Annotated in this window: 160 protein-coding genes; 78 read left to right on the plus strand and 82 right to left on the minus strand. The window is 67.4% G+C overall.

What is annotated here, in order from left to right; genetic code table 11:
* From HV798_RS18660 to HV798_RS18730, 15 genes are all read right to left on the minus strand, one after another.
* A partial coding sequence (locus HV798_RS18660) for a two-partner secretion domain-containing protein (protein ID WP_175193203.1) occupies window positions 1–417 on the minus strand: 417 nt, incomplete at its 3' end.
* Window positions 418–749: 332 nt separating this feature from the next.
* Complete coding sequence (locus tag HV798_RS18665; protein ID WP_175193202.1) at window positions 750–1,232, minus strand: RES family NAD+ phosphorylase; 483 nt, start codon at window positions 1,230–1,232, stop codon at window positions 750–752.
* On the minus strand, window positions 1,229–1,711 hold the full coding sequence (locus tag HV798_RS18670; RefSeq protein WP_175193201.1) for an MbcA/ParS/Xre antitoxin family protein: 483 nt from the start codon (window positions 1,709–1,711) through the stop codon (window positions 1,229–1,231). Before HV798_RS18670 ends, HV798_RS18665 begins: the two co-directional genes overlap by 4 nt.
* Window positions 1,644–2,717, minus strand: a complete 1,074-nt coding sequence (locus HV798_RS18675) for a peptidylprolyl isomerase (protein ID WP_029954470.1) — start codon at window positions 2,715–2,717, stop codon at window positions 1,644–1,646. The genes HV798_RS18670 and HV798_RS18675 overlap by 68 nt, the downstream gene beginning before the upstream one ends.
* Before the next feature lie 99 nt (window positions 2,718–2,816).
* A complete protein-coding gene (locus HV798_RS18680; RefSeq protein WP_175193200.1) occupies window positions 2,817–3,293 on the minus strand; it encodes a YbjN domain-containing protein in 477 nt (158 codons plus the stop codon).
* A gap of 42 nt (window positions 3,294–3,335) precedes the next feature.
* On the minus strand, window positions 3,336–4,040 hold the full coding sequence (locus HV798_RS18685) for a DNA repair protein (RefSeq protein WP_246288923.1): 705 nt from the start codon (window positions 4,038–4,040) through the stop codon (window positions 3,336–3,338).
* A gap of 10 nt (window positions 4,041–4,050) precedes the next feature.
* Window positions 4,051–5,745 (minus strand): putative porin, encoded by a 1,695-nt coding sequence (locus tag HV798_RS18690; protein ID WP_025140677.1) that lies wholly within the window; start codon window positions 5,743–5,745, stop codon window positions 4,051–4,053.
* 36 nt (window positions 5,746–5,781) lie between these two features.
* The gene (locus HV798_RS18695) at window positions 5,782–6,495 is read right to left on the minus strand and encodes a TonB C-terminal domain-containing protein (protein WP_025140676.1); all 714 of its coding nucleotides are present in this window, start codon (window positions 6,493–6,495) and stop codon (window positions 5,782–5,784) included.
* A 17-nt stretch (window positions 6,496–6,512) separates the two neighbouring features.
* Entirely contained in the window at window positions 6,513–6,932 is a 420-nt protein-coding gene (locus HV798_RS18700; RefSeq protein ID WP_025140675.1) for an ExbD/TolR family protein, read from the minus strand.
* Window positions 6,933–6,944: 12 nt separating this feature from the next.
* Window positions 6,945–8,876 (minus strand): DUF2341 domain-containing protein, encoded by a 1,932-nt coding sequence (locus HV798_RS18705; protein ID WP_175193198.1) that lies wholly within the window; start codon window positions 8,874–8,876, stop codon window positions 6,945–6,947.
* 37 nt (window positions 8,877–8,913) lie between these two features.
* Window positions 8,914–10,533, minus strand: a complete 1,620-nt coding sequence (locus tag HV798_RS18710; RefSeq protein WP_175193197.1) for a ShlB/FhaC/HecB family hemolysin secretion/activation protein — start codon at window positions 10,531–10,533, stop codon at window positions 8,914–8,916.
* A 372-nt stretch (window positions 10,534–10,905) separates the two neighbouring features.
* Window positions 10,906–23,457, minus strand: a complete 12,552-nt coding sequence (locus HV798_RS18715) for a filamentous haemagglutinin family protein (protein WP_175193196.1) — start codon at window positions 23,455–23,457, stop codon at window positions 10,906–10,908.
* 101 nt (window positions 23,458–23,558) lie between these two features.
* The gene (locus HV798_RS18720; RefSeq protein ID WP_343038575.1) at window positions 23,559–24,551 is read right to left on the minus strand and encodes a FecR family protein; all 993 of its coding nucleotides are present in this window, start codon (window positions 24,549–24,551) and stop codon (window positions 23,559–23,561) included.
* Entirely contained in the window at window positions 24,527–25,180 is a 654-nt protein-coding gene (locus HV798_RS18725) for an RNA polymerase sigma factor (protein ID WP_246288925.1), read from the minus strand. Before HV798_RS18725 ends, HV798_RS18720 begins: the two co-directional genes overlap by 25 nt.
* Window positions 25,170–25,865 (minus strand): STN domain-containing protein, encoded by a 696-nt coding sequence (locus HV798_RS18730; RefSeq protein WP_246288927.1) that lies wholly within the window; start codon window positions 25,863–25,865, stop codon window positions 25,170–25,172. The genes HV798_RS18725 and HV798_RS18730 overlap by 11 nt, the downstream gene beginning before the upstream one ends.
* A gap of 216 nt (window positions 25,866–26,081) precedes the next feature.
* Between HV798_RS18730 and HV798_RS18735 the strand changes: the two genes are divergently transcribed.
* Window positions 26,082–26,465 carry a hypothetical protein gene (locus HV798_RS18735; protein ID WP_025140668.1) on the plus strand — a complete coding sequence of 128 codons (384 nt, stop codon included), beginning with the start codon at window positions 26,082–26,084 and terminating at the stop codon, window positions 26,463–26,465.
* A gap of 7 nt (window positions 26,466–26,472) precedes the next feature.
* Here HV798_RS18735 and HV798_RS18740 read toward each other — a convergent pair whose 3' ends face one another.
* The 6 genes from HV798_RS18740 to HV798_RS18765 form a co-directional block, all read right to left on the minus strand.
* Window positions 26,473–26,838 (minus strand): cupin domain-containing protein, encoded by a 366-nt coding sequence (locus HV798_RS18740; protein WP_025140667.1) that lies wholly within the window; start codon window positions 26,836–26,838, stop codon window positions 26,473–26,475.
* A gap of 17 nt (window positions 26,839–26,855) precedes the next feature.
* Window positions 26,856–27,413, minus strand: coding sequence for a helix-turn-helix domain-containing protein (locus HV798_RS18745; RefSeq protein ID WP_025140666.1), 558 nt, complete (start codon window positions 27,411–27,413; stop codon window positions 26,856–26,858).
* A 62-nt stretch (window positions 27,414–27,475) separates the two neighbouring features.
* The gene (locus HV798_RS18750) at window positions 27,476–28,258 is read right to left on the minus strand and encodes an aldolase (protein WP_025140665.1); all 783 of its coding nucleotides are present in this window, start codon (window positions 28,256–28,258) and stop codon (window positions 27,476–27,478) included.
* Window positions 28,259–28,270: 12 nt separating this feature from the next.
* Window positions 28,271–28,921 carry a glutathione S-transferase family protein gene (locus HV798_RS18755; protein ID WP_246288929.1) on the minus strand — a complete coding sequence of 217 codons (651 nt, stop codon included), beginning with the start codon at window positions 28,919–28,921 and terminating at the stop codon, window positions 28,271–28,273.
* A gap of 62 nt (window positions 28,922–28,983) precedes the next feature.
* On the minus strand, window positions 28,984–29,946 hold the full coding sequence (locus HV798_RS18760; RefSeq protein ID WP_175193193.1) for a Bug family tripartite tricarboxylate transporter substrate binding protein: 963 nt from the start codon (window positions 29,944–29,946) through the stop codon (window positions 28,984–28,986).
* Between the two features lie 151 nt (window positions 29,947–30,097).
* Window positions 30,098–30,901, minus strand: a complete 804-nt coding sequence (locus HV798_RS18765) for a TetR/AcrR family transcriptional regulator (protein ID WP_246288932.1) — start codon at window positions 30,899–30,901, stop codon at window positions 30,098–30,100.
* Window positions 30,902–30,980: 79 nt separating this feature from the next.
* Between HV798_RS18765 and HV798_RS18770 the strand changes: the two genes are divergently transcribed.
* The 11 genes from HV798_RS18770 (at window position 30,981) to HV798_RS18815 (ending at window position 42,786) form a co-directional block, all read left to right on the plus strand.
* Window positions 30,981–32,249 carry an alpha/beta hydrolase gene (locus HV798_RS18770; RefSeq protein WP_217481186.1) on the plus strand — a complete coding sequence of 423 codons (1,269 nt, stop codon included), beginning with the start codon at window positions 30,981–30,983 and terminating at the stop codon, window positions 32,247–32,249.
* 160 nt (window positions 32,250–32,409) lie between these two features.
* Window positions 32,410–33,381, plus strand: a complete 972-nt coding sequence (locus tag HV798_RS18775; RefSeq protein WP_175193192.1) for a Bug family tripartite tricarboxylate transporter substrate binding protein — start codon at window positions 32,410–32,412, stop codon at window positions 33,379–33,381.
* Window positions 33,382–33,441: 60 nt separating this feature from the next.
* On the plus strand, window positions 33,442–35,082 hold the full coding sequence (locus tag HV798_RS18780) for an AMP-binding protein (protein WP_175193191.1): 1,641 nt from the start codon (window positions 33,442–33,444) through the stop codon (window positions 35,080–35,082).
* On the plus strand, window positions 35,079–35,666 hold the full coding sequence (locus tag HV798_RS18785; protein ID WP_343038576.1) for a VOC family protein: 588 nt from the start codon (window positions 35,079–35,081) through the stop codon (window positions 35,664–35,666). The genes HV798_RS18780 and HV798_RS18785 overlap by 4 nt, the downstream gene beginning before the upstream one ends.
* On the plus strand, window positions 35,663–35,923 hold the full coding sequence (locus HV798_RS31905) for a hypothetical protein (RefSeq protein WP_343038577.1): 261 nt from the start codon (window positions 35,663–35,665) through the stop codon (window positions 35,921–35,923). The genes HV798_RS18785 and HV798_RS31905 overlap by 4 nt, the downstream gene beginning before the upstream one ends.
* Window positions 35,920–37,092, plus strand: coding sequence for an FAD-dependent monooxygenase (locus tag HV798_RS18790; RefSeq protein ID WP_175193190.1), 1,173 nt, complete (start codon window positions 35,920–35,922; stop codon window positions 37,090–37,092). The genes HV798_RS31905 and HV798_RS18790 overlap by 4 nt, the downstream gene beginning before the upstream one ends.
* Window positions 37,089–37,547 carry an acyl-CoA thioesterase gene (locus tag HV798_RS18795; RefSeq protein WP_175193189.1) on the plus strand — a complete coding sequence of 153 codons (459 nt, stop codon included), beginning with the start codon at window positions 37,089–37,091 and terminating at the stop codon, window positions 37,545–37,547. Before HV798_RS18790 ends, HV798_RS18795 begins: the two co-directional genes overlap by 4 nt.
* Before the next feature lie 156 nt (window positions 37,548–37,703).
* A complete protein-coding gene (locus tag HV798_RS18800) occupies window positions 37,704–38,210 on the plus strand; it encodes a sigma-70 family RNA polymerase sigma factor (protein WP_175193188.1) in 507 nt (168 codons plus the stop codon).
* Window positions 38,207–39,184 carry a FecR domain-containing protein gene (locus HV798_RS18805; protein WP_175193187.1) on the plus strand — a complete coding sequence of 326 codons (978 nt, stop codon included), beginning with the start codon at window positions 38,207–38,209 and terminating at the stop codon, window positions 39,182–39,184. The genes HV798_RS18800 and HV798_RS18805 overlap by 4 nt, the downstream gene beginning before the upstream one ends.
* 118 nt (window positions 39,185–39,302) lie before the next feature.
* Window positions 39,303–41,780 carry a TonB-dependent siderophore receptor gene (locus HV798_RS18810; RefSeq protein WP_175193186.1) on the plus strand — a complete coding sequence of 826 codons (2,478 nt, stop codon included), beginning with the start codon at window positions 39,303–39,305 and terminating at the stop codon, window positions 41,778–41,780.
* 160 nt (window positions 41,781–41,940) lie between these two features.
* Complete coding sequence (locus HV798_RS18815) at window positions 41,941–42,786, plus strand: PhzF family phenazine biosynthesis protein (protein WP_175216484.1); 846 nt, start codon at window positions 41,941–41,943, stop codon at window positions 42,784–42,786.
* Window positions 42,787–42,869: 83 nt separating this feature from the next.
* On the opposite strand, the gene HV798_RS18820 is transcribed toward HV798_RS18815, so the two are convergent.
* The 4 genes from HV798_RS18820 to HV798_RS18835 all read right to left on the minus strand — a co-directional run bounded on the left by HV798_RS18820 (window position 42,870) and on the right by HV798_RS18835 (window position 46,552).
* Window positions 42,870–43,841: a Bug family tripartite tricarboxylate transporter substrate binding protein gene (locus HV798_RS18820; protein WP_175193184.1), complete on the minus strand. Its 972-nt coding sequence runs from the start codon at window positions 43,839–43,841 to the stop codon at window positions 42,870–42,872.
* Between the two features lie 82 nt (window positions 43,842–43,923).
* Window positions 43,924–45,267, minus strand: coding sequence for an NAD(P)H-dependent oxidoreductase (locus HV798_RS18825; RefSeq protein WP_175193183.1), 1,344 nt, complete (start codon window positions 45,265–45,267; stop codon window positions 43,924–43,926).
* Window positions 45,264–46,172, minus strand: a complete 909-nt coding sequence (locus HV798_RS18830; protein ID WP_175193182.1) for an NAD(P)-dependent oxidoreductase — start codon at window positions 46,170–46,172, stop codon at window positions 45,264–45,266. Before HV798_RS18830 ends, HV798_RS18825 begins: the two co-directional genes overlap by 4 nt.
* Complete coding sequence (locus HV798_RS18835) at window positions 46,172–46,552, minus strand: VOC family protein (RefSeq protein WP_175193181.1); 381 nt, start codon at window positions 46,550–46,552, stop codon at window positions 46,172–46,174. Before HV798_RS18835 ends, HV798_RS18830 begins: the two co-directional genes overlap by 1 nt.
* 104 nt (window positions 46,553–46,656) lie before the next feature.
* On the opposite strand from HV798_RS18835, the gene HV798_RS18840 reads away from it, so the two are divergent.
* A complete protein-coding gene (locus tag HV798_RS18840) occupies window positions 46,657–47,574 on the plus strand; it encodes a LysR family transcriptional regulator (RefSeq protein WP_175193180.1) in 918 nt (305 codons plus the stop codon).
* Between the two features lie 40 nt (window positions 47,575–47,614).
* On the opposite strand, the gene HV798_RS18845 is transcribed toward HV798_RS18840, so the two are convergent.
* Window positions 47,615–47,878: an Ada metal-binding domain-containing protein gene (locus HV798_RS18845; RefSeq protein ID WP_175193179.1), complete on the minus strand. Its 264-nt coding sequence runs from the start codon at window positions 47,876–47,878 to the stop codon at window positions 47,615–47,617.
* Window positions 47,879–48,076: 198 nt separating this feature from the next.
* Between HV798_RS18845 and HV798_RS18850 the strand changes: the two genes are divergently transcribed.
* Together HV798_RS18850 and HV798_RS18855 are read left to right on the plus strand one after the other, a co-directional pair.
* Window positions 48,077–48,286 (plus strand): DUF4287 domain-containing protein, encoded by a 210-nt coding sequence (locus HV798_RS18850; protein WP_175193178.1) that lies wholly within the window; start codon window positions 48,077–48,079, stop codon window positions 48,284–48,286.
* Window positions 48,287–48,448: 162 nt separating this feature from the next.
* Window positions 48,449–48,706 (plus strand): hypothetical protein, encoded by a 258-nt coding sequence (locus tag HV798_RS18855; RefSeq protein WP_175193177.1) that lies wholly within the window; start codon window positions 48,449–48,451, stop codon window positions 48,704–48,706.
* 9 nt (window positions 48,707–48,715) lie between these two features.
* Here the strand turns inward: HV798_RS18855 and HV798_RS18860 are convergent, their stop codons facing one another.
* Window positions 48,716–48,928, minus strand: a complete 213-nt coding sequence (locus tag HV798_RS18860) for a hypothetical protein (protein ID WP_157838867.1) — start codon at window positions 48,926–48,928, stop codon at window positions 48,716–48,718.
* A gap of 98 nt (window positions 48,929–49,026) precedes the next feature.
* On the opposite strand from HV798_RS18860, the gene HV798_RS18865 reads away from it, so the two are divergent.
* Window positions 49,027–50,115: a calcium:cation antiporter gene (locus HV798_RS18865; RefSeq protein WP_175193176.1), complete on the plus strand. Its 1,089-nt coding sequence runs from the start codon at window positions 49,027–49,029 to the stop codon at window positions 50,113–50,115.
* 24 nt (window positions 50,116–50,139) lie between these two features.
* On the opposite strand, the gene HV798_RS18870 is transcribed toward HV798_RS18865, so the two are convergent.
* On the minus strand, window positions 50,140–51,045 hold the full coding sequence (locus HV798_RS18870) for a LysR family transcriptional regulator (protein WP_175193175.1): 906 nt from the start codon (window positions 51,043–51,045) through the stop codon (window positions 50,140–50,142).
* Between the two features lie 145 nt (window positions 51,046–51,190).
* On the opposite strand from HV798_RS18870, the gene HV798_RS18875 reads away from it, so the two are divergent.
* Window positions 51,191–52,576 carry an MFS transporter gene (locus HV798_RS18875; protein WP_246288934.1) on the plus strand — a complete coding sequence of 462 codons (1,386 nt, stop codon included), beginning with the start codon at window positions 51,191–51,193 and terminating at the stop codon, window positions 52,574–52,576.
* A 99-nt stretch (window positions 52,577–52,675) separates the two neighbouring features.
* Here the strand turns inward: HV798_RS18875 and HV798_RS18880 are convergent, their stop codons facing one another.
* Window positions 52,676–53,737, minus strand: coding sequence for a LacI family DNA-binding transcriptional regulator (locus HV798_RS18880; protein WP_175193174.1), 1,062 nt, complete (start codon window positions 53,735–53,737; stop codon window positions 52,676–52,678).
* Window positions 53,738–53,849: 112 nt separating this feature from the next.
* Between HV798_RS18880 and HV798_RS18885 the strand changes: the two genes are divergently transcribed.
* The 5 genes from HV798_RS18885 to HV798_RS18905 are packed head-to-tail and all read left to right on the plus strand — an operon-like array spanning window position 53,850 to window position 60,077.
* Entirely contained in the window at window positions 53,850–54,872 is a 1,023-nt protein-coding gene (locus HV798_RS18885; protein WP_175193173.1) for a TRAP transporter substrate-binding protein, read from the plus strand.
* A 10-nt stretch (window positions 54,873–54,882) separates the two neighbouring features.
* A complete protein-coding gene (locus HV798_RS18890) occupies window positions 54,883–56,775 on the plus strand; it encodes a TRAP transporter large permease (protein WP_175193172.1) in 1,893 nt (630 codons plus the stop codon).
* Between the two features lie 44 nt (window positions 56,776–56,819).
* Window positions 56,820–57,359, plus strand: a complete 540-nt coding sequence (locus HV798_RS18895) for a VOC family protein (protein WP_175193171.1) — start codon at window positions 56,820–56,822, stop codon at window positions 57,357–57,359.
* A gap of 34 nt (window positions 57,360–57,393) precedes the next feature.
* Window positions 57,394–58,671: a ribulose-bisphosphate carboxylase large subunit family protein gene (locus HV798_RS18900; protein ID WP_175193170.1), complete on the plus strand. Its 1,278-nt coding sequence runs from the start codon at window positions 57,394–57,396 to the stop codon at window positions 58,669–58,671.
* Window positions 58,668–60,077, plus strand: coding sequence for a four-carbon acid sugar kinase family protein (locus HV798_RS18905; RefSeq protein ID WP_175216485.1), 1,410 nt, complete (start codon window positions 58,668–58,670; stop codon window positions 60,075–60,077). Before HV798_RS18900 ends, HV798_RS18905 begins: the two co-directional genes overlap by 4 nt.
* On the opposite strand, the gene HV798_RS18910 is transcribed toward HV798_RS18905, so the two are convergent.
* Together HV798_RS18910 and HV798_RS18915 are read right to left on the minus strand one after the other, a co-directional pair.
* Entirely contained in the window at window positions 60,032–60,766 is a 735-nt protein-coding gene (locus HV798_RS18910) for an alpha/beta fold hydrolase (protein WP_175193168.1), read from the minus strand. The genes HV798_RS18905 and HV798_RS18910 overlap by 46 nt on opposite strands.
* Window positions 60,767–60,782: 16 nt before the next feature.
* A complete protein-coding gene (locus HV798_RS18915; RefSeq protein ID WP_175193167.1) occupies window positions 60,783–61,757 on the minus strand; it encodes a Bug family tripartite tricarboxylate transporter substrate binding protein in 975 nt (324 codons plus the stop codon).
* A gap of 508 nt (window positions 61,758–62,265) precedes the next feature.
* On the opposite strand from HV798_RS18915, the gene HV798_RS18920 reads away from it, so the two are divergent.
* The 5 genes from HV798_RS18920 (at window position 62,266) to HV798_RS18940 (ending at window position 69,048) form a co-directional block, all read left to right on the plus strand.
* Window positions 62,266–63,204: an ABC transporter permease gene (locus tag HV798_RS18920; protein ID WP_025140619.1), complete on the plus strand. Its 939-nt coding sequence runs from the start codon at window positions 62,266–62,268 to the stop codon at window positions 63,202–63,204.
* Entirely contained in the window at window positions 63,201–64,106 is a 906-nt protein-coding gene (locus HV798_RS18925) for an ABC transporter permease (RefSeq protein ID WP_246288936.1), read from the plus strand. Before HV798_RS18920 ends, HV798_RS18925 begins: the two co-directional genes overlap by 4 nt.
* Window positions 64,107–64,158: 52 nt before the next feature.
* Window positions 64,159–65,736, plus strand: a complete 1,578-nt coding sequence (locus tag HV798_RS18930) for an ABC transporter substrate-binding protein (RefSeq protein ID WP_175193166.1) — start codon at window positions 64,159–64,161, stop codon at window positions 65,734–65,736.
* 70 nt (window positions 65,737–65,806) lie between these two features.
* Window positions 65,807–67,261: an amidohydrolase family protein gene (locus HV798_RS18935; RefSeq protein WP_175193165.1), complete on the plus strand. Its 1,455-nt coding sequence runs from the start codon at window positions 65,807–65,809 to the stop codon at window positions 67,259–67,261.
* Between the two features lie 11 nt (window positions 67,262–67,272).
* A complete protein-coding gene (locus HV798_RS18940; RefSeq protein ID WP_246288937.1) occupies window positions 67,273–69,048 on the plus strand; it encodes an ABC transporter ATP-binding protein in 1,776 nt (591 codons plus the stop codon).
* Between the two features lie 10 nt (window positions 69,049–69,058).
* On the opposite strand, the gene HV798_RS18945 is transcribed toward HV798_RS18940, so the two are convergent.
* On the minus strand, window positions 69,059–69,721 hold the full coding sequence (locus tag HV798_RS18945; RefSeq protein WP_025140614.1) for an aspartate/glutamate racemase family protein: 663 nt from the start codon (window positions 69,719–69,721) through the stop codon (window positions 69,059–69,061).
* 76 nt (window positions 69,722–69,797) lie between these two features.
* On the opposite strand from HV798_RS18945, the gene HV798_RS18950 reads away from it, so the two are divergent.
* On the plus strand, window positions 69,798–70,754 hold the full coding sequence (locus tag HV798_RS18950; RefSeq protein WP_175193163.1) for a LysR family transcriptional regulator: 957 nt from the start codon (window positions 69,798–69,800) through the stop codon (window positions 70,752–70,754).
* A gap of 36 nt (window positions 70,755–70,790) precedes the next feature.
* Here HV798_RS18950 and HV798_RS18955 read toward each other — a convergent pair whose 3' ends face one another.
* The gene (locus HV798_RS18955) at window positions 70,791–71,723 is read right to left on the minus strand and encodes an N-carbamoyl-D-amino-acid hydrolase (protein WP_025140612.1); all 933 of its coding nucleotides are present in this window, start codon (window positions 71,721–71,723) and stop codon (window positions 70,791–70,793) included.
* A gap of 80 nt (window positions 71,724–71,803) precedes the next feature.
* Window positions 71,804–73,270: a dihydropyrimidinase gene (gene hydA / locus HV798_RS18960; protein WP_025140611.1), complete on the minus strand. Its 1,467-nt coding sequence runs from the start codon at window positions 73,268–73,270 to the stop codon at window positions 71,804–71,806.
* Window positions 73,271–73,596: 326 nt separating this feature from the next.
* Between hydA and HV798_RS18965 the strand changes: the two genes are divergently transcribed.
* Window positions 73,597–75,294: a hypothetical protein gene (locus HV798_RS18965; protein WP_175193162.1), complete on the plus strand. Its 1,698-nt coding sequence runs from the start codon at window positions 73,597–73,599 to the stop codon at window positions 75,292–75,294.
* Between the two features lie 18 nt (window positions 75,295–75,312).
* Here the strand turns inward: HV798_RS18965 and HV798_RS18970 are convergent, their stop codons facing one another.
* A complete protein-coding gene (locus HV798_RS18970) occupies window positions 75,313–76,446 on the minus strand; it encodes a DKNYY domain-containing protein (protein WP_175193161.1) in 1,134 nt (377 codons plus the stop codon).
* 47 nt (window positions 76,447–76,493) lie between these two features.
* Entirely contained in the window at window positions 76,494–76,973 is a 480-nt protein-coding gene (locus HV798_RS18975) for a hypothetical protein (RefSeq protein ID WP_175193160.1), read from the minus strand.
* Between the two features lie 122 nt (window positions 76,974–77,095).
* On the opposite strand from HV798_RS18975, the gene HV798_RS18980 reads away from it, so the two are divergent.
* Window positions 77,096–78,130, plus strand: coding sequence for a DUF1254 domain-containing protein (locus HV798_RS18980; protein ID WP_175193159.1), 1,035 nt, complete (start codon window positions 77,096–77,098; stop codon window positions 78,128–78,130).
* A gap of 289 nt (window positions 78,131–78,419) precedes the next feature.
* A complete protein-coding gene (locus HV798_RS18985; protein WP_343038578.1) occupies window positions 78,420–79,790 on the plus strand; it encodes an amino acid permease in 1,371 nt (456 codons plus the stop codon).
* Window positions 79,791–79,832: 42 nt separating this feature from the next.
* Here the strand turns inward: HV798_RS18985 and HV798_RS18990 are convergent, their stop codons facing one another.
* From HV798_RS18990 to acnA (HV798_RS19005), 4 genes are read right to left on the minus strand one after another with little or no spacing between them, the layout of a single operon-like run.
* Window positions 79,833–80,825, minus strand: a complete 993-nt coding sequence (locus HV798_RS18990; RefSeq protein WP_175193157.1) for a CobW family GTP-binding protein — start codon at window positions 80,823–80,825, stop codon at window positions 79,833–79,835.
* 3 nt (window positions 80,826–80,828) lie between these two features.
* A complete protein-coding gene (locus HV798_RS18995; RefSeq protein WP_175193156.1) occupies window positions 80,829–81,551 on the minus strand; it encodes an isochorismatase family protein in 723 nt (240 codons plus the stop codon).
* A gap of 20 nt (window positions 81,552–81,571) precedes the next feature.
* Window positions 81,572–82,933 carry a dihydroorotase gene (locus tag HV798_RS19000; protein WP_175193155.1) on the minus strand — a complete coding sequence of 454 codons (1,362 nt, stop codon included), beginning with the start codon at window positions 82,931–82,933 and terminating at the stop codon, window positions 81,572–81,574.
* A 16-nt stretch (window positions 82,934–82,949) separates the two neighbouring features.
* Entirely contained in the window at window positions 82,950–85,634 is a 2,685-nt protein-coding gene (gene acnA, locus HV798_RS19005) for an aconitate hydratase AcnA (protein WP_175216486.1), read from the minus strand.
* 298 nt (window positions 85,635–85,932) lie between these two features.
* On the opposite strand from acnA (HV798_RS19005), the gene HV798_RS19010 reads away from it, so the two are divergent.
* Genes HV798_RS19010 through HV798_RS19030 form a run of 5 tightly spaced genes read left to right on the plus strand, consistent with a single transcriptional unit; the run spans window position 85,933 to window position 90,116 of the window.
* A complete protein-coding gene (locus tag HV798_RS19010; protein WP_175193153.1) occupies window positions 85,933–86,646 on the plus strand; it encodes a GntR family transcriptional regulator in 714 nt (237 codons plus the stop codon).
* A gap of 20 nt (window positions 86,647–86,666) precedes the next feature.
* On the plus strand, window positions 86,667–87,560 hold the full coding sequence (locus HV798_RS19015) for an isocitrate lyase/PEP mutase family protein (protein WP_025140870.1): 894 nt from the start codon (window positions 86,667–86,669) through the stop codon (window positions 87,558–87,560).
* Window positions 87,561–87,569: 9 nt separating this feature from the next.
* A complete protein-coding gene (locus tag HV798_RS19020) occupies window positions 87,570–88,277 on the plus strand; it encodes an SDR family NAD(P)-dependent oxidoreductase (RefSeq protein WP_175193152.1) in 708 nt (235 codons plus the stop codon).
* The gene (locus tag HV798_RS19025) at window positions 88,274–89,032 is read left to right on the plus strand and encodes an SDR family NAD(P)-dependent oxidoreductase (protein ID WP_175193151.1); all 759 of its coding nucleotides are present in this window, start codon (window positions 88,274–88,276) and stop codon (window positions 89,030–89,032) included. Before HV798_RS19020 ends, HV798_RS19025 begins: the two co-directional genes overlap by 4 nt.
* A 46-nt stretch (window positions 89,033–89,078) precedes the next feature.
* On the plus strand, window positions 89,079–90,116 hold the full coding sequence (locus HV798_RS19030; protein WP_175193150.1) for a Bug family tripartite tricarboxylate transporter substrate binding protein: 1,038 nt from the start codon (window positions 89,079–89,081) through the stop codon (window positions 90,114–90,116).
* 13 nt (window positions 90,117–90,129) lie between these two features.
* Here HV798_RS19030 and HV798_RS19035 read toward each other — a convergent pair whose 3' ends face one another.
* From HV798_RS19035 to HV798_RS19045, 3 genes are read right to left on the minus strand one after another with little or no spacing between them, the layout of a single operon-like run.
* Window positions 90,130–90,690, minus strand: coding sequence for a TetR/AcrR family transcriptional regulator (locus tag HV798_RS19035; RefSeq protein ID WP_175193149.1), 561 nt, complete (start codon window positions 90,688–90,690; stop codon window positions 90,130–90,132).
* 58 nt (window positions 90,691–90,748) lie between these two features.
* Complete coding sequence (locus tag HV798_RS19040; protein ID WP_246288939.1) at window positions 90,749–91,354, minus strand: glutathione S-transferase family protein; 606 nt, start codon at window positions 91,352–91,354, stop codon at window positions 90,749–90,751.
* Window positions 91,354–92,109, minus strand: a complete 756-nt coding sequence (locus HV798_RS19045) for an SDR family NAD(P)-dependent oxidoreductase (RefSeq protein WP_217481187.1) — start codon at window positions 92,107–92,109, stop codon at window positions 91,354–91,356. The genes HV798_RS19040 and HV798_RS19045 overlap by 1 nt, the downstream gene beginning before the upstream one ends.
* Before the next feature lie 417 nt (window positions 92,110–92,526).
* Here HV798_RS19045 and mqo point away from each other — a divergent pair, with 417 nt between their 5' ends.
* A complete protein-coding gene (mqo, locus tag HV798_RS19050) occupies window positions 92,527–94,248 on the plus strand; it encodes a malate dehydrogenase (quinone) (protein ID WP_175193147.1) in 1,722 nt (573 codons plus the stop codon).
* Window positions 94,249–94,334: 86 nt separating this feature from the next.
* Here the strand turns inward: mqo and ligD are convergent, their stop codons facing one another.
* Window positions 94,335–96,857: a DNA ligase D gene (gene ligD / locus HV798_RS19055; protein ID WP_175193146.1), complete on the minus strand. Its 2,523-nt coding sequence runs from the start codon at window positions 96,855–96,857 to the stop codon at window positions 94,335–94,337.
* A 2-nt stretch (window positions 96,858–96,859) separates the two neighbouring features.
* Window positions 96,860–97,888, minus strand: a complete 1,029-nt coding sequence (gene ku / locus HV798_RS19060; protein ID WP_175193145.1) for a non-homologous end joining protein Ku — start codon at window positions 97,886–97,888, stop codon at window positions 96,860–96,862.
* Between the two features lie 215 nt (window positions 97,889–98,103).
* Between ku and HV798_RS19065 the strand changes: the two genes are divergently transcribed.
* Together HV798_RS19065 and HV798_RS19070 are read left to right on the plus strand one after the other, a co-directional pair.
* The gene (locus HV798_RS19065; RefSeq protein ID WP_175193144.1) at window positions 98,104–98,703 is read left to right on the plus strand and encodes a DUF4304 domain-containing protein; all 600 of its coding nucleotides are present in this window, start codon (window positions 98,104–98,106) and stop codon (window positions 98,701–98,703) included.
* Between the two features lie 59 nt (window positions 98,704–98,762).
* A complete protein-coding gene (locus tag HV798_RS19070) occupies window positions 98,763–99,548 on the plus strand; it encodes an AraC family transcriptional regulator (protein WP_175193143.1) in 786 nt (261 codons plus the stop codon).
* A 10-nt stretch (window positions 99,549–99,558) separates the two neighbouring features.
* Here HV798_RS19070 and HV798_RS19075 read toward each other — a convergent pair whose 3' ends face one another.
* Window positions 99,559–99,936, minus strand: coding sequence for a hypothetical protein (locus tag HV798_RS19075; protein ID WP_175193142.1), 378 nt, complete (start codon window positions 99,934–99,936; stop codon window positions 99,559–99,561).
* A 254-nt stretch (window positions 99,937–100,190) separates the two neighbouring features.
* Between HV798_RS19075 and HV798_RS19080 the strand changes: the two genes are divergently transcribed.
* The gene (locus tag HV798_RS19080) at window positions 100,191–100,877 is read left to right on the plus strand and encodes a hypothetical protein (RefSeq protein WP_175193141.1); all 687 of its coding nucleotides are present in this window, start codon (window positions 100,191–100,193) and stop codon (window positions 100,875–100,877) included.
* Window positions 100,878–100,952: 75 nt separating this feature from the next.
* On the opposite strand, the gene HV798_RS19085 is transcribed toward HV798_RS19080, so the two are convergent.
* Together HV798_RS19085 and HV798_RS19090 are read right to left on the minus strand one after the other, a co-directional pair.
* Window positions 100,953–101,279 carry a helix-turn-helix domain-containing protein gene (locus HV798_RS19085; protein WP_175193140.1) on the minus strand — a complete coding sequence of 109 codons (327 nt, stop codon included), beginning with the start codon at window positions 101,277–101,279 and terminating at the stop codon, window positions 100,953–100,955.
* Window positions 101,280–101,387: 108 nt separating this feature from the next.
* Window positions 101,388–102,284 (minus strand): LysR family transcriptional regulator, encoded by an 897-nt coding sequence (locus HV798_RS19090; protein ID WP_175193139.1) that lies wholly within the window; start codon window positions 102,282–102,284, stop codon window positions 101,388–101,390.
* Window positions 102,285–102,369: 85 nt separating this feature from the next.
* Between HV798_RS19090 and HV798_RS19095 the strand changes: the two genes are divergently transcribed.
* The 5 genes from HV798_RS19095 to HV798_RS19115 all read left to right on the plus strand — a co-directional run bounded on the left by HV798_RS19095 (window position 102,370) and on the right by HV798_RS19115 (window position 108,240).
* Complete coding sequence (locus HV798_RS19095) at window positions 102,370–103,335, plus strand: alpha/beta hydrolase (protein ID WP_175193138.1); 966 nt, start codon at window positions 102,370–102,372, stop codon at window positions 103,333–103,335.
* Window positions 103,336–103,394: 59 nt separating this feature from the next.
* Complete coding sequence (locus HV798_RS19100) at window positions 103,395–104,366, plus strand: Bug family tripartite tricarboxylate transporter substrate binding protein (RefSeq protein ID WP_175193137.1); 972 nt, start codon at window positions 103,395–103,397, stop codon at window positions 104,364–104,366.
* A gap of 174 nt (window positions 104,367–104,540) precedes the next feature.
* Window positions 104,541–105,839 carry an ArgE/DapE family deacylase gene (locus tag HV798_RS19105; protein ID WP_175193136.1) on the plus strand — a complete coding sequence of 433 codons (1,299 nt, stop codon included), beginning with the start codon at window positions 104,541–104,543 and terminating at the stop codon, window positions 105,837–105,839.
* The gene (locus tag HV798_RS19110; protein ID WP_175193135.1) at window positions 105,836–106,915 is read left to right on the plus strand and encodes a phosphotransferase; all 1,080 of its coding nucleotides are present in this window, start codon (window positions 105,836–105,838) and stop codon (window positions 106,913–106,915) included. Before HV798_RS19105 ends, HV798_RS19110 begins: the two co-directional genes overlap by 4 nt.
* Window positions 106,912–108,240, plus strand: coding sequence for an aspartate aminotransferase family protein (locus tag HV798_RS19115; protein WP_175193134.1), 1,329 nt, complete (start codon window positions 106,912–106,914; stop codon window positions 108,238–108,240). The genes HV798_RS19110 and HV798_RS19115 overlap by 4 nt, the downstream gene beginning before the upstream one ends.
* A gap of 79 nt (window positions 108,241–108,319) precedes the next feature.
* Here HV798_RS19115 and pdxR read toward each other — a convergent pair whose 3' ends face one another.
* Window positions 108,320–109,822, minus strand: a complete 1,503-nt coding sequence (gene pdxR, locus HV798_RS19120) for a MocR-like pyridoxine biosynthesis transcription factor PdxR (protein ID WP_175193133.1) — start codon at window positions 109,820–109,822, stop codon at window positions 108,320–108,322.
* A 128-nt stretch (window positions 109,823–109,950) separates the two neighbouring features.
* Here pdxR and HV798_RS19125 point away from each other — a divergent pair, with 128 nt between their 5' ends.
* From HV798_RS19125 to HV798_RS19140, 4 genes are all read left to right on the plus strand, one after another.
* Complete coding sequence (locus tag HV798_RS19125) at window positions 109,951–111,279, plus strand: MFS transporter (RefSeq protein WP_175193132.1); 1,329 nt, start codon at window positions 109,951–109,953, stop codon at window positions 111,277–111,279.
* Between the two features lie 146 nt (window positions 111,280–111,425).
* On the plus strand, window positions 111,426–111,929 hold the full coding sequence (locus HV798_RS19130) for an RNA polymerase sigma factor (protein WP_175193131.1): 504 nt from the start codon (window positions 111,426–111,428) through the stop codon (window positions 111,927–111,929).
* Window positions 111,930–112,006: 77 nt separating this feature from the next.
* The gene (locus HV798_RS19135; RefSeq protein WP_175216487.1) at window positions 112,007–112,996 is read left to right on the plus strand and encodes a FecR family protein; all 990 of its coding nucleotides are present in this window, start codon (window positions 112,007–112,009) and stop codon (window positions 112,994–112,996) included.
* Window positions 112,997–113,375: 379 nt separating this feature from the next.
* A complete protein-coding gene (locus HV798_RS19140) occupies window positions 113,376–115,574 on the plus strand; it encodes a TonB-dependent siderophore receptor (RefSeq protein WP_025140585.1) in 2,199 nt (732 codons plus the stop codon).
* 38 nt (window positions 115,575–115,612) lie between these two features.
* On the opposite strand, the gene HV798_RS19145 is transcribed toward HV798_RS19140, so the two are convergent.
* The 8 genes from HV798_RS19145 to HV798_RS19180 form a co-directional block, all read right to left on the minus strand.
* Window positions 115,613–115,768 (minus strand): hypothetical protein, encoded by a 156-nt coding sequence (locus HV798_RS19145; protein ID WP_175193129.1) that lies wholly within the window; start codon window positions 115,766–115,768, stop codon window positions 115,613–115,615.
* Between the two features lie 143 nt (window positions 115,769–115,911).
* Window positions 115,912–116,448 (minus strand): hypothetical protein, encoded by a 537-nt coding sequence (locus tag HV798_RS19150; RefSeq protein ID WP_175193128.1) that lies wholly within the window; start codon window positions 116,446–116,448, stop codon window positions 115,912–115,914.
* Window positions 116,449–116,510: 62 nt separating this feature from the next.
* Window positions 116,511–118,673: a TonB-dependent receptor gene (locus HV798_RS19155; RefSeq protein ID WP_175193127.1), complete on the minus strand. Its 2,163-nt coding sequence runs from the start codon at window positions 118,671–118,673 to the stop codon at window positions 116,511–116,513.
* 33 nt (window positions 118,674–118,706) lie between these two features.
* Complete coding sequence (locus HV798_RS19160) at window positions 118,707–119,333, minus strand: hypothetical protein (RefSeq protein WP_175193126.1); 627 nt, start codon at window positions 119,331–119,333, stop codon at window positions 118,707–118,709.
* Window positions 119,330–119,932 (minus strand): hypothetical protein, encoded by a 603-nt coding sequence (locus HV798_RS19165; protein WP_175193125.1) that lies wholly within the window; start codon window positions 119,930–119,932, stop codon window positions 119,330–119,332. Before HV798_RS19165 ends, HV798_RS19160 begins: the two co-directional genes overlap by 4 nt.
* A 6-nt stretch (window positions 119,933–119,938) precedes the next feature.
* The gene (locus HV798_RS19170; RefSeq protein WP_175193124.1) at window positions 119,939–120,676 is read right to left on the minus strand and encodes an ABC transporter ATP-binding protein; all 738 of its coding nucleotides are present in this window, start codon (window positions 120,674–120,676) and stop codon (window positions 119,939–119,941) included.
* Window positions 120,669–121,745 (minus strand): FecCD family ABC transporter permease, encoded by a 1,077-nt coding sequence (locus tag HV798_RS19175; protein ID WP_246288942.1) that lies wholly within the window; start codon window positions 121,743–121,745, stop codon window positions 120,669–120,671. Before HV798_RS19175 ends, HV798_RS19170 begins: the two co-directional genes overlap by 8 nt.
* Window positions 121,729–122,808, minus strand: a complete 1,080-nt coding sequence (locus HV798_RS19180) for an ABC transporter substrate-binding protein (RefSeq protein ID WP_175193123.1) — start codon at window positions 122,806–122,808, stop codon at window positions 121,729–121,731. The genes HV798_RS19175 and HV798_RS19180 overlap by 17 nt, the downstream gene beginning before the upstream one ends.
* Window positions 122,809–122,918: 110 nt before the next feature.
* Between HV798_RS19180 and HV798_RS19185 the strand changes: the two genes are divergently transcribed.
* Entirely contained in the window at window positions 122,919–123,617 is a 699-nt protein-coding gene (locus tag HV798_RS19185) for a Crp/Fnr family transcriptional regulator (RefSeq protein WP_175193122.1), read from the plus strand.
* A 20-nt stretch (window positions 123,618–123,637) separates the two neighbouring features.
* Here HV798_RS19185 and HV798_RS19190 read toward each other — a convergent pair whose 3' ends face one another.
* On the minus strand, window positions 123,638–124,396 hold the full coding sequence (locus HV798_RS19190; RefSeq protein ID WP_025140576.1) for an alpha/beta fold hydrolase: 759 nt from the start codon (window positions 124,394–124,396) through the stop codon (window positions 123,638–123,640).
* Window positions 124,397–124,522: 126 nt separating this feature from the next.
* On the opposite strand from HV798_RS19190, the gene HV798_RS19195 reads away from it, so the two are divergent.
* The gene (locus HV798_RS19195; RefSeq protein ID WP_175193121.1) at window positions 124,523–125,971 is read left to right on the plus strand and encodes an HD domain-containing phosphohydrolase; all 1,449 of its coding nucleotides are present in this window, start codon (window positions 124,523–124,525) and stop codon (window positions 125,969–125,971) included.
* Here the strand turns inward: HV798_RS19195 and HV798_RS19200 are convergent.
* Entirely contained in the window at window positions 125,943–127,136 is a 1,194-nt protein-coding gene (locus tag HV798_RS19200) for a serine hydrolase domain-containing protein (protein WP_246288944.1), read from the minus strand. The genes HV798_RS19195 and HV798_RS19200 overlap by 29 nt on opposite strands.
* Window positions 127,137–127,337: 201 nt before the next feature.
* Between HV798_RS19200 and HV798_RS19205 the strand changes: the two genes are divergently transcribed.
* A complete protein-coding gene (locus HV798_RS19205) occupies window positions 127,338–128,381 on the plus strand; it encodes an alpha/beta hydrolase (RefSeq protein WP_175193119.1) in 1,044 nt (347 codons plus the stop codon).
* 66 nt (window positions 128,382–128,447) lie between these two features.
* On the opposite strand, the gene HV798_RS19210 is transcribed toward HV798_RS19205, so the two are convergent.
* A complete protein-coding gene (locus HV798_RS19210; RefSeq protein WP_246288946.1) occupies window positions 128,448–129,200 on the minus strand; it encodes a GntR family transcriptional regulator in 753 nt (250 codons plus the stop codon).
* Between the two features lie 107 nt (window positions 129,201–129,307).
* On the opposite strand from HV798_RS19210, the gene HV798_RS19215 reads away from it, so the two are divergent.
* The 5 genes from HV798_RS19215 (at window position 129,308) to HV798_RS19235 (ending at window position 135,562) form a co-directional block, all read left to right on the plus strand.
* Complete coding sequence (locus HV798_RS19215) at window positions 129,308–130,663, plus strand: class-II fumarase/aspartase family protein (RefSeq protein ID WP_175193118.1); 1,356 nt, start codon at window positions 129,308–129,310, stop codon at window positions 130,661–130,663.
* 51 nt (window positions 130,664–130,714) lie between these two features.
* Window positions 130,715–131,695 carry a Bug family tripartite tricarboxylate transporter substrate binding protein gene (locus HV798_RS19220; protein ID WP_175193117.1) on the plus strand — a complete coding sequence of 327 codons (981 nt, stop codon included), beginning with the start codon at window positions 130,715–130,717 and terminating at the stop codon, window positions 131,693–131,695.
* A 12-nt stretch (window positions 131,696–131,707) separates the two neighbouring features.
* Window positions 131,708–133,213, plus strand: a complete 1,506-nt coding sequence (locus HV798_RS19225; protein WP_175193116.1) for a fumarate hydratase — start codon at window positions 131,708–131,710, stop codon at window positions 133,211–133,213.
* 334 nt (window positions 133,214–133,547) lie between these two features.
* Window positions 133,548–134,429: an RNA ligase family protein gene (locus HV798_RS19230; RefSeq protein WP_175193115.1), complete on the plus strand. Its 882-nt coding sequence runs from the start codon at window positions 133,548–133,550 to the stop codon at window positions 134,427–134,429.
* Entirely contained in the window at window positions 134,426–135,562 is a 1,137-nt protein-coding gene (locus HV798_RS19235; RefSeq protein WP_175193114.1) for an AAA family ATPase, read from the plus strand. The genes HV798_RS19230 and HV798_RS19235 overlap by 4 nt, the downstream gene beginning before the upstream one ends.
* A 16-nt stretch (window positions 135,563–135,578) precedes the next feature.
* Here HV798_RS19235 and HV798_RS19240 read toward each other — a convergent pair whose 3' ends face one another.
* Genes HV798_RS19240 through HV798_RS19250 form a run of 3 tightly spaced genes read right to left on the minus strand, consistent with a single transcriptional unit; the run spans window position 135,579 to window position 138,167 of the window.
* A complete protein-coding gene (locus HV798_RS19240; RefSeq protein ID WP_175193113.1) occupies window positions 135,579–136,478 on the minus strand; it encodes an IclR family transcriptional regulator in 900 nt (299 codons plus the stop codon).
* A gap of 26 nt (window positions 136,479–136,504) precedes the next feature.
* Window positions 136,505–137,359 (minus strand): fumarylacetoacetate hydrolase family protein, encoded by an 855-nt coding sequence (locus HV798_RS19245; RefSeq protein WP_175193112.1) that lies wholly within the window; start codon window positions 137,357–137,359, stop codon window positions 136,505–136,507.
* A 37-nt stretch (window positions 137,360–137,396) separates the two neighbouring features.
* Window positions 137,397–138,167 carry an SDR family oxidoreductase gene (locus tag HV798_RS19250; RefSeq protein WP_175193111.1) on the minus strand — a complete coding sequence of 257 codons (771 nt, stop codon included), beginning with the start codon at window positions 138,165–138,167 and terminating at the stop codon, window positions 137,397–137,399.
* Window positions 138,168–138,419: 252 nt separating this feature from the next.
* Between HV798_RS19250 and HV798_RS19255 the strand changes: the two genes are divergently transcribed.
* Genes HV798_RS19255 through HV798_RS19285 form a run of 7 tightly spaced genes read left to right on the plus strand, consistent with a single transcriptional unit; the run spans window position 138,420 to window position 144,095 of the window.
* A complete protein-coding gene (locus tag HV798_RS19255; RefSeq protein ID WP_175193110.1) occupies window positions 138,420–138,746 on the plus strand; it encodes a UxaA family hydrolase in 327 nt (108 codons plus the stop codon).
* Window positions 138,747–138,755: 9 nt separating this feature from the next.
* Entirely contained in the window at window positions 138,756–139,988 is a 1,233-nt protein-coding gene (locus HV798_RS19260) for a UxaA family hydrolase (RefSeq protein ID WP_175193109.1), read from the plus strand.
* Between the two features lie 37 nt (window positions 139,989–140,025).
* Entirely contained in the window at window positions 140,026–140,709 is a 684-nt protein-coding gene (locus tag HV798_RS19265) for an amino acid ABC transporter permease (RefSeq protein ID WP_025140564.1), read from the plus strand.
* A gap of 11 nt (window positions 140,710–140,720) precedes the next feature.
* Entirely contained in the window at window positions 140,721–141,380 is a 660-nt protein-coding gene (locus tag HV798_RS19270; RefSeq protein ID WP_029954430.1) for an amino acid ABC transporter permease, read from the plus strand.
* Window positions 141,364–142,095, plus strand: coding sequence for an amino acid ABC transporter ATP-binding protein (locus HV798_RS19275; RefSeq protein WP_025140562.1), 732 nt, complete (start codon window positions 141,364–141,366; stop codon window positions 142,093–142,095). The genes HV798_RS19270 and HV798_RS19275 overlap by 17 nt, the downstream gene beginning before the upstream one ends.
* Window positions 142,096–142,150: 55 nt before the next feature.
* Window positions 142,151–142,969 (plus strand): transporter substrate-binding domain-containing protein, encoded by an 819-nt coding sequence (locus HV798_RS19280; protein ID WP_175193108.1) that lies wholly within the window; start codon window positions 142,151–142,153, stop codon window positions 142,967–142,969.
* A gap of 22 nt (window positions 142,970–142,991) precedes the next feature.
* Window positions 142,992–144,095 carry a mandelate racemase/muconate lactonizing enzyme family protein gene (locus tag HV798_RS19285; RefSeq protein WP_175193107.1) on the plus strand — a complete coding sequence of 368 codons (1,104 nt, stop codon included), beginning with the start codon at window positions 142,992–142,994 and terminating at the stop codon, window positions 144,093–144,095.
* Here HV798_RS19285 and HV798_RS19290 read toward each other — a convergent pair.
* From HV798_RS19290 to HV798_RS19305, 4 genes are read right to left on the minus strand one after another with little or no spacing between them, the layout of a single operon-like run.
* Entirely contained in the window at window positions 144,092–145,693 is a 1,602-nt protein-coding gene (locus HV798_RS19290; RefSeq protein ID WP_175216488.1) for a GMC family oxidoreductase, read from the minus strand. The genes HV798_RS19285 and HV798_RS19290 overlap by 4 nt on opposite strands.
* A 17-nt stretch (window positions 145,694–145,710) precedes the next feature.
* Entirely contained in the window at window positions 145,711–146,520 is an 810-nt protein-coding gene (locus HV798_RS19295) for a shikimate dehydrogenase family protein (RefSeq protein ID WP_025140558.1), read from the minus strand.
* Between the two features lie 29 nt (window positions 146,521–146,549).
* Entirely contained in the window at window positions 146,550–147,536 is a 987-nt protein-coding gene (locus HV798_RS19300; protein ID WP_175193105.1) for a transketolase family protein, read from the minus strand.
* Window positions 147,537–148,352 carry a transketolase gene (locus tag HV798_RS19305; protein ID WP_246288949.1) on the minus strand — a complete coding sequence of 272 codons (816 nt, stop codon included), beginning with the start codon at window positions 148,350–148,352 and terminating at the stop codon, window positions 147,537–147,539.
* Between the two features lie 180 nt (window positions 148,353–148,532).
* Between HV798_RS19305 and HV798_RS19310 the strand changes: the two genes are divergently transcribed.
* Complete coding sequence (locus HV798_RS19310) at window positions 148,533–149,237, plus strand: GntR family transcriptional regulator (RefSeq protein ID WP_025140555.1); 705 nt, start codon at window positions 148,533–148,535, stop codon at window positions 149,235–149,237.
* A 9-nt stretch (window positions 149,238–149,246) separates the two neighbouring features.
* Window positions 149,247–150,314 carry a glycerol dehydrogenase gene (locus tag HV798_RS19315; protein ID WP_175193103.1) on the plus strand — a complete coding sequence of 356 codons (1,068 nt, stop codon included), beginning with the start codon at window positions 149,247–149,249 and terminating at the stop codon, window positions 150,312–150,314.
* A gap of 350 nt (window positions 150,315–150,664) precedes the next feature.
* On the opposite strand, the gene kce is transcribed toward HV798_RS19315, so the two are convergent.
* From kce to HV798_RS19330, 3 genes are read right to left on the minus strand one after another with little or no spacing between them, the layout of a single operon-like run.
* Window positions 150,665–151,600 carry a 3,5-dioxohexanoate:acetyl-CoA acetone transferase gene (gene kce / locus HV798_RS19320; RefSeq protein ID WP_175193102.1) on the minus strand — a complete coding sequence of 312 codons (936 nt, stop codon included), beginning with the start codon at window positions 151,598–151,600 and terminating at the stop codon, window positions 150,665–150,667.
* On the minus strand, window positions 151,593–152,597 hold the full coding sequence (locus HV798_RS19325) for a 3-hydroxyacyl-CoA dehydrogenase (protein ID WP_175193101.1): 1,005 nt from the start codon (window positions 152,595–152,597) through the stop codon (window positions 151,593–151,595). Before HV798_RS19325 ends, kce begins: the two co-directional genes overlap by 8 nt.
* A complete protein-coding gene (locus HV798_RS19330; RefSeq protein WP_175193100.1) occupies window positions 152,597–153,379 on the minus strand; it encodes an SDR family oxidoreductase in 783 nt (260 codons plus the stop codon). Before HV798_RS19330 ends, HV798_RS19325 begins: the two co-directional genes overlap by 1 nt.
* 330 nt (window positions 153,380–153,709) lie before the next feature.
* Between HV798_RS19330 and HV798_RS19335 the strand changes: the two genes are divergently transcribed.
* The 6 genes from HV798_RS19335 (at window position 153,710) to HV798_RS19360 (ending at window position 160,184) form a co-directional block, all read left to right on the plus strand.
* Window positions 153,710–154,909: an ABC transporter substrate-binding protein gene (locus HV798_RS19335; RefSeq protein WP_175193099.1), complete on the plus strand. Its 1,200-nt coding sequence runs from the start codon at window positions 153,710–153,712 to the stop codon at window positions 154,907–154,909.
* A 126-nt stretch (window positions 154,910–155,035) separates the two neighbouring features.
* Window positions 155,036–155,902: a branched-chain amino acid ABC transporter permease gene (locus tag HV798_RS19340; protein ID WP_175193098.1), complete on the plus strand. Its 867-nt coding sequence runs from the start codon at window positions 155,036–155,038 to the stop codon at window positions 155,900–155,902.
* Window positions 155,903–155,924: 22 nt separating this feature from the next.
* The gene (locus HV798_RS19345; protein ID WP_175193097.1) at window positions 155,925–157,706 is read left to right on the plus strand and encodes a branched-chain amino acid ABC transporter ATP-binding protein/permease; all 1,782 of its coding nucleotides are present in this window, start codon (window positions 155,925–155,927) and stop codon (window positions 157,704–157,706) included.
* On the plus strand, window positions 157,699–158,403 hold the full coding sequence (locus tag HV798_RS19350) for an ABC transporter ATP-binding protein (protein ID WP_025140547.1): 705 nt from the start codon (window positions 157,699–157,701) through the stop codon (window positions 158,401–158,403). The genes HV798_RS19345 and HV798_RS19350 overlap by 8 nt, the downstream gene beginning before the upstream one ends.
* A gap of 21 nt (window positions 158,404–158,424) precedes the next feature.
* Window positions 158,425–159,420, plus strand: a complete 996-nt coding sequence (locus HV798_RS19355) for an NAD(P)H-quinone oxidoreductase (protein ID WP_175193096.1) — start codon at window positions 158,425–158,427, stop codon at window positions 159,418–159,420.
* Window positions 159,417–160,184 (plus strand): SDR family oxidoreductase, encoded by a 768-nt coding sequence (locus HV798_RS19360; protein WP_175193095.1) that lies wholly within the window; start codon window positions 159,417–159,419, stop codon window positions 160,182–160,184. The genes HV798_RS19355 and HV798_RS19360 overlap by 4 nt, the downstream gene beginning before the upstream one ends.
* A 97-nt stretch (window positions 160,185–160,281) precedes the next feature.
* Here HV798_RS19360 and HV798_RS19365 read toward each other — a convergent pair whose 3' ends face one another.
* A complete protein-coding gene (locus HV798_RS19365; protein WP_175193094.1) occupies window positions 160,282–162,489 on the minus strand; it encodes a TonB-dependent receptor in 2,208 nt (735 codons plus the stop codon).
* A 186-nt stretch (window positions 162,490–162,675) separates the two neighbouring features.
* On the minus strand, window positions 162,676–163,656 hold the full coding sequence (locus HV798_RS19370) for a pirin family protein (protein ID WP_175193093.1): 981 nt from the start codon (window positions 163,654–163,656) through the stop codon (window positions 162,676–162,678).
* Window positions 163,657–163,777: 121 nt separating this feature from the next.
* On the opposite strand from HV798_RS19370, the gene HV798_RS19375 reads away from it, so the two are divergent.
* Window positions 163,778–164,686, plus strand: coding sequence for a LysR substrate-binding domain-containing protein (locus HV798_RS19375; protein WP_175193092.1), 909 nt, complete (start codon window positions 163,778–163,780; stop codon window positions 164,684–164,686).
* 23 nt (window positions 164,687–164,709) lie between these two features.
* On the opposite strand, the gene HV798_RS19380 is transcribed toward HV798_RS19375, so the two are convergent.
* From HV798_RS19380 to HV798_RS19390, 3 genes are all read right to left on the minus strand, one after another.
* Window positions 164,710–165,693 carry a Bug family tripartite tricarboxylate transporter substrate binding protein gene (locus tag HV798_RS19380; RefSeq protein WP_425486156.1) on the minus strand — a complete coding sequence of 328 codons (984 nt, stop codon included), beginning with the start codon at window positions 165,691–165,693 and terminating at the stop codon, window positions 164,710–164,712.
* Window positions 165,694–165,764: 71 nt separating this feature from the next.
* A complete protein-coding gene (locus HV798_RS19385; protein ID WP_175193091.1) occupies window positions 165,765–167,300 on the minus strand; it encodes an AMP-binding protein in 1,536 nt (511 codons plus the stop codon).
* Window positions 167,297–168,184 (minus strand): SDR family oxidoreductase, encoded by an 888-nt coding sequence (locus HV798_RS19390; protein ID WP_025140539.1) that lies wholly within the window; start codon window positions 168,182–168,184, stop codon window positions 167,297–167,299. The genes HV798_RS19385 and HV798_RS19390 overlap by 4 nt, the downstream gene beginning before the upstream one ends.
* Before the next feature lie 118 nt (window positions 168,185–168,302).
* Between HV798_RS19390 and HV798_RS19395 the strand changes: the two genes are divergently transcribed.
* Both HV798_RS19395 and acnA (HV798_RS19400) read left to right on the plus strand, forming a co-directional pair.
* A complete protein-coding gene (locus HV798_RS19395) occupies window positions 168,303–169,232 on the plus strand; it encodes a LysR family transcriptional regulator (protein ID WP_175193090.1) in 930 nt (309 codons plus the stop codon).
* A gap of 314 nt (window positions 169,233–169,546) precedes the next feature.
* Window positions 169,547–172,252, plus strand: a complete 2,706-nt coding sequence (acnA, locus tag HV798_RS19400; protein WP_025140537.1) for an aconitate hydratase AcnA — start codon at window positions 169,547–169,549, stop codon at window positions 172,250–172,252.
* A gap of 115 nt (window positions 172,253–172,367) precedes the next feature.
* Here acnA (HV798_RS19400) and HV798_RS19405 read toward each other — a convergent pair whose 3' ends face one another.
* Window positions 172,368–173,333: an OmpA family protein gene (locus tag HV798_RS19405; RefSeq protein WP_175193089.1), complete on the minus strand. Its 966-nt coding sequence runs from the start codon at window positions 173,331–173,333 to the stop codon at window positions 172,368–172,370.
* Window positions 173,334–173,507: 174 nt separating this feature from the next.
* A complete protein-coding gene (locus HV798_RS19410; RefSeq protein ID WP_025140535.1) occupies window positions 173,508–174,281 on the minus strand; it encodes a DODA-type extradiol aromatic ring-opening family dioxygenase in 774 nt (257 codons plus the stop codon).
* 256 nt (window positions 174,282–174,537) lie between these two features.
* Here HV798_RS19410 and HV798_RS19415 point away from each other — a divergent pair, with 256 nt between their 5' ends.
* The 3 genes from HV798_RS19415 (at window position 174,538) to efp (ending at window position 177,634) form a co-directional block, all read left to right on the plus strand.
* Complete coding sequence (locus tag HV798_RS19415; protein WP_175193088.1) at window positions 174,538–175,740, plus strand: DUF2863 family protein; 1,203 nt, start codon at window positions 174,538–174,540, stop codon at window positions 175,738–175,740.
* 9 nt (window positions 175,741–175,749) lie between these two features.
* Window positions 175,750–176,865: an elongation factor P maturation arginine rhamnosyltransferase EarP gene (earP, locus tag HV798_RS19420; RefSeq protein ID WP_175193087.1), complete on the plus strand. Its 1,116-nt coding sequence runs from the start codon at window positions 175,750–175,752 to the stop codon at window positions 176,863–176,865.
* A gap of 208 nt (window positions 176,866–177,073) precedes the next feature.
* Window positions 177,074–177,634 (plus strand): elongation factor P, encoded by a 561-nt coding sequence (gene efp / locus HV798_RS19425; RefSeq protein WP_006220534.1) that lies wholly within the window; start codon window positions 177,074–177,076, stop codon window positions 177,632–177,634.
* A gap of 128 nt (window positions 177,635–177,762) precedes the next feature.
* On the opposite strand, the gene HV798_RS19430 is transcribed toward efp, so the two are convergent.
* The 5 genes from HV798_RS19430 to HV798_RS19450 form a co-directional block, all read right to left on the minus strand.
* A complete protein-coding gene (locus HV798_RS19430; RefSeq protein WP_175193086.1) occupies window positions 177,763–178,221 on the minus strand; it encodes a DUF1178 family protein in 459 nt (152 codons plus the stop codon).
* Window positions 178,222–178,371: 150 nt separating this feature from the next.
* Window positions 178,372–179,079 carry a DUF2968 domain-containing protein gene (locus tag HV798_RS19435; protein ID WP_025140531.1) on the minus strand — a complete coding sequence of 236 codons (708 nt, stop codon included), beginning with the start codon at window positions 179,077–179,079 and terminating at the stop codon, window positions 178,372–178,374.
* A 175-nt stretch (window positions 179,080–179,254) separates the two neighbouring features.
* Window positions 179,255–180,661 carry a sigma 54-interacting transcriptional regulator gene (locus tag HV798_RS19440; RefSeq protein WP_025140530.1) on the minus strand — a complete coding sequence of 469 codons (1,407 nt, stop codon included), beginning with the start codon at window positions 180,659–180,661 and terminating at the stop codon, window positions 179,255–179,257.
* A gap of 49 nt (window positions 180,662–180,710) precedes the next feature.
* A complete protein-coding gene (locus tag HV798_RS19445; protein ID WP_246288953.1) occupies window positions 180,711–182,822 on the minus strand; it encodes a pilus assembly protein TadG-related protein in 2,112 nt (703 codons plus the stop codon).
* 26 nt (window positions 182,823–182,848) lie between these two features.
* A partial coding sequence (locus tag HV798_RS19450; RefSeq protein WP_175216489.1) for a DUF3613 domain-containing protein occupies window positions 182,849–183,103 on the minus strand: 255 nt, incomplete at its 5' end.

Here is a 183,103-nt window from a genome sequence, read left to right on the forward strand (position 1 = left end):
GATGCCGGCCGGATTCGCAACGATGACGTTCGCCCGATTACCGGCCACTTCCAGCATGCCGCGCAGTTGCGAAGGATTGGGCGCCGTGACCTGGTTCAGGATGGTGGTGGCGCGCTGGTTGCCCAACATGGGGTTCCCCGCCACCTGCCCCGCCACTTGCGTCTGGCTGGCCGCGCCGCTGTTGTTGAGCACCACGCCGGACGGGCCGACGTTGAATTGCGTAAACCGGTTGTTGGACACCCCACCGGCCGAGGGCGGTGCGATGTTGACCACCGGCACGCCGTTGGCCACGCCCACCACGGGCTTCTGCCCGGCCACGTTCTGGTCTACCGAAATCGGCAAGGTCTGCGCCAGGACGGGCGTCCAGATCTGCGCCAAGACCAACAACCAGGCAATCGTGCGGCGTAACGTCGACATATCGGGCAAGACTCGGCAAGGGGTGAAACCACAACCGTTGCCAAGACAGCCGACCCTCAGCCCGCCCAGAACCCGCGGACTATCGACAAAGCCAAAAGCACCGATCCGGAAATTGCCCGCTTACGCTACGCAACCCGGACCAGATAGAACATTGGAAGATTCTGATTTTTTAACCAAGCGGGAGGAACCGACGGCAATCGGACCGAACGAAGATTGACCCGTGACCCATGCGTTGGCCGCGCATCACGCGCGGCCCACCGACGATCCAGTTACGCACGTGCCGGGCGCCTCGTCCATGTCGACCAATCCCGCGCCGACCAACCCCACACCGATCAATCCCGTGCCGACGCCAGCCACCCCGCCCCGTCCAGCACCGCCCCGTCGATGCCCGTCAGGTGCGGCGTGAACGGATACGCCACCGACGAGACGATCTGGCATTGCGCCAGCTGCGGGTGGTCGGCATTGAGCAGGTACTGGCAGCCGCCGGCCGCGGACGGCACCTTCAGCAGCAGTGCCTCGCCCTGCGCCAGCCAGGCGTTGCCGAAGGCGCGGGACGCCTGCAGATCGGTCTGCCAGGCCGCGGGCGGGCGCAGATCGGCCACCGCCTGCGCCGGCACCCGTACTTCCAGCAGGAAGTAGTTGCGCGGCAAGGCCCGCGGGTGCGCGACCTCGGCTTGCGCCAGGCGCGCGAACACCGCGGCCGCGGGAGTGGCATCCAGCACCACCACCGCGGCGCCCGCGCCATGCCAGCGGCCGGCCGGGCGCGCGCGCGGCAGCAGGTCCTGGCTGTTGCTCAAGCGCCAAAGCGCGGTCATGGGCCGTTTCCTTCGTCGATGTTGATCAGCCACTGCTCGATCATGGCGGCGTAGCGGCCGTGCTGGCACAGCAGCATCGGCACCCGGCCGTGCAGCCGGCGCTTGGGGCTGCACAGCCAGCGCCGCGCGCCGTCCGCGCCGCCGAACACCAGCTCGGCCAGCCAGGCCACCCGCAGCGCCCGGTAGAGCACGCGCAGGTCGGCCAGGTCCAGGCTGTGGTCGCGCAGCGGATCGCGCGAGCGGCCGGCCTCGACCTGCGGCACCAGCGCCAGCCAGTGCAGCAGCTCACCGGCAAACGTGGTGCGCAGCGACTGCAACAGCGCCGGGGCGCATTGCAGGCTGGCCGGCGGCCCGGCCTGGCCCAGGGCCAGGTCCAGCCGCGCGTCCAGCAAGGCGGCGACGCCGTCGCCGTCAGGGCGCGCGGGCCGCGAGGGCGGGCTGGGCTTGCGCGGCGGACGCGCTTTGTTCGAAGGCGGCATTGAGGGCCGCGCCATCAATGCTGACGGTTCCTGCATTGAGCAACCCCTCCAGGTAAGCCCGTGCCGCCAGTTCCTGGCGTTGGCTGCGCAACGCGGCGCGCAATTCTTCCTTGACCTGCTCGAACGGCGTGACGCTGGCCGCGCGCAGATCGACCACCTTCAGGATGTGGAAACCCGCCGCCGATTGCACCGGCGCCGAGACCTCGCCGGCCTTCAACTGCTCGATGGCCGGACGCATTTCCGGCGTCAGCTGCGCCAGCGGCACGTAGCCGATGTCGCCGCCCTGGGCGCGGGTGGTCGTGTCCTGCGAATAGGTCTTGGCCAGCGCGGCGAAATCGGCCTTGGGCGCCTGGGCCCGCTTGACCAGGTCCAGCGCCTGCTTGCGGGCGCTGGCCACGGCGTCGTTGTCGCCCAGCGCGGCGGGCAGGAAGATCTGGCTGACGCGGTACATGGCCGGCTGCGCCAGCTGCGGCTTGGCCCGTTCGTAGGCGGCTTGCAGGTCGGCATCGGCCGGATAGCCGTCGGGCGCACGGCTGACAGAGTCCAGGTAGGTCTGCAGCACGATGCGTTCCTGCGCGGCCTGGAAGGCGCGCTTGAGTTCGGGCTTGTCTTGCCAGCCCTGGGCGCGGGCCTGTTCGACCAAGGCCTTTTCGGCCAGGCGCGAGCGCAGCCATTGGTCCAGCCCGGCGCGGTTGCCCTGCAATTGGGCGCGGGCCTCGGGCGGCATGGCTTGCAGCTGGCGCACCAGCTCGTCGCGGTCCACCTGCACGGCGCCCAGCGTGGCGACGGCGGGGGCCTGCGCGGCGGCGGGGGCTGCCGGGTTGGCAGCCTTGGCCGGCACGGCGGCAGGTTTGGCGGGGTCGGCCGCGGCGACCTTGGCGGGCGCGGCTTCGCTGCTTTGGGCCGGATTGCCGCGCATCAGCGCCACGGCGCCGGCCAGCACCGCGATCAACAGCACGGCGGCGGTGACGCGCAACCGGGTGGGCTTGTCGGAAAGAATAGTCATGGTCGAAACCTCGCTTGCTTGAATGCGCCATTCACCCGGAACGGCGGCCGGTGGTTGGGGTCATCGCCCCCGCCGCCGGGCGCCGGCCCGGCGGATGGTTCAGTTCGCCGCCTCGGCGACGGCTTCTTCCTGCGGAGCAGGTGCCTCGGTCGCCGGGCTGGTGGCGTTGGCGCGCAGGAACAGCAGGAATTCCTGCAGCAGGCGGTCCCACAGTTCGGCGGTGGCGCGCAGGTAGTTCTCGGACACGCCGCCGGCCAGGATCACGTCCAGTTCCAGCACCAGGAAGGCGCCTTGCACGGTCAGGCGGGCAAAGCGCTTTTCCACGTTCCAGCGTTCGGCCAGGCCGGCAGGCAGCTCGCCCTGCACGCGCAATGCGCAGCTCAGCGTGTAGTCCAGGTAGTGGCCGTCTTCGGCGGCCGGGTTGCCCAGGCGCACGGCGAAGCCCACGCCCTGGCTGGCGCTGAGCAGTTGCACCATGCCGTTCTGCTCGGACACGGTGACGCGGTAGCCGGCGGATTGCAGCAGTTCCTGCAGGCGTTCGGCGTTCACGTCGAGAATCAGGCTGGAGTCGGTCATTACAGTTTTCCTAGATGAAGAAATGAAGACAGGTCTTGAAAATCAGGGTTGGGCGGTCGGGGTGGCAGCCGCGGCGGCCGGGGCCGCCGACACCTGCGCGTCGTACAGCTTGTCGCCGTATTCCTGCGCCTGTTCCTCGAACTTGACGCGGGCGCTGCCGGCAAAGGGCTGTTTCATGGCCAGGATGCCGCCGGTGCTGATGCGTTCGTAGGCGTTCAGGATTTCCTTGCCGGCCTCGTACATCTCGCGGTTCTTGGTGACGCAGGTCTTGACCTGCTCGTCGCGCTGCGCCAGCGTGCGGGCCAGCGCCACGCGCTCGGTTTCCTTGGCGCGCGACAGCGCCAGCAGCTCGTCGTAGGCGCCCTTGAACTTGCCCAGCTGGGCATGGCTGGCCGCCACTTGCGCCTGCGCGCTTTCCATGACGGCGCCCTGCTGCTCGGCCAGCTTGTCGGCCTGGCCCTTGGCCTTGGCGAGCTGGCCGCGCAGCGCTTCCAGCTCTTTCTGGGCGGCATCGCGCTGGGCCTCGGCCGCGGCCTTGGCGGCGTTGACCTGGGCCTGCTCGCTTTGCAGCTGCTGCAGTTGCTGGGTGGTGCTGCGCAACTGGGTGCGCAAGCGCTCTTCCATGGTTTCGGCCTGCGCCGAGCCGGTCAGGCTCAGGCCCGCCGCGCACAGGGCCACGGCGGCGGCCAACCGCCGGCCGCGGCCCAACGCCTGGGGTTGGCGGGATTCATCCCATACGATGTGCATGTCCATGGCCTCAGAACCTGGCGTTGATCTCGAACTGCATCGTGTCGATGGACAGCGGCGCGCCGTAGACTTCGCGGGTGCTCATCCAGCGCAGGACGCCGTACACGTTCTTGTCGAAGGCGTAGCTGCCGCCGATGTAGTAGCCGCGCGCGTTGGTGCCGCCCTGGTGGAACGACGAGTCGTTGAAGGCATCGGGCAGCGCATCGGGCTGGATGTACTTGTAGCCCACGAAGGCCAGCCAGTCGCCCTTCTCCTTCATGTCGTACGAACGGCCCAGCGTGGCCTGCAGCATCCAGGCGTTGGGGCCGCTTTCCACGTCGCCGTTGTCGCCGAAGTTGTTGACGATGTTGCCTTGCGAACGGCTGGCCATCTTGCTCTTGCTGTAGGCCAGGTTGCGGATGTAGTTGGCGTTCAGGCGCAGGCCCAGGCCGTTGAACACGCGCGTGTCCCAGCGCAGGTTCAGGTCCAGCAGGTCGAACTTGGACGCCAGGCCCACGTATTGCGGCTGCGGCGTGTTGGCCGGATCCAGCGGGTTGGCGGTGATGTTGCGCAGCAGGAAGAGCGTGTTGCCCTTCTGCATGAAGGCCGGACGCGACCAGTCGGTGTCGCAGTTTTCCTGGCCAGCCCACGGCGAGCAGGCGCTGGAGCGCTTGCCCGCGATGTTGTCGAAGTGGTAGTAGGCCAGCGCGCCGCGCACGCTGTTCTGCTGGTTGATCTTCCAGTCGGCGCCGGCCTGGGCGGCCAGCAGCCACTTGTCTTCGCTCTTGCCTTCCGAGAACGACGACGAATTCCAGCCGTTGGAGCCGTACTCGGTCGAGAACGCGCCCAGCGTGCCGAACAGGGTCACGTCGCGGCCTTCCAGCGGCTGCTTGAAGATCGCGGCCACGCCGTCGAAATTCAGGTCGTTCGAGAACAGCATGTCGGTGGATTCGAACGGGTTGGCGATGCGCCCGCCGGTCACCGTGGCCCACTTGGCCGGGCGGTAGGTCAGGTAGGCCTGGTCCAGCCAGATGTCCTTCTTGCCCATGCCGCCGCCCAGCGTCTGCGACGTGGACACCGGGCTGTCGTCGCTGCCGGTGGCCAGGCGGATGCCGGCCGACCACGACTCGGAGATTTCCGCCCGCACGCCCAGCCGCGCGCGGATGCGCAGCTGGTTGCGGCGGTCTTCCCGCGTGTTCAGCATCGGCGGGTAGTTGTTGTTGGTGTTGCGGTTCAGGTCGTACGGACCCTTCGCATTGAGCTTGGCGAAATCGACGATTTCATTGCTGTTGTTGCCCGAGTACAGGCGCGATTCGTCGCGCACGCGCACGTCGCCGTCGATGGTGATGCGCGACACCCAGTCGGGGAAGGTGTTGGGCTGGGCCCAGTTCTCTTCCTTGGCCTGCACCATCACTTCCGCCTTGACCTCGTCGCGGATCTGGTCGCGCACGGTCTGCGGAATGTAGGGCACGCGCACGTCGCCGGGCTGGGCTGCGGCCGCGCCGCGGTCCTGCGGCGCGGCGCGCGCGGCCTTCGCTTCGGCTTCGGCCTGGGCCACCAGGGCTTCGGCCTGGTCCGCCTTCAGCACGCCCTGCTGCACCAGCAGGCGGATCAGGTTGATGGTGGCGTTCTCGGACGGGGCGGGCGCGGCGTGGGCCGGCAGCGCGGCGGCGCCCGCCGCGGCCAGGGCCAGCGTTGCCGCCAACCGGTTCATTTGGAACTTCATTCTCTTGGCACTCCAGGATCGGTTCAATTCAGCACTTCAGGAGGGGCGGCGGCCGGTCAGCGATGCGCGTATGGGCATGCTGGCCGAGGCCGGCGGACGTTCATCCAGGCCCGGCACCGCGCGCAGCGCCGCCACCACGCGGGCATCGACGTCGGCATCGCCGCTGGAACGGGTCAGTTCCACCCGCGTGATCTGGCCGCTGGCCGTGAGCCAGATGTTGGCTTGCAGGCGGAAGGTCAGATTGCGCGTGCGCTCGTCTTCGCGCAGGATCTTCTGCAGCGCGTAGGCGAGGTACTGGCTGTAGGTAGCGTTGCCGGCGCGGCCGCCGCCACCGCCCGCCATGCCCTTGCCCTGCCCCGCGCCGATGTTGAACGCGTCGCTGCCCGCCTGGGCGTCGCCGTCGATCTGCATCGGGTTGGCCAGGTCGTCGGCCGGGCGCGGCGGCGCCTCGTCCTGCGGCTTGGGCGGTTCAGGCGTGGGCTGCGGCTCGGGTTCGGGCGTGGCCACGGGCTCTTCCTTGGGCGGCTCGGGCTCGGGCGGCTTTTCCGGTTCGGGCGGCGGAGGAGGCGGCGGGGGCAGCGGGATGATCGCGGTGACCTTGGGCGCGTCGCGGCGCACGCCGGCCATGTCATTGGCCCAGCGCCACAGCGCGTAGGCGGCCGCGATCAACACCACCGCCACGGCCGCCAGCTTGAGCCAGCGAAGCGCGGGGTGCGGGGTGCGCGGGGTATCGGATGCGTGTTGCGGCATGGCGGTAGCCTCGGCCCCTATCTCGGCTTGCCGGTGACCAACCCGACCTGGGCCAGTTCCAGGCGGCGCAGCAGATCCAGCACTTCCACGACCTTCTGGTATTGCACGGCGGCGTCGCCGCGCACGATCACCGGAAAATCGGGATTCAGCGCTTTCTCCGTGCGCAGCCGGTCTTCCAGCTCGGGCAGGGTGACCGGGTAGGCGTCCAGGAATACCTGGCCGGCGTCGTTGACGGAAATGGCCTTGGTCTTGGGCTGCGACAGCGCGATGGACGAGCTGGCCTTGGGCAGGTTCACCTTGATGCCGGCGATCTGCGCCGTGGCGGTCAGGATGAACATGACCAGCACGACCATCAGCACGTCGACCAGCGGCGTGATGTTGATGCCGTCGACGGGCGCGTCATCATCATCGTCCTGGGAAGCGGATACGGAAGCCATGGGGTCGTCTCCTTACGCTTCGGCGGGCTGCGGCTCGCGCACGGCGGGGCGGGCGGCGGGCGCGCGTGCGGCGCTGTGGTGGGCGGCTTCCTGGGCCTGGGTCTCGCCATGCACTTCGGCCAGGCGCGTCACAAATTCGTCGACGAACACGCGCATGTCGGCGCTGACCTCCTTGTTGCGCGAGACCAGGCGGTTGTAGCCAAACAGCGCGGGGATGGCGACGAACAGGCCCATGGCGGTGGCCAGCAGCGCGGCGGCCATACCCGGGGCGATGGCGTTGATGTTCACGTCACCGGCCATGGCCGTGCCCAGGAACACCACCATGATGCCCAGCACCGTGCCCAGCAGCCCGATGTAGGGGCCGCCGGCAATGGCGTTGGACAGCACGCCGAGCTTGGCGCCCAGCAACTGGTTTTCCTTGGTGCGCACGGCGTCCAGCGAGGCGCGGATGGCTTCGATGGTGGCGGCCGAGATCGAGCTGGTGTCGGCGCCCTGCTCGCGGCGGGTGCGGATTTCGTTGATGGCCACGCGGTACAGGCGCCACAGCGAAGCGTGTTCCAGGCGGGTCGCCAGGTTCTTGTCGTCGGCCAGCAGTTCCAGGCGTTGGCCGACCTTGGCGAAGGACTCGCGGAACTGCTCGTTGGCACGCGCCACGCGGGCCACGTTGCGGCTCTTTCGGATCATGATGATCCACGACTGCACCATCATCAGCACCAGGATGGCGATGATGACCCAGGCGTCGATCGGCACGGCCTTGAGCAGGAAGCCCAGGCCGCCGAAGCCGAAGCCCGATTGTTCTTCGTCGGTGCCGTAGGCCACCAGGCGCGATTCCGAACCTTGCGACAGCGCGTCGGCCAGGATCAGCGCGGCCGGACGGGCCACGCGCGACAGGCGCACTTCATCGATGGCGCCAACGAACGGCGTATAGACGTGCGGGGCAGCAACGGGTGCGGCGTCGGCAGCCGGGGCAGCCGGGTTGGCGGCGCCATTGGCAGCGGCGCCTTCAGCAGCGGCGGGCGTCACGGCCACGGCCGGGGCCGGCACGTCGCCGCCCAGGGCGGCGGGCGTGTTCAGCGGCGGCAGGCTGGCGGCCAGCGACGAGGTAGCGCGGCCATTCACATACAGCGTGACGCGGCTGCCATCGGCCGTCACGGCCAGGTGCTGCCAGGCGGCCGGGGTCAGCGACTGGCCGGGCTGGCTGCGCTGGCCGTTCACTTCCACGAAAGGCACGCCCTGGTTGATACCGATCAAGAACGCGTTGCCGGCATCGCGGCGGGCATACACCAGCTGTTCGCCGGCCGGTTGGTCGGCGCGCACCCAGGCGCTGAAGGTGAAGGCGCCAGCGGCCGGCACGGCCAGCGACGGGCTGGCGGGCAGCATCAGCGGGGCGCCGCCCGTGAACTGCGCGGCGCGGCCGATCACGCCGTCGACGGCAGCGGCCATCGGCGTCTGGGCATTGTTGCTGTTGCCAGTGGTGTCGCGCGGCGGGGCGCCGGCGGCGCCGTCGAAGTGGTAGACCAGCGTGTAGTTGGGGTCGAACGTCAGTTGGCCGTTGGCAGAGGCCGGGGCCTTCTGGTTGCCGTAGTACATCCAGATGTCCTGGCGCTGGCCGTCGGCCAGCTCGGGCAAGTCCACCCACACCAGCGCCATGCCCAGCAGCGGGTCGAAGGCTTCCAGCTGGTGGTTCAGCACGGTCTGGTCGTCGCCCGCCACGAAGCGGATGTCGGCGCCCTTTTCGTTGATGCCGTCGAACGAGAAGTTGCCGGTGTGCAGGCGCACCAGCAGCGGCGTGCGGCCCGCGGCGCCGCCCAGCGGCGCGCCCTGCGGCGTGCTGTCGACGGTGATCTGCTTGCGGTACTGCCAGTCAGGCTGCCACCAGGCATGGGCGGCGGACGGCAAGACGCCGGCCAGCACGGTCAGTAGGAGCATCAATAAGCGTTGCATGGTCAAGACTCCGGGGTAAATACGGTTTCGCGAGCGCTCAGAAGCTGGCGCGTACGCTGAAGTTCAGGCGGGGATCGTGTTTCTTGGTGTTGGGGCCGTCTTTGAGCGGATAGCCCCAGTCCAGCGAGCCGGACAGCCAGTCCAGCACCTGCAGGCGCGTGCCCAGGCCGACGCTGGCCAGCGAGTAGCTGGAATCCTGCTCGGGCAACGGGTCGCGCAGGCGCAGCGTGGCGGCGTCGGCAAACGCATAGAAGCGCCATTCATTGACATTGCTGCCCAGCCAGCGGGCCAGCGACGGCGTGCGCCACTCGACCGAGCCCAGGAAGCCGTCGTCGCCGGTGCGTTCGGCGGCCAGGTAGCCGCGCACGCTGGTGCTGCCACCGGCCGAGAACTGTTCGTTGGACACCAGCGCGCCGGACGACAGCTGGAAGCCTGCGCGCAGGCCCAGTTGCCAGTCGCCGAACAGGTTCTGCGTGTGGGTGCCGTCGCCGCGCAGCAGCGCGAAGCTGGGGCTGGCGCGATAGCGCTTGTCGTCGAATTCCTTCCAGTCGCTGCCCATGCCGAAGAACGAGCGGCTGGCGCCCACGACCGACAGGCCCAGGCTGCTTTGCGACGATTCGGAATAGCGGTAGCCGTTGTACGAGAACGTGAACGGCACGTACTTCAAGGGAATGCGGTCTTCGTTGTCGCCGAAACGCGTGGTTTCGTCGAACTTCTTGTAGTCCAGCCCGACCGACAGCGAGTTGTACCAGTCGCCCTGCGGCGCCAGCGTGTAGATGGCGCTCATGCCGAACGAATAGCCCTTGCCCAGCACGTTGGTACCGCCGATGGTGGCCACGTTGCTGTCGCTCTTGTAGCCGGTGAACTGCAGGCTCCACTGCTTGTCCAGCGGCATCGAGTACGAGCCGGACCAGACCTTGGCGTTGTCGGTTTCCTGGGGCGCGGTAAAGAAGGTCAGGCTGACCGAATGGCCCAGCTGCCACAGGTTGTCATAGCCCAGCGAGGCCGTGCTGCGCAGGCGCGTCGTGTCGGCGCTGTAGTCGTTGTTCAGGCCCAGGCTGGCGTGCCAGGGGTTCTTGTCCTCGACCTTCAGGTCCACGTCCATCGTGCCGGGCACGCGGCCTTCCTTGACCAGCGGCACCACCTGGCGGCTGGCGCCCTTGTTCAGGTCGGTCAGCTGGGCCTGCGCCTGGTTGAAGTTGGGCACGGCGCCTTCCTGCAGCGCGGGCACTTCGTCGCGGATCGTCAGCGGCGAATAGTGCTTGGCGCCCACCACCCGCACCCGGCCCACCTTGGTCTCGGCCACTTGCAGGAACACGATGCCGTCGGCCACCTGCTGCTCGGGCAGGTCCACGTACACCGACTGGTAGCCGCGTTCCTGGTAGATGGTCTGCAAGGCCTCGCGCGCCGATTCGATATCGGCCAGCGTGCGGTCCGGTCCCAGGTAGGGGTAGACGGCCTTTTCGATGTCGCGCGCATCCAGTACGGTGTTGCCGCGCACGATGTATTCGTTGATGTTGACGCGGCGCGCGTTGCTGTCCGCGGCCGGCGCCGGCTGCGCCCAGGCCGCGCCCGCGGCCAGCGCCAGCACCATCGCTCCCGGCGCCCGTCGCATCATGGCGCGCAGCGCGCCGACCCTGCTCTCGAAATCATGCATAGCGATGCACTCAGTTCCTTGTGTGATAACCGGTCTGGCACCGGCCGCTACCGTGCAGTGCGCTTGCGACATTCCCGTTACGGTTTTCTGCCCGCATACCCGCGTCTACAGCTTCTGCTTGTTACTAGACGTTCCGGGACCGCACGGACTGCGCGTTGTAAGAAAAATTTCATGAAACAGCGCCGGCCCGGGGAAAAGGTGCGCAGAAATGAATCAGGGCCCGGTTTTTGCCGGACCCTGATGCGCTTTTTGCCTGGGGTTCATGTGACGCCCGCATGACAGGCCGTATTACAGGCCGACGGTCTTTCACGCGCGGCCGTCAAAGGCGCCGGGCGGACAGCGGCCACGGCCGTCGTCCCGGCGCCCCACTCCTTACATCGCCAACTTGCTCCTTTCCTGCGCGGTCAACCCGCGCATCTCGCTGTCATCCAGCGTGCCGGCGCCCAGCACCTGCACGGCGCTGGCGGCGTCGTAGCGCGGGGCAGCCGCCGCTGGGCCGGGCGGCGAAACGGCGGCGCCGGCCACCGGTTCCTCGCCATACCCCAGGATCTGCACATTGATCACCGACGGCTGGTTCTGGCGCGCCTGGTTCTGGGCGCGCTGCGCCGATTCCTGTGCGGCGCCCACCGCCGAGGTCGCCGCCGCGCTGGCCGACGACATCGCCCCGGTGTTCACCGCCGCCGTCACCGGCACGCCGCGGCTTTCGCCCTGGGCCTGGATGTTGGCCGCGTTCACCACTTGCAAGGCGGCGATGTTGACGTTGCCCGATACCCGGATGCCGGCCTCGCCCGCGTCGATGGTGCCCAGCGGCGCGTACAGGTCCACGTCGCCCGCCGGCACTTCCGGCAGCGGCGCCAGGGTGGCGATGCCCGCGCCGGTGGCCGGCGCGTTGGGCGACAGCGTGACGTTGCCGACCGCGTCGTAGACCCGCTTGGGCGGGGTGTACAGCACCGTCGTCTTCGAGCCGCGCCCGGCGTTGATGTCGCCTTGCGCCGACCACGCGGTGATGCCGCCGCCAAAGGTCGTCATGACCCGGCTCTGGCCCAGCAGGATGCTGCCCTGCGCATACAGCTGGATGTCGCCCTGGCCCTGCGTGATGATGCCGGCGCTGGCGGGCGGCGCCGCGCCTTCCACGCCGAACACCTGCTGGCCGCCGGGCGTGAGCAACTGGATGTCGCCGCCGAAGCTGCTGCGGATGCCGGCCGCGCCGTACAGCGTCAGGTCGCCCTGCCAGGCGCCCGGCGCCGTCTCGGGGAACAGCGCCGCGATGGCCTGGCGGCCGCGCAGGTAGCTGCCCTGGCGCGGGCTGGCCTTGTCGTTGTATTCGCGTCCGCCGGCCCGCAGCTCGGCGAAATACACCTGCCGCGCGAAGATGCGCTGCTGTTCGGCCGGCAGCGCGCTGAAATACGCCCGTGCGTCGTCGCCATTGCCGGCAAAACCGTAGCGCTGCGTCAGCCACAGCAGCAGTTCGGCCTCGTAGGTCTTGAACGCCAGCCCCTGGTCCGCCAGCGGACGGCTGGCGTCGGCCTGGCGCGACGGGTCCAGGTAGCGCGCCAGGAAGCCCGCGTAGTCCGGACCGCTCTCGCCCACGCCCGCCAGCACGGCGATCGATGCGCCCGGGCGGCGATCGCCCGGCAGCACCGGCCCCACGCTGGTGATCGACGCGCGGTCGGCCATCAGCACGTGGCGGCCGGCCGACACTTCAAGGGTGCCGGGGCCGGCCACCTGGAACGAACTGTAGAGAATGTCGCGGCCCGCCGACACGCGCGACACGTCGTGCGCATCGCCGTGCACGAACAGATTGCCGGACGACGTCGCCGAGCTGGTGACGCCGAGCGCGAAGATATAGCCGTTGGTCGACGGCACCGCCTGCTGCACGCCAGGGCCGGTGCCCGAGGCCACGATGTCGCGGCCGGCCATCATCCAGACCGGGCCCGCGGCTTCGTACCAGACCTGCCCCAGGTTGGGGCCTGCGATGAGCGTGATGGCCTCGCCACTGCGCAGCCCCACGATGTCGCCGTCACGGGCGTATAGACGCGTGACCTGGTCGGATGCGGCGGCGCTGGCCGTGGGCGCATCGAAATAGAACAGCGGGAAGTGCGAGTTGCGGGCGCCGGCGATGCCGTTGGCGCCCTGGTTGTTGAGCGCGGCCGTGCTGGTGCCCTGCGAGGTATAGCCGGCGAAGGCCGGCGCCAGCACATTGGCCACACTGGCCGGGTCCGCCCCCGAACGGTTGATGGCGTAGCCGCCCGCGTAGATCGAATCGCCCGCCAGCAGTTCAAGCTGGCCGCGCGCGCCCGGCGCCAGGGTCAGCGAATACGCCAGGCCAGAGTCTTCGGAATTGAGGTAACCGGCCGACACGCCCGCATAGATGCTGCCGTCATACGCCGTGGCGCGCAGGATCGACGGATACAGGTAGCGCGCATCCGACGCGGACGTGTTGCGTCCGACCTGCAAAGACAGGCCCTGTGCACTGTGCGAAGTCTGCCGGCTGGGCGTCAGGTTGCCGCCCGCGCTCGACAATTCAATGGCGGTGTTCGCCGTCCACATCGAGAACCAGCTGTAGCCGCCCCCTGTGACGGGCGTGCCGTCGCGCAGCCGGAACGGTGTGCTGTTCTGCAACGCCACCCGGCCCGGATCGCCCGCGCCGCCCACCACCAGATCGCCGCGCGTATCCAGACGCATCACGGCATCGCCCGGAATCAGCGCCAGGCCGCCTGTGGCACTGGCTTGCGTCGACGTATAGGGGTCGTAGCCGCGGCTTTCCTTGGCGTCCTGCAGGCCGGCGCTATTGCCATATTGCAGGTCCAGCCCGCCGATCGCGGCGCCCGCGAACTGCACATTGCCGCGCAGGTTGATCAGCGCGCCCTGCAGGTCGATGGCGGGGCTGCCATAGTAAGGCTTGGGGCCGCTGGTGGACGACACCTGGCCGCGCGCGCTTTGCGTCGGATTCAGCGCGCCGCCGATGCGCACGTCGATATCGCCGCCGCCCGTCAGTGTCATGGTGCCGTCCGCGCCGATCCGCCCGGTGCTGCCTACCGCCACGACCAGCCCCTGGCTGCGCGGGTTGGCCAGCGAGCCGCGCGCCTCGATGTTGCCGGCGTCGCCGTCGGTGCGCACGCTGACGTTGCCGCCGCCCAGCGCGCCAAAGCCCGTAAAGCCCACCAGCAGCGGCGTGGGGTCCTTGAAGTCCGTGGGGGCACGGGTGTAGCTGCCGAAGTTGATCCACCAGGTGGTCGGCGTGTCGCCGCCATTGGCGCTGCCGGTGCCCTGGCGCCACAGCCAGTTGCCGACGCCGACGCTGGGCTCGATGCCACGGCCGTCGTAGGTGGGAATCACGGTCTTGCCCCAGACATCGCCCCGCAGCGAACCGCCCGCGTACAGGCCGAGGTTGCCGCCCGCTTCCGGATACCAGGCCTGATAGCCTGAACCGGCCGTGACGAAGGGTTCGTAGGTGCTTGCATAATCGTCGCCCAGCACCGTAGAGCCGAAGCGGCCGCGCGGCAACTGATAGGCCGGCGCCACATTGGGTGACTGGGTGCCTGCGGTGTACACGCCATAGGCCGACATCAGGTTGATATCGCCGCCCGCGGCCAGGTCCAGGTCGCCCGTGCCGGTGCGCAGCACGCTGAAATTCTGCGTGTGCGGCGTGACCGATACCGCGCTGGAATCGCCGCGTTCGCACAAGCCTTCGACGATGTCGCACAGCCAGGCCATGTCGTCGGGCACCGGGGCGCCGGGTTCAAAGCCCGACTGATCGGCATCCGGACCCCAGACCCAGCCCCCGCCCTGCGCCAAGCTGGCGTTGTAGTGGGTGTCGGCCAGCGTCAGCTTGCCGGCGCCCGGGCCGGTCAGCACCCGCTGCGGATCGGCCGCGTCCAGGTCGGCGCCGGCGACAAGCTGTACCGACCACGACTGGCTGCCCGCCGGCAGCATCTGGGCCACGGCCCAGTTGCGCCGCTGGTCCGCCGCCGTGCCGGGACGCAGTTCCACGTAGTCGGTGCCGGCCGGGAACACCAGCTTGGCCTGCGACGGAATCAGCGCGCCCTGCTGCAGCGTGATGGTGCCTTCCATCAGCAGCACGTTGGCCTCGTAACCCTGCGTGGTGTAGAGATTGGGCAGCGCTACGTTGGCCGGCCAGGTGAAGGCGCGCAGCGACGTGCCGTCGGTCAGCAGCGTGCCCGCGCCCAGGCGCGTGCCCGCCGGCAAGTCCACCGCCTGCTTGAGCACCGAACCCGCGGTGTACAGCAACTGGTTGGACGCGTCGCGCACATCGCCGGACAGCACGGTGCCGGCGGCCAGCGGCAGCGCCTGGTCCAGCACGGCCTCGACCGGCAGCCGGGTGCCGGCCGCCAACTTCACGGCCTTCAGCGGCAAGGGGTAGTTCAGCGTTTTGCCGCCAGGGAACTCGGTGCCGTCGGCAAGCTGGACGCCGCCGCGCGGCAGCACCACGTCGCCGCCGAACGGCTGCGCGCCGGGCGTAAGTACCCAACCATGCTCGTCGTCCGGCGTAGTGGCCGGCGGCGCAAAGCCGTCGTTGATGCTGCCATAGACATCCAGGTTGCCCTTGGCCCGCAGCGTCAGCGCGCCGGCCTCACCCGAGCCGTACACCGACGTGTACGGCGTGCGCGGGTTGACGCTGGCGTAGCGGTAGCCCGACAGGTCCAGGTCGCCCTGCACCACCAGGTCGCCGTCCGCCGTCTTGCTGATGATTTCCACGCCGGGACGCAGGTGAAAGGCGTCGCGGTAGGTGGCATTGTTCAGGCCCGCCAGCTTGCCGTTCATCAGGGCGGCGTTGGTCAGCGCGTCGGTCATGAAGTCAACGCTGTCGTCGTGCTTGGCTTTCAGGTAGGCCTGGTTGATGATCTGGTAGGTACGCCCGCCGATGCGGTCGGCGGGGTTGCCCACGTCGGCATCGTCGTAGCGCTGCATGGCGGTCAGCGTGATGGACCGGGCGCCATCAATCGCAATCGGGCCGCGCGCGTCGATGGCGATGTCGCCATACGTGGCGGCGCTGCCGGGCGCCCCGCCGCCGTTCATGCCGGCATTGCCCGCCGCGTCAATGCGCGGCGCCAGCAGTTCCAGCGTGCCGCGTGACGCGCCGTCGTGCTGCCCGGCCGCCGTGCCGGGCGTGGCGGCGGTGCCGTGGCGCAGGTCGATGCGGGCGCCGCCGGCCAGCGTCAACACGCCCTGCCCGGAATTCAGTTCCACCATCGCGCGGTTGGGCGCGTCGATGATCTTGCCGTAGCTGTCCACCCGCAGCACCGTGCCATGGGCGTCCAGCACCGAGCCCGCCGCCAGCGTCAGGCCGTCGCGTGCCGCCAGGCGGATGCGGCCCACGCGTTCGCCGCTGGCGTCCACCCGGCCCGCCACCGTCAGGCTGCCGCCGTCGATGGAAAGATTGATGTCGTTGGCGCGCAGCGTGTCGCCCACCGTCAGGCTGCCCTGCTTGATCTGGAAGCCGCGTGCGCCGAATACGCCGCCGTCGTTCAGGCGCTGGTTGAGCGCATCGAAATCGGCATTCAAGGCCGCCGGGTTGCCCAGGCGCTGGGCGCGCACGTCCACGCTGCCGGCGCGATACGGCACGGCGGTGCCGCCCGCGTCGTAATGGCCCGAGGCCGAGCCCACGATGCGGCCCAGCAAGGCCACCTGGCCATCGGCCGCCGCCAGCGCCACCGCGCGCAGGCTGCCGGCGTTGTTTTCCACGGCCGACAGGTCGATCAGCGCGCCGGCGTCCTGGCGGATGCCGCCCTGGCTGCTTTCCAGGATCAGGTCGCCGCCCCAGCTGTAGCGCAGCACGTCATTGAAGGCGATGGCGCGGCCGCTCAGGTCCAGTTGCGACGCGCCGGTCAGCAGCACGCCGTCGCGCCCTTGCAGCGTGAGCTTGCCGCTGGGCAGCACGATCGTGCCGTCCACGCGCACCGTGGCGCCTGCCAGGCTCAACTCGGCGCCCAGGTCCTGCACCGCGGCCGGCTGCGCGCCAGCGGCGGCCAGCAGCCGCACGTCGCCGCCCGCCGTGATGCGATTCACCGAACCGGCCGCGCCGGTCACGAGCGGCGTATTCAGCGTCAGGTTGCCGCCGCTGTAGGTATAGCCGCTGCCACTGACGTAGGCGCCCTGCGAGGCGTACACCGCCAGGCTGCCGCGATGGTTGGCCGTGATGCGGTCGCTGGCGTTCAGCGTCACCCCGGCAAAGCCCAGCACCAGGCGGGCGTTGTCGTCCAGGCCGCTGGGCTGGGTGCCCTGGCCGTAGCCGAATTCGATGCGTTCGGCGTCGATGCGCAACGCGCCCTGTCCGGTGCCCGCCCCGCCCGCCGCCACCGCGCCGGGCGCTTGCGTGGCGCCGTTCCAGACCAGGTTCTGCGTGCGGATGCTGGCCTCGTCGCCCGCCGCGCCATACCCGTAAAGGGCCGGCGTACCCAGCGCCAGCGTGGCCAGGCTGTATTTGCCGGTGACCGGGTCGCGCGTGTCCAACGCCACGGTGCCGTAGAAATTCATCGACTCGCGCGCCGTCAGCGTCAGCTTTTCCAGCGCCGGGGCGCCCGTGCTGGTGTCGCCGCGCAGCAAGCGCCCCAGAATCGACTGGTTCAGCGTCAACCCGGCCGGCAGCACGCCGCGCGCGGCGGCCTGCGCCAGCGCGTCGGCCGTGCCCGCGTTCACCGCAGCGACCGCCAGCGTCAAATTGCGGGTGCCGTACAGCACCTGATCACCCAGGTCGAACGTGCCATTGGTCGCGGCGGCGATGGTGCCTTCGGAATACAGCCGCGTCACGCCCTGGCAGGCTTGCGCCGCGCAGGTGCCGATACGGATCGAGCCCGTGCCGGTGGCCGCGGGGGCCAGCACGTCCAGGCGGCCATTGGACACGGCCAACAGCCCGACACTGCCCGGTTCGAACGCGTAGCCTTGGGTCGAGTCGGCCGACGGCGCGCCCCGGCCCAGCGTCGAGATGCCCGCGCCCGCCTCGATCTCGATCGTCCGCGCCGAGACCAGCACTTCCGGCGCCGCCAGCTGCGCGCCAGCGCGTATCAACACGTCGGTGGCATTGCCCTGGAAGGTATAGAAACGCCCGCCCTGGCCATATTGCACCACCGGCAATGCGCCGATCACCAGGCGGTTCGCGCCCAGCGCGGCCAGGGCATCCGCGTGCACCGAAGCGCCATCGTAGCCCGCCGTGGGCGCCTGGCCCGCGGCCAGGACTTCCATGCCGAAACTGCCGCCCACGGCCGCCGCGCCGCCAAAGCCGCCGGCCGCCGGCTTGAAGTCAGCCAGGCCTTCGACGCGCAACGTCTGCCCGTCTTCCGAGCCGCGGTGGATCGCCAGGCGCAAGGTGCGGGCATCGGCCGGCAGCATCGCGCGCGGCACGCCGCGCGTGGCCGCATCGGCACGCACGAAGCTGGCGTAGCTGGTCTCGTTGTATTGCGAATAGGTGCGCAGCACATTGGCCGGGGTCAGGATCACCTGGGTTGCCAGGCTGTCGGCCACTTGCGTGCCCGCCACCGACAATCGGCCGCTGGCCGCCCACGACTGGTTGCGCATCTGTGCCGGCGCCATGGCGGCGCCCGCCGCCGCGCCGGTATTGAGTTCGACCCGGAACGCGCCGGGCAGCAAGGCGTAGGTGGACGGCATCAACGTATAGGTGCCGGCCGGCAGGCCCGGCACGCCCGCCCCGATCGTGATGCGTTGCCCCAAGGCAGACTGGGACGCGCCGGCTTCGCCGCCTACCGGCGCGTAGTTCGGCTGTGACCCGGGCACGATGGCGTAGACGGGGTTGCCCGCCAGCCCCGGCAGGGTGAAGCCGCCCTGAGGGTTGTTGCGCACCAGCGGCGCATAGCGCGCATCGGTCGAGCCGCCGCGGCCCGACACAAAGCCGGCGCCGGTCAGTTCACCGCCACCTGACAGGTCCAGCACCGAACCGGCCAACAGGTCCATGTCGCGAAAGCCCAGCGTGATGCCCGTGCGCAGCGACGCCCCGCTGCCCGCGCCAATGGCGCCGCCCGCTCCCACCAGCGACACGTCCGCGCCCTTGAACTTGTACGCCACGCCGTCAGTGGTGCCGCCATAGGGCATCAGCAGCCCGACGCCGCTGACCGACGTAACGCTGCCCGGCAGCAGCGTCAGGTGCCGCGTCCCCACGGTTTCGCTGACGTCGCCCAACACGATGGCGCCCAGCGGCGCACGCACCACGCCGCCCTGCTCCACCGTGGCCGCCGCCAGCCGCAGCGAGCCGAACGCCGAATACGGCACCGCCGGCAGCGGCGCATCGGCGCCGCCGGCGCGCCCCACCCGCAGCGTGCGGGTCGGGTCGAACACATTGGCATTCGAGATCGGGTTGCGTGTATAGCCGGCCAATACCTCGGCCTCGGCGCCCGTCACCGGATACAGCTGCGCGGCGACCAGGTCCAGGTCGCCGCGGGTCCAGAGCCGCGTGCGCGGCTCGTCGTCGTTGCGAGCCAGGAAGCGCAGGTCGCCGCCGCTGGCCAGCGTGACACGGTCAAAGCCCGTGCGCGTCACCGCCAGCAAGCCGCCCACCGGGCGGTTGATGGTGCCCTGGGTGCCGAAAGACAGGCTGTTGCCCACTTCCAGCAGGTCGGTGGCGTGCACCGTGAACGCGCCTGCCGCTACCGACGGCGCATCGCCGAACAGCACGCGCGGCCGGATCACGCCGTTGGTCGAGTAGTACTTGCCGGGGCCCGAGAGCCGCACCTGCGACGCCGCCAGGTTGACACGGGTCGTGGCGGCCGCGTCCGGCGCCAGCGAGAAGGCGCCCGCATACAGGCGCAGGCTTTGCGCCACCGCGATGTCCACGGCGCCGTCAAACGACATCAGGCCGTTGGCCAGCAACCCCAGTTGGTCAAAGCCGCCCCCAGCCAGCAAGCGGGCGATATCCAGGCGGGTCTGGCCATAGCGCAACGCGTCGGCGCCTTCGCCCGGTTTCAGGTCCGTGGCCAACGGTTTGCCGCCGCCGGCCGCCAGCACCATTTCGCGCGGCACCTGCACGGCCGGGTTGGACGGATTGTCGCCCTGCGAACGGTACAGCGGCGTTTCCAGCGCAATGTCCAGCGCGCCGCCTGCCGCGGTGGCGCCACCGGCCCGCGCGATGAAGGTGCCGTCCAGGAACAGGCCGTTGTAGGAACTGAGCGCGATGCGGCCGCCGCTGCGGTCCAGCTGTACCGGCCCCACGCCATTCACGTCCACCACCGCGCTCGCCCCCGACGCATCCAGCACGGCGCCCGGGCGTATCACCACATAGGCGTCGGACGAGGTGGCCGTGGCGCGGTCGTGATTGAGCTCGCCGCCGATCACGATCACCCCGCCCGCATCGGCCACGCCATAGCGGCGGCCCTGCGTGTCCACGCCGGTCTCGGCGCGGCCGGCCACGTTCAGCACCGCCTGCTCGCCGATCCAGATCGACCGGTTGTGCACCTGGCCCGCGGCCGTCTCGATGGATTCGGCCACGTCGATGTCGCCCAGGCGCAGTTGGCGGATATCGATCTTGCCGCCGGCCGCCGTCAACGCGCCCAGCACCGTGATCTGGCCCGCGCCGCGCAACTGGATGGCCTGGCCCGGATCAACCGCGATCTGCGCGCCTTGGCCAATCGTCAGCGCCGCATCGGCGTCCGCCCCGGGCAGCGCCACGGTACGTCCGCTTTGCAGCGACAGGCTGGCGCCGCGCCGCCGCGTCACCGTGCCCGCCACGGGGTTGTGCAGGTAGACGGGCGGCAGCCAGGTTTCCAGGGCGGCGCCAGTCGGCGTACCGGTCGCCAAGCCGGCCGCGTCGGCCACGGGCCGGTAGACCGGCATCGTCACGTCGATGCGCGCATTGTCGGCGACAGACGCGCCGCCGCTGCCGGTGATCTCGTAGCGCGAAAAACCCTGCTGGAAGAACGGCGCCGCCAGCGCCAGCACGTCATCGCCGGCATCGGCCGGCCGGTCGCCCAGCACCACCTTGCCCGCCGTCACCGCCAGCGTGCCCCCGCCATCCACCCCATAGCCGCGCAGCGCGGCATCCAGCACCACGCGTCCGCCACCCGCCGCACCGCCCGGCACCGCTTCCACCGTCACACTGCCGCCCTTGCCGCCGGTCAGCTTGCCCTTGGCGCGCAGCGCGGCGCCCGATCCCACGTCGATCACGCTGCCGGCCTGCAGATCGATATCGCGGTTGCTGCGCAGCGACACCGTGCCGCCATTCAGGTACGGAAGCGCCCCCGTCTGCCCCGGCGCCAGCGCCAGATTGGCCCACAGGCCCGACGTATCCAGGCGCGCCCGCGCGCCCAGCGTCAGCCGGTCGTCGGCAGTGGTCCCGCCCGCGGTCGTATCCGCCAGGCCGCTGGACGAGATCTGACTGAGCACATTGCCCAGCCGGATGCTGCCGGCGTTGGCCGTCAGCGCGGCGTCCACGTTGACGTTGTTCGCGAACAGCGTGATGTCGCCCCCCGGCCCCACGGCCAGGTCCGACCGCACCGCAATATCGCCCGCGGCGATCTTGATGGCGCCCAGCTCCGCCCCATTGAGCCGGTTGGTATCGAGCAGCAGCTTGCCGGCGCGGTCATCGGGCAACGCGGTGGCCAGGTCCAGCCCGGCCGCGATCGCGTCGACGCGATCGGACAGCACCACCTGGTTGACCGTGCCGTCGCCACGCCCCAACGCGTATTGCAGCGCGCCGGTGCGCTTGTCGTAGTAAGGCGTGTACGTGCCCACCACCAGTTGCGCGCCGCGCGCCACGGCGCGCTGCGATTGCTGGTAGCCATCCAGGCCGGCCTGCGCGGCCGCGTTCTGGCGATCGCCCTGGAACGTCGTGCCGATCAGCTCGCCTTCCAGCACGGCGCTGCGCGTGCCGATCACGAGGCGGCCCGCGTCGCGGCCCACGGTGTAGCCGGTCTCGAAGCGTTCTTGCGGCGCAATCAGCGGGTTGTAGAAATAGCGCGTCTGGCCCCAGCGCTGGCTGCTGGCCTCGTAGCCCTGGTACAGCCCGGTATAGGCCAGGTCGCCCGGCGCGCGCGTCACCTCGTACAGCCGGCCGTCCACGCCGCGCAGCCAGCTCTGGCGGATCATGCCGTCCTGCACATCCAGCGTGCCGCCCGACAGGTTGATCTGCGAACCGGCGCGCGTCACCACGTCGCCGCCCGTGAATTCGACGTTGCCGCCCTGCGCCATCCACTCGTTGACGCCATGCCCCTGCGTGCCCAGGTAGCCGCTCACTTCCAGCAAGCCCCCGGCCGTGTACCAGCGGTCCGTCGCGTAGCCGTTGGTGCCGGCCGGCACCAGCACCAGGTCACGCACGTCCACCCAGACGTCCTTGCTGTTGAGCTTGCCGCTTTCCCGGTTGACCGGCGCGTCGCGTTGCTCGTTGCCCTGGACGTTGATCTTGAGGTTGTTGTTTTCCATCGCCACGGGCACGCCCACGGCGCCCGCCACGTCCAGCACCGCGCCCTCGCGCAGCAGGCTGCGCTTGGCCGCCTGCACCGCGATCTGCCCGCCGGTGGCCAGCGTGATCGAGCCGGACGCGAAATCCACCGTGCCCGAACTGCTGATTTCCACCCGCGACAGTTCGCGCCGGTCGGCGCCCGCCGCCAGCAGCGGCGCATCGCTCTGCGCTGCGGGCGGCACGCGCAGGCCGTCACGCTGGCTGTCCAGCGCCTGCGCGCCGCTGCGGTCCAGCAGGATGGCCGTGGTGCTGTTCTCGGCCACCGTCACGCGGCCATCCGTACCCGTCGCGGTCAGGTGCAGCGTGCCGCGCGTATCCACCGACGTGCTCGACAGCAGCACGCCGCGCTGCGCGACATCGCCGCCGGTCAGCGTCACATCGCCCAGCGCCGCCTGGATCAGGCCCGTGTTCTCGACGCGGCCGGGCGTGCCGGCCGGCGTCACTTCGTTGCCGCGGGTCGTGGATGCAAGGTTGCCCGACGTGCCCTGCCCGCGCTTGATGACGAAGCTGTCGCCCGCGGCCAGCAGCGCCTGCCCGGACGGCGTGTCGATCGTGCCGGCGTTGGCCGCCGTCTTGCCCACCAGCAGCACATAGCCGCCGCCCGTGGTGGACGAGCCGGGCGCCGCGGTCTGCAAGCGTGCGCCGGCTTGCACCTCGATGCCGCCCAGCGCGTCCGTGAAGGTCGGCTGCGCGCCGTTGTCGGCGTACAGGCCTTTGGTCTTGAACTGCGTGTCGGTGATCGTAGCCGCAGCAGCCACCAGGTTGCGCGCGTTGACCTGGCTGGTGCCGGTGAAGATCACCCCGTTCTGGTTCACCACCAGCACCGTGCCGTCGGCCTTGATGGCGCCCTGGATCTGGCTGGGCCTGGCGCTGGCGCCCACCACCCGGTTCAGCACCGCGTCGTCCGCGCCCTGCTTGAACTGCACCGTGGTGTTGCGCCCGACGTTGAAGGTGTCCCAGTTCAGGATGGCGCGCGATTGCGTCTGTTCGATGGTGACGACCTGGCGGCCGCCTTCCTCGCTGGGCTTGGCCGCCTTGGCGCCTTCCCATTTGGCCAGCGCGCCGCGGGCTTCCCACAGGCCGCCTTCGACCAGGCCGTCCGGCACGTTGCCGCCGTTGGCGGCCGCTGCGGCACGGGCCGCCGCCTGCGCCGCCTGCTGCGCCGCCACGGCGGCCGCCGTGCGGTTCAGGTTGTCCAGCGACCGCTGCAGCTGCTGGCGCGATTCGGCCTGCTGGCGTGCGCCGTTGCCGATGCCCGCCAGGCTGCCGTCCGGCATGCGGCCGGTGCGCTGCGCCGTCGACTGCACGGCATTCTTGTCGGCGAACCAGCCCGGGCTGAAGGCCCGCGCCTGGGCCTGGGCGGTGCTGCTCCAGCTGCCGGCGATCAGCAGCGCGGCAACGGCCTGCGCCAGCGGCGTCGGACGCCATTGCGGACGGCCACGCCTTGCTGCGCGCGCCATGATTGCCTTGCCGTCCCGTTGCGCCATCCGTGCCTGCATGATCGTCCTTCCTTATTCCAATCGCGAGTGTTCGCCACCTAGAACAAGACAGACGGATGGAAAAATGCCGACCGGAACCCTGTCATAAATAATTCATGCAATCACGACAGCAGCACCACCCCGCCCGGCAGCCGGGTCACCTCGGCGCCATAGGCGTCACGGATCAACTGTTCCGCGTCCGCCACCTGCGCCAGGGAAAAGCGCGCCTGCACCCGGCGCTGGGCCAGCTGCTTGTTCAGCAGCACCAGGCGGCCACGGCGGTAGCGGTTGATCTCGTCCACCACGTCGGCCAGCGGCACCCGGTCAAACACCAGCCAGCCACGCCGCCAGGCCGTCACGGCCTCGGTATCCACCTGGGTCGGCGGCAGCACGCGCGCATCGTCGTAGCGCAGTTCCTGGCCCGCGGCGAGATCAAAGTTGCCCTGCGCATGCGCCAGCTGCAAGGTGCCGGACAGGCAGCACAGGCTGGCCGCGCCATCCAGGTAACGCAGGTTGAACACGGCCTGGCGCGTGGTGATGCGGCCGGCGCCGGCAATCACCTGTTCGCTGCGCGCCGCCTGGGCCGCCCCGCTGCCCACGCGAACTTCCGCCTCGCCCGCCGCCAGTTCGATCACCGCACCGTCGCGCGGCCCGGACCGCACGTTGATCCGGGTCTGCGTGTTCATCTCGAATTCCAGCGCATCGCCCAGCGCCACCCGGCGCTGCTCGCCGGTTGCCGTGCGGTAGTCGGCGCCCAGCTCGTCCAGCCCCGGCCACAAGCCCAGCGGCGGACGCCAGGCCAGATAGGCGGCCGACGCTGCCAGCGCGCCGCCCAGGAACGCCCGGCGGCCCGTCACGCGGGGACGGCGCGCGGCAGCCGCGGCGATTTCTTCCTGCACCGCCGGGCCCAGCCCCTGCCACAGGCGCTTTTGCTCGGCGAACGCGGCTTCGTGGCGCGGATCGGCGCTCAACCAGGCGCGAAACGCCTCGGCGTCGTCCTGCGTGGCGCGGCCCGAGGTCAGCGTCAGCAGCCACTGCCGCGCGGCGTCCGCGGGCGTGGGGCCGCGCTTGCGGCGGCCCGGCATCATCATCAGCGCCATGGCGGTGTTTCCCATGGAGGTCCTTCCTTCTGTACAGCCGATAGGTGGGTGGCCGATGGGTTGGCGACCGACGGGTTGACGCCCGATTGCGGTGTCACCGGTTTCTGCGCGCCCGACGGTTGCGCCACCGGCTCGGCTTCCGCCTCCAGCATCTTGCCGCAATGCTCCAGCGCGCGCTTGAGCTCCTTGGACACAATGCGTTCCGACACCCCGTAGCGCTTGGCGATCTCGGCGTGCGGCAGCTCATGCACCCGCGCCGCCATCAGCATCTGCTGCGTGCGTTCGGGCAACTGCCGCAGCGCGCGGCGAAAGGCGTCGATCTGGCTGCGCCCCTGCGCAATGCGGGCCGGGTCTTCGGCCTCGTCCGTGCCGCCGATCAGCTCGGCAATCTCTACCCCGGTCAGCAGCCGCGAATCGCGCCGCCGCTGGTCTTCGGCAATGTTCAACGCCACCCGGAACAGGTACGCCGCCGGCTGCTGGATCGACCCGCCCGGCGGCATGTCGTTGACCTTCAGAAAGGCTTCCTGCATGGCGTCGTGCGCCAGGTCCTCGGACCCCAGGCGGCGCTTGAGCTGGCTGCGAAAATCGTTGTAGCGCTCCAGGAACAGCGCGCGCAGCGAGCCGGACGGCTTGTCATCCCGCACGGCCGTCTCCTCGCAGTGCACCGCAGTCGTCCGCGCCGGCCGGCTGCAACAGCACCGTCACCGGCTGCGCCATGCCGGCCGGCAGCGGCCCGGCCGTCACCCCGCGCAGCGCCGCTTCCAGCCGGCGGTTCAGCGGTGCCGAACCGGTATCGGCCACCCAGTCCACCTGATTGACGCGCCAGGCCTTGTCGAACCACAGCTTGACCAGCGCCCGGTAGGCGCCCGGCTCGGCGCCCTGCCCCTTGCACAGCGCACGCTTGAGCGCGCCCTGCAGGGCCGCCGCATACGGCGTGTCGCGCAGCCGCGCCGCGCTGGCCGGCCGAGCCGGCGCCATCTCGCGCGGCGCCGCCACCACCGTAAAGGAATGCGGGCTGGCGTAGCGGATCGCCAACGGCGAACCGGCCAGCAGCCGGCGCAAGGCATCGCCCGGCGTATAGGTGCCCACCACCGCGGGCGCCTCGCGCCCGGCCGTCAACGCACTGTCCACCAGCACCGTCAAACCGCTGGCCAGGCTGTACTGCGCCAGCGCCTGGTCCAGCGGCTGGGCGGCGATGGCAAACGCGATCTCGCGCGGTGGCGTCTGCGCCGCGCCCGCGCCGGCCAGGGCGCACAGCCCCAGCGCCAGGCAGGCACGCCGAATCCAGCCCCCGCCTGCCGGACAGGCCAGGGTCATCGACGCCAACACGTAGGAAAATTGCCAGGCATGGCCGTTGCCGCGAACGCCCGCGCGTCCGCCTCGATGCGAAAGGCGCCATGCTAGGGTGCGAGAATGACGTAATCGTGACACGCCACACACGCGCACCGTCCGGCCGCCACGCAAACGTCACCTGCGCGGCCTTATCCGTCCCTATACTGATTGCATGGCGGCAACTGGCCGCCGGGCCTTTTCCAAGGAACCCGCATGCGCCCATTCAGCCTGATTCCGGATCGCGCCTGCCTGCTGTTGCTGGCGGCGCTGGCGGCCCCGCCCCTGGCGGCCTGGGCCCAAGCCCCGGCGCAGCCGCAGCCCGTGGCGCCCGCCGCGTCCACGGCAACCCCGCCCAAGCCCGCCCCCGGCGCCTGCATCGACACCGAGGTCAACGGCTACCGCGCGCTGTCGTATGACTGCCTGAACCAGAAGATGGCGCCCGACGCCGCGCCCAAGCCGCCGGCCACGCTGGGGTCCGAGGCCATCACGCAAAAGCCGCCCAACCAGATGGGCCTGCCCACGCCGGCCACCATCGGCAACCGCATGGGCAATACCTTCGGCACGTCGGCGTATCCGCAGCGGCCGACGCCGCCGTAGCCAGGCCTTATGCCGTGCGGCTGATGAAATAGATCTTCTTGACGAACGTATCCACTTCCCAGCGGCCGGTATAGCCTTCCGGCATCACGAAGGCCTCGCCCACGGTCAGCGCGTGCACCGTGCCGTCCGGGTCGACCAGGCGCGCCGCGCCTTCGACGATGTAGCCGAATTCGATGTAGCCCGTGGTGTTGGACTGGAAGCTGCCCGCCGTGCTTTCCCACACGCCGGCTTCGGCGCGGCCCGCGTTGCCTTCAAAGGCCGTCACGGTGCGAAACGCCGCATCGCCGGATATCGGCCGCTTGGGCTTGCCCGGCACCGGGTTCTTCATGGGGCCGGCATCGATGCGGACCAGCCGCGATTGATCGTGCTTCAAAGCGCTTTCCTTGGAAATCAATGCGCCGCCACCACCAGCACTTCGGCCGCGCCGCGGCTGACCGTGCGCATGCGATGCGGCAGTTCGGAATCGAAATAGAGCGAATCGCCGGCATCCAGGCGGAACTCGCGTTCGCCCACCTGCACCTCGATGGCGCCCTTGAGCACCAGCAGGAATTCCTCGCCCGGGTGCGGAAACACCGCCGAGGCATCAGGGAATTCGCGCGGCGGATGCACCAGGAAGGGCTCCATGGCCTTGACCTTGCGGCGCCCGGCCAGCGACTCGTAGTGGTATTCGCTACCCAGGCCGCGGCGTTGCAGGACCTCGCGGTCGGCCACGCGCACCAGGCTCACGACCTCGTCCTGCGCTTCGCCGTCGCCCCCGCCCACCAATTGCGACACCCCCACGCCATAGGCTTCGGCCAGGCGCAGCACGGTCGAAATCGACGGCTCGCTCAACCCGCGTTCGAGTTTGGAAAGATAACTTTTGGTCAGGCCCGTGCGTTCGCCCAGCTGTTCCAGGGACAGGGACTGCTGGCGACGCAACGTGCGCAAACGGTGAGGCAGGTCGATCATGGGCGGAAAAGGGCACGGTAACGACCGGTAAGCATGCCCTAAACCGACGGCTTCGTCGAGTTTCAGCCCAGCACGTCAGGATGCTGGCGCAGCGCCCGCCGCGCGTAATACGCAAAACCCACCTGCGAACGCTTGGGCGTCAGGATCCAGTCATGCGCCTCGTGGCCCAGCGCCGGTGGAATCGGCTGGATCTTGCCCGCCGCCATCGCCAGCAGCTGCATGCGCGCGGCGCGCTCGAACTGCAATGCCAGCACGCAGGCCTCTTCCACCGTGCCCGCCGCCACCAGCATGCCGTGGTGCGACAGCAGAATCGCGCGCTTGTCGCCCAGCGCGCCCGAGATGATCACGCCTTCTTCGTTGCCCACCGGCACGCCCGGCCAGTCCTTCAGGAACGCCACGTCGCCATACAGCGGGCAGTTGTCCATGTGCGAGACTTCCAGCGGCACTTCCAGCATCGACAGCGACGCGGCATGCAGCGGGTGCGTGTGGATGATGCAGTTCACGTCCGGCCGCGCCCGGTAGATCCACGAGTGAAAGCGATTGGCCGGGTTCGGCATGCCGCCGCCTTCCTGCACCTGCAGGTCTTCGTCCACCACCAACAGGTTGCCTGCCGTGATCTCGTCAAAGCCCAAGCCCAGGCGCTGCGTGTAATAGCGGTTGGGCTCCGGCGCGCGCGCCGTGATCTGGCCCGCCAGGCCCGAATCGTGCCCGCCGTCGAACAGAATGCGGCAGGTCAGCGCCAGGCGTTCGCGCAGCGTCCAGTCCGGCGTATCCAGCTTGCGCTGCATGTCGGCCTGCGCCCGCTGTATCAATTCGTCCTTGCCCAAGTGCATCGTATCGGCCATCTCGACTCCTTTCTATGCCGTTTCCAACAACGGCGTAAAGCCCGGCAAGGCGCGCATGCGCGCCAGCCAGGCACTGATATGGGTAAAGGCGGACAGGTCGTAGCCGCCCTCGTCCGCCATGCTGGTGTAGGGGTACAGCGCAATGTCCGCGATGGTCGGCGCATCGCCCACCAGGAATGAGCGGCCCGCCAGGTGCGCATCCATCCAGGCCGCCGCGCGCAGGCCGATGGTGCGCCACTGCACCATGGCAGGGTCGTCCACCCGCGCCGTCCGGCGCAGATGGATCAACAGCCGCGGCTGGGCGTACGCATGCATATGCTGCGTCTGCTCGAAACTCAGCCAGCTGGCCACCTGCGCCTGTTCCAGCCTGCCTTCCGGCAGCCACGGCGTGCCGCGCCCCAGATACCACAGGATCGCCTGCGACTCGGCCAGCCACTCGCCTTCCGGCGTCAGCAGTGCCGGCACCTGGCGCCACGGGTTGATGCGGCCAAAGGCCTCGGTTTCCAGATCGCCCTGCACGATGTCGAAGGTTCGGCGCGTCAGCGCCAGGCCCATGAAACCGCAGGCCAGCCGGATCTTCCAGGCGTTGCCCGAGCGCAGCGTGTCGGCCAGTTCCAGGGGTTTGCCGGCCAGCGGATGCAGGGCCGGGGTTGTGTGGGACACGTTCGTCATCGGCATAGTCTCTGTCTGCGGCATCATCGGGTTCGTCTCGGACGTTGCCATCGTCAATCCATCTTGATATCGGCGCGCTTCACGATCTCGGCCCACTTCGCCTTCTCGGCCGCGATGAAACGCGCGTATTCGTCAGGCGCGCCGGTGTAAAGCTGCGTGCCCTGCGCCGCCAGGCGCGCCTTCAGGTCGGGCGAGGCCAGTGTCTGGCGCAGCGCCGCGTTCAACTTTTCCAGCACCGCGGGCGGCGTACCCGCGGGCGCAAAAAAAGCATTCCAAGAACTGATCTGCAAGGCGGCATCGCCGGCCTCGCTGGACGACGGCACCTGCGGCGCCGACGGCAAACGCTGGTCCGACGCCACCGCCAGCGCCCGCAGCTTGCCCGATGCCGCGTGCGGCATGATCACCGGGCTGGCGTCCATGACCACATCCACCTGCCCGCCGATGGCCGCATTGACCGCCTCGCTGCCGCTCTTGAACGGCACGTGCACGATATCCACGCCCGCCGTCAGCTTCAGCAGTTCCAGCCCCAGGTGCGGCGAACTGGCCGTGCCCGCCGACCCGAAATTCAGCTTGGCCGGATGCGCCTTGGCATACGCCACGAACTCGCCGAAATTCGCCGCCGGCAGATCGCCACGCACCGCCAGCAGATACGGCGACCCGGACACCAGCCCCACCGGCACGAACTTGTCCGGGTCGTAGCTGAGCTTGGCGTAGATCAGCGGGTTCACCACCTGCGTGCCCACCGTGCCCATGAAAATCGTATACCCGTCAGGCGCCGCCGTGGCCGCCACCTGAGCGGCGATCACCCCGCCCGCGCCCGGCCGGTTTTCCACCACCACGCTCTGGCCCAGCGCATCGCCCATGCCCTTGCCCACCTGCCGCGCCACGATGTCCGTGATGCCGCCGGCCCCGAAAGGCACCACGAGCCGGACCGGATGATCCGGAAAAGCCGCCTGCGCCGTGCTGCCCAGCCCCGCGGCCAACGCCAGCGCGGCCGCCATGATCTTGCGTTTCATGCCATTCCCCTTGTGTCCGCCGCTTGGATGCGGCTATGACACAAAGTGTCCTATAGGCTATTGATTTTCCGCAAGAGGAATTTGATTGGGGGATACCCTGGGCGGCGGGAACGGGGCGGGCCAGGTCAGGGGGAGCGCTTCATCTGGCTCCTCATTTGCGAACCGGGCGGGAGCGAGGCCGTCCTTTCCATTGCTCCATCGAGTCCAAGAGCATCTGAAGGCCGGTTTCGAAGCTTTTGTTCGCATCCAATTCGATGAACGGCGTAAGCATGTAATGCGCCGCTGCGTATTCCTGCGGCGATGCAGATTCAATCTGTTTGCGGATGAATTTCGCATGCAAGGCTGGAAGCTGCCGACTCACCTGCGCGTACGCCGCTGTCATCGTGTACTGCGCCAGCAGGTGGTAACCCATGGCGGTGTGTTCAGGGCTATACCCTGCGTCGCGAAAAATCTCGGCAACTCGGTTGAGATACACCAGCCCATAGTCCGTTTGCCCGGGCTCGACCTGCTGAAACAGCCGAAATCGATTGTGTGCCATCACATATCGAAGCACGCCGCCGTACTCCACCATGAAGGCATAGCTCAACCGGGCGTGCTTTTCGATGTCGTGGCGCCATTGTCCGGTTAGCGCGGCGAGTCTTTCGACCCGTCTCTTGAAGTACTCGTTGACCACGCCGGAGATGAGGCCATCCCGACTGCCGACGTAGTAATGGATCAACGACGACGCCACGCCGAAATCCCGCGCCAGGCCCACGATCGACAACTCCTCCAAAGGCTCAACCTTGGTGAGCTGCACTGCGCGCTCGATGATCTGAACTCGGGAAATCAGGGGCGCATCAATCGGATTTTCTTGTACCGCCTTAGGCGGGCGGCCGCGCCGCCTGGGGGTTTGCGCGGTATCAAGAACGGGCCGGCTGGCGGCTGCGCGGCGGGAGGAAGAACCATTTGTCGCCACTGGCGAACTCCTAATTGACGGTCTATCAATTTTACCCTAGCATTAATTTACTGGGTGTCAATTACGGAGTGAGGCAACTTTGACTGAGATCAAAAAACCTGCGGTGACGGCAGGACTGCGCGGCGCTGGCTGGAATCCCCAACGTATGGACAGGCCGTACACGCTGCGGCCCTATCCCTTGCGCACTGCCGATGGACAGCGCACCCTTGGTTTCCTCTACAGTCAGACCGGCAAAGAGAAATCCGTGGTGTGCTTGATGCATCCTCGGGAATTCTCGGGGACTCCCTATCTGGTTCCCGACGTGCTCGACTCGGGCGCCGCCTGCTGGGTCCAAGCCCCTCGTGCGATCGGATCTGATCTGCGCCTTGAGCATGAAGTCGCGTTGCTCGATGTGGCCGCAGCCATGGTGCACCTGCGAAAACTCGGTTTCTCGCACATCACGCTGCAGGGAACATCTGGAGGCGCCGGGCTTTTCGGCTTCTACGCGCAACAGGCGCTTCGCAGTCCTGAGCGTCGACTGAGCAAGACGCCGGGCGGGCGGCCCGTCAAGCTGGCAGAAGCAGACATGCCCTCGCCTGACGCTCTGATTTTCGTCTCGCCACACCCCGGACAGGGAAAGCTGCTCATGAACGGGATCGACCCGTCCGTCGATGACGAGAACGATCCTTTCTCGGTCAATCCGAAGTTTGATCCGTTCAGCGAGACCAACGGATTCAGAATGCCTCCGAGTTCGTCCTCTTACGACGCAGCGTTTGTCGATGGCTATCGGGCGGCTCAGCGCGAACGGGTCGCTCGGCTTGACACCCAAGCTCGCCAGCTTCTGGAGTCGCGCGCTGCGTCGCGCAAGGAACTGAAGGCGCTGGGCGATGGCGCGTCGGCAGATTTGCGGCGCAAGGCAGCGTTTACACCGATCCTCACGCTGTGGCGCACCGACGCTGACCTGCGGTGCTGGGACTTGTCTCTTGACCGCTCCGACCGCGCCATCGGTTCTCTCTGGGGCGCGGACCCGTTCGTCTCGAATATGGGAAGCGTCGCATTCGCTCGGTTGATTACGCCCGAGTCGTGGCTGTCCACCTGGTCAGGGATCAGTTCGCGCGCCAGCTTCGAGCAATTTGGTAACGAGCTCGAACTGCCGACCCTGATGCTGGAATACACGGGCGACCAGGCTGCCTTCCCAAGCGACATGGACGAGATCTATTCGTCCATCGCAAGCACGGAGAAGCAACGCATCAAAGTCCGCGGAAATCACCACGGGATGGCGTTGGCGGAGGGTGAGGAGTCGGGCCAGGCCATCGTGGGCCGCCATCTCCAGGAATGGCTGAGGCCTCGCATCGCCTCCAGTCAGTAGATGTTCATCTAACGAGGCGTCATTTGGGTCGCCTGGCAAAGGAGCACTTTTCAACCATAAAGACTTGGATGGGTGGAGTGCCGGGATTTCGGCACAAAACAACTGAGACGACCATCGTCATTTCGAACATGGCGCTCAAGTGGATTCAGGAGACAAATTCATGCTGAGAATCGGATTTTCGGTGGCCTGTCTGGCCGCCGCGGCGGCTTTCGCCCCTACGTCACATGCAGGATCGAATTTCCCGGATAAGCCGATCCGGCTGCTGGTGGCGTCAGTTCCGGGCAGCGCCCCTGACGTCATGGCAAGAGTTATCGGAGATGTCCTCGGGAAAAAGCTGTCACAGACGATCATCGTCGAGAACAAGCCGGGCGCGGGAGGCATCGTGATGATGAACGCCTTGAAGGCGGCGGCGCCGGACGGCTACACGCTTGGCTTTGCGCAGGCAGCGGTGGCGGCGGTCACTCCGCTGACATACAAGACGGCCACGTACTCGATGGATCGCGATTTCGCCACCATCGGAACGGTGGGCATTACGCCCATGATTTTCACCGCGAATCCAAACTTTGCGCCGAAGACCCTGGGTGAGGCGCTGGCGCTCGCAAAGAAGTCTCCGGAGGAGGTAACGATAGGCAGCCCAACCCGAACCTCAGTGCCCGATCTGGCGTCCGGCCTGCTCGCGTCGAAAGCGGGGGTGAAGGTGCGGCAAATTCCATTTTCCGGAACGCCGCAAGGACTCCAGGCGGTGGTGTCCGGGCAAATTGATATGTACACCGACGGGGTCGCACCCTTGATCGGCCTGATCAAGGGCGGAAAGATCAAGGCACTTGCCGTCGCCTCCGATAGCGTGCTGCCGGGCCTCGAAGGCATTGCGCTCGCCAAGGATACGGTGCCGGGCATGGTGGTGTATGGCTGGTTCACCTTGCATGTGCCAAAAGGCACGCCCGACGACGTGCAGCGCAAGCTCAATGCCGAACTGAACAAGGCTTTGGCCGAGCCGGAAGTGGTTGCCCAGTTTCGAAACCTGGGAACCTATCCGAAGGTGTCCACCCTCGAGCAAGCGTCTGCATTCCTTGTTGAGCAGCAGGCACTCCTGGGCGGCGTGATCAAGCAAATGGGCATCGTGGCCGAATAAGCGGAGACAAGAATCGTGAAAGAAGGAGTTCTACATGCGCTACCGGGAGTGGTGTATCCCATGGCTGAGACGGTACGCCATTACGTACAGTCAGGCGTTCTGACCAACGAGACATTGGTTGATGGCTTTGCCCGAGCCGTCTCACTGAACCCTGACCAGGTCGCACTCCAGAGCATTGAACGCGCGTATACCTATCGCCAGCTGGACGAGGTTACGGACAGACTGGGCGGCGCCCTGTTGCGCATGGGCATGAGGCCTTTCGACCGCGCCCTCTTCCAACTCGGCAACAGCTCCGAACTGGTCATTTTCTTCATTGCATGTTTGAAGGCAGCGGTTATTCCCGTCTGCACTTTGGCAGCGCACCGGGAACACGAGATCGGGTATCTGGGTGAGCTGACCGAAGCTCGGTTGCATCTCGTCCAGGGAGACGACCCGAAGTTCGACGATGTCGAGTTCGCCACCCGGATGCAGGAAAGGCTATCGACCGTTCAATGGATCGTGCAAGCGCGCGGACAGACGCGTGGTGCTGCAGTGGGACTGCACCCGCTGGCTGATGGGATAGCGCTCGAAGAAGCCAGAGCACTACTGCGACAGGTGCCCCGTGACCCCCTGCAGGTGGCGGTGTTTCAGCTCTCCGGTGGCACAACAGGAGTCCCGAAGATCATCCCGCGGTTTCACAGCGAATATCTGTACAACATGCGGACGGTCGCGGCGGTAAACGGCTATACCCGTGAGGACTCGCTCTTCATGCCGTTGCCTATGGTTCATAACCTGAACATGGGCTGCTGCTTCGGCCCCTTCCTCATGATCGGTGGCACCGTGGTCATCACGCCGAGCATGAGCACGGACGATCTCCTGAACACACTGCAGACGTATCAGCCGACATGGATCTCCGTTGGCGCGATACTTGCGCGCATACAGCCGGCACTGGACGCCGGAGCGTTACGGCTTGAGCGTCTGCGCGGCGTCATCGCCCCCAATGGCGCCCCGCGCCTGCGTCAGATCTTTGGCGCACCCGTGCGTCATATCTTCGGCATGACCGAAGGGGTGATCATGCTCACTCGCGCCGATGATCCGCAGATCGTGCAGGACGACATGGTGGGGCGTCCTGTTTCCGAGCATGACCGGGTCAAGTTGTTCGTGCCAGGCACGGATCAAGAAATCTTCGAGGATGACGTTGACGGCGAGTGCGCTTTCGCGGGTCCGTACACCATCCACGGCTACTACCAGGCTGAAGAACGAAATCGAGAGTGTTTCACCTCCGACGGCTTCTATCGATCCGGCGACTTGATGCTGGCAAAGACCATCGACGGCGTTCGGTACTTCCAGTTCCGAGGCCGCACGAAGGACGTGGTCAGCCGCGGTGGCGAAAAAATCAATTGCGAAGAAGTGGAGGTGATGATTCGCCGACACGAAGCAGTGACGAACGTCCAGATCTGCGCCATGCCAGACCCCGTACTGGGCGAGCGCGTCTGTGCGTTCATCCAACCGAAACCTGGTTGCACGGCACCCGACGTCGCGGCCCTGGGCGCCTTCCTGAAAGAAGAGGGCCTGGCCAAGTACAAATGGCCCGAGCGGATCGAAAGCGTAGAAGAGTTCCCCATGACCAAGACTGGGAAGTTGAGCAAGGTTCTCTTGCGTCAACTGATCACCGACAAGCTGTCCGCGGAAGCGGCGTCAAAGCAAGGAGAAATGCAATGAGCACAGTGAAATCGCTTCCTCTGAAAGGTGTCCACCATACGGCACGGCCCACGTGGAAGTTGGCGGAAACCGTACATTTCTATCGCGACCTCCTGGGACTGCCGCTGGTCCATGCCATTTCAGCGCGAGGCTGGGGGCCGGACAATCACGCGGACTTCCTTCACTTCTTCTTCGATAGCGGCAACGACAGCACCATTGCTTTCTTCTACTACATCGGAGCGGATCAGCCAGATTTTGCCCAGCCCAGGCAAGACTATCGTTACAAGGCGACGCACACCGCGTGGCGGGTTGACAGTCGGGAGCAGTTGCTCGCCTGCCAAGAGAAAGTGGAAGCCGCCGGCATCCAGCTCAATTATCAGATTCGCCACGAGGTCATCGAATCGATCTACTTCTTCGATCCGAATGGCTACTCCATCGAGATCACGTGGCAAGCTCGACCGTTCACCAATCTGGACATAGAAGACGCGGCGCGCACCATCAACGCTGCGGTCGAGCTTTCGCAGCGCCCGGGGGCCCTGAGCTGCATCGACGACGTGTGGCAGCGCAAAGCCCAACTGCTGGCCCAAGAGCTGGAGTCCGCATGATGCCCACGATCTTTGTACTGGATGTCGAGGAATTTTCCGCCTTGGTTGCGCACGCTCGGCAGCGTGACGAATTGCGGGTCAGCGGGCCGACGAAGGGTTACTGGCGCATCGAAGCCGATACGCAGATCCAGTTCTCGCGCAAAGCGTTAGGGTTCAAACCTGCGGTCTGGAATGGCGCGCTGACGGGCGGCTTGATCGGAGAGGTCGTGCAGTTTGACAAAGACACCCTTCGAATCATTGGAGGGAGTGCGGCATGAAGATCGCAATCATCGGCGGGGGGCCTGCCGGGCTTTACTTCGCAATGCTGGTGCGCAAGCGCCGGCCGGACTGGGAGGTCGTGGTGCTGGAGCAGAACCCGCCCGACGCCACCTTCGGCTTCGGTGTCGTGATGGCTGACTCTGGACGAAACAGCTTACGCGCAGCCGACGCGGCCAGTCATGACGCCCTGATCCAGAAGATGACCTTTACTGACAGGCAGGTCATCACGGTGAAGGAAACTGCGCTGCTCGTGGAGCGCCCGGCGAAAGGCGGCGCGATCCGACGCATCGACCTGCTGGAAGTGTTGCAAGCCGCCGCGCGTGGGGAAGGAGTGCAGATTCATGGCGGAGTGCGCTTGGGATCGGTCGCGCAGCTCTCGGATTTCGGCCTGGGCGATGCAGATCTGATCGTCGGCGCCGACGGCGTCAATTCCGTCGTGCGGACCGAGGATGAGCACGGTTTCGGCACTCGACGGTCGCATTTGACGAATCACTTTGCATGGTTCGGTGTCGGACGGGCATTCGTCTCGCCTGCTCTCGTGTTTCGGCAATATGACGGCGGCAGCTTCGTCGCGCATTACTACCCATACACGCACGATCGCAGCACTTTTGTTGCGGAGTGCGACGATGCGACCTGGCAGCGCTTCGGGATGGAAGAGCTGGATTCACAGGCCCGGCAGGCACTTTTCGAGAAGGTGTTTGCGCCCGAGCTCGATGGATCGCCATTGCTCTCCAATAACTCGGCGTGGCGCCAGTTTCCGGTTGTGCGAAACGACCGGTGGCATAGCGGGAACAAGGTGCTTATCGGTGATGCGCAGACCAGCGCGCACTTTTCGATCGGCTCCGGCACGCGCATTGCCATGGAAGACGCGATCGCATTGGCTGCTGCCGTCTGCGATTCCGACGGCAATGTGGACGTCGCGCTCAAGACGTTTGAAGACAAGCGTCGTCCCGAGAAGGAGAAGCTGATCTGTGCGTCCGAGCGCTCCTATCTCTGGTACGAGAAAGTCGGCGACTGGATGGACCAGTACACGCCACACGCGTTTGTCTATCAGTTCATGGTTCGCACAGGCCGCGTGGATGACCAGCGATTGGCATCTTCCTACCCGGCACTGTACGAAGCGCTGCGCAACGCAGGCGCCACGAAAAGTGAGGTGAGCGCATCATGACTATCGACAGCTATGAGAGTGTTGCGAGTCGCACGCCGTTCGTGGTGCGCCGTCGGGTGCGCTGGAGTGAGTGTGATCCCGCGGGCGTGGTCTACACGGGCAAGTTCGTGGATTACCTGCTCGCCGCCGTCAATCTGTTCTACGGCAACTTGGTCGAATCCGACTATCGGAGCTTCCTGAAGGAAGTCGGGGTGGGCACGCCGTGCCGCGGCCTCGAGATGGACTTTCGCGGTGCGCTTTGGCCAGAAGACGAATTCATGATTCGGGTGCGTGTTCGAGAAATTCGCCGCGCCTCTTTCGACATGCAAGTGGACGCGTACCAGGACAGCGGCCGAGAGATCTTCGTCGGGCGCTTCACCGGCATATGCATTCCAGGTGACGGCGAGCGCAAGCGTGTGGCGATCCCGGAGGCGCTGCGTGCAGCGCTGGCGAAACATGCGGACGAGGCAAGCTAACGATCAGGACGTTCGGAATTTGCCAGATTCAGCTGCCGGGAAAAGGCGGACTTCATTCCCGCAGCCCATCCCCCGGGAAGCAACCTTGCCTGCGTCTTGCCTGGAACACCTTCGCTCTCTACAATAGGTAATAGTTATCATTTAAATTCACGTTCGATGCCTTCCAAGACGCACGTCCAGGTCGAGACGCTCTATGCGCACCATCATGGGTGGCTACACGGCTGGCTGCGGCGGCAATTGGGCAATTCCAGCGAGGCTGCCGATCTCGCGCACGACGTGTTCGTGCGGTTGTTGGGCCGGTCGACGGCGATCGAGACGCGTGAACCGCGGGCCTATCTAAGCACCATCGCTCGTGGCCTGCTGGTGGATCACTGGCGCCGCCGGGAACTCGAGCGCGCCTGGCTTGAGGTGTTGGCGCGCACCCCGGAAGAATTGGCGCCCTCCCCCGAGAGCCGGATGCTGGTGCTGGAAGCGCTCATCAAGATCGATCAGATGCTGGATGCCCTGAAGCCCAAAGTGCGCCAGGCGTTCCTGTGGGCGCAGCTCGACGGCATGCGCTGCCCGCAAATTGCCGAGCGGCTGGGTGTTTCGCTGGCCACCGCCGAACGCTACATCGCGGCAGGGTTGCGCCAATGTTATGCCCACCGGTTCGGTGACGCGTGAGCGAGGCTGCCCCGATACCTGCCACGGTGGTCGACGAGGCCATCGCCTGGTCCGTCAAGCTGAACTTCGGTTCGGCCGATTCCGATACCTGTGCGGCGTTCGAGCGCTGGCGCCGTGCGGCGCCCGTGCATGAGCGGGCGTGGGCGCGCATGCAGATGCTGAACGCCGACTTCATGGCCATGCCGCAGGGCCTGGCGCTGGACACGTTGACGGCCGCGGGCGCCACCCGCGATATCCGGCAGCTGCGGCGTCGGACCCTGCTCAAAGGCCTGCTGCTGGCTGGCGGGCTGGCCGGCATGGGCTGGACGGTGCGTGAACACACCCCCTGGCAACGGGTGCTGGCCGACGCCAGCACCGGCGTGGGCCAGCACGATCGCCTGACGCTGGCCGACGGCACCTTGCTGGTACTGAACACCGACAGCGCGGTGGACATACGGATGGAAGGCGCACAGCGGCTGCTGGTCCTGCGTCGCGGCGAGATCTCCATTCAGACGGGCGCCGATACCGCGTCGCCCGTCAAGCGTCCGTTTCTGGTCCGCACGCCGTTTGGTACGGCCCAGGCGCTGGGCACGCGCTTCATCGTTCGTCTGGACGACGATGGCGCCCAGGTCAGCGTGCAGCAGGATGCGGTCGCATTGCGGGCCAACGACGGCGTCGCGCTGATCGCCGAAGCCGGCCAGACCGTACGGCTGGACCGACACGGCGCGCGTCGGGTGAACGATCCCGCCATCACCGCCGACGCGTGGCTGGATGGCGCCATCGAGGGCAAGAACATGCGGTTGGCCGACGTGCTGGCCGAGCTGGCGCGCTATCGCCACGGCCGCATCAGTTGCGCCCCAGGGGTCGCCGATCTGCTGGTTTCCGGCACCTACCACGTGAAAGACACCGACCAGGCCCTGAACTTCCTGGCCCAGACCCTGCCGATCCGGCTGCGCTACTGGACTCGTTATTGGGTGGCGGTGGGACCCGCCTGAGGCCTTTCGGGACGGTGTTGGGAGGCAGCGCTTTTTTTCAGAAAAAGTGAGGGGATTTGCGTTTTCGACCGGCCTACAGGGAAAGACACCTTTCAACTTGGCCTATCAAGACTACGCAATGACCCCCGTTCGTACCTCCAGGACAGCGCGCCAGACGTCTGCTCCCACCGTGTTGTCCACCGTTCTCGTCGGCATGCTCTGCGGCACGACGCTTGCCTGGGTTGCCCCGACGGCCCGGGCGCAGTCCGCCGCGGCCGCGCAGGAAGGGGAATCCACCTTCTCGATCGCCGCCGGTCCGCTGGATCATGCGCTCAGCCAGTTCGCGCGCGCCGCTGGTGTGAATGTGTCATTCGATGCCGCGCAGATCAGCGGGCTGCAGAGCCAGGGCCTGAATGGACGCTGGAGCGTGTCGCGCGGCCTGGGCGCCTTGCTTGCCGGCACCGGTTTCGAGGGGGTGAGGCTGTCCAGCGGCGGTTATGCCTTGCGGCGCCTGCCCGGCGCTGGCGCGACCACGCTCGAACCCGTGACCGTGACGGGGCAGGAATATCGCCTGATGACCGAGGGGTCGGGTTCCTACACCACGCCGGCGGTGACCATCGGCAAGGGAGAGCAGACGCTGCGCGACATTCCGCAGTCCGTCAGCGTGGTCACGCGCCAGCGCCTGGACGAGCAGAACCTGACCTCGGTGTACGACGCGCTGGAAAACACCACCGGCGTGACCCTGCAGCAAAGCCCGCAAGGCGGCAAATACATCTATTCGCGCGGCTTCGACAACAGCGTGATCCAGTATGACGGCGTACCGCTGGAGCGCAATATGTACGGCCGCGCCAGCAACTATTCCGGCGGAACTTCCTTCTATGACCGCGTCGAGGTATTGCGCGGCGCGGCGGGCCTGCTGCAGGGGTCGGGGTCGCCCGGAGGGGCAGTGAACCTGGTGCGCAAGCGGCCCTTGCCAGAGAACTATTTCATAGTCGAGGCCAAGGCCGGCAGCTGGGACCGCTACGGCATGCAGCTTGACGCCAGCCGCCGCCTGAACGAAGACGGCAGCCTGCGCGGCCGGGCCCTCATCGATCACCAGGACAATCACTCGTTCGTGGATCGGGTGCACATGAAAAGCACCACTTTCTACGGCACGATCGAATACGACTTCTCGCCGTACACCCAGCTCAACCTGGGCTACAGCCACGAAGACCTGCGTGGCAGCCCGTCGATCTCGGGCCTGCCTCGCTACAGCAACGGCAAAGAGGTGGGCTTCAAGCGCTCCACCAGCTATGGGGCCGACTGGAATCGCCAGGAAACCTCGAACCAGGGGTTCTACGCCGACTTCACGCATGCGTTCAATGACGACTGGCGTTTCAAGATGACCGGCGCCTACGTGCAGGAAAATCAATACCTGAAGTACACCGCTTCCAGCCGTGCCATCAACCCGGTGAACCCGATCGGCGTCGTCAACGCGGCAAGAACGGTGGCCGACATCGATACCTCGGGTGTGGACGCGCACCTGACCGGCAAGTTCCGCGCCTTTGGCCGCACGCACGAAGTGGTGTTGGGCACCAACTACGGCCATAGCAAGATCGACACGTCGTACGCCTACCTGGTCAACTACGCGACATTCAACGCCTTCAACTTCAATCCGGATCTGCCCGAGCCGTCCACGGCTGCCATGCGTGCCGGCACGGACGAAGCGCGCATCGGCTCGAACCGCGAGCTGGGCTTCTACGGCACGACCCGGCTGCAACTGGCCGACCCGTTGAAGCTCGTGCTGGGGGGACGATTCAGCCGCTCCGACCGGATCTGGACCACCGATACCACCAGCGCCGGGGTACTCGTCAACGGCCAGACGAAACAGGCCAACTCCCACTTCACCCCCTACGCCGGCATCATCCTGGACCTGTCGCCGCAATGGACCACGTATGTGAGCTATACCGACATCTTCCAGGCGCAAAGCGAGGTCAATGCCGCGGGACAGGCGCTCAAGCCCATCGTCGGTGAAAGCTACGAACTGGGCCTGAAGGGGGAATTGCTGGATGGCCGCATCAATACGGCGTTCGCCATCTTTCGCATCGACCAGAGCAACCGCGCTCAAGTCGATTTCAGTTCCAGCCCGACCTGCGCCGCCGACTACTACTGCTACACCGATTCGGGCAAGGTGCGCAGCCAGGGGTTCGATGCCGAGATCAGCGGTGAACTCACGCAGGGTTGGAATCTGTATGCCGGCTATACCTTCAACACCACCAAATACCTCAAGGACCAGAGCAGCGAAGGCCAGGCCTTCGCGTGGTACACCCCCAAGCACATCTTCCGGCTCTGGACGACTTATCAGCTGCCTGGCGATTTGAACGCCTTCACGGTGGGCGGCGGCGTGAACGTGCAGAGCGGCCAGTCCCGCCAACTCGGGGCCACCACGGTCCAGGCGGGCGGCCGCGCGGTATGGAACGCCTATACGAAGTATCAGTTCAACCGCAATTGGGCAGCGGTGCTGAACGTCAACAATATCTTCAACAAGACCTACTACAGCGCCGTGGGCAATCTGGTCAACGGCATTCAATACGGCGATCCCCGCAATGTCATGCTGACCCTGCGAGGCACGTTCTGACGATGAAAGCCTGCCGCGCTGGCCCGGGTGCTTGCCGCAAGCGGTCTGGCCAGCGCGGCGCTCGGTGCGGCCGTCGCCACCCTGATAAGCTTTCTGATCCGGCATCGTGAACCCTCAACGACCGATCCCTGCCCGTCACACCACAACAAGGAACCTTTGCATGCACATTCACCGTATCGCAGCGTTTACGAGCGACGGCCACGGCGGAAATCCGGCGGGCGTCGTGCTGGCCGACCAACTGCCGCCCACCGAGGAAATGCAGCGGGTGGCGGCCCAGGTGGGCTACTCGGAAACGGTATTTTCCTGTCCGAACGGCGACGGCTCGTGGCTCACCCGATACTATTCACCCGAAGCGGAAGTGGCCTTCTGCGGACACGCAACCATCGCGTTGGGTGCGGTGCTTGGGCAGACCTTCGGCCCGGCGACGTACCCACTGTCGTTGGCCCACAACCAGATCGAAGTCGCGGCCGAAAAACGGGACGGCGAATGGACGAGTGTGCTTCGCTCGCCCCCGACACGCAGCGCCATCGCCCAGCCCGAGCTGCTGGCCGAAGCGCTGAAAATCTTCCGCTACGCGGCCAGCGAGCTGAACCCCGCGCTTGCGCCTTGCCTTGCCCACGCGGGCCTTGACCACCTGGTCATCCCGCTACAGTCGCGCGCAGCGCTGGCGCGCATGGACTATGACCTGGACGAGGGACGCCGCTTCATGCAGACGCATGGCATCGGGACCGTGGCATTCGTTTTCAGAGAAGGCGACCGGCGCTTCCAGGCACGCAATGCGTTCGCCATCGGCGGCGTGCTGGAAGACCCCGCGACGGGCGCGGCGGCAGCGGCTTTCGCCGGCATGCTCCGCGACCTGGGCCAAGTGCAAGAGGGCGAAATCGTCATCATGCAGGGCGTGGACATGGGCCAGCCGTGCAGGATAGAAGTGGCATTCACGGCAGAACTCGGATCGCCCGTGAGCGTGCGCGGCAAGGCATCCGCCATCAGTGAGCAACCCGCCTGACATCCGCTTGCCCCCGGGGCGTGGCGGCGCCCGGTTCGCTGGCGGGGCCGGCCGGGCGAACTTGCGCCGCCAGCCCCCCGCCCCTACTGCGTCGTCACATTGCTATCCCGTATCACCCGGGCCCACGTCGCCAGCTCCTGGTCCACGAACTGACCCAATTCGTCCGGCCCCATGAACGCCGCGAAAGCGCCCTGTTCATCCATCTGCTTCCTGTAGCCATCGCTGGCGACGATCTTGCGCAGTTGGTCGGCCAGCTTGTCGATCACCGGTCTGGGGGTTTTTGCCGGCGCAAAGACCGCAAACCAGGACTCCACTTCGTAGCCGGCCAGCCCCGCCTGCGCCGTGGTGGGCACCTCGGGCATCGACGGATTGCGCATTGAACCGGCGTAGGCCAGCGCCTTGAGCTTGCCGGCGCGAACCTGGCTGATGACCGAGGGCGGCGTGGTGATGAACATATCGACCTGGCCGCTGATCAGGTCGGCCACGACCGGCCCCGCGCCCTTGTAGGGCACGTGGGTCATCGGCACCCCGGCGGCGCTGCCGAACATTTCCCCCGCGATGTGCTGGATCGATCCATTGCCCGACGAGGCGTAGAACAGCCCCCGGTTGTCCTTCTTGGCATAGGCGATCAACTCTGCCAGGGAATTGACAGGCAGCTTGCCGCTCACGGCGATGACATGCGGGGCGCGCATGACCAGGGCGACCGGTGCAAAGTCCGCCGGTTTCCAGCGGATATCCTTGAACAGCGCCGGGTTACCCACGTGATAGCCCGAGTATTGCAGCAGCAGGGTATAGCCGTCTGCGGGTGCGCGGGCAACGTATTCCGTGCCGATATTGCCGCTGGCGCCCGGCCGGTTTTCCACGATGACCGGCTGGCCCAGCCCCTTGGTCAGCTGCTCGCCCAGCAGGCGCGCGACGATGTCCGTGGACCCGGCCGGCGAGCTGGGCACCACGATGGTGACGGGGCGGCGCGGATAGTCGTTGTCCGCCGCGACCGCCGGTTGCGTGAGGGTCAGGGCGAGCGTCGCCGCGACTCGTAGAGCCGATATCTTCATGGATTGTCTCCTCTTGGGGATTGCCAGGGCGGCCCCGCGCCCTGTTTCTATTTTTCGTGCGGCTGCGCGCATTCAGGGGCGTTCAGGACTGCGGAAACAGCTGCTCCATTTCCTTGCGTACGCGGTAGGCGGTCAGGGTGTCGTCGATCCGCACGTCGTCCCAGGTCAAGGGCTGGTCCTTGGGCACGGGCCGGATCAGCTTCAGGTCGTGCGCCAGGCCCAGCGGCACGTTGCGCCGCGCCACCGAGTCGCGGGCCGGGAACAGCTTGCCGAACACGGTGTAGCCCCCTTCTCCGTCAAGCACTTCACCGGGCTTCAAGTCTCGTTTGGCGGTGGCGACCACGTCAGCGTTGAAGCAGCGCGCCACGCCGGTGGGTTCGCCGCGCAAACCGACGCTGGCCACCGAGATGCCCAATTCCAGGCCGATCAGGTGCCACTTCTTGTACTGCACCATGCAGCGCCCTTCCGGGTCGGTGAACACCTGGTATTCCTTGAAGCAGCGGGCGATGTAGTCATTGGGCGCCTCGACGCACACCCAGACGCCCTTGCGGATGTCGTACCCCACCGAACGGCCATCGGGATGCAGCGACGATGCCACTTCGACCACGCCGGTCTGGTCCAGCACGCCGCCTTGGCTGCGCAGGCGCATGACGGTCGGAATCTGTTCGACCGATGCGGGCGGAAAGCTCAGGCCGTTGGCGGGTGCGTGCAGCCCCGTCGCGTTGGCGATCGCCGTGCTCTCGATGGCGGGCTTGGAGCCGTCCAGGAAGGCATTGAACATTTTCGGGTTCATGCCGCCGATGCGCGCTTGCTCGGCGGTGACGCCCCAATGGTCCCAGACCGTATCGGGCGTGGATTCACGAAACTTGGGCAGCCACTTGTGTCCGCGCCCCGCCGCCACGATGGGAAAGCCGCAGGTGCGGGCCCAATCCACCAGCTCGCACGCCAGGCCGGGCTGGTCGCCATACGCCAGGGAATAGACCACCCCGGCCTGCATGGCCCGGTGCGCCAGCAACGGGCCGCAGAAGGCGTCGGCTTCCACCGTGACGTTGATGACGTGCTTGCCCTGCCGGAAGGCTTCCAGGCAGTGCTCGACGGCAGCGATCGGGTTGCCGGTGCATTCGATGACGATGTCGATGCTCGGATGCGCGATCATCGCCTGCCAGTTGTCGCCGACGAACGTCGTGCCCAGTTTGACGGCCTCGTCCAGCGAGCGCGCCTGGGCCCGCTCTTTCGACCAGTGAATCCGTTCCAGGTTTCGATGCGCATTGGCGGGCGACAGATCGGCAATGGCCACCATGTGGATGCCGGGGGTCTGGGGCACCTGGGCCAGGTACATCGAGCCGAACTTGCCGGCGCCGATGATGCCCACACGCAGGGGCCGGCCTTGTTCGGCCCGCTGCAACAGCTGGGAGTGAAAATTCATCGCGCACCTTTCCTGAAACGAACGTTGAGCAAATCCTCGTACATCAGCACCATGGCGCCTTTGTCGGCGGCGCCATGGCCGCGCAGCAGGGTCGCCTGATAAGTGGCGGTGGCGGCCGCCAGCACCGGCATCGGGATGCAATGCCGCGCGCCCAGTTCCGCCGCGCTGACCAGGTCCTTGTAGGCCGCTTGCAGCGGATAGCCATCGGTGAAGTGGCCCAGCAGAATGCGCGGCAGGAAGAATTCCGAGGCGTAGCTGCGGCCGGTTCCGCTGTTGATGACATGGGCCGCCTTTTCCGGATCCAGGCCCATGCGGCAAGCCATCGGCAGTATTTCCGCCAGCGCCGCGCAGTTCACGTCGAACAGCAGCTGGTTGACCAGCTTGGCCAACTGCCCCGCCCCGGCCGTTCCCATGTGCAGCACGTCATTGCCCATGCGCTGCAGCAGCGGCTTGACCGTTTCGAACAGGCCCGGGTCGCCTCCGCACATGATGGTCAACGTGCCTGCTTCGGCGCGCGCCTGCATCCCCGACACCGGGGCATCCAGAAAGCCGATGCCGCGATCGGCCAGATCGTCGTGCAATTGCAGCGTGGCGCCGTGCTCGATCGTGCTCGTGTCGATGACGATCGCGCCCGGCTTCAGGATCGACGCCAGGCCGCCTTCGCCCTGCAACACGCCGCGCACGGCGTCGGTGCCGGGCAGGCTCAGCACGACGATGTCGGCATGCCGAAAATCGGGCAGCGTGTCGGCAATGCGGGCGCCGCGTGCGCGCAGGTCGCCATAGGCTTCGGGCGTCTTGGCGGTGACCAGCAGGTCGATATCGTCATGGATCAGATTGAGGGCCATGGGCTTGCCCATCTGCCCCAGCCCGACGAAGCCCACCGTGGTTCGAACGCGCGCGTTCATCACTGGACCCTCTCGGAAATCTCGATCAGGTTCAGATCGGGATCGCGCAGGTAGATCGATCGAATCGGATAGTGGGCGCCCGTGCGCATCACCGGGCCTTCGATGATCGTGGCGCCGCGTTCGGTCAGCGTGGCGATCACGTTGTCCAGCGGCACGGCGGCGATGAAGCACAGGTCCAGCGCGCCGGGCACGGGCAGGTGCGCCTTGGGCTCGAATTCCTTGCCCTTGACGTGCAGATTGATTTTCTGTTCGCCGAACTTGAACGCCTTGCGGCCCTGGCCGAAGCTTTCCAGCGTCATACCCAGCAGCCCGACGTAGAAATCCACGCACGCCTGCTCGTTCGTGGTGGTCAATACCAAGTGGTCTAAATGATCTATCATCGCTTCCTGCCTTGCTGTTTTACGAATACTGAAACTTTATCTCCGTAAAAACAGCCGCAGAATTGCTATTTCGAGATTATCAATTCGCAAAACGCGAAGGGTTGATGATGAATCCGGCCAGAGTCGATTTTGTTACGTTGCGCTTGTTCTGTGCCGTCGCCGAGACGGGCAGCCTGACCAAAGGCGCCGCGCGCTGCAACCTGGCGCTCTCCGCCGCCAGCCGCCGCATCGCCGACTTCGAAGCCGCCGCCAAGGCCGTGCTGCTTGAACGCCGCTCACAAGGCGTGCGGCTCACCCCGGCCGGGCACATCGCCCTGCAACATGCGCTGCGCCTGTTCCAGGGCTTTGAACTGTTCGGCAACGAACTGGATGAATACTCGAACGGCTCGCGCGGCCACATCCGGTTATGGGCCAACATGTCCGCGCTGGTGGAATTCCTGCCCGCCGCGCTCTCGCGCTTTCTGGCCCGCTACCCCGACACCCACGTCGAAGTCGAAGAGCAGCTGTCCGGCGATATCGTGCCGGCGCTCATCGACGGCATTGCGGACATTGGCGTGTTCGTTGGCGGCGTGCCCGCCGACGGGCTGGACGTGCAGCCCTTCCAGACGGATGAACTGGTCTTGCTGGTCGCGGCGTCGCACCCGGTCGCCGCGCGCAAGAAGATCGCCTTCGAAGCATGCCTGGACTACGATTTCGTCGGCCTGAACCGGGGCAGTTCGTTGCTGAACCTGATCCGCGCGGCCGCCCAAGAGGCCGGACGGCCCTTGCGCCTGCGCGTCCAGGTCAGAAGTTTCGATGCCATGGCCGAGATGATCGCCAACAACCTGGGCATCGGCGTGCTGCCCGCGGGCGCCTGCGCCCACCGGCTGCAGCCGGGCAGGCTACGGGCCGTGAAGCTGACCGACGCCTGGGCCAAACGCGACCTGGTCCTGGCCACCAACCCCAACCGGCCGTTGACCCGGGCGGCCGGCTTGCTGGTTTCCCATCTGATGGGGCTGCCAGTACCCGCGGCAAGGGGCTGATAGCGTTCGGCGGCAGTTGCCGTGATGGCGCCCCAACGGACTAGCGCAGCCTGTCTTGCTTCCACCGCGCATATTCCCGCGGTAGACAAACCGCGCACGGCCGATAGCCGGCCGCAATAGCGGCCGCTTCGTCGGCAAAGAACACGCGTTGATTGGCATAGCCTCCGCGCGCAATCGCCCGCAACGCCGCCCGACAATCCAGGCGTCCGTACAGCCTGCCGCCACGATGCCCCCCGAAAGCGCCAGGCGTGACGCTCGCATAGGACAGGCCGTCGCGCCCGATCAGCGTATAGGTCTTGACCATGGCAGGCGGGTGGGCTTTCACAGGAACCATGGGGAAGAGAATAGGAAAAACAGGGGCATCGGGCACTCTGATTCTTGCTGCTCTTGCACCTTGGCGGCGGGTGGCATGCCCCGCTAGCCAGCGCCAGGCAACTGCGTCAGAATGCCGAACCAGAACAATGGCCTGCGGGCCAAGACAAGCCCCATCAAAGGAGCCCCTATGGCCGAGACAGCCCAGGTAAAAGGACCCGCGTCCTACTTTCCGTCCATTGAAAAGAACTACGGCAAGCCCATCTCGCATTGGATGGAGGTGCTGAAAAAGGCTGGCCCGCTCAAGCACATGGAACTGGTCAATTGCCTGAAGACCCAGCACCAGATGGGGCACGGGCATGCCAACGCCTTGGTGGCGGCATTCCTGGCCAAGAAATAGCGGCATCATGCGCCAGGCCGTGGCGGCGCAATGCCGCCCGGCCTTTTTCAACTTGGTGACAATCCGCAACGCCCCACCGATCACGGCACGGTGCTTGCTCCCCGGCAATCCCCCTTCACCCATCTCAGCGGGCCAGCACCGACGCCGAAGGCAGGATTTACCGTGATCTCCCCGGAAATTGCTTCGTCCTCTACCTTGATCGGCAATACGCTGGTGTCGCCCCAGCCAGGGGCGCCGCTGCGTCCGCTTGCCGCCGCCAACGCCGACTGTCTTCAGGCGGCAGCGCCGCCGACGGACACGCCACGGGCGGCCCGTCGCACACAACTCATGCGCTTGTGGCCGGCCGTGATGCTGTGGCTGATCGGGACGGGTCTGCTGACGCTGCTCAACCTGGCGTCCCGCTTTCTGGCGCCGTCGTGACGCCCCCGCTCAGCCGTCCGCCCAGACGGATTTGCGCGGCACATAGGCCGCCTTGACGTACCGCGCCAGCTCAAGCTCGATCGTCGAGGTCGTGCTGAGGGGAGGCTGGTCGGGATGCAGAAGCCGTTGGGCGGCTTCCAGGGTGCGGCGGGCGCATCGTTCGGCTTCGGTGACCACGGGTTGCTGCGGGGCAGCATAGGTTCCAAGCAAGGGGGTAGGCATGGCATGCACTCCTGGAGAGCCATCGGATATGGCCGACGCACCGTAGCAAGTCGCGTGCCCGTGCTAGCCTCACCCTGTCCCGGACCGCCCCTTAGCCAATGAAATCGATTCTGCTGTCGGAAAAATTTCTGCTGTTGGCCTGCGCGATTGCCGTCGCGGGTTACCTGGTCGACGCCCGCCTGGCCGAGGTCGGCCGGCTGGCGGGGCTGGCCGAAACGGGCGTGTTCATCGCCGCCATCCTGGCGGCCTCGCTGAGCGTGGCGCGGCATGCCGAACGCATTGCCCGCAAAGTGGGCGACCCCTATGGCAGCATGATCCTGACGCTGTCGGCGGTGGTGGTGGAAGTCATCGTCTTGGCGATCGTGTCGTCCAAGGCGGGTTCGCCCACCCTGGTGCGCGACAGTATCTATTCCGCCGTCATGCTCGACATCAACGGCATCCTGGGCGTGGCGGCGCTGATCGGCGGTTTCAAGCACGGTGAACAGTCTTACAACGACGATTCCGCACGCACCTACAGCGTCATGATCCTGACCGCCGTGGCGGTGTCCATGGTCATTCCCGAGCTGGTTCCCGATGCCAATTGGCGCGCCTACAGCAGCTTCACGATCGTGGCGATGCTGCTGCTGTACGGGGTGTTCCTGCGGATGCAGACCGGGCCGCACAGCTATTTCTTCAGCTACAGCTACCCCGACAAGAAAATCCGCCCGCCGTCGCCGGACTCGGCTTACCCCAACCGGCGCCAATCGGTCGTCGTCATGGCGGTGGGCATCGCCGCGGTGGGCGCGCTGGCCGAACTGATGTCCCATTCACTGAATCGCGGCCTGGCGGGTATGGACATCCCCATGGGCCTGGTGGCGCTGGTGGTGGCGGGCATTTCGGCCGCCCCGGAAATGTTGACCGCGCTGCGCGCCGCCTTGGCCAACCGGATGCAGTCGGTGGTCAATATCGCGCTGGGCGCGTCCCTGTCCACGGTGATCCTGACCGTGCCCGCGATGGAGGCGATGGCGCTGTTCACCGGGCAGCGCATCGACATTGCCCTGACGCCGCTGCAGACCCTGATGATGCTGGTCACGCTGCTGGTGGCGGCGATCAACCTGAACGACGGGCAGACCAACGCCATTGAAGGCATGACGCACTTTGTGCTGTTCGGCGCTTTCCTGATGCTGCTGGGGCTGGGACTGTCGTAAGCCGCTTGCCCGCCACCGCCTGCCTTACAGATCGTTCAGCGCCTTTTCCCGCAGGTGCCCGGCCAGGTATTCCACCAGCGACCGCACCTTGCTGGCCATCAGCCGCTGATGGGTCATCAGCGCGAACACGGGCCGCGGCGGCGGTTCCGCTTCCGGCAGCAAGGGCACCAGCCGACCCGCCGCGACGTGGTCGGCGATGGCCCAGGCCGGGGCAAAGACAATGCCGGCGCCGGCCGCCGCCGCGGTCACCACGCCGTCCACCGTGTTCGAGCGCATCCGCGTGGGCACCCGCACCGTGACGGGCTGGCCGCCTTGCATCAGGGTCCACATCTCTTCGTTCGCCTGGTGGCTGTAGACCAGGCCGTCGTGCTGCGCCAGGTCGTGCAGGTTGGCGGGCTTGCCACGCCGCGCCAGGTAGTCGGGTGAGGCGCTCAGGACCCAGCGGATCGACCCCAGCCGCCGCGCGACCAGGCTGGAGCTGGGCTGCTCGCCCACCAGCACGGCCAGGTCGATGCCTTCTTCCAGCAGATTGACCGGGCGGTCGAGCAGGTGCAGGTCCAGCGTCACGTTGGGGTGGCGCATCAGGAACTTGGCCAGCAAAGGCTGCAAATGCACCCGGCCGTACAACGTCGGTGCGGTGACGCGCAGCCGGCCCGAGGGTTCGGCGGCGTCGGTCTGCATGCTGCTTTCAAGTTCGTCGATGTCGGCCAACAGGCGCTTGGCCTCGGCGTAATAGCGCTGGCCGGCTTCGGTCAGGCGCAGGGCCCGGGTCGAGCGCACCAGCAGCCGCGTGCCCAGGCGTTCTTCCAGCGCGCTCAGGTGCCGGCTGACCGACGCCAGTGAAATCCCGCTGACGCGCGACGCGCCGCTGAGACTGCCCTGGTCCACCGCTGCCACCAGCAGCGCCATGCCTTCCGATCTGTTCACCATATGCCTGCCCTTCACGTCTTTCCGTCGCGGTTTCATGCGCCTTCAGTATTTCATATTTGCAAGGCTGCTTTACAGATTTTGCTATTCCCTGCAAGGCTGGGGACTTCCATACTTGGGCCCTGCCCTCCGTTTTCCAGTTCTCCCCATGTCTGCCTCTCCCCTTCCCCCCGCCCCCCTGACGCCTGCCGCCCGCCGCTATGCGATGCTGGCCGTCTCCCTGTCCATCTCGATGGCGACGCTGGACACGTCCATGACCAACACGGCGCTGCCGTCGATTGCCACGCAACTGGGCGTCAGCGCGGCGGACGTGATCGGTGTGGTCACGATCTATCAGCTGGTCATGGTGGCGACGATGCTGCCGCTGGCGGCGCTGGCCGGCAAGATCGGCCACCGGCGGGTGTTCATGCCGGCGCTGTGGCTGTTCCTGGTGGCCTCGGTGTGGTGCGGCGCGGCACCGTCGCTGTGGTCGCTGGAAGCCGCGCGGGCGGTGCAGGGCCTGGCCGCCGCGGCGCTGATGGGTTGCAACATGGCGCTGGTCACCGCCATCTATCCGAAGGAACAACTGGGCCGGGGCATGGGCCTGAACGCCATGATCGCAGCGGCCTCGCTGGCCGGCGGGCCGGTGCTGGCTTCGGCCATGCTGACAGTGCTGAGCTGGCACTGGCTGTTCTACGTCAACGTGCCGTTCTGCCTGGTGGCACTGGCTCTGGCCGGCGGCCACCTGCCCCGCAGGCCCGGCGACGGCAAGGCGCTGGACGCGGGCGCGGCCGTGCTTTGCGCACTGGCCTTTGGCCTGGCGGTGCTGGGCCTGGAACGCGTGGCCACGCCGGACTGGGGCGCCGCGCTGGTCTGGGGCCTGGGCCTGGCGTGCTGGGCGCTGCTGCTCAGGCGCGAACGCGCCAATGCGCACGCCATCGTGCCGCTGGACCTGCTGCGCCTGCCGCCGTTCTCGACGTCGGTGCTGATCTGCGTGCTGGCGTTCGCTGCCCAGGGCGCGGCCATGGTGGCGCTGCCCTTTCTCTTGAACCAGACGCTGGGCCGCGACATTGCCGAGGTCGGCCTGCTGATCGCGCCGTGGCCCGTGATGGGCGCCTGCCTGGCGCCGTTCTCGGGCAAGTGGTCGGACCGGATTTCCGCCGGCCTGCTGGGCCTGATCGGCCTGGCCTTGCTGGCCGCAGGCCTTGGGTGCGTGAGCGCGCTGCCGGCCGGCGCGCCGATGTGGGCGGTGATGCTGCCCATGGCGCTGTGCGGCACGGGCTTTGGCCTGTTCCTGTCGCCCAATCAGCGCTTCATCATGTTCAGCGTGCCTGCGCATCGCGCCAGCGTGGCCAGCGGCCTGTCGGGCCTGGCCCGACTGCTGGGGCAGACGATGGGCGCGGCCTTCGTGGCGGCATGCTTTGCCGTGAATGCCCGGCTGGGGGCCACCTGGGCGCTGTGGGCGGCGGTGGGGTTTGCGCTGGCCGGCAGCGCGGCCAGCGGCCTGCTGGAACGCGTCACGCGGCAGGCCAGGCAGGCCGTGGCGGCCTCGTGAAGCGAGACCTCATGAAGCGGGCATCATGAAGCTGGCCCCATGATGTCGGCCTCATGAAGCCAGCCCCATGATGCGAACAGCACCGCCTGGCCGCCCCGGCTAGGGCAGGTTCTCGCGAAAGACGACCTGGCTGCGGTTCAATTCCACGCCGGTCATCGCGCCGCGTCTGTCGCGCACATTGCAGAAGATCCGCACGCAGCTCATCAAGGCCTCGACCGGGCTTTGCGTGATGACGGCGTCCATGGTGCCGTCGATCAGCAAGGCCCGCGTGTCCGGGGTCAGGCCGTGGCCGATGAATACCACCTTGTGCTGCAGGCCGGCTTCTTTCAGCGCCCGCGCAACGCCGTCCGAAGCGCCGCCGATGTTGTAGATGCCGGCCAGCTGCGGATACTGCTCCAGCAGGTGCCGCGTCTGTTCGTAGTTGCGCTGGGCGTCGTCATAGCCTTCGCGCAGGTCGACTACCTGCATGGCCTGGAACTGCTCCGCATAGAGCTGCAGGAAGCCGCCTTCGCGTTCTTCATGCGCCCGGTAATGGCGCGAGCCTGCGATCAACGCCACGTGTGCCGCGCGCGGCCCGATGAAGCGCGCCAGCAGGTAGCCGGCCGTGCGGCCGGCGGCGCGGTTGTCCAGCCCCACATAGGCCACGCGCGCGCTGTTGGCCAGGTCGGAAATCAGCGTCACCGTGGGCACGCCCCGCTGCGCCAGAGCGGCCACGGCTTCGCGAACCACGGGGTGCTCCAGCGCCATGAAGGCGATGCCGTCGGCGCGCTTGCCATGATGGGCCAGCGCCTCGGCCAAGGCCTGCGGATTGAAGCTTTCCACGTAGTCGACCTGGCACCGTGCATTGAACGGCGCGACGTGCTCGTGCGCGTAGCTCACGCTGTCGCCCAGCATGCGCAGGAATCGGTTGCTGCCGCGCGGCAGCAGGATGACCAGACGCATGGGGTCGGGCGCCATGGCCGCCTGCAGGCCCCCTTCGGGCAGATAGTCGAGTTCGGCGGCGGCCTTCAACACGCGCTGCGCCGTGCTGCTGCGCACGCCGGGGCGCCGGTGCAACACGCGGTCGGCCGTGGCGCTGGACACGCCGGCCAGCGCCGCCACATCGGCCAGGGTGGCCAGCTTGCGTTCTCGAGAATTTCGATTCACATCAAAACCCATCATTTTTCAGGTTTGACGATGATAGCGCCGGTTCACTATTGTCCGGGATGCCGCAGGGTAGTCGGATTGTTGTGGCACCTCAAAAAACATCATAACTACGATTCTGGAGACAACCATGAAGCTGCTCACCCGCCGCAGTGCCCTGCGCCGCCTGTGCGCCCTGCCCGCCGCAGCCGCCCTGGGCGGCGGTTTCCCGTTGATCGCCCGCGCGGCCGACTACTCGCTCAAGTACGGCAACAACCTGCCCGTCACGCATCCGCTGAACATCCGCGCCCAGGAAGCGGCCGATCGCATCCTGAAGGAAAGCAACGGCCGCGTCGACATCAAGATCTTCCCCAACAACCAGCTGGGCGGCGACACCGACATGCTGGCGCAGGTGCGCTCGGGCGGCATCGACTTCTTCACGCCGTCGGCGCTGGTCATCGCCACGCTGGTGCCGGTGGCCGCGATCAACGCCGTGGGCTTTGCCTTCAAGGACTACGGCCAGGTGTGGGGCGCCATGGATGGCGCCCTGGGCGCCCACGTGCGGGCGGCCATCGCGCAGCGCCGGCTCTATGCCTTCGAGAAAATGTGGGACAACGGCTTTCGCCAGACCACCAGCAGCAAGGCGCCGGTCGCCAGCGCCGCGGACATGGGCGGACTGAAGATCCGCGTGCCCGTCAGCCCCTTGCCGATCTCGATGTTCAAGGGCCTGGGCGCCGCCCCCGCCAGCCTGCAGTTCAGCGAGGTCTATTCCTCATTGCAGACCAAGGTGGTGGACGCGCAGGAAAACCCGCTGCCGATCATCCAGGTCGCCAAGCTGTACGAAGTGCAGAAATACTGCTCGCTGACCAACCACATCTGGGACGGCTACTGGTTCATTGCCAACGGCCGCATGTGGGAAGGCCTGCCCGAGGACCTGAAGACCGTGGTGGCGCGCGGCATCAACGAGGCCGGCCTGGCGCAGCGCGAAGACATCAAGAAGCTCAACGCCTCGGTCCAGGCCGACCTGGAAGCCAAGGGCCTGCAATTCAACCAGCCGTCGGCCGACAGCTTCCGCGAACAGTTGCGCCGCGCGGGCTTCTACAGCGAATGGCAGCAGCGCTTTGGCCAGGACGCCTGGACGCTGCTGGAACAGGCCGTCGGCAAGCTCGCCTGAGGACGCGGACATGGCTTCGCTATCCCCTCCCCACGCCAGCACGCCGCTCTTGCCCGCGCATCCGCTGCGGCGCGCGGCCCAGGCGCTGGACGCGGCGCTCGGCAGCCTGGTCGAGCTGGCCGCCGCCGCCATCGTGCTGATCGAGATCCTGGTCCTGTTCGCGGGCGTCGTTGCGCGCTATGTCTTTCATAGCCCGCTGGTCTGGTCCGACGAGCTGGCCTCGATCCTGTTTCTCTGGCTGTCGATGCTGGGCGCCGTGGTGGCGCTGCGCCGCGGCGAGCACATGCGCATGACGGCGCTGGTCAACAACATCGCGCCCGCGCGCCGCGCGCAGCTGGAAGCGGGCGCGCTGGCCGCTTCGCTGGCGTTCCTGGTCCTGATCCTGGCGCCGGCCATCGAATACGCCCACGAAGAACACTTCATCATCACGCCCGCGCTGGAACTGAGCAACGCGTGGCGCGCCGCCGCCATTCCGGTGGGCATGGGGTTGATGGCGGTCATCGCCCTGCTGCGGATGCTGCGCACCCAGACGCTGTCCCAGATGCTGCTGGCGCTGGCCGGGGCGGCGGCCGTGGTCGCGGCATTCTGGCTGGCGCAGCCGGTATTCTCGGGCCTGGGCAAGCTGAACCTGCTGATCTTCTTTGTCGGCATCGTCGCCGCCACCGTGTTTGCCGGCGTGCCCATTGCGTTTTCCTTCGCCCTGGCCACGTTCTCGTACCTGGCGCTGACCACCCATACGCCGATGCTGGTGATGGTGGGACGCCTGGACGAAGGCATGTCGCACCTGATGCTGCTGGCCGTGCCGCTGTTCATCTTCCTGGGGTCGCTGATCGAAATGACCGGCATGGCCCGCGCCATGATCCAGTTCCTGGCCAGCCTGCTGGGCCACGTGCGCGGCGGCCTGTCGTACGTGCTGATCGGCGCGATGTACCTGGTGTCCGGCATCTCGGGGTCCAAGATCGCGGACATGGCGGCCATTGCGCCGGTGCTGTTTCCGGAAATGCAGAAGCGCGGCGCCAAGCCCGGCGACCTGGTCGCGCTGCTCTCGGCCACCGGCGCCCAGACCGAGACCATTCCCCCCTCGATCGTGCTGATCACCATCGGGTCGGTGACCGGCGTGTCCATCGCCGCCTTGTTCACCGGAGGCCTGCTGCCCGCCGTGGTGCTGGGCCTGGCCCTGTGTTCGGTGGTCTGGTGGCGCTACCGCCGGGAAGACCTGAGCCTGGCGCAGCGCTTCTCGCCGCGCGAGATCGGCCGCTACTTCGTCATCGCCCTGCCCGCCGTGGCGCTGCCTTTCGTGATCCGCGCCGCCGTGGTCGAAGGCGTGGCGACCGCCACCGAGGTCTCGACCATCGGCATCGTGTATTCCGTGGTGATCGGCCTGGTGTTCTACCGGCGCTTCGACCTGGCGCGGATCAAGCCCATGCTGATCGAGACCGCATCGCTGTCCGGCGCCATCATGCTGATCGTCGGCTGCGCCACCGCCATGGCCTGGGCCCTGACGCAATCCGGGTTCTCGGGCGACCTGGCCCGGTTGATGGCCGGCATGCCCGGCGGCAGCTACGGCTTTCTGGCGGTCTCGATCGTGGCCTTCATCATCCTGGGCAGCGTGCTGGAAGGCATTCCCGCCATCGTGCTGTTCGGCCCGCTGCTGTTTCCCGTGGCGGCGCAGGCCGGCGTGCACGAAGTCCACTACGCCATGGTGGTGATCTTCGCCATGGGCATCGGCCTGTTCGCCCCGCCTTTCGGTGTGGGCTACTACGGCGCCTGCGCCATCAGCCGCGTCGACCCCAATGCCGGCATCCGCCCGATCTGGGGCTACATCGGCGCGTTGCTGGTGGGGCTGGTGATCGTGGCGGCCTTCCCCTGGTTTTCGACCGGCTTTCTCAAATCCGTTCCCTGAGCCCCCGGCGGCTGCGGCCGCCCCTTCCTTTACAAAGAGCCGTCATGAGTCGTTTTCTAGGCGAAATCCGCCAACTCGGTTACGTGGTGCCCGACATCGAGGCCGCCATGGACTACTGGAGCCGCACGCTGGGCGTCGGCCCCTGGTTCTACAACCCCGCCGTGCCCATCGTGAACTACCGCTACGACGGCGTGGCCCACGAGCCGCACAACTCGGTGGCGCTGGCCAACTCGGGCTTCGTGCAGGTCGAACTGATCCAGACCCGCAACGACGTGCCGTCGATGTACCGCGACTTCCTGCAGGCAGGCCGCACCGGCCTGCAGCACGTGGCCTACTGGACCGAGGACTACGACGCCGATCTGGCGCGGCTGCTGCAACAGGGCTTCGTGCCCAAGATGAGCGGCGAGGTCGGCGAGAAAGGCCGCTTCATCTACTTCGACACCGAATACCACCCGGGCACGGTCATCGAGCTTTCCGAGGTGGCCGGCCCCAAGGGCCGCCTGTTCGACCTGATCCGCGCCAGCGCGCAGGACTGGGACGGCCGCGACCCGGTGCGTCCCTTTCCCGACCTGAACCAGCTGTGATGCCCGCCTTCCGCCTCGACCTTCGGCCCGCGCCATGAACACCCAATTGATCCGCGCCACCTACCTGATCGAAACCCCGCTGGACCCGGCCCGCGTGGCCGACGTCATGGCGGGCGAGCAATCCTGCGGCACCTTTACCCGCGTGCAAGGCGAAACCGACGAGCTGCGCGCGCGCGCCCGCGCCCAGGTGGAATCGGTCGAGGCGCTGGCGCCCGCCGCAGCGGCCAGCCTGCCCAATGCCTGGCTTGACCGCCAGGCGGACGCGCGGTCGGCGCCACTGCGCCGGGCGCGCGTGCGCATCGCCTTTCCAGTCGCCAACATCGGCCCCAACCTGCCGACCCTGGCCGCCACCGTCGGCGGCAATCTGTACGACCTGGGCGAGCTGACCGGGCTGCGGCTGGAGCAGCTGGAACTGCCGTCCGACTACCGCGCCCAGTTCGACATGCCGCTGGCGGGCATTGCCGGCACGCGCCAGTTGACCGGCGTAGCCCAAGGCCCGCTGGTCGGCACCATCATCAAGCCCAACGTCGGCCTGACGCCCGAGCAGACCGCGCACCTGGTTGCCCAGCTGTGCGCGGCCGGCGTGGACTTCATCAAGGACGACGAAGTGTGCGCCAACCCCACGCACGCCCCGCTGGCGCAGCGCGTGGCCGCCGTCATGGCCGTCGTGCGCGCGCACCGCGAGCGCACCGGGCGGCAGGTCATGGTTGCCTTCAACATCACCGACGAAACCGACGCCATGCGGCGCCATGCCGACCTGATCGCGCGCGAGGAAGGCACCTGCGTGATGGCCAGCCTGAACTGGTGCGGGTATTCGGCCATCCAGACCCTGCGCCGCAGCACGCCCCTGGCGCTGCACGGGCATCGCAACGGCTATGGCGCGCTGTCTCGCCACCCCTTGCTGGGCATCGGCTTCCAGGCCTACCAGACGCTCTGGCGCCTGGCCGGCGTGGACCACATGCATGTGCACGGTCTGCAGGGCAAGTTCTCGCAGACGGATGCCGAAGTGGTCGAGAGCGCGCGCGATTGCCTGGCACCGCTCACCCCCGGCATCGACGACGCCGTCATGCCGGCGTTCTCGTCGGGCCAATGGGCCGGCACGGTGCCGGCGACCTGGGCCGCGGTGCGCAGCGACGATCTGCTGTTCATGGCCGGCGGTGGCATCCTCGCGCATCCGGACGGGCCGGCGGCCGGCGTCCAGAGCATCCGCCAGGCCTGGCAGGCGGCGCGCGCCGGGCAGGACCTGGAGGCGGTGGCCGACAGCGCCCCCGAACTGCGGCGCGCGCTGGCGTTCTTCGGGTCCCGGCCATGACCGCGGCGCGCGCCGACACGCCCTCGCCCCAGGTCTGCTGGTACGGCGACGACTTCACCGGCGCGACCGACACGCTGGCGCACGTGGCGCTGGCCGGCTGGCGCAGCCTGCTTTTCCTGGGCGTGCCCACGGCCGCGCAACGGCTGCGCGCGGGGCCCTTGGACGCCCTGGGCATCGCCGGCGCGGCGCGCGCCATGGCGCCGGCCGACATGGTCGCCGCCTTGCGGCCGGCAGGGCAGTACCTGGCGGCTACCGGCGCGCGGGTGGTGCACTACAAGTGCTGCTCGACGTTCGACAGCGCGCCGCACGTCGGCAGCATCGGCGCGGCCGTCGGCGAACTGCGGCGCCATCTGTCCAATCCATTCATCCCGATCGTCGGCGGGCAACCCGGCATCGGCCGCTATTGCAGCTTCGCCAATCTGTATGCGCGCTCGGGCGCCGCGCCCGACGTCCACCGGATCGACCGCCACCCCGTCATGCGCGCGCACCCGGTCACGCCCATGCAGGAAGCCGATCTGCGCCTGCACCTGGGCGCCCAGGGCCTGCCCGATATCGCGTCGCTGCCGCATACCGCCTATCCGCGGCCGCGGCCAGGCGACGATCAGGGCGAGATCGATCGATGGATCAACAGCAAGCTGAATACGCTCGCCGGCCCCGTGCTGCTGGATGTGATCGACGACGACCAACTGCCTCTCATCGGCCGCCTGATCTGGCGTGCGGCCGCGCGCCAGCCGCTGCTGGCGGTAGGGCCCAGCAGCGTGCAGCAGGCGCTGACCGGCGCAGCCGGGCTGGACGCCGCGCTGACCCCGCCCGCGCTTGCGCCCGCGGCCGGCCCCGTGCTGGTGGTGGCCGGCAGCCTGTCGCCGGTCACCGCGCGGCAGTTGGCGAGCAGCCAGCTGTATGAGCGCCAGCCCTTGCAGGTGGCGCGTCTGCTGGACGACACCGCCTACGCCGCCGCCCGCGTGCAGGCGGCCGCCGCCGCGCTGGCCCAGGGCCGCCACGTGCTAGTGCATACCGACGCCCCCCAGGCGGCGCTGTCGCCCGAGCTGACCGCCGCCACGGCCCGCGCCACGGGCCAGCTGGTGCACGACATCGTCCGCGCCAGCGCTGCGGCCGGGCGGCGCCTGACGCGCCTGGGCATTGCCGGCGGCGACACCTCCAGCCACGCCGCCCTGGCCCTGAAACTGTGGGGCCTGAGCTTTCACAGCGTGCTCGCGCCCGGCGTCACGGTCAGCCTGGCCCATGCCGACGACCCGCTGGCCGACGGCTTGCAATTGATGCTCAAAGGCGGCCAGATGGGCGGCGATACGTTGCTGGACGACTTGATTCTGGGTACCCGGCCCCCGGGGGCCGAGCCGCCCTATGCCGGATGCCGTGCCAGAAACCCCTGGATCGCATCCAGATAGCGCTGCGGCTGGTCCTTCCAGTCTTCGACCAGCGTCGCGGCCGGCGCCAACTGCGCCAGTTCCAGCGAGACGGCGCGCGGGTGCAGCGCGTCGTTGCCGCCCAGGATGAGCAGCGGAATCGGATTGCGCCGCACGAAGTCGCGGCTGACGCTGAAGACGAAATCGCCGCCGAACAGGTTGTGCCGCAGGCCGTCCAGCGCCCTGTCGTCCACGCCAGAGTCGCGCGCCCGGACGGTGTCGGCCCATTGGTCGAACGATTCGCCGCGCTTGCCGTCCTGCCCGGCAATGCCGATGGGCTGCTGCAAGATGGCCGACACGACCCGCTGCGGCGCCAGTTCGCACAGCTTGAGCGCAAACGACGAGCCGATGCACGAGCCGATCACATGAAACCGCTGCACGCCCAGCGCATCCAGCAGGCCCAGGTGATCGAGCGCGTAGGTCGTCCAGCCGTCGCTGGCCCGCACCGGCGCGCGCGAGCGGCCGGCGTTGCGCTGGTCCGGGGCGATGACGCGGTACTGGCTGGCCAGCGCCGCCACGGGGTCCGGATACTCACGCGGCCGGCCGTCACGCGTTACGCGCCACAGTTCACGATGCGACAGCATGCCGCCTGGGGCCAGGGCCAGCACGGCGTCGCCCTGGCCCTGGATGTCGATGTGGAGTTCGGCATCGCCGATGTTCAGAATGGGCATGTCGGTCTCGTTCGTGTCATTGCAGCGCCACGCCGCTTTCGCGCAGCAGCGTCGGGAATTTGTCGGCGTCGCTGGCGATGCGGTCGGCGAAGGCCCGGGGCTGGTCGGCGATGGGTTCAAAGCCGATGGCCAGCAGGCGGGCCCGGAAATCGGGTTCGGTGACCGCCTCGCGCACGGCGCGCCAGACGTCGTTGACCACGTCGGACGATGTGCCGGCCGGCGCCAGCAGGCCGAACCAGCCGGTATCGCCGTCCATCCGCAGGCCGACCTGCGCCGCAGTCGGCACCTGCGGCACCGTGTCGCTGCGGTTGTCCTGCAGCACCGCCAGCGCGCGGACCTGGCCGTTGGCGATCAGGCTGGACACCGCCGGCAGCGCCACGATGGCGGCATCGATCTCGCCGCCCAGCAGCGCCACGACCGCCGGCCCCGCTCCCTTGTAGGGCACGTGCTGCACGGTGCCCGGCACCTGCTGCTGCAGGCGGGTCAGCGCGCGGTGGTTGCTGTTGCCGTAGCCCGGGGTGCCGATATTGACGACCTGCTGGCTGGCCGCCTGGCGCAGGCCGGCAATGTCGTGGATGGGCGAGTCCGCCCGCACCACGATCACCGGCGGCGTGGCCGCCACGATGCTGATGGGCGCAAAGCTCTTGATCGGGTCGTAATTGATGGTGCCCTGGAACAGGGTCTGGTTGGCCACCAGCATGTCGCCGGTCAGCAGCAGGGTGTAGCCGTCGGGCGCGGCCCGCGCCACCTGGTCGGCGGCGATATTGCCGCCGGCGCCGGCCCGGTTCTCGACGATGACCGGCACTTTCCACAGCGCCCCCAGGCGCTCGGCCAGGCCCCGCCCCAATACGTCCATCGCCCCGCCCGGCGCCAGCGGCAGCACCAGCCGTACCGGTTTGTCGGGATAGGCCGCCTGGGCGGACCCGGCCATGCCCAGCATCAGAACCACCACCAGGCGTTGCACCCGGGTCCAGAATCGAGAGAACTTCACCCCACACGCTCCACAGAACCGCGGGGCGCCGGCCTCGATCATCCATCGCGGTGTCGCGACGCCCCGCATGACACAGCAGACAGGCTACGGCGCCCCCCCGCGCAGGCCAACGAAGGTTTCCAACTATGGATATGCGCCGCCGCAGACCGCCGCGCCTGTCGATCCGCTGTCGGCTGGGCCGCCGCCAGGCCGTCCGCCGGCTATCAATCTTTAGGCAGGCGTCATAACACCCCGTTATTGCAGCCTCGGCCCCGGCGCGCAAAAAGGCTGAAATACTCTTTTCAATTCAATGACTTGAAAACCTCGGCAGCCCGTCCGCGCGCCCCGTCCCATAGTGGATTTCCCTGGGTCCCCGGCGCCGGACCGCGCTGGCATTCTTGCCCCACCCCAGCACCTGGACGCCACAGAGACGAGGTTGAGTCATGCCCAGACCAGTTCCCCCCTGCCCCGCACGGCGCGCCCCCTTCGGGCCGGCCGCCACCCTACGCATCACCGGCGCGGGCCACGCATGATCCGGCAGATTCTCAACCGTTTCACGATCTCGCTGCCCGTCCTGCTGGGCGTGGTGGTGGTGTGCTTCGTGCTGCTGCAAGTGGCGCCGGCCGACCCCGCCGCGGTGATCGCCGGCCCCACCGCCACGGCGGACGAACTGGCGCAGGTTCGCCAGGAACTGGGCCTGGACAAGTCCATCGTCCAGCAGCTGTCGCTGTATGTCTGGCGCCTGCTGCACCTGGACCTGGGCCGCTCGATGATCTCGAACGTGCCGGTCATCGATGAAATCGGCAGCACCATCGGCGCCACGGCCGAGCTGATGCTGGCCAGCGTGATCTGGTCGATTCCGCTGGCGATCCTGCTGGGCACGCTGGCCGCCTACCGCCGCGGCAAGCTGACCGACCGCTTCGTCATGACGCTGTCGGTGGTGGGCGTGTCGCTGCCGGTCTTCTGGGTCGGCCTGCTGCTGGTGCAGCACGTGGGCGGCGCGGGCCTGTTGCCGTACATCGGCCGCAACGGCCCGATCTGGACGCTGGCCGGGCTGCAATCGCTGGCGCTGCCCGCGCTGACGCTGGGTTCGGTGCTGATCGGGCCGGTCGCGCGCATCACCCGCACCGCCGTCATCGAAACGCTCAGCGGCGATTACGTGCGCACGGCGCGCGCCAAGGGCGCGGGCGAAGGCCGCGTGCTGCTGCGCCACGCCTTGCGCAATGCGCTGCTGCCCATCGTGACGCTGGTGGGCCTGCAGGTGGGCAACCTGCTGGGCGGCGCGGTGGTCACCGAACAGATCTATTCCTGGCCCGGCGTGGGCCGCATGGCCGTGGGCGCCATCTTCGCGGGCGATTTCCCGCTGGCCCAGGGCGCCATCCTGGTGACGGCGCTGGGCTTCATTCTCATCAACCTGATCGTGGATCTGCTCTACGGCTACCTGGATCCCCGAGGCAACAAATCATGAGCGCAGGCACCACTTCTTCATTGGGCGGGCTGCCGCCCCAGGCCATGGCCACGCCGCTGGCGCGCATTGCGTCGCGCCTGCGCCGCGACCCCATCCTGCTGCTGTCGCTGCTGGCGGTGATAGCCATCGTGCTGGTGGCGCTGCTGGCGCCCTGGCTGGCGCCGCACGACCCCTATTCCACCAACATGGCCATCGCCCGCAAGGCGCCGGGCTGGATCTCGGCCGACGGCATCCGCTACCTGCTGGGCACCGACGTGCAGGGCCGCGACATCCTGTCGCGCATCATCTACGGCATCCGCGCCACGCTGAGCCTGAGCGTGCTGGCGGTGATCGGCGGGTCGGGCCTGGGCGCCCTGCTGGGCATCCTGGCCGCCTACTACCGGCCACTGGAAGGCGTGATCATGCGCATCGTGGACGTGCTGCTGTCGTTCCCGGCGATCCTGTTCGGCCTGAGCCTGTCGGCGCTGATGGGCCCGGGCACCACCAGCATGGTGCTGGCGCTGGGCATCTCGGCCATTCCCGGCATGGCGCGCATCGCCCGCGGCTCGGCCATGGTGGTGATGAAGCAGGAATACATGGAAGCCGGCCACGCCATGGGCTTTGGCAACTTCTACCTGATCACGCGCTACCTGCTGCCCAATTGCTCGTCGATGCTGATGATCTACGCCACGCTGCAACTGGGCCACACCATCCTGCTGGGCTCGGTGCTGTCGTTCCTGGGGCTGGGTCCGCAGCCGCCCTTCGCCGAACTGGGCAGCATGGCCGCCGACGGCCGCAAGTTCCTGCAGATCTTTCCGCACATCTCGACCATTCCCACGATGACCATTTTCTTCATCGTGCTCGCCTTCAACCTGCTGGGCGACAGCCTGCGCGACGCGCTCGATCCCAAGCTGCGGTTCTGAACCGCGGCAAGACCGACCACACCACACACCAACACACAGGGGAAACCGCAACATGAAGATCACTCAGGGACTGGCCCTCGCGCCGCTGGCATTGGCCTGCCTTCTGTCCACGCCCGCCGCCGCGCTGGCGCAGGCCGACAAGACCGTACTGATCCTGCGCGAGCTGGACACCGACAAATACGACCCCCACCGCACCACCGCGCGCGGCGCGGCCGAGGTGCTGTTCATGGCGGCCGACACCATGGTCGGGCTGGACTACGACATGAAGACGCCGGTGCCGGCGCTGGCCAAGAGCTGGACCATTTCGCCGGACGGCCTGACCTACACCTTCAGCCTGCGCGACGACGTGACGTTCTGCAGCGGCCGCAAGATGACCGCCAAGGACGTGGTGGCCAGCTACGAGCGCTGGCTGAACCCCGAAACGAAGGGCCTGGAACGCTGGCGCGCCGGCCCGGTGGACAGCATCACCGCGCCCGACGACGTCACCGTGGTCTACAAGCTGAAAAAGCCCTACAACGAGCTCTTGCAGCAGATGGCGCACTACATGCACTCGGTCATCAACATCGACCAGGTCAAGGCGCTGGGGCAGGACTACGGCGTGAAGGCCTTCGACGGCACCGGCCCGTACTGCTTCCAGAGCTGGTCGCCGCGCAACGAAGTGGTGCTGACCCGCCACGCCGGCTACAAGTGGGGCCCGTCCATCTACAAGGACCCCACGCCCAAGGTCGACAAGATCATCTGGAAGATCGTGCCCGAAGAAAGCACGCGCCTGACCGCCCTGCAAAGCGGCCAGGCCGACCTGTCGCGCTACCTGCCGCAGTGGGCCATCAAGGACCTGAAGGCCGACAAGCGCCTGTTCGTCAGCAAGGCCGACCCGTTCTACTGGACGTTCTTCCTGGGCTTCAAGATCGACAAACCGGTGCTGGCCGACGTGAACGTGCGCCGCGCCCTGAACCTGGCCATCAACCGCCGCGCGCTGACCGAGGCCATCACCTTCGGCGAAGCCGTGCCGGCCACCAGCATGCTGGCCACCGCCACGCCCGCCGGCTCGAACGACGCCTACCGCTACGACCCCGCCGCCGCCAACAAGCTGCTGGACGAGGCCGGCTGGAAGATGCATTCCGACGGCTACCGCTACAAAGATGGCCAGAAACTGTCGATCCTGCACTACGGCATCACCGGCTACTGGAAAGACATCATGGAAGCCGTGCAAGGCGACATGAAAAAGGTGGGCGCCGACCTGCGCGTGCAGCTGTTCGATTCGACCTCGGCCTGGGGCAAGCTGGCCACGCAGGAATTCGATGAATTCAGCATGAGCTTTGGCTACATGAGCACCGGCGAAGCGCTGAACAGCTACTTCCTGTCCAACAGCATCCCCACCCCCAACCGCATGAACTGGAAGGATGCCGACACCGACCGCTGGCTGGCCGAAGGCAGCGAGGCGCTGGACGCCAAGACGGGCGACGCGATCCTGTCCAAGGCGCTGACCAAGATCTCCGACGGCGTGGCGTGGATTCCGCTTTACCACGACTCGTTGTACCTGGTGGGCGGGCCGCGCCTCAAGCCCATGCGCGCGCACGGCATCTTCGGCGCCGCCGCCTACAAGGGCCTGGACATCGAGTTCAAGTAAGCCGCATCCGGTGGCGCGGCACGAGCCGCGCCGCCGCTTTTTCATGAATCCGCAGCACAGAGAGCCAGTCGTGAGCGACACCAATCAAGCCAGCATCACCCATTTCAAGCAGCTTTCCACCCTGGTGGCCTGGGACGAGGCGCTGGGTTCGCACGTCTACATCGAAAACGCCGACCTGGTGATGCGCGGCAACACCGTCATCCACGCCGGCTCCGGCTACGCCGGCCCGGCCGACCGCGTCGTGCCAGGCGCCGGCCTGATGGCAATGCCGGGCCTGGTGAACGTGCACAGCCACCCCTCGTCCGAACCGGGTAACCGCGGCCTGCTCGAAGAGCTGGGCAGCGACAAGCTGGGCCAGAGCTCGCTGTACGAATACATGCCGGTGTTCCGCATGGGCATCGAAACCGCGCAGTACGCCAACCAGGTGGCCATGGCCGAAATGCTGCTCAGCGGCGTCACCACCTTCGTCGACATGTCGTTGCCGCGCCCCGGCTGGGCCGACGTGGTGGCAGCCGCCGGCATCCGCGGGGTGCTGGGGCCCATGTTCCGCTCGGCCGCCTGGCGCACCACCGACGGCCATTCGGTGGAATACACCTGGGACGAAGCCGCCGCGCTCAAGTCCTTCGAAGCGGCGCTAGCGGTGGCCGACAGCGCCATCAACCATCCCAGCGGCCGCCTGGGCGCCATGCTGTGTCCGTCGCAGGTCGATACCTGCTCGCCCGAACTGCTGAAAGAAGCGCAGGCGGCGGCCCGCCGCCTGGCCATCCCGATGCAGATCCACGCTGCGCAAAGCGTGGTCGAGTTCGGCGAAATGACGCGCCGCCACGGCCGCACGCCCATCGAATGGCTCGACGACCAGGGCCTGCTCGATGACGACCTGATCATCGGCCACGGCATTTTCCTCAACGACCACCGCGCGCTGTACTGGCCGCACGCGGACGACTTCGGCCTGCTGCAACGCTCGGGCGCGCACGTGGCGCACTGCCCCACGGTGTTCGTGCGGCGCGGCATTGCGCTCAGCTACCTGGGCCGCTACCTGCGCGCCGGCATCAACGTCGGCATCGGCACCGACACCTTCCCGCACAACATGCTGGATGAAATGCGGCTGGCCTGCTATGTGGCCCGTTTGCAGGCGGGCCACTTCCGCGCGGCGTCCACCGAAGAAGTCTTCAACGCCGCCACGGTCAACGGCGCGCGCATGCTGGGCCGCGACGACATCGGCCGCATCGCCGTGGGCGGCAAGGCCGACTTTTCGCTGGTCGACCTGTCGCACCCCTACATGCGCCCCGGCCGCGAGCCGCTGCGCAGCCTGATCTATTCGGCGGGCGACCGGGCCATCCGCGACGTCTACGTGGACGGCGCCCAGGTGGTCAAGGACGGCCAGCTGCTGACCATCGACATCGAACGCGCCATGCAGGAAGTCGAACGCGCCCAGGCGCAGACGATTGCCACCGTCGCGCAGCGCGACTATGCCGGCCGCGACATCGACGCCATGTCGCCGCGCGTGTTTCCCAGCCGAGCATGACGGAGAGCCCCATGACGGAGAGCCCCAAGACCGAGACCTTGCTGGCGGTGCAGGACCTGTGCGTGGAATTCGGCGCGCGCGCCCAGCCGTACCGGGCGGTGAAGTCGCTGGACTTCACCATCGGCCGCGGTGAAACGGTGGCCCTGGTGGGCGAGTCCGGCTCGGGCAAGTCGGTGACGGCCCTGTCCATCCTGCGCCTGATCGAGCGCGCTGGCGGCCGCATCGCCCGGGGCAGCGCCCGCTTCGTGCCGCGCGACGGCCGCGAAGTGGACCTTTTCGCCCTGGAGGAAGCCGCCCTGCGCCGCATCCGCGGCAACGAAATCTCCATGATCTTCCAGGAGCCCATGACCTCGCTGAACCCGGTCATGACGGTGGGCGATCAATTGGCGGAAGTCTATCTGCTGCACCAGGACATCTCGCGGGCCGAGGCCTGGCAGCGCGCCCAGGCCATGCTGACCGCCGTGAAGATGTCGGAACCCGAACGCCGCATGACGCAATACCCGGGCGACCTGTCCGGCGGCATGCGCCAGCGCGTGATGATCGCCATGGCGCTGGCCTGCCGGCCGCAGCTCTTGATTGCCGACGAACCGACCACCGCGCTGGACGTCACGGTGCAGGCCGAGATCATCGACCTGATCCGCGAATTGCAGCGCGAGGTCGGCATGGCCGTGCTGTTCATCACGCACGACATGGGCGTGGTGGCCGAAATCGCGGACCGCGTGGTGGTCATGCGCCATGGCGACAAGGTCGAGGAAAGCGCCACCGCCACGCTGTTCGACGCGCCCACCCAGCCCTACACCCGCGACCTGCTGGCCGCCGTGCCGCGGCTGGGCGACGGGTCCCCCGACGAGGCTGCGGTGCGCGAGCGCCCGCCCGTGCTGCAAGTGGCCGGCCTGGCCAAGCGCTTTCCGGTCAAGGCCGGCGCCTTCGGCAAGGTGGTGGCCAATGTACATGCGGTCGAAGGCGTGTCGTTCGACCTGCGCGCCGGGGAGACCCTGGCGCTGGTGGGCGAGTCCGGCTCGGGCAAGTCCACCACCGGGCGCCTGTTGATGAAGCTGGTGCAGCCCACCGAAGGCTCGATCCGCCTGGATGGCCAGGACGTCACGCATATGTCCCCCGACCAGATGCGGGCCATGCGGCGCCACATCCAGATGATCTTCCAGGACCCGTACGCGTCACTGAACCCGCGCCTGCATGCCTGGGACCTGGTCAGCGAACCGCTCAAGGTGCATGGCGGCCATACCCGCGAACAACGGCGCGAACGCGCCGCCCAGCTGCTGGAACGCGTCAGCCTGCCGCGCGAGTTCCTGGACCGCTATGCGCATCAGTTCTCGGGCGGCCAGCGCCAGCGGCTGTGCATCGCCCGCGCGCTGAGCGTGAACCCCAAGATCATCGTGGCCGACGAACCGGTGTCGGCGCTGGACGTGTCGGTGCAGGCGCGCGTCATCGAGCTGATGAAGGAACTGCAGGCCGAAATGGGCCTGTCGTACCTGTTCATCTCGCACGACATCGCGGTGGTGGAAAAGGTCAGCCACCGCGTGGCCGTCATGTACATGGGCCAGATCGTCGAGATCGGCCCCACCCAGGAAGTGCTGCACCGGCCGCGCCATCCGTATACCCAGCGCCTGCTATCGGCGGTGCCGGTGCCCGATCCGGCACGGCGCCACCAGCGCAGCGTGCGCGCGGCGCGCGACATTCCCAGCCCGATCCGCAAGGTGGGCGACAACCCGGTCGTGACGCAGTTGGTGCAGGTGGCCGCCGGCCACTACGTGCAGCAGGCGGCATAGGGGCGGCGAATCAGGCGCGGCCGGCCACCCGGCCGACCGCCATCGCCACCGCCGCCTGAGTCGGCTCCACTACCGGCAGGCCGCAAGCGTCTTCCAGCCGGGCGCGCAGGTCCGCCATGCCGGCGCAGCCCATGATCAGCACGTCGGCGCCGTGGCCATCGCGCAGCGTCTTGCCGACCGCCGCCATACGCTGGAACGCCAGGTCGGCGTCGGCCAGCTGGCTCACCTGCATGTCCAGCGCCAGTTCCCCGCAGATGCGATCGGCCACGCCCATGGCGCGGAAATAGCGCAGGTGACGCGGCACCGCAGCGCTGGCGATGGCGATCACGCCGACGCGGGTGCCGATGCTCATGGCTGTCAGCACCGAACACTCGCCGATGCCCAGCACGGGCACCGGCACCAGGTCGCGCAAGCCGTGCAAGCCCGGGTCGCTGAAGCAGGCCACGATGAAGGCATCGGTGGCGGCGGCTTCCTGCCGCACCAGGCGCGCCATGGGCGCGATGCTGGCGTCGGCTTCGGCCTGGGTCTGGATGCCGGCCGGGCCATCCGTGGACGTCAGGCAGCGGAAATCCAGCGGCAGATGGCCGAATGGCAGGACGGCGCGGCCAATGGCCTCGGTGACCTTGACCAGGGAGTTCGGGTTTACCAGGGTGATGCGAGCATTCGTCGCCATTGAGTAGAATCCTTGCAATTAGAGGCGAGCCGGATGAATTCCGAGTAGCGCCCAGGTCAAGAGGAAATCACGCAGCATGTCTCAATTACCCGGAAAGGTCCGGTCTGCGCCGTTGAATTTGCGCCAGATCGAGGTTTTCCACGCCATCATGATCACGGGCTCGCTGAGCGCGGCCGGCCGGCTGTTGCATGTGACGCAACCGGCCATCAGCCGCGTGCTGGCCTCGATCGAACTGCGGCTGGGCTACGCGCTGTTCGAGCGCTTCAAGGGCCGCCTGCACCCCACCAAGGAAGCGCGCAAGCTGTTCCAGGAAGTCGAATCCATTCAGGCCGGCGTCAACCGCCTGAACGACATGGCCGCCGGCCTGGCCGGCCACGGCGGCGGCCTGGTCAGCGTGGTGTCCAGCCCCAGCTTCGGCGAATGGCTGATTCCCGCGGCCACGGCGAAGTTCTGCGCCCGCAACCCCGGCGTGCGCATCCGCTACCGGCCGCTGGGCATGGATGCCCTGCTGCCGCAGCTGCTGCTGGGCTATGCCGACATCGCCATTTCGATCTTCAAGCCCGAACACCCCAACCTGATCACCACCGAACTGGCGCACGGCGAAATCGTCTGCGTCCTGCCGGCGGGGCATCGGCTGGCCCGCGAAAGCGTGATTGCCCCGGCGATGCTGGCCGGTGAAATGCTGGTGGGCTACAGCCGCGACACGCCGTTGGGCGAAACCCTGTTCGAGCACCTGGACCCGCAGGGCCATATCCTGACGCCGGCGATCGAAGTGCGCTCGTCGCAGACGGCCTGCTCGTTCGTGCGCCAGGGCGTGGGCATCGCCCTGGTGGATTCCTACGGCCTGACCGACGCCCTGATGCATGGCCTGGTGGTGCGCCGCATCGAACCGGCCATACCGCTGTTCGTGCACGTGTCGCATTCCCGCATCGAACCGCCGCCCTCGATTGCCAAGGCCTTCCTGACGCAGTTTTCGCAGATCGTCAAAAAAGAACTGCCTGCGATGACGCAGGCCATTCTTCAGCGGGCCTAGGGCGTAGGGTGACACGGCACGAAGCCTGGCGCCGGCCTAGCTGATTTCCGCCACGGGCAGCGGGTCGCCGGCGCCCGTGCGTTCGACGATCAGCTTGTAGTGCTGCGGGCTGCGATGCTTGGCAAAGTTGAAGACGTGGTCGCGGAACGTCTGGCCCATGGCCAGGTCGATGCGCGCGGTGATCACTTCGTCTTCCTCGCCGCTGGAACGCGCCACGATCTCGCCCGACGGCGCCACGATCATCGAGCTGCCGATCATGTGGTGGCCGTCTTCAAAGCCGCACTTGGCGGCGGCAGCTACCCACACCGCATTCTGGTAGGCGCTGGCCTGCAGCACGATTTCGTGCGTGGTGGTGCGCAGGTGCGCGGGCTCGTTCCAGTGGATGTTCAGCGACGGCGTGTTGTAGCCCAGCACGATCAGCTCGGCGCTTTGCAGCGACATCACGCGGTAGGTTTCCGGCCAGCGGCGGTCATTGCACAGGCACATGCCGATCTTGACGTCGTTGGTGTCCCACACGCCAAAACCCAGGTCGCCGACTTCGAAGAACTTCTTTTCCAGATGCTGGAACGGCGCATCCGGCTTGTGGTCGGAATGGCCCGGCAGGTGGATCTTGCGGTACTTGCCGATGATCTTGGCCTGGCGGTCCACCAGGATGGCGGTATTGAACTGGCGGCCTTCCGGCGTCAGTTCGGCATAGCCCAGGTAAAAGCCGATGCCCAGTTCGCGCGCCGTGTCGAACAGCGGCTGCACGTCGGCGTTGGGCATGGTCTTTTCGAAATAGCGCTCGACCGCCTCGGCGTCTTCCATCCAGTAGCGCGGAAAGAAGGTCGTCAACGCCAGTTCGGGAAAGACCACGAACTCGGCCTTGCGGGCGGCGGCCTCGCGCATCATGTCGACCAGGCGGCGCACGACGACCGCACGGGTGTCCGCCAGATTGACGGCGCCCATCTGGGCGACCGCAAGGTCCATTTTTCGCGGGGGTTGGGTGTTGCTCACGATATCAGTCTCCGGGGGGGTATCGCTGGGGTTCGAGGGCCGTGCGCCGTCCTTCAGGACGTGATCTCGGCCGGGAAAATCTTGCGCAGCAGCGCGGCGCGCGGGCTGATCTCGCGCGCTTTCTGCAGCGGCGCGGGCAGGCCGCGGGCAATGAAGTTGCCACGGCCGCGCGCGGCCTGCAGCACGCCGTCGTCCACGATCACCTCGCCGCGGCTGATGACGGTGGTGGGCCAGCCGGTGACCTGGCGGCCTTCGTAGGGGGTGTAGCCCACGGCGTCATGCAGGTCGTCGGCGCGCAGGGTCACCGTCTTTTCCGGGTCCCAGATCGCGATGTCGGCGTCGGCGCCCACCGCCAGCGTGCCCTTCCTGGGGTACAGGCCATACATGCGGGCATGGTTGGTCGAGGTCAGCGCCACGAACTGCTGCAGCGTCAGGCGGCCGCTGCGCACGCCTTCGGAAAACAGCAGCGGCATGCGCACTTCCAGGCCCGGCAGGCCGTTGGCGATCTGCTTGAACGTGGTGGCGTCGCCGGCCGGCAGCTTGCCCGATTCGTCGTAGCGGTACGGCGCGTGATCGGACGACAACAGAGCCAGCGTGCCGCTGTCCAGGCTTTGCCACAACGCATGTTGCGACACCGGGTCGCGCGGCGGCGGGCTGCAGCAGAACTTGGCGCCTTCGACGCCGGGGATGTCGATGTCCTCGGCGGTCAGCAGCAGATAGTGCGGGCAGGTCTCGCCGTACACCGGCGCGCCCAGCGTCTGGGCGGCATGGATCGCCTGCGCGCCGCCCTGGGTCGACACGTGCACGATCAGCACCGGCACTTCCAGCACCGCGGCCAGGCTGATGGCGCGCTGCGTGGCTTCGCTTTCGGCGATCGGGTCATGGCTGACGGCGTGGTACTTGGGCGCGGTGTGGCCGGCCGCCAGCAAGTGGCGCGCGATCCAGCTGATCACGTCGTTGTTCTCGGCATGCACCATCGGCAGCGCGCCTTCGCGTGCGGCAATGGCGAACACGTCCAGCAATTGGCGATCGTCCAGCTTGAGCTTGTCGTAGGTCATGAAGACCTTGAACGACGTGATGCCCGCGCGGATCAGCTCGGGCAGGTCGCGGTTCAGGGTCTCGGGCGTGGGGTCCGAAATGATCAGGTGGTAGCTGTAGTCGATCACCGACTTCTCGGCGGCCGACGCGGCATAGGCATCGGCAACCTGGCGCAGCGACTGGCCGCGATGCTGCGCGGCGAACGGCACGATGGTGGTGTTGCCGCCATGCGCCGCGGACACGGACGCGGTGTACCAGTCGTCGGCGCACAGCACGCCCATGCTGGACAGCTGTTCCACGTGGCAATGGCTGTCGATGCCGCCCGGCATGACCAGCCGGCCGGTCGCATCGATGGCGCGCCGGCCCGGCGGTAGCGTCGCCGCGATGGCGGCAATGGCGCCATCGACGATACCGATGTCGCCGACAAAGTCGGCCTCGGCCGTGACGATGCGGCCGTTGTGCAGGGTCAGATCGAAGGTCATCAGAAGTTCCAACGCATGGGCAGGCGCACTACGGCGCGCCTGGCGGAAGACCCCATCATGCATGCGTCGGCGCAAATCCGAAATGGCTCCAAAGCCCTCGCGCCACGTTACTCACGGCTCTTTCGAATACGCCTTAACACATTGATTTCACTGACTATTCCCTATCATCAAGACGCCCCTCCCTGGTATCACGCATAACGCTGGATCATGGAGGCTATGCAAAGTTTTATATCGGGTTTCCCCGTGACGCGCGGGGCCCGCCGGACGCTCTGGCTCGAATCAATACAATAGGCATCCCTGATCGGAACCCGCCAGGACCGCACACCGTGACCCGCCTTTGCCCCACGCTTGCCCGTCTGCTCCTGACCGCCAGCCTGGGCCTGGCCCTGCCCGCCCATGCAGTGCCTGCCACGCCCGTGGTCACCGAGGCGCGCCAGACCCGCATAGCGCAGGTTGCCGACGCCCCCACCCGCCAGGCGCTGACCGAAATGCTGTTCATCCTGCACCAGCAATGGCGCAGCGAAGACATGCTGCGCCAGCCGCCGGCACAGACCTTGCATGCAGGGTCGCCCTTTCAGGCGGTCAACGACTACCCCGACACCGGCCGCATGGCCGACGTGTTCGCGGCCGGCGTGGTCGGCGCGCTGGACGAACGCGGCGACATCGGCGTGGTGGAACCCTTTGCCCTGCCCTATCCGCACACCTACACCTGGCGCAAGGTCCGCTTCCTGGATGGCGGCGACATCGCCCTGGACGCCCCCGCACGCAGCGGCGTGACCATCTCGGTCGGCCAGCAAGGCCAGGCGCTGACGCTGTCGCAGCCGGCCGGCGCGCTGCGCACGCCCGAATCGCTGGACGGCGAACTCACCATCGCGCTGCCCAAGTCCACGCCGCACGCCGATTTCACGCCCGCCGACCTCGGCAAGCCGCGCACGCTGGGCGACTTCGCCTTCACGCTGCGGTCCATCGACGGCCACCGCGTCGAGATCGGCGTCACCCAGGCCGACGGCGTCAGCCCGCAGGGCTTCAACAGCAATGCGGTGCTGATCGAGGCGCTGGATGCGGGCGGGCAGCCCTTGTTCAATCACGTGCGCCTGTGGGGCAGCGCCACGCCGCTCGATGCCCGCGTGCAGGCATTCGACCACCTGAGCGCGCAGGCCGCCGCCGGCACGCTCACCGTGCCCGACACCGCCACGCTATTGGACCGGGCGGGTTTCCGTGAAACCGGCGGCCAGTTGCGGGCGCGCTACGCCTTCCAGGGCCAGGTGGCCCGGGTGCGCGTCACGCTGATGGTGCCAGGCGGGGCCACCTTGACGCGGCCGCTGGCGACGTCGGTGCTGCCGCTGGGCCATACCCTGCGCAACATGGACCTGACGCCGTTGGCGCTGGCCGGCTCCGTCTACGACCACGTGGCCCCCGACCGCCCGCAGGAACTGTCGCGCCAGGACGTTGCCGCCCGCCTCACCACCGCGCGTATCGAACGCGAAGGCCAACCCGTCATCCGCTTCGGCTATCCCGACGTACTGAGCGACCGCTTCATTGCCCCGGCCACGCGCTTCGGGCTGGACCGCGCGGTATCCGTCACCTTCCTGGACTCGCGGGGCAAGCCGATCAACGTGCGCGAAGGCCAGGCCTATGATCGGGTGGAAGACGGCATCCGTTTCGACCCACGGCAATTTCCCGTGGCGCCCGTGCGCGCCAAGGGCCGGCTGTCCGTCACCCGCATGATCTCGTTCGAACGCCATGCGCTACCCGTGGACGGTTCCGTGGCAGGCGTCACCGTCCGCGACAACCTGGTGCTGCTGGACCCGGCCAGGCTGCCCTACGTGCAGTCGCCCATGGTGCTGACCGCGGCCGATGCCACCGGCCGCGCGCTGCGCCAGACCGGCGCCATGGCCCTGGACAATACCGGCGGCCCGCCCGTCATGGCGGTTTTCTTCCAGGGGACAGTCGCGCGGCTGGACGCCACCCTGCCCGGCCCGGTCGAGACGGTGCCCGTGGATTTCGATGTCCCGCTACGCTGACAGCCCTTGTCCGCGCCTTCAGCCGCCCCGCGCCAGGCGGTGCCACCACCAGTCGTGCAGGTCAGGGCTGGCTTCGAAGTAGGCCCGCCAGTCTTCGACGCATTGCGCCGGGGCCAGCGCGACGCCGCGGGCATAAGGCCGGTGACGGTCACTGGCGGCGCGCTGGCCTGAGCGGCCCTGCACGCCGGGTTCGCCCGGGCCTGGCACGACGAAGGTCGCGGCATCCGCGCCGTCCAACACCTGCTTGGCTTCCAGATACCAGACGGTCGCGCCGTCGGTGGCATAACCATGCCCCAGGTCGCGAAAGGCCTCGGGCCGCGCGCCCTTCAGGCGGGCGCCGTAGAAGTACACCGCCTCGCGGTCGCGGGCGATGACGCTGACGTCGAACAAGGGTTCGCGCGCAACGTCGCGGTAATTCAGCCGCAGCTCGGGCACGACCTCGAACGCCTCGGCGCTTTTCGTACGGATCGTCTTGCCCGTGATGTAGTAGGCCCGCGTCGCATCGCGTGCGTAGCGCAGGTTCAGCGCCTGGAAGCTGGCGCGGTCGGCGCCGTCCACCACGTACCAGTACGGGGTCGGGCGCGAGCCGAATTCCCCCTGGCCATAGAGGTGATTCCTGTCGCGCAGCCAGCGCCCGCCCACTGGCTCGAAGCTGGGCGCATCGACGGCCAGCGCCTGGCCCTGGCGATCGGTCAGCGCGCGGCCATTGAAATACACAGTCATGCCATCGTGGATATAGCCGCAAAGCGAGGCTTCCGGGTGCGCCGCGATCCAGGTGGCAGGCCAGCCACAATCGGCGAACGGACCGATATAGGGGTTGCGCCGCACCGCCTCGCGGATGTGCCAGGTGCCACGCAATACCGCCGCGTCTTCCGGCGGCACCTTCCAGCGCGGCGGCAGCACCCGGCGGTAGATCTCGCTGTCGTCCAGGCCTTTGAAATACGCGCGCCGGGCGCTGTCATCCCCGGCATACGGAAACCACTTGTAGATGCCGTGCAGGCGGTCCCATTGCGGTTCGGTCAGGCCGATGCGCGCCAGCACTTCTTGCCGCGTCCGCCCGGCCGCCAGGAACAGATTGGCGGCCTCGAACGTGTCGTAGGCAATGATGGGCGCGTCCGGGCTGCCCGGGAAAGCGTCTGCGTGTTCAGTCATGGCAAGGTCGGGTCGGCGCAACCATGGGGGCTGTATGCAATGCGGCGTCAGTCGCCCAGCGACGGCCGCAGCGTTTCGGTAATGGTATCGATATTGGCGGGCGTGACCTGCCACCGATGCGGATCGTCGTATTCAAAATCGGCGTTGGCGCGGCGGGTGTCGCGGTTGAACTGGAACAGCATCTTGATGAAGCCCTTGTCCGCCTGCGGCCGCAGCCACTCGCGGTAGCGCTGCACTTCGCGCTCGATGGGGTCTTCCAGAAAGGCCACGGCGTGGGGCTGGCCCGCGCGGTCGTAGGCGTAGCCATAGCTTTCGTTCACGTCGCCGTCGCCGTCCACGCCGAATACCGCGGTCACTTCCACCCAATCGATGCCGGCCAGCTCGTCGCTGTGGGCGATCTCGCGCGCAATCGCCTGCATCAACACCGTGTTCTGCGTGACCGCCTGCGCGGCCCCGCCGCCCGACAGGCCGATGACGGTCAACATGCCGCCCAGCCATCCCGCAAGCATCCTGCTGCTGTACTTCATGGGGCCTCCCTCAGCAACGTCTCATTGTTCATGGCGATCTGTCTCGTCCGTGCATTTTCCACGGTTTTCGCCCAGACCCCCAGGGTACATTCGCGGCGATTTCCCATTCCAGAGGCCTTCCCATGTCGCATTCCTTCGCGCCCCGCATCATCGCCCTGACACTGGCCGCCATCGCCAGCGCCCACGCCCAGCCCGCGCCCGACGCGGCCACCCGGGTCACGGTCGACAACTTCGCCCGCGCCGAGTCCGACCTGTACCTGGGCAAGATGGTGGCCGACGGCGGCCTGGGCAAATTCGTGCACAGCCGCGCCATGGTCGCCATCGATGCCCAGAACGTCATCCGCATGAATCGCGACACGCTGTATTCGCAGGCCGTCTTCGACCTGGACGCCGGCCCCGTCACGATCACGCTGCCCGAAGCCGGCAAGCGCTTCATGTCGACCCTGGTCGTCGACGAAAACCATTATGTTCCCGCCGTGTTCTACGGCGCCGGCACCCACACGCTGAAAAAAGAGGATATCGGCACCCGCTACGTGTTCGTTGCCATCCGCACCCTGGTCGACCCCGCCGACCCAAAGGACCTGGCGCAAGTGCACGCGCTGCAAGACGCCATCAAGGTCAGCCAGACCCAGCCCGGCGCCTTCACCGTGCCCAAGTGGGACCCGACCAGCCAGAACAAGGTGCGAGACGCCCTGCTGGTGCTGGCCGCCACCATGCCGAACTACGACCGCGCCTTCGGCACCGCGGCCACGGTGGACCCGATCCAGCATCTGCTGGGCACCGCGGCCGGCTGGGGCGGCAACCCCGCCAAGGACGCCACCTACCTGAACGGCAAGATCGCGCAGAACGACGGCAAGGTCGTATACCGGCTCAAGGTCGACAAGGTGCCGGTCAAGAGTTTCTGGTCGGTCAGCGTCTACAACGCCGAAGGCTATTTCCAGAAGAACCCGTACGACGCCTATTCGTTGAACAACCTCACCGCCAAGCAAGGCAGCGACGGCTCGATCCTCATCCAGTTCGGCGGCTGCGACGGCAAGATCGCGAACTGCCTGCCCATCATGCCGGGCTGGAACTACACGGTCAGGCTATATCAGCCCGGTGACGAGATCCTGAATGGTTCGTGGCGCTTTCCCGACCCGCAGCCCGTCGCGCCCTGAGTCCGCAGCAAGTCTGCCTGGGCCGGCCCACGCGTGAGACACACGCCCCCACGCCGGCCCAGCAACAAAATTCTTGCACTTGCAACAGAGCGTGGCTCGGGTGCCTGCGCGCCCAGCCGCTGACGTATCCTCTTTCGCACAACCAATAGCGATAAACCGGCTGGGGACAGGCCTCTTTTCCATTCCGATGGCGGACACGCCATGGCCCCTGCCATTCGGAGAGGAGAAGACGTTGGCCAATACCCCCAACACGGAACTCAAAGGCGGCCTGAAATCGCGCCATCTCACGATGATGTCCATCGCCGGTGTCATCGGCGCGGCGCTGTTCGTGGGCTCGGGCAAGCAGATCGCGCTGGCCGGCCCGGCCGTCATCCTGGCCTACATCGGCGGCGGCCTGCTGGTCATCCTGGCCATGCGCATGCTGGGCGAAATGGCCGTGGCCCAGCCCGACACCGGTTCGTTTTCCACCTACGCCGACCGCGCCATCGGGCGCTGGGCCGGCTTCACCATCGGCTGGCTCTACTGGTATTTCTGGGCGCTGCTGATGGGCTGGGAAGCCTACGTCGCCGGCCAGATCCTGCACGGCTGGTTCCCCATGGTGCCGGCCTGGGGCTACGGCCTTCTGGTCACCGTGTCGCTCATCGTCGTCAACTTCCTGAACGTGCGCAACTACGGTGAATTCGAATTCTGGTTCGCCCTCATCAAGGTCGTGGCCATCGTCATCTTCCTCATCATGGGCAGCCTGGCGCTGGTGCACGTGTGGCCGTGGGGCAATGCCAACGGCTGGTCGCACCTGACCAGCCAGGGCTTCATGCCCAACGGGCCCAAGGCCGTGGTGGTGGCGCTGCTGGGCGTGATGTTCGCCTTCATCGGCGCCGAGATCGTCACCGTCGCCGCCGCCGAATCCGCCAACCCGGGCCGCGAAATCATCAAGACCACGCGCTCGGTGGTCTGGCGCATCTGCCTGTTCTACGTGGGGTCGATCTTCATCGTCGTGTGCCTGGTGCCCTATAACGCGCCCGCCCTGACCGACCCCACCCACGGCACCTACAACGTGGCGCTGGACGCGCTGGGCATTCCGCACGCGCAGCTGATCGTGAACTTCATCGTGCTGACCTCGGTGTGCAGCTGCTTCAACTCGGCGCTGTACACGGCCTCGCGCATGCTCTATTCGCTGTCCAAACGCGGCGACGCCCACCACATCATGCAGATCACCGGCCGCGACACCGGCACGCCCTATGTCGGCGTGCTGATTTCCAGCGTCTTCGCCTTCGTCGCCGTATGGATGATGGCCACGTCCAAGATGGACGTGTACGACGTGCTGATGCAGGCCACCGGCACCATCGCCCTGTTCGTCTACCTGGCCATCGCCTGCTCGCAGCTGCGCATGCGCCAGCGCCTGCAGGCACAGGGCGTGGAACTGAAATTCAAGATGTGGCTGTTTCCGTGGCTGACCTACCTGGTCATCGTCTGCATCATCGCGGCGCTGGTGACGATGGTGCTGGAAGGCACGTACCGCAACGAGGTGCTGTACACGGCGATACTCGCGGCGGTGATCGTGACGATGGGCATTGTTGCGCAGTGGCGGGGTATTGGCACGCGCCGCGACGAACCCGCGAACATCGAAGGCAGTGCGCGGCTGTCGGAGAACAGTGCCTAGCCGTGCGATACGCGGGGACGATACGCAGCGGCGCGGCCGCCATCAATCCAGCAGCCGCATCACCTCGGCCAGATCGTCTGCCGCCACGTCCCTGGCAATGATCACCATCGCCCCCACCTGCCGCGCGCCCTCATCGACGCGCAGGGGCTCGGGGGCATTGAACAGGTGATGCACGCCATGCACCGCGCGGATCGTGCCGTCGGTCCAGCGCAGCAGGCCCTTGGCCCGCAGCAGGCGGTCACCGAAATCCCGTTGCATCGCCCGGACCCAGGCGGCGTAGCGGTCCCAGCCCAGCGGGCCCTGCTGGCGCCATAGATATGAGGCAATGCCGTAGCGCAGCACATGAGCAATGGGCGTGGACAGGCCTGCCGCCTGCGCGGGCACGGCCTCAAGGTGGCCGGCCGTCAGTCCGTCGAACAGATCGTGCGCCTGGTGGTCCAGCGCGGTGGGCGTGGTTTCCAGCACCCGCGCCGTGGGATTGCGCGACGCGAGCAATTGCCGGGCGGTGTCGATCGCCGCGGGGCCGGCGATGTCGGTCTTGGTGAGGGCAATGCGGTCGGCGATGGCGATCTGCGTAGCCGCCTCCCGGTAGGCCTGCACCGACTCGACGCCATGCACCGCATCCAGTGTCGCGACGGCACCGCCGAAGCGGTAGTGCCGGGCAATCAGCGTGTCCGACGCCAGCGTGTTGATCACCGGCCCCGGGTCCGCCAGACCCGAGGTTTCCACCACCACCCGCGCAAACGCCGGCAGTTCTCCGCGCTTGCGGCGGTAATACAGCGATTCCAGCGTCTCGGCCAGCGAGCCGCTGCCCGCGCAGCACAGGCAACCGGAATCGAGCAGCACGATGTCACTATCGTTGGCCTGCCCGACCAGCAGGTGGTCCAGGCCGACCTCGCCAAACTCGTTGATGACCACCGCCGTGTCCTGGAACGCGGCGCTGCGCACCAGGCGCGACAGCAAGGTGGTCTTGCCGCTGCCCAGGAACCCGGTCAGCAGGTACACCGGCAAGGCGGACGTGTCGGCCAGGCTCATGGCTCAAGCCGCCGCGGGTGCGGGCAGCGCGCGCAGGTAGTCCTGCACTTCGCCGCTGGGGATGACGTCGGCGTACTTGCAGTTCAGGTCGAACAGGCTCATGGCATGGCTGGCCTGGAAGCGGTCGAACGCGCACTCTTCGGGAATGATGACCTTGAAGTTGTAGGAATAGGCGTCCACCGTGGTCGCGCGCAGGCAGCCCGACGAGGTGCAGCCCACCAGGATCAGCGTATCCACGTCCAGGAAGTTCAGGTGGCTCATGAAGATCGTGCCGAAAAAGCACGACGGCTTCTGCTTGGTGATGCGGATGTCCTGCGGCCGCGGCGCCAGGGGTTCCACCGTCTGCGTGGCGTGGGTTTCGGCCAGCACGGTCTTTTCGCCGCCGCGGTGGTTCTTGCCCACCTGAACGCCGCTGTCCAGCAGGTCGGCGCGGCGGCCGCTCTCGGTGTAGAAGACCGGAATGTTCCTGTCGCGAGCCAGTTCCAGCAGGGGAACGATGTGCTGCACGGCTTCCCAGGCCTCGCTGCCGCAATGGGTGCGGTACTGCTTCAGGCCTTCCAGGATGTCTTCGGGCTTGTCGCCGCAGAAGTTGTACTGCACGTCGATGATGAACAGCGCCGGGCGCTTGCCGAAGCCGCCGCGCTTGCCGTAGCCGGCCTGCGCCAGCACCTGCTTGTCGCGCTCGGTCAGAAAGTCGTCCCAGATGCGTTTGGTGGATTCACTCATGTCGGTTCCTGCGTCAAAGGTCAAAGGCGATTGAGATAACGGCCGCCAGGCGCGGCGCGCGCCTGGTCGGTGATGCGTCCATCCAGGGCGACGGTGCGGCCGCGTACCAGCGTGCGTACCGGCCAGCCCTTGAGCGTCATGCCCTCGTAAGGCGAATAGTCCGAATTCGATTCGAGCGTGGCCGGGTCCACCACCCGTTCCAGGTCGGGGTCCACCACCACCAGGTCGGCGTCCTTGCCGATCTCGATGCTGCCCTTGGACGGCAGCCGATAGATGCGGGCGCTGTTCTCGGCGGCTACCTTCATCAGCGTGTCCAGGGGCACGCCGCGGCGGTGATAGCCTTCGTGCAGCAGGATCGGCAGCATCAGCCCCGTGCCCGGGAAGCCATTGCTGGCGGCCCAGATGTCCGTGTCCTTGGTGGCGCGCTTGCGCGGCACGTGGTCGGTGCCGATAGTGGTGATGGAACCATCCAGCACGCCTTCCCACATGGCTTCCACATCCGCCTGGCCACGCACCGGCGGGTTGACCTTGGCATACGTGCCGGCCGGCGACTCGTCGTTCAAGAAGAGGTATTGCGGGCAGGTCTCGACGTAGATAGGCGGCGCGCCCGGCGTACGGCGGTGGCGCCGGGCCTCGTCCAGCGCTTCGCGGCTGCTCAGGTGCACGATGTTGACCGCGGCGCCCAGCTTGTTGGCGAAATAGCACACGCGGTGCACGTTCTCGGCCTCCAGGAAATCAGGGCTTTGCTCGTTCCAGGCCTTCAGGTCGTCGCGGCCGGCCTCGCGCAGCGGGTCGCGCAGCACCGGGATCACTTCCACGTTCTCGCAGTGCACGCCCATGATGGCGCCCGGAATCGCGGCGGTGGCCTTCAACGCCGAATACAACAGGCCGTCGTCGATATCGGTGAACCCCTTGGACAGGCCCGCCGCGCCCTTGTACATCATGTAGAGCTTGTACGAGGACACGCCGAACCGCCGCGAGATCTCTTCCAGCGTCTGCACGTGCAGGTGGCTGGTGATGCCGAAATGAAAACCGAAGTCCACGCAGCTTTGCGCCAGCGCGCGATCGCGCACGGCATCGAATGACTGGCGGATGTCGGCCGACCGGTGAAACGACAGCACCGACGTGGTGCCGCCCAGTGCCGCAAAGCGCGACTCGGTCTCGAAATCGGTTTCAGGCGACCCGAAGCCGAAATGCACGTGCGGGTCGATCAGGCCCGGCAACACCCACAGACCCTGGCAATCGATGGTTTCGCGTGCCGGCGGCACATCGCCCGGCGCCGCGATCAGGACGATGCGCCCGTCGCGCACACCCAGCACGCCATCGGTCAGGCCCTGCCCCGGCAGCATCAGTCTTGCGTTGATAAGTACGAGATCCAGCATGGTTGGCGTTTCCTGCTCAGGCCCCGGCGGTTGCGGCCGGCGCATTTAAGAAATGGTGCAACACGCTGGCGGGGATGCCGCCGGCGCTGATGAGTTGGCGTTCCGCATCGGTCAGGACCTGGGCGCGCACGTGAAAGGAGATCACCCGGCCGTCCGCGCCGTGTGCCGTCACGTCGATGGCTTGCCCCGCCAGGATGCCGGCCTGCACATTGCCCAGCTCGAAGCGTTCGCTGCCGTCCAGCCCCAGCGCGCGCCAACCCTGGCCGGCCTCGAAGGCCAGCGGCAGCACGCCCATGCCGACCAGGTTGGCGCGATGAATACGTTCGAACGATTCCGCGATCACGGCCTTCACGCCCAGCAGGGCCGACCCCTTGGCGGCCCAATCGCGGCTGCTGCCCATGCCGTAGTCCTTGCCGCCCAGCACAATGGCCGCATGGCCGGCAGTGCGATAGGCCTGCGCCGCATCGAAGATCGTCATGGGCGCACCGTCGGGAAAGTGACGGGTATGGCCGCCCTCCACGCCAGGCACCAGTTCATTCTTGATGCGGATATTGCCGAACGTGGCCCGCACCATCACATGATGATTGCAGCGCCGGGCCACATAGGTATTGAAGTCGCGCGGTGCAATGCCCGCCTGCGTCAGGTATTGGCCGGCCGGCGTATCGGCGGGAATCTCGCCGCTGGGCGAGATGTGGTCGGTGGTCAGCGAATCGCCGAACGCGGCCAGCGCGTAGGCCGACCGCAGCCCGCGCGCCAGGTCCTGCAGCGCATCGCCGCCGCCCGGCTGGAAGAACGGAGGCTCGACCAGGTAGCGCGAGTCCGGGTCCCACGGAAAGCGCAGGCCGCTCGGCGCCGGCAGCTCGCGCCAGATGGCGCTGTCCATGCTCTCGTCCGAATACACCTTGGCGTACAGGCGCGGATTGGCGGCATGCGGCAGCAGGTCTTCGATTTCCTGCGGCGTCGGCCAGACGTCTGCCAGGTAGACCTCGCAACCATCGTGGCCGGTGCCCAGCGGCTCGCGCGCGAAATCGATGTCGATGCGTCCGGCCAATGCATACAGCACCACCATGGCAGGCGAGCCGATGTAGTTGGCGCGCACCAGCTTGTGGATGCGCCCCTCGAAATTGCGGTTGCCGGACAGCACTGCGGCCGTGACCAGCCCGTGCTCGGTGATGGCGGCAGAGGCTTGCTCGGTCAAGGGCCCGGACTTGCCGCCGCAGGTGGTACAGCCATAGCCGATCACGTCAAAGCCCTGGGCCTGCAAGGCCTCGAGCAGGCCGGCGTCCTGCAGATAGCGGGTGACGGCACGCGAGCCCGGCGCCAGCGAACGCTTGACCCAGGCCGGCGGGGTCAGCCCCTGCTGCCAGGCCTTCTGGGCCACCAGGCCGGCTGCCAGCATCACGGCCAGGTTGGACGTATTGGTGCACGACGTGATGGCCGCCAGCACCACCGAGCCATGGCCAGGCTGGTCGCGCGATGCGCGGGCGGGCGCCTGCGCCAGGCCGAAGCCGCCTGCGTTCAAGGGCTGCGTCAGGCGGCCGCGAAAATCGGCGGGAACATCCGGCCAGGCCTGGCGGTCTTGCGGGCGGCGCGGTCCCGCCACGCTGGAGCAGGCCTGCGACAGGTCGATCTCGATGACCCGGCGGTAGGCCGGCACCGGGCTGTCGGCATCGCGCCACAGCTGGTTGGCCCGCGCGTAGTCTTCGATCAGCCGCACCTGCTCGGGCGCGCGGCCCGTCATGCGGGCGTAGGCCAGGACTTGCGCGTCGACGGGGAAAAAGCCGCAGGTTGCGCCGTATTCCGGCGCCATGTTCGAGATCGTGGCGCGTTCGGCGATGCCCAGGTCCGCCACCGCGGGGCCGAAGAATTCGACCATGCTGCCAGTGACGCCGGCCTGGCGCAGCCGCTGCGTGATGAGCAGCGCGGCGTCGGTGGTGAGCGCGGGCGGCGCGATCTTGCCGGCCAGGCGCACACCGACCACGTCGGGGATGGGAAAGGTGTAGGCCTGCCCCAGCAACGCCGCTTCGGCGTCGATGCCACCCACGCCCCAGCCCAGCACGCCCAGCGCATTGACCATGGGAGTGTGCGAGTCGCCGCCGATCACGAAGTCCGGGTAGGCCCATGCACCGTCATCGCGCCGGCGCGTGGCCACCACACTGGCCAGGTATTCCAGATTGATCTGATGGATGATGCCCAGGCCCGGCGGCACCACGCGCAGGCCCTTGAAGGCCTGCTGGGCCCATTTCAGGAAGCGGTAGCGTTCGTCGTTGCGCTCGAACTCACGGCGCAGGTTGCGGCCCACGGCAGACGCATCGCCCCAATGATCGACCTGCAGCGAATGGTCGACGATCAGGTCCACCGGAACGCGCGTATCGACGCGCGCCGCATCGCCCCCGGCGCGCGCCACCGCATCGCGCAGCGCGGCCAGGTCTTGCAATACCGGCAGGCCGCTGGAGTCGGGCAGGATCACCCGGGCTACGTGCAGGGCCAGGTCGGCCCCAACGTGATCTTGCCATTGCCAGAGGCGATCGATTTCGCCGGTGGACACCGCGTCGCCCCAATGGCGATGGCGATACAGGTTTTCCAGCAGGATGCGGATCACGTAGGGCTGCGCGTGCAGATCGTGGTTGCCCTGGCGCGCCGCGGCGGCCAGGTCCACGTAGCGCAACGGGCGGCCGGCGCTGGAAAGAATCTGAATCATGATGGCGGATGAGAAAATTCAAGCTGCAATAATCTTAAGACCACATCTTCCATAGTGTCAACACTATGACCTGGTTCAACGAAACGCCGGACGCGGCCAAGTCAACAGTTTCACCTCTGTGTGCCGCTGCCTGACATCTGCCCTAACGGCCTGTTATTACCCGGGCTTTCCCTATAAATCAGGAGTAACGTCGCCTGAAAGGACGACAGATATTCACTTTTTGCCGCCAACTCTCATTGCTACCCAGACCCAAAAAGAGTTGACACTTTACAATCACACCCTCTAATCTGTTAACACTATGAACACGCCAACCCCCGCTCAGACCATCAAGGAAGACGCCTCCGGCCCCCTGGCCGACGCCGTTTTCGACAAGATGCTGGACGCCATCTACCAGGGCCGCCTGGCGCCGGGAAGTGTCATCAACGAGGTCTCGCTGGCCCAGGAATTCGGCGTCAGCCGCGGCCCCGTGCGCGAAGCCGTGCGGCGCCTGCAAGGCATCCAGCTGATCACCCGCGAGCCCTACATCAAGGCGCGCGTGGTCACGCTGTCGGCCGAATCAGCGCTGGAACTGTTCCAGATGCGCATGGCGCTGGAAGGAGTGGCGTGCAACCTGGCCACCCGCCGCATGTCCGACGAGGAAATCGCCCAATTGCTGCGCGAACTCGAAGACGACCGCGTGGCCCGCCGCCAGGAAGGCGGTGCGGCGCCGCGCGTCTTCGACTTCCACGAACGCATCGTGCTGGCCTCCGGCAACCAGCGCATCATCAACAGCCTGTGCGGCGACCTGTATCACCTGCTGCGCGTCTATCGCCGGCATTCCGGCACCGTACTGGAACGCAAGGACGACGCCTACGCCGAACACTGGCAGATCCTGCGCGCCATCCGCGCACGCGATCCCGAACTGGCCGAATCGCTCATGCGCTCGCATATCGAACGCGCCGCCCAACACCTTTTCGAACACCTGGCCGAACGGGCCCCGACCTTATCGGGATTCTCCGTGCCGGCCGCCTGACAGCCCTGGAGCAGCAAGACATGAATCCGCGCAATAGATTTCGGCAACTGTTGAAGAACGAACCCTTCATCGTCTCGCCCGGCGTGTACGACGGATACAGCATCCGCCTGGCCGAAGCGGCCGGATTCAAGACTGCCTGCACCAGCGGCGCCGCCGTTTCCAACGCCTTGCTGGGCATTCCCGACATCGGCGTGATGGGCCTGGCGGAAAACGTCACGCACTGCCGCCACCTTGCACGCTCGGTCTCCATTCCGCTGACGGCCGACGCCGACACCGGCTATGGCAACCCCGTGAACGTCTTTCACACCGTGCAGCTCTTTGAAGAAGCCGGCGTGGCCGGCGTCAACCTCGAAGACCAGGTCAGCCCCAAGCGCTGCGGCCACATGCCGGGCAAGGACGTCATCAGCCAGGCCGAGATGGTCAAGAAGATCGAGGCGGCCTGCCTGGCGCGCCGCGACGACGACTTCGTCATCATCGCGCGCACCGATGCCATCGCCGTGGAAGGCATCGACGGCGCGGTCAAGCGGGCGCGCGCCTATGCCGCCGCCGGCGCCGACATGATCTTCCCCGATGCCGTACGCAACGAAGACGACATCAAGCGCCTGGTCGATGCCGCCGGCATTCCGATCAGCATCAACATGGGCTTTGGCATCCGCAACCGCCCCACCACGCCGCTGATCCCGCTGCCGCGCCTGAAAGAGATCGGCGTCAAGCGCATCAGCCTGCCGCGCATGCTGCCGGCCGCCGCCATCCACGGCATGCGCCAGGCGCTGGCCGTCATGCAGGACGTGATTGCCACCGGCGTGCCCGCCGACCGGCCCGACCTGCTGGCCGGCATCGACGACATCATGGAACTGATGGGCTACGAGTCGATGCGTGCGCTGGAAAAGCAACTCACGACCCTGGACGAATAGGGTGTCGCGATGGCTACCGATGGGGTTGCGATCATCACCGGCACGGCGTCCGGCATAGGCCGGGCGCTGGCCGAACGCCTGCTGGCCGCCGGCTGGCCCGTCTGCGGCGTCGACCGCCAGGACTGGCCCGGCGCGGCCCACCCGGCCTACACCCACCTGCGCTGCGACCTGGCCGATACGGCTGCGCTGGCGGCACTGCACCCGCGCCTGCCGCAGCGGGTGCGCGCCTTCGTCCATTGCGCCGGCATCGTGCGCAGCGGCGGCGCGTTCGACTCCCATCCGGGCGATACCCAGCTGATGTGGCAGTTGCACGTCAATGCGCCGCTTGCCCTTGTCAACGGGCTGGGCGCCAGCCTGCTCGACCGCACGGGCCGCATCGTGCTGGTGGCCAGCCGCGCAATGCTGGGGCGCAGCCATCGCGCCGCCTACGCCGCCACCAAGTCGGCCCAGGTGGGACTGGCGCGCAGCCTGGCCGCCGAACTGATCGGCCGCGGCATCACGGTCAACGTGGTGGCGCCAGCAGCGGTGGACACGCCCATGCTGCATGACCCCGCCCGCGGCGCGCCGCCGCGCGTCGACCTGCCGCTGGGGCGGCTCGTCACGGCCACGGAAGCCGCCGCCGCCATCGCCTTCTTTCTGTCCGAAGAAGCGGGCGCCATTACCGGACAGACGCTGTACGTCTGTGGCGGCGCCTCGCTGGGAGCCGCAGCACTATGAGCCAATTCCATGATCTAGCCGGACAGGTCGTGGCCATCACCGGCGCGGCCGGCGACATCGGCTGGGCCATCGGCCAACGCTGCCTGGACGCCGGCGCCTGCGTGGCGCTGCTCGATCGCGACGCCGCCGCCCTGGCCGAACGGGCGGGCGCCGCGTCCGACCGCGTGATGCCCCTGGCCTGCGACGTCGCCGATGCCGGCCAGACCCGCGCGGCCATCGACGCCGTGCTGGCCCGCTGGCAGCGCCTGGACGTACTGGTCAACAACGCCGCGGTCGTCACGCCTGGCGACAAGATCGGCGACCTGGCGCTGGCCGACTGGCAGCAGGCGCTGGACATCAACCTGACCGGCGCATGGCTGATGAGCAAGTGGGCCCTGGCCCCCATGCGCCGTGCGCGCAGCGGCGTCATCCTGAACATTTCCTCGCAACTGGGCAGCGTGGCCGCGCCCGGACGCGGTGCCTACAGCACCACCAAGGCCGGCCTGCACGCCCTGACGCGCGCCATCGCCATCGACCACGCGGCCGAAGGCATCCGCTCGGTCAGCCTGTCGCCCGGCGCGGTGCTGACCAGCCGGGTGCTGCGCCGCTACGGCGACGCCGAAGCCGCCAGCGCGGCCCTGGCGCGCCGATATCCGGCCGGCCGCCTGGGCGAAGTCGACGAAGTCGCGCAAACGGCCTTGTTCCTGATCGGCAAGGACGCTTCCTTCATCACGGGCACGGACGTGCGCGTGGACGGCGGGTACACCGCAATATAGCGGGGCCCATTTTTCTGTAGTGAATCAAGCACAGAGGATTTAAAAAATGAACACGGGGAAAACACACCTGGCCGTCGCGGGCACGCGCCGCGCCTTGCTCAAGGCCGCGGGCGCCCTGCCCTTGGTGGCGGGCGCGCTGGGGCTGACGCTCGGCGCCAGCGCCATGGCCGACGAAGACATCGCCAAGTTTCCGAGCCGCCCGGTCACCCTGATCGTGCCCTTCCCGGCGGGCGGCGCCACCGACATCACCGCACGGCTCGTGGCCGAAGGGCTGTCCAGGAAATGGGGGCAATCCGTCATCGTCGAGAACCGGCCTGGCGCGGGCGGCAACCTGGGCTCTGAATACGTGGCGCGGGCCAAGCCCGACGGCTACACCCTGGTGCTCGGCGTCACGGGATCGCACGGCATCAACACGTCGCTGTACAAGAACATGCGCTTTGATCCGCGCAAGGACTTCGAGCCCATCACCCAGGCCACGCTCTACCCCAACGCCATCGTCGTGGGCAACGACGTGCCGGCCAAGAACCTGACCGAACTGATCGCCTTGATCAAGAAAGACGGCAACCAGTATTCGTATGGGTCCGACGGCAATGGCACCGCCTCGCACCTGGGCATGGAACTGCTGAAGAATCAGGGCGGCTTCACGCTGGCCCACGTGCCCTACCGCGGCAGCGCGCCGATGATCACCGACCTGCTGGGCGGCCAGATCCAGGTCGGCATCACGGGCCTGCCCGCCGTGCAGCCGTATGCCAAGAGCGGCAAGCTCAAGGTGATTGCCGTCACCACCGCGCAGCGCTTCCCGATCGCGCCCGACTACCCCACGGTGGCCGAGCAAGGATTTCCCGGCTATGACGCGCCGCCCTGGTCGGGCTTCTTTGCGCCCAAGGGCACGCCCAAACCTCTGATCGACAAGATCTCGGCCGACATGCGCGCGGTGATGGCGGACCCGACGGCCAAGGAAAAGATGAACGCCGCCGGCAGCGAGTTCACGCCGTCCACGCCCGAGGAATTCCGCGCCTTCGTCGACCACGAAGTCACCAAGTGGGCGCAGGCCGTGAAGATCTCGGGCGCGCGCATCGACTGAAGCCGGCCCGGCGTCAGCGCAGCACCAGCGCGCGGACGTCGGACAGTATGCGGGCCGCGAGGGCCTCGTCACCCACCGCCCGGGCCAGGCTGACCGCGCCCACGATGGCCGTGAAAATGGCGGCGGCGCGGTCGGTTGCCTGCGCCCCGCCGCCCAGCGCAGCGGCAAATTGCGCCACGTTCTGCTCGAACTGCCGCGCAATCACCGCCTGCACGGGCGCCCCCGCGTGCCGCCCTTCGCCGGCCAGCGCACACACGCCGCAGCCGGCGCTGGGGTTGCGCACATGCTCGGGGTCCAGCCACACATCGACCAGGACTTGCAACGAGGGCACCCGCCCGCCCTCGAACAGGCGGTCCAGCTTGGACTGCCCCGCCTGCATCGAACGGGTCGCGGCTTCGGCCAGCAAGGCGTCGCGCGACTCGAAGTGCGCGTAGAACGCGCCCTTGGTCAGGCCAGCCGCCTTCATGACGTCGCCTACCGATACGCTGTCCAGCCCGTGCTCGCACAACTGCCGCGAGGCGGCTTCGAGAATCCTGTCCCGGCTGGCCTTTTTATCTGCTTGTGAATGTCCCATGAATCCGTAATGGTGATTGGCGCCGGCCGCCTGCGCCATCGGCCGGCGCCCGCCCTGCCTACACTGTCTCGGCAAAAGCCGGCAGCCGCATGGCGCGTTGCGCCAGGCCATTCAGCCCGGGGTAGGCCCTGGCGTTCACGACGTCCGGCAATACGGCCAGCGCCGCAGTCTGATAGACGATAACAGCAAAGATATCGGCCTGAGACAGCGCGCCGCCGACCAGCCAACCCTTGCCCACGGCCGCTTCGATCATCCCCAGTCCGGTGGTGGCCTGCGCAGTCCAGAGTGTCTTGAGGTCATCCAGTTGCGCGGCCGGCGGGCGCAGCGACTCGTCATACAGATTGCCCAGCTTGCCGTAGATGGCGTTGGCAATGCCGATATGGTGCAACGCGTCGTGCCGCAGGGCGCCCGCCGGAGCCAGCAAGGCGCGCTCGGGCCCAACCAGTTCGTGCAGGTAGTCGATGATGTTGGAGCTGTCGTACAAGGTGCGGCCGTCGTCCAGCACCAGCGCGGGCACCTTGCCCATCGGGCTGAATGCGCGCACCTGGTCACGTTGCAGGTAGGCATGCAGGGGCACGTGTTCGAACGGCATGCCCAGCAGTTTCAGGGTGATGCCCACGCGGCGGGTGGGACCAGAGAACCAGGGACCAACGAGCTTCATCATCAGAAGGTCTCCTTGTAGGGACGCAGGTCCAGCTCGTGCGTCCACGCCGTCCGGTCCTGCTGATGCAGATACCAGAAGGCATCGGCAATGGCCGCGATATCGAGCAGCCCGTCTTCGCCACGCGCCCGGGCCATGTCGGCAAAGCGCGTCTTCACGCGTTCGCCATTGATGCCGCCGTCGATCACCACGTGCGCCACGTGCACGCCCAGCGGTCCGAATTCGCGCGCCATGCTCTGGGCCAGCATGCGCAGGCCCGCCTTGCTGGCCGCGAAGTGCGCATACTTCGGCATGCCGCGCAGCGCGCCCGTCGCACCGCTGAACAGGATCGATCCGCGTCCCAGCGGCACAAAGCGCCGCGCCGCCTCGCGCCCCACCAGGAATCCGCCAAAGCAGTTCAGGCGCCAGAAGGCCTCGAACGTGGCCGCCTCCATCGTCAACAGATCCAGCGGCTGGTTGTTGCCTGCGTTGTAGGCCACCAGGTCGGCCGGCCCGCCGTCGGCGTCGTCGGCCATGGCCTGGTCGAACACACTGCGCACATCGTCTTCGCGCGTCACGTCCATCACGACGGCGCGGGCGCTGCCGCCGCTGCCGCGAATCGACTGCACCACTCGTTCCAGCTTGTCTGCGGTGCGCCCGGCCACCAGCACATGCCGGCCCGCCGCCGCAAAGCGCCGTGCCAGCGCCGCGCCCAGCCCCTGTTCCGCCCCCACACCCAGCACGATCGCCTTGCCCGGCAATGTCTGACTTTCCATCATCCGCACTCCTGAAGTGACTACCCGTCGCACGGCAATCTGCCGTACGATCGTACTTCTAAATATAGTACGACCGTACTACAGAGTGTCAAGCGTGTGAGAGGCGTTCGTGGTCGACTGCAAGCTTGTATACAATCGCGCCCCTGGGAAACCACCACGCTTTATCGGGGTATTCCCCTAGACGGAACGAGAATCGTCTAGTCTCTGGCCAGCCTGCCCTCATTCCAAGCTGCAGCGACACCCCACGCCGGCCCGGTCGGCGTTTGATCCACTTTTGCCCGATTGCCTGATCCCGGCGCATGTTCCCAGACGCCCGGGCGGCCTTTCGCGTGCTTGACCGCCACGGAGGTGCCCACCCCTGTCTACCTGTAAGTCCCCATAAGAAAAAAATAATCCTTTGAACCAAAAGGTCTCTAACCCATGAGAAAGTTCCTCAAAATCGTGGGCAGCCTGGCTGCATTGCTGGTCATTGCGGCGGCGCTGTTTCTTTATTGGCCGCTGCACCAGCGGTCAGTCCCGGCAGCCGAGAACGACAAGCCGGTCGACGCCGTGCTCGTCGGCGGCGGCATCATGAGCGTGACGCTGGCCACCTATCTGCAGGAATTGCAGCCGGACTGGCACGTCGAGCTCTTCGAACGCCTGGACGGCGTGGCACTGGAAAGCTCCAATGGCTGGAACAATGCGGGTACCGGCCACTCGGGCTTTGCCGAACTGAACTACACCCCCGAAATGCCCGATGGCTCGGTCGACATCAAGCGCGCCATCAACATTGCCGAACAGTTCGAGATCTCGCGCCAGTTCTGGGCGCATCAGGTCAAGGCCGGCCGCCTGGGCCAGCCCTCGGACTTCATCAATCCCACGGGCCACATGAGCTTCGTGTGGGGCGATGACCGCATCGAATACCTGCGCAAGCGCCGCGACGCGCTGGTCAAGAGCCCGCTGTTCTACGGCATGCAATATTCCACCGACGCCGCCCAGATCAAGCAATGGGCGCCGCTGTTGATGGAAGGCCGCGACCCCAACCAGAAGGTTGCCGCCACCTACATGCCGCTGGGCACCGACGTGAACTTCGGCGTCATCACCAACCAGCTCACCCAGGGCCTGCAGCGCAACCCCAACTTCAAGCTGCAGCTGCAGCATGAAGTCACCGCCCTGCGCCAGAACGACGACAAGACCTGGAACGTCACGGTCAAGGACCTGAAGACCAACCAGGAACGCACCACCAAGGCGCGCTTTGTCTTCATCGGCGCCGGCGGCGCTTCGCTGAAGGTGCTGCAGATGTCGGGCATTCCCGAATCGAAGAACTACGCCGGCTTCCCGGTGGGCGGCCAGTTCCTGGCGTTTGACGCGTCGTCCATCGCCGGACGCCACGACGTCAAGGCCTACGGCATGGCCGACACGGATTCCCCGCCGATGTCGGTGCCCCACCTGGACGCGCGCAAGCTCGACGGCAAGCCGGTGGTGCTGTTCGGCCCGTTCGCGCTGGCCACGACCAAGTTCCTGAAGGAAGGCTCGGCGTTCGACCTGTTCTCGTCGGTGAACCACAACAACGTCACCAGTATGGTCGACGTCGGGCTGGAAAATCTGGACCTGGTGAAGTACCTGGTCAACCAGGCCCGCCTGACGGACGAAGACCGCCACGCCCAGCTGCTGAAGTATTTCCCGCAGGCCAAGCGTGAAGACTGGCGCCTGGTGACGGCCGGCGAACGCGTGCAGGTCATCAAGCGCGATCCGGAAAAGGGCCCGATCCTGCAGTTCGGCACCGAAGTGGTGACCGACAAGGACAACACCATTGCCGCGCTGCTGGGTGCTTCGCCCGGCGCATCGACCTCGCCCCCCATCATGCTGAATCTGTTGGCCAAGGCCTTCCCGCAGCAGATGGAAGCCGGCTGGAAGACGCGCCTGAAGGAGATCATCCCGTCGTATGGCCAGAAGCTGAATGACAGCCCCGCGCTGACCAACCAGATTCGCGCCATGACCAGCCAGACGCTGCACCTGCCGTACGTGGAAGTGCCGGTGACGGACAGCGCCGCAGCCAATACGGCCGTGCCGGCGGTGAACCCGCCCGCTGCGCCCAAGCCGGCCGCGCCGGCCGCCGCGCAACCGGCCCGCAACGCCAACACCGAGATGCAGGCCCTGTAAGCCTACAGGCACTGTTTCCCTGGAAAGCCTCGGGGGGAAGCCGGCATGCGCCGGCTTCCCCCCGATTTTTTTGGCGGCGGCGGCGGTCAGGTGCCGTCCGGCTTGAACCCCATGGCCTTCATGGCCGCCCCCAGCGCCTGCGGCCGGTAGTCGTCCCAGGGCGTATCGCCGACGTCCAGCCGGGTGTGGATGTTGGCGACCGTCCATTTGTCGCTGGCGGGCACATCGCCCAGCTCGTCCCAGGCCAGCGGCACCGAGACGCCCATGCCCGGCCGCGCGCGGGCCGACCAGGCCGCCACCGTGGTCGCGCCGAAGCCATTGCGCAGGTAGTCGGCAAAGATCTTGCCGACGCGATTCTTCGGGCCGCTCTTGGCCACGAACAGCTGGGGCAGCGTCTTGGCCAGGTGCTGCACGATGGCCTGCGAAAACGCCTTGACCGTATCCCAGTCGTACTGCCGGCGCAGCGGCACGACGATGTGCAGGCCCTTGCCGCCGCTGGTCTTGAGCCAGCTTTGCAGGCCGATCTCGTCCAGCATCACGTGCAGCAGATGGGTGGCGCGCTGCACCGATTTCCAGGGCACGCCTTCGCCGGGGTCCAGGTCGAACAGCATGCGGTCCGGCTTGTCGATGGCCGTCTTGATCGCGTTCCAGGTATGGAATTCCACCACGTTCATCTGCACGGCGGACAGCACCGCCCGCGCGGTGGGCACTTCCACCAGCGGCGCATGGCCGGGGTCCAGCGATTGGGGCAGCGCACGCACGCCGGGCATCGGCGCTTCCAGGTGCTTCTGGAAGAACCGTTCGCCTTCGATGCCGTCCGGGGCGCGCAGGAAAGACACCGGGCGCGCCTTCAGGTGGCGCAGCAACAGCGGCGCGACCAGCGCGTAGTAGCGCGCCAGGTCCAGCTTGGTCAGGCCGGTGGACGCGTCGATGATGCGTTCGGGATGGGTCAGCTTGCCGGCTGTGGCCTTGCCGGATCGCTTGGCGGGCGCCGTTTTCGCGGCCTTAGCCCGGGCAGGCTTGCCGGCCGTACGATCGGCTTTCACAGCGGTTGCGCTCACGGGTGTCTCCTTGGTGATGGCGCGCGCCGGTTTGTCCTTGCGCAGGCCCTGGAAGACCGGATGCCGCACATGGCCCGCGCCGGTCCATTCGCTGAACGACACTTCGGCCACGAGCTGGGGCTTGACCCAATGCGTATCGCGGCCGCTGCCCGGCACGTGGGCGGCGGGCTTGGCGGTTTCCAACCGGGCCAGGCGTTGTTGCAGCGCGGCCAGGCCCGAGTCGTCGAAACCCGTGCCGACCTTGCCGGCGTAGACCAAGGCCCCGTCGTCGCCGTGATAGGCCAGCAGCAAGGCGCCCAGCCCGACGCGCGCCCCCTTGGGGTCGGTGTAGCCGATGACGACGAATTCCTGGCGGCGGCCGCACTTGAGCTTGATCCAGCTGTCGCTGCGCCGCGAGACATACGTCGATGACAGGCGCTTGGCGATGATGCCTTCCAGGCCCATCTTGCAGGCCGACGCCACCAGGTCCGCCGGTGCGGCGTCAAACGCCTCACTGAAGCGCAAGGCATCGTCATCGACCGCATCCATCACTTGCGCCAGCAAGCCGCGGCGCACGCGCAGCGGCTCCTGGCGCAGGTCGCGGCCCGCCACATACGGCAGGTCGAACGCGTAGAACACGATGCCGCCCGTGCGTTCGCCGTCGAAGGCATTTTGCAGCGTCTGGAAGCTGGGCGCGCCGTTATCGCCCAGCATCACGATTTCGCCGTCGATCCAGGCGTTCTGCACGGGCAGCCGGCTGAAGGCCTGCACCAGGTGCGGCAGCCTGGGGCCCCAGTCGTGGCCATTGCGGGTGTACAGCTTGACGTCGCCATCGTCCACGCGGGCCAGCAGCCGGTAGCCGTCGAACTTCATTTCGTACAGCCAGTCGGGCGCGGCATCGGGCACGCCTTCGACCAGGGTGGCCAATTGCGGCTTGAGCGTCTTGGGGCAGTCGGCCGCCTCGCCTGGCAGGCGGGGCGCGGTGGCTGATGCGCGCTTCGATGCAGGCGCCTTGCGCAGCGGCACCACGCTGTCGGGCTGTTCGTCCACGACACTGAACGCGTCGGCATCGCGCGCATAGTCATCCCGGTCTTTCACCAGCAGCCACGGCGGCTGCTTGTCCGAGTCCTTGCCCTTCATGCGGATCAAGGCCCAGCGCCCGCGCAGCTTCACGCCGTGCAGGTCGAACTTGAGATGCCCGCGCCGATAGCCATCTGCCGGGTCACCCACCGGCGCCCAGGTGCCCTCGTCCCAGATGATGACCTTGCCCGCGCCATACTGGCCCTTGGGAATCTGGCCTTCGAACTGGTTGTAGGCGATGGGGTGGTCTTCGACCTGCACCGCCATGCGCTTGACGGCAGGGTCAAAGCTGGGGCCCTTGGGCACGGCCCAGCTTTTCATGGCGCCATCCAGTTCCAGCCGGAAATCGTAGTGCAGGTGGCTGGCCCAATGCTTCTGGACGACAAAGGCGCGCGCCGCCTCGTTCGCCTCGCCGCCTTCCGCGGGTTCCGCGGTGACGTCGAAATTGCGCTTGGCGCGGTACTTGGCAAGGGTGTCGGTGCCCGCCATCGTCAAGCCGCCTTGCGCGTCCTGGGTGCGGACTTCGCGGCGGATTTTGTGGCTGCCTTGGATGTCGTCTTAGTGGCCGACTTAGTAGCCGTCTTAGTGGCCGTCTTAGTGGCCGTCTTAGTAGCCATGTTGGCGGCCGTGTTGGTGGACGTTTTACGCGCCGCCGTTTTCGCGCTCTTTGACGCCGCCTTTCGGCCCGATTTTGCCGGCGCGTCCTGCGCCGACTTGCCGCCCGATTTCCCCTTCAGGCTGCGCTGCAGCAGCTCCGTCAAGTCGATCACGTTATCCGCATAGGCCGGCGATTCTTCCTGAGGCTCGACCACCGTTTCCGTCTTGCCGGCCTTCACTTTCTTGGCCACCAACCCCATCACCGCGGACTTGAACTCGTCCTTGTATTGTTCGGGGTCCCAGGCGCCGGACATGTCGTCCACCAGCATCCGCGCCATCTTCAACTCGCTGGCGCTGGGCGTGGTGGCCTTGGCGCCGGCCTTGGGCAGGTCCAGCTCGTCGGTGGACTTGACGTCGTCGCCCCAACGCATCAGGTTCAGCACCAGCGCATCGCCCAGCGGAATCAGCGCGGCCAGGTGCTGCTTGGTCTGGATGACCACCTTGGCGATGCCGATCTTGCCCGACTTGGCCAAGGTGTCGCGCAGCAAGGCATACACCTTCTGCCCCTTGTTGATCGGCGCCACGTAATAAGGCCGTTCCAGGTACACGAACGACACGTCGGCGGCATCGACGAACTGCTGGATCTCGATGGTCTGGGTCGTGCGCGGATAGGCATCGGCGATCTCTTCGGGCGAAATCACGACATATTGGCCGTCTTCGTACTCCACGCCCTTGACGATGTTGTCCTTGTCGATTTCCTTGCCGGTGCGCTTGTTGATGCGCTTGTAGCCGACCGGGTCCATCGACCGCTTGTCCAGCCAGTCGAAGTCCACGCCGGATTCGGTGCTGGCCGTGTGCAGGCCGACCGGAATATGCACCAGCCCGAACGAAATCGCCCCTTTCCAGATGGTTCGCGTCGCCATGATGCCGCTCCTTTCAAAAGCGTCTGTCTGCCAGCATATATCGTTCCCGAAGGGCGTTGGCAACGCCCGGCGCAGGCAAGCCACCTGTCGCGGCGCCCTGCCGCCCACGGTTCGCTTCGAGCGTTCCGGACTGGTTTCAACTGTCATGATTTGCCACACGGCCCGGCGCGGGATGCGGTTCAATCCGATCCTACCTCTCCAGCCTAGGCCCCGACATGGCGACCGTCACCCGCGCGGCATTTCTCAAGTTGCTGACCCAGCACCTGATTCCCGTCCTGAAAACCGAAGGCTTCGAAGGCACGGGCCAGACTCTGCGCCGCATCCGCGGCCCGATCATCCATGTCTTCAACGTCCAGGGCGCCAGCGGCGGCAAGGCCTGCTACCTGAACCTGGGTGCACACTACGATTTCCTGCCCTGCGAAGGCGGCGCCTTCGTGCCGCCGGCCGAGATCGAGGAATCGCACTGTGTGTTCCGCGACCGCATCGATCCGCCGCCGGGCGAAGCCTATGGCTGGGCCTACGGCGCGGACCTGGCGCAGGCCGAAGAAAACGTCGAGTTCATCGTCAGCGAATGGGCCCGTGTGGGCCATGCGTTTTTCGCGCAGCACGACAGCTATCCGGCCAGTTGCGAACGGCTGGTGCAAGGCACCGATCCCGATTCCATCCACCCCGCCAAGACCCTGATCTACGCGCGCATCGCCCAGCATCTGGGCGACACCGCGCGAGCGCACGCCTTCATCCAGTCCGGCCTGGCCCGCGCGCCCGCCGCCGCCACCTCGCTCAAGGCCAAACTGGAAGCCGCGCTGGCGGGCTGATCGACACCGCTTGCTGGCTTGGCTAGACTATCAGCCCCAACAAATCGTTTTGATCCGCCATGGCCGACCTCACCATCGACCGCAGCCTGGTCGACCGGTCCGATGGCCCCACCCTGTTCGTGGTGGCCGGCCGCTGCGAAGACACCGACTTTGCCACCGATCCCCACCAGCATTCCCGCGGCCAGCTGTTTGGCTCGCTGCAGGGCCTGCTGTCGGTCGGGCTGGACAGCGGCGTCTGGGTCGTGCCGGCCATCCACGCCGTCTGGCTGCCGCCGCGCCAGGCCCACTGGGCCCGTTCGCACGGCCCGTTCCACGGCTGGAGCGCCTTCGTCACCGAAGCCCTGTGCGCCGACCTGCCGGCCCAGCCCTGCACGCTGCGCGTGTCGGGCTTGCTTCGCGAAGCCGTGCTGCGCGCCAGCACCTGGCCCCTGGTCCCCCTGGCCGGCGCCCACCAACACCTGGCCGCGGTCATCCTCGATGAAATCCGCCACCTGCCCGTGGAAAGCCTGGGCCTGCCCATGCCGCAGGAACCGCGGCTGCAACGCATCGCCCGCGCGCTGATCGACGACCCGTCCGACGCGCGCGACCTGGAGCAATGGGCCGATTGGGGCGCGGTCAGTTCGCGCACCCTGAGCCGACGCTTCGTCACGGAAACCGGCTTCAACTTCTCGACCTGGCGGCAACGCGCCCGCCTGCTGCGCGCGCTGGAACGGCTGGCCGACGGCGCCCAGGTCACCACCATCGCGCTGGAACTGGGCTATTCCACCCCCACGGCCTTCATCAACCTGTTTCGCCGCGCGTTCGGAGAGACGCCAGCGGTGTATCGGGAACGGTTGGTGAGATAGGCGCCCCCAGCTAGGCGCCCCCCATCCACTCCCTGCCGAGCCGGGTCGCGGCGTCCTCGTCATCCACGAACCCCACCTTGAAGCCGAACGCCTTGCTGGCCCCCGCCGCCGCCAGGCGCATCGGCGCCGGGGTCGGCTTGCCGCGCTCCAGCACGATCATGCCGCGGCACAGGCTGCGCATCTGCTCCTTCACCCGCTTGAAGAACAGCGCTTTCTCGCGGCGTTCCTCCACGGTTTCATCGTGGTGGTCGTCGGGGGAATGATCCATCACCAGCACGAACGGCCGGCCCTGGTCGAGCAAGCGCTGCAACTGCTGCTCGACAGGAGTATCCGATTCCCCCTGGGACCGGAGAAACATCAGGGGAGCGCGCGATTCATCAATCAACATGGCCGCAAATTCCAGGTAAGAGAACGAGTGGCGCCGGCCGCGCCACGCTGCATTGCGCCGGTCGGTCCGCCATATGTGAAGCATCTCACCGGCAGGCCTCGGCCGCGCTCACGCACCCGCCAAGTGATAGCGGTCAGCCGCCAATCGGCGCTGTCCTCCCCCGGCGCAGGCATAATGGCATCGCTACGCCTTGCCGCGCACTTGATCGACAGGGCGACTGCGGCCCGTCCCCAAACGCCCAGCCCTCGTCCGCCATGCGCCTGATTCAGAGCTTTCCCCGTGCCGTCGCCGCTGCGTTGTTCGGCTGGGTATCTCTACTGCCCATCGCCCCCGCGGCAGCACAATCGCTGACGCCCGAACAGATCGGGCAGCTCTACCTCGATTACGTCATCCACGACGACATGAACAGCGCGCGCCAACTGGATGCCTACACGAAGCGCTTCTATCCCGACAAGCTGCCCATCCGCGTCGAGGTCTTGCGCAACGTGGAAAACATGCGGGAAGGCGCGTACCGACGCACGGCGGAAATTCGGGTGAAAGCGCTGCTGAATGCCACCGAGCCACAGGCGCTGAAGGAACGGTTGATCGAGGCCCTGCGTCTACAGCGGGCACTCGTTTCACAATCAAGCTGCAAGGTCCTTTCCAAGACGATCAAGCCCAATGCTGCGCTGCCCGGACAAAAAACGGCGACCGTCCGCTACGAATGCGTCATTGCCGACATCCGCTATTCGCTTGACGATGCGCTGGCCTCGCTGCCGCCCCATGACGAGGCCGGCCTGCGCGACGCGGTGAACGCCTTTCTCGACGCCGCGCACCATCCGCAAGGCGTCAAGACGGTGACCGGTAGCCAGGAGCTTTACGGTGGACGAGAGAACGGCCCCTGGGACAACGGGGGTGGCCAGGAATGGATCGCGCCGATCCTTGCGGGCTTTCGTCCGTAGCCACCGAGCAGTACTCAGCGCCCGCGACGATTGAATCAACTGGGTGGCTGCACTGCCTCGTATCACGGATCATATTTAAGCTCTTGTATTCCTCAAGCTGATCTTCTTCCTGATACGTTGCCGACCCGCACCCAGCTCATAACGAAGAATATCTTGTAGGCAGTTGAGCTTAGGCTTGAACAGCGCGGCCATCTCGTCACTCCGACCTAACAATATTGCCACGCAGACCAACTTTTCAAATGCCACGCTTTTTCCCGCCTCCAAGTTGGACACCGTATTCACGGAAATTCCAGCACGTGCAGCAACATCGGCTTGGGTCCATTGTTGGGCCAAACGCTCTTTGCGCAAGCGTTCACACAACATTTGGACGAGCTCACGAGAAGTATGGAAGCCTAAATCCATGATTTGAAGAGTTAACTCTGTAAGTCCAACATAACCCTCAATACTCTGGACTTAAACCGGTGAAAGATAAACCCCTTGCCGCGAGCATTTGGCAAGACTGAGCGCCCCCTACCCTGCCCCCAACCGCTCCCGAATCAACCCCAGCAACGACTGCCCCGCCGGTGACAGGCTCACGTCGTGACGCCTGACCAGGTAGATATCTCGGACGATATCCGGTCCGCCCACCGGCACCGATTGCAAGCCATAGCCCGCCGCGTCGAACAGGCCGGGCATCACCGCCACGAAATCCCCCGTCTGCACCAGGCCGACCATGGTGGCCAGCTGATCGACCTCGATCTTCCAGGGCAAGGCAATGCCGCTGGCGTGCAGCACGCTGTCGATCTGCAAGCGCGTCGAGCTCAAGGGGTGCAGGCCGACCACGGGCAAGGCGGACACCTGCGTCCACGTCAGCGTGCGGCGCCTCGGGCGCAGCGCCGAGCCTTTGGCGTACACGAGGTTGTAGCCATAGACCGCGGCCTTCTCGATCACCAGCGATTGCGGAAACGACACCACCGTCGTCACGCCGAATTCGACCTCGCCGTCTTCCACCAGCTTGGCCACGACGGTGGCATTGGCATCGCGGATCGACAGGTAGGTGTGCGGGTGCGCGGCGTAGAACGCGGGCAACACCTTGGGAAACACGGAATACCCGACTGACGCCACCGTGCCTACCGCCAGGTTGCCGCCCTGCCCCAGCGCCGCGCGTGACGCTTCCAGCAAGCAGGCATCCAGGCGGCTGACGGCGGGCAGCACGCGTTCATAAAGGGTGCGGCCAATGGGGGTGACCACGACGCGGCGCGTGGTGCGTTCGAACAGCTTGCCGCCGATACGGTCTTCCAGCTTGGCCACGCGCCGACTGAGCGCGGACGTGGTGATGCACAGCTGCGAGGCCGCTGCCGTGTACTGGCCGGCGCGCACCAGGGTGCAGAACGCGCGCAGATCCTCGATGTCGTAATTGATTCCCATAAGTCAATAATCTTTGATTTTTATTCGATTGACGTAACTATAGGCCGAATCGCAAGCTACGCCCGTCATCAAAACCGGACCTGTCATGCCTTGCGAAGCGATCCGCCTGAAATCCGTGGGCTCATTTTTTGTCGGCGGCCAGACCGCCACCGTGACGGGGTTGCCCGTCGAACAGCGCAGCATGGTGCTGAACGGCCATCCCCGTGAGGTCGACCCGAACGGCGAACAGGTCTACGGCCAGATGTATGTGCAGGCCTTCCGGCTGGCGCAGCCGCGCCACCCGCATCCGGTGCTGCTGTGGCACGGCGGCGGCATGACCGGCTGCACCTGGGAAGACACGCCGGACGGCCGGCCGGGCTGGCTGATGCGCTTTCTGCAGGCGGGGTACGACGTGCTGGTCAGCGACGCAGTCGAGCGCGGCCGTTCGTCCTGGGCGCGATACCCGGAGGTCTACGGCGAAGCGCCGGTGTTTCGCACCAAGCGCGAAGCCTGGCTGACCTTTCGCCTGGGCCCCAGCTACGAACCCGCGCCTGCGCCGCGCCATCCCTTTCCCGGGCAGCAATTTCCCTGCGACAGCTTCGACCGCTTCGCCAAGCAGTGGGTGCCGCGTTGGCCGGGCCACGAAGCGATGATCCTGGCCGCCTACGAGGCGCTGGTCGATCAGGTTGGCCCCTGCCACCTGGTGGCGCACAGCCAGGGCGCCGGGTTCGCCGCCGAGATTGCCCGGCGCCGGCCGCGCCTGGTGCAGTCGGTGGTGGGCGTAGAGCCCGGCGGCATGCCCGCGCCCAGCCCGGCCGGCCCGCTGCCGCGCCATCTGCATGTGTGGGGCGACTTCATTGAAGCGTCCGGCTCGCACTGGATCAACTACCGACGCCAGGCCGACGCCTACCTGGACAGCATCCGCGCCACCACGCCGGTCAGCGTGATCGACCTGCCCGCCGAGGGCGTGCGCGGCAATTCGCACCTGCCCATGATGGACCGCAACAGCGACGACGTGTTCGAGCGCGTCCGGGCGTGGCTGGAATCCTCAAACCCACGACCCGGCGCATAGCGCCCCATAACGACAAAACCCATAACGACCACCCATAACAACACCCCAAGGAGACAACCATGAACCCCTTCACGCTGCCCGCGCTGGCGCTGGCCCTTGCCATCGGCGCGGCCCCCGCCGCCGCGCAGACCTACCCCACCCAACCCATCAAGCTGATCGTGGGCTACGCCCCCGGCGGCTCGGTAGACGCCTTTGCCCGCCTCGTCGCGCCCAAGCTCGGCCAGGAACTGGGCCAGACCATCGTCATCGAGAACATCGCCGGCGCAGGCGGCATCATCGGCGTCACGCGCGCCGTCCATGCCAAGCCGGACGGCTACACCGTGCTGATGGGCATCGTGTCGGACGTGGTGATCGCACCGCAGGTGCAGGCCTCCGCCAAGTACACCTATCGCGACCTGCAGGCCGTGGCGCCGCTGGGCACCAGCGGCCTGGCCGTGGTGGCCAACCCCAAGCTGGGCGTGCGCTCGTTCGACGACCTGATCCGGCGCGCCCGCGCCGAACCCGGCCGGCTGACCTACGGCGCCACTGGGGTCGGCTCGCTGCCAAGCATCGCGATGGAAAGCCTGAAGAAGATGACCGGCACCGAGATCACCTTCATTCCGTATGCCAGCGCCTCGAAGATCGCCACCGACGTCATCGGCGGCACGGTCGACCTGGCGGTGTCCGGCCTGCCCGCCCTGCTGGAACTGGTCAAGAGCGGCCGCGTGACACCGGTAGGCGTGATGAGCCGCGACCGCGACATCGGCAACCCGGACATGGCCTCGGCCGGGGAAACCGCGGCCTTGAAGGGCATGGACTTCTATTTCTGGACCGGCCTGTTCGCCCCCGCCGGCACGCCAGCCCCGGTCGTGGACACCCTGAACCAGGCCTTTGCCCGAGTGATGGCGCAGCCGGATGTGCAGGCGCGCTTCCAGGAGCTGGGCGTGAAGGTCAGCGCCCCTGCCAGCCCGGCCGAATTCACCCGCTTTGTCGAGGCGAGCGACACGCAGTGGCGTGAGGCCATCGCGAACGCGGGCATTGCCCGCCAATAGGCCGGCGCGGGCGGCCCGGCCGGGCCGCCCCTCGGCGCCCGGCGGCGCAATGACCGTTGTCGCATCACCAGCCCGCCCCAAAAGTGGCTATACGAAATAACCCGGATTGGCTATTTTTGACCGATCCAATTCTCTTTACGATGGCTCGCATCCCAGTCAACCTCGAGCACATCCATGCCAGAACTGACCCCGGCGCTCCGGCAGCGCATCATCCAAGCCGTGGACGCGGGCTTTGCGGCCCAGACCGAACTGACCGCGCAATTGGTGCGCCTGCCGTCGCAGCGCGGTGAAGAAGCCACCGCGCAGGACTTCATGGCGGCGCGCTATGCCGAACGCGGCTACGGCGTGGACCGCTGGAAGATCGACGTCGATGCCATTGCCCACCTGCCGGGCTTTTCGCCGGTGGCGGTGTCCTACGACAATGCCTACAACGTGGTCGGCGCGCACCGCGCCCGCAGCCTGAAAGGCCGTTCGCTGATCCTGAATGGCCACATCGACGTGGTGCCGGTCGGCCCGCTGTCTCAATGGAGCCGCGATCCGTACGACCCCGCCATCGTCGATGGCTGGATGCACGGTCGCGGCGCGGGCGACATGAAGTCGGGCCTGGTCGCCTGCCTGTCGGCCATGGACGCCCTGGCCAGCCTGGGCATGGCCCCCGCGGGCGACGTGTTCCTGCAATCGGTGGTGGAAGAAGAATGCACCGGCAACGGCGCGCTGGCCTGCCTGGCGCGCGGCTACCGGGCTGATGCGGCCTTCATTCCCGAACCGCTCTTGCCCATGCTGATGCGCGCGCAGGTCGGGCCGATGTGGTTCCAGGTGCAGGTCGAAGGCGACCCTCAGCATGCGTCGGCCGCGTTCACCGGCGCGGGCGCCAATGCCATCCAGAAGGCCATCTTCCTGATCCAGGCGCTGGACGAACTGGAAGCGCGCTGGAACGGCCGCAAATGCGACCACCGCCATTTCTGCGACCACCCGCACCCCATCCGCTTCAACCTGGGCAAGATCGCGGGCGGCGACTGGCCGTCCAGCGTGCCGGCCTGGTGCACCTTCGACATGCGGGTGGCGGTGTATCCCGGCCAGAGCCTGGAAGAGGCGCGCGCCGAGATCGAAGCCTTCGTGGCGCAGGCCGCCGCGCGCGACCCGTTCCTGGCCAAGCATCCGCCCAAGGTCATCTACCACGGCTTCATGGCCGAAGGCTACGAGCTGAAGGATTCCGACGACGTCGAAGCCGCGCTGCGCAGCGCCCACGAGCAGGTGTTTGGCGAGCCGCTGCGCGAGTACGCCACGTCCGCCGCCACCGACGCGCGCTTCTACGGCCTGTATGCCGACACGCCGGCCATCGTCTACGGCCCGGAATGCCGCATGCCGCACGGTTACGACGAAGCGGTCAACCTGGAATCGGTGCGCAAGGTCACCCAGACCATCGCGCTGTTCATCGCCGAATGGTGCGGACTGGAAGAGCGCCAGGCATGAACCGCAGCACCCGCCCCAGCGCCGGCCAGGCGCTGTTCGCCGCCGAGCCCCCGAAACTGACCCTGGCCGACGCCGAGGCCCTGGCCTTGTCGTGCTATGGGCTGACCGCCCGCGCCAGCATCCTGTCCAGCGAACGCGACCAGAATTTCCTGATCCAGTGCGCGGATGGCGCGGCCTTTGTGCTCAAGGCCACGCACCCCGCCGAAGATCCTGCCGTCACCGACTTTCATACCCAGGCGCAGCTGTGCCTGATGCAGGCCGGCGGCGAACCGCCGGTGCCGCGCCTGATTCCTGGCGTGGCCGGCGACTACGTGCATTGGCACGAGGACGAAGACGGCGCCCGCCGCGCCATCCGGCTGATCACCTATATCGATGGTGTGCCGCTGTACAAGGTGGCCCGCAGCCCCGCGCAGCACCAGGCGCTGGGCCGCGCGCTGGCGCAGTTCGATCTGGCGCTGGCCAATTTCAGCCACCCCATGGCCGACCACGAACTGCTGTGGGACCTGCAACACGCCGACCGCCTGGCCGACCTCTTGCCCCGCATTGCCGAACCCGAACGGCGCGCCCTGGCCGAACGCCACCTGGACCGCTTCATCCGCCACACCCAGCCGGCGCTTGAAGGCTTGCGGCGCCAGGTGATCCACAACGACCTGAATCCGTACAACGTGATGGTCGAACCGGCTCACCCCGAACGCATCGCCGCGTTGCTGGATTTTGGCGACATGGTGCGCGCGCCGCTGGTGCAGGACCTGGCCGTGGCCGGCGCCTATCTGCTGCAAGACGCGCCTGATCCGCTATCGCCCGCGCTGCGGCACTGCGTGGCCAGCTACCACCAGGCGCTGCCCCTGACCGACACCGAAATCGCCCTGCTGCCCGATCTGATCGCCGCGCGCCACCTCATCACGGTGGCGATCACCGGCTGGCGCGCCGAGCAGCATCCCGAAAACCGCCAATACATCCTGCGCAACAACGGCCAGGCCTGGACCGGCCTGGCGCGGCTGGACACGATGCCGCGGCAACAGGCCAGCGACATCCTGCTGGCCGCCAGCCTGACCCCGATGGAGAGTTTCACATGAGCCGAGACAAAGCCATGCTCAATGCCTTCGACCCCGCGGCCGCCGATGCGCTGCCCGAGGCCGAACGCGCCCTGATCGCCCGCCGCCAGCGCGTGCTGGGCCCGTCCTACCGCCTGTTCTACGACCAGCCCCTGCACATCGTGCGCGGCGAAGGCGTGTGGCTGATCGGCGCCGACGGCCAGCGCTACCTGGATGCCTACAACAACGTGGCGTCGGTCGGACACAGCCATCCGCGCGTGGTGCGGGCCATTGCCGAGCAGGCCGCCATCCTGAACACCCACACCCGCTACCTGCACGACGGCGTGCTGGACTACGCCGAACAACTGCTGGCGACCTTTCCCGAACCGCTGTCGCAGGTGATCTTCACCTGCACCGGCAGCGAGGCCAACGACCTGGCGCTGCGCGTGGCGCGCAGCCACACCGGCGGCACCGGCGTCATCGTCACGCAGCTGGCGTACCACGGCGTGACCTCGGCGGTGGCGGCCGTGTCGCCGTCGCTGGGCCAGGCCGTGCCGCTGGGCCTGGACACCCGCACCGTGGCCGCCCCCGACACCTACCGGCAGGACCCGGCGACATTGGGCGCCTGGTTCGCCGCCCAGGTGCAGGCCGCTATCGACGACATGCGCCGCCATGGCATCCGCCCGGCCGCGCTGCTGGTGGACACCCTCTTTTCCAGCGACGGCGTCTACAGCGACCCGGCAGGCTTTCTGGCGCCGGCGGTGCAGGCCATCCGCGACGCGGGCGGTCTGTTCATTGCCGATGAAGTGCAGGCGGGCTTTGCGCGCACGGGTTCGAAGATGTGGGGGTTTGAACGCCATGGGCTGGTGCCGGACCTGGTCACCATGGGCAAGCCCATGGGCAACGGCCACCCGATCGCGGCGATGGTGTCGCGCCCGGACATCATGGAACGCTTTGGCCGCGAGGCCCGTTACTTCAACACCTTCGGCGGCAACCCGGTGGCCTGCGCCGCCGCCCAGGCCACGCTGGCGGTGATTCAGGAAGAAGGCCTGCAGGCCAACGCCGCACGCACCGGGCAGTATCTGCGCGAGGGTTTCCGGGCGCTGGCCGAACGCCACCCGCTGATCGGCGACGTGCGCGGCGATGGCCTGTTCATCGGCGTGGAACTGGTGCGCGACCGCGCCGCCAAGACACCGGCCAAGGAAGAAACCCACCGCTTCGTCAACCTGATGCGTGAACGCCGCGTGCTGCTCAGCGCCACCGGCCTGCATGGCAACGTGCTCAAGCTGCGGCCGCAACTGCCCTTCGGGCAAGAGCATGCCGACCTGTTGCTGGCGGCAGCGGATGAGGTGCTGGGCGAACTGTAGGCGCGGCAGCGGCGCGTGTCGCGGCGGAAAGAATCCGCCACGATACGCGCCCCCGTGCGACGGCACGGGCGCAAACAGATCAACGCTTGCCGCGGCGTGCGGGCTTGACGTCCGTGGCGCGCGCCAACGCCCGCGCAAAGCGCATCACGCCATCATCGATGCGCTCGCACGGCACGCCGCCATACCCCAGCACCACGGCTGGCTGGCCATGGCGAGCGGCATCGGGCAGGTACGCCGGCTGCCCCAGCACGATGCCTTCTTCGCGAGCGGCATCCGCCAGCCGCGCCACCTGCACCTTGGGCTGCAACCGGGCATACACGTGCAGGCCGGCGCGCGCCTGCGACAGTTGCACCGCATCGCCCACGCGCGCGGCCAGCGCCTCGCGCAGCACCGCCTGGCGGCCGGCGTACTCGGTACGCAGGCGCTTGATGTTGTGCGAGAAATGCCCATCGCCCATGAAGTCGGCCAGCGCCGCCTGCAAGTGCAGCTGGCCCGGCCGGTAGATGCTGGCGGCCGCCTGCGAGAACGACGCCGCCACTTGCGGCGGCACCACCATGTAGCTCATGCGCAGGCCGGCGAACATGGTCTTGCTGAAGGTGCCCATGTAGATCACGCGGCCATCGGCGTCCAGCCCTTGCAGCGACGGAATCGGCGCGCCGTCGTAGCGGAATTCGCTGTCGTAGTCGTCTTCGATGACCCACAGCCCGCGCGCGCGCGCCGCCTGCAACAGTTCAAGCCGGCGCGCCAGCGGCATCACCACGCCGGTGGGGTACTGGTGCGACGGGCTGGTGATCAGCAGGCGGGCGCGGCGCGGCAGCTTGCTGGCGGCCAGGTCCAGCCCCTGCTCGTCCACCACCGCGGCATGGGCCCGCACGCCGGCCGCGCCCAGCACCGGCGGAAAGGCCCAGTGGCACGGGCTTTCGACCAGCGCGCTGTCGCCCCATTCGGTCAAGAGGCGCGCGCACAGGTCCACCGACTGGTGTGTGCCTGCGGTGACGATGACCTGTTCCGGTTCGCACACCACCGACCGCGCCAGGCGCAGGTAATTGGCAATCGCCAGCCGCAGCGGCATGAAGCCCGCGCCGTCCTTGGCGTAGCCGGACAGCGCCAGGTTGGACTTGCCCAGATGCCGCGACACCAGCCGGCGCCAGATATGAAACGGAAACAGGCTGGCATCGGCCACGCCCGGCACGAAGGCGCCGGTGTGCTGCGCCAGGCCGCCCGCGCCACCCGCGATGACTTCGCCGCGCGCCGACAGGCCGGGGCGATGGCGTTGCACGTGTTCGGGGGTTTCGGGCGGCAGCAGCGGCCGGTCCACGGTTTTTTCGACGAAGGTGCCGCTGCCGCCGCGCGCACTGAGGTAGTTTTCGGCGATCAGCCTTTCGTAAGCCAGCGTCACCGTGATGCGCGATATGCCCAGGTCGGTGGCCAGCGCGCGCGACGACGGCAGCCGTTGCCCCGCCACCAGCGTGTGGTCCAGCACGCCGCGCCGCACGATGTCGTAGATCTGCTTTTGCAGCGGCTCGTCGGACTCGCGCGACAGGGACCCGGCAAGCAGATCGGCGAGCAGGACTTCCTTCATGAAGTGGACCTATGTCTGAACGGATTGTGGCTATACAAGATATAGCCAGTAGTTGCTATCGTCAACGCCGTTATCAGACAGCGCGGCGCCGGTTCGGCGGCCGCGAAAAAACAAGGGGAATTCCTTCCATGAACGACTCCACAGGCCGCAAGCAGCCCGTCCGCGCCGCGGCCGCGGCTTTCTTCGGCACCATGATCGAGTGGTACGACTTTTACTGCTACGCCACGGCGGCCGCCCTGGTGTTCGGCGATGTGTTCTTCGCAACCAATGATCCCTTCATGGGCACGCTGGCTTCGCTGGGCACCTTTGCCATCGGCTTCTTTGCGCGGCCCGTCGGCGCGGTGCTGTTCGGCCACGTCGGCGATCGCTTTGGCCGCAAGCAGAGCCTGGTCATCACGCTGCTGCTGATGGGCGTGGCCACCACGCTGATCGGCCTGCTGCCCTCGTACCATTCCATCGGCCTGACGGCCGTTGTGCTGCTGGTGGCGCTGCGCCTGGTGCAGGGCATCGCGGTGGGCGGCGAATGGGGCGGCGCGGTGCTGATCGCCGCCGAACACGCGCCGCCCAAGTGGCGCACCTTCCTGGCGTCGGCGCCGCAATACGGCAGCCCCATCGGCCTGATCCTGGCCACCGGCGTGTTCCGCCTGGTGTCCGACCTGCCCAAGGAAGACTTCCTGTCCTGGGGCTGGCGCCTGCCGTTCATCATCAGCGGCGTACTGGTGCTGGTGGCCTTCATCATCCGCCGCGGCGTCAACGAAAGCCCGGAACTCGAAGCCCGCCTGAAGGCCCAGAAAAAGGAGACCACCGCGCCCATCCGCCTGGTACTGCGCGAACGCAAGCGCGCGCTGCTGCTGGGCATCGGCCTGTGCCTGCTCGGCATCTCGGGGTTCTACTTCGTGACCACCCTGATGATCACCTACACCACCACCTACCTGAAGATCACGCGCAGCCAGATCCTGGACGTGGTGACCTGGGCCGGCGTGGTCGAGCTGATCAGCTTTCCGATTGCCTCGTACATCGCCACCCGTATCGGCGAACGCCGCTTCCTGATCTGGGTCACCGCGCTGTCCACCCTGTGGGCCGTGCCGATGATGATGCTGATCCTGACCGGCGACATCCAGAACATCGCCATCGGCATTCTCACGGCGATCTTCCTGATCGGCGCCTACTACGCCGTGCTGGCCCCCTACCTGCCGCTGGCCTTCCCCGTGGAGATGCGCTACACGGGCATCTCGCTCAGCTTCCAGCTGTGCGGCGCGATCTTCGGCGGCACCACGCCGCTGGTGGGCCTGTGGGTGGCGCACACCTTCGGCCTGACCTGGCAGCCGATGGCGCTGATGTTCGCCATCATCGCGGGCGCCAACTTCCTGTGCGCGGTGTACCTGCCGACGCCCGAACGCGAAGCCGCCCGCCAACGCGGCCGCGGACTGACGGCCGAACACAGCCGGGCGCACTGACGGGGACGGAGGCGGGCGCCGCGCGGGCGCCCGCCGTTTCCGCCCCACCGCCAAGGACAGGCGCCACCGCCGCCTGCCCTTGGCTTTACAAGAATAATTTTTATTTGCAATAATCCGCGGTTTCGTCCCTGACCTGATGCCCCCGCATGCGCCGGACCCGCCCTGCCGAACACGGTTGGCTCGCCTACTATCGCGAGTTGCTGGGCACATGGAAGCGCAAGGGACACGCGGCGGGCGACGTCGAAGACACCACCCACGACGCCATTGCCAACCTGCTGGAAGGCGATGTGTCCGCGATCCGCAATCCGCGGGCCTACCTGCATCGCAGCGTCTACCACGGGCTGGTCAATCAGCATCACAAGCAGCAGCGCGCCGCCGCCATCCCGCTGCAAGACCTGGACGAAGACGAACTCCCTACTCAGGACGGCCCCGAGGCCGGCGCGCGCACCGCCCAGTTGTCCAACGCGCTGCGCCAGGCGCTGGATGAGCTGCCCGAACCCTGCGCCGCGGTATTCGCCTGGCACCGGCTGGAAGGCTGGACCGTGCCCGAGATTGCCGCGCACCTGGGCCTGTCGGTCAGCAGCGTCGAAAAGCACCTCACCCGCACCATGCGGCACCTTCACACCCGCCTGCACGCCTATTCGCGATGAGATTACGGACTTTCGCCGCCAGATTGTCTAATCCCATGGGGCACGGCGCGATGCGCTGATGCCGGCACGGGAACACCATGGACCACTCTGACGTTTCGAACCTGCCTGGGGACACCCTGGACGCCGCGGCCTATTGGTTCGCCCGCGACCAGGGCGGCCTGATGACGGCCGGCGAACGGCGGCAGTTCGAGGCCTGGCGCCGCGCCGATGCCGCGCACGAGCGCGCCTACCAGGAAATGCTGGACGTCTGGCGCCTGACCCAGGCCGTGCCCGACCAGGACCTGCGCGCCTACGCCACGCGCAAGCCCGCCCCGCCGCGCGCAGTCTCGCCGCAACGGCGTCGCCTGACCTGGGGCCTGGCCACGGCCGGCGCCGCCGCCGCAGCCGGCGTGGCCTGGCCGCTCTGGTGGCCGGTCGACACCCTGTTCGAGCAGCGCTACGCCACCGGCCGCGGCGAACGCCGCCAGGTCGCGCTGCAGGACGATTCGGTACTGACGCTGAACACCGCCACCCAGGCCGAGGTGCGCTATACCCGCAACGAACGCCACGTGGCCTTGCAGGAAGGCGAGATCATGTTCGAGGTCTCGCACGACACGGCGCGCCCGTTCATCGTCGACACCGCCGCGGGCCGGGTGCGCGTCACCGGCACGCGCTTCAACGTGCGCTACGACCGTGAACGGCTGACGGTCGCCGTCGAATCCGGCTCGGTCGAAGTCTCGACCGGTTCATGGTGGGACCGCCAGCTGGCGCAATTGACCGCCGGTGAAGGTGTCACCGTGGCCCATCGCGGCGATGCGCTGCGTGTCGAATCCGTCGACGTCGCCTCGCTGACCGCCTGGCGCCAGGGCAAGGCGGTGTTCGACAACGTGCCGCTGGCGCAGGTGGTGGACGAGATCACCCGCTATCGCAGCCAGCCGATACGCGTGGCCGCCGCGCTGCGCGGCATCCGCATTGCGGGCGTGTTCGACGTGGACAACACCGCCGGCTTCCTGGCCGCCCTGCCCGCGCTGATCCCCGTGCGCATCGTGCCGCGCGCCGATGGCGGCAGCGACATCGCAGCCCATTGATACAACTAGTATCAATTTTGAGTTGAGAATCATTACGGGGTTTGCCCGCCGATTCGCTCATAGCCAGTAAGCGGGGTTTGCCCCGCATGACCCGTCGGCCGGATCGCCCCGATCCGCCGCCCCCAATGAGCCCATCGTGACCGTGACCCCCGCCAGGCCTTACGCCCTACGCCGCACTGCCCCCCTGACCGCCGCCCTCGCTCCCCTTGCCCTGGCCGTTGCCGCCGCGCTGGCCGTGGCGCCGCCCGCCGCCCACGCGCAGGCCCGGACCCAGGCCGCCGGCGCGGTCAAGGTCAACATCCCCGCCCAGCCGCTGGCGCAGGCGCTGTTGCAGCTGGGCCGCCAGACCAACCTGCAGATCTACTACCTGCCCGAGGCCGTGCAGAACCGCCGCGCGCCCGCGATCAACGGCACCTTGACGCCGCAACAGGCGCTGGACCGGCTGCTGGCCGGCACCGGGCTGGCCGCCAGGATCAATGGCAATACCGCCGTGGTGCAGCAGCCCGGCTCGGACACCGCCACGCTGCCCGCCGTGTCCGTCTATGGCGATGCGCGCGGCGAAGCCGTCGAAGGCCTGGTCGCGCGCCGCAGCCGCACGGGCACCAAGACCGACACCGCGCTCAATGAGATTCCGCAGACCATCAACGTGGTCACCGCGCAGCAGGTCGAGATGACGGGCGCCACCGACATCAATCAGGCCCTGCATTACGTGCCCGGCTTTTCCAGCTACGGCTCGGACAACCGTTCGGACTGGTATTCGGCGCTGCGCGGCTTCACGCCCACCGCCTATGTCGACGGCCTGCAAGTACCCAACACGCTCAACTTGGCCAGCTGGCGGGTCGACCCCTACCTGATCGACAGCATCACCGTGCTGCGCGGGCCGACCTCGGTGCTGTACGGCCAGGGCGACCCCGGCGCCATCGTCGACGTGCAGAGCAAACTGGCCAACGGCGAACGCACGCGCGAAATCGAAGCCCAGGTCGGCAACTACGCGCGCAAGCAGCTCAGCTTCGACATCGGCGACACCCTCGACGAGAACGGCACGCTGTCGTACCGCGTGCTGGGCGTGGGCCGCGACGGCAACGCGCAGTCGGGCCCCAACAAGGACCAGCGCGTGGTCTTCGCCCCGTCGCTGCGCTGGCAGCCCAGCGCCGCCACCACGTTGACCCTGTCGGCCACTTTCCTGGAAGACTGGGGCGACACGTCCAGCAATTTCCTGCCCGCCCAGGGCACGGTCATCAGCAACCCCAACGGCAAGATCTCGCGCGATCTCTACACCGGCGAACCGGACTTCGACTACTACCACAAGAAGCAGTGGTCGGTCGGCTATGCGCTCGAGCACAAGCTCGATTCCGTCTGGACGCTGCGCCAGAACACCCGCCTGATGCACCTGCAGCTGAATGACCGCTCGGTCTATGGCGGCGGCCTGGACGAAAGCGATCCGACCATGCAGTCGATGACACGCTACGCCGGCATCTTCCAGTTCAACTACAGCCGCTTCGACGTCGACAACCAGGCCGAGGCCAAATTCCGCACCGGCGCGCTGGAGCACACGCTCTTGACCGGCCTGGAATACAGCCGCCAGTCCACCACCGACAGCGAATGGCTGGCGCTGGCCCCGTCGCTCAACCTGTACCACCCCGTCTACACGCCGATCAACCGGTCGATCTTCTACGGCGAAAACGCCTACCCGCGCACCGACACCTATACCACCATGAATTCGGTGGGCCTGTACGCGCAGGACCAGATCAAATGGGACCGCTGGGTGCTGACGCTGGGCGGCCGCAAGGACTGGGCCAAGACCGAACAGACCGACCGCGAAGCCGATACCCGCGCCTCGCAACTGGACCAGGCCTTCACCGGCCGCGTGGGCCTGACCTACCTGGGCGACTATGGCCTGTCGCCGTACGTCAGCTACGCCACGTCGTTCAACCCGGTATCCAACACCCGCCTGGCCGACGGCTCGTGGGCCAAGCCCACCAAGGGAGAGCAGGTCGAAGCCGGCTTGCGCTGGCAGCCCGACGGCAAGAACCTGACGCTGAACGCGGCGGTCTACCAGATCAAGCAGACCGACGTCGTCACCACCAACCCGGCCGACCCCACCAGCAGCACCTATGTGCAGACGGGCGCGGTGCGGTCGCAGGGCGTGGAATTGAGCGCGGTGGGCAAGATCACGCCTGAACTGTCCATCGTCGGCGCGTACGTGTTCCAGAACGTCAAGATCACCCAGGCCAACGACGGCACCGAAGGCAAGTGGCCGGTGGACATTCCCCGCCCGCGCCAGATGGCCTCGCTGTGGGGCGACTGGACCTGGCGCACCGGGCCGCTGGAAGGCTTCGGCCTGGGCGCGGGCGTGCGCTACCAAAGCTCGGCCGCGGGCGCGTCGGACAACTCGTTGAAGATCCCCAGCTACACCGTGTATGACGCCGGGCTGCACTACGAGATGCCCAACTGGCGTTTCGCCCTGAATGCGGCGAATCTGTTCGACAAGCAGTACGTCAGCGGCTGCCAGTCGTACGGCGTGTGCATGTACGGCAATGGCCGCACGGTGGTGGCATCGGTGAAGTACTACTGGTGATCAGACGCCGCCGCCACGGCTGACCGTGGCGGCGGAGCCTAGACCAGCAGCAGCGCGCTGCCGCTGGCCGCCACGGCACCCAGCCCCGCCAGCGCATAGGTGTCGCGCCGATCGCAGCCAGCGCGATGCGTGCCGTAGGCCGCATGCAGGCATACGACGCCAAGAACGGCCAGGGCAATTCCAAATCCAAACATGGGGGTCTTCCTCGATCCGGTAAGCGGGCCGGCCGACGGCAGGCCCGTTGCTATGGACCGGGCCGGATGCTTACGGTTCCCTGAAAGGATAGATCAGTAATCTGGGGACAGTCCACCGGCTGGGATGCCGCTGCCCCCTGCCGTTACAGCTGCCCTTCCCCGAACACGAACAAGGCCTCCGGCGCCTGCGCCAGCACCCGCTCGGCGATCCGCGCCCGCAAGGCCGCATGCTCACGCTGCGCCTCTGGCGCCGGGTTGCCCAGCAAGGCGAAGAATTCCGGCGGCAGCACGCCTTCGCGCAACACCGCCTGCACGGCCCGGTCGCCGCGCCGCAGCCAGAAGCTGTACGACTTGTCGGCGGCGGCGCTGTAGCGGGCCTCGGGCAGCGACAGGTCCACCCGGTAACAGCCCCGCGTGACGGCGCGCGTCACGAATTCGAACGCGTCGCGCACGCCGGGGCCGGGGTGGCCGCTGACCACGCTCAGTTCGCTTCTGGGCACCGGGTCACCGCCCGCTTCCAGCCGCGCCAGCGCCCCGCGCAGGCCCTGGAACACCAGCGCCAGCATGGCCAGCGCGCCATGGCCGTGGTAGGCCATCACGGCGTCGAACGGAATCGGGATGGGGCCTTCTTCGCCCTGTACGCGCAGCACGCTGCCGGCGGGAATGGTCGGGATGGTCATGAGTCTGTCTCCAGAAAAGCAGGAAAAATGCCGGCCGCGCGCGGCGGCCGGCGGTGATCGCGTCAGAAGCGCGTGCGCAGCGTCACGCTGAAGCTGCGGCCCGGTTCCAGCAACGGGTTCAGGTCCGTCATGGCATAGGCCACGTTCGACGATGTGGCGGCGGTGCGGTAGGCGCGGTCGAACAGGTTGTTCACGCCCACCACCACCTGGGTGTTGCCCGCCTGCGGCAGCCCCAGCTTGTCCAGCTGCAATTGCGCATACAGGTTGACCACGCCGAAGCCCGCCGCCGGGTATTCGGTGCGGGCGTCGTAGCGGCTCTGGCCCTTGGCCCACTGCACCTCGCCGCTCAGGGCATAGGCCTCGTTGGCGCCCACGTACTGCAGGCCCACCAGGCCGCTCAGCGGCGCAATGGAGGCCAGCGGCCGGTCGGTCTTGCGGTTGGTGGCATGCAGGTAGCTGGCGTTGCCGTACAGGTTGACGGCGCGCGTCAGCTGCCAGCGCCAGTCGGATTCCACGCCCTGGATACGCACCTGGCCGACGTTGCGGCGCTGGGTGGCGGGCAGGCCCTGGTAGGTCGTCGTGGCGTTTTCCAGGAAGTCGCGGTAGTCGCTGCGGAACGCCGTCAGGCCCACGGTGGCGGTGTCGAAATGCAGGCGGGTGCCCGCTTCGACGGTGGTGCCGCGCTCGGGTTTCAGCGCGGGGTTGGGAATGGTGTAGCTGGTGCCGGTGTAGCCGGCGCTGAACATTTCCGACGTCCACGGCATGCGGAACGACGTGCCCACGCTGCCCAGCAGCTCGACCACTTCGGTGGCGCGGTACGACAGGCCCAGGCTGCCGGTGGTGGCGGTCTGCGTGTTGTTCTGCGCGGCCTTGAAGGCCGGCAGCAGGTTGGGCGACGGCAGCGCGTCCAGGTCCACGTCAGAGCGGAACCAATCGAACCGGCCGCCGGCCGTCAGCGTCCATTTGGGCGCGGGCTTCCATTCCGTGGTGACGAAGGCGCCGACGTTGGTCTGGTACTGGTTCGGTCCGCCCTTGGTGTAGGCGGTGCTGGTGGTGGTGGACGTGCCGTTGGGCCGGACCACGGTGGTGTCGCTGCGGCTTTCCGACCCCGGCCGGCGTTCGTGCATGAAGTCCAGGCCGAACGTGGTGTTGGTCTGGGCCCAAGGCACGGTGGCCGCGACGCTGCCGCCATACACCACCGGGCCGATCACATTGGTGCGGCTGTCGACCACCCGCGCCGGGTTGGTCTGGTTGTGGGTGGCCTGCACGGTGTTGAATTCGTTGACGTAGACGCTGGCCTTCAGGTCGCGGATGACGCCGTCGAATTCGCCGGTATAGGCCAGGCGGCCTTGCTTGACGCGGTTGGGGTCGCGCCGGCTGCTGCTGGCCGGGTAGGCCGGCACGGTGCCGGCGGCGCCGTCTTTCACGTAGGCGACACGTGCGCTGGCTTCGATGCGCTGCCTGGCGTCGGGCATGTAGCCCAGCACGATGCCGCCGCCCGCGCCGCGGTAGTCGCTGTTGGGCACTTCGCCGGTGGCGCTGTCGTAGTTGCTGGCGCGCCGGCCGGTGGCGTAGACGCGCAGGTCAAAGCCGTCGCCCGCGCCTTCCACCGCCACGTTGCTCAGCACGCCGTGGCCGTTGCTGTTGTAGGTCACCGAGGCCTCGCCGCCGTTCAGGCTGAACGGCTGGGTCAAATTGCCGTGGCCGCGCTTGGTGACGAAGTTGATCAGGCCGCCCAGGCCGTCGCTGCCAAAGCGCGACGAATCCGGGCCGCGCACCACCTCGACCTGCTCGATCTCGGTGGGGCTGATCAACATGAACTGCAGCGTGTTGCGGCCGCGGAAGCGGTCGCCGTCGATGAACATCGGCACGCGCATGTCGTTGGTGTTCAGGCCGCGCAGGAAGACGGTGCCGGCAATGCCGCCGCTGCGGCTGACGGTGGCGTTGGGCACCCGGCCCAGCAGGTCCAGCGTGCTGGACGTGTTGATGCGGTCGATGTCCTGCCGATCGATCACCGTGACGGACTGCGTCACGCTGTGGTCGATCGTGGCAGGCGCGGGCGTGGCGCCCAGGGCATGCAGGCGGCCGTCATCGGCCGGACTGTCGGAGGTGACCTGAATGGCGGGCAATTGCGGCGTGTCGGCGGCAAAGGCCGGCGTACCGGCGGCCGCGGCGGCCAGGAAAAGAGCGCGGGCAAGGGGCGAGAGCGGGAAAGGACGTGGCATACGAAGACAACCAAGGGTCGAAACGGGGCCGCCTCAGGCGGCGGGAGTGGAATCTTTCAGCCAGGGCAGAAAGCCGCGCAGGAAACGGCTGGCGGCGGGCATGAAGTAGCTGCCGTGGTGGTACATCGGGTCGAGCGACGTCACGATCAGCCGGCCCGGCGTGCTGCGCGTGTCTTCGTACAGCACCGAGCCGGCGCCCGCCTTGTCGATCAGCGACAGCGCGCCCGGCGGCGGCGTGAAGGTGCCATGCTGGTGCCAGGTGGCATCGGCCAGCGTCAGATAGGAAAACAGCGGATGTTCGGGCCGCGCCACGCGCAGGCCGGAATCGGCGCCCGGCGTTTTCCACCACCAGAAATTCACTTCGCAATCGGTCCACTGCACGCCGTCCAGCCAGCGGTGGGACGCGGTTTCGCCCATCGCCACCAGCGTCTTTCCCGCGGCCAGGAAGCGGGCAAAGCGCGCGCGCTGCGCCACCAACAGGTCCGGGTGGGTGCGGCACGACACGATCAGCGCGTCGCAATCGGCCAGCGCGGCGTCGTCCAGCTCGGGCAGGTAGATGCGGCGGCCGAAATACGGCGCCAGGTCCGGCGTCTGGAACGTGCGGTCGTGGTAGTAGGTGCCGGCGTCCAGCGCCGCGATCAAAGGCGTGCGCCGCGTCATGCCGAATCCCCGTGCAACCAGGCGAACAACTGCGGCACGATGCGTCCGGCGGTATCCGTGCTGCCGGCATACATCCACAGGTCGTTGCCGGCATGCGCCAGCAGGCGGCCGCCGCCCGGCAGCGCCAGCACCCAGTCCACCGGCAGGGCATCGGGCCCCAAGGTATTGAGCACCTGCGCGCCTTCGGGCGGCGGATTGCCGCCGCGCGCATAAAAACCGGCCACGCCGCGACGGAAGGTCAGGTGTTCGCCCTGCACGCCGTCGAACACGGGATGATCGGCCGCGCGATACACCCGCAGGCCGTCCAGGCCGCGCGCCGCGCCCGGCACGAAGGGCGCAAGCCAACGCAGGAAGGGATAGGCCACGTGGCCGTTGAACACCATGGCGCCGCCTGCCAGCAGATACGCTTCCAGCCGGTCGCGCTGCGTCAGCAGAAAGCGCTGGTCGACATTGGCCGGCACCAGCAGCGCCCGCACGCGGGTCAGGTCCCATTGCGCCAGCTCGTACAGCGGCCGGGCCTCGGCCCGCGGCGATTCGCCGCCCGTCAGCGCGGCGGGGCCGTTGCCGCTCCAGTGGTTCAGGTAGACGATGGGGGGCATGTTCACTCAGCGAAAAAGGGGAATCACGCCGCGCACCTGGCCGCCCTCACCCGCCAGCGTGGCCACGCGCACGGGCAGGCGATACAGGCGGGACAGGCGTTCGTCGGTACACATCTGCGCCGTGGGTCCGACCTCGCAGGCATCCGTGTGCATCAGCAGGGTCTGGTCGGCGATGTGCTGCGCGTGTTGCGGCTGGTGGGTGGAAAACACCACGGTCAGGCCCTGTTCACGGGCCAGGCGGCGCAATAGCGACAGGATGATGTCCTGGTTGTGCAGGTCCAGCGCGGCGCTGGGTTCGTCCAGCACGATCACGGGGCTGGCGCTGGCCATGGCGCGCGCAATGCAGGCCAGTTGCTGCTCGCCGCCGCTCAAGGCCTGGAACGGCCGCTCGGCCAGGTGCTCCAGCCGCACGGCGCGCAGGCATTCGTAGGCGATCTCGCGGTCGCGCGGGCCGGGCGACGCATACCAGCGCAAGTGGCGGGCGCGGCCCATCGTCACCATCGCCAGCACGTCGTAGGCAAACAGCGCGTCGGTACGCTGCGGCACGTAGGCCGCGTGGCCTTGCAGGCGCACCCGTCCGGCCGCGGCGGGCTGCAATCCCAGCACGGTCTTGAGCAGCGTGGTCTTGCCACGGCCGTTCGGCCCCAGCACCGCCAGGATGTGCCCAGCGGGCAGGCGCAGCGACAGGTCCGACAGCAGCCGGCGGCCGCCGGCCTGCACCGCCAGGCTTTCCAGTTCAAGCATGGTGCGCCCCCCTGCCCTGCGTGCGGCGCAGCAGCCAGGCGAACAGCGGCGCGCCGATCAGCGCGGTGATCACGCCCAGCGGAATCTCGGCGCTGGTGGCGCTGCGCGCCACCGTGTCGACCCACACCATGTAGGTGCCGCCCAGCAGCGCGCTGGCCGGCAGCAGCACGCGGTGATCGGGGCCGACCAGCATGCGCGCGATGTGCGGCACCACCAGCCCCACCCAGCCCACCGTGCCCGACACCGCCACGCTGGCCGACACCACCAGCGTGGCGCAGCCCAGCAGCACCCAGCGCAGCGGTTCGACGGCGATGCCCATGGCGCTGGCCTGCTCGTCGCCCAGCGACAGCACATTGATCCGGAACCGCAGCGCATACAGCAGCCCCATTCCCAGCGCGATCGGCAGCGCGGCCGCCGCCAGCTTGACGTAGGACGCGGTGGCGAAGCTGCCCATCAGCCAGAACACGATGGCCGGCAGGCTGTCGTTGGGGTCGGCAAAATACGTGGCCAGCGAGATCAGCGCCGAGAAGAACGCGCTGGTCACCACGCCGGCCAGCACCAGCATCAGGATGGTGGTACGGCCCTGCGTGCGGCCCAGCAGGTACACGATGGCCACCGCCAGCAGGCCGCCCGCGAAGGCCAGCCCCAGCGTCGCCCACAGCGACGAGAACAGCAGAATCGCCGCGCAGCCGCCAAACGCCGCGCCCGACGAGATGCCCAGTATCTGCGGCCCCACCAGCGGATTGCGGAAAGCGCCCTGCAAGGCCGCACCGCACAGCGCCAGGCTGGACCCGGCCAGCACCGACAGCAGCACGCGCGGCAGCCGCACCTGCAACACGACGCGGTGTTCGGCGCTGCTGACCGCCGGCAGCCAGTGCGTCAGCCCATCGGGCAACGCCAACCCCGCCAACACGCTGGACACATGCGACAGCGGCAACGGATAGCGGCCCACGCACAGCGCCGCCAGCACCGACGCCGGCAATGCCACCAGCATCAGCAGCCAGGGCCACGCCAGGCGCCGGCTGGGCGCGGCCAGGCGCGTCGGGGAAGACTCAACGCAGGCGGTCATAGCCGGCGGCTCCGTGGTTCTGGTCGACGTGCAGCACGGCATCGATGGCGCGCGCGTCCGGTTGATAGCCGTACAGTTGCCGATAGGCCTGCGCGATGCGCTCACGCAGCGGCCAGTCAAAGCGGTCCGGGTGCAAGAGCAGCGCCAGCCACTGCCAGTACAGCGGCGATTCCTGGCTGGGCGGGTCCCACAGGTAGCCGCCCGCGGGAATCTTGTAGACGCGGTGATGCCGCACCGCCGGGATATCGGCGAACAGCGGGTCCTGGTACAGCATCGCGGGCGTCAGGCCCGGCTCGAAATTGTTCAAGAGGATCACGTCCGGCGCCCAGGCCATGATCTGCTCGATGTTGATGGTCTGCCCGCTGCCGATGGCGGCCGCCACGTTGCGCCCGCCGGCCAGGCGGATGTCGTCATCGAAGCTGGTGCCCGCACCCGACGCCCGCAGTTGCGGCGCATAGCGCGCCAGGTACAGCACGCCCGGGCGCTGGCCCGCCGGCAGCCGGTCGGTCACCGCGGCGATCTCGCCGCGCACCTGTTCGCGCCAGGCCAGTTGCGCCGCCGCGCGCGCCTCTTGCCCCAGCGACAGGCCCATCAGCCGGATCCATTCACGGCTGCGCGCCTCGGTGCCGTACACCAGCGCCGCCACCGGCAGGCCGGCGTTGCGCAAGGGCGCGATCAGGTCGTCGCCCATGTGCCCCCACTGCCACACCAGGTCCGGCTGCATCTGCAGCAGCGTTTCCACGTTCGGCGCAAAGCCTGACCGGGTGATGTCGGTGCGCACCTGGGCCAGCGCCGGAAACAGGCGCGCCAACAGGCCGCCCTGCATCAGGGTGTAGGCGTTGGGATGCATGCCCGCCAGATGCGCCACGCCGCCGTCCAGTGAAATCATCAATGAACCGGCCGGCATCGGCAGCGTCACCACGCGGCGGGCGGGCCCGGCCAGCGACACCGGATTGCCCAGCATGTCGACGAACGCGACCGGAGCCGCGGGGGCCGCCGGGACGGCAGCCGGCAACAGGAACAGCGCCGCCAATGCGGCCCTGCGCAGAAATGAGATAGCCATGGGAGGAAGCGATGTGCGGGCGGGCGCCGGGCTGGCCGGACGCCGTGGTGGTACCATTACAAATAAGAATCAATCTTATTTAATTCTAAGCGCCTGCCCCGCCGCCTCAAATGACTATTGTCAATTCGTCCCAGTCACTATTGGTCGACGCCCTGCGCCGGCATCCCTGGTTCGGCGGCGTTGCCGACGACGCCCTGGCCGCGCTGGCCGCACGCAGCCGCTGGCTGCGGTTCGAGCCGGGCGACACGCTGTTCTCGGAAGGCCAGGCGGCCACCTCGTGCCTGCTGGTGTGCGAAGGGTCGGTACAGGGATTGCGCTACACCGCCGACGGCGGCGACAAGGTCTTCGGCCACGTCGGGCCGGGCGGCTGGCTGTCGGTGCTAGCGCTGTTCGAAGCCGCGCCGCGCCACCTGCACAGCGTGCGCGCCCGCACCGCGGGCAATGGCTGCCTGCTGCAGGGCGACGCCTTTCGCCAGCTGTGCCAGGACGACGCGCGCTTTGCCTGCCGCGTCCTGTCGCACGCGGCCAACCTGGTGCGCCACCACACCGACCAGATCGACTGGCTCACGTCCAGTTCCGCCGAAGAGCGGCTGGCCGAATACGTACTGCGCGCGGGCAAGCCCCAGGCCAATCAGCCGGTGGTGCTGCCCTTGAGCCATTCGCAGATCGCGGTCAAGCTGGGCATGCGGGCAGAAACGCTCAGCCGCATCTTTTCCAAGTGGCGGCGCGAAGGCACCATTTCAGACCGGCGCGGCGAGCTGTACGTGCTCAAGATCGACTCGCTCAAGCAGCTCGCGTCCGGCTTCTAGGGCGCCTTCGCGGCCCGCGCTCACTTCACGCTGGCGACCGCGTCCAGGATCACCTGCGCCACATCCGCCGGGCGCGATTGCTGCGGCACGTGGCTGGTCGGCAGCTCGGTCACCTTGGCCTTGATACGGGCGGCCATCTGGCGTTGCAGCGCCGGCAGGATCATGCGGTCTTGCTGGCTGACGACGAAGTACGACGGCTTGGTTTTCCAAGCCGCCACCGACACGGGTTCGGCAAAGGCCGACGCCTTGATCGGGCCCTGCGTCGCCGCCATCACGTTCGCCTGCTCGGCCGGCACGTCCTGCGCGAAGTCGCGCGCCAGACCCTTGGGCGACAGGCTCAGCCAGCCATGGCTGTCGGCCGCGATGCTGTCCGAACCCGGCGCCTTGGGCGTGCCGTCGGTCAGCGTGGCCACCGATTGGCCGGCGTCGGGCGCAAAGGCCGCCACGTAGACCAGGCTGGCCACCTTGTCGTTCTTGCCCGCTTCGGTAATGACGGTGCCACCCCACGAGTGGCCGACCAGCACCACCTTGCCCGGCTGGTTGTCGATGGCGCGGTTGGCGGCGGCGACGTCGCCAGCCAGCGATTCCAGCGGGTTCTGCACGGCCTGCACCTGCACGCCCTTGGCTTGCAGCAGGGCCACCACCTTGGCCCAGTCCGAGCCGTCGGCAAAGGCGCCGTGCACGATCACGACGGAAGGCTGGGCGGCCTGGGCGTGCGATGCCGCGCCGGCCAACAGGCCGGCTGCCAACAGGGACGCTGCGATAATATGGCGCTTCATGGAATTTCCTTTTGCTTGGGTGCCGAACACCGACGCGGCGTTAGCTGGATGCCAGTGTCGTCTTGCCGCCTTCGCCCCGGTATCGGTTGATTGACCGATGCGCCCTTCCCTCACATCGCCCGCCCCATGACCGCCGATAGCGCCATTGAACTCACCGACGCCGTGCTGGCCATGGCGTTCGTCGGCGACCTGAGCATGGGCCGCGCCACCGACCACTCGCGCCGAACCGCTTGTCTGGCCGGCCTGCTGGCCGCTGCGCTGGGCGCCGACGACGCCGGACAGAACCATGCCCGCGCCGTGGCTCTGTTGCGCTGGTCCGGCTGCACCGCCAACGCCGGCGGCTTTGCCGAACTGCTGGGCGACGACATCGCCTCGCGCGAAGCCATGATGGCGCAGACCCTGCCGCCGCTGGACGCGCGCACGCAATCGATGATCGTGCCGCTGGCGCTGATCCACTGCGAGATCTCGGGCGACGTCGCCGTCAGCCTGGGCATGCCGCAAGCGGTCGTGACCGGCCTGCGCCACGCCTTCGAGCGCTACGACGGCAAGGGCATGCCGCAAGCGCTGGACGGCGCCGACGTCTCGCGCGCAGCCTTCATCGTCAACGCCGCCAGCGACCTGGAAATTCTCAGCCGCGCGCATGGCCGCGACAGCGCCCTGGACTTCCTGCGGCGCCAGGCCGGCGCCAAGTATCCGGCCGACATCGCCGCGCTGGCCGTGCAGCACGGGCCGGCCTGGCTGGACGACATCGACGCCGCGCCGCCCGATGCCTCGCAATGGCGCCTGGCCGACGGCCGCGCCGACGCCCCGGCGGCCCTGACCCTGCTGGCCGACGTGGCCGAACTGAAGCTGCCGTGGCTGGCCGGCTACTCGCGCCGCGTCGCCGCGCTGGCCGTGCGGACCGCCGCCCGGCTCGACCTGGATGGCGACGCGCAGGCGCAATTGCAGGCCGCCGCCCTGGTGCACGGCATCGGCCGCGCCGCCTTGCCGAACCGGCTGTGGGACACGCCCGGCCCGCTCACGCCCGACCAATGGGAACAGCTGCGCCTGATGCCCTACTGGACCGCCCGCGCCGCGCGCCAGATCAAGGGCCTGAGCCAGGCCGCCGACCTGGCGTCCTACGCCTACGAACGGCTGGATGGCAGCGGCTATTTCCGGGGCGCATCTGGCGCCGCACTGACCCTGCCGCAGCGGGTGCTGGCCACCACCGTGGCCTTGCAGGCCCTGCTGGAAGACCGCCCGTGGCGGCCCGCCCATGCCTTGCCGGATGCCGCCCGCATCCTGCGCCAGGACGCCGCCGCCAACCGCTACGACACCATGGTTGCCGAAGCCGCCATCGCCGCGGCCGGCGGCGACGCCAGCGCCGCCCCGCGCCGCGCGGCCTCGTCGCTGTCGCAACGCGAACTGGACGTGCTGCGCCAGATCAGCCTGGGCGCCAGCAACAAAGAAGCCGCGCGCGCCCTGAACATCAGCCCCAGCACCGTGCGCACTCACGTGGAAAGCGTGTTCCGAAAACTGGAATGCTCGACCCGCGCGGCCGCCACGCTCAAGGCGTTGACGGCAGGGATCCTGTAATCGCGCGCAGCGCGTCGTAGGTTTCCTTTTCGTCCTGGTTCTCGCCGTAGTCGCTCAGCTTCACGATCACCACGCGCCTGGCCGGATCGATGTACAGGTACTGGCCGTGGATGCCCACCGCCGCGAAGTCCGGACTGCCTTGCGGATCGCGTTGCCACCACTGCGCCGAGTAGCCCCAGCCGTCCACCGGATGCGTCGGCGGCCGGGCGATGCGCGCCACCCAGGCCGGGGGGATGACGCTGTGGCCGCTTCCTGCGTCCAGCACCTGCTGGCCGATGCGCGCCACATCGCGCGCCGTGGCATTCAGGCAGCAGAACGCCTTTTCGGTACCGCCCGGCGTATCCAGGTTCCAGGTCGCGGCCGTCTCTGCCCCCATCGGCTGCCACAGGCGTTCGGCCAGCAGGTCGGCCAGCGGCCGGCCCGTCACGCGGGTCAGCACCATGCCCAGCAATTGCGTGTCGATGCTGCGGTAGTCGCCCTGGCTGCCCGGCACGAAATGCATCTCGCGATGCGTGCGCACGTAGCCGGGCAGATCGCGGGTCAGGTACATGCGGGCCGTGCCAGTAAAAGGCCAATACGGCCGGTAGTTTTCCGCCACGTTGATCCCCGAGGCCATGTCCAGCAACTGGCCCAGCGTGATGCGGTCGTAGTCGCCCGCGCCGGCCAGCTCGGGCAGCAGCGCGGTCAGGCGGTCGTCTTCGCGGATTTCGCCGCGCGCAATCGCCTGGCCCACCAGCAGCGACACGACAGACTTGGCCATCGACCACGACGACAGCCGGGTGGACGCGTTTACGCCCGGCCGGTACCACTCGTAGGCCACTTCGCCATCGCGCAGCACCACGAACGCGTTGGTGGCGGTGCCTGGCAGGAACTCGGCGAATGGCCGTTCGCCGCCCTTCCAGGGCACGGTTGCCGGCATGGGCAGCGGGCGGGACGGCAACGTGGACGCTTGCGCGGGCGCCGCCACCTCACGAACCGGAAACAGATCGCCGCGGCGCGACGGCGCCGACACCTCCAGTCGCAGCAATTGCTGGGGCGGCGGAATCTCCATCACGGCGGTCGCCGCATAGGCCGCCGCCACCAGCGCGGCCAGCCCCAGCGCCAGCCGCAAGACCGTGCGGCCGGGGCGAGAAGAGGTCGAGCGGAAAGCGGGTGCCGTTGCCATGGCGCGGATCATGCCAAGTCCGGGCGGAATGCACAACCATGCGCGGGTCAAGGCCCCTTCACGCCCCCGTGGGACCCCAGCCAGGCAAGAGATTTACGTCGTTATGTATCCGCGCCTTCGGCCCGTACATTGCGACACCCTTCGCGTCCTTCGGCTGGCTACAACGTCCCTGCACCCCATCCCCTTCCGGAGCCCCCCACCATGCCCGACCCCATCGACACTCAACGCCGCCGCCTGCTCGGCACCACCTCGGCCCTGGCCGGCGCCAGCCTGTTGAACCTGGGCCTGAACGCCAAGGCGCTGGCCGCGCCATCCACCGCCAACGGCACGCCATCGGCCGCCAGCACCACGTTCAGCGCCATCCGCCAGATCCGCGCAGGCGACCTGGACATCGGCTATGTCGACGCCGGCCCGTCCAACGGCCCGGTCGCCGTCCTGCTGCACGGCTGGCCCTACGACATCCACAGCTTCATCGACGTCGTGCCGCAACTGACCGCCGCCGGCTATCGCGTCATCGTGCCGCACCTGCGCGGCTACGGTTCGACCCGCTTCGTGTCGGCCGACACCGCCCGCAACGGCGAACAGGCCGTGGTGGCCGTCGACATCATCGCGCTGATGGACGCCTTGAAGATCCCCAAGGCCGTCATCGCCGGCTTCGACTGGGGCGCGCGCACCGCCAACATCATGGCCGCGCTGTGGCCCGAACGCTGCCAGGCGCTGGTGTCGGTCAGCGGCTACCTGATCGGCAGCCAGGAAGGCAACCGCAAGCCCCTGCCGCCCGAAGCCGAATTCCAATGGTGGTACCAGTTCTACTTCGCCACCGAACGCGGCGCGGCCGGCTACGCCGCCAACCTGGACGCCTTCAACAAGCTGATCTGGAAACTGGCCTCGCCCAAATGGGATTTCGACGACGCCACCTACGCGCGCAGCGCCAAGGCCTTCGCCAACCCCGACCACGTCGCCATCGTGATCCACAACTACCGCTGGCGCCTGGGCCTGGCCCAGGGCGAAGCGCGCTACGACGAGCTGGAACGCCGCCTGGCGGTGGCGCCCAGGATTACCCTGCCCACCATCACCCTGGAAAGCGACGCCAACGGCGCGCCGCACCCGCCCCCCGCCGCGTACGCCAGGCAGTTCACCGGCAAGTACCAGCACCGCGACATCACCGGCGGCATCGGCCACAACCTGCCGCAGGAAGCGCCCAAGGCATTTGCCGACGCGGTGTTGCAAGTGACGCGGCTGTAGCCCGGGCATGACAGCAGGCGGCGGCGCCCTGCCACCGCGACCGCCGCGGCAAGCCTGCCGCGCGGCTCAGTGCTCGCGGATCAGCGTGGTCGAAAACTCGTAGCGGCCCGCGGGGTGATGCGAGCACGAGACTTCCACGATCTGCCCGGCCTGGTCCTTGTAATGGCGCAGGATGAACAGCCCCGGCGAGTCCGGCGCCACTTCGAGGTCGCGCGCCACCGCGGCAGGCATCGCGCAGGCCGATATGGTCTGCTCGACCGACGCGATGCGGCGCCCATAGTGTTCTTCGATCAGGTCCGACACCAGTCTGTCCGGATGCTGGCGCGCCAGCTTGCGCACGCCTTTGTAGTGGGCATCGACGTACAGTTCGGTCCATACCACCGGCGGCTGTCCGGGCGTGCCCCGCGTGGATGAAAACCGCAGCCAGCGCGTACCGGGACCCACGCCCAGGCGGGCCGCCAGTTCCAGGTCGGCCACGATCTCCTGCACCTGCAGGATGTTGCGCGGCGTGCGTGCCGCCAACTGCACCAGGTCTTCCAGCGACCGCAACGACTGGCTGAATCCGGCCTTGGGCCGCGCCGCCGTCACCACCGTGCCGCTGCCCCTTCGGCGCGCAATCAAGCCCAGGTCCTGCAACTGCCGCAACGCCGCCCGCAACGTATGGCGGCTGGCATCGAATTCTTCGGCCAGGGCGTTCTCGGAAGGCAGCAAGGCGCCCACGGCGTACTGGCCGTTGGCGATGCGACGCGCCAATTCTTCAGAGATGCGGGTGTACAGCGTGATGGACATGGAAAGGGGCGGCTTGAAGACAGGCTCCATTCTATCTGCTGCCCCGCGGGCGCCCCGGCACGAGGGTATTCCCCGGAATTGACGCCCGCCAACGGCCCTGCTTAAATGTACGTACAACTTTTTAAGAGCGTACATTTATGGCTGTCTCGGTGCTTGATTCCTCGCTGTTCAAAGACATGTTCGGCACCGCCGCGATGCGGTCGGTGTTCGACGACGCCGCCACCGTGCGGCGCTACGTGGAAACGGAAGTCGCGCTGGCGCGCGTGCAGGGCCGCCTGGGCGTGATTCCCGCCGAGGCCGCCCACGCCATCGAGGCCCGCGCCGACGCCGCCGCCATCGACATGGACGTACTGCGCGCCGAAACCGAGATCGTCGGCTACCCCATCCTGCCGCTCGTGCACCAGTTGTCGCGCCAGTGCGGTCCGCAGGGCGAATACCTGCATTGGGGCGCCACCACGCAAGACATCATGGACACCGCCACGGTCCTGCAGGTCCGCGAGGCGCTGGAGCTCATCGACGCCGACCTGGCCGCGCTGGACGGCATCCTCGACGGCCTTGCGCTGCAATACCGGGACACGCCCATGGCCGGCCGCACCCATCTACAGCACGCCTTGCCCATCACGTTCGGCTACAAGGCCGCGGTCTGGCTGCTGATGCTGCGGCGCCACCGCGAGCGCCTGGCGCAGTTGCGCCCGCGCGTGCTGATCGGCCAGTTCGGCGGCGCCGCCGGCACGCTGGCTTCGCTGGGCGACCAGGGCCTGGCGGTGCACGCCGCGCTGATGCACGAGCTGGGCTTGGGCGCCGCGCCCGTCACCTGGCACGTGGCGCGCGACGGCCTGGCCGAGACGGTCCAGTTCCTGGCGCTGGTCTGCGGTTCCCTGGGCAAGATCGCCGTCGACATCATGCTGATGATGACCAACGAACTGGGCGAGGCCTTCGAGCCCTTCGTCAAGGGCCGCGGCGCCTCCAGCACCATGCCGCAAAAGCGCAACCCGATCTCGTGCGAACTGATGTGGGCCGCGTCCAAGACGGTGCGCCAGCACGCCGGCCTGGCGCTGGACGCCATGCTGCAGGATTTCGAGCGCGCCACCGGCCCCTGGCATATCGAATGGACGGCCGTGCCCGAAGCCTTCGTGCTGACCGCCGGGTCGCTGCGCCAGGCCCGCTTCATGCTGGGCGGCCTTGAGGTGGACACCGGCCGCATGGCAAGCAACCTGGACCTGTCCGGCGGCCTGATCGTGGCCGAGGCCGTGATGATGGGCCTGGCCCCGCACATCGGCCGCCAGACGGCGCACGACGTGGTCTACGACGCCTGCCGCGCGGCCGCCACCTCGCGCCGCCGCCTGGCCGACGTGCTGCGCGAAGACCCCCGCATCGCGCAGCGACTGGCCGCGGACGACATCGAACGCCTGTGCAATCCCGCGCATTACCTGGGTGCCGCGCCCGCCATGGTCGATCGCATGCGTGCCCATCGGACACCCGGCGCCGCCTGACCCCGCGGCGCCATTTCCCCCAAATAAAAAAACACCCCAAGGAGACAAACCATGAAGAACTGGCTGGCGGCATTCGCCGCCGCGACGGGACTCGTCCTGACGCAGGGCGCGCATGCGCAAGACCCCTATCCCACCCGCGCCATCACCTGGATCGTGCCGTTCGCGGCCGGCGGCCCCACCGATGCCATGGCGCGCAACATCGCCAATCGCGTCGCGCAGGAACTCAAGCAGACCATCCTGATCGAGAACGTGGGCGGCGCCGGGGGCACCATCGGCGCCGCCAAGGCGGCCAAGTCACCGCCCGACGGCTACACCTTCCTGGTCGGCCATATCGGCTACATGGCGGCCGCGCCATCGCTGTACCAGCGCCTGCCCTACGACCCGACCAAAGACTTCCAGGCCGTGTTCCGCTTCCCCGACACGCCGCTGGTGCTGCTGGTGGGCGAATCGTCGCCCTACCGCTCCGTGTCCGAACTGATCGCCTTTGGCAAGACGCATCCCGGCAAGCTGAACTTCAGCAACGCGGGCGTCGGGTCCACGTCTCACCTGGTGGCTGCCATGTTCGCCAGCCAGGCCGGCATGGACATCACGCCCATTGCCTACAAGGGCGCCGGCCCGGCGCTGAACGATCTGATGGGCAACCAGGTCGACGCCATGTTCGACCAGACCAACACCGCGCTGCCGCAAACGCGGGGCGGCAAGGTGCGCGCGCTGGGCCTGACCTCATCCACCCCGATGGCCCAGTTCCCGGGCGTGGCGCCGATGGGCGCCCAGGCGCTGCCGGGCTTCCAGGTCTCCACCTGGTATGGCCTGTATGCGCCCAAGGGCACGCCGGACGCGGTGGTGCAGACGATGTACGGCGCGTGGCAGAAGGCGCTGGCCGACGCGGACTTCACGGGAAAGATGGTCGAACAAGGCATCCAGATGCTGCCCGCCGCGCAATACGCGCCCGCCGCCTTCCAGCAGTTCACCGCCGACGAAGGCAAGCGCTGGGCCGGCGTCATCAAGCAGGCCGGCATCACACTGCAATAGACCGGAAACGCCATGCGCAGCCTGCTCGCCTCCGACATCGAAACCAGCATCGCCCAGGCCTTGCAGGCCGTCAGCCATACCCATCCGGCCGATTTCGTGCGGGCGCTGAAGGCCGCCCACGACCGGGAAAGCGCGCCTGCCGCGCGCCATGCGCTGCTGCAGCTGCTGGTCAACAGCAAGATGAGCGCACGGGCGCGCCGCCCGGTCTGCCAGGATACGGGCGTGGCGCACGTCTATGCCCGCATGGGCATGGACGTGCGCATCCGCGCCGACGGCCCGGGCGCCACGCCCAGCCTGCAGGCGCTGGCCAACCGCGCCGTCGCACGCGCCTACGGCTGCGCCGCCAATCCCCTGCGCGCCTCGATGGTGCAAGATCCCCTGGGCCTGCGCCGCAATACCCGCGACAACACACCGGCCGTGCTGCACGTCGAACTGGTGGAAGGCGACGGCCTGGAACTGACCGTGGTCGCCAAGGGCGGCGGCGGCGACGTCAAGGCGCGCTACGCCATGCTCACGCCCAGCGATTCGGTCGTCGACTGGGTGGTGGCGCAACTGCCCGGCATGGGCGCGGGCTGGTGTCCGCCCGGCGTGCTGGGCCTGGGCGTGGGCGGCACGCCCGAACAGGCCATGGCGCTGGCCAAGCGCAGCCTGTTCACGCCCATCGACATGCCGGACCTGCTGGCGCGAGGCCCGAGCAACCCCGAAGAACACCTGCGGCGAGACGTCTACCAGCGCGTGAACGCGCTGCGCATCGGTGCGCAGGGGCTGGGCGGCGATACCACGGTGCTGGATGTCAAAGTGGCCACCGCCCCGTCCCATGCGGCGCTGCTGCCCGTGGCGCTGTTGCCCAACTGCGCCGCCACCCGCTACCTGACGTTCCACATGCCCGATACCGGGCCGGCGGCGCTGCCCGAATCCGACCCCGCCATCTGGGACGGCATCCCCGACACGCTGCCGGCCAGCGGCGGCAGGCGGGTCGACCTGGATACCCTGACGCGCGCCGAAGTGGGCACCTGGACGGCCGGCGAAACCCTGCTGCTGTCCGGCAAGCTGCTCACCGGCCGTGACGCCGCCCACAAACGCATGGACGATCTGCTGGCTCAAGGCCGCCCCCTGCCCGTGCCCCTGCAAAACCGCGCGCTGTACTACGTCGGCCCCGTCGACCCGGTGGCGGGCGAAGCAGTGGGGCCGGCCGGCCCCACCACCGCAGCCCGCATGGACAAGTTCATGCCACGGCTGCTGGCCGCCAGCGGCCTCCTGGTCACCATAGGCAAGGCCGAACGCGGCCCGCTCGCCATCCAGGCCATCCGGGACAACGGCGCCGCCTACCTGTGCGCGGTGGGCGGCGCCGCGTATCTGGTATCGCAAGCGGTGCGCGCGGCACGCGTGGTCGCCTTCGCCGACCTGGGCATGGAAGCGATCTACGAATTCGAGGTGCGCGACATGCCGGTCACCGTCGCCATCGACGCGCGCGGGCGCACGGTGCACACGGTGTATCCGATCCACGAGGCGGCCTGACACCTGGCACGCCGTGTCAGGCAGACAACAGTTGCGCCGCGCGGTATTGACACTCCGCCTTACGCGCCCTTAGGATTGCGACCTGCTTTCAAGCTTCTTCTCTTCACCCCTCTCTTTCCGAGTGCAACCGTGTCTGCCATCCGTCAATTCGCCTAATCGCCGACGACTTCCCTTTCCGGGTAATCGCGGTCTGCCTGTCCGTCTTTGCGGCTCGACGCCTGCGTCTTGAGCCCCTCGCACGGCAGGCGCGGTTCCGGAAAGCGCAACACACACTCGCTTCCCCTCCCCCGTAAGACCGCGTCGTCGGCTTCCCCACTTTGCCTGGAGAAGTTCCATGACGCCCGATCCGCGCGCGCACGCGCAATCCTTCGACCTCTATCGCTACCCCCGCACCCCGCACCTGGAAGGCTCGCGCCTGCAGGACGGCGACGAGGGCCACGACCACGTGCCCTACCGCCACCTGCAAGGCCAGTTCCTGGTGGTGGAAGAAAAGCTGGACGGTGCCAACACCGGCATCAGCTTCAGCCCGGCCGGTGAACTGCTGCTGCAGTCGCGCGGCCACTATCTGGTGGGCGGCGGCCGCGAACGCCAGTTCAATTTCATCAAGGCGTGGGCGCAGGCCCATGCCGACTGGCTGCTGCAACGCCTGGAAGACCGCTACGTGATGTACGGCGAAACGATGTCCAAGAAACACTCGGTGTTCTACGACGCCTTGCCGCATCACTTCTTCGAATTCGACGTGCTGGATCGCCAGACCGGTGAATTCCTGTCGACCCGGGCGCGCCGCGACCTGCTGGCCGGCGGCCCGGTGCTGTCGGTGCCGGTGCTGTTCGAAGGCCTCGCGCCGGCCCGGCTGGCCGACCTGAAGGCGCTGCTGCGGCCATCGCTGGCCAAGACCGCGCAGTGGCGCGACGCCTTCGAGGCGACGCTGCGGCGCGAAGGCCTCGACCTGCCCATGGCCTGGAAGCAATGCGACAAGTCGGACCTGTCCGAAGGCTTGTACATCAAGGTCGAAGCCGGCGACCAGACCGTTGCCCGCTACAAGTGGGTGCGCGCGGATTTCGTGCAGGCCATCCTGGAATCCGACAAGCACCATTCCGAACAGCCCTACGTGCCCAACCTGCTCGCACCGGGCGTGGACCTGTACGCCAGCCAGCCGGCTGTCGACTGGGACACCCTGCGCGCGGCCGCCCAACCCTCGTCGGAGGCATCATGAACTACGAACACCTGCGGGCCCTGACGCCCGCCCCCGGCCAACAGCCGGACTTCGCGGCCTGCCTGGCGGCGTTTCCGGCGCTGGAGCTGGCCAAGACCACGCCGCAAGACCCGCGCTACCACGGCGAGGGTGATGTATGGACCCATACGCAGATGGTGGTCGAGGCCTTGCTGGCGCTGCCGCAGTATCGCCAGGCCAGCCGCGGCGACCAGGAAATCGTCTTCCTGGCCGCGCTGCTGCACGACATGGCCAAGCACAGCACCACCGTGATCGACCCGGTCACGGGCGCCATCGGCCAGCCGGGCCATTCGCGCAAGGGCGCCATCGACGCCCGCATCGCCTTGTGGGATGCAGGCGTGCCGTTCGCGGTGCGCGAAGCCATCTGCCGGTTGATCAGCGTGCACCAGGTGCCGTTCTACGCATTGGCCGGATCGCGCCGCGGCAAGTCGGCGGAATTCATCGTGCGCGAACTGTCGTGGCAGCTGGACATTCGCTTGCTGGCGATGCTGGCCGAAGCCGACATGCGCGGCCGCGTCTGCGCCGACCAGGGCAAGGTGCTGGACAACATCGCGCTGTTCTGCGAGGTAGCCCGCGACGAAGCCTGTTTCGGCCAGCCCCGCCGCTTTGCCGACGCGCATACCGCCGTCAGCTACTTCCGCGGTGCGCAGGTGCACCCGGACTACGCCTTGTTCCAGGAGCCCGGTTCACAGGTCATCGTGATGTCGGGCCTGCCGGCCAGCGGCAAGAACAGCTGGGTGGCCAGGCATCACCCCGACCTGCCGGTGGTGTCGTTCGACGACGCCCGCGAAGCCCTGGGCCTGGCCCACGGCAAGAACGAAGGCAAGGTCGCGCACCTGGCGGTGGATCGCGCCAAAGACCTGCTGCGCCGCCGCCAGCCGTTCGTGTGGAACGCCACCAACCTGAGCGAACTGATGCGCAAGAAAACGCTGGATCTGCTGTACAGCTACCACGCCGAGGTGGAACTGGTGTACCTGGAGCAGCCCCGCGCGGAACTCCTGCGGCGCAACACCCGGCGCGACACGTCCTTGTCCAACAAGACGCTGACGGCCATGCTGCACCGCTGGGACCTGCCCCTGCCCACCGAGGCTCACCGCGTGGTGTACGCGGTGTAGCCCGGGCGCCTGTCGCCTACGCCTGTTCCGGCAGGTAGCCGCTGTACCCCATCAGCGTCGACAGCCGCTTGGCCACGTTGCCGACGATCTCCTGCACCTGGGCGATGCTGGGCGATTCCTTCTGGTCGATGCGTTCGATGTGCGGCACGTTGATCGCGGCAATGACGTGGTTGCCCACGCCCATCACCGGAAACGCCACGTTGGTGATGCCGCGGATCTGGCGGCTCGCCATGCAGGCGCAGCCGTCCTTGCGCACGTCGGCCAGGATGGAAAACAGTTCGCCCGGATCGGACTCCAGTTCGCCTTCGACCTTGATGTGCGCGGCCAGCATGCGCGTGCGCTCGACTTCGTCGCGAAACGCCAGCAGCACGTGGCCCGACGACGTGTCGGTCAGGCCCATCATCACGCCCACCTTCAGGCCGAACGACCAGCGCTCGGGGCTGTCGACCTGGGCAATGACCACCACCCTGCCGCCCTGGTAGACGGCCAGGTGGCACGACTGGCGGGCGCGGTTGGCCAGCTCGCGCAGAAGCGGCAGGGCCACGCTGACCAGCGACTTGAGCGGCTGCTGGCGGTGCGCCAGCTCGAACATCTTGAGCGTCAGCGAATAGCGGTCGTTTTCGTCGACCTGCACGAAACCGCGCCGCTGCAGCGTCACCGCCATGCGGAAGATCTCGCTGACGCTGCGGCCGATCTTCTGGGCCAGCTCGGCCAGCGTATAGCCGGCCGGGCTGGCCGCCAGCGCTTCCAGGATATCCAGGCCCTTTTCCAGGGCGGGCGCCGCGTAGCGTTGCGCGCCCTGGGGTTCGGCCGACAGGTCGGCCGGCACGTCTGCCAACGAATCCGCCGACGAATCGGCCAGACCTGCGGTTTTGGACGTAGCGCGTGCGGAAGCGGATTTCTTGGTTGCGGTCATGGCGGGCTCAGGGTTGGAACCGGATTTTATTCGACCCGGGACCAGGCCTGCAGGGCTTGGCGCTGTTCGCCCAGGCCGGCGATGCCCAGGCGCATCACGTCACCCGCCTTCAGGTAGACCGGCGGCTTCTGGCCCAGGCCCACGCCCGGCGGCGTGCCGGTGCTGATGACATCGCCAGGCTGCAGCGTCATGAACTGGCTGATGTAGCTGACCAGCGTGGCCACGCCGAACACCATCGTGCGGGTGCTGCCGTTCTGGTAGCGGTGGCCGTTGACCTCCAGCCACATGTCCAGGTTCTGCGGGTCGGCGATTTCGTCGCGGGTGACCAGCCACGGGCCGATCGGGGCGAAGGTGTCGCAGCCCTTGCCCTTGTCCCACTGCCCGCCGCGTTCGATCTGGTATTCACGCTCGGATACGTCGTTGACTACGGCATAGCCGGCCACGTAGTCCAGGGCGTCGCTTTCTTCGACGTAGGACGCCTTTTTGCCGATGATGATGCCCAGCTCGACTTCCCAGTCGGTCTTGACCGAGTTGCGCGGAATGATGACCGGGTCGTTGGGGCCGGTGATGGACGAGCTGGGTTTCAGGAACAGCACCGGTTCGGCGGGCACCGGCAGGCCGGACTCGGCCGCGTGGTCGGCGTAGTTCAGGCCCACGCAGACGATCTTGCCCACGCCGTTCACGGGGCAGCCGTAGCGCACCGCGCCGTCCACGCGCGGCAGCGAGGCCGCATCGAGCTTGGCCAGCTTGGCCAGCGAAGCCGGGGCGATGGCGCCGGCATCGATGTCGCCGACCACGCCGGACAGGTCGCGCAAGGCGCCCTGGGCATCGATCAGGCCGGGTTTTTCCTGGCCGGGTTGGCCGTAGCGTACGAGTTTCATGCGTAATCCTTGGAATGGAATGAAAGATGCCGGCCGGTCAGTTGGACCAGCCGCCGTCGATAACCTGGATGGTACCGGTAGTGAAGCCGGATTCGTCACTGCCCAGGTAGACCACCAGCGCCGCCACTTCTTCCACGCGGCCGACGCGGCCGATGGGCTGGCGCGCCACGAAGGCGGCGCGCACCGCGGCTTCGTCGTTGCCTTGCTGGCGCGCCTGGGCCGCGATGCGGTCGCGCAGCGACGGCGATTCGATGGTGCCGGGGCAGATGGCATTGCAGCGGATGCCGCGCGCCACGAAGTCGGCGGCCACCGCCTTGGTCAGGCCGATCACGGCGGCCTTGGAGGCGCCGTAGACGAAGCGGTTGGGCACGCCCTTCACGCTGGATGCGGCCGAGGCCATGTTGATGATCGAGCCGCCGCGCTCGAGCATCAGCGGCAGGTAGGCGCGAATGGTGCGGTACATGGCCTTGACGTTCAGGTCCATGCTGAAGTCCCAATCGGCTTCCTCGCATTCCAGGATGCTGCCGGCGTGCACGAAGCCCGCGCAGTTGAACAGCACGTCCACCGCGCCGGTCTCGCGGGCGCAGTCGGCCACCGCGGCGTTGTCGCGCACGTTCAGCACGCGGGTGTGCAGGCCGGTCAGGCCCGCCTCCCGGGCCTCGCGCGCCAGGTCGGCCAGCGCCGCTTCGCTGATGTCGGTAGCCCAGACCTGGGCGCCTTCGCGGGCCAGGGCCAGGGCGCTGGCGCGGCCGATGCCGTTGCCGGCCGCGGTGACCAGCGCGCGCTTGTCTTGCAAACGTAGGGTCATGTCTCTTCTCTTGGGTGGGTAAGGCGGCCCGGCGTCGCCCGATGGGCAAACGCCGGATTTGTCTCATGAAAATTAAATTTCATTTGTAAAACACAATACACGGGAAATTTAGCATGCAGCAAGCATGCACACGCCTGCACCCATCGGTAATTACCCGAATTTTCCCTAAATTCTCCAGGATTCGGGAAAACCAATGTTGACCCAGGATATGAAAATTGCTTTTATATGCAAAACAATCATTCCTAAAAAATCATGACGAGACAAGCCACCCTGGACCCTCAGCTATTGCTGATTTCCCCCGAAGACAACTGCCTGATCGTGCGCAGCGCCCTGCCTGCCGGCGCCTGTGTGCAGCTGGAAGCCGGCACCGCCGTCATCCCTGCGCCGCTGGGCCTGGGCCACAAGCTGGCGCGCCGCGCCATGCCGGCCGGCGAAAAGATCCTGAAGTACGGCGCCGTCATCGGCAGCCTGACCACCGCCGTCGCCGCCGGTGACCACATCCATACCCACAACCTGAACAGCGACTACACCCCCACCTACACGTTGGAAGAAGGCCACGCCTTCACCGACCGGCACTGAGGTTTTCCCATGACGGATCTGACCCCGCCCTTGCAGGGCTACCCGCGCGCCGACGGCCGCAAAGGCATACGCAACGTGGTCGTCGTGGCCTACCTGGTGGAATGCGCCCACCACGTGGCCCGCGAGATTGCGCTGGATTTCCGCAACCTGACCGGCGACGTGCAGGTGCACCTGGTGGGCTTTCCCGGCTGCTACCCCAACGCCTATGCCGAGCAGATGATGACGGCCATCGCCACGCACCCCAACGTGGGCGCGGCGCTGCTCGTGTCGCTGGGCTGCGAAAGCATGAACAAGCGCAAGCTGGAAGCCGCCATCGCCGATTCCGGCCGGCCGGTGCACACGCTGACCATCCAGCAGCGCGGCGGCACCCGCAGCACCGTGGCGGCGGGCCGCGACTGGGTCCGCGCCACCGCGCAGCAGCTGGCTCAGCAGACGCGCGTGCCGATGGGCTGGAACGAACTGGTGGTGGGCACCATCTGCGGCGGCTCGGACGGCACCAGCGGCATCACCGCCAATCCGGCGGTGGGCCGCGCCTTCGACATGCTGATCGCCCAGGACGCCACCTGTATCTTCGAAGAAACCGGCGAACTGGTCGGCTGCGAATTCCACATGCGCCGCCGCGCCGCCACGCCCGAACTGGGCGAGGAAATCGTGGCCTGCGTCAACAAGGCCGCGCGCTACTACAGCATCATGGGCCACGGCAGCTTTGCCCCCGGCAACGCCGACGGCGGCCTGTCCACCATCGAAGAAAAATCGCTGGGCGCCTACGCCAAGAGCGGCGCCTCGCCCATCGACGGCATCATCAAGCCGGGCGACGTGCCGCCCTTTGGCGGCCTGTATCTGCTGGACGTGGTGCCCGACGGCGAACCGCGCTTCGGCTTTCCCAACATCAGCGACAACGCCGAAATCGTCGAGCTGATCGCCTGTGGGTCGCACGTGATCCTGTTCACCACCGGACGCGGCTCGGTGGTCGGGTCGGCGGTGTCGCCCGTCATCAAGGTCTGCGCCAACCCCGACACCTACCGCGCGCTGGGCGAAGACATGGACGTGGACGCCGGCCGCATCCTGGAAGGCCGCGGCACGCTGCAGGAAGTGGCCGAGGAAATCCACGCCCAGGTTGCGGCAGTGGCCAACGGCGCGCCCAGCAAGTCCGAAGACCTGGGGCACCGCGAATTCATCCTGACCTACAAGGCGTTCGAGCCCATCGGCCCGTCCTGCCTGCCGCTGACCCGCGCGGCCTGATCGGCCCGCGCAGCCAGCCGGCCCAAGGAGTGACGTTGTGAACTACACGTTTGATTTCGCGTCCGTGCTCGAACAATGGCCCTTGCTGGCGCAAGGCGCCTGGGTCACGGTCAAGCTGTCTTTCCTGGCCACGGTGCTGGGCTTCGTGCTGGGCACCCTGTGCGCCCTGGCACGCAACAGCCGGCTGGGCTGGCTGCGGGCGCTGGCCGGTGGCTACGTCGAGCTGATCCGCAACACGCCGCTCCTGATCCAGGCCTATTTCCTGATCTTCGGCCTGTCCAGCGCCGGACTGACGATGTCGATCATGACCGGCGCGGTGCTGGCGCTGGTCATCAACATCGGCGCCTATACCTGCGAAATCATGCGGGCCGGCATCGAATCCATTCCCAAGGACCAGCTCGAAGCCGGCGAATGCCTGGCGCTGTCGCGCCCGCAGGTGTTCTGGCACGTGGTGCTGCGCCCGGCCGTCGAACGCGTGTACCCGTCGCTGGCCAGCCAGTTCATCCTGCTGATGCTGGCCTCCAGCATCATGTCGGCGGTGGGCGCCGAGGAACTGCTGGGCGTGGCCAACCGCATCCAGTCCGACACCTATCGCAACTTCGAAGTCTTCATCGTGCTGTGGGGCGTGTACCTGGCGCTGTCGTGGCTGATGCGCCTGGGTTTCTGGCTGCTGGCGCAGATCGTGTTTCCGCGCCGGCGCAAGCTTGGCACGCCGCTGTAAGGACCCGCGCCATGGCTTTCTTCATTCCCGACGAACATGCCCTGTACCTGCTGCAGGGCGCCTGGGGCACCATCAAGCTGTCGGCCTGGACCTTCGTGGGCGGCGGCGCGGCCGGCCTGCTGCTGGCGCTGGCCCGGGTGGCGCCGCGCAAGCCGCTGCGCCTGGCGGCCGCCGGCTACATCCAGGTCATCCAGGGCACGCCTCTATTGGTGTTGATGGGCCTGTGCTTTTTCGGGCCCAGCCTGTTCGGCCTGGGCGAACTGTCGGCGCTGGCCGCCGCCGCGCTGGCCATGTCCGTGTACGCCAGCGCCTTCCTGGGCGAAATCTGGCGCGGCTGCATCCAGGCCGTGCCGAAGAACCAATGGGAAGCGGCCGAATGCCTGGGGCTGTCGCGGCTGCAGCGCATGGCCAAGGTGGTGCTGCCGCAGGCCCTGCGCATCGCCACCCCGCCCACCGTCGGCTTTCTGGTGCAGATCATCAAGAACACCTCGATCGCCTCGCTGGTGATCGGCTACGCCGAGCTGGCCTACAACGCCAAGATCCTGAACAACTCGACCTTCCAGCCCTTCGTGTATTTCGGCTGCGCGGCCGTCCTGTACTTCCTCATGTGCTACCCGCTGTCGCGCTGGAGCCGTTCTTTGGAAAGGAGACTGAATGCAACCCGTCGTTGAACTGGACCAGGTCCACAAACGCTTTGGCGGCACCCACGTGCTGCGCGGCGTGTCGTTTTCCGTCAACCGCGGCGAGGTCGCGGCCATCATCGGCAAGAGCGGCTCGGGCAAGAGCACCGCGCTGCGCTGCATGGACCGCCTGGAAACCACCGACGGCGGCACCATCCACGTCTGCGGCCATGCGCTGCACGACAGCGACAAGCTGGATCTGCGGGCGCTGCGCAAGGACGTGGGCATCGTGTTCCAGAGCTACAACCTGTTCCCGCACATGACGGCCTTGCAGAACATCACGCTGGCGCCGCGCTCGGTCAAGGGCGTGAAACCCGCCCAGGCACGCGAGCAGGCGATGCAGGCGCTGGAACACGTCGGCCTGGCTGACAAGGCCGACGCCTATCCCGAGCAGTTGTCGGGCGGGCAGCAGCAGCGCGTGGCCATCGCCCGGTCGCTGGCGATGCAGCCCAAGGTGATGCTGTTCGACGAAGTGACCTCGGCACTGGACCCGGAACTGACCGGTGAAGTGCTGAAGGTGATGGAAAACCTGGCCGCCGACGGCATGACCATGATCCTGGTCACGCACGAGATGGCGTTTGCGCGCGAAGTGGCCGACAAGGTCATCTTCATGCACCAGGGGCAGGTCTGGGAACAGGGGCCGTCCAGCATGCTGTCGGCCCCCGCCACGCCGGAACTGCGGCAGTTCCTGGGCAGCGGCCTGTAACGCCGCCGCCCTCTCGCAGCAATAACCACAACACCAAGACACTGGAGACACCTGCATGAACAAGCCCGTATTCCCGCCGCGCCTGCGCGCCGCCTTCATCGGCCTGGCGCTGACCGGCGCGCTGGCCGCCACCGGCGCCGCCCACGCCGACCAGCTCGACGACATCATGAAGGCCAAGAAGCTGCGCGTGGCCATCGACCTGGGCGTACCGCCTTACGGCATGAAAGACGCCGCGCTCAATTCCACCGGGTCCGACGTGGAAACCGCACGCCTCTTGGCCAAGGGCCTGGGCGTGGAACTGGAAATCGTGCCCACCACGGGTGCCAACCGTGTGCCCTTCCTGCAGACGAACAAGGCCGACATCGTCATCTCCAGCATGTCCGTCACGCCCGAACGCCAGAAGGTCATCGACTTCTCGGTGCCCTACGCCGCCATCCTGGCCGTGGTGGGCGCCCCCAAGAGCATGACGCTGACCAGCGCGGCCGACCTGTCCAACAAGAAGGTCATTTCCACCCGCGGCACCACCAACGACACCGAGCTGACCAAGATCGCCCCCAAGGACGCGCAGATCATCCGCTTTGACGACGACGCCACCTCGATCACGGCCGTGGTCAGCGGCCAGGCCGACATCTTCGCCACCGCCCCCGCCCTTTTGCGCACCATCAATGAAAAGGCGCCCGCCAAGCAGATGGAATCGAAGTTCGTGATGCGCCTGAACATGCTGGCCATCGGCATGCGCAAGAACGAACCGGCGCTCAAGGCCAAGCTGGATGACTGGGTGCGCGCCAACCTGAAGAACGGCGAACTGAACACCATCTACAAGCAATTCCACGGCGTCGACCTGCCGCAGGAAGTCGCCAAGGTCGGCGGCTGACCCCCAACCAGGAGAACCCGGAATGGCCCGCATCGTTTCCGTCGATATCCTGCAGGTCGACCTGCAGCCCAAGGTCAAACGCACCGACGCCGTGCAAAGCTTCGAGCGCCAGGAAACCCCCATCGTGCGCATCACGGATGCCGACGGCGTCACCGGCACCGGCTACAGCTACACCATCGGCACCGGCGGCTCGTCGGTGGTGCGCCTGCTGGACGACCACCTGGCGCCGCTGCTGCTGGGGCGCGACGCCGAGCACATCGAGCAGATCTGGCGCGACCTGATGTACCGGGTCCACGCCACCACCGTCGGCGCGCTGACGTCCATCGCGCTGGCGGCCATCGACACCGCCTTGTGGGACCTGCGCGCCCGCCGCGCCAAGCTGCCGCTGCACCAGCTGGCGGGCGGCGCCAAGGCGGATATCCCGCTGTATTCCACCGAAGGCGGCTGGCTGCACCTGACCGAGACGCAGCTGGTGGAAGAAGCCCTGAAGGCGCGCGAAGCCGGCTTTGGCGGCGCCAAGCTCAAGGTCGGCAAGCCCCACGTGGCCGAAGACGTGGCGCGGCTGGCCGCGGTGCGTGCCGCCGTCGGCCCGGACTGGGACATCATGACGGACGCCAACCAGGGCTTTTCCCTGCCCGAAGCCATCCGCCGGGCCCGCTGCTTCGAACCGCTGGACCTGGCCTGGTTCGAAGAACCCATCCACGCCGACGACGTGCAGGCGCACCGCCGCCTGAGCGAGTCCACCACCCTGCCGATCGCTGTCGGCGAATCGCTCTACAGCCTGTCGCAGTTCAAGGACTACCTGCAAAGCGACGCCTGCTCGATCGTGCAGGTGGACGTAGGCCGCATCGGCGGCATCACGCCCTGGCTGAAGGTGGCGCACATGGCCGAGGCCTACAACGTGCCGGTGTGCCCGCACTTCCTGATGGAAATCCACGTGGCCCTGTGCTGCGCCGTGCCCAACAGCCGCTGGCTGGAATACATTCCGCAGCTGGACATGGTGACCGAACGCGGCATGCGCATCGAGAACGGCCGCGCCATCCCGTCGGACGAACCCGGCCTGGGCATCGCCTGGGACTGGGACCGCATAGGCAAGCTGACGCTGCACCGCAGCCGCCACGGCTAACCGGCGGCCGCGGCGTCCTCCAGGATCATCTCGGCGCCGCGCTCGGCCACCATCATCACCGCCGCCTGGGTATTGCCGGACACCATCTTCGGCATGACCGAGGCATCCACCACCCGCAAGCCGGACACCCCATTGACCCGCAGCCGCACGTCGGTCACGGCGGCGGCGTCCGACCCCATGCGGCAGGTGCCGATGGGGTGATAGATGGTCTGGCCGTTGCGGCGGGCAAAGTCCAGCCATTGCGCATCGGTTTCCACCGCCGGCCCCGGGCTGAGTTCGGCCTCGACATAGTGCTGCAACGCCGGCCGCTGCACGATGCGCCGCGCCACCCGCATGCCGCCCACCAGGCTGTCGCGGTCGACCTGGGCCGACAGGAAATTCGGCCGGATGGCTGGCGCCGCCAGCGGATCGGCCGACTTGATGTGGATGGTGCCCACCGATTCGGGCCGCAACTGCGCCACGCCCAGCGTCATGCCCGGATGCCGGTCCAGGATGCGCTCGGCCGCGTTGGCGTAGCTGGCATGCACGAAGAAATACTGCACGTCGGGCGCGGGCAGGTCCGGCGCGCTCTTGATGAAGCCGAGCACGAGGCCCGTGCCCAGCGTCAGGATGCCCTTGCGCTGCGTGTAGTAGCGCGCCACCTGCTGCGCCAACCGCCAGCCGCGCGACATCTCGTTCAGCGTCACCGTATTCTTGACCCGCCAGTTCATGCGCGTGGCGAAGTGGTCGATGTAGTTTTCGCCCACCTGCGGCTGCGCATGCACCAGCGGGATGCCAAACGACTGCAACAGCGCCGGGTTGCCGATGCCGGACAATTCCAGCAGTTGCGGCGACTGCACCGCCCCCAGGCACACCAGCGTCTCGCGGCGGGCCCGCACGGTGAATTCGCGGCCATTCTGGCGGTAGGCCACGCCTACGCAGCGCTGGCCCTCGAACAGCAGCCGGGTCACGTGCGCGCCGCATTCCACCGTCAGGTTCTTGCGCCCGGCGGCGGGTTTCAGGTAGCCGTCCACCACGCTCCAGCGGCGGCCGCGGTGCTGCAGCACCTGGTAATAGCCCACGCCGTCCTGCTTGCCGCCGTTGTAGTCCGGGTTCAGCGGCAGGCCGTCTTCCTGGGCGGCGCGCAAGAACGCGTCGGACACCGGAAAGCGCTCGGCCACTTCTTCCAGATGCATCGGCCCGTTCTTGCCCCGGGTAGCGTCGCCGGGTTCGTAATGTTCGATCTTGCGAAATACCCGTTCGGCCTGGCCGTAGCCCCAGCCGGTGGCGCCCGCGGCTTCCCAGCCGTCGTAGTCGGCCGGCTGGCCGCGCACGTAGATCATGCCGTTGATCAGCGTCGAACCGCCCACGCCCTTGCCGCGCGGCACGGCGATGGTGCGGCCCTGGACGTTGTCTTCGGGTTCGGTGGCAAAGCGCCAGTTGTAGTCCGGGTTGACCAGCAGCTTGGAAAAGCCCGCCGGAATGCCGATCCACATGCTGCGGGCTTCATGGCCCGCTTCCAGCATCAGCACCCGGTGGCGGCCGTCGGCCGACAGCCGGTTGGCCAGGATGCAGCCGGCGGTGCCGCCGCCCGCAATAATGAAGTCGTAATCGCCCATCGTCAGGTTCCGCGGGGTCAGGCTTGGGCGGCGGGCGCCACGCCCATCATTTCCGCCATCAGCTCGATCTGCCCGGCCAGCATCGGCGCGCCATAGTGCACGTTGCAGCCGCGCGCCTGCGCGGCCCGCAGCAGCGGGGTGTCCTTGGGCTGCATGATGACCTCGCACACCAACTGGTCCGGCGTCAGGCGCTGTACATCCAGCGGCAGCGCGTCGTCTTCCTTCATGCCCAGCGACGTGCCGTTGACCACCAGGTCGTGGCCCGACGGGTCGGCCGTGCCGACATCGATGCGGGCCTGCGGATGCAGCGACAGGATGCGGGCCTTCAGGTCTTCGGCCTTGGCCGGCGTGCGGTTGGCGATGGTCAGGCGCGACACGCCCGCCTGCACCAGCGCAAAGCCGATGGCGTTGGCCGCGCCGCCGGCGCCGGCCAGGTAGGCGCTCTTGCCCTCGGGCGACACGCCCGCCGTGCGCAGGCCGCGCACGAAGCCTTCGCCGTCCAGCATATGGGCCACCAGGCGGCCGTCGGCCTCGCGCCGCACCACGTTGGCCGCGCCGATCTTGCGCGCCACCGGGGTGGCCTCGTCGGCCAGCGCCAGAATCGCCGCCTTGTGCGGCATGGTGACGATCAGGCCGCCCAGATTTTCCAGGCGGCGCAGGCCCGCCACCACCTCGGCCAGGTTGTCGGGCCGCGCATGGAACGGCACGCACACGCCGTCAAAGCCGATGCGCGCGAAGTGCTCGTTCATGCGCTGCGGCGTCTTCACGTGGTAGATCGGGTCGGCCAGGATGCCGAACAAGCGCGTATTGCCGCTGATTTCCTTCATTGCTGTCTCCATGTCTTTATCTCAATGCCCTAGCGCTGGATGCATTCACGCGCTACGGCCTCGATGCCGGCGCCGTCCAGCTGGTAATGGGCATACAGGGTGGTGGGCGGGGCGATCAGGCTGTATTCATCGTAGATGCCATGGCGCCGCAGCCGCGTGCCGGTGCCGGCGTCCGCCAGCACTTCGGCCACTGCCGACCCCAGCCCGCCCATCACGTTGTGTTCTTCCACCGTCAAGAGCGCGCGCGCCTGGCCGGCGGCGGCCAGCACGGCCTCGCGGTCCAGCGGCTTCACGGTGGGCATGTCGATCACGCCGACCGACAGGCCGTCTTCGCGCAGCCGCGCGGCGGCCTCCAGCGCCGCATGCAGCGTGATGCCGCAGGCGATGATGTTCAGGTCGGTGCCGGTGCTATGGGTGATGGCGCGGCCGAACGTGAACGGCGTGCCGTCTTCGTACACCTGCGGGTCGCGGCCCCGGCCGATGCGGAAGTAGATCGGCTCGGGCCAGTCCACCGACGCCTTGATGGCGGCGGCCAGTTGCGGGCCGTCGGCCGGCGACACCACCGTCAGGCCGGCAATGGCGCGCATGGTGGAAATGTCTTCGGTGGCGTGGTGCGAGGTGCCGTAGAACCCCAGGCTGATGCCCGTGTGGTGGCCGATCAGGCGCACGGGCAGCCGGGTATAGGCCACGTCCATGCGGATCTGCTCGCAACACAGCAGGCCCAGGAACGAGGCGAACGTGGCCACGAAGGGCATCAGTCCGGTCGTGGCCAACCCGGCCGCCGCCGACACCATGTTCTGCTCGGAAATGCCGAACTGCACGTAGCGGTCGGGATAGGCCGACGCAAAGCGGTTCAGGCCATTGGAATACTGCAGGTCGGCCGAGCCGGCCACCACCGGGTGCCCGGCCTGCGCCAGGTCGATCAGCGCGTCGGAAAGATACGACAGCCCGGGGTTCACCGCATTCAGCGCGCGGTACTGCCAGGAATCGGGGGAAGTTATCTGTGCCTGTGCCATTCAGATCTCGCGGGTCATGATTTCGTCGATGGCGGCCTGCGCGTCTTGGGGCGCCAGGTAGCCCAGATGCCAGCCGGGTTCGGTTTCCATGTAGCCCACGCCCTTGCCCTTGATGGTCTTGGCGATGACGCAGGCCGGCTTGTCGCGCGTCTCGTCGGCGCGCAGGCGGCGCAGCAGCGTGGTCAGGGCCGACAGGTCATGGCCGTCCACCTCGTGCACCTCCCAGCCAAAGGCCTGCCACTTGTCTTTCAGCGATTCCACGCCGATCACGTCATCGACCTTGCCATCGAGCTGATAGCCGTTGCGGTCGACGATGGCAACCAGGCGCGACAGCCGCTGGTGGGCGGCGAACAGCGCGGCTTCCCAGACCTGCCCTTCCTGCATCTCGCCATCACCCAGCATCACGAAGACGTTGTAATCGCGCCCGTTCATGCGCCCGCCCACCGCCATGCCGGCGCCGTTGGACAGCGCGTGGCCGATGGACCCCGAACTGAAATCCACGCCCGGCACCTTGGTCATGTCGGGGTGGTCGCCCAGCGGGCTGCCCAGGCGGGTATAGCCGTCGAGCAGTTCGCGGGCAATGAAGCCGTGGTCGGCCAGCACGGGAAACAAGCCCACCGCCGCGTGGCCCTTGCCCATCAGAAAGCGGTCGCGGTCCGGCCAGGCGGCCTCGCCCGGGCGCAGCCGCATCACGTCGTAGTACAGCGCGGCAAAGATCTCGGCGCACGAGAAGACCGAGCTGTAGTGCCCGACCTTGGCGATTTCGATCAGCCTGATTGTCTCCAGCCGTATGTAGCGGGCCTTTTCCCGCAGCATGCGGATTTCCCCTTCGGTTGGGGCTCCCCGGTCCTGGCGCATGACGTTCCCTTACGTCGTTAGAATATATGATATATAATATACCCATCGCGCTCGAATTGGCTAGGCCGGGCTAGAATTCAGCCGGGCGCTGTTTTCCGGCCCCGGCCCATTCCCTCGAACCCGCAAGCCCCAACCGTCATGCCCAGCCTTAAACCGGTAAAGAAAGAGAACCTCTCCGTCAAGGTCTACAACGAAATCCGCAATGCCCTCATCAATGGGCAGTACGAACCCGGAGAGCGTCTGATCATTGGCGAGCTGGCCCAGGAAATGGGCGTCTCGATCACGCCCGTGCGCGAGGCCATCTTCCGCCTCATCAGCGAACAGGGCCTGGAAATGCAGGCCGCCACCGCGGTGTACGTGCCCTACGTCAATTCCGAAAAGCTGCGCGAAATCCAGCAGATCCGCTTCCACCTGGAAGGCATGGGCGCGGCCGAAGCCGCCAAGAACATCACCCGCAAGCAGCTGGACAACCTGATCGCCCTGCAGAAGGACTTCATCTCCTGCACGTCGACCGATCCCAAGCGCGCCAGCTACCTGAACCGCAAGTTCCACTTCGCCATCCTCGAAGCCAGCAACAAGCCCATCCTGCGCAACACCGTGGAATCGTTCTGGGTCATCACCGGCCCCATCCTCAAGGTGTTCCATGTGAAGACGGCCGGGCTGGACTACTCCGAAAACGAGCACCGCCACGAAGCCGTGATCGACGCGCTGGAAGCCCGCGATTCGGAAGCGGCCGCCAAGGCCATCCAGGCCGACCTGGTCTGGGGCGGAAAAATCATGATCGACTGGCTGGTCGAACGCGAAAAAGAACTCGACTACCGCCCGCCCGGGCCCCGCAAATAGGAAGATCCCATGCTGAAGATTTTTGGCGCTCCCGGCCGTTATATCCAGGGAGCGGGCGCACTGGACACCCTGGGCGACTACGCCGCCCTGTTCGGCCGCCATGCCGCCCTGGTCATCGACCGCTACGTCCATGGCGTGCTGGGCCCAAGAATCGAAGCACTGTGCGCGGCGCGCCACGTGACGCTGACGCCGCTGCTGGTGGAAGGCGACCTGACGCCCGAGGCCATCGCGGCGCTGCGCGCCCAGGCCGCGGCCGCGGGCATCGACATGGTCATCGCGGTGGGCGGCGGCAAGTCGCTGGACGCCGGCAAGGCCGTGGCCAAGGCCGCGCACTGCCACCTGGTCACCGTGCCCACGGTGGCCTCGAACGACGCGCCCACCAGCAAGAACTACGTGCTGTACGACGCCCATCACAACCTCCTGGCGGTCGAGCACATGCTGTTCAACCCCACCATCGTGCTGGTGGACACCGCCATCATCGCCACCGCCCCCGCGCACTTCTTTCGCGCCGGCCTGGGCGATGCCATTTCCAAGAAGTTCGAAGCCGAGCAATGCGCCCGCAACGGCGGCAGGAACATGTATGACGGCGCCCCGCTGCTGTCGGCCCAGTTGATCGCCGACGGCTGCCTGCGCACGCTGCTGGCCGATGGCCCCGACGCGCTGGCCGTCGCCGGCAGCGGCGCGCCCACGCCCGCGTTCGAGCGCGTGGTGGAAGCCATGATCCTGATGAGCGGCCTGGGTTTCGAAAGCGGCGGCCTGTCCATCGCCCACGCGCTTACGCGCGGCCTGCCCAAGATCACGGGCGTGGCCACCGCGCTGCACGGCCTGCAAGTGGCCGTGGGCCTGCTGGTGCAGCTGGACCTGGAAGACCGCCAGGACGGCATGCTGGCCACGCTGACCCAGTGGTACGACCAGGTGGGCCTGCCCACTACGCTGCACGCGCTGGGCGCCGCCAGTCCGACCGACGCCGAACTCACGCTGGCGGCCGACCTGACCCTGAAGGCCCGCCACGCCGCCAATTTCGATCGCACGCTGGACATCAAGACTCTCGCAGACGCATTGCGCCGCCACGCGTGAAAAGCTGCCGATAAGAACACCCCCGCCGCCGGGCCGCCCCAAGGCGGGGGCGCCCCCTTGGGGGCAGCTAGCGCGTAGCGCGCGGCGTGGGGGCCTACCCTTCCGCCGCCGGACCGCCCCAAGGCGGGGGGCGCCCCCTTGGGGGGCAGCTAGCGCATAGCGCGCGGCGTGGGGGCCTTCCCTTCCGCCGCCGGGCCGCCCCAAGGCGGGGGCGCCCCCTTGGGGGCAGCTAGCGCATAGCGCGCGGCGTGGGGGCCTTCCCTTCCGCCGCCGGGCCGCCCCAAGGCGGGGGCGCCCCCTTGGGGGGCAGCTAGCGCATAGCGCGCGGCGTGGGGGCCTTCCCTCCCGCCTCAGAACGCCACGTTGTCACCGCCCTTGAGCCCCAGCTTGGCGCGGGTTTCCTCCGGCGTGGCCACTTCCAGATTCAGCGCCTCCAGGATGGTGCGGATGCGCTCGACCTGCACCCGGTTCGACTCGGCCAGCTGGCCCGGCCCGATCCACAGCGAATCTTCCAGCCCCACCCGCACGTTCGACCCCATGGCCGCGCCGATGGTCGCCAACGGCATCTGGTTGCGGCCGGCGCCCAGGATCGACCACTCGTATTCATTGCCGAACAGGCGGTCGGCCGTGCGCTTCATGTGCATCAGGTCTTCGGGGTGCGGCCCGATGCCGCCCAGGATGCCGAACACCGACTGGATGAACGGCGGCGACTTGACCAGGCCGCGGTCCACGAAGTGCGCCAGGTTGTAAAGATGGCTGATGTCGTAGCACTCGAATTCGAAGCGGGTGCCGTTGGCGTTGCCCAGCTCAAGAATCGATTCGATGTCCTGATACGTGTTGCGAAAGATCAGCGAACGGCTGTTTTCGAGATGCTCGCGTTCCCAGTCGTGCTTGAAGTCCTGGAAGCGGCCCAGCATCGGGAACAGGCCGAAATTCATCGACCCCATGTTCAGCGACGCCAGCTCGGGCTTGAAGGTGGTGGCCGGGCGCATGCGTTCCTGCACTGTCATGTGCGGGCTGCCACCGGTGGTGATGTTGATGATGGCGTCGGTCTCGGCCTTGATGCGCTCAAGGAAAGGCTTGAACAACTCCGGGTCTTGCGACGGCTTGCCGGTTTCGGGGTCCCGGGCGTGCAGGTGCAGCACCGCCGCGCCCGCGCGCGCCGCGCCGATCGCGGCTTCGGCGATTTCGTCGGCAGTGACCGGCAGGTGCGGCGACATGCTGGGCGTGTGGATGGCGCCCGTGACGGCGCAGGTGATCACGACTTTCTGTTTGGGTTTAGCCAATTTCGTCTCCGTTGCTTTGTTTGTGGCGCATCAGGCGCATCAATTGCTCGTCGCGCCAATAGCGGCGCGCCGTCAGGTCTTCATCGGGCAGCAGGCGCCGCCGCTCGGCCGACAGGGCATCGACCAGCGCGCCCTCCCAGGCCACGCTTTCGGCCTGGGTGGCACCGATGGATTGGTACAGGCCGCCATAGCGGCCGCAGTAATCGGCGATGCCGCCGGGGGCATTCAAGTCAATGGTTTCGAACGGCCCCATGAACGACCAGCGCAGGCCCAGGCCGTCTTTCACGGTGGCGTCGATGTCCTCGGCGCTGGCGATGCCGGCCGCCGCCAGCCGGAAGGCCTCGTGCAGCAAGGCGCCTTGCAGGCGGTTCAGGATGAAGCCTTCGATCTCGCGCGTCATCGACACGGGCTTTTGGCCGATGTCCCGCATGATGTCGCGGGCGCGCGCCATCGTGTCCGCGCTGGTCCAGGGCGCCGGGCACAGTTCCACCACCGGAATCAGGTAAGGCGGGTTGACCGGATGCGACACCAGGCAGCGGTGGCGCCCAGGCAGGTCCTCGGTGAATTCGCTGGCCGGGATGCTGGATGTGGAACTGCCAATGATGGCGTCGGGTTCGGCCGCCGCATCCAGCAAGGGGAACAGGCTGCGCTTGATCTCGCGCGTCTCGGGCGAGTTTTCCTGGATGTAGCTCGCGCCCTTGAGCGCATCCTGCAGGCTGTCGGCGACGTGGATGCGCGCAGCGGCCGCCGCGGCGTCCTGCAGCAGCCCGTGCGCCTGCAGCTGGTCCAGCTGGCGGCGGATCAGGGCGCTGGCCTCGCCCAGCATGGCCGCATTGACGTCGTACAGGCGCACGTCCCAGCCTTTGCGGGCGAACACGATGGCCCAGCCCTGGCCGATGAGTCCGGTGCCGATGATGGCCGCGCAGCGGCGGCCAGCAAACTCAGGGTCGGTACCGCGACGATCTGCCCCGTCGCGCGGGTCGGTGGTGGCCGCCATCAGTAGAGCTTCTGCGTGAAGCCGTCCACCACGATGGCCTGGCCCGTCACGCTGCGGGCCGCCTCGCTGGCATTGAACAGCACCATGTTGGCGATATCGCGCGCCGTGACCATGCGGCCCAGGGCAGCCTGGTTTTCGTACAGCGCCGCGATCTCGTCCACCGGCTTGTCCAGCGTCTTGGCCTTGGCGGCGATGACGGCGCGGATGCGCGGCCCTTCGACAGCGCCCGGCAGGATCGCGTTGACGCGGATGCCGTGGCCGCCCAGTTCAATGGCCAACGACTTGGTGAAGCCGATGACCGCCCACTTGGACGCCGAATACACCGAACGCCCGGCGAACCCCAGGTGCCCCGCGGCCGACGACAGATTGATCATCACGCCCGCCCGCGATTCCTTGAGCAGCGGGATGGCCTGGCGGGCGCACAGGAATTGACCCGTGATGTTGACGGCCAGGGTGCGATCCCAATCGGCCTTGGACAGGGTTTCGACAAAGCCCGTGGGGCCGGCCACGCCGGCGTTGTTGATCAGGATGTCCAGCCCGCCCAGCGTCTGGCGCACGGCGGCGAACAGCGCGGCCACGCTGTCTTCGTCCGACACGTCGGCGTACACCGCCTGCACGCCGGGCAACTCACCCGGCAGCGCGGCCAACCGGTCGCGGTTGACGTCGCACACCAGCACCGACGCCCCGGCGCGGTGGAACACCTGCGCCATTTCCATGCCCAGCCCATCGGCGCCGGCCGTGATCAGTACCCTTTTTCCGGCGAAATCCACTTCCTCGAACATGCGTATGTCTCCTGGATTCTTTTCGTGAAACGCCTTTTGATCATATAGGATATATGATCAAAACGGCCAGTTTCTTGCCGGAGGAATTGTCGGGAAGTGGTCCCATAAGCCTCGTCCGAAGGGTGGAATTTACGCCTCCCCATAGGAGCCAATTGCCCGCAAACGCTTTATTCATGCGGCTTGAGGGAAATCCCCGATTCAGCCTTGCAAGTCCGGCACTAGAATCCAGGACGAGGTTCCCACCCCCCGCCGGCACATATATCATATATTTAAAAAGACGGACGCAGCAGCAGACAGTCCGCATCCCATACCAACAAAGGAGCGTAGACAGTGTTCAAGTTCAATAAATTCGCCATCGCGCTGGGCCTGTGCGGCGTCGTGGTCAGCGGCACCGCAGCGGCCGACATGAAAGTAGGCGCCCTCTTCCCGTTCAGCGGCGCCCTGGCGCTGCTGGGCCAGGAGAGCTATCGCGGCCTGGAACTGGCCGTCAATGAAATCAATGCCGCCGGCGGGATCAACGGCGAGAAAATCCAGATCATCAAGGCCGACGCCGTCGACCCCACCCAGGCCGTGTCCGAGACCAAGCGCCTGATCTCGTCCAACGTGGTCGGCGTGTTCGGCAGCTACGCCTCGGGCGTCTCGTATGCCGCCTCGCCCGTCACCGAACTGGCCGGCGTGCCCTACTTCGAACTGGGCGCCACCGCCCACAAGATCACCACGCGCGGCTACAAGTACCTGTTCCGCAGCAACCCCAACACCGCGCTGTACGGCGTGTCGGTGGTGAACGCGCTGCACGAGACCATCGCGCCCGGCATGGGCCTGAACCCCAAGGACATCAAGATCGGCATCATCCACGAAGACGGGCCTTACGGCACCGACGTGGCCGCCACCGAGAAAAAGCGTGCCCAGGAACTGGGCTACACCGTGGCCGAAGTGCTGCCCTACTCCGCCAAGACGGTCGACCTGTCGTCGCTGATCCTGCGCCTGAAGGGCGCCAAGGTCGACGTCGTGCTGCAGACCGCCTACCAGAACGACGCCATCCTGTTCTTCAGCCAGGCGCGCGCCGCGGGCTTCAAGCCCAAGGTCGTGATCGGCGCGGGCGGTGGCTATTCGCTGGCCGACACCGCCAAGGCCGTGGGCGCCGACATGAACGGCGTGTTCGACCTGGACTTCCCGCAATCGTCCATCAACCCGGCCGGCGCGCCCGGCCTGGACAAGTTCCTGGAAGCCTACAAGTCCACCTACAAGAGCGATCCGCAATCCGGCCACAGCCTGACCAACTACGTCGGCGCCAAGGCCTTCTTCGAAGCCATCGCCGCGGCCAAGTCCACCGACAAGGACAAGATCCGCGCCGCCGTGCTGGCCTACAAGAAGCCCGCCGGCCAGACCGCCAACGGCTGGGCCTTCGACTTCGGCGAAGACGGCCAGAACAATGCATCCACGTTCTACGTGATGCAGTGGCAGGACGGCAAGCTGGTCACCATCGCCCCGAGCAACCTCGCGCTGGGCAAGCCTGTCTTCAAGAAATAACAAGCACGACAACTTGCCAGCAACCAGGCGCTCGGGGGCGCCTGGCGTAACACCGGGGCCAGCAGGCCCCGGCCCGGCCGGCGCGGCCGCCGGGCCGGGGCGCTCCCCTTTCCAAGAGGTTGCACCATGGATATCTTCATTCAACTGGTCATCAACGGCCTGTTGCTGGGCGGCGCATACACCATCATCAGCCTGGGGCTGACGCTGATCTTCGGCGTCGTGCGCGTCGTGAACTTCGCCCACGGCGAATTCCTGATGATCGGCATGTACCTGGTCTATCTGATCGCCGCGCAGTTCGGCGTGCATCCGTACATCGGCCTGGTGCCGGTGGCGGTCATCCTGTTCGCGCTGGGCGCGCTGACGCAGAAGGGCATCATCCAGCCGCTGCTTAACGCCGACCAGCACATCCAGATCTTTGCCACGGTGGGCGTGTCCACCATCCTGCTGAACCTGGCCCTGGTGATCTTCGGCGCCAATGTCTACCGTGCGCCGGTCGAGCTGGGCACCAACGCCATCGACGTGGGCGCCTATTCCATGGTGACGGGCCAGCTCATCACCTTCGTGGTGGGCATCAGCCTGGCCGTGCTGCTGCACCTGTTCATGCACCGCACCTACCTGGGCCGCGCGCTGCGCGCGGTGGCGCAGCACCGCTACGCCGCCACGTTGATGGGCGTGAACGTCAACAACGTATATGCCATTGCCTTCGGCCTGGGCACCGCCTTCGTCGGTATCGCGGCCGGCCTGCTGGCGCCGCAGTACCCCGTGTTCCCGACGGTGGGCACCTACTTCGTGCTGACCGCCTTCGTGATCGTGGTGCTGGGCGGCCTGGGCAGCCTGTACGGCGCGGTGGCCGGGTCCATGATCATCGGCATCGTCGATACGCTGGCCGGCTACTACATCGCCCCCGACCTGAAAGAGGTCGTCTATTTCGGGATCTTCCTCTTGATCCTTGTCCTGCGACCGACCGGCCTGTTCGGCGTCGGCACAGAGTGATCAGAGCCACAAGGAGCGAGACGTGTTTCCCGACTTTCGAAGCCCCAAAGCCTACGTCAGCCTTATCCTGCTGATCGTCATGTTCATCGTGCCCGTCGTCCTGGGCACGCCCTTCTGGACCAACCTGTTCGTCCTGCTGTTCGTCTTTTCCGCCCTGTCGGTGGCCTGGAACATCGTCGGCGGCTACGCCGGCCAACTGTCGCTGGGTCACGCGGTGTTCTACGGCATCGGCGGCTACACCGCCACGCTGCTGACGCAGAACTTCGGCATCTCGCCCTGGTTCGGCATGCTGGCGGGCGCGGCCATTTCCGCGGCCGTGGCCATCCTGATCAGCTACCCCACGCTGCGGCTGCGCGGGCCATTCTTCGCGCTGGCCACCATCGCCATCCTGGAAGTGGTGCGGCTGCTGGTCATCCACGAAGAAAGCTGGACCGGCGGCTCCAGCGGCATCAGCCTGCCGCTGAACATCGGCTGGGCCTGGATCGTGTTCCGCGAAAAGATCAACTACGTGATCATCGCGTTCGGCCTGTTCCTGGTGGTGACCTGGGTGTCGTGGTACATCCGCAAATCGCGCATCGGCCACTACCTGATCGCCATCCGCGAACGCGAAGATGCGGCGCTGGCGGTGGGCATTCCCACCGTGCGCGTGAAGATCATCGCCGCGGTGGTCTCGGCCATGCTGACCAGCGTGATCGGCACCTTCCACATCACCTACCTGACCTTCGTCGACCCCAGCTCCGCGTTCTCGCTGGAATTGTCGATCCAGGTCGCCATGTTCGCCCTGATCGGCGGCCTGGGCACGGTGGCCGGCCCCATCGCCGGCACCTTCCTGGTGCTGCCGATTGCTGAACTGGCGCGCGGCTGGCTGTCCAGCGTGGGCAACGGCATGCACGGGCTGATCTACGGCCTGATCCTGGTGGCGGTGGTGCTGACCATTCCGCGCGGCCTGGCCGGCGCCTTCGGCCCGGCCATCGAACGCGCGCTGGCGCGGCTGCCCTACCTGGGCACGCCGCGGGCCAAACGCAAGCTGAACGAGCCGGCCCGGCTGCACGATGCCGTGCGCAATGACCAGCCCGTGCTCAAGGCCGACAAGCTGTTCAAGAGCTTCGGCGGTCTGCGCGCCACCAACGACGTGTCGCTGACGCTGAACCAGCACGAGATCCTGGGCATGATCGGCCCCAACGGCGCCGGCAAGACCACGGTGTTCAACCTGCTGTCCGGCTTTCTGTCGCCGGACAAGGGCGCGGTGTCGATGCGCGATGCGCAGGGCAACTGGGTCGCCTGCAGCACGCCGGACGAGTTCGCGCACCAGGGCCTGGGGCGCACCTTCCAGATCGCCAAGCCGTTCACGGGCCTGACGGTGCTGGAAAACATCATGCTGGGCGCCTTCATCCGCACCGCTGACCGCGAGGAGGCCGAACAGATCGCCCTGAAGGTGGCCGAGGAAACCGACCTGCTCAAGTACCTGAACACCGAAGCCCGCAGCCTGACGGTGGGCGGCATGAAGCGGCTGGAGATCGCCCGCGCCCTGGCCATCCGGCCGCGCATCCTGCTGCTGGACGAAGTGATGGCGGGCCTGAATCCCACCGACATCGAGAAGTCCATCCAGATGATCCGCCGCATCCGCGACTCGGGCGTGTCGGTGCTGCTGATCGAACACATGATGCAGGCCACCATGGCGCTGTCTGACCGCATCATCGTGCTGAACGAAGGCGCGGTGCTGGTCAGCGGGGCGCCCAGGGACGTGGTCGAGAACCCCGCCGTCATCGAGGCCTATTTGGGCAAGGAGTACCAGGATGCTTAAGGTTTCGGATCTTTCGTCGGGCTACGGCAAGAGCCAGGTGCTCAACGGCCTGAACTTCGAGGTGCGTGCCGGCGAGATCGTCACGCTGATCGGCGCCAACGGCGCCGGCAAGACCACCACGCTCAAGACCCTGTGCGGCGTCATCGGCGCCACCACGGGCCGCGTGGAATTCGAAGGCCAGGACCTGACCAACCGCCCGCCCTTCGACATCGTCGACGCGGGCATCACCATGATTCCCGAAGGCCGCCAGCTGTTTCCGCACTTCACCGTGAAAGACAACCTGCTGATGGGCTCGTACAAACGCGCCGCCCGCCCCATCGTGCAGCGCAAGCTGGAAGAAGTGCTGCAGATCTTTCCGCGCGTGCGCGAACGCCTGGGCCAGTATGCCGGCTCGCTGTCGGGCGGCGAGCAGCAGATGGTGGCCATTGCGCGCGGCATGATGGCCGACCCCAAGCTGCTGGTGTTCGACGAGCCCTCGCTGGGCCTGTCGCCGCTGCTGGTGCAGCAGATGTTCGACATCATCCGCGACGTCACCGCGCACGGCGTGACCGTGCTGCTGGTCGAGCAGAACGTATTCCGCACCCTGCGCCTGGCCGACCGCGGCTACGTGCTGGAAAACGGCGCCATCGTGCGCACCGGCACCGGCGCCGAGCTGCTGGCCGACCCCCACGTCAAGAAGGCCTACCTGGGCCACTGATTCTTCAAGGACCTGTCCTTTATGTCTTTACGCTGCACATTCATCGACCACGGCAAGGGCGGCCCGCCCGACTGCCTGCGCCCGGCCGAACGCGACATGGAATCGCCCACCGGCCGCCAGGTGCTGATCGAAGTCGCCTACGCCGGGGTCAACCGCCCCGACGTGCTGCAACGCTCCGGCTCGTACCCGCCCCCGCCCGGCGCGTCGCCCTACCTGGGCCTGGAAGTGTCGGGCACCATCATCGCCGTGGGCCCCCAGGCCACGCGCTGGAAGGTAGGCGACAAGGTCTGCGCGCTGACGCCCGGCGGCGGCTACGCCCAATACTGCCTGGCCGACGAACGCCACTGCCTGCCGGTGCCGCGCGGCCTGGACCTGCTGGCGGCCGCCGCCATTCCCGAAAACTATTTCACGGTCTGGACCAACGTGTTCGATCGCGCCCGCCTTGCGGCCGGCGAGAAATTCCTGGTGCACGGCGGCTCCAGCGGCATCGGTCTCACGGCCATCCAGCTGGCACGCGCCTTTGGCGCCGAGGTCTGGACCACCGTCGGCAACGCTGAAAAAGCCCAGGCCTGCCTGGCGGCCGGCGCGCACCACGCCCTGAACTACCGCAATACCGACTTCGAAGCCGACGTTCGTGAAGCCACGCAGGGTGCCGGCGTCGACGTCATCCTGGATATGGTGGGCGGCCGCTACATCAACAAGAACATCCGCCTGCTGGCCGTGAATGGCCGCCTGGTGCAGATCGCCTTCCTGGAAGGCAGCAAGGCCGAGATCGACGCCCTGCCCATCATGACCAAGCGGCTGTCGTTCACCGGGTCCACCCTGCGTCCAAGGTCCGACGAGGACAAGGGCGCCATTGCCCAGTCGCTGGCCGACAAGGTGCTGCCGCTGATGGAACAAGGCCAGTGCCTGCCGCGCATCCACGCCGTGTTCCCGCTGGCGCGCGCCAACGAGGCCCACGCTCTGATGGAAAGCAGCGCACACATCGGCAAGATCATGCTGCAGGTGCAGGCATGAGCGCGCGCTTCACCGATCAGGTCGTCATCGTCACCGGCGCCGTGGGCGGCATCGGCTCGGCCATCGTCGAAGGCTTTCTGGCCGAAGGCGCGAAGGTCGGGCTGATCGACTTCAATGCCCAGACCGGCCAGGCCTACGAACAAGCGCTCAAGCAACGCGGCCACGCGGTGGCCTTCGTGCCGGCCGACGTCGCCCATTTCGAGCAATGCCAGGCGGCGTATGACCGCATCACCCGCGAGCTGGGGCCGGCCACCATCCTGGTCAACAACGTGGGCATCTCGCCCAAGACCGACGGCCGCGCGCTGAAGGTCTGGGAAATGACGCCCGGCGAATGGGACAAGGTGGTGGCGGTCAACCTGAACAGCGTCTTCTACATGACGCACCTGGCCGCGCCGCACATGGTCAAGCAGCGCCAGGGGCGCGTCATCAACATGTCGTCGGTGGCCGGCAAGGCTTACTGCGACATCGTCGCCGCGCACTATGCCGCCACCAAGGCGGCGCTGCTGGGCCTGACGCGCCACTGGGCCGCGGAACTGGGCGAATACGACGTCACCGTCAACGGCCTGGCCCCGGGGCGCATCAGCACGCCGCTGCTCAAGAGCGTGCCCAAGGAAATCAATGACGCCGTGGCCGACGTCACCGCCCTGCGCCGCCTGGGCACGCCGGAAGAAGTGGCCGATGCCTGCCTCTTTTTCGCATCCGACCAGGCGCGCTTCGTGACCGGGCAGGTGCTGGATGTGGCAGGTGGCTGGTTGATGACGTAGAACGGAAAAGCCCTGCTGGTTCATTGAACCACCAGGGCTTTTCTGTCTTGCCGGTCCGCCTCAGGCAGACCGGCGATCCGGTGCAGACCAGGACCGATCAGAAGTCCATGCTGGCGCTCAGCGAGAACGTGCGCGGGCCGCCCAGCACCAGGTAGCCGTTGCCGGGGTAGCCGCCCACCGACGACCAGTAATTGCGGTTGGCGATGTTGTCGACCCGGGCGCGCAGCGTCACCACATGGCCGTCCACGTCCATCATGTAGCGCAGGCCGGCGTCGAAACGCGTCCAGCCGGGCACCTTGAGCGTGTTGGCATCATCCGCATAGGACGCGCCGGTGTACACCACGCGGCCGTCCACGGCCAGGCCCTGCACGCCGGGAATGTCCCACTCTGCGCCCAGGTTGGCCTGGAAGCGCGGCACGCCGATCACGCGGTTGCCGTCGATGGCCGTGTTGCCGGTGGAACGCTGCTTGGCATCCAGGAAGGTCAGGCCGCCCAGCACGCGCACGGTCTTGATCGGTTCGCCGAACACGGTCAGCTCCACGCCCTGGTGGCGGTCTTTGCCGGAGGCCGTGAACTTGTTCGACGCATCGTAGGAAGCGCGCGGCTTGTCGGTCGAGAACAGCGCCAGGCCCGCGCCCAGGCCGTCGCCGTCGTACTTGACGCCGATTTCCTTCTGCTTGGAAACGTACGGCGCCAGGCTTTCGCCCTGGTTGGGCACGGGCTTGCCGTTGGCGACGCTGGGCGCTGTATCGCCAGCCACCAGCGCCTCGATGTAATTGGCATACAGCGACACGCTGGGCGCTACCTTGAACACGAGGCCCGCGGCCGGCGAATTGCGGCTCTGATCGTAGGCGCCGTTTTCCTTGCCGGTGTTGTAGGCATAGCTGCGCGAGGACAGGCGCTGATGGCGGATGCCCAGGGTCAGCAGCACCTTGTCGTCCAGGAACGACAGGGTGTCGCCAAACGCGTAGCTGCTGGTGCGCGTGCGGCCTTGCAGCGCCGGATCATCGATATCGTTGCCGCGCAGCGCGCCCGCGCTGAACGCAGGCTGCGAATACGACTGCGGGTCGTAGATATTGGTCGGGAACGTATTGGCGTAGTCCATGATGTAGGCGTTCTTTTTCTTCAGGTCGAAGAAAGACGCCGACACCACGAATTCATGCCCCACCGGGCCGGTGCGCACCTTGGCGCGCAGCCCGACTTCACCCGTATTGACGCTGTCCTTGCGGGTGTTGTCAAAGCGGTAGAAATTGCCCGCGCCCGTGGACGCGTTGGTCAACGTGACGTTGCCCAGCGAATTCGCTTCGTCGCTGCGGCGCATGCCAAAAGCCGCCCAGCCGGTCAGCTTGTCGCTGAAATCGTGCTCGGCCCGCACCGTGCCGAACCAGTCGCGTTCATTGGAATACGACCAGGGCTGCGCATAGTTCGAGCTGGCATCGGGCGGCGCCGGCACATGGTCCTTCAGGCCCACCACGCTGATGTTCGGCCGCGCGCGCTTGAGCTTGTTTTCCTGAAAGCCGATGTCGGCCGACAGGCGCGTATCGGCCGAACGCCAATCCAGGCCCAGCGACACCAGGCTGGTGCGGGAATGTTCGTCGTCGATGGCCGTGTCGCCGCTGCGCTGGGCCGCATTGATGCGGATGCCGGTGCTGTCGTCCGGGCCGAAACGGCGCGCGATGTCGGTGGACACCTGGAACTGGCCGCCGCTGGACACGCCGGTGGTGATGCGGGTCAGCGGATCGTTCGGCGCGCGCTTGGGCACCAGGTTGATCACGCCGCCAATGCCGCCGCCGTTGGGCGCCGCGCCCGTCAGGAAGGCGGTCGCGCCGCGCAGCACTTCCACGCGTTCGAACAGTTCGGTGGCGATGTACTGGCGCGGCAGCAGGCTGTACAGGCCGTTGTAGGCCACGTCGTCCGAACTCAGGATGAAGCCGCGGATGAAATACGATTCCTGGAAGTTGCCGAAGCCGCGTGCCACGCGCACGCCCGCGTCGTTCTGCAGCACGTCGCCGACGCTGCGCGCCTGCTTGTCCTGGATCAGCTCATTGGTATAGCTGGTGACGCTGAACGGGGTGCTCATGATGTCTTGCGTGCCCAGCACGCCGATCCGGCCGCCGCGCGCCACCTGCCCGCCCGCATAAGGCTGGGCCAGGCCGCCGGCCGAGGCGTCGGCGCTGGCCTCCACCTTGATCGCTTCCATCGACACGACCGGGCTGTTGGCGTCGGCGGCGGGCGCGGCGGATTGGGCATGGGCGACGGTGTACGGCAAGGCCGCAACCACGCACGCAAGAGTTCGTAGTTTCATATGGGGATATCAATAGGCGGGCGCTTCGCAAGAAGCAGGGAATCGCAAGTGCGAGCTAGATTCTAGATAAAAAGGAATCATTCTCATTGCGTCCCTTATATAGAAATCACCAATTGTTGCAGCCGCACAACGGCCGCAGACCGGATTTCCGCTTTCTATTCAGTAACTTGTCAGACCCGCCCGCGCTCAGCCCCGTACGCTTGCCTCTTGGCGAAGCTGGCCGAATTCCCCCGCTTCGTAGGCGGCCATCGCCTGCGACAGCGCACGCGAATTCGACATCACGAAGGGGCCGCGCTGTATCACCGGCTCGTTGATGTCCCGGCCCGCCACCAGCACGAAGTGCGCCGGCGCGCTGCCCGCGATCAGCAACAGCATGCCGTCGCTGTCCGCCGAGGCGGCCAAGGCCGCCCCCGCGGGCAGGATGGCGAAGTCGGGGTCGACCACGCTCTTGATGGCCGCCGCCGGCCGCTTGCTGCCCGTGGCGGGCAACGCCCGCGAACCGCTCGACGCAGGCGGCGTGGGCGCACCCGGCGCGACAGGCGTGGTCTGGTGCCGCGCGCGCACGCCCAGTTCGCCCTGCACCGCATACAGCCAGGCATTCCAGCCCGCCGGCAGCGGCACCAGGCGCGAGGCGCCCGGCCGCAGCCAGCCGTCCAGCACCAGCAAGGGCTCGGGAGTGGCCAGCGGCGCGTCCCAACCGCCGTAGCTGCCCGAGGCCACGCGCACCCGGCCCGCGTCGTTCTGGATCACCGGCATTTCCCAGGCGCGCAGCAGCGAGGTGTCCGGCGCCAGCGATTTCAGCTTTTCGGGCAGGTTCACGAACATCTGCAGGCCGTTCAGGCGAGCCTCGCCCACCGGCTGCTGCGTGTGCACGATGCCGCGGCCCGCCAACGTCCAGTGCAGGTCGCCGGCACGGATTTCGTGGTCGTTGTGCACGCTGTCGCGGCTGCGCATGGCGCCGCGCGTGTCTTCCAGCAGCAGGGTCACCGCCGACATGCCGGCATGGGGATGCGGCGCGAATGTCGGGCCGGTCATGACGAAGTGGTCCACCAGCACCAGGGGCGACATGCCCTGCGGGAAATCGGTGTAGCGGAATTGGCGGATGGAACAGGCGTCGCCCACAGGTTCAAACGAGGGGGTGACGGGAGGGCTGAGACGGAGGGTCAAGGATGTGCTGCCTGGTTTTATTACCTGGCGCCAAGCTTATGGGTTCTGCCCTGCGCACAGTAGAGTCGGATTTCAGGAATAATTGTCCTGTTAAGCAGGACAATCCTTCGCGTAAACCCCCATGAACACCTACATCCATCACCTCGACGATCTTCTGCTTTTCAGCGAGGTGGTGGAGAAAGGCGGCTTTTCCGCCGCGGCCCGCGTGCTGAACATGCAGCGCTCGAAACTGAGCCGGCGCGTGGCCGAACTGGAGGCGCGCCTGGGCATGCGGCTGCTTCAGCGCAACACCCGCCGGGTATCGCTCACCCCCATGGGCGAACAGATCTACGTGCATGCCCTGGCCATGGCGCGCGAGGCCCGCAGCGCCTTCGACCTGGCCGCCTCGATGGGCGACACGCCCAGCGGCCTGCTGCGCATGACCGCACCGTCGGCGTTGGCGGTGACCCTGGTGGGGGACCTGGTGGCGCGCTTTTGCCTGAAGCATCCGGGCGTGCGGGTGCTGCTCGATACCCGTGACCAGATCATCGACCTGGTGGGCGAAGGCTACGACCTGGCCTTTCGGGCCCAGGGCGCGTCGCTGACGGATTCGCGGCTGGTCGCGCGCGAACTGGCGCCGGTGCCGTTGATCCTGGTATGCGCCCCCGGCGTGGCCCTGGCCGCGCCGCGGCACCCGCGCGACCTGAACACCTTGCCCTTGCTCGCCCACGCCACGCAAGACAGCCCGCAAAGCTGGCACTTCGTCGGCCCGGCTGGCGAAGCCGAATCGGTCGAATACCTGCCGCGCTGCCTGAGCAGCAACCTGGCGGCGCTGCGCGAAATGGCGCGCGCCGGCCTGGGCGTGGCGCTCTTGCCGCATTACCTGTGCACCGGGGCGCTGGCCAAGGGCGACCTGGTGCAGATCCTGCCCGCCTGGCAGACGGCGCCGGCCCGCATCTACGCGGTCATGCCTGCCCGCCGCGGGGCGCCGCTGGCGCTGCGGCGCTTCCTGGAATTCGCGGTGGCGGAACTGCCGGCGCTGTTGGCCTGACGCAGCGCCACGCGGACCCGCCGTCAATCCAGCTTGATGTGGTTGGCCTGGATCACGGCGCCCCAGCGCTCGCGGTCTTCGGCCACGTAGGCATCGATCTCGGCCTGGCCGCGCGGCGCCTGGATCACCAGCCCCTGCACCTGGAAACGGTCGCGAAAGTCGGGCTGTCGCATCACCGCCGCCACGGCCTCTTGCAGGCGGGCGGCTTCGGCCGTCGGCGTGGCCTTGGGCACGGCCAGGCCGAACCACGTGGCCGCGCGAAACCCCGGAAAGCCGCTTTCGGCCACCGTGGGCACGTCCGGCAGCACGGGCAGGCGTTCGCTGGTGGTCACCGCCAGCGCCTTGATCTTCTTGTCGCGCACCAGCGGCAGCGACGTGCTGATGACGTCGACCATCAACTGCGTGTCGTTGCTCATCAGGGAACTGAGCGCAGGCGCGCTGCCGTTGTACGGAATGTGCGCGGCGTCGATGCCGGTGCGCGACTTCAACAATTCCGTGGCCAGTTGCAAGGGGTTGCCGATGCCGACCGATGCATAGTTCAGCTTGCCCGGCCGGGCGCGCGCGTAGTCGACGAATTGCGCCAGCGTGGCGGCCGGCACGTCGTTGTTGGCCACCACCACCAGCGGCAATTCCGCCACCACCGACAGCACCCGGAAATCGCGCGCGGCGTCGTACGAGATCTTTTGGTAGAGCATGGGGTTGAGCACCATGCTGGCGTTGCTGGCCAGGAACACGGTGTAGCCGTCGGGTTGGGCCCGCGCCACCTGGGTGGCGGCGATCATGGTGTTGGCGCCCGGCTTGTTTTCCACCACCACAGGCTGCGCCAGTTCCTGCGAGAGCCTTTCGGCCAGCACCCGCGCCAACTGGTCGGCCGACCCGCCCGGCGTATACGGCACCACCAGCTTGACCGGGTGGTCCGGAAACGCCGCCAACGCGGTCGACGTGCCGGCGGCGCACAGCAACAAGGCAGCCGCGCAGCGGCCGAACGCGTGAATCATCCTCGACATGGTTGTCTCCCCAGTGTCATTGTTCGATGCGCAATATGGGCTTGCGCTTGTGGTGATGCATGGGCCGCGCGCTACACCTTCCTTTCCTGGCCGGCCCAGAATGTGTCGCGCAGGCGGCGCTTGGCGATCTTGCCGTTGTCGTCGCGCGGCAAGGCCGCCTGCAGGCGCAGTTCGCGCGGCACCTTGAACCGCGCGATGCGCCCCGCCAGCCACTGCAATGCGTCTTCGGGCCGCACGTGGGCATCGGCCGCAGGCTGCACCAGCGCCAGCAGGCGTTCGCCGAACTCGTCGTCGGGCACGCCGAACACCGCGCAATCGGCCACGCCCGGGTACTGCATCAGGTGGTGTTCGATTTCGGCGGGGTAGATGTTCACGCCGCCCGAAATGACCAGGTCGGATTCCCGGTCGCACACGAACAGATAGCCGTCTTCGTCCACGTAGCCCAGGTCGCCCAGGCCGATCAGCCCGTCGAGTTCGACGCGGCGGCGGGCCTCGGGGTGGTTGCGGTAGGTGAAATCGGCATAGGCCGGCTGGCGCACGAAAATGCGGCCGACCTGCCCCGGGGCGCACGCGGCGCCGTCGTCGCCGACGATGCGCACCTGCGCGCCGCCGATGGGCCGGCCGGCGCTGCCGGGCCGCGCCAGGGCCTCTTGCGAGCCGATGGCGGTCACCATGCCGGCCTCGCTGGACGCGTAGGTTTCATGGATGACGGGCCCCAGCCAATCGATCATGGCGCGCTTGAGCGCCGGTGCGCACGGCGCGCCGGTGGATGCCACGAAGCGCAGCGACGACAGGTCGAACGACGCGCGCACTGCCGGGTCCAGTTTCAAGAGGCGCACATACATGATGGGCACCAGGTAGATCGTGTCGATGCGGTGCCGTTCGATCAGACGCAGCACGTCGACGGGATCGAAGCGCGGCGTCACCACCAGGGTGTCGCAGACCCGCAGCGCCACCTGCGCGAAAACGCTGGGCGCGCTGTGGTAGATGGGCGCGGGCAGCAGCGCCCGGCAACCGGCGCGCAAACCGTAGGCCTGTTCGACCACGGCTTCGACGGCCGCCAGGCGCTGCGGCAGTTGATCCAGCGGAAACGGTTCGCGCACGACGCCCTTGGGGCGCCCGGTGGTGCCCGACGTATAGGCCATGTGGCCACGCGGGGCCACCACGGGGCCGTCGTAGGGCGCATGCGCGTCGCGCCAGCCGGCGTAGTCGTCGGCAGCGCCCGCCGCCCCCACCCGCAGGGCGGGCAGGTCAGCGGGCAACGCGCCCTGCACCGCCGGCCACAGGTCGGCTTCGGCGATCAGCAGCCGGGCGCCGCTGTCGGTCACCAGAAAGGCCACCTCGGAAGGCGTGTAGTGCCAGTTGATGGGGCAGTAATAGCAGCCCAGGCGCTTGCAGGCCTGGATGATTTCCAGGTAGGGCATGCCGTTGCGCAGCAGCACCGCCACCACGTCGCCTTCGCCCACGCCCCTCGCCGCCAGCCCGGCCGCGACCTGTTCGCCGCGCAGCGCCAGCGTGGCGCGGTCCAGCACGCAATCGCCGACGATGATCTGCCCGGCGCCCAAGGATGCGGTGGGCGCCGTGGCGCGATGATCCGACGCCCTCATGCCCGGCCCGCCGAACGCTGCGCCTTGTCTTCGGCATTGCGCGCCTCGATGGCGGCGCGGGCCGCGGCCCAGTCGTCGTCGGTCCATTCGAAGTACTGCTTGAAGTACGCGCCGTTGGCCAGGTAGTCGCCGCCGTCCAACGCGATGGTCTGGCCATTGATCCAGTCGTTGCCCGGCGCCAGCAGGAAGGCGGCGAGTTCGCCGATGTCCTGGTCCTGGCCCAGGCGCTGCATGGGGTTCTGCTTGACCAGGGCGTCGGTGCCGGTGTCGTTGGGCCGCAGCCGGGCCGACGCGCCCTCGGTGGGAATGACGCCAGGCGCAATGGCGTTCAGGCGGATGCCGCGACGCCCCCATTCCACCGCCAGCGATTTGGTCATGGCGTCGATGCCGGCCTTGGACATGGCCGACGGCACCACGAAAGGCGAGCCGGTCCAGACCCAGGTGACCACGATGGACACCACCGCCCCCGAGGCGCCCGTGGCGATCCAGCGCTTGCCCACGGCCTGCGTCATGTAGAACGTGCCGCGAAAGACCGTATCGGCGATGGCGTTGAAGCCGCGCTCGGACAGCTTTTCGGTGGGGCTGATGAAGTTGCCGGCGGCATTGTTGACCAGGGCATCCAGCCCGCCGTGGTCGGCCCAGATGCCGGCCACCATGGCGTCCACCGCGCTGGCGTCGCGGATATCCACCGCATGGGCATGGGCCTGGCCGCCGAAATCGCGCCGCAGCGCCTCGGCCGCCTGCTCCAGCACCGCCAGGCGGCGGCCGCAGAGATGCACCGTGGCGCCCAGCGCCGCCAACTGCCGGGCCATGGCGTAGCCCAGCCCGGTGCCGCCGCCGGTGACGAGGATGCGCTGGCCCTGGTACAGGTCGGCGCGGAACATGGTTTGCCGCATGGGGTGTCTCCTTGTGTTTGATTTGAGAATATCAATGGCCTTGTTCCGCGACAATGCCTTGATATGACTAAACTATGTTTCCTGACAGGCAACAATGAGGCAAGCCATGGCCGCCCTGCCCGCCCTGGACCTGAACCTGATCCAGCTGTTCGTGACCATCGTGGAAGCCGGCACGCTGAGTGAAGCCGCGCTGCGCCAGGGCGTGACGCGTTCGCACGTGAGCCGCAACCTGCAGAAGCTGGAACGCGCCTTTGGCGCCCAGTTGATCCGGCGCACCACCCGCCGACTGGAATTGACCCACGAAGGCACGGTGCTGTACGAACACGGCGCCCGCATGGCGCGCGAGGTCGAATCGGCCCGCCACGCCCTGCAGAAGCTGGGCACCGAGCCCACCGGCCACGTACGCCTGAGCCTGCCTACCGGCCTGGGCGAACTGGAAGCCTTGCGCCCGCTGCTGGTGCGCTTTGCGCTGGACCATCCCAGTCTAAGCCTGCGGGTGCTGTTTTCGAACCGGGTGAGCGACCTCATTTCGTCCGAAATCGACGTGGCGCTGCGGGTCATCTCGACCCCACCCCAAGATTACGTGGCACGCGAACTGGGCCGCATCAAGTGGCACCTGTGCGCGGCGCCCGACTACCTGGCGCGGCTGGGCGCCCCCGCGCACCCGCGCGACCTGGGCCGGCTGGACTTCCTGGCCCCGCCCGGCCCCAAGCCCCAGGTGACGCTGCGGCTGCACCGCAAGGGCCAGGTCTATGACACCAAGCTGGCGCCCCGCCTGCAATCCGAATACTTCCCCTTCCTGGCCCAGGCCGCCCGCGACGGCGCCGGGGTGGCACTGCTGCCGGCCTACATCGTGCAGCCCGACCTGCGGGCCGGACGGCTGGCCCCGGTCCTGCAGGCCTACCAGGCCGAAGGGCCGGGCGACAAGCTCTATATCCTGACCTCGCCCACCCCCTACCCGTCCACGGCCCAGCGCGCCCTGGTGGACTTCCTGAAAACAGAACTGGAACCCCTGCTGCGCGATTTCCTGGCCTGACCCCGCCCCGCCATGCACTTGTAGGACTTCTTTGTTAAAAAAAGGGGGACTTGCAGGGATGGCGCGCCTGCTCCAAAGTAGCGCTTTGGGCATGCAGCCCTGGGCAGGCGCCAGATCCTTGGGCGCCCCAGGCCGGACCCCGGATTGCCGGGCATGGCCAGGACCAGACGCCGCCAAGGAACTTTGACGTGCCCTTCAAGTCTTATATAAGATATAAGACACAAGCCAGACCGCGCCGCTGTCGCCTACAATGACAAACGCGTCGAAACGCCTGAAAATGCCGGCTTTACGCGGGCGAAACCACGGAGTCCATCATGCCGCACAACACCCTAGACACACTCAAGAATTTCAAGATCGGCAACAAGTCCTGTCAGTACTATTCGCTGCCGGCGCTGGGCAAGTCCCTGGGCATCGATGTGCAGCGTCTGCCGGTCTCCATTCGCATCGTGCTGGAATCGGTGCTGCGCAACTGCGACGGCAAGAAGGTCACGGAAGAACACGTGCGCCAATTGGCCGCCTGGCAGGCCAACGCCAAGCGCGAAGACGAAATTCCCTTCGTGGTCGCCCGGGTGGTGCTGCAGGACTTCACCGGTGTGCCGCTGCTGGCCGACATCGCCGCCATGCGCTCGGTGGCCGACAAGATGGGCAAGAGCCCCAAGAGCATCGAGCCCCTGGTGCCGGTCGACCTGGTCGTCGACCACTCGGTCATGATCGACTACTTCGGCACCAAGAATGCGCTGGACCTGAACATGAAGCTGGAATTCAAGCGCAACCAAGAGCGCTACCAGTTCATGAAGTGGGGCATGCAGGCCTTTGACACCTTCGGCGTGGTGCCCCCGGGCTTCGGCATCGTCCACCAGGTGAACCTGGAATACCTGGCGCGCGGCGTGCACCAGGACAAGAAGAACAACGTCTACTACCCCGACTCGCTGGTCGGCACCGACAGCCACACCACCATGATCAACGGCATCGGCGTGGTCGGCTGGGGCGTGGGCGGCATCGAAGCCGAAGCCGGCATGCTGGGCCAGCCGGTGTACTTCCTGACCCCCGACGTGGTCGGCGTGGAACTCAAGGGCAAGCTGCGCGGCGGCGTCACCGCCACCGACCTGGTCCTGACCATCACCGAAATGCTGCGCCGTGAAAAAGTGGTCGGCAAGTTCGTGGAATTCTGTGGCGAAGGCACGGCCAGCCTGTCGGTGGCCGAACGCGCCACCATCGGCAACATGGCCCCCGAATACGGCGCCACCATGGGCTTTTTCCCGGTCGACGGCCGCACCATCGACTACTTCCGCGGCACCGGCCGCACCGAAGACGAAATCGCCGCGTTCGAAGCCTACTTCAAGGCCCAGAACATGTTCGGCGTGCCCGCCGCCAAGGACATCAACTTCACCAAGCTGCTGACGCTGGACCTGTCCACCGTCGCCCCGTCGCTGGCCGGCCCCAAGCGCCCGCAAGACCGCATCGAGATCGGCAACGTCAAGAACACGTTCATCGACCTGTTCTCCAAGCCGGTGGCCGAAAACGGCTTCAACCAGCCCGCCGACAAGCTGCAGCAGACCTTCACCACCAGCACGGGCACCAAGGTCAAGAACGGCGATATCCTCATTGCCGCCATCACCTCGTGCACCAACACGTCCAACCCCAGCGTGCTGCTGGCCGCCGGCCTACTGGCCAAGAAGGCCGTCGAAGCCGGCCTGAAGGTGCCCAAGCACATCAAGACCTCGCTGGCCCCTGGCTCGCGCGTGGTCACCGAATACCTGACCAAGACGGGCCTGCTGCCCTACCTGGAAAAGCTGGGCTTCGACGTGGCCGCCTACGGCTGCACCACCTGCATCGGCAACGCCGGCGACCTGACGCCCGACCTGAACGACGTCATCACCAGCAACGACCTGATCTGCTCGGCCGTGCTGTCCGGCAACCGCAACTTCGAAGCGCGCATCCACCCGAACATCAAGGCCAACTTCCTGGCCTCGCCTCCGCTGGTGGTGGCCTACGCCCTGGCCGGCACGGTCACGCGCGACCTGATGACCGAACCCGTCGGCCGTGGCAAGAACGGCGACATCTGGCTGGGCGACATCTGGCCCACCACCGAAGAAGTCGAAGCGCTGCTCAAGTACGCCCTGGACCCCAAGGCGTTCGAGGCCAACTACGGCCAGGTCAAGAGCAACCCGGGCAAACTCTGGGAAAACATCAAGGGCGTCAACGGCGACACCTACAACTGGCCTGATTCCACCTACATCGCCGAACCGCCGTTCTTCGATGGCTTCGGCATGACCCCGGGCGCGATGCCCACCGTCAAGAACGCCCGCGCGCTGGGCGTGTTCGGCGACTCGGTTACCACCGACCACATCTCGCCGGCCGGCTCCATCAAGGAAACCTCGCCCGCAGGCAAGTGGCTCAAGGAAAACGGCGTCATGAAGGCCGATTTCAACAGCTACGGCTCGCGCCGCGGCAACCATGAAATCATGATGCGTGGCACCTTCGCCAACGTGCGCATCAAGAACCTCATGATTCCCGCGCTGCCCGACGGCAGCCGCTTCGAAGGCGGCGAAACGCTGTTCCAGCCCAGCGGCGAACAGATGTCGATCTACGACGCGGCCATGAAGTACGTCGCGGCCGGCACGCCCACCGTGGTGTTCGGCGGCGAAGAATACGGCACCGGCTCGTCGCGCGACTGGGCGGCCAAGGGCACGCAGTTGCTGGGCGTGAAGGCCGTGATCACCCGCAGCTTCGAACGCATCCACCGCAGCAACCTGGTCGGCATGGGCGTGCTGCCCCTGCAGTTCAAGGGCGGCGACAGCGTGCAGTCGCTGGGCATCACCGGCGAAGAGACCTACGACATCTCGGGCCTGGAAAACGGCATCAAGCCGATGATGGACGTGACGCTGACCATCACCCGCAAGGATGGCTCCAAGCAGGACGTCACCGTGCTGCTGCGCATCGACACCCCGATCGAAGTCGACTACTACCAGCACGGCGGCATCCTGCCCTTCGTGCTGCGCCAGCTGCTGGCCGCTTAAGCGCCCGCACACGCACCCGGCAGGCAAGACAAAGCCCCTGGAACCGCAAGGTTCCAGGGGCTTTTTTCATGGCTTGTGTACGCCCGCCGGCGCGAGGTTCAGGCCATGCGGCGCACTACTGGCTGACCAGCTCGACGCGGCGATTCTTGGCGCGACCGGCCTCGGCGTCGTTGGCCGCCACCGGCGCCAGCGAGGCCACGCCGCGCGGCGACAGGCGCGCGGCGGCAATCTTGTAGTCAGCCTCCAGCGCCTTGACCACGGCGTCCGCGCGTTTTTGCGACAGATCCAGGTTGCGCGCCAGCGTGCCCTGGTTGTCGGTGTGGCCCACCACGTAGACCTTCAGGTTGGGGTTGGCCTTGAGCAGCTTGCCCATTTCGTCCAGCGCAGCCTTGGATTCCGGCTTGACCTCGGCCTTGTCGGTATCGAAGTACACGCCGTAGACGGCCACTCGGCCCGATTCGGCCAGCGACTTCTGCATGGCGGCCATGTCCAGCACCTGGACCTGCCCGGTCTGCATGGGTTTGGTCTCGACCACCTGCACGTAGACCGGCGTGATCTGGTTGGCGCTGTCTTCCATCACGTCCAGGAACACATACAGGTCGCCCGACGGCGCTTCTTTCTTGGCCAGCGCCACGTAGTACTTGCCGCCGAACGCGGCATCGCCCTTCCCGGGCGGGCTGACCTTGCCGCCGTTGATGACGAACGACTGGAAGTCGCTGCCGCATTGGTCGTCGCCCTTGCACTCGAATACGGTCTTGAAGCCGCCCGACTGCAACGCGCCCTGGTAGTTGCGGTACACCTCAAGCGCCGACTTGCCGCCGCTGATGCGATACGAAATGCGCGTGACCTTGCCCTCCAGTTGCAACCCCTTGGCGGCCGATTCCTGGGCGATCGGCTGGTTGGGCATGAAGGCTTCGTCGTAGTCCTTGCGTTCGTAGGCGCGGATCTCGGCGCCCTTGAAACGCGTCAGCGCAGGATGGTCGCTCGACCCCGGCACGTCTTCGGCCCAGGCGGGCTGCAAGGCGCCCAGGCACAGGGCGGCGATGGCCAGGCATGCGGATGCCACGATAGGCGCTTTCACGATCTTTATCTCCCCGCCGGCGGCGCCGGCATGCGTCCAACACAAGGAAACGCCCGCGAGCGCGGGCGGCAGCCATTATGCATAGTCGCAGAGTCGTTTCCAACCTGCGGGGCGTAACAAGGCGTAGAGGCGCCGAGCCGCTGCGCCACTCAGCGGCTGGGCGCACGCCACGCCCTAGTCGAACGCGTAGGCATCCATCGCCAGCGCGCCGTACGAGATCTCGTCGGTCAGCCGCGTGGCCTGTGCACCGCCCGCCCCCAGCGCCACGTACAGCGGCATCAGGTGGTCGTCGTGCGGATGCGCCTGCGACGCGCCCGGCGCCTGCGCCTGCCAGTCCAGCAGCGCCGGCACGTCGTGGGTGGCCAGGTGGCGCGCGTACCAGTCCTGGAATGCCGGCACATACGGCACTGGCGGCGCGTCCTGCGGCATGCGCACGTGGCGCAGGTTATGCGTCAGCGAACCCGATCCGATGATCAGGATGTCTTCGTCGCGCAGCGGCGCCAGGGCGCGGCCCAGCTCGAACTGCGCCGCCGCGTCGCGCCCCATGTCCAGCGACAGCTGTACCACCGGCACGTCGACCTCGGGATACAGATAGCGCAGCGGCACCCAGGCGCCGTGATCCAGCGGCCGGCGCGGATCGCGGTCGGCGGCGATGCCGGACTCGGCCAGCAGGCTTTGCACCCGCGCGGCCAGTTCCGGCGACCCGGGCGCGGCGTATTGCAGCGTGTAGAGCTCGGGCGGAAATCCGCCGAAATCGTGCCAGGCCACCTGCTGGTCGCGGGTGGACAGGGCCAGGCCCTGGCCCATCCAGTGCGGCGAAACCACCAGGATGCCGCGCGGTTTGCGGCCCTGGGCTTGGCTCCAGGCGGCCAGCGCGGGGCCGGTCAAACCGGGCTCCACGGCCAGCATGGGGGAACCATGGGAAACGAAAAGCGTAGGCCAGCGCATGGCGGTGACTCCAGGAAATCATGTCGATGGAAAGATTGTCGGCCGATTCCGTTCGGCAATAAACCCCCGCCAAAGGGATAATCTGTTGCCCGAACAGCATCAATTCGGCACACACCGGTCAGGCGGCGACGGTGGTGAAGGTCCTGCCGCCGCGCCCGCCTGGCCGGCTGCCGGCCTTGCCGCGCGCCCCTGCTGCCCGCGACCGTGGCGGGCGTTAAACTACGTCGTTACACACTTACTGGACGCCCCCGAAGTTATGGCCCGATCCCGCAGCCAATCCGCTCCCCGCATGAACCGCGATGCCACCCGTCTGGTCACCCTTGCCCAGTCGCTCAACCGCTCGGGCAGCCGCGTTGAAGACGTGTTCTGGGAGAACCAGCTTGGCGAAGCGATTCCGAAGCTGCTCAAGGCAGGCCAGGACGCCCCGCTGGAGGCCGCCCTGGACCATCTCGCCCAAAGCGACGTGGGCGCCTACGAAGTCCTGATCGAACAGGCCGAAACCCTGTCCGAATCGATGAAGATCGAGAAAAACGGCGTGCGCTACGACGTGCTGCTGATCGTTGCGCCCATCGTGGCCTGGACCCGCTACGCCATTCCCACCGGCGCCGTGTCCGCCAGCGCCCAGCAGGCGCTGCTGGCCCAGCTGCACGGTCACGTGCTGTCCAGCCAGGCCCGCACGGCGCTAATGCCGTGGCTGGTCAGCGTCGACCAGATGCCGCGCACCTTCTCCGAAACCTGGCAGTGGCTGCAACGCCTGGGTTCGCAAGCCCTCGGCGCCGAAACCACCAAGCCCACGCTGAACACCGAAGCCGAAACCGCCAACATGCTGGCCGACACGCGCTACATCGTGGCGGCAGTGGCGGTGCCGGAATTCGCGCCCGTCTTCCGCTGGCAGGAACAGATCGGCGAGGCCGACGCCAGCCGCGACGCCTGCCAGGAGCAATGGGCCGCCCAGGCCCAGCCCACGCTGGCCGCCTTGCTGCCGGGCTGCGGCTTTGAATCGCTGCTGCCCGACGCCTACTACGTCAGCAACCGCGAAGCCGACCGTCGCGTCCGGCCGCTGTCGCTGCGCGCCGCCATCAGCTGGCTCGAAGGCGCGGTCAGCCTCGAAGCCTCGCAACTGCGCGCGGTGGTGGCCGGCTGCGGTGAAAACCGCGTGGACGAATACCGCATCAGCTTCACGGCGCGCAACAGCAACGACGTCTACTACGGCTGCGTCTGGCCGCTGTACGGCCGCGAAGAAGACCTGCCCGGCGACGAAGGCCAGCCCGACGTGGTCGACGAAATCGCGGCCCTGCTCAAGGAATATGGCGTGAACGACGTGCGCCGCATTCCGGGCGTGCTGCCGCCGGAATACTGCGAAGACTGCGGCGCGCCCTACTTCCCCAACCCCCTGGGCGAACTGGTGCACGCCGAACTGCCCGAAGACGCCGAAGCGGCCCCCGCCAAGTTCCACTGATCGACGGCCATGCAAGCGGACATCTTCTGCCGGGTCGTCGACAACTACGGCGACATCGGCGTCTGCTGGCGGCTGGCGCGCCGCCTCGCGCACGGCTGCGGCTGGGACGTCCGCCTGTGGGTCGACGACCTGGCCAGCTTTGCCCGCATCCAGCCCGGCATTGCCGCCGACCAGGCACGCCAGGCCTGCCAGGGCATCGACATCGTGCATTGGTCCGACACGCCCGACCCCACGTTGGCGGCCCGCGACGTGGTGATCGAGGCCTTTGCCTGTGATCCCCCGGCCGGGTTCCTGGACAGCATGCGGCGCACCCATCCGGTCTGGATCAATCTGGAATATCTCAGCGCCGAAGCCTGGGTCGAGAGCTGCCACGGCTTGCCATCGCAGCGGCCCGACGGCCTGGTGAAGCATTTCTTCTTTCCCGGATTCACGCCCGCCACCGGCGGCCTGCTGCGCGAGCCCGCCCTGTCGGCCGAACGCAACGCTTTCCAGGCCGATCCCGGCGCGCAGGACGCCTTTCTGCGCAGCCTGGGCGTGTCGGACGCGCTGCTGTCGCAGCGGCGCACAGGCGCCCGTACGGTGTCCCTGTTTTGCTACCCCAGCGCCCCGCTGGACGGCCTGGTCCAGGCCCTGGCCGACGATCCCGTTCCCACCCTGCTGCTGGCGCCCCAGGGCGTGGCGCCCGGCCTGGAAGCCGCCAGCGCACGACCCGGCGGCCCGGCCGTGGCGCGGCTGCCCTTCGTCGCCCAGCCCGACTACGACCGCGTGCTGTGGTGCGCCGACCTGAATTTCGTGCGCGGCGAAGATTCCTTCGTGCGCGCCGCCTGGGCCGCCCGCCCGCTGGTCTGGCAGATCTACCCCCAGGAAGAAAACATTCACCTGGAAAAGCTCGAGGCCTGGCTGGCGCGCTATCCGGCCCCGGAAACCGCCGCAGCACTGATCCGCGCCTGGAATCTGCCCGCCAACCCCGAAGCCACGGCCCGCGCCCTGGCCGACGCCCTGGCGCCCGCCACTTGGCCGGCCTGGACGCAAAGCGCCCGCGACTGGGACCTCGCGCAGGCCGCCCTGCCGGACCTGGCGGAAAATCTGGCTGGTTTTTGCGCAGAGTTAGCCAAGAAACGTTAGAATAGAGAGTTTTCTGAGTCGCCCAGGAATTACCGGGCCTCAACTATGTCGCCTCCCGGGGTGTGCATGAAGCCGAGAACGCTGGCCAGGTCAGGCAGCTGTCGCCGTTGACACGTTATCAACGTGATTGACTCGCGGGCCCTGCAAAGGGGCGTTGCGGCTTTTTGCTAGCACGGCGAGTGCACCCATCCCCCCCGGAGTTTTATCGATGAAAACCGCTCAGGAATTGCGAGTCGGCAACGTGGTCATGGTCGGCAAGGATCCCCTCGTGGTCCAGAAGGCCGAATACAACAAGTCCGGCCGTAACGCCGCTGTTGTGAAGCTGAAGTTCAAGAACCTCTTGACCGCCTCGGCCAGCGAATCGGTCTACAAGGCCGACGAAAAGTTCGAAGTCGTCCAACTGGATCGCAAGGAGTGCACGTACTCCTACTTCGGCGACCCGATGTACGTCTTCATGGACGAAGAGTACAACCAGTACGAAATCGAAGCCGAAAGCATGGGCGATGCCCTGAACTACCTGGAAGAAGCGATGCCCGTGGAAGTGGTCTTCTACGACGGCCGCGCCATCTCGGTGGAACTGCCCACGACCATCGTCCGCGAAATCACCTACACCGAACCGGCCGTCCGCGGCGATACGTCGGGCAAGGTGACCAAGCCGGCCAAGATCAACACCGGCTACGAACTGAACGTGCCGCTGTTCTGCGCCATCGGCGACAAGATCGAAATCGACACCCGCACGAACGAATACCGCAGCCGCGTCAACAACTAAGCCGGCAGCAGGTACAAAAAAGCGCCAGCCCTCACGGGTCTGGCGCTTTTTTATGTCCGGCCGCCCGAAGGCCGGGCAGCCCCCACGGGGGGCAGCAAGCGCGCAACGCGCAGCGTGGGGGCCCACATTTATTGCAGGCGGTCGTCGTCCAGGAAATCCGGCACGGCCATCACGTCGATGCCGTCTTCGGCCAGCGCCTCGCGCTCTTCGGGCGTGGCCGTGCCGCGGATCGGGCGCTCGTCTGCGTCGCCCTCGTGCATGCGGCGCGCTTCCTCGGCAAAGCGCGGCCCCACGTTTTCGGTGTTGCGCAGCAACGCCCTGACCTGGCGCATGACCACGGCCTGCAAGGCCGACATCTTCTCGGCATCCGACGCCCCGGCCGGCGGCGCCGGCGGCGTGGCGGGCGCGTGCAGGTGCGCCACGTTCAGGCGCGGCGCCGACAGGCGCTTGGTAATGGTGGCCGACGCACAGACGGGGCACGACACCAGGCCTCGCGCCTGCTGCGCGTCATAGTCTTCGTGCGAACCGAACCAGCCTTCGAAAATGTGGCCGTGCTCGCACTGGAGGTCGAAAACTTTGAGAGCCATGGATGGAATATGGGGGTTGGCAGCCAGAATACAAGAAAGCCCTGGCTTGAGCCTTACGGCCATGCCGCCGACGGGGTTTTGGCCGATTCAAAGAAAAAGCGGGCCCGCGGGCCCGCTTTCGCCTGCGCCAAGGCGCTGACGTGTCCTGGCTTACTTGCCGCGCTTGGGGGCCGCGGTAGATTGGCCGATCTGCGCCTGCTGGGCTTGCAAGGCGTCGATCTGGCGTTGCAGGTCACGCAGTTGCTGGCGCACGTCCTTTTGCTGGTCAGCCAACGCCGTGGCTTCCTGGCGCGACTGTTCCTGGCGGGCGGCAACCTGCTCTTCCTGCTGCATGCGCAGCGTGCGGTCGGCCTGCAGCGTGCTCAGTTCGGCGTTGCGGCTGGCCAGGAGCTTTTCGGCGTGGGTGTATTCAGCCTGCAGCTTGATGCGCTTGATATCCACTTCCGCCAGGTCGACGGACTGGGCGGCAAAGGCCCGGTACGTGGCTTCGGCCTGCTTGTCGGATTGGGTCTTGAGCACCCGCCAGAAATCCTTCTGCTGGAACAGGGCCACGTAATAGGTCAGATCGTCCGGTTTGAACAGCAGGCTGGCGCCGTACGTGCCGTTATAGCTCGTACGCAGCTCGGAAACCTGGCGGTTCTGGATCAACCCCTGCAACTCGGCCACCGTCGACGACGGGCGCGCGGCGGGCGCCGGCGCGGGCGGGGTCACCGGCGTGGACGCGGCCTGCTTGTCCTCGACCTGCTGGACCGTGGGCCGCGGGGGTTCGGATTGCGCGCTGGCGCATGCCGCCAGGCCGGACAGGGCCGTACCCAGCAGCGCCATGCGCGCAGCGGCACGGATAAAGTGGACGTTCATGCCTTCCCCAAAAAAATCGTTGCGGAACTATAGCAATTTATTTCGCTTGAAGCAGACGCACTTACATAGCACGCCCAGATAATGTCGTGCGCTAAGGGGGATTCCCTATTGCGCGTTATATGGCCGCCCAGAAAACCGCATTGAAAATACCGGCATACTGCGCGCCCCATACCCATCAGGACGCTTCGATAATGCCGTCGGCGGTTTCCCCCTGGCCGCCGCCCAAATGCAGTTTGCGCATTTTCTCCCATAACACCTTGCGGCTGATGCCCAGGGTATTGGCGGTATCCTGCCGGCGCCAGCCATTCACATCCAGCGCGGCCAGAATGCGGGCGCGTTCGGCGCGCTCGGCGTCGGTGAATACCGGCGGCTCGCACTGGGTATTGGCGCCCGCCCCGCCCAGCGCCCCCGTGGCCCGCAGCGGTTCGGCCAACTGGTCGAAAATGCGTTCGATGCGCGGCTGGTCCCAGGCCTTGAACTGACGCCGCACGATCGCCACGCGCTCGGCGACGTTGGACAGTTCGCGCACGTTGCCCGCATAGCGCGTGCGCGCCACCCGTTCGATCAGCCAGGGCGGCGGTTCGCCTTCGCAGCCCATGCGTTCGAGCAGGCCGCGGAAAATGGCCGCCTTTTCCTCGGGGCCGCGCTGTTCCAGGTTGGGAATGCGCAATTCAATGACGGCCAGCCGGTAATACAGGTCGGCGCGGAACTCATCCTGCCCCACCAGCACCCGCAGGTCCTTGTTGGTGGCGGCCACCAGGCGGAAATCGACCGGAATCTCCACCGTCGACCCCAGCCGGGTCACGGCGCTCTGCTCCAGCACCCGCAGCAGCTTGACCTGCTGGTACAGCGGCAGGTCGCCGATTTCATCCAGGAACAGCGTGCCGCCGCTGGCCTGCTCGAAGTAACCCTTGTGCGCGCCCACCGCGCCGGTGAAGGCGCCCTTGGCGTGGCCAAAGAAATGCGCCTCGAACAGGCCTTCGGGAATGGCACCGCAATTGACCGCCACGAACGGCCCGTCGGACCAGGCCGCATGGTCGTGCAGCAGCCGTGCGATCCGCTCTTTGCCGACGCCCGTCTCGCCATGGATCAGCGCGTTGCTGCGGCAGTCGGCAAACATGTCGGCCTCGGCCAACAGCGCCCGCATCGGCTCGGATACCGCGATCAGCGGCTGCTCGCGTCGCGGCGCCGACCGGTTGACCTGGTCCAGCGTGCCCAGCAGCTCGAACAGCAGCTTGCGCAGGTCGGTGGTGGTGAACGCCAGCGGCAGCGTGTAGGAATACTCGGGCGGGTAGTACCGCGGATCGCGGCCGCGCGCCTCGGCGGCCACCCAGATGACGGGCATGGCCTGCACCGACAGCCAGTCGTAGCCGCTGAAACGGTTATCGCCCATGACCGACACCGACACCAGCGCGACGGCGGGCCGGGTCGGATCACGCGGCGGCGGAAACGCCGTGCCGGCATCCGCGCGCACCAGGGACACGTCCATGCCCACCAGGCAGCGCTCGGCGCGGCTGGCGATATCGGACGTGCCCTCCCAGACATACACGTCGAATTCTTCGCGCGAGAATTTCTGGGTCATGGCGACCACCGGGCCGGCCAGGGCGGGACAGGGTTCAAGGGCTTCATCATCAATACACCAGACGGGGCTTGCCGCAGTCCACGGACAGCAGCGATACATCGGTTTGGCCGACGCTCAGGCCAAGCATGTCAAGCAGTTGCTGCAGCAGGGTCGACAGCATGCCCAGCAGTGGCTGCAGCAACGCCACCACGATCGACAGCACGCCGCCGATCTGGTTGCCGCCGCTGAGCGCCAGCGAGGCCACCGCGTTGACGCGGCATTGGCGGATGGCATCGGGCACGATCGCCAGCGAGCAGGTCAGATCGCTCAAGGGCGCGAGCAACAGCGAATTCAGGATGTTGCCCACCAGTTGCAAGGTGCCGCCCAGCACGCCGGTCAGGCCACCGGTGGACAGGCGCTGGCTCAGCTGATTGAGCGCGGTGGTCGACCACTGCATGTTGTTGACCACTTGCGAGATCGAATTGCCAGGGTTGTTGCCGCCCCCACCCACCAGGTCGGTGGCCAGCGCCGTGCGCTGATCCGACGTCAACGGCGTACCAGTGCCGACCAGGTCGCCCAGAATGCCGCCGATCAGCGCATCGGCCAGGTTCGAGGCCAATGCGCCCAGGTTGATGGACGTGGCATTGACGGTAGCGGTGGAATTGGCCGATGGCGGCTGGGTCAGCGTCACCGAGACCGGCGCAGTCGAATTGAAGATCGGCAATGTCACCTTGGCGGTCAGCGGCAGGATGCCCAGCACGTTCAGCACCTGGTAGCGCTGGATCGCCGCGAAGGAACTGGGCTGGCAGCTGTTGGTGATCGACAGGAAATTGGCCTGCACGTTGTCGGTGGCCGACGACATGCCCGGGAACTTGCCCAGGCAGATGTTGGCCACCGACGAGGTGACATCGATGGTGGCCTGCTGCTGGGTCAGGGGTGCCTGGCACAGCTTGGACACGGTGCCGGTGGATTGCGCGACGTCGATGATGACCGGGAGGTCGACCTTGGTGCCCAGCGTATTGGCCAAGAGCGGCCCCAGCAGCGGGATGTTGCTGGTGTTGGCGCGCAGGTAGACGCGAATGCCGGCGCTGGTGGCCTGCGTGCCCACGCCGCCCACGCCGATGGTCGGCGGCTCGACGATGCGCACTTGCGACTGCACCCCCAGCAACGGCACGTTCAGGCCCAGGTTGACCAGGTTCTGGCCGTTGGCGATGACCAGCGCGGCCTCCAGCACGTTCAGGGCATTGATGTTGGCCTGCAGGGCCGAGTTGATGTCCCCGCCCACCACGTTCAGGTCCAGCACGCCGCCGTCGCCGAACAGCTTGACCGGCAGATTCACGGGCATCACGTTCAGCACCACGTTGATGGCGTTGCTCAGCAGCCCCAGGCTGGCGCCGGCGGTGTTGCCGGCTTTGTTCATGACAGTCAGCGTGGCTTGCAGCAACTGGCCCAGCGTCAGGTTGTTCAGCGCCGCCAGTTGCGACGGCGTGCCGACGCCGGTCGCCACCGACACCGGCAGGCCCAGCGCTTCCAGCAGGCCGGACGGGGTGATGTTGACGGTAGCCAGGCCCGCCGCGTCCAGGATGTCCAGCTGTGCGGGCGACGCACCCACGGTGGACAGCAGCTGCGACAGCAGGCCGCCTTTCTGCAAGCGCAACAGACGCGATCCGACGGTGAAGACCGCCACCGGCTGCGTGCTGGCCGCCACCGACACCACCTGCACCGCCGTGCCGCCGGATGTGCCGCCCGAGAAACTGGGAATCAGGCTGGTCAGAGTCTTGTTGATGGTGATGCGCAGCGCGTTCGGCACCTGCCCGCTGGCCGGATCGAACACATACATGCCGGTGGGATCGGCGCGGGTGTTGTCCCACACCTTGCACTCCACGGTCACGTCGCCCGCGGAAAACGTGTCCAGGATATTGGGCACGTTGGCCAGCACGGCCGTCTGGCCGGCCGCCTGCGCCCGCGTGCAATCGGCGGGCGCGCCCATGCCCAGTACCTGCACCGCCGACAGGGCTGCCAGGTCCGAGGCCTTCTGCATTTCCCGCTTCATGTAATAGGCATAGCCCAGCTGGGCAACGCCCAGCAGCACCAGGCCGACGATGACCGCGAATACGATGGCCACCGTCATGCTGCCACGCTGCCGCAGGGGAAACGCAGGACAAGAAGAAGGGGCTGGCATGATCGCGACTCCGGAACGGAAGAACGCTAATTGGTGTTGTTGGTCTGCACGCGCTTGGTGAACCACTCGGGGATCGGCCGGGTGAAGCTGTCCACGTAGCGGTTCCAGGCGGCGGTCGACACCGGGCCCAGCACCGGCAACGCCGCGCCCGCGCGGCGGCCGTCGGCCTGGGCGGCCAGCAGGCCGCGCGTGATGTCGCCGAAGGCCTCTGGCGCCTCGGCGGCTTGCGCAGCGGCCTGGGGGGCGGGCTGGGGCATCGGGGTCTGCACCTGCTGCACCAC

Origin of the sequence: Achromobacter deleyi, from assembly GCF_902859705.1 — a bacterium.
Taxonomy (GTDB): Bacteria; Pseudomonadota; Gammaproteobacteria; order Burkholderiales; family Burkholderiaceae_B; genus Achromobacter; species Achromobacter deleyi.

Bases quoted from the DNA above. Each gene is read 5' to 3' on its own strand.
- HV798_RS18665 (WP_175193202.1), bottom strand. From the start codon at position 1,232: ATGACCGCGCTTTGGCGCTTGAGCAACAGCCAGGACCTGCTGCCGCGC.
- HV798_RS18670 (WP_175193201.1), bottom strand. From the start codon at position 1,711: ATGCCGCCTTCGAACAAAGCGCGTCCGCCGCGCAAGCCCAGCCCGCCC.
- HV798_RS18675 (WP_029954470.1), bottom strand. From the start codon at position 2,717: ATGACTATTCTTTCCGACAAGCCCACCCGGTTGCGCGTCACCGCCGCC.
- HV798_RS18680 (WP_175193200.1), bottom strand. From the start codon at position 3,293: ATGACCGACTCCAGCCTGATTCTCGACGTGAACGCCGAACGCCTGCAG.
- HV798_RS18685 (WP_246288923.1), bottom strand. From the start codon at position 4,040: ATGCACATCGTATGGGATGAATCCCGCCAACCCCAGGCGTTGGGCCGC.
- HV798_RS18690 (WP_025140677.1), bottom strand. From the start codon at position 5,745: ATGAAGTTCCAAATGAACCGGTTGGCGGCAACGCTGGCCCTGGCCGCG.
- HV798_RS18695 (WP_025140676.1), bottom strand. From the start codon at position 6,495: ATGCCGCAACACGCATCCGATACCCCGCGCACCCCGCACCCCGCGCTT.
- HV798_RS18700 (WP_025140675.1), bottom strand. From the start codon at position 6,932: ATGGCTTCCGTATCCGCTTCCCAGGACGATGATGATGACGCGCCCGTC.
- HV798_RS18705 (WP_175193198.1), bottom strand. From the start codon at position 8,876: ATGCAACGCTTATTGATGCTCCTACTGACCGTGCTGGCCGGCGTCTTG.
- HV798_RS18710 (WP_175193197.1), bottom strand. From the start codon at position 10,533: ATGCATGATTTCGAGAGCAGGGTCGGCGCGCTGCGCGCCATGATGCGA.
- HV798_RS18715 (WP_175193196.1), bottom strand. From the start codon at position 23,457: ATGCAGGCACGGATGGCGCAACGGGACGGCAAGGCAATCATGGCGCGC.
- HV798_RS18720 (WP_343038575.1), bottom strand. From the start codon at position 24,551: ATGGGAAACACCGCCATGGCGCTGATGATGATGCCGGGCCGCCGCAAG.
- HV798_RS18735 (WP_025140668.1), top strand. From the start codon at position 26,082: ATGCGCCCATTCAGCCTGATTCCGGATCGCGCCTGCCTGCTGTTGCTG.
- HV798_RS18745 (WP_025140666.1), bottom strand. From the start codon at position 27,413: ATGATCGACCTGCCTCACCGTTTGCGCACGTTGCGTCGCCAGCAGTCC.
- HV798_RS18750 (WP_025140665.1), bottom strand. From the start codon at position 28,258: ATGGCCGATACGATGCACTTGGGCAAGGACGAATTGATACAGCGGGCG.
- HV798_RS18760 (WP_175193193.1), bottom strand. From the start codon at position 29,946: ATGAAACGCAAGATCATGGCGGCCGCGCTGGCGTTGGCCGCGGGGCTG.
- HV798_RS18775 (WP_175193192.1), top strand. From the start codon at position 32,410: ATGCTGAGAATCGGATTTTCGGTGGCCTGTCTGGCCGCCGCGGCGGCT.
- HV798_RS18780 (WP_175193191.1), top strand. From the start codon at position 33,442: ATGGCTGAGACGGTACGCCATTACGTACAGTCAGGCGTTCTGACCAAC.
- HV798_RS18785 (WP_343038576.1), top strand. From the start codon at position 35,079: ATGAGCACAGTGAAATCGCTTCCTCTGAAAGGTGTCCACCATACGGCA.
- HV798_RS31905 (WP_343038577.1), top strand. From the start codon at position 35,663: ATGATGCCCACGATCTTTGTACTGGATGTCGAGGAATTTTCCGCCTTG.
- HV798_RS18790 (WP_175193190.1), top strand. From the start codon at position 35,920: ATGAAGATCGCAATCATCGGCGGGGGGCCTGCCGGGCTTTACTTCGCA.
- HV798_RS18795 (WP_175193189.1), top strand. From the start codon at position 37,089: ATGACTATCGACAGCTATGAGAGTGTTGCGAGTCGCACGCCGTTCGTG.
- HV798_RS18800 (WP_175193188.1), top strand. From the start codon at position 37,704: ATGCCTTCCAAGACGCACGTCCAGGTCGAGACGCTCTATGCGCACCAT.
- HV798_RS18810 (WP_175193186.1), top strand. From the start codon at position 39,303: ATGACCCCCGTTCGTACCTCCAGGACAGCGCGCCAGACGTCTGCTCCC.
- HV798_RS18815 (WP_175216484.1), top strand. From the start codon at position 41,941: ATGCACATTCACCGTATCGCAGCGTTTACGAGCGACGGCCACGGCGGA.
- HV798_RS18820 (WP_175193184.1), bottom strand. From the start codon at position 43,841: ATGAAGATATCGGCTCTACGAGTCGCGGCGACGCTCGCCCTGACCCTC.
- HV798_RS18825 (WP_175193183.1), bottom strand. From the start codon at position 45,267: ATGAATTTTCACTCCCAGCTGTTGCAGCGGGCCGAACAAGGCCGGCCC.
- HV798_RS18830 (WP_175193182.1), bottom strand. From the start codon at position 46,172: ATGAACGCGCGCGTTCGAACCACGGTGGGCTTCGTCGGGCTGGGGCAG.
- HV798_RS18835 (WP_175193181.1), bottom strand. From the start codon at position 46,552: ATGATAGATCATTTAGACCACTTGGTATTGACCACCACGAACGAGCAG.
- HV798_RS18840 (WP_175193180.1), top strand. From the start codon at position 46,657: ATGATGAATCCGGCCAGAGTCGATTTTGTTACGTTGCGCTTGTTCTGT.
- HV798_RS18845 (WP_175193179.1), bottom strand. From the start codon at position 47,878: ATGGTCAAGACCTATACGCTGATCGGGCGCGACGGCCTGTCCTATGCG.
- HV798_RS18850 (WP_175193178.1), top strand. From the start codon at position 48,077: ATGGCCGAGACAGCCCAGGTAAAAGGACCCGCGTCCTACTTTCCGTCC.
- HV798_RS18860 (WP_157838867.1), bottom strand. From the start codon at position 48,928: ATGCCTACCCCCTTGCTTGGAACCTATGCTGCCCCGCAGCAACCCGTG.
- HV798_RS18865 (WP_175193176.1), top strand. From the start codon at position 49,027: ATGAAATCGATTCTGCTGTCGGAAAAATTTCTGCTGTTGGCCTGCGCG.
- HV798_RS18870 (WP_175193175.1), bottom strand. From the start codon at position 51,045: ATGGTGAACAGATCGGAAGGCATGGCGCTGCTGGTGGCAGCGGTGGAC.
- HV798_RS18875 (WP_246288934.1), top strand. From the start codon at position 51,191: ATGTCTGCCTCTCCCCTTCCCCCCGCCCCCCTGACGCCTGCCGCCCGC.
- HV798_RS18880 (WP_175193174.1), bottom strand. From the start codon at position 53,737: ATGATGGGTTTTGATGTGAATCGAAATTCTCGAGAACGCAAGCTGGCC.
- HV798_RS18885 (WP_175193173.1), top strand. From the start codon at position 53,850: ATGAAGCTGCTCACCCGCCGCAGTGCCCTGCGCCGCCTGTGCGCCCTG.
- HV798_RS18890 (WP_175193172.1), top strand. From the start codon at position 54,883: ATGGCTTCGCTATCCCCTCCCCACGCCAGCACGCCGCTCTTGCCCGCG.
- HV798_RS18895 (WP_175193171.1), top strand. From the start codon at position 56,820: ATGAGTCGTTTTCTAGGCGAAATCCGCCAACTCGGTTACGTGGTGCCC.
- HV798_RS18900 (WP_175193170.1), top strand. From the start codon at position 57,394: ATGAACACCCAATTGATCCGCGCCACCTACCTGATCGAAACCCCGCTG.
- HV798_RS18905 (WP_175216485.1), top strand. From the start codon at position 58,668: ATGACCGCGGCGCGCGCCGACACGCCCTCGCCCCAGGTCTGCTGGTAC.
- HV798_RS18910 (WP_175193168.1), bottom strand. From the start codon at position 60,766: ATGCCCATTCTGAACATCGGCGATGCCGAACTCCACATCGACATCCAG.
- HV798_RS18920 (WP_025140619.1), top strand. From the start codon at position 62,266: ATGATCCGGCAGATTCTCAACCGTTTCACGATCTCGCTGCCCGTCCTG.
- HV798_RS18925 (WP_246288936.1), top strand. From the start codon at position 63,201: ATGAGCGCAGGCACCACTTCTTCATTGGGCGGGCTGCCGCCCCAGGCC.
- HV798_RS18930 (WP_175193166.1), top strand. From the start codon at position 64,159: ATGAAGATCACTCAGGGACTGGCCCTCGCGCCGCTGGCATTGGCCTGC.
- HV798_RS18940 (WP_246288937.1), top strand. From the start codon at position 67,273: ATGACGGAGAGCCCCAAGACCGAGACCTTGCTGGCGGTGCAGGACCTG.
- HV798_RS18945 (WP_025140614.1), bottom strand. From the start codon at position 69,721: ATGGCGACGAATGCTCGCATCACCCTGGTAAACCCGAACTCCCTGGTC.
- HV798_RS18950 (WP_175193163.1), top strand. From the start codon at position 69,798: ATGTCTCAATTACCCGGAAAGGTCCGGTCTGCGCCGTTGAATTTGCGC.
- HV798_RS18955 (WP_025140612.1), bottom strand. From the start codon at position 71,723: ATGGACCTTGCGGTCGCCCAGATGGGCGCCGTCAATCTGGCGGACACC.
- hydA (WP_025140611.1), bottom strand. From the start codon at position 73,270: ATGACCTTCGATCTGACCCTGCACAACGGCCGCATCGTCACGGCCGAG.
- HV798_RS18970 (WP_175193161.1), bottom strand. From the start codon at position 76,446: ATGACTGAACACGCAGACGCTTTCCCGGGCAGCCCGGACGCGCCCATC.
- HV798_RS18975 (WP_175193160.1), bottom strand. From the start codon at position 76,973: ATGAAGTACAGCAGCAGGATGCTTGCGGGATGGCTGGGCGGCATGTTG.
- HV798_RS18980 (WP_175193159.1), top strand. From the start codon at position 77,096: ATGTCGCATTCCTTCGCGCCCCGCATCATCGCCCTGACACTGGCCGCC.
- HV798_RS18985 (WP_343038578.1), top strand. From the start codon at position 78,420: ATGATGTCCATCGCCGGTGTCATCGGCGCGGCGCTGTTCGTGGGCTCG.
- HV798_RS18990 (WP_175193157.1), bottom strand. From the start codon at position 80,825: ATGAGCCTGGCCGACACGTCCGCCTTGCCGGTGTACCTGCTGACCGGG.
- HV798_RS18995 (WP_175193156.1), bottom strand. From the start codon at position 81,551: ATGAGTGAATCCACCAAACGCATCTGGGACGACTTTCTGACCGAGCGC.
- HV798_RS19000 (WP_175193155.1), bottom strand. From the start codon at position 82,933: ATGCTGGATCTCGTACTTATCAACGCAAGACTGATGCTGCCGGGGCAG.
- acnA (WP_175216486.1), bottom strand. From the start codon at position 85,634: ATGATTCAGATTCTTTCCAGCGCCGGCCGCCCGTTGCGCTACGTGGAC.
- HV798_RS19010 (WP_175193153.1), top strand. From the start codon at position 85,933: ATGAACACGCCAACCCCCGCTCAGACCATCAAGGAAGACGCCTCCGGC.
- HV798_RS19015 (WP_025140870.1), top strand. From the start codon at position 86,667: ATGAATCCGCGCAATAGATTTCGGCAACTGTTGAAGAACGAACCCTTC.
- HV798_RS19020 (WP_175193152.1), top strand. From the start codon at position 87,570: ATGGCTACCGATGGGGTTGCGATCATCACCGGCACGGCGTCCGGCATA.
- HV798_RS19025 (WP_175193151.1), top strand. From the start codon at position 88,274: ATGAGCCAATTCCATGATCTAGCCGGACAGGTCGTGGCCATCACCGGC.
- HV798_RS19030 (WP_175193150.1), top strand. From the start codon at position 89,079: ATGAACACGGGGAAAACACACCTGGCCGTCGCGGGCACGCGCCGCGCC.
- HV798_RS19035 (WP_175193149.1), bottom strand. From the start codon at position 90,690: ATGGGACATTCACAAGCAGATAAAAAGGCCAGCCGGGACAGGATTCTC.
- HV798_RS19040 (WP_246288939.1), bottom strand. From the start codon at position 91,354: ATGATGAAGCTCGTTGGTCCCTGGTTCTCTGGTCCCACCCGCCGCGTG.
- HV798_RS19045 (WP_217481187.1), bottom strand. From the start codon at position 92,109: ATGATGGAAAGTCAGACATTGCCGGGCAAGGCGATCGTGCTGGGTGTG.
- mqo (WP_175193147.1), top strand. From the start codon at position 92,527: ATGAGAAAGTTCCTCAAAATCGTGGGCAGCCTGGCTGCATTGCTGGTC.
- ligD (WP_175193146.1), bottom strand. From the start codon at position 96,857: ATGGCGGGCACCGACACCCTTGCCAAGTACCGCGCCAAGCGCAATTTC.
- ku (WP_175193145.1), bottom strand. From the start codon at position 97,888: ATGGCGACGCGAACCATCTGGAAAGGGGCGATTTCGTTCGGGCTGGTG.
- HV798_RS19065 (WP_175193144.1), top strand. From the start codon at position 98,104: ATGGCGACCGTCACCCGCGCGGCATTTCTCAAGTTGCTGACCCAGCAC.
- HV798_RS19070 (WP_175193143.1), top strand. From the start codon at position 98,763: ATGGCCGACCTCACCATCGACCGCAGCCTGGTCGACCGGTCCGATGGC.
- HV798_RS19075 (WP_175193142.1), bottom strand. From the start codon at position 99,936: ATGTTGATTGATGAATCGCGCGCTCCCCTGATGTTTCTCCGGTCCCAG.
- HV798_RS19080 (WP_175193141.1), top strand. From the start codon at position 100,191: ATGCGCCTGATTCAGAGCTTTCCCCGTGCCGTCGCCGCTGCGTTGTTC.
- HV798_RS19085 (WP_175193140.1), bottom strand. From the start codon at position 101,279: ATGGATTTAGGCTTCCATACTTCTCGTGAGCTCGTCCAAATGTTGTGT.
- HV798_RS19090 (WP_175193139.1), bottom strand. From the start codon at position 102,284: ATGGGAATCAATTACGACATCGAGGATCTGCGCGCGTTCTGCACCCTG.
- HV798_RS19095 (WP_175193138.1), top strand. From the start codon at position 102,370: ATGCCTTGCGAAGCGATCCGCCTGAAATCCGTGGGCTCATTTTTTGTC.
- HV798_RS19100 (WP_175193137.1), top strand. From the start codon at position 103,395: ATGAACCCCTTCACGCTGCCCGCGCTGGCGCTGGCCCTTGCCATCGGC.
- HV798_RS19105 (WP_175193136.1), top strand. From the start codon at position 104,541: ATGCCAGAACTGACCCCGGCGCTCCGGCAGCGCATCATCCAAGCCGTG.
- HV798_RS19110 (WP_175193135.1), top strand. From the start codon at position 105,836: ATGAACCGCAGCACCCGCCCCAGCGCCGGCCAGGCGCTGTTCGCCGCC.
- HV798_RS19115 (WP_175193134.1), top strand. From the start codon at position 106,912: ATGAGCCGAGACAAAGCCATGCTCAATGCCTTCGACCCCGCGGCCGCC.
- pdxR (WP_175193133.1), bottom strand. From the start codon at position 109,822: ATGAAGGAAGTCCTGCTCGCCGATCTGCTTGCCGGGTCCCTGTCGCGC.
- HV798_RS19125 (WP_175193132.1), top strand. From the start codon at position 109,951: ATGAACGACTCCACAGGCCGCAAGCAGCCCGTCCGCGCCGCGGCCGCG.
- HV798_RS19130 (WP_175193131.1), top strand. From the start codon at position 111,426: ATGCGCCGGACCCGCCCTGCCGAACACGGTTGGCTCGCCTACTATCGC.
- HV798_RS19135 (WP_175216487.1), top strand. From the start codon at position 112,007: ATGGACCACTCTGACGTTTCGAACCTGCCTGGGGACACCCTGGACGCC.
- HV798_RS19145 (WP_175193129.1), bottom strand. From the start codon at position 115,768: ATGTTTGGATTTGGAATTGCCCTGGCCGTTCTTGGCGTCGTATGCCTG.
- HV798_RS19150 (WP_175193128.1), bottom strand. From the start codon at position 116,448: ATGACCATCCCGACCATTCCCGCCGGCAGCGTGCTGCGCGTACAGGGC.
- HV798_RS19155 (WP_175193127.1), bottom strand. From the start codon at position 118,673: ATGCCACGTCCTTTCCCGCTCTCGCCCCTTGCCCGCGCTCTTTTCCTG.
- HV798_RS19160 (WP_175193126.1), bottom strand. From the start codon at position 119,333: ATGACGCGGCGCACGCCTTTGATCGCGGCGCTGGACGCCGGCACCTAC.
- HV798_RS19165 (WP_175193125.1), bottom strand. From the start codon at position 119,932: ATGCCCCCCATCGTCTACCTGAACCACTGGAGCGGCAACGGCCCCGCC.
- HV798_RS19170 (WP_175193124.1), bottom strand. From the start codon at position 120,676: ATGCTTGAACTGGAAAGCCTGGCGGTGCAGGCCGGCGGCCGCCGGCTG.
- HV798_RS19175 (WP_246288942.1), bottom strand. From the start codon at position 121,745: ATGACCGCCTGCGTTGAGTCTTCCCCGACGCGCCTGGCCGCGCCCAGC.
- HV798_RS19180 (WP_175193123.1), bottom strand. From the start codon at position 122,808: ATGGCTATCTCATTTCTGCGCAGGGCCGCATTGGCGGCGCTGTTCCTG.
- HV798_RS19185 (WP_175193122.1), top strand. From the start codon at position 122,919: ATGACTATTGTCAATTCGTCCCAGTCACTATTGGTCGACGCCCTGCGC.
- HV798_RS19190 (WP_025140576.1), bottom strand. From the start codon at position 124,396: ATGAAGCGCCATATTATCGCAGCGTCCCTGTTGGCAGCCGGCCTGTTG.
- HV798_RS19195 (WP_175193121.1), top strand. From the start codon at position 124,523: ATGACCGCCGATAGCGCCATTGAACTCACCGACGCCGTGCTGGCCATG.
- HV798_RS19200 (WP_246288944.1), bottom strand. From the start codon at position 127,136: ATGGCAACGGCACCCGCTTTCCGCTCGACCTCTTCTCGCCCCGGCCGC.
- HV798_RS19205 (WP_175193119.1), top strand. From the start codon at position 127,338: ATGCCCGACCCCATCGACACTCAACGCCGCCGCCTGCTCGGCACCACC.
- HV798_RS19210 (WP_246288946.1), bottom strand. From the start codon at position 129,200: ATGGAGCCTGTCTTCAAGCCGCCCCTTTCCATGTCCATCACGCTGTAC.
- HV798_RS19215 (WP_175193118.1), top strand. From the start codon at position 129,308: ATGGCTGTCTCGGTGCTTGATTCCTCGCTGTTCAAAGACATGTTCGGC.
- HV798_RS19220 (WP_175193117.1), top strand. From the start codon at position 130,715: ATGAAGAACTGGCTGGCGGCATTCGCCGCCGCGACGGGACTCGTCCTG.
- HV798_RS19225 (WP_175193116.1), top strand. From the start codon at position 131,708: ATGCGCAGCCTGCTCGCCTCCGACATCGAAACCAGCATCGCCCAGGCC.
- HV798_RS19230 (WP_175193115.1), top strand. From the start codon at position 133,548: ATGACGCCCGATCCGCGCGCGCACGCGCAATCCTTCGACCTCTATCGC.
- HV798_RS19235 (WP_175193114.1), top strand. From the start codon at position 134,426: ATGAACTACGAACACCTGCGGGCCCTGACGCCCGCCCCCGGCCAACAG.
- HV798_RS19240 (WP_175193113.1), bottom strand. From the start codon at position 136,478: ATGACCGCAACCAAGAAATCCGCTTCCGCACGCGCTACGTCCAAAACC.
- HV798_RS19245 (WP_175193112.1), bottom strand. From the start codon at position 137,359: ATGAAACTCGTACGCTACGGCCAACCCGGCCAGGAAAAACCCGGCCTG.
- HV798_RS19250 (WP_175193111.1), bottom strand. From the start codon at position 138,167: ATGACCCTACGTTTGCAAGACAAGCGCGCGCTGGTCACCGCGGCCGGC.
- HV798_RS19255 (WP_175193110.1), top strand. From the start codon at position 138,420: ATGACGAGACAAGCCACCCTGGACCCTCAGCTATTGCTGATTTCCCCC.
- HV798_RS19260 (WP_175193109.1), top strand. From the start codon at position 138,756: ATGACGGATCTGACCCCGCCCTTGCAGGGCTACCCGCGCGCCGACGGC.
- HV798_RS19270 (WP_029954430.1), top strand. From the start codon at position 140,721: ATGGCTTTCTTCATTCCCGACGAACATGCCCTGTACCTGCTGCAGGGC.
- HV798_RS19275 (WP_025140562.1), top strand. From the start codon at position 141,364: ATGCAACCCGTCGTTGAACTGGACCAGGTCCACAAACGCTTTGGCGGC.
- HV798_RS19280 (WP_175193108.1), top strand. From the start codon at position 142,151: ATGAACAAGCCCGTATTCCCGCCGCGCCTGCGCGCCGCCTTCATCGGC.
- HV798_RS19285 (WP_175193107.1), top strand. From the start codon at position 142,992: ATGGCCCGCATCGTTTCCGTCGATATCCTGCAGGTCGACCTGCAGCCC.
- HV798_RS19290 (WP_175216488.1), bottom strand. From the start codon at position 145,693: ATGGGCGATTACGACTTCATTATTGCGGGCGGCGGCACCGCCGGCTGC.
- HV798_RS19295 (WP_025140558.1), bottom strand. From the start codon at position 146,520: ATGAAGGAAATCAGCGGCAATACGCGCTTGTTCGGCATCCTGGCCGAC.
- HV798_RS19300 (WP_175193105.1), bottom strand. From the start codon at position 147,536: ATGGCACAGGCACAGATAACTTCCCCCGATTCCTGGCAGTACCGCGCG.
- HV798_RS19305 (WP_246288949.1), bottom strand. From the start codon at position 148,352: ATGCTGCGGGAAAAGGCCCGCTACATACGGCTGGAGACAATCAGGCTG.
- HV798_RS19310 (WP_025140555.1), top strand. From the start codon at position 148,533: ATGCCCAGCCTTAAACCGGTAAAGAAAGAGAACCTCTCCGTCAAGGTC.
- HV798_RS19315 (WP_175193103.1), top strand. From the start codon at position 149,247: ATGCTGAAGATTTTTGGCGCTCCCGGCCGTTATATCCAGGGAGCGGGC.
- HV798_RS19325 (WP_175193101.1), bottom strand. From the start codon at position 152,597: ATGGCGGCCACCACCGACCCGCGCGACGGGGCAGATCGTCGCGGTACC.
- HV798_RS19330 (WP_175193100.1), bottom strand. From the start codon at position 153,379: ATGTTCGAGGAAGTGGATTTCGCCGGAAAAAGGGTACTGATCACGGCC.
- HV798_RS19340 (WP_175193098.1), top strand. From the start codon at position 155,036: ATGGATATCTTCATTCAACTGGTCATCAACGGCCTGTTGCTGGGCGGC.
- HV798_RS19350 (WP_025140547.1), top strand. From the start codon at position 157,699: ATGCTTAAGGTTTCGGATCTTTCGTCGGGCTACGGCAAGAGCCAGGTG.
- HV798_RS19355 (WP_175193096.1), top strand. From the start codon at position 158,425: ATGTCTTTACGCTGCACATTCATCGACCACGGCAAGGGCGGCCCGCCC.
- HV798_RS19360 (WP_175193095.1), top strand. From the start codon at position 159,417: ATGAGCGCGCGCTTCACCGATCAGGTCGTCATCGTCACCGGCGCCGTG.
- HV798_RS19365 (WP_175193094.1), bottom strand. From the start codon at position 162,489: ATGAAACTACGAACTCTTGCGTGCGTGGTTGCGGCCTTGCCGTACACC.
- HV798_RS19375 (WP_175193092.1), top strand. From the start codon at position 163,778: ATGAACACCTACATCCATCACCTCGACGATCTTCTGCTTTTCAGCGAG.
- HV798_RS19380 (WP_425486156.1), bottom strand. From the start codon at position 165,693: ATGTCGAGGATGATTCACGCGTTCGGCCGCTGCGCGGCTGCCTTGTTG.
- HV798_RS19385 (WP_175193091.1), bottom strand. From the start codon at position 167,300: ATGAGGGCGTCGGATCATCGCGCCACGGCGCCCACCGCATCCTTGGGC.
- HV798_RS19390 (WP_025140539.1), bottom strand. From the start codon at position 168,184: ATGTTCCGCGCCGACCTGTACCAGGGCCAGCGCATCCTCGTCACCGGC.
- HV798_RS19395 (WP_175193090.1), top strand. From the start codon at position 168,303: ATGGCCGCCCTGCCCGCCCTGGACCTGAACCTGATCCAGCTGTTCGTG.
- acnA (WP_025140537.1), top strand. From the start codon at position 169,547: ATGCCGCACAACACCCTAGACACACTCAAGAATTTCAAGATCGGCAAC.
- HV798_RS19410 (WP_025140535.1), bottom strand. From the start codon at position 174,281: ATGCGCTGGCCTACGCTTTTCGTTTCCCATGGTTCCCCCATGCTGGCC.
- HV798_RS19415 (WP_175193088.1), top strand. From the start codon at position 174,538: ATGGCCCGATCCCGCAGCCAATCCGCTCCCCGCATGAACCGCGATGCC.
- earP (WP_175193087.1), top strand. From the start codon at position 175,750: ATGCAAGCGGACATCTTCTGCCGGGTCGTCGACAACTACGGCGACATC.
- efp (WP_006220534.1), top strand. From the start codon at position 177,074: ATGAAAACCGCTCAGGAATTGCGAGTCGGCAACGTGGTCATGGTCGGC.
- HV798_RS19430 (WP_175193086.1), bottom strand. From the start codon at position 178,221: ATGGCTCTCAAAGTTTTCGACCTCCAGTGCGAGCACGGCCACATTTTC.
- HV798_RS19435 (WP_025140531.1), bottom strand. From the start codon at position 179,079: ATGAACGTCCACTTTATCCGTGCCGCTGCGCGCATGGCGCTGCTGGGT.
- HV798_RS19440 (WP_025140530.1), bottom strand. From the start codon at position 180,661: ATGACCCAGAAATTCTCGCGCGAAGAATTCGACGTGTATGTCTGGGAG.
- HV798_RS19445 (WP_246288953.1), bottom strand. From the start codon at position 182,822: ATGCCAGCCCCTTCTTCTTGTCCTGCGTTTCCCCTGCGGCAGCGTGGC.